Annotated in this window: 183 protein-coding genes, 3 tRNA genes and 1 pseudogene (2 of these 187 only partly in view); 93 read left to right on the forward strand and 94 right to left on the reverse strand. The window is 45.8% G+C overall.

The genetic code is table 11. From position 1 onward, the window contains the following. Window positions 1-331 carry the end of an ROK family protein gene (locus tag AC060N_RS00455; RefSeq protein WP_106541060.1) on the forward strand. The gene continues 647 nt to the left of window position 1, outside the view, so only the last 331 of its 978 coding nucleotides appear in the window; its start codon lies beyond the left edge, outside the window; the stop codon is at window positions 329-331. 78 nt (window positions 332-409) lie between these two features. Here the strand turns inward: AC060N_RS00455 and AC060N_RS00460 are convergent, their stop codons facing one another. The 3 genes from AC060N_RS00460 to AC060N_RS00470 all read right to left on the reverse strand — a co-directional run bounded on the left by AC060N_RS00460 (window position 410) and on the right by AC060N_RS00470 (window position 3,487). Further along, window positions 410-2,539, reverse strand: coding sequence for a TonB-dependent receptor (locus tag AC060N_RS00460; protein WP_479525428.1), 2,130 nt, complete (start codon window positions 2,537-2,539; stop codon window positions 410-412). A 29-nt stretch (window positions 2,540-2,568) separates the two neighbouring features. Beyond that, the gene (locus tag AC060N_RS00465; RefSeq protein ID WP_479525429.1) at window positions 2,569-2,994 is read right to left on the reverse strand and encodes a pyridoxamine 5'-phosphate oxidase family protein; all 426 of its coding nucleotides are present in this window, start codon (window positions 2,992-2,994) and stop codon (window positions 2,569-2,571) included. Between the two features lie 85 nt (window positions 2,995-3,079). Then, window positions 3,080-3,487, reverse strand: a complete 408-nt coding sequence (locus tag AC060N_RS00470) for an OsmC family protein (RefSeq protein WP_479525430.1) — start codon at window positions 3,485-3,487, stop codon at window positions 3,080-3,082. 104 nt (window positions 3,488-3,591) lie between these two features. On the opposite strand from AC060N_RS00470, the gene AC060N_RS00475 reads away from it, so the two are divergent. Together AC060N_RS00475 and AC060N_RS00480 are read left to right on the forward strand one after the other, a co-directional pair. Continuing rightward, complete coding sequence (locus AC060N_RS00475) at window positions 3,592-4,197, forward strand: riboflavin synthase (RefSeq protein WP_479525431.1); 606 nt, start codon at window positions 3,592-3,594, stop codon at window positions 4,195-4,197. A gap of 467 nt (window positions 4,198-4,664) precedes the next feature. Next, a complete protein-coding gene (locus AC060N_RS00480; protein WP_479525432.1) occupies window positions 4,665-5,348 on the forward strand; it encodes a ComF family protein in 684 nt (227 codons plus the stop codon). Here AC060N_RS00480 and AC060N_RS00485 read toward each other — a convergent pair. The 3 genes from AC060N_RS00485 to AC060N_RS00495 all read right to left on the reverse strand — a co-directional run bounded on the left by AC060N_RS00485 (window position 5,345) and on the right by AC060N_RS00495 (window position 7,323). Next, complete coding sequence (locus AC060N_RS00485; protein WP_479525433.1) at window positions 5,345-5,920, reverse strand: UbiX family flavin prenyltransferase; 576 nt, start codon at window positions 5,918-5,920, stop codon at window positions 5,345-5,347. The two genes, AC060N_RS00480 and AC060N_RS00485, sit on opposite strands and share 4 nt — an antisense overlap. 82 nt (window positions 5,921-6,002) lie before the next feature. Then, window positions 6,003-6,611: an outer membrane beta-barrel protein gene (locus AC060N_RS00490; protein WP_463237372.1), complete on the reverse strand. Its 609-nt coding sequence runs from the start codon at window positions 6,609-6,611 to the stop codon at window positions 6,003-6,005. Window positions 6,612-6,642: 31 nt separating this feature from the next. After that, window positions 6,643-7,323 carry an SIR2 family NAD-dependent protein deacylase gene (locus AC060N_RS00495; protein WP_479525434.1) on the reverse strand — a complete coding sequence of 227 codons (681 nt, stop codon included), beginning with the start codon at window positions 7,321-7,323 and terminating at the stop codon, window positions 6,643-6,645. A 113-nt stretch (window positions 7,324-7,436) separates the two neighbouring features. Here AC060N_RS00495 and AC060N_RS00500 point away from each other — a divergent pair, with 113 nt between their 5' ends. Next, a complete protein-coding gene (locus tag AC060N_RS00500; RefSeq protein WP_479525435.1) occupies window positions 7,437-8,186 on the forward strand; it encodes a YkgJ family cysteine cluster protein in 750 nt (249 codons plus the stop codon). Window positions 8,187-8,213: 27 nt separating this feature from the next. Here AC060N_RS00500 and AC060N_RS00505 read toward each other — a convergent pair whose 3' ends face one another. Continuing rightward, entirely contained in the window at window positions 8,214-8,624 is a 411-nt protein-coding gene (locus AC060N_RS00505; RefSeq protein WP_479525436.1) for an RNA recognition motif domain-containing protein, read from the reverse strand. A gap of 269 nt (window positions 8,625-8,893) precedes the next feature. Here AC060N_RS00505 and dnaG point away from each other — a divergent pair, with 269 nt between their 5' ends. Beyond that, window positions 8,894-10,858, forward strand: a complete 1,965-nt coding sequence (dnaG, locus tag AC060N_RS00510; protein WP_479525437.1) for a DNA primase — start codon at window positions 8,894-8,896, stop codon at window positions 10,856-10,858. 82 nt (window positions 10,859-10,940) lie between these two features. Continuing rightward, on the forward strand, window positions 10,941-11,969 hold the full coding sequence (locus AC060N_RS00515) for an NAD-dependent epimerase/dehydratase family protein (protein WP_479525438.1): 1,029 nt from the start codon (window positions 10,941-10,943) through the stop codon (window positions 11,967-11,969). Window positions 11,970-13,551: 1,582 nt separating this feature from the next. Here AC060N_RS00515 and metK read toward each other — a convergent pair. Together metK and gldA are read right to left on the reverse strand one after the other, a co-directional pair. After that, on the reverse strand, window positions 13,552-14,811 hold the full coding sequence (metK, locus tag AC060N_RS00520; RefSeq protein ID WP_479525439.1) for a methionine adenosyltransferase: 1,260 nt from the start codon (window positions 14,809-14,811) through the stop codon (window positions 13,552-13,554). A 227-nt stretch (window positions 14,812-15,038) separates the two neighbouring features. Then, complete coding sequence (gene gldA / locus AC060N_RS00525; protein WP_479525440.1) at window positions 15,039-15,950, reverse strand: gliding motility-associated ABC transporter ATP-binding subunit GldA; 912 nt, start codon at window positions 15,948-15,950, stop codon at window positions 15,039-15,041. 296 nt (window positions 15,951-16,246) lie between these two features. On the opposite strand from gldA, the gene ispG reads away from it, so the two are divergent. Then, window positions 16,247-18,088, forward strand: coding sequence for a (E)-4-hydroxy-3-methylbut-2-enyl-diphosphate synthase (gene ispG, locus AC060N_RS00530; protein ID WP_479525441.1), 1,842 nt, complete (start codon window positions 16,247-16,249; stop codon window positions 18,086-18,088). 23 nt (window positions 18,089-18,111) lie between these two features. Here the strand turns inward: ispG and AC060N_RS00535 are convergent, their stop codons facing one another. Continuing rightward, window positions 18,112-18,735: an HAD family hydrolase gene (locus tag AC060N_RS00535; RefSeq protein WP_479525442.1), complete on the reverse strand. Its 624-nt coding sequence runs from the start codon at window positions 18,733-18,735 to the stop codon at window positions 18,112-18,114. Between the two features lie 117 nt (window positions 18,736-18,852). Here AC060N_RS00535 and AC060N_RS00540 point away from each other — a divergent pair, with 117 nt between their 5' ends. Then, entirely contained in the window at window positions 18,853-19,671 is an 819-nt protein-coding gene (locus AC060N_RS00540; RefSeq protein ID WP_479525443.1) for a glycoside hydrolase family 97 N-terminal domain-containing protein, read from the forward strand. Window positions 19,672-19,739: 68 nt separating this feature from the next. Beyond that, window positions 19,740-20,705: a DUF1848 domain-containing protein gene (locus AC060N_RS00545; RefSeq protein WP_479525444.1), complete on the forward strand. Its 966-nt coding sequence runs from the start codon at window positions 19,740-19,742 to the stop codon at window positions 20,703-20,705. 3 nt (window positions 20,706-20,708) lie between these two features. Here the strand turns inward: AC060N_RS00545 and AC060N_RS00550 are convergent, their stop codons facing one another. After that, entirely contained in the window at window positions 20,709-21,158 is a 450-nt protein-coding gene (locus AC060N_RS00550) for a hypothetical protein (RefSeq protein ID WP_153640890.1), read from the reverse strand. A 186-nt stretch (window positions 21,159-21,344) separates the two neighbouring features. Here AC060N_RS00550 and AC060N_RS00555 point away from each other — a divergent pair, with 186 nt between their 5' ends. Together AC060N_RS00555 and AC060N_RS00560 are read left to right on the forward strand one after the other, a co-directional pair. Further along, a complete protein-coding gene (locus tag AC060N_RS00555) occupies window positions 21,345-22,139 on the forward strand; it encodes an ABC transporter ATP-binding protein (protein WP_479525445.1) in 795 nt (264 codons plus the stop codon). 6 nt (window positions 22,140-22,145) lie between these two features. Then, window positions 22,146-23,810, forward strand: a complete 1,665-nt coding sequence (locus tag AC060N_RS00560; protein ID WP_479525446.1) for a hypothetical protein — start codon at window positions 22,146-22,148, stop codon at window positions 23,808-23,810. Between the two features lie 65 nt (window positions 23,811-23,875). Here the strand turns inward: AC060N_RS00560 and AC060N_RS00565 are convergent, their stop codons facing one another. Continuing rightward, window positions 23,876-24,541, reverse strand: coding sequence for a PQLLE family protein (locus tag AC060N_RS00565; protein ID WP_479525447.1), 666 nt, complete (start codon window positions 24,539-24,541; stop codon window positions 23,876-23,878). Window positions 24,542-24,611: 70 nt separating this feature from the next. Next, window positions 24,612-24,842 (reverse strand): annotated as a pseudogene (gene tnpA / locus AC060N_RS00570) (IS200/IS605 family transposase); the annotation flags it as partial. A gap of 408 nt (window positions 24,843-25,250) precedes the next feature. Here tnpA (AC060N_RS00570) and AC060N_RS00575 point away from each other — a divergent pair. From AC060N_RS00575 to AC060N_RS00595, 5 genes are all read left to right on the forward strand, one after another. Next, on the forward strand, window positions 25,251-29,264 hold the full coding sequence (locus AC060N_RS00575; protein WP_479525448.1) for a hybrid sensor histidine kinase/response regulator transcription factor: 4,014 nt from the start codon (window positions 25,251-25,253) through the stop codon (window positions 29,262-29,264). Window positions 29,265-29,593: 329 nt separating this feature from the next. Beyond that, window positions 29,594-30,415 (forward strand): glycoside hydrolase family 16 protein, encoded by an 822-nt coding sequence (locus AC060N_RS00580; RefSeq protein WP_479525449.1) that lies wholly within the window; start codon window positions 29,594-29,596, stop codon window positions 30,413-30,415. 17 nt (window positions 30,416-30,432) lie between these two features. Further along, window positions 30,433-33,624, forward strand: coding sequence for a SusC/RagA family TonB-linked outer membrane protein (locus tag AC060N_RS00585; RefSeq protein WP_479525450.1), 3,192 nt, complete (start codon window positions 30,433-30,435; stop codon window positions 33,622-33,624). 41 nt (window positions 33,625-33,665) lie between these two features. Next, window positions 33,666-35,336: a SusD/RagB family nutrient-binding outer membrane lipoprotein gene (locus AC060N_RS00590; RefSeq protein ID WP_479525451.1), complete on the forward strand. Its 1,671-nt coding sequence runs from the start codon at window positions 33,666-33,668 to the stop codon at window positions 35,334-35,336. 36 nt (window positions 35,337-35,372) lie between these two features. Further along, window positions 35,373-36,629: a hypothetical protein gene (locus AC060N_RS00595; protein ID WP_479525452.1), complete on the forward strand. Its 1,257-nt coding sequence runs from the start codon at window positions 35,373-35,375 to the stop codon at window positions 36,627-36,629. A 208-nt stretch (window positions 36,630-36,837) separates the two neighbouring features. Here the strand turns inward: AC060N_RS00595 and AC060N_RS00600 are convergent. From AC060N_RS00600 to AC060N_RS00625, 6 genes are all read right to left on the reverse strand, one after another. Beyond that, window positions 36,838-36,911 (reverse strand) — tRNA-Ile (locus AC060N_RS00600). Between the two features lie 72 nt (window positions 36,912-36,983). Then, window positions 36,984-37,730 carry an S-methyl-5'-thioadenosine phosphorylase gene (gene mtnP / locus AC060N_RS00605; protein ID WP_463229145.1) on the reverse strand — a complete coding sequence of 249 codons (747 nt, stop codon included), beginning with the start codon at window positions 37,728-37,730 and terminating at the stop codon, window positions 36,984-36,986. 36 nt (window positions 37,731-37,766) lie between these two features. After that, window positions 37,767-38,366: a class II aldolase/adducin family protein gene (locus AC060N_RS00610; protein ID WP_479525453.1), complete on the reverse strand. Its 600-nt coding sequence runs from the start codon at window positions 38,364-38,366 to the stop codon at window positions 37,767-37,769. Between the two features lie 7 nt (window positions 38,367-38,373). After that, window positions 38,374-39,477 carry an S-methyl-5-thioribose-1-phosphate isomerase gene (gene mtnA / locus AC060N_RS00615; protein WP_479525454.1) on the reverse strand — a complete coding sequence of 368 codons (1,104 nt, stop codon included), beginning with the start codon at window positions 39,475-39,477 and terminating at the stop codon, window positions 38,374-38,376. 166 nt (window positions 39,478-39,643) lie between these two features. Beyond that, window positions 39,644-40,315, reverse strand: a complete 672-nt coding sequence (locus AC060N_RS00620) for a DUF7847 domain-containing protein (RefSeq protein ID WP_479525455.1) — start codon at window positions 40,313-40,315, stop codon at window positions 39,644-39,646. Between the two features lie 102 nt (window positions 40,316-40,417). Beyond that, window positions 40,418-40,633: a hypothetical protein gene (locus AC060N_RS00625; RefSeq protein WP_479525456.1), complete on the reverse strand. Its 216-nt coding sequence runs from the start codon at window positions 40,631-40,633 to the stop codon at window positions 40,418-40,420. Between the two features lie 170 nt (window positions 40,634-40,803). On the opposite strand from AC060N_RS00625, the gene AC060N_RS00630 reads away from it, so the two are divergent. Continuing rightward, window positions 40,804-41,739: a helix-turn-helix transcriptional regulator gene (locus tag AC060N_RS00630; protein ID WP_479525457.1), complete on the forward strand. Its 936-nt coding sequence runs from the start codon at window positions 40,804-40,806 to the stop codon at window positions 41,737-41,739. Here the strand turns inward: AC060N_RS00630 and AC060N_RS00635 are convergent. Beyond that, window positions 41,736-42,761: a 2-hydroxyacid dehydrogenase gene (locus tag AC060N_RS00635; RefSeq protein ID WP_463229155.1), complete on the reverse strand. Its 1,026-nt coding sequence runs from the start codon at window positions 42,759-42,761 to the stop codon at window positions 41,736-41,738. The two genes, AC060N_RS00630 and AC060N_RS00635, sit on opposite strands and share 4 nt — an antisense overlap. Window positions 42,762-43,251: 490 nt before the next feature. Here AC060N_RS00635 and tsaA point away from each other — a divergent pair, with 490 nt between their 5' ends. Continuing rightward, on the forward strand, window positions 43,252-43,734 hold the full coding sequence (gene tsaA, locus AC060N_RS00640; protein ID WP_479525458.1) for a tRNA (N6-threonylcarbamoyladenosine(37)-N6)-methyltransferase TrmO: 483 nt from the start codon (window positions 43,252-43,254) through the stop codon (window positions 43,732-43,734). A 164-nt stretch (window positions 43,735-43,898) separates the two neighbouring features. Here tsaA and AC060N_RS00645 read toward each other — a convergent pair whose 3' ends face one another. The 5 genes from AC060N_RS00645 to AC060N_RS00665 all read right to left on the reverse strand — a co-directional run bounded on the left by AC060N_RS00645 (window position 43,899) and on the right by AC060N_RS00665 (window position 49,795). Beyond that, window positions 43,899-44,360: a DoxX family protein gene (locus AC060N_RS00645; RefSeq protein WP_479525459.1), complete on the reverse strand. Its 462-nt coding sequence runs from the start codon at window positions 44,358-44,360 to the stop codon at window positions 43,899-43,901. A gap of 296 nt (window positions 44,361-44,656) precedes the next feature. Beyond that, a complete protein-coding gene (locus tag AC060N_RS00650; RefSeq protein WP_479525460.1) occupies window positions 44,657-47,233 on the reverse strand; it encodes a beta-mannosidase in 2,577 nt (858 codons plus the stop codon). 299 nt (window positions 47,234-47,532) lie between these two features. Continuing rightward, window positions 47,533-47,985 (reverse strand): DUF3192 domain-containing protein, encoded by a 453-nt coding sequence (locus AC060N_RS00655; RefSeq protein WP_479525461.1) that lies wholly within the window; start codon window positions 47,983-47,985, stop codon window positions 47,533-47,535. Between the two features lie 148 nt (window positions 47,986-48,133). Further along, window positions 48,134-48,895 carry a class I SAM-dependent methyltransferase gene (locus tag AC060N_RS00660; RefSeq protein ID WP_479525462.1) on the reverse strand — a complete coding sequence of 254 codons (762 nt, stop codon included), beginning with the start codon at window positions 48,893-48,895 and terminating at the stop codon, window positions 48,134-48,136. Window positions 48,896-48,901: 6 nt separating this feature from the next. Further along, window positions 48,902-49,795 carry a hypothetical protein gene (locus AC060N_RS00665; protein WP_479525463.1) on the reverse strand — a complete coding sequence of 298 codons (894 nt, stop codon included), beginning with the start codon at window positions 49,793-49,795 and terminating at the stop codon, window positions 48,902-48,904. Window positions 49,796-50,051: 256 nt separating this feature from the next. On the opposite strand from AC060N_RS00665, the gene pdxH reads away from it, so the two are divergent. Next, window positions 50,052-50,687, forward strand: coding sequence for a pyridoxamine 5'-phosphate oxidase (gene pdxH / locus AC060N_RS00670; protein ID WP_479525464.1), 636 nt, complete (start codon window positions 50,052-50,054; stop codon window positions 50,685-50,687). A gap of 1 nt (window position 50,688) precedes the next feature. Here the strand turns inward: pdxH and AC060N_RS00675 are convergent, their stop codons facing one another. Then, window positions 50,689-52,317: an amidohydrolase gene (locus AC060N_RS00675; RefSeq protein WP_479525465.1), complete on the reverse strand. Its 1,629-nt coding sequence runs from the start codon at window positions 52,315-52,317 to the stop codon at window positions 50,689-50,691. A gap of 100 nt (window positions 52,318-52,417) precedes the next feature. On the opposite strand from AC060N_RS00675, the gene AC060N_RS00680 reads away from it, so the two are divergent. Then, window positions 52,418-52,807: a DUF3859 domain-containing protein gene (locus AC060N_RS00680; protein ID WP_479525466.1), complete on the forward strand. Its 390-nt coding sequence runs from the start codon at window positions 52,418-52,420 to the stop codon at window positions 52,805-52,807. A 52-nt stretch (window positions 52,808-52,859) separates the two neighbouring features. On the opposite strand, the gene AC060N_RS00685 is transcribed toward AC060N_RS00680, so the two are convergent. Together AC060N_RS00685 and AC060N_RS00690 are read right to left on the reverse strand one after the other, a co-directional pair. After that, window positions 52,860-53,147 carry a hypothetical protein gene (locus tag AC060N_RS00685; RefSeq protein ID WP_153640915.1) on the reverse strand — a complete coding sequence of 96 codons (288 nt, stop codon included), beginning with the start codon at window positions 53,145-53,147 and terminating at the stop codon, window positions 52,860-52,862. 145 nt (window positions 53,148-53,292) lie between these two features. Then, complete coding sequence (locus AC060N_RS00690; protein ID WP_479525467.1) at window positions 53,293-55,158, reverse strand: Ig-like domain-containing domain; 1,866 nt, start codon at window positions 55,156-55,158, stop codon at window positions 53,293-53,295. 131 nt (window positions 55,159-55,289) lie between these two features. On the opposite strand from AC060N_RS00690, the gene AC060N_RS00695 reads away from it, so the two are divergent. After that, window positions 55,290-56,522 (forward strand): hypothetical protein, encoded by a 1,233-nt coding sequence (locus tag AC060N_RS00695; RefSeq protein WP_479525468.1) that lies wholly within the window; start codon window positions 55,290-55,292, stop codon window positions 56,520-56,522. 51 nt (window positions 56,523-56,573) lie between these two features. Here the strand turns inward: AC060N_RS00695 and glmS are convergent, their stop codons facing one another. The 3 genes from glmS to AC060N_RS00710 form a co-directional block, all read right to left on the reverse strand. Beyond that, window positions 56,574-58,412, reverse strand: coding sequence for a glutamine--fructose-6-phosphate transaminase (isomerizing) (gene glmS, locus AC060N_RS00700; protein ID WP_479525469.1), 1,839 nt, complete (start codon window positions 58,410-58,412; stop codon window positions 56,574-56,576). A 70-nt stretch (window positions 58,413-58,482) separates the two neighbouring features. After that, window positions 58,483-59,787 carry a DUF4270 domain-containing protein gene (locus tag AC060N_RS00705; RefSeq protein WP_479525470.1) on the reverse strand — a complete coding sequence of 435 codons (1,305 nt, stop codon included), beginning with the start codon at window positions 59,785-59,787 and terminating at the stop codon, window positions 58,483-58,485. Between the two features lie 41 nt (window positions 59,788-59,828). Beyond that, window positions 59,829-60,632 carry a glycogen/starch synthase gene (locus tag AC060N_RS00710; RefSeq protein ID WP_479525471.1) on the reverse strand — a complete coding sequence of 268 codons (804 nt, stop codon included), beginning with the start codon at window positions 60,630-60,632 and terminating at the stop codon, window positions 59,829-59,831. Window positions 60,633-60,778: 146 nt separating this feature from the next. On the opposite strand from AC060N_RS00710, the gene panC reads away from it, so the two are divergent. The 3 genes from panC to radA all read left to right on the forward strand — a co-directional run bounded on the left by panC (window position 60,779) and on the right by radA (window position 63,445). Beyond that, window positions 60,779-61,630 carry a pantoate--beta-alanine ligase gene (gene panC / locus AC060N_RS00715; protein WP_479525472.1) on the forward strand — a complete coding sequence of 284 codons (852 nt, stop codon included), beginning with the start codon at window positions 60,779-60,781 and terminating at the stop codon, window positions 61,628-61,630. A 9-nt stretch (window positions 61,631-61,639) separates the two neighbouring features. After that, entirely contained in the window at window positions 61,640-61,990 is a 351-nt protein-coding gene (gene panD, locus AC060N_RS00720) for an aspartate 1-decarboxylase (protein WP_106541133.1), read from the forward strand. A 90-nt stretch (window positions 61,991-62,080) separates the two neighbouring features. Then, complete coding sequence (gene radA, locus AC060N_RS00725; RefSeq protein WP_479525473.1) at window positions 62,081-63,445, forward strand: DNA repair protein RadA; 1,365 nt, start codon at window positions 62,081-62,083, stop codon at window positions 63,443-63,445. Between the two features lie 61 nt (window positions 63,446-63,506). On the opposite strand, the gene AC060N_RS00730 is transcribed toward radA, so the two are convergent. Continuing rightward, a complete protein-coding gene (locus AC060N_RS00730) occupies window positions 63,507-65,858 on the reverse strand; it encodes a penicillin-binding protein 1A (RefSeq protein WP_479525474.1) in 2,352 nt (783 codons plus the stop codon). A 246-nt stretch (window positions 65,859-66,104) separates the two neighbouring features. Here AC060N_RS00730 and topA point away from each other — a divergent pair, with 246 nt between their 5' ends. The 7 genes from topA to porN all read left to right on the forward strand — a co-directional run bounded on the left by topA (window position 66,105) and on the right by porN (window position 75,664). Then, complete coding sequence (gene topA, locus AC060N_RS00735; protein ID WP_479525475.1) at window positions 66,105-68,534, forward strand: type I DNA topoisomerase; 2,430 nt, start codon at window positions 66,105-66,107, stop codon at window positions 68,532-68,534. A 105-nt stretch (window positions 68,535-68,639) separates the two neighbouring features. Beyond that, complete coding sequence (locus AC060N_RS00740) at window positions 68,640-69,767, forward strand: arginase family protein (RefSeq protein WP_479525476.1); 1,128 nt, start codon at window positions 68,640-68,642, stop codon at window positions 69,765-69,767. Window positions 69,768-69,891: 124 nt separating this feature from the next. Next, a complete protein-coding gene (locus AC060N_RS00745; RefSeq protein WP_479525477.1) occupies window positions 69,892-70,833 on the forward strand; it encodes a PorP/SprF family type IX secretion system membrane protein in 942 nt (313 codons plus the stop codon). A gap of 47 nt (window positions 70,834-70,880) precedes the next feature. Continuing rightward, complete coding sequence (gene porK, locus AC060N_RS00750; protein ID WP_479525478.1) at window positions 70,881-72,218, forward strand: T9SS ring complex lipoprotein PorK/GldK; 1,338 nt, start codon at window positions 70,881-70,883, stop codon at window positions 72,216-72,218. A 31-nt stretch (window positions 72,219-72,249) separates the two neighbouring features. Beyond that, on the forward strand, window positions 72,250-73,143 hold the full coding sequence (porL, locus tag AC060N_RS00755) for a type IX secretion system motor protein PorL/GldL (RefSeq protein ID WP_106541139.1): 894 nt from the start codon (window positions 72,250-72,252) through the stop codon (window positions 73,141-73,143). A 22-nt stretch (window positions 73,144-73,165) separates the two neighbouring features. Beyond that, window positions 73,166-74,716: a type IX secretion system motor protein PorM/GldM gene (porM, locus tag AC060N_RS00760; RefSeq protein WP_479525479.1), complete on the forward strand. Its 1,551-nt coding sequence runs from the start codon at window positions 73,166-73,168 to the stop codon at window positions 74,714-74,716. Between the two features lie 96 nt (window positions 74,717-74,812). Next, window positions 74,813-75,664: a type IX secretion system ring subunit PorN/GldN gene (gene porN / locus AC060N_RS00765; protein WP_479525480.1), complete on the forward strand. Its 852-nt coding sequence runs from the start codon at window positions 74,813-74,815 to the stop codon at window positions 75,662-75,664. A 426-nt stretch (window positions 75,665-76,090) separates the two neighbouring features. Here porN and AC060N_RS00770 read toward each other — a convergent pair whose 3' ends face one another. The 4 genes from AC060N_RS00770 to AC060N_RS00785 form a co-directional block, all read right to left on the reverse strand. Continuing rightward, a complete protein-coding gene (locus AC060N_RS00770) occupies window positions 76,091-79,564 on the reverse strand; it encodes an efflux RND transporter permease subunit (protein WP_479525481.1) in 3,474 nt (1,157 codons plus the stop codon). Window positions 79,565-79,594: 30 nt separating this feature from the next. After that, window positions 79,595-80,719, reverse strand: a complete 1,125-nt coding sequence (locus AC060N_RS00775; protein WP_479525482.1) for an efflux RND transporter periplasmic adaptor subunit — start codon at window positions 80,717-80,719, stop codon at window positions 79,595-79,597. 82 nt (window positions 80,720-80,801) lie between these two features. Continuing rightward, window positions 80,802-82,139: a TolC family protein gene (locus AC060N_RS00780; RefSeq protein ID WP_479525483.1), complete on the reverse strand. Its 1,338-nt coding sequence runs from the start codon at window positions 82,137-82,139 to the stop codon at window positions 80,802-80,804. Window positions 82,140-82,334: 195 nt separating this feature from the next. Beyond that, window positions 82,335-82,598, reverse strand: a complete 264-nt coding sequence (locus AC060N_RS00785) for a hypothetical protein (RefSeq protein WP_479525484.1) — start codon at window positions 82,596-82,598, stop codon at window positions 82,335-82,337. A gap of 317 nt (window positions 82,599-82,915) precedes the next feature. Between AC060N_RS00785 and cysS the strand changes: the two genes are divergently transcribed. Together cysS and AC060N_RS00795 are read left to right on the forward strand one after the other, a co-directional pair. Beyond that, on the forward strand, window positions 82,916-84,391 hold the full coding sequence (cysS, locus tag AC060N_RS00790) for a cysteine--tRNA ligase (RefSeq protein ID WP_479525485.1): 1,476 nt from the start codon (window positions 82,916-82,918) through the stop codon (window positions 84,389-84,391). Window positions 84,392-84,538: 147 nt separating this feature from the next. Beyond that, window positions 84,539-84,910 carry a hypothetical protein gene (locus tag AC060N_RS00795; protein WP_479525486.1) on the forward strand — a complete coding sequence of 124 codons (372 nt, stop codon included), beginning with the start codon at window positions 84,539-84,541 and terminating at the stop codon, window positions 84,908-84,910. Window positions 84,911-84,985: 75 nt separating this feature from the next. Here AC060N_RS00795 and rfbB read toward each other — a convergent pair whose 3' ends face one another. Together rfbB and galE are read right to left on the reverse strand one after the other, a co-directional pair. Beyond that, window positions 84,986-86,041, reverse strand: a complete 1,056-nt coding sequence (gene rfbB / locus AC060N_RS00800; RefSeq protein ID WP_479525487.1) for a dTDP-glucose 4,6-dehydratase — start codon at window positions 86,039-86,041, stop codon at window positions 84,986-84,988. Window positions 86,042-86,081: 40 nt separating this feature from the next. Further along, on the reverse strand, window positions 86,082-87,110 hold the full coding sequence (gene galE / locus AC060N_RS00805) for a UDP-glucose 4-epimerase GalE (protein WP_479525488.1): 1,029 nt from the start codon (window positions 87,108-87,110) through the stop codon (window positions 86,082-86,084). 175 nt (window positions 87,111-87,285) lie between these two features. Between galE and AC060N_RS00810 the strand changes: the two genes are divergently transcribed. After that, on the forward strand, window positions 87,286-88,296 hold the full coding sequence (locus AC060N_RS00810; RefSeq protein WP_479525489.1) for an HU domain-containing protein: 1,011 nt from the start codon (window positions 87,286-87,288) through the stop codon (window positions 88,294-88,296). 156 nt (window positions 88,297-88,452) lie between these two features. Here the strand turns inward: AC060N_RS00810 and AC060N_RS00815 are convergent, their stop codons facing one another. The 6 genes from AC060N_RS00815 to metG form a co-directional block, all read right to left on the reverse strand. Then, a complete protein-coding gene (locus AC060N_RS00815; RefSeq protein ID WP_479525490.1) occupies window positions 88,453-92,910 on the reverse strand; it encodes a LamG-like jellyroll fold domain-containing protein in 4,458 nt (1,485 codons plus the stop codon). 380 nt (window positions 92,911-93,290) lie between these two features. Further along, window positions 93,291-94,079 carry a gluconate 5-dehydrogenase gene (locus tag AC060N_RS00820; RefSeq protein WP_479525491.1) on the reverse strand — a complete coding sequence of 263 codons (789 nt, stop codon included), beginning with the start codon at window positions 94,077-94,079 and terminating at the stop codon, window positions 93,291-93,293. 3 nt (window positions 94,080-94,082) lie between these two features. Continuing rightward, complete coding sequence (kduI, locus tag AC060N_RS00825; RefSeq protein WP_479525492.1) at window positions 94,083-94,925, reverse strand: 5-dehydro-4-deoxy-D-glucuronate isomerase; 843 nt, start codon at window positions 94,923-94,925, stop codon at window positions 94,083-94,085. Window positions 94,926-94,949: 24 nt separating this feature from the next. Beyond that, on the reverse strand, window positions 94,950-96,101 hold the full coding sequence (locus AC060N_RS00830; protein ID WP_479525493.1) for a glycoside hydrolase family 88/105 protein: 1,152 nt from the start codon (window positions 96,099-96,101) through the stop codon (window positions 94,950-94,952). A 9-nt stretch (window positions 96,102-96,110) separates the two neighbouring features. Beyond that, the gene (locus AC060N_RS00835) at window positions 96,111-97,187 is read right to left on the reverse strand and encodes a LacI family DNA-binding transcriptional regulator (protein ID WP_479525494.1); all 1,077 of its coding nucleotides are present in this window, start codon (window positions 97,185-97,187) and stop codon (window positions 96,111-96,113) included. A 127-nt stretch (window positions 97,188-97,314) separates the two neighbouring features. Further along, window positions 97,315-99,348, reverse strand: coding sequence for a methionine--tRNA ligase (gene metG, locus AC060N_RS00840; protein ID WP_479525495.1), 2,034 nt, complete (start codon window positions 99,346-99,348; stop codon window positions 97,315-97,317). A 198-nt stretch (window positions 99,349-99,546) separates the two neighbouring features. Here metG and AC060N_RS00845 point away from each other — a divergent pair, with 198 nt between their 5' ends. Next, window positions 99,547-100,356: an ion transporter gene (locus tag AC060N_RS00845; RefSeq protein ID WP_479525496.1), complete on the forward strand. Its 810-nt coding sequence runs from the start codon at window positions 99,547-99,549 to the stop codon at window positions 100,354-100,356. A gap of 36 nt (window positions 100,357-100,392) precedes the next feature. Here AC060N_RS00845 and AC060N_RS00850 read toward each other — a convergent pair whose 3' ends face one another. Further along, entirely contained in the window at window positions 100,393-100,701 is a 309-nt protein-coding gene (locus tag AC060N_RS00850) for an isoamylase early set domain-containing protein (RefSeq protein WP_153640945.1), read from the reverse strand. Between the two features lie 294 nt (window positions 100,702-100,995). Here AC060N_RS00850 and AC060N_RS00855 point away from each other — a divergent pair, with 294 nt between their 5' ends. Together AC060N_RS00855 and AC060N_RS00860 are read left to right on the forward strand one after the other, a co-directional pair. Continuing rightward, window positions 100,996-101,901: a S66 peptidase family protein gene (locus AC060N_RS00855; RefSeq protein ID WP_479525497.1), complete on the forward strand. Its 906-nt coding sequence runs from the start codon at window positions 100,996-100,998 to the stop codon at window positions 101,899-101,901. Beyond that, window positions 101,898-102,266, forward strand: coding sequence for a YraN family protein (locus tag AC060N_RS00860; RefSeq protein WP_153640947.1), 369 nt, complete (start codon window positions 101,898-101,900; stop codon window positions 102,264-102,266). The genes AC060N_RS00855 and AC060N_RS00860 overlap by 4 nt, the downstream gene beginning before the upstream one ends. A 3-nt stretch (window positions 102,267-102,269) precedes the next feature. Here AC060N_RS00860 and AC060N_RS00865 read toward each other — a convergent pair whose 3' ends face one another. Continuing rightward, window positions 102,270-102,650 carry a response regulator gene (locus tag AC060N_RS00865; protein WP_479525498.1) on the reverse strand — a complete coding sequence of 127 codons (381 nt, stop codon included), beginning with the start codon at window positions 102,648-102,650 and terminating at the stop codon, window positions 102,270-102,272. 226 nt (window positions 102,651-102,876) lie between these two features. On the opposite strand from AC060N_RS00865, the gene AC060N_RS00870 reads away from it, so the two are divergent. The 3 genes from AC060N_RS00870 to AC060N_RS00880 are packed head-to-tail and all read left to right on the forward strand — an operon-like array spanning window position 102,877 to window position 104,545. Continuing rightward, window positions 102,877-103,230 carry an MmcQ/YjbR family DNA-binding protein gene (locus AC060N_RS00870; RefSeq protein WP_479525499.1) on the forward strand — a complete coding sequence of 118 codons (354 nt, stop codon included), beginning with the start codon at window positions 102,877-102,879 and terminating at the stop codon, window positions 103,228-103,230. A gap of 20 nt (window positions 103,231-103,250) precedes the next feature. Next, complete coding sequence (locus AC060N_RS00875; RefSeq protein ID WP_479525500.1) at window positions 103,251-104,330, forward strand: C1 family peptidase; 1,080 nt, start codon at window positions 103,251-103,253, stop codon at window positions 104,328-104,330. Between the two features lie 5 nt (window positions 104,331-104,335). Continuing rightward, window positions 104,336-104,545, forward strand: a complete 210-nt coding sequence (locus tag AC060N_RS00880) for an RNA-binding S4 domain-containing protein (protein ID WP_479525501.1) — start codon at window positions 104,336-104,338, stop codon at window positions 104,543-104,545. 287 nt (window positions 104,546-104,832) lie between these two features. Here AC060N_RS00880 and AC060N_RS00885 read toward each other — a convergent pair whose 3' ends face one another. Beyond that, on the reverse strand, window positions 104,833-105,384 hold the full coding sequence (locus tag AC060N_RS00885; RefSeq protein ID WP_479525502.1) for a GNAT family N-acetyltransferase: 552 nt from the start codon (window positions 105,382-105,384) through the stop codon (window positions 104,833-104,835). A 77-nt stretch (window positions 105,385-105,461) separates the two neighbouring features. Further along, window positions 105,462-106,655, reverse strand: coding sequence for a phosphoglycerate kinase (locus AC060N_RS00890; RefSeq protein ID WP_479525503.1), 1,194 nt, complete (start codon window positions 106,653-106,655; stop codon window positions 105,462-105,464). A 195-nt stretch (window positions 106,656-106,850) separates the two neighbouring features. Between AC060N_RS00890 and holB the strand changes: the two genes are divergently transcribed. The 8 genes from holB (at window position 106,851) to porX (ending at window position 117,587) form a co-directional block, all read left to right on the forward strand. Further along, a complete protein-coding gene (gene holB, locus AC060N_RS00895) occupies window positions 106,851-107,978 on the forward strand; it encodes a DNA polymerase III subunit delta' (protein WP_479525504.1) in 1,128 nt (375 codons plus the stop codon). A 131-nt stretch (window positions 107,979-108,109) separates the two neighbouring features. Further along, the gene (locus AC060N_RS00900; RefSeq protein WP_479525505.1) at window positions 108,110-109,315 is read left to right on the forward strand and encodes a PSP1 domain-containing protein; all 1,206 of its coding nucleotides are present in this window, start codon (window positions 108,110-108,112) and stop codon (window positions 109,313-109,315) included. Next, a complete protein-coding gene (locus tag AC060N_RS00905) occupies window positions 109,284-109,787 on the forward strand; it encodes a gliding motility lipoprotein GldH (RefSeq protein ID WP_106541169.1) in 504 nt (167 codons plus the stop codon). The genes AC060N_RS00900 and AC060N_RS00905 overlap by 32 nt, the downstream gene beginning before the upstream one ends. Window positions 109,788-109,886: 99 nt before the next feature. After that, entirely contained in the window at window positions 109,887-110,603 is a 717-nt protein-coding gene (gene trmB / locus AC060N_RS00910; RefSeq protein WP_479525506.1) for a tRNA (guanosine(46)-N7)-methyltransferase TrmB, read from the forward strand. Window positions 110,604-110,620: 17 nt separating this feature from the next. Beyond that, the gene (locus tag AC060N_RS00915; RefSeq protein ID WP_479525507.1) at window positions 110,621-110,971 is read left to right on the forward strand and encodes an MGMT family protein; all 351 of its coding nucleotides are present in this window, start codon (window positions 110,621-110,623) and stop codon (window positions 110,969-110,971) included. A gap of 60 nt (window positions 110,972-111,031) precedes the next feature. Continuing rightward, entirely contained in the window at window positions 111,032-112,123 is a 1,092-nt protein-coding gene (locus tag AC060N_RS00920) for an Mrp/NBP35 family ATP-binding protein (protein ID WP_106541172.1), read from the forward strand. A gap of 174 nt (window positions 112,124-112,297) precedes the next feature. After that, window positions 112,298-115,975: a type IX secretion system periplasmic lipoprotein PorW/SprE gene (porW, locus tag AC060N_RS00925; protein WP_479525508.1), complete on the forward strand. Its 3,678-nt coding sequence runs from the start codon at window positions 112,298-112,300 to the stop codon at window positions 115,973-115,975. A gap of 58 nt (window positions 115,976-116,033) precedes the next feature. After that, the gene (gene porX / locus AC060N_RS00930; protein WP_479525509.1) at window positions 116,034-117,587 is read left to right on the forward strand and encodes a T9SS response regulator signal transducer PorX; all 1,554 of its coding nucleotides are present in this window, start codon (window positions 116,034-116,036) and stop codon (window positions 117,585-117,587) included. 6 nt (window positions 117,588-117,593) lie between these two features. Here the strand turns inward: porX and AC060N_RS00935 are convergent, their stop codons facing one another. From AC060N_RS00935 to AC060N_RS00945, 3 genes are all read right to left on the reverse strand, one after another. Further along, on the reverse strand, window positions 117,594-117,788 hold the full coding sequence (locus AC060N_RS00935) for a DUF4177 domain-containing protein (protein ID WP_153640962.1): 195 nt from the start codon (window positions 117,786-117,788) through the stop codon (window positions 117,594-117,596). An 81-nt stretch (window positions 117,789-117,869) separates the two neighbouring features. Further along, the gene (gene rlmN, locus AC060N_RS00940; RefSeq protein WP_479525510.1) at window positions 117,870-118,913 is read right to left on the reverse strand and encodes a dual-specificity RNA methyltransferase RlmN; all 1,044 of its coding nucleotides are present in this window, start codon (window positions 118,911-118,913) and stop codon (window positions 117,870-117,872) included. A 99-nt stretch (window positions 118,914-119,012) separates the two neighbouring features. Then, the gene (locus AC060N_RS00945; RefSeq protein WP_479525511.1) at window positions 119,013-119,693 is read right to left on the reverse strand and encodes a ferredoxin--NADP reductase; all 681 of its coding nucleotides are present in this window, start codon (window positions 119,691-119,693) and stop codon (window positions 119,013-119,015) included. A 200-nt stretch (window positions 119,694-119,893) separates the two neighbouring features. On the opposite strand from AC060N_RS00945, the gene dcd reads away from it, so the two are divergent. The 6 genes from dcd to tnpA (AC060N_RS00975) all read left to right on the forward strand — a co-directional run bounded on the left by dcd (window position 119,894) and on the right by tnpA (AC060N_RS00975) (window position 124,386). Further along, complete coding sequence (gene dcd / locus AC060N_RS00950) at window positions 119,894-120,412, forward strand: dCTP deaminase (protein WP_479525512.1); 519 nt, start codon at window positions 119,894-119,896, stop codon at window positions 120,410-120,412. Next, window positions 120,412-120,681 (forward strand): membrane protein insertion efficiency factor YidD, encoded by a 270-nt coding sequence (gene yidD / locus AC060N_RS00955; protein ID WP_463235433.1) that lies wholly within the window; start codon window positions 120,412-120,414, stop codon window positions 120,679-120,681. The genes dcd and yidD overlap by 1 nt, the downstream gene beginning before the upstream one ends. Window positions 120,682-120,690: 9 nt before the next feature. Beyond that, on the forward strand, window positions 120,691-121,581 hold the full coding sequence (locus AC060N_RS00960) for a metal ABC transporter solute-binding protein, Zn/Mn family (RefSeq protein WP_153640967.1): 891 nt from the start codon (window positions 120,691-120,693) through the stop codon (window positions 121,579-121,581). 111 nt (window positions 121,582-121,692) lie between these two features. After that, window positions 121,693-122,448: a metal ABC transporter ATP-binding protein gene (locus AC060N_RS00965; protein ID WP_153640968.1), complete on the forward strand. Its 756-nt coding sequence runs from the start codon at window positions 121,693-121,695 to the stop codon at window positions 122,446-122,448. After that, complete coding sequence (locus AC060N_RS00970; protein WP_479525513.1) at window positions 122,448-123,293, forward strand: metal ABC transporter permease; 846 nt, start codon at window positions 122,448-122,450, stop codon at window positions 123,291-123,293. The genes AC060N_RS00965 and AC060N_RS00970 overlap by 1 nt, the downstream gene beginning before the upstream one ends. A gap of 688 nt (window positions 123,294-123,981) precedes the next feature. Beyond that, window positions 123,982-124,386 carry an IS200/IS605 family transposase gene (gene tnpA / locus AC060N_RS00975; RefSeq protein WP_479525514.1) on the forward strand — a complete coding sequence of 135 codons (405 nt, stop codon included), beginning with the start codon at window positions 123,982-123,984 and terminating at the stop codon, window positions 124,384-124,386. 412 nt (window positions 124,387-124,798) lie between these two features. On the opposite strand, the gene AC060N_RS00980 is transcribed toward tnpA (AC060N_RS00975), so the two are convergent. From AC060N_RS00980 to AC060N_RS00995, 4 genes are all read right to left on the reverse strand, one after another. Further along, on the reverse strand, window positions 124,799-126,592 hold the full coding sequence (locus AC060N_RS00980; RefSeq protein WP_479525515.1) for a bifunctional metallophosphatase/5'-nucleotidase: 1,794 nt from the start codon (window positions 126,590-126,592) through the stop codon (window positions 124,799-124,801). Between the two features lie 140 nt (window positions 126,593-126,732). After that, window positions 126,733-127,620, reverse strand: a complete 888-nt coding sequence (locus AC060N_RS00985; RefSeq protein ID WP_479525516.1) for a hypothetical protein — start codon at window positions 127,618-127,620, stop codon at window positions 126,733-126,735. A 253-nt stretch (window positions 127,621-127,873) separates the two neighbouring features. Then, window positions 127,874-128,131: a GDCCVxC domain-containing (seleno)protein gene (locus AC060N_RS00990; protein WP_479525517.1), complete on the reverse strand. Its 258-nt coding sequence runs from the start codon at window positions 128,129-128,131 to the stop codon at window positions 127,874-127,876. An 83-nt stretch (window positions 128,132-128,214) separates the two neighbouring features. Beyond that, window positions 128,215-128,287: transfer RNA gene (locus AC060N_RS00995), tRNA-Met, on the reverse strand. Between the two features lie 198 nt (window positions 128,288-128,485). On the opposite strand from AC060N_RS00995, the gene AC060N_RS01000 reads away from it, so the two are divergent. The 5 genes from AC060N_RS01000 to AC060N_RS01020 all read left to right on the forward strand — a co-directional run bounded on the left by AC060N_RS01000 (window position 128,486) and on the right by AC060N_RS01020 (window position 133,525). After that, window positions 128,486-129,352 (forward strand): M23 family metallopeptidase, encoded by an 867-nt coding sequence (locus tag AC060N_RS01000; protein WP_153640973.1) that lies wholly within the window; start codon window positions 128,486-128,488, stop codon window positions 129,350-129,352. 10 nt (window positions 129,353-129,362) lie between these two features. Beyond that, window positions 129,363-130,520 carry a 1-deoxy-D-xylulose-5-phosphate reductoisomerase gene (locus AC060N_RS01005; RefSeq protein ID WP_479525518.1) on the forward strand — a complete coding sequence of 386 codons (1,158 nt, stop codon included), beginning with the start codon at window positions 129,363-129,365 and terminating at the stop codon, window positions 130,518-130,520. Window positions 130,521-130,541: 21 nt separating this feature from the next. Beyond that, entirely contained in the window at window positions 130,542-131,873 is a 1,332-nt protein-coding gene (gene rseP, locus AC060N_RS01010; protein WP_479525519.1) for an RIP metalloprotease RseP, read from the forward strand. A 78-nt stretch (window positions 131,874-131,951) separates the two neighbouring features. Continuing rightward, complete coding sequence (tatA, locus tag AC060N_RS01015) at window positions 131,952-132,170, forward strand: twin-arginine translocase TatA/TatE family subunit (RefSeq protein WP_194831589.1); 219 nt, start codon at window positions 131,952-131,954, stop codon at window positions 132,168-132,170. Between the two features lie 272 nt (window positions 132,171-132,442). Further along, window positions 132,443-133,525, forward strand: a complete 1,083-nt coding sequence (locus AC060N_RS01020; protein ID WP_106541190.1) for a DUF4837 family protein — start codon at window positions 132,443-132,445, stop codon at window positions 133,523-133,525. A gap of 94 nt (window positions 133,526-133,619) precedes the next feature. On the opposite strand, the gene mqnC is transcribed toward AC060N_RS01020, so the two are convergent. Further along, window positions 133,620-134,738 (reverse strand): cyclic dehypoxanthinyl futalosine synthase, encoded by a 1,119-nt coding sequence (gene mqnC / locus AC060N_RS01025; protein ID WP_479525520.1) that lies wholly within the window; start codon window positions 134,736-134,738, stop codon window positions 133,620-133,622. A gap of 130 nt (window positions 134,739-134,868) precedes the next feature. On the opposite strand from mqnC, the gene AC060N_RS01030 reads away from it, so the two are divergent. From AC060N_RS01030 to sov, 4 genes are all read left to right on the forward strand, one after another. Further along, a complete protein-coding gene (locus tag AC060N_RS01030) occupies window positions 134,869-136,293 on the forward strand; it encodes a leucyl aminopeptidase family protein (RefSeq protein WP_479525521.1) in 1,425 nt (474 codons plus the stop codon). A 119-nt stretch (window positions 136,294-136,412) separates the two neighbouring features. Next, window positions 136,413-137,474, forward strand: a complete 1,062-nt coding sequence (gene pdxA / locus AC060N_RS01035; RefSeq protein WP_479525522.1) for a 4-hydroxythreonine-4-phosphate dehydrogenase PdxA — start codon at window positions 136,413-136,415, stop codon at window positions 137,472-137,474. Between the two features lie 42 nt (window positions 137,475-137,516). Continuing rightward, on the forward strand, window positions 137,517-138,098 hold the full coding sequence (gene ruvA / locus AC060N_RS01040) for a Holliday junction branch migration protein RuvA (RefSeq protein ID WP_479525523.1): 582 nt from the start codon (window positions 137,517-137,519) through the stop codon (window positions 138,096-138,098). Between the two features lie 50 nt (window positions 138,099-138,148). Beyond that, entirely contained in the window at window positions 138,149-145,672 is a 7,524-nt protein-coding gene (sov, locus tag AC060N_RS01045) for a T9SS outer membrane translocon Sov/SprA (RefSeq protein ID WP_479525524.1), read from the forward strand. A gap of 17 nt (window positions 145,673-145,689) precedes the next feature. Here sov and AC060N_RS01050 read toward each other — a convergent pair whose 3' ends face one another. After that, the gene (locus AC060N_RS01050) at window positions 145,690-147,132 is read right to left on the reverse strand and encodes an oligosaccharide flippase family protein (protein ID WP_479525525.1); all 1,443 of its coding nucleotides are present in this window, start codon (window positions 147,130-147,132) and stop codon (window positions 145,690-145,692) included. Between the two features lie 99 nt (window positions 147,133-147,231). Here AC060N_RS01050 and AC060N_RS01055 point away from each other — a divergent pair, with 99 nt between their 5' ends. The 7 genes from AC060N_RS01055 (at window position 147,232) to AC060N_RS01085 (ending at window position 159,464) form a co-directional block, all read left to right on the forward strand. Next, window positions 147,232-148,365, forward strand: a complete 1,134-nt coding sequence (locus AC060N_RS01055) for a glycosyltransferase family 4 protein (protein WP_479525526.1) — start codon at window positions 147,232-147,234, stop codon at window positions 148,363-148,365. A gap of 25 nt (window positions 148,366-148,390) precedes the next feature. Next, window positions 148,391-148,990: a ribonuclease HII gene (locus tag AC060N_RS01060; protein WP_479525527.1), complete on the forward strand. Its 600-nt coding sequence runs from the start codon at window positions 148,391-148,393 to the stop codon at window positions 148,988-148,990. 192 nt (window positions 148,991-149,182) lie between these two features. Next, complete coding sequence (locus tag AC060N_RS01065) at window positions 149,183-152,530, forward strand: CPBP family intramembrane glutamic endopeptidase (protein WP_479525528.1); 3,348 nt, start codon at window positions 149,183-149,185, stop codon at window positions 152,528-152,530. Between the two features lie 80 nt (window positions 152,531-152,610). Continuing rightward, window positions 152,611-154,767: a S46 family peptidase gene (locus tag AC060N_RS01070; protein WP_479525529.1), complete on the forward strand. Its 2,157-nt coding sequence runs from the start codon at window positions 152,611-152,613 to the stop codon at window positions 154,765-154,767. Window positions 154,768-154,847: 80 nt separating this feature from the next. Then, entirely contained in the window at window positions 154,848-155,321 is a 474-nt protein-coding gene (rnhA, locus tag AC060N_RS01075) for a ribonuclease HI (RefSeq protein ID WP_479525530.1), read from the forward strand. Window positions 155,322-155,382: 61 nt separating this feature from the next. Next, entirely contained in the window at window positions 155,383-156,612 is a 1,230-nt protein-coding gene (locus AC060N_RS01080; protein WP_479525531.1) for a 3-deoxy-D-manno-octulosonic acid transferase, read from the forward strand. A 302-nt stretch (window positions 156,613-156,914) separates the two neighbouring features. Then, window positions 156,915-159,464 carry an adenosylcobalamin-dependent ribonucleoside-diphosphate reductase gene (locus AC060N_RS01085; RefSeq protein WP_479525532.1) on the forward strand — a complete coding sequence of 850 codons (2,550 nt, stop codon included), beginning with the start codon at window positions 156,915-156,917 and terminating at the stop codon, window positions 159,462-159,464. Window positions 159,465-159,664: 200 nt separating this feature from the next. On the opposite strand, the gene AC060N_RS01090 is transcribed toward AC060N_RS01085, so the two are convergent. From AC060N_RS01090 to AC060N_RS01180, 19 genes are all read right to left on the reverse strand, one after another. Next, window positions 159,665-159,862 (reverse strand): hypothetical protein, encoded by a 198-nt coding sequence (locus AC060N_RS01090; RefSeq protein ID WP_106541202.1) that lies wholly within the window; start codon window positions 159,860-159,862, stop codon window positions 159,665-159,667. Window positions 159,863-160,006: 144 nt separating this feature from the next. Further along, on the reverse strand, window positions 160,007-160,798 hold the full coding sequence (gene trpA, locus AC060N_RS01095; RefSeq protein WP_479525533.1) for a tryptophan synthase subunit alpha: 792 nt from the start codon (window positions 160,796-160,798) through the stop codon (window positions 160,007-160,009). A 26-nt stretch (window positions 160,799-160,824) separates the two neighbouring features. Continuing rightward, on the reverse strand, window positions 160,825-162,012 hold the full coding sequence (gene trpB, locus AC060N_RS01100) for a tryptophan synthase subunit beta (RefSeq protein WP_479525534.1): 1,188 nt from the start codon (window positions 162,010-162,012) through the stop codon (window positions 160,825-160,827). Window positions 162,013-162,038: 26 nt separating this feature from the next. Further along, window positions 162,039-162,701, reverse strand: coding sequence for a phosphoribosylanthranilate isomerase (locus tag AC060N_RS01105; RefSeq protein WP_106541205.1), 663 nt, complete (start codon window positions 162,699-162,701; stop codon window positions 162,039-162,041). Beyond that, complete coding sequence (gene trpC, locus AC060N_RS01110; protein WP_479525535.1) at window positions 162,698-163,486, reverse strand: indole-3-glycerol phosphate synthase TrpC; 789 nt, start codon at window positions 163,484-163,486, stop codon at window positions 162,698-162,700. The genes AC060N_RS01105 and trpC overlap by 4 nt, the downstream gene beginning before the upstream one ends. Further along, window positions 163,483-164,478 carry an anthranilate phosphoribosyltransferase gene (gene trpD / locus AC060N_RS01115; protein ID WP_479525536.1) on the reverse strand — a complete coding sequence of 332 codons (996 nt, stop codon included), beginning with the start codon at window positions 164,476-164,478 and terminating at the stop codon, window positions 163,483-163,485. Before trpD ends, trpC begins: the two co-directional genes overlap by 4 nt. Window positions 164,479-164,505: 27 nt before the next feature. Continuing rightward, window positions 164,506-165,072, reverse strand: coding sequence for an anthranilate synthase component II (locus AC060N_RS01120; RefSeq protein WP_479525537.1), 567 nt, complete (start codon window positions 165,070-165,072; stop codon window positions 164,506-164,508). 18 nt (window positions 165,073-165,090) lie between these two features. Then, the gene (locus tag AC060N_RS01125) at window positions 165,091-166,500 is read right to left on the reverse strand and encodes an anthranilate synthase component I family protein (RefSeq protein ID WP_479525538.1); all 1,410 of its coding nucleotides are present in this window, start codon (window positions 166,498-166,500) and stop codon (window positions 165,091-165,093) included. A gap of 416 nt (window positions 166,501-166,916) precedes the next feature. After that, complete coding sequence (locus AC060N_RS01130; RefSeq protein WP_106541210.1) at window positions 166,917-167,150, reverse strand: hypothetical protein; 234 nt, start codon at window positions 167,148-167,150, stop codon at window positions 166,917-166,919. 154 nt (window positions 167,151-167,304) lie between these two features. Next, entirely contained in the window at window positions 167,305-168,540 is a 1,236-nt protein-coding gene (locus AC060N_RS01135; RefSeq protein WP_479525539.1) for a DUF4857 domain-containing protein, read from the reverse strand. Further along, a complete protein-coding gene (locus AC060N_RS01140; RefSeq protein ID WP_479525540.1) occupies window positions 168,537-169,208 on the reverse strand; it encodes a hypothetical protein in 672 nt (223 codons plus the stop codon). The genes AC060N_RS01135 and AC060N_RS01140 overlap by 4 nt, the downstream gene beginning before the upstream one ends. Window positions 169,209-169,224: 16 nt before the next feature. After that, on the reverse strand, window positions 169,225-170,109 hold the full coding sequence (locus AC060N_RS01145) for an ABC transporter ATP-binding protein (protein WP_479525541.1): 885 nt from the start codon (window positions 170,107-170,109) through the stop codon (window positions 169,225-169,227). A gap of 13 nt (window positions 170,110-170,122) precedes the next feature. Beyond that, a complete protein-coding gene (locus AC060N_RS01150; RefSeq protein ID WP_479525542.1) occupies window positions 170,123-171,796 on the reverse strand; it encodes a T9SS type A sorting domain-containing protein in 1,674 nt (557 codons plus the stop codon). Window positions 171,797-171,878: 82 nt separating this feature from the next. After that, the gene (locus AC060N_RS01155) at window positions 171,879-173,426 is read right to left on the reverse strand and encodes a DUF6850 family outer membrane beta-barrel protein (RefSeq protein WP_479525543.1); all 1,548 of its coding nucleotides are present in this window, start codon (window positions 173,424-173,426) and stop codon (window positions 171,879-171,881) included. 1 nt (window position 173,427) lies between these two features. After that, window positions 173,428-174,672, reverse strand: coding sequence for a DUF4876 domain-containing protein (locus AC060N_RS01160; protein ID WP_479525544.1), 1,245 nt, complete (start codon window positions 174,670-174,672; stop codon window positions 173,428-173,430). Continuing rightward, window positions 174,673-177,357, reverse strand: coding sequence for a TonB-dependent receptor (locus tag AC060N_RS01165; RefSeq protein WP_479525545.1), 2,685 nt, complete (start codon window positions 177,355-177,357; stop codon window positions 174,673-174,675). It abuts the gene before it with no gap. A 202-nt stretch (window positions 177,358-177,559) separates the two neighbouring features. After that, window positions 177,560-180,286 (reverse strand): YCF48-related protein, encoded by a 2,727-nt coding sequence (locus tag AC060N_RS01170; RefSeq protein WP_479525546.1) that lies wholly within the window; start codon window positions 180,284-180,286, stop codon window positions 177,560-177,562. A 148-nt stretch (window positions 180,287-180,434) separates the two neighbouring features. After that, window positions 180,435-182,357, reverse strand: a complete 1,923-nt coding sequence (locus AC060N_RS01175; RefSeq protein ID WP_479525547.1) for a 4Fe-4S binding protein — start codon at window positions 182,355-182,357, stop codon at window positions 180,435-180,437. Between the two features lie 41 nt (window positions 182,358-182,398). Next, a complete protein-coding gene (locus AC060N_RS01180) occupies window positions 182,399-182,848 on the reverse strand; it encodes a hypothetical protein (protein WP_479525548.1) in 450 nt (149 codons plus the stop codon). Between the two features lie 207 nt (window positions 182,849-183,055). On the opposite strand from AC060N_RS01180, the gene AC060N_RS01185 reads away from it, so the two are divergent. Beyond that, entirely contained in the window at window positions 183,056-183,640 is a 585-nt protein-coding gene (locus AC060N_RS01185; protein WP_479525549.1) for a DedA family protein, read from the forward strand. Between the two features lie 75 nt (window positions 183,641-183,715). Here AC060N_RS01185 and kbl read toward each other — a convergent pair whose 3' ends face one another. Continuing rightward, complete coding sequence (kbl, locus tag AC060N_RS01190) at window positions 183,716-184,906, reverse strand: glycine C-acetyltransferase (protein ID WP_479525550.1); 1,191 nt, start codon at window positions 184,904-184,906, stop codon at window positions 183,716-183,718. Window positions 184,907-185,181: 275 nt separating this feature from the next. On the opposite strand from kbl, the gene AC060N_RS01195 reads away from it, so the two are divergent. Both AC060N_RS01195 and AC060N_RS01200 read left to right on the forward strand, forming a co-directional pair. After that, window positions 185,182-185,598 carry a QcrA and Rieske domain-containing protein gene (locus AC060N_RS01195; protein ID WP_479525551.1) on the forward strand — a complete coding sequence of 139 codons (417 nt, stop codon included), beginning with the start codon at window positions 185,182-185,184 and terminating at the stop codon, window positions 185,596-185,598. 186 nt (window positions 185,599-185,784) lie between these two features. Continuing rightward, window positions 185,785-186,210 (forward strand): QcrA and Rieske domain-containing protein, encoded by a 426-nt coding sequence (locus tag AC060N_RS01200; protein ID WP_106541223.1) that lies wholly within the window; start codon window positions 185,785-185,787, stop codon window positions 186,208-186,210. Window positions 186,211-186,299: 89 nt separating this feature from the next. On the opposite strand, the gene AC060N_RS01205 is transcribed toward AC060N_RS01200, so the two are convergent. Next, complete coding sequence (locus tag AC060N_RS01205; RefSeq protein ID WP_479525552.1) at window positions 186,300-186,869, reverse strand: DUF502 domain-containing protein; 570 nt, start codon at window positions 186,867-186,869, stop codon at window positions 186,300-186,302. An 18-nt stretch (window positions 186,870-186,887) separates the two neighbouring features. Continuing rightward, window positions 186,888-187,643 carry a CHAD domain-containing protein gene (locus AC060N_RS01210; protein WP_479525553.1) on the reverse strand — a complete coding sequence of 252 codons (756 nt, stop codon included), beginning with the start codon at window positions 187,641-187,643 and terminating at the stop codon, window positions 186,888-186,890. A gap of 161 nt (window positions 187,644-187,804) precedes the next feature. Between AC060N_RS01210 and gltX the strand changes: the two genes are divergently transcribed. The 3 genes from gltX to AC060N_RS01225 all read left to right on the forward strand — a co-directional run bounded on the left by gltX (window position 187,805) and on the right by AC060N_RS01225 (window position 198,930). Continuing rightward, window positions 187,805-189,334: a glutamate--tRNA ligase gene (gltX, locus tag AC060N_RS01215; protein WP_479525554.1), complete on the forward strand. Its 1,530-nt coding sequence runs from the start codon at window positions 187,805-187,807 to the stop codon at window positions 189,332-189,334. Between the two features lie 457 nt (window positions 189,335-189,791). Further along, entirely contained in the window at window positions 189,792-197,813 is an 8,022-nt protein-coding gene (locus AC060N_RS01220; RefSeq protein WP_479525555.1) for a cadherin domain-containing protein, read from the forward strand. A gap of 202 nt (window positions 197,814-198,015) precedes the next feature. Continuing rightward, window positions 198,016-198,930, forward strand: coding sequence for a DNA adenine methylase (locus tag AC060N_RS01225; protein WP_479525556.1), 915 nt, complete (start codon window positions 198,016-198,018; stop codon window positions 198,928-198,930). Here the strand turns inward: AC060N_RS01225 and AC060N_RS01230 are convergent. The 4 genes from AC060N_RS01230 to AC060N_RS01245 form a co-directional block, all read right to left on the reverse strand. Beyond that, window positions 198,927-199,409 carry a DUF7004 family protein gene (locus AC060N_RS01230; protein WP_479525557.1) on the reverse strand — a complete coding sequence of 161 codons (483 nt, stop codon included), beginning with the start codon at window positions 199,407-199,409 and terminating at the stop codon, window positions 198,927-198,929. The genes AC060N_RS01225 and AC060N_RS01230 overlap by 4 nt on opposite strands. Window positions 199,410-199,428: 19 nt before the next feature. Beyond that, window positions 199,429-200,091, reverse strand: coding sequence for an NADPH-dependent F420 reductase (locus tag AC060N_RS01235; protein ID WP_463230974.1), 663 nt, complete (start codon window positions 200,089-200,091; stop codon window positions 199,429-199,431). Between the two features lie 42 nt (window positions 200,092-200,133). Next, entirely contained in the window at window positions 200,134-201,126 is a 993-nt protein-coding gene (locus tag AC060N_RS01240; protein ID WP_479525558.1) for an isoaspartyl peptidase/L-asparaginase family protein, read from the reverse strand. Window positions 201,127-201,274: 148 nt separating this feature from the next. After that, window positions 201,275-202,891 carry an ABC-F family ATP-binding cassette domain-containing protein gene (locus AC060N_RS01245; RefSeq protein ID WP_153641022.1) on the reverse strand — a complete coding sequence of 539 codons (1,617 nt, stop codon included), beginning with the start codon at window positions 202,889-202,891 and terminating at the stop codon, window positions 201,275-201,277. Window positions 202,892-203,128: 237 nt separating this feature from the next. On the opposite strand from AC060N_RS01245, the gene AC060N_RS01250 reads away from it, so the two are divergent. The 5 genes from AC060N_RS01250 (at window position 203,129) to AC060N_RS01270 (ending at window position 206,156) form a co-directional block, all read left to right on the forward strand. Beyond that, window positions 203,129-203,701, forward strand: a complete 573-nt coding sequence (locus tag AC060N_RS01250; protein WP_463230971.1) for an RNA polymerase sigma factor — start codon at window positions 203,129-203,131, stop codon at window positions 203,699-203,701. Between the two features lie 56 nt (window positions 203,702-203,757). Next, window positions 203,758-204,186 carry an anti-sigma factor family protein gene (locus AC060N_RS01255; protein WP_479525559.1) on the forward strand — a complete coding sequence of 143 codons (429 nt, stop codon included), beginning with the start codon at window positions 203,758-203,760 and terminating at the stop codon, window positions 204,184-204,186. Between the two features lie 7 nt (window positions 204,187-204,193). Next, window positions 204,194-204,739, forward strand: a complete 546-nt coding sequence (locus tag AC060N_RS01260) for a Spy/CpxP family protein refolding chaperone (protein ID WP_479525560.1) — start codon at window positions 204,194-204,196, stop codon at window positions 204,737-204,739. A 117-nt stretch (window positions 204,740-204,856) separates the two neighbouring features. Beyond that, entirely contained in the window at window positions 204,857-205,354 is a 498-nt protein-coding gene (locus AC060N_RS01265; RefSeq protein WP_479525561.1) for a Spy/CpxP family protein refolding chaperone, read from the forward strand. Window positions 205,355-205,775: 421 nt separating this feature from the next. Next, the gene (locus AC060N_RS01270) at window positions 205,776-206,156 is read left to right on the forward strand and encodes a (deoxy)nucleoside triphosphate pyrophosphohydrolase (protein ID WP_479525562.1); all 381 of its coding nucleotides are present in this window, start codon (window positions 205,776-205,778) and stop codon (window positions 206,154-206,156) included. Window positions 206,157-206,448: 292 nt separating this feature from the next. Here the strand turns inward: AC060N_RS01270 and pgeF are convergent, their stop codons facing one another. Then, window positions 206,449-207,276: a peptidoglycan editing factor PgeF gene (pgeF, locus tag AC060N_RS01275; protein ID WP_479525563.1), complete on the reverse strand. Its 828-nt coding sequence runs from the start codon at window positions 207,274-207,276 to the stop codon at window positions 206,449-206,451. A gap of 197 nt (window positions 207,277-207,473) precedes the next feature. Here pgeF and ppk1 point away from each other — a divergent pair, with 197 nt between their 5' ends. After that, window positions 207,474-209,534 carry a polyphosphate kinase 1 gene (gene ppk1 / locus AC060N_RS01280; RefSeq protein WP_479525564.1) on the forward strand — a complete coding sequence of 687 codons (2,061 nt, stop codon included), beginning with the start codon at window positions 207,474-207,476 and terminating at the stop codon, window positions 209,532-209,534. Between the two features lie 40 nt (window positions 209,535-209,574). Then, window positions 209,575-210,129: a hypothetical protein gene (locus AC060N_RS01285; RefSeq protein WP_479525565.1), complete on the forward strand. Its 555-nt coding sequence runs from the start codon at window positions 209,575-209,577 to the stop codon at window positions 210,127-210,129. On the opposite strand, the gene AC060N_RS01290 is transcribed toward AC060N_RS01285, so the two are convergent. After that, a complete protein-coding gene (locus AC060N_RS01290) occupies window positions 210,102-210,614 on the reverse strand; it encodes a hypothetical protein (RefSeq protein ID WP_106541238.1) in 513 nt (170 codons plus the stop codon). The genes AC060N_RS01285 and AC060N_RS01290 overlap by 28 nt on opposite strands. 206 nt (window positions 210,615-210,820) lie before the next feature. On the opposite strand from AC060N_RS01290, the gene AC060N_RS01295 reads away from it, so the two are divergent. Beyond that, window positions 210,821-211,447, forward strand: a complete 627-nt coding sequence (locus AC060N_RS01295; protein WP_106541239.1) for a YgjV family protein — start codon at window positions 210,821-210,823, stop codon at window positions 211,445-211,447. Here AC060N_RS01295 and AC060N_RS01300 read toward each other — a convergent pair whose 3' ends face one another. Together AC060N_RS01300 and AC060N_RS01305 are read right to left on the reverse strand one after the other, a co-directional pair. Further along, entirely contained in the window at window positions 211,448-212,086 is a 639-nt protein-coding gene (locus AC060N_RS01300) for a DUF3267 domain-containing protein (RefSeq protein ID WP_479525566.1), read from the reverse strand. Window positions 212,087-212,395: 309 nt separating this feature from the next. Further along, complete coding sequence (locus tag AC060N_RS01305; protein ID WP_479525567.1) at window positions 212,396-212,965, reverse strand: peptidylprolyl isomerase; 570 nt, start codon at window positions 212,963-212,965, stop codon at window positions 212,396-212,398. 143 nt (window positions 212,966-213,108) lie between these two features. On the opposite strand from AC060N_RS01305, the gene AC060N_RS01310 reads away from it, so the two are divergent. After that, a complete protein-coding gene (locus AC060N_RS01310) occupies window positions 213,109-213,369 on the forward strand; it encodes a CPF_0552 family protein (RefSeq protein ID WP_479525568.1) in 261 nt (86 codons plus the stop codon). A 9-nt stretch (window positions 213,370-213,378) separates the two neighbouring features. Here the strand turns inward: AC060N_RS01310 and AC060N_RS01315 are convergent, their stop codons facing one another. After that, complete coding sequence (locus AC060N_RS01315; protein WP_479525569.1) at window positions 213,379-215,847, reverse strand: helix-turn-helix domain-containing protein; 2,469 nt, start codon at window positions 215,845-215,847, stop codon at window positions 213,379-213,381. A 168-nt stretch (window positions 215,848-216,015) separates the two neighbouring features. Between AC060N_RS01315 and AC060N_RS01320 the strand changes: the two genes are divergently transcribed. After that, window positions 216,016-216,225: a dodecin family protein gene (locus AC060N_RS01320; protein ID WP_106541244.1), complete on the forward strand. Its 210-nt coding sequence runs from the start codon at window positions 216,016-216,018 to the stop codon at window positions 216,223-216,225. A gap of 85 nt (window positions 216,226-216,310) precedes the next feature. Here AC060N_RS01320 and AC060N_RS01325 read toward each other — a convergent pair. Together AC060N_RS01325 and folB are read right to left on the reverse strand one after the other, a co-directional pair. Next, window positions 216,311-216,384 (reverse strand) — tRNA-Cys (locus tag AC060N_RS01325). Window positions 216,385-216,514: 130 nt separating this feature from the next. After that, window positions 216,515-216,865, reverse strand: a complete 351-nt coding sequence (gene folB, locus AC060N_RS01330; RefSeq protein ID WP_106541245.1) for a dihydroneopterin aldolase — start codon at window positions 216,863-216,865, stop codon at window positions 216,515-216,517. 188 nt (window positions 216,866-217,053) lie between these two features. Here folB and AC060N_RS01335 point away from each other — a divergent pair, with 188 nt between their 5' ends. Further along, a complete protein-coding gene (locus AC060N_RS01335; protein WP_479525570.1) occupies window positions 217,054-218,751 on the forward strand; it encodes a glutamine--tRNA ligase/YqeY domain fusion protein in 1,698 nt (565 codons plus the stop codon). A 90-nt stretch (window positions 218,752-218,841) separates the two neighbouring features. Here the strand turns inward: AC060N_RS01335 and AC060N_RS01340 are convergent, their stop codons facing one another. Both AC060N_RS01340 and AC060N_RS01345 read right to left on the reverse strand, forming a co-directional pair. Further along, window positions 218,842-219,297 (reverse strand): DUF4395 domain-containing protein, encoded by a 456-nt coding sequence (locus tag AC060N_RS01340; RefSeq protein WP_479525571.1) that lies wholly within the window; start codon window positions 219,295-219,297, stop codon window positions 218,842-218,844. 24 nt (window positions 219,298-219,321) lie between these two features. Beyond that, complete coding sequence (locus AC060N_RS01345; RefSeq protein WP_479525572.1) at window positions 219,322-220,686, reverse strand: MATE family efflux transporter; 1,365 nt, start codon at window positions 220,684-220,686, stop codon at window positions 219,322-219,324. A 179-nt stretch (window positions 220,687-220,865) separates the two neighbouring features. Between AC060N_RS01345 and AC060N_RS01350 the strand changes: the two genes are divergently transcribed. The 6 genes from AC060N_RS01350 to pulA all read left to right on the forward strand — a co-directional run bounded on the left by AC060N_RS01350 (window position 220,866) and on the right by pulA (window position 229,106). Beyond that, window positions 220,866-223,586 carry a 4-alpha-glucanotransferase gene (locus tag AC060N_RS01350; protein WP_479525573.1) on the forward strand — a complete coding sequence of 907 codons (2,721 nt, stop codon included), beginning with the start codon at window positions 220,866-220,868 and terminating at the stop codon, window positions 223,584-223,586. A 101-nt stretch (window positions 223,587-223,687) separates the two neighbouring features. Further along, a complete protein-coding gene (locus tag AC060N_RS01355; protein WP_463237970.1) occupies window positions 223,688-224,428 on the forward strand; it encodes a LiaF transmembrane domain-containing protein in 741 nt (246 codons plus the stop codon). A gap of 18 nt (window positions 224,429-224,446) precedes the next feature. Further along, window positions 224,447-225,517 (forward strand): sensor histidine kinase, encoded by a 1,071-nt coding sequence (locus AC060N_RS01360; RefSeq protein ID WP_106541250.1) that lies wholly within the window; start codon window positions 224,447-224,449, stop codon window positions 225,515-225,517. A 50-nt stretch (window positions 225,518-225,567) separates the two neighbouring features. After that, on the forward strand, window positions 225,568-226,320 hold the full coding sequence (locus tag AC060N_RS01365) for a LytR/AlgR family response regulator transcription factor (RefSeq protein WP_479525574.1): 753 nt from the start codon (window positions 225,568-225,570) through the stop codon (window positions 226,318-226,320). Between the two features lie 308 nt (window positions 226,321-226,628). Then, entirely contained in the window at window positions 226,629-227,156 is a 528-nt protein-coding gene (locus AC060N_RS01370; RefSeq protein ID WP_479525575.1) for a hypothetical protein, read from the forward strand. Between the two features lie 3 nt (window positions 227,157-227,159). Further along, window positions 227,160-229,106 (forward strand): type I pullulanase, encoded by a 1,947-nt coding sequence (gene pulA / locus AC060N_RS01375; RefSeq protein ID WP_479525576.1) that lies wholly within the window; start codon window positions 227,160-227,162, stop codon window positions 229,104-229,106. Here the strand turns inward: pulA and AC060N_RS01380 are convergent. Together AC060N_RS01380 and tsaE are read right to left on the reverse strand one after the other, a co-directional pair. Continuing rightward, entirely contained in the window at window positions 229,103-230,320 is a 1,218-nt protein-coding gene (locus AC060N_RS01380) for an alanine dehydrogenase (protein ID WP_479525577.1), read from the reverse strand. The genes pulA and AC060N_RS01380 overlap by 4 nt on opposite strands. Before the next feature lie 11 nt (window positions 230,321-230,331). Further along, window positions 230,332-230,686, reverse strand: the 3' portion of a protein-coding gene (tsaE, locus tag AC060N_RS01385; RefSeq protein WP_479525578.1) for a tRNA (adenosine(37)-N6)-threonylcarbamoyltransferase complex ATPase subunit type 1 TsaE. Its footprint extends 65 nt past the window's final position; 355 of the gene's 420 nt are visible here — the last part of the coding sequence; its start codon lies beyond the right edge, outside the window — the gene reads right to left on this strand; it ends in the stop codon at window positions 230,332-230,334.

The raw sequence follows: 230,686 nt of genomic DNA on the forward strand, positions 1-230,686 counted from the left end.
TTCGTTCGATGAACTCGACTCGAAGAAGGTATTCGAAGCTGCTGAAAAAGGTGATAAAGTTGCCTTGGAAGCATTTGAAATTACCGGTGAACTGCTCGGTCAGGGACTCGGTGATACGGTTTGTCACCTGAGCCCGGAAGCCATCTTCCTGTTTGGAGGGCCAACTGCTGCCGGCGATCTGATTTTCAAACCCACCAAGGAAAGTATGGAAAGACATGTGCTGCCTATTTTCCGTAACAAGGTGGAGATTCTTCCTTCGAAACTGAAAGCTGGTTCTGCAGCCATTGTTGGTGCCAGTGCATTGGTTTGGAAAGAACTGGAAAAGGAATAAAAGAGAATACTTGTATATAAAAAAGGCTGTTCCGTTTGGGACAGCCTTTCTTGTTTTATAGCGAAAAATTATTCTAAATCAGAAACGTAAAGTCACGCCGGCCAGGACGGATGTTCCCGGCATCGGGTAACCGTAATTGATTTCGTAGTTCGCACTGGTCAGGTTGTCGCCCGACACATATACATCAAGGTATTTATTGACTTTGTAGTTCAGTTTTCCGTTGACCACCACGTAATTCTGACTGACACGCGTATCTCCTTCCACCAGCGTGTAAAGTCCCGAAATCCATTGCATATTGGTATTCAGGGTGAATTTCCCGAAAAGGTAATTTACACCAAAATACAACTGATTTTCAGGTGATGCCAGTTTTGGCGTGTCCATGTGCAGGTAACTGTAGTTGGCGTCGAAAGCTAAATTGGACAATGCGTAATATTTGGCGTCCAATTCCAGGCCGTAGTGCTTAAATGCGCCGGTGTTTTCATTTCGGACGGGAGGAAAAGAACCAGTAGGTACTAACTGGATAAGATTTTTTCCTTTCAGATAATAAATATCAGCTTCCAACTGCAACTTCTTGTTCAACAACGATTGGTTGTAGCCGATTTCATAGTTCCACATGCTTTCGGGTTGCAGGTTCGGATTGGCTGGCGGGAACAGATACAATTCCCGTACGTTCGGGCTGCGAAATCCTTTCGATGCCAACAGCTTAACATCGCTGTTTTCGGTCGTTTTGAAGGTCAGTGCAAACTGCGGAATCCATTCATGGCCAAACGTTGTGTGGTGTTGGTAGCGCAATCCGGCGTTAGCTGTCAGCCATCCGAAAAAAGTTTGCTGAACAAAAGAGTAAATACCTGTTTCGTTTATCCAAATCCATTTGTCGTTGTACGGCGATGGCACCATCGTTGGCGGTCCGTTGGGATTCATTTGGGGAACCATCACCGGGGAACCTTTTCCGCCATAGCGATTCCAGTCAATACCAATTCCAATCAGGTTGTGGTTGATTAGTTTTAAGCCCTGAAAAAAGTTGACACCAAAATTTTTATCAATTGAATTCCACCCATCGTACAATAAGTGATGTCCGCGATTGAAGAAGAGCTTCAGCTTGCCGTCAGCTTTGTCGTAATGGTTCGATAGGGTCAGCGTTGTGTTCGTCCGCTTAATATCGTTCCAGGCGCCGTTATTGGCATATATCGATAGATCGGATGCATTGACCGGTCCCGGATCGTGAGCGGTGAAATTGACATAGCTTCCGTCCCAAACTAAATCAAGATGGTCGTTAAACTGATATCCCGTTTTCAGGTAAGCCGTATTGTTTTTAAAATCGGAATTGTCGCGTGAACCGTCCGTTGAATCGAAATTGTAAGACGCGAAAATATTCAGTCCGTTTCCGCGATAGCCAGCCGAACCTGCCGCTTTTACCGTGTTGAACGAGCCATATTGTCCGCGAACCTGACCCGAAAAGCCCTCTTTATCTTCCTTCCGGGTGATGAGGTTAATAACACCTCCCATGGCATTGGTTCCGTAAAGCAACGAGCCCGGACCGCGAATCACTTCTACCTTTTCCAGATCGGAACTGACGTAGCTGTCGGGAAATGGATGGCCCATTAAGCCCATCATCTGCGGTTGACCGTCAATCATCACCAACACTTCCGAGGTCGCGCCGTTGAGGCCAACTCCGCGAATGGTAATTTGTCCCGCTGAACCGCTGGCCACGCCAAAACCGCTGTATCCGCGCTGAGTGACAAACATGCCGGGAACTTTGGCGCTCAGCAGAGGCAGAATGTTGGTTTGCGAACTGTTTTCAATTTCGGCTTCATTAACAACAGAGGTTGTAAGCGGAACCAGTTCACGGGTTGTTGCCACCTGGTTTCCGGTAACGAGCACCTGCTCTTGTTGGTAAATTTTCGAAACCAGCTGAAAGTCGGCCTTTGTCGTTTCGCCGGCTTTCACCGTGACCGTTTTCCCGGTAGGCTCGTAACCAATAAAAGATACTTTGATTTGGTAAGTACCTGGTTTTAGGTGATCGAATTGATATTGTCCTTCATTTCCGGCAATCCGGCCCATGCTGGTTCCACGGATGCTAACGGTAGCTTGTTGCAAGGGCGCTCCGGTTTGACTATCGGTGATTCGGCCCTCAAGGGTTTGGCCCAATACCTGATAAACAGGGAATAGCATGAAGGATAAAAAAAGAAAAGTGCAAATTTTTTTCATTATTTAGTTAGTTAATTTATTGTACGTGACTAAGATGGCCAGTATAATTTCTTTCCGAATCCAAGTCGGTTATCCGTCATTTTCATCGACTCAATTACCAACACCCATAATTTGGTGTCCATTAGTGCGGCATAGGGAAACTTCTTCAGATAGCGTTTCTTCACCTTGCCGGATAATTCGCCTTCGGGCAATTCCAGTTTTCCGGTAATTTGTAGCCCCCTGATTTTTCCTACAACGCCTGTTTCCAGTACGATGGAGGCTGCTACCTGTTGATTAGCTAATGCTTCCCGAATGTGCCGGGTTTCATCGTCCGAAGTAAAGATGAGTACATTCTCATCTTCGTGATAAGCATAAAAACAGTTAGCACACCACGGTTGTCCGTTTTGGCTGGTAGCCAGCGTCAGGACATGGTGCTCCTTAATGAAATCGCGAATGCGTTTGTCGGGTTTTTCCATTTTTCGTGTCTTCAGCTATCAAAAATAGAAATTCTAGTGTTAATCTACTTGGTTGGGTTTTAATGTTGAAGCGTTATAAATTTCTTTACGGCCAAATGAACTGAATGTTTTGTTTGATGTCGGGATGAAGGCTCAATGCTACCGGACACGTTTTTGAAACTGCTTCGAGTAACTTTTTATCTTTTTCACTGTAAGGCTTATCAGGAAAACGAAATGTAACCTGAATTTCACCAATGCGACGTGGATTAGCAGCCATGATTTTGGTAATCTCGATTTGAGTTCCCTCCAAATCAATTCCTTTGTCCCGAGCCTTAATTCCCATGATGGTCATGATGCAATCGCCCAGCGCGGTTGCTGCCAGATCGGTTGGCGAGAAAGCTTCACCACGGCCCTGGTTATCCAGTGGCGCATCGGTTATTAGTTTGCATCCCGATTGGAGATGTTCGTTTTCCGTTCTGAGGTTTCCCAGGTATTTTGTCTTAACGGTTGGCATACAAATGAATCTTATTGTGTTATGGTTACGGTAACGGAACGTTTGTTCCTCTTTTCTCTCTTCAAAAATAATTACCTTCGTAGAAATTTTAAAGATACGCGAAAATGTTCTCAGGAATCGTCGAAGGAATGGGCACTGTAGTGTCCATCGATAAAGAACAGGAAAATGTTCACCTTACACTGGAGTGTGACTTTGTTAACGAGCTGAAGATCGATCAAAGTCTCTCGCACAACGGGGTTTGTCTCACGGTAGTGAAAAGAACCGATAAAACCTACACGGTTACCGCTATCAAGGAGACGCTCCAAAAGTCGAATTTGGGGTTGCTGAAAGTTGGCGATAAGGTCAACCTGGAGCGCAGCATGCCAATCAACGGAAGACTGGACGGACACATTGTTCAGGGACATGTTGACCAGACGGCGAGTTGCCAGAAAGTGGAAGAAGCCGACGGAAGTTGGTATTACACGTTTACTTACGATTTCGATATCGAGAAAGCTCGCCAGGGATACATGACCGTTGAAAAAGGCTCGGTTTGTGTGAACGGTGTCAGTCTCACGGTTGTAAACGCAAAAGACAATAGTTTCCAGGTGGCAATTATTCCTTACACTCAGGAACACACCAACTTCCACACTTTTGAAGCAGGTTCTGTTGTGAATATCGAGTTCGATATCATTGGAAAATATTTGAGCCGGTTGAATACCTATAATCAATAACTGAGCTCACAGGAAATAAAGAAGGAAGGTCCGTAAAATACGGGCCTTTTTTTATGATCAAAGTGAAAGTATTTTTCTGATTCTTAGGCAAAAAAAAGGTTGCAACTCGTGCAACCCCTTTTGTGTATTTAAGGACAACATGTTCTTCTGGGAATTGGGAAAATGGAAAAAGAATAACAAAGTTTGCCCTTAAAATGCCTGCTTTTAAAATCTGCTGCAAAGTAGTAGTTCTACGAGATCTAACCAAATTTTTTTATTAACATTTGTTACGTTCATATCTGTTTTTGCCTTTCCATAATCCACTGAATGTCTTATACCATTCGGTTTAATTAACGGAATCAAATATTCTTCTTTACCATCACATGTTCATACATAAAAAGACTGTTTTCTTGAGTGAATCAATTCGGGAGTGAAAGAGATATATAATATGACTGAAAAATAGTAACTTGAATATCGGAAGATAAGCTATGTCTCTTGTCAACGATTTCATATCACTTTTCTTTCCCCAATTATGCGCTGGCTGTGGCGAACCTTTGGTCCATGGCGAAGAGGAAATTTGTATCCGCTGTCTCGCCGATCTGCCCCGGACGGGATTTGCCCGGTTCGCTGATAATAAAGTGGCCCAGGTTTTCTGGGGACGCATTCCATTGGAGCACGCTGTTTCGCTTTGCTATTTCGAGAAGGGAAGCCGGTTGCAAAAGATGTTTCACCGGATGAAGTACCGGCGCGAACCGGGAGTGGGAAAAGTTCTGGGAAGAGAATTGGGAATTGAATTATTCTCCAGTTCGATGTTCGAAACATTGGACGCGGTTATTCCGGTTCCGCTGCATCCAAGAAAACAAAAGAAACGCGGGTATAACCAGAGCGAGTACATTGCCAATGGTATTAGTGAGGTGATGAATATTCCGGTTATCAGCGATGCGTTGATTCGTAACGTCCATACTTCATCACAAACGCGGAAGAGCCGTTACAACCGTTGGGAGAATGTGGAAGGTATTTTTCAGGTTACGAAACCGGAAAAACTTGGAAATCTGCATGTGCTGGTAGTCGACGATGTAGTAACGACAGGCGCTACCCTCGAAGCTTGTTGTGCACCACTGTTGAAAATTCCGGGTGTGAAAGTGAGTATTGCAACCCTGGCGTGTGCTTAATGGCCCGAATCTCCCGGCCAGCGGTAACTGTCAAGGTGGAGTCCAGCCAGGTCGATAACCCGGTTGATGACTGTCGCGGCTGCTTCTTCCAGCGTTTCGGGGCGACTGTAAAACGAAGGACTGGCGGGACAAATAATCGCTCCGGCTTCAGTAAGTCTGGTCATATTCTGCAAATGAATAAGGCTGTATGGTGTTTCCCGGGGAACGAGAATCAGTTTTTTGCGCTCTTTCAACATTACATCGGCTGCGCGGGTAACCAAATCGTCTGAAACACCTGCGGCAATTCTCCCCATTGTTCCCATCGAACAGGGCACTACCAGCATGGCATGGTAACCTGCTGAGCCGGAGGCAAAGGGCGCATAGAAGTCACTTTTCTTGTATTCGAGGAAAGGATATTCCAGAACGGGCGGTTCGCTATTCAGTTCATAGGACCAGATGTCGCGGGCATTGGTTGACATCACCACACCACAGGATTCAATTTGATCCTTAATGCTTTCCAGCTTTTTCAGCAATGTTGCTGCATAAATCGAGCCGCTTGCTCCGGTAACGGCAACCACCAGTTTTTTTCTCATGATACCAATTCTTCTCTTCCGGTCATCCGGGAAAGTCTATACAGAAGAAACGAAAGACGGGGATAAAAGTTTCTTGCCAAAGTTACCAATCAATTTGATAAAACAACGTAGTCGTAATGGCCCGGCTGTATTGGTCGTCGCGTATGTAAACAATTGATTGTCCAGGTAGATTCCTAATCGGAGTTAGTGAAATAGCGTAACGGATATCGACCTGGAGTTTCGGCAGAACATTGAAGCGACCACCTGCCATTACGTCCCACGTGTTGTCTTTAAATGGTAATGTTTCCTGTGGCGGCAAATCTCCGTAATTATCGAATTCGCGGGAATTAACTAACCGGTTGTATGACACTCCGGCTAGTACCGAAAGCCAGTCTTCAGCCCGATAGCCGATGGTTACGGGCATCTCCATGTAGCCGAGGCGCATCACGTATTTCCGCAATTCACCTGTTTTCGGATTGGGATTCATTCTGCTCCCTTTCTGGGTGTACTTTAATTCCAATCCGCTCCAGAGTTTCGGAGCCAGGTCGATTTGTACCCATCCGCCAGCAACAATTCCGACTTTGTTAAAGCCGGAAGATAAATCACCTTCCACCTGTGTGGCATTGAGTCCTCCCTGTAGACCGCCATAAAATTTCTGCGCATAGAGCGACGCTGGTAGCAGAAACAGAAGAATAATGAATAGTTTTTTCATTTATCGGATTAATTGTCTGTCTATTGCAGACCTATTGTTTTAATATTCTTTTTAACTCGGTGACGCCGGCGCCCGCTTTCATTGCTATAATGTGTACTTCCGGTGAGACCTGGAATGGCGGATTCGGATCGATTAGAAAAACCGGCACATTTTCTCGTGTATAATTCAGTAGTCCTGCCGCCGGGTAAACATTCAATGAAGTGCCGACAATTACCATGATATCTGCCGATTCAACCAATGTAACAGCATCGGGGATGGCGGTAACCGGTTCGCCAAACCATACCACGTGAGGGCGCAGCTGACTTCCTTTTTCACAGTAATCTCCGGGCTTCAGTTCCCAGTTGTCTAGCTCATATACCAGAGATTCATCAACGGTGCTGCGTGCTTTCTTCAGTTCGCCATGCAAATGAAGCACATTTCGCGAGCCGGCTCGTTCATGCAAATCGTCGACATTTTGCGTAATAATCCGAACATCGTAGTCATCCTGCAATTGGGCCAGACCTATATGACCCGCGTTAGGCTCGCACTCGAAAAGCTGTTTCCGGCGTTCGTTATAAAAACGGAGGACCAGTTCTGGATTTCGTCGCCAGGCTTCCGGGCTTGCCACTTCGGTCACATCGTACTGCTCCCATAAACCTCCCATGTCGCGGAAAGTCTTAAGACCGCTTTCGGCTGAAATGCCGGCACCGGATAGTACTACCAGTCGTTTCATTGGCCCGATAACTCTTTAGGTTAAATGTTCGTATGAAAATATACGAAGAATGCGTGAAACCATTATATGGATTCAATAATTCGATATCTTGTTGTTGTTCTAATTTTTACTGTATGACGCGGGAAAACCATGATCCGTATGCCGAAATTGACCAGGCTTTTTTTGCCGATGGATACCGTTTGGCGGCGAGTAATCTGGAAGATAATTTGACCAGGGACTCGCTTATGGCGCATTTAAAAACGCAGTATAGCGTTATCGATAGCCTGTTGGAAGCTTTTCAACATAGAGTCGAATCAAGCGGTAGCCATGTCGATTGCCGGCGGGGATGTTCGTGGTGTTGTCATCAGCAGGTGTTGGTGATGCCGGCAGAGATGCTGTTAATCGCTGACTATATCGGGACGAATTTCGATGATGAAACCAAGAAATCGATTCTGGGTCGAACTGTGGACAAGGATGAGAAAGTAAAAGGCTTAGTGGCTGAGAAGGCTTTGCAGGCAAAAATTCCGTGTCCGTTACTCCAGGACGGGAGTTGCAGCATTTATCCGGTTCGGCCAATGGCGTGCCGAATCTATTTGTCCTCTAGTCTGAATAGCTGTCTTCAGGAATTTTACCATCCAGAAAAACCGGATGCATACCCCGAGTTATTCGATTTTCCGCTGCATGCAGGGCGAATGATGAATAGTGGATTAATTCAATACCTGAAAGAAAAAGGGATTGCTGTACACGAAAACCGACTGGAAAAAATTCTCAGAGTACTGTTGGAGAATCCCGATAAGGGGAATGACTGGTTATCGGGTTCCGACGATTTTGGCGAAGGTCACGAACAAGTTGAGGAAATTGTTCGGCTAAGAGAAAAAGCATAAAAAAGCGGGCATTGCCCGCTCTCTTTTTTAGTACCTTCTATCGGAGCGACGGTTGAAATCTCTGTTTCCACCATCCCGGTTAAAATCTCTGTTTCCACCCTCGCGACGGTAACCTCCTTCACGACGATAGCCACCGCCACCACCACGGTTGCCTCCTTCACGACGGAAGCCACCGCGATCGTCACGCCCGCCGCCTTCGCGGGGCGCTGATTTCTTAACGACAATTGTGCTGCCCTGAAGCTCTGATTCGTTCAGTTCACTGATTGCTTCATAAGCTTCCGGTTCATTAGGCATTTCAACAAATCCATATCTTTTGGAGTTCCCGGTTTCCCGGTCGAAGATAATTTTGGCGTAAGCAACTTCGCCATAGTGTGCAAAAAGATTCTCAAGGTCTTCGCTTGTAGTCTCGGAGCTCAGCTTTGCTACAAAAATGTTCATGATAAATAAAAATTATTAAATAAATAAAAGGGGTAATGAACGCGGTTAGAAGAGAGACAAGCAAAGCAAGTGTTTTTTTAATCGGCTCACAGAACTTATTTCTAATCTATAAGTCAAAAGTAACCTAAAAATTTCAGATTGATACCAACCTTTGGTAAAGATTTTTTCAATTAAGTGTTAATTAACAAACCTATAGAATAATTTTCAAATCAACCGGATACAAGGACAAGCTGCCAATAGGATCTGTCAATTTTCATTACTTTTGCTTCATGATTGATCAGGGTACAATACAACGCATACTGGACAGTTCCGAGATTGTGGACGTCGTTGGTGATTTTGTCACACTCAAACGGCGGGGAACCAATTTCATCGGTTTGTGCCCGTTCCATAACGAGAAAACTCCTTCGTTTAATGTGTCGCCTTCCAAAGGAATTTATAAATGCTTTGGTTGCGGAAAAGGAGGAAGTGTCGTCAACTTTGTGATGGAGCATGAGCACCTCTCGTATGTGGAGGCCCTGAAGTGGTTGGCGAAAAAATACAATATCGAGGTAAATGAACGGGAAGAAACGCCCGAAGATATTCAGGCCCGTAACGATCGCGAGAGCCAGATGATTGTCACCTCGTTTGCACAGAAATATTTTACCAGCCAGCTTTGGGACAGTAATGAGGGCCGGATTGCTGCACTGGGCTATTTCCGCGAACGCGGATTACGCGACGACATGGTCCGGAAATTCGAGTTGGGATACTGCCCTTCCGGGAATGATGTTTTTACCCAGGAAGCGTTGAAAGCGGGGTACGAGATGAAGTTCCTGGAAAAGACCGGACTCACCATTAAACGCGAAGATTGGATTCGCGACCGGTTCAGCGGCCGTGTCATGTTCCCTATTCATGGTGTTTCGGGGCGGGTAATTGCCTTTGGTGGCCGAACGCTTTCGCAGGATAAGAAAATTGCGAAATACCTCAATTCGCCTGAATCGGATATTTATCACAAAAGCCGAGTTCTATACGGGATTTTCCAGGCAAAACGCAGTATTATTCAAAACGATAAGTGCTACCTGGTAGAAGGTTACACTGACGTAATTGCCATGCATCAGTCGGGCATTGAAAACGTGGTGGCATCGTCGGGTACGTCGCTGACAAGTGACCAAATCAGATTGATTCGCCGGTTTACCAATAACATCACCATTATTTACGATGGCGACCAGGCAGGTATCAAAGCATCTCTGCGGGGAATTGATTTGGTGTTGGAAGAAGGGGTGAACGTTAAAGTGCTTCCGCTTCCGGAAGGCGAAGATCCCGATTCGTTTTCACGTTCGATGGGCTCTTCTGAGTTGCAGGAATACATCACCAAAAACGAAACCGATTTTATCAAGTTCAAAACGCAGCTGTTGCTGGAAGGTACCGAAAACGACCCGATAACGCGTGCGCGGCTGACCACGGACATTGTACGTTCGGTTTCGGTTATCCCGGATGGAATCGTACGGGCGGAATACCTGAAAGAGTGCAGCCGTTTAATGAACGTCAGGGAAGAGGTTTTGTACGAAGAGTTACGGAAGCTGAAGCGCAAACGCGATGACGAAATGTTCCGCAGGGAGCAGCGGGTTAGAATACGCCCGGAAAATGTTGTGGAAGCCCCCGTCGTTGAAGCTAAGAAAGAGGCTGGGCCGGTCAGTAATCCGTGTGCTATAGAAGAGCGGGAAGTGCTTCGAATGATGTTGAAGTATGGCGATCAGAAGCTTTTCGAGGTGGAAAACGATGAAGGTGAAACCGAAGTAATTACCGTCGCCGACTATTTCATCTCGGAACTGGATGCGGACGGCATTGAATCGGTTGACCCGGTGATTCGCCAGGTTTTCCAGGAATGTGATCAGCATTTCGGTGAAGAAGGCTTCGACCCGCTGCGTTACTTTGTTCAGCATCCCGATTCGTCGGTTAGTCAGCTTTGCTCCAATATCTTGTCGGAAAAATATACCGAAAGTCAGTTCTGGAAAAAGCAGGGAAGTTATGTCGAAGAGGAGCACGATATCTTGTACATGCTGGTGCCCCGGTTGTTACAGGAGTATAAACTCCGGATGGTCCGATTTCTCATCAACCAAGCCATCGACGAGATGAAAGAGGCAGCTAAAGGTGACGATTTTGATCGAATTGTCGATTTGCAGAGGAATATTCAGAATCTCAAATCGGTAGAAAAGGAGTTGTCGGATAAACTTGGCAAAAGGACTATTAATTTTTAAACCCAAACAGATACTGATTGGTTATCTCAAAACCACATATCATCTTTGTGGTTTGTTTCCTTTTAATCAAAAGAATTAGTTAATGATATATGTAACCGGCGGGACCGGAATGCTGGGGGCTCATCTGCTCCATCGCCTCACAAAAGACGGCTATCAGGTAAGAGCCTTGAAACGAGAGACCAGCAACCTGAACCAGATACAAAAAATATTTTCTTACTATAGTTCCGAAGAAGAGGCCAGACAACTTTTGGCAAAGATTGAGTGGGTTGACGGTGACTTGCTCGATCGTGATTCGATAAAAGAGCATCTTGTTGGTGTCGATTTTATTATCCATGCAGCAGCAATCGTTTCGTTTAACCGCGGGGATCGCAATGCGATGATTCATAGCAACGTTGAGGGAACAGCCAATCTGATTGATTTGGCAAAGGAAGCCGGAATCACTCGCTTTTGCCATGTAAGTTCTACTTCAGCTTTGGGAAATCCGCCCGAAGGAGTACCTGCTTCCGAAGAGCACGTTTGGAATAACAGCCGGAAACGGACTGCCTATGGCATGAGTAAATTCCTTTCCGAGATGGAAGTTTGGCGGGGAATGCATGAAGGCATGGAGGTGCTGATTGTGAATCCCGGAGTGATTATCGGTCCGGGAAACTGGGACAACGGAAGTCCTCAGCTTTTTAAGACCATTTGGAACGGCTTCCTGTTTTATACGAACGGGGGCACTGGTTTTGTCGATGTTCTCGATGTCGTTGAGGCAGTTGTTTCGATGATTGATCAGTCGCAGTGGGAGTCGGCAAAAAACGAACGATATGTGTTGGTAGCCCGAAATGTCAGGTTTCGCGAATTCTTTAACCTGGTTGCTGACAATCTGGGAAGAAAGCGACCTGTTATTCCGGCTGGAAAATGGGTTTTGGCAATTGGCTGGCGCGTCGCTCTGTTTGTATCCTGGTTTAGTTCTTCCAGGCCTGCCATCACTCGCGATAGCGTCAGTAGTTCCAACGAGATGAGTCACTATGACGGTTCCCGTATCACCCGGGTTGTTCCGTTTCAGTACACTGCAGTGGAAGAAAGCGTAGCCAGGGTATCGAAAATTTTTCTGAAAGAGCATCGCTAATCCAATTACAACTACCGTAGACTTGCATTAACGATATTTAAGTAGCGTTGAATTTACTTAACGTAATATTGTTACACCTTTGTTCTTAAGGAAGAGCAAGTTTTTCATTGATATGTTAGAGTTAGTTGGTTTAGTCAGTTAGGTTTTACAAAGCCGGGTTCCCAGCCCGGCTTTTTTATGGTCTAAAGCGAGGTTTAACTTTCTTTAATACCTGTTTAAACGGGTTAACAGAAAAAACGGACACCTTTGTTAACAGGAAAAGCAAGTTTTTTCATAGGAATCTTTAAGTTAGGTTAGTTTGGTTTAGTTAGGTTAGGTTATTAAGAAGTCGGGTTCCCAGCCCGACTTTTTTGTGTCCTCATATTTCTGAGCTCATTTCAGTGCAATGGCTGTCTTCCCGAATGATTTTCTATTTACTATAAGGTTTAACTTTCTTTAATACCTGTTTGGACGGGTTAACAGAAAAAACGGGCACCTTTGTCAACAGGAAAAGCAAGTTTTTTTCATAGGAATCTTTAAGTTAGGTTAGTTTGGTTTAGTTAGGTTAGGTTAGTTTATTAAGAGTCGGGTTCCCAGCCCGACTTTTTTATGTTGTCATATTTCCTGAGCTCATTTTAGTGCAAGCCTGTCTTCGTCCGAAAGATTCTTTCTATTTACTATAAGGTTTAACTTTCTTTAATACCTGTTTGGACGGGTTAACAGAAAAAACGGGCACCTTTGTTAACAGGAAAAGCAAGTTTTTTTCATAGGAATCTTTAAGTTAGGTTAGTTTGGTTTAGTTAGGTTAGGTTAGTTTATTAAGAGTCGGGTTCCCAGCCCGACTCTTTTTTTTGTCTTCACATTTCGGTCAAATAAATTTTTTGTGAGTCGGCCTGCACAGCAATCATCCACCGTATCCTTCTCCTTTAACTTTTCTTAGTATCCGTTTTAAGCACTTAACAGAATATTGTTTCACCTTTGGTCCTAAGGAAAAGCAAGTTTTTTCATAGGAATCTTTAAGTTAGTTTGGTTAGGTTAGTTGATGAAAGAGCCGGTTACCTTTGCAGGAACCGGCTCTTTTTATGTGCGAATCCGTTTTAATGCTGGTTGATTGGCTCAAGTTGCTGTGAGGCAACTTGATTTTTTCCCTCCGGATCCACCATATATGGGCATTGGTTAGTCGAAAATATTTGCTTCAAAATGCGAAGCGGAAAACCCATTTGCCTTTGTAAAAACAAACACTAAATCCGGATGCCCGGACTTAGTGTTGCAGACTTTTCAAAAGCAAAACTTGATTAATGAATGCGTGTACAAAGGCGAACTTGGGTTTTGGTTTCGGTTCGAAAATATGCTAAGTCTGGTATTTTTGCGAAACAAATAGTCAATTCGGATTCACAAAAAGTAAAATTCATTGTCCAAAAGATAAATGCTGAATTGTGTATTGGGTGATGTGACTTCATCAGTTGAGTTATTAAGGGGCAAATTTTCAGATAGATAATAGCTGGGTTTGCCACATCATTTCCGATAATCGATGGTGTTCGCTCAAACAAAAAAGACCGCCCTAAAATGAGCGATCTTTTCTTAATTATGTAAGAAATGAGATTTATTTGAGCTTAAAATGCTCTTTTATTTTATCGACATAGTCGAGTTTTTCCCAGGTAAAGAGTTCTACTTCGCGTTCCAGCTTACCTGAATACGGCGATTCAAAATTCTTGACGACCGTTCTCGGGGTCCGTCCCATGTGTCCATAGGCTGCTGTTTCCTCGTAAATCGGATTACGAAGTTTCAACCGTTTTTCGATGGCAAACGGACGAAGGTCGAAAATCTCGCTAATCTTTTCCGCAATTTCACTATCCGAAAGGTCGACATTGGCCCGGCCATAGGTGTTAACATAGATGTTTACCGGTTGGGCTACTCCAATGGCATATGCCAGCTGAACCAATATTTCATCGGCAACGTCGGCCGCTATCAGGTTTTTGGCGATGTGGCGTGCAGCATAAGCAGCCGAACGGTCTACCTTCGACGGGTCTTTTCCGGAAAATGCTCCTCCACCGTGTGCTCCTTTTCCTCCATAGGTATCGACAATAATTTTACGACCGGTCAAACCTGTGTCACCGTTTGGACCTCCAATAACGAATTTCCCGGTAGGATTAACGTGCAGAACATATTGGTCGTCGAACAATTCCTTCAGGCGCTCAGGAAGCTTGGCAACTGTGCGCGGAATCAGAATCTTGCGGACATCATCTTTGATTTTTGCCAGCATGCGTTCGTCATCATTGTCAAAATCGTCGTGCTGCGTAGAAACTACAATGGTGTGAACCCGCAACGGTTCGTTATTGTCATTGTACTCAATCGTTACCTGCGATTTGGAATCCGGACGAAGGTAAGTCATCTCTTTTCCTTCGCGGCGAATCTCTGCCAGCTCGAGCAGTAAACGATGCGATAATTCCAGCGGAAGCGGCATGTAATCGTCGGTTTCCTTACATGCGTAGCCAAACATCATTCCCTGGTCTCCAGCTCCCTGGTTCTCGCGGTCTTCGCGGTCAACACCCCGGTTGATATCCGGCGATTGCTCGTGAATTGCTGTGAGGATACCACATGAATCACTGTCGAACTGATACTCGGCTTTGGTGTAACCTATGCGGGCAATTACGTCGCGTGCCTCTTTCTGAACGTCGATATACGTCTGGGTCTTTACTTCGCCGGCAATAATTACCTGCCCTGTGGTTACCAGGGTTTCAATCGCCACTTTCGAGTCCGGATCGTACGCCAGCAAGGCGTCTAACAATGCATCGGATATTTGATCAGCCACCTTATCGGGGTGCCCTTCCGATACCGATTCTGATGTAAACAGAAATCCCATAATTATAATTTTTTGGACGGCACAGGCCGACCATCGATGAAACAAAAATAGAACGGGACGTTAAATGGTTGATTGATAATAGACGGGAAGGCATTGCTTTAGCATTTTTTTCCGTGGTTGCAATCAATCAAATCTATCCACATTCGAGGCACAAATGTACATCGAAAATATTTAAATATGCAAAAAGATGGATAAAAATTGAATTACAGGCATCGACCGGTTTCTGCTCAATTCCCGGTTACCTCGAGGAAGACTTTCTCGAGTGTGGTGGTTTCGCGTTGCAGTGTGAGTAAGACGAATCCATTTTCCGCTGCAAAGCGGAATACGGCCGGCCTGATATCTTGGGCGGTCGTTCCGGTCAGGAGCCATTCTGACTCACCGGTTTTTTCAACCTGTTCCACGCCATCAATCGATGCAAGCATTTCAACCGTAACTTCACCTTGTGTTTCAATACGGACCAGCTGAGGGGCATCGGTCCTGAGAGCATGAAATTGCGAACGGTCTTTGTCGGCTACAATCCTGCCTTTGTTGATGATAAGTACCCGGTTGCAAATAGCTTCCACTTCCTGCATAATATGCGTGGACAGCATGACAGTTTTATTTCGGCTTACTTCCTGAATCAAACGGCGGATTTCGATTAGCTGCGCCGGGTCGAGTCCGGAGGTTGGTTCGTCGAGAATGAGAACGCCCGGATCGTGAATCAGCGCTTGTGCAATACCCACACGCTGCCGGAACCCTTTCGACAGGGAACCGATCTTCTTTCCTAATTCCGGAGTCAGCCCGGTAAGTTCAATCATTTCTTCAACACGGGCTTTCCGGTTTTTGATTGGGTACATTCCGGCAACCGATTCAAGGTACTCCCGGATGTACATGTCGGGATACAGGGGATTGTTCTCGGGCAGGTATCCAATCTGCCGGCGTATGTCGATGGAGTGTTCCCGGACCGGTAGGTCGTTCACTACTGCGTTACCTGATGAAGGGGTGAGCAGTCCGGTGATAATCTTCATCATGGTTGATTTGCCGGCACCGTTCGGGCCCAGAAAACCAGTTACTTCACCCGTGTGGATGGAAAATGTAACATCGTCCAGTGCTTTCTGCTCCCCGAATAATTTTGTAATGTTTTCGACCTGTATCGACATAAACTCGCTTTTCTACAAAAATAACTTTTCCTTTCATTTGACAAGGAAATCGGCGGCTGTGGCCGACAATTTTAACTGTTTTTGCTGACTTTAGGTCTAAATAGCAATATGCAATGACAATTTTCATATCTCTCTGAAAATCTTTGCTAATTTTGTGGCAGTGAACCATGAAACAACTAATTTCGAGAATTTCGAACAGGCTTGTTGAATGCCGACTGGAAGTTGTGTAATGAGTCTGTTTCACAGTAAAATGTCCCGGAGCGACGATAACCATGAAGGATCAGAATTTTAATTTTGTGAAGAGTTTATTCCGGTACGAGCGGCAAGAAACAGCTACCGTACAAGTGGGAGATGTGAAGGTTGGAGGAGAGTATCCTGTTCGTCTACAGTCGATGACCGATACGGATACAAAAGATACGGAAGCCACGGTTGAGCAGATCATCCGGATTATCAAGGAGGGTGCTGATTATGTTCGTATGGCAGTACAGGGACTCCGCGAAGCTGAAAATCTTAAGAATATCCGGGCTGAACTCGATAAGCGTGGATATGCCGCGACACCTCTTGTGGCTGATATTCATTTTTCTCCGCAAGCTGCCGAAACGGCCATTAAATATGTGAAGAAAGTCCGCATCAATCCCGGTAACTTTTACGATCCGCGAGCCCGATTCCAAAAGGTAGAATATACCGACGATGAATATCGTGACGAATTGGCCAGCATCGAAGAGCGCTTTATTCCGTTTCTGAAAGCTTGTGCAGAACGTGGCACTGCGCTTCGGATTGGAGCCAATCACGGTTCGCTTTCCGACCGAATCATGAGCCGTTATGGCGATACGCCGGCGGGAATTGTCGAATCGGTGATGGAATTCCTTCGCATTTGTAAGAAAGTTGATTTCCATAACGTGGTGATATCCATCAAAGCGAGTAATACCCGTCTGATGGTGTATACCGTCCGGTTGATGAACTACCGGATGCGCCTGGAAGGAATGAAATATCCGTTTCATATCGGTGTGACGGAAGCAGGCGAAGGCGAAGACGGACGTATTAAATCGGCCGTTGGGTCCGGAGCATTGCTGGCAGACGGAATTGGCGATACCATCCGGGTTTCCCTGACAGAGGATCCGGCCAACGAAATTGGATTTGCCCGTAAGTTGGTCGATGCTTTTAAAGGTCGCGAGAATCATGCGCCGATTTCCGCTCCAATGATTTCACAAACCAACCCGTTTGAATATGAGCGGAGAAGTAACCGCCCGGTTGGTGACATTGGCGGCAAAAAATCGGTCGTTGTTATTGCGTCGTTGAATAACTACACCCTGGAAGAAGTACGTTCGCTGAATACCGGGACCGAACCGGATTATTATTTCGACGGTAAGCGCATTTTCAATAAGGCCGGTCGAGCATTTCCGATACTTTCGCTCGAAGATTATCTCTTCAACGATATGTACACCAACCAGGAGCGGTTTATTCGCGCCAGCAAACCGGAATATGACATCCTGAAAGCCGAGAATCCGGAAATTGTTGAAAAGCTAAAGAACGAGCGGAAAGCGATTATCATTATGGAAAGTGATAACCTGAACAGCTTTGCCGAGTTACGCGCTTTCTTCATGGAACTTGATGCGCATATCTGCAAGAATCCGGTTATTCTGCATCGTTCCTACCGGGAAGATAATTACGAAGATCTCTTGATAAAAGCTTCTACCGATTTGGGTGGACTGCTGATTGATGGCTATGGTGATGGAATTCTGTTGTCGAACCAGGGAACCATTGGTTATAACGAGTTGAAGGATCTTTCGTTCGGATTGTTGCAAGCCAGTCGTATGCGGGTAACCCGCACCGAATTTGTTTCCTGTCCGGGCTGTGGTAGAACTCTTTTCGAACTTCAGGGTACCTTATCCGAAGTGAAAAAACACTTCCGTCATCTCAACCACCTGAAAATCGGTGTGATGGGGTGTGTCGTTAACGGACCGGGCGAAATGGGCGATGTGGATTACGGCTACGTTGGTTCCGGCCCGGGACATATCAACCTCTACAAAGGGCAGAAGCTAGTGAAACGTCATGTGCCATCAGAAAAGGCTGTGGATGAGCTGAAAAAGCTGATGATGGAAAATGGTGACTGGTACGAGCCTACGCTTTCCAGGTAGAAAATTTACTCAAAAACTCTTTTTTATTTGACGAGGAAATCCGGTAATGCCTGGATTAGTGTTCCCGGTTCAATATGTAGTGCCTGAATTCCAAGCTCGGATGCTGCCTTGATATTTACTTCAGAATCGTCAATAAATAAAGTCTCTTCAGGTACCAATTCATGGTTTTCCAAAACTTGCTTGAAAATATCCGGATCGGGTTTTCTTATCCCCATTTGATGTGAGTAATAATCTTGCTCAAATAATTCTGAAAACACAAAGCCATATGCTGACTCAAAATCCTTGAAATACTGTTGACGATGAATTTCGTTGGTGTTGCTCAGAAGGAAGATCCGGAATTGACCCCGTAGACTTTGCAGATACTCAACCCGGTCGGCCGGAATATCGAGAATCATGGCACACCAGGCATCATCGATAGCGGAGTCGGGAATGTTCTGGTTGAGCAACCGGCGTACATTGTCCCTAAATTCTTCGGGCGACGAAGTCCCTTGCTCCAGCAGGTAAAACAAGTCATGATGATAGAACCATCCCCGTTCGCCCAATGGATTTTCCAGTCCCAGGGCGGCAAATGCTTCGACGGTTCGTTCCGGTGCGATATTCAGAATGACGCCGCCTAAATCGAAGATGATATTTTTGATGGTACTCATATCGGGATGTTTTATGGCAAAAGAGCTTCCTGTAAAAAAGCGCCAGGTAAAGTTAGAATATTATCATGAAAGCATTTACTTTGTCTACATGATAACCTGACTTAAAAACTTTGAAAGATGACACGAACCGGGAACCTGTTTCAAAAAGCGACGAACCTTTCTGCCATTTTTGTTTTCCTTTTCCTGCTCTCAGGATGTTACCAACCCAAGAAGGATTTTTACCGTTTTAACGGAGAAAATGCATTGGAGATGCGCGCTCCAAGTGGTCAGATTAAATTGTTTTTCGAAGCTTTCCCGCAAAAAGGAATCTTATTCAGTATCAATTATAAAGGCAGGAATATCCTGGAGCCTTCGCGACTGGGATTAACGAATGCGGAGAACAAGGCCTTTTTGTCTCAGCCGGAGGTTGAAAAGGTGATTGGTCGTTCGTACCGCGAGCAGCAAGCCGGCGAAGCAGCCGATGCGCATAATTATAATGAATTGGCCATTTACCTGCGAAGTAAAGAGGTTCCGGATAGGCGCATGAAGTTGCTGGTGCGGTTGTACGGGAATAACGTGATGGCGTTTCGTTACGAGGTGCTTTCCGGTTTATCGGAGAATATTGATATCAAGGGAGAATTGACGGAATTCATTCTTCCGAAAGGAAGACAGAATAATTTCTATAGTGGCCAATTGGGCGATAATCCCATTCAACCTGATACGCATATCGATTTTCCGGTGTGGTTCAGTTCGCGTAATGCCTGGGTTCGGATCAGCGATATCGAAAAAGTTCCGACTGCGTCACTACGAAAGACGGGAGATTTTACGCTCGATGTCATCAGTGAAACCGGGACCGTTATCAACTTTTTCCCGTTTCCTTTCCCTTGGCGGGAAATAACTATCGCCGATTCGAAAGAAACGATTATGAACACCGAAATCCCTTCCTCACTGAAATAACCGGGGCTGTTAACTTATTTGGAGTTCCGGTCGTATGCTGTGAGAGATTAGACTGAAAAGGCAAGCATATGATTTGGGATAAATCTACGATACAGCTCCCCGAAGGACGGATGGAGGAAGCTACGACGCCGCTTATTATTTCGGCCAGTCGTCGCACCGATATACCTGCCAATTACAGTGTCTGGTTCAGGAAACGGCTGAAGGAAGGTTATGTGAGTTGGAAAAATCCCTACAATCAGAAAGTCAGTTATGTCTCCTTCGACAAAGCACGTCTGTTTGTATTTTGGAGTAAAAATCCGGCTCCGTTTTTTTCGGTTCTTCCGTTGCTCGACGAGCTTCATCTCAATTACTATTTCCAGTTTACACTGAATAATTACGAGTCGGAGGGGCTTGAGCCTTTCATGCCTTCGTTGGCGAAACGAGTGGAAACTTTTCAGAGATTGTCTCAGAGAATTGGTCCGGAAAAAGTAATCTGGCGGTTCGATCCATTGTTGATTACCCGGGAATTATCGTTGGAGAAGTTGATGCAAAGAGTGGAATCGTTGGCCAGTCAGTTGAGTGGTTATACCCGAAAACTGGTGTTTAGCTTTGCCGATATTTCGGTTTACCGGAAAGTGGAGAGGAATTTGCGCAATGCCAGCATCGATTACTGCGAATTTACACCGGAGTTAATGAACGAAGCGGCACAAATGCTGGAGATAATCGGGAAGAAATACCATCTGGAATTGCGTTCTTGTTGCGAGGCAATCGACCTGAGGGGGTATGGTATTCAGCCAAACAAATGCATCGATGACGATTTAATCCGTGAACTATTTTCTGGAGATCCGGATCTGATGAATTTTATTGGCGGGCAGGAAACGCTATTTCCCGGTAAGGACAATAGTCGTTATCTGAAAATCAAAGATAAATCACAGCGTAATGATTGTGGCTGCATTGCCTCAAAGGATATCGGAGAATATGATACTTGTCCGTTGGGATGCACATATTGCTACGCCAACCGGGTACCGGGAAAAACTCATCCCATTGGCCGATAATTATCAGGGAACAATCAGCGAATCGACTTTATCAATCAGGTAAACTTTCGTCTCGTCAGCCGATACTTTTACCTGGAATTTTCCCGAAAGGGCAAAAACAACCGTATCGCCGCGCGTGACGTTGACCAGTTGATGGTACTGGGCTGAAAGCCCGTCGATAATGGCAAAGTTGTAGCTTTTCAGAATTTTCCCCGATTGATCCATCGATAATTTCCAGTAAGCATCTTTAGCGTAAGGTTCCAGTGAACCTCTGTATTCCGGAGCGTTGACTGCTTGGCAGTCGATGTTTACGGTAACGGGATGAATAGAGTCGGTGACGCTATCGGGTTCGGTGTACGAAAAGTTGACTTCTGTTTGCGCAAAATATTCCGGGGTATTCTGTTTTTTACACGATACCATTAGCAACGTAAAGGTGGTTAGTAGAATAACCGGTATATTCAGCTTGCTCTTCATATTCGTATGGTTTGCTACAAAGTTAAAAGGGATTGGGAAAAGTCAGCGTTTTCAGGAAAAAATAATACCAGACTAATTTATGTTACTTTGAATGGGTTGAGATGGGCTAAGTTTTCCATTTCTCCCTGATTTTATCTGCAACAAAATTCTAACTTTAGATTCGATTATCTAAACTCACCTACATCTATGGAGTCTCAACATAATGTTATCGAAATCCGTGAACTCTACAAAAGCTTTTGGAGTGGGAGCTCGGAGAATGAGGTGCTCAAAGGAATCAACCTTGATATAAAAAACGGAAACATCATTGGTTACATAGGTCCGAATGGAGCTGGCAAATCGACTACCGTGAAGATATTATGCGGCTTGATTGACGACTTTGAAGGCGATATCCGGATGATGGGAATGAACGTGCGCACCGATGCGATGGAGATAAAAAAGCGGATCGGTTATATTCCCGAAAATGCGTCGCTTTACGATTCGCTTACACCGATGGAATTCCTTTCGTTCCTGGGCGAAATGCGTGGAATAGAACCGGGCCGGGTAACTGAAAGAGCGTTGAACCTGTTGCGCATTTTTGAGATGCAAAAAAATGCCAACCAGCGCATTTCCACGTTTTCCAAGGGCATGCGGCAGAAGGTGCTGATTATTTCGGGAATGATTCACAACCCGGAAATCATCTTCCTGGATGAACCGCTCTCCGGCCTGGATGCCAATTCAGTCATCATGGTGAAGGAGGTACTGACGCAGCTGGCACGCGATGGCAAAACTATTTTCTACAGTTCACACCTGATGGACGTAGTAGAGAAAATTTCCGATCGCATCGTGTTAATCGATAAAGGGAACGTGATTGCGGATGGCACATTCGATGAGTTGAAAGCTCAGGCAAACGACGAATCGCTGGAGAAACTGTTTACGCGACTGACCGGTTCTACCGGCCTTTCCGACCGGGCAGAGGAATTCATTCATTCTGTAGAAAAGTAGTTGGCTATGGTTAAATTTATTGTTTCCCTCTTTTGGCCCTTCCGCAGACTGATTGAATGGACCGGCGTTGATTACGGGCAATTCATCACCATATTAAAGCTCAAGCTATTGATGGATAACCGCCGAAATACGGCCTTTTCATCCAAACGGGGCGGAGAAGCACGGAATATGTTGCTGATGCAAAGCGGGCTGTATGCGTTATTTGGCGCAATTCTTACCGGTATGCTTCAAGTGATTCAGTCGGCATTTGTGTTTTATTTCGTCATTCACTCCATGGTGATGATTTTTACAGCGATGTTGATTATCTCGGAGTTCTATGCTATTCTGTTCGCCACTTCCGATAATAGTTTGATCCATTCACTTCCGGTTAATGGGCAAACCGTCAATCTGGCCCGGAATGCACACATCTTTGTCTATCTTTTTCTGCTGGGCTTTAGCTTGTCGCTGGTTCCGATGATTATGGGAGCGTTCCGATTTGGTATCATCACGCTGGTGGTTTATATCGGTTCGCTGGCGCTGAATGCTGCCTTTACTTTATTCCTGACGAATATTATGTATCTGGGTATTATGAAGCTGGCATCCGGCGAGAAACTCAAAAACCTGATGATGTATTTTCAGGTTGCCATCGCCATTTTCTTTATGGCATTTTACCAGTACGGAATTCGTCTCATCGATAATACCGACGTTTTCAACATGTTTTTAACGATACATTGGTACACTTTCCTCTTACCACAATCGTGGTTTGCCGGCACTATCGATGCGATTGCAACCTTTAACTGGGATTTGAACCACCTTATTTTTGTGGCGTTGACCATTGTCATGCCGCTGGCTGCTGCTATCATCACCAGTAAGTACCTGACACCTCTGTTCAATAAAAAACTGGCGGATTTGGAGCAAGGCGATCGCAGTGCTCCGGTTCGGAAAACCAGCAAGGTTAGTGGAAAATGGAGCCGCACGGCAGCAAAAATCTTCACGCGCAAAGCGGAAGAGCGAGCTTCGTTTACGGTGATGTGGAAAATGATTGGCCGGGAACGGCAGTTCAAGCTGATGTTGTTGCCTTCCATTGGTTATATTCTGGTGCTGCTTCCGCTGATGTTTCAGGGGAAACATATGAGTTCGCTGGGGACGAGTCAAATGTATCTCGTTTTGTTGTACTTTCCGATACTGATATCGGCGACATTGGCTAATGCTGTGTTGGTTGGCGAGCAGAAGATGAGTGGTTGGATATTTCGTTCGAGCCCGATGGGTTCGCCGGCCGAGTTGTTTAGAGGCATCATCAAAGCGGGATTTATTCGTTTCCTGCTTCCGGTGTACTTTATTGTGTCTGCTGTGGTTCTCTTCTTTTGGGGGCCGTCAAAAATCGATGATATTGTGATTGCGCTTCTCGCCAATTACTTAATGACCATCATTATCTATTATTACCAGACGCCCAGGTTTCCATTCTCGATGGAAAAATCGGCTGTCCAGGGCGGTTCCAACGGGATACGGGTAATGCTTTCAATGCTAATTGTAGTATTTATTGCGTTACTGCATTGGGGATTGTTAAGTATGCCGTTTCATGTCAGCTTGCTACTTATCCCCTTGTATTTGACTTTGATTTGGTATGTCGATTACAGGTGGGTGTACAACAGGATTACCTGGAAAGAGATTGATAAAAATACCCGGTATTAAGAAAGAAAAGCGTTGAAACCAGTATTGTAACCGTTTCAACGCTTTTCTTTTTTGTTAAATCAGCATTAGGCCTCCTCCAATCGAATAATGTTTTCGATATAGCGATTATCGTCTTCTTCACAAAGCAACGGAACCAGTTCTGATAAGTCGTTGCACCAGTTCTTCAGCTTCTCAAGCTTGGCATTTAGCCGCAACAGCGACTTCGGAAAAACACCATCTTCGGTCAGCATAGCTGCCTGAAGGTTTTTCAGTTCGTTTAGTTGTTGATAAAGTTGGTTAATTACTTTGTGTGTGTAACCAAATGGTTCGAGCGGTTTTCGCCACATCGGATGTTCGAGCAGGGCCTCGTAGAATAGTGTCACAAAGTTTTGCCATCGGTCAATTCGTTCCGGAACCATTAGTCCCAGACGCAGTGCCTGCCAGTTGGCCAGGTCCCGACGGAAAACGTACTGTGCGATTTTGCGGACCCGCCGAAAATGGAGGTCGGCAATTTCTTTCAATTCCAGATAGGTCCGGATCATCTTGTCTTTTTTCTCCGACTCACTTCGTTGCTGTTTCAGCAATTCATCCACCTCTTCACAAAGAGCCAGTCCCTTTTGCAAATGAGCCTCATCGTACCCAAATGGCGCAAGACGGTTACGGATGCACGTGACTTCATTGGCATTTTTGATAATTTTCCGGTATCCATCCAGAATGGCTTCGTAACGAATGTCAATTTGTTTGTAAATCATAATTTCCCCCCTGTTGAATCCAGAGAATATACAAAATTCAACATCCAATGGCAAGTTTGCTGCATTTGAGGAGTATTTTTTGAATTGTATCTTCATCGATATAGTGAGCTACCGTATTAACGTAAAAACTCTTTGTCCAAAACTCACCACCCCAAAGTTTTTCCTTTACTTCTGGGTGTAGTTTAAAAATTTGTTTAGCTGTGATACTTTTTGCCGTTTGGATTATCCTTGTTGGACTATTAAACGGTACACTCTGAATCAAAAAATGAACATGGTTGCTGTCTGTACTTATCTCTATGAACGAAATCTAAAGGCAAATATCTTTTAAACTATTATCAATCGAACCAGGTTCTTATCCCCTTTCGAAATATATTCACATTCTCAGAATCTAAAATCTGATTTTGTACCAAAAGAAGACCTTTTCTTCAACTAATTATTAAATGTCTCTCGAATCCGACAATATCAGATTCAATATTTCTTTTTAAATGATTGAATAAATCCTTAAAAAACCACTGTAATCTGTTTTAGTCTCGAATATAGGAGTACTTTCTTTTTTTATAACTAAAAGAACTACTACATAACAGTATGTTATAATGTGAATTAATTATTTTTGCAAGATGATTTAGCATGTATGGTTTAGGCATCTGTACTATATGAAGAACATCGAAATTTCTTAGGCCTATTATCATGCATTTGTGGAGTTTGCGTTATGAGAATACTGTTGAGATATATCATTACTATTATATTGTCGACTGTAGTCATTGTTGTCAAGGCTGAATTGACCAACAACATATTCGACATCAGGCATATCGGCTATTCGGAGGGGCTCAGCAGTCAACGCGTATTTTCAATTGTTGAAGATCAGAACAGCGCAATGTGGATTGCCACAAAAACAGGAATAGATCGCTATAACGGAAATACCATTAAAAGCTATACATTATCAGGCAACTTTTACTACGGCGATATGGGGGGGCGTACACTTCGTTTGCTGTACGACAAACATTACGGACTGTGGGCATACGACAATACCGGTAGAATCTATCGTTATTCGATCGAGGATGACAGTTTCGAACAATACATGTATTTGGCCGAATTTATCAACGGAGAAATCATTTTAAACAAGTTATGCCTGGATCAGAACGGAACATTATGGTTGGGACTTAGCAAAGGGTTATATAAGAAAGAAGCTGACAAACCAATCACTCCGGTCATAAGCGGACAATATGTAAATGACATTATATCTACAGGTGAATCGCTTTTTGTTGGTACATCCGCCGGGGTGTTACAACTTTCGTACGCGCAGTTAGACAAGCCTCATTGGCTGGTAAAAGGAAAGGATGCACAGACGCTCTTCCACAACGTAACCAGCAATGAACTCTGGATCGGCTCTTTCAATAATGGTTTGTGGGTGATGGATTTGAAAACTTCGGCCATGCTCCCTTTGAAAGAACAGAGCTCTGGTTTTCTATACCCGATAAGAGCTATTACGAGCTATGATACGCATACCTTGTTGGTAGGAATAGATGGCGGAGGTGTGTATGCAGTCGACCGGGACTCGAAGAAGTACCATTTGCTGATGAGTACAGAAGATAGTACCGACATCTTTTTACCGGGTAACGGGATTTATGCCGTCACCAAAGACCACCAGGGAAACATCTGGATAGGAAGTTATACCGGGGGCGTATCCGTTGCTATTCTGTTGAAATACCCGATTACGATATTAACGCATCAAAGGGGAAATCCACAATCATTGGCAAATAACAATATCAATGATATCGAAGAGGATTCCAATGGAAACCTATGGTTTGCCACTGACTTCGGAATAAGCATCCGCAATAAATCTTCGCATGTGTGGAGTCACGAGCTAAAGGGTGTCGTAGTAGTTGCCTTATGTAAAGGGGAAAATGGTTCAGTGTGGGCAGGAACTTACGGAGACGGCATCTACCTTTTGAACAGCCGGAAACAGGTCGTCCGTCATCTTACCAAACAGCATGGAGGGCTTACAACAAACTATGTTTTTTCGCTCAAACAAGATACAGACGGGAACTTATGGGTGGGTGGCCTGGATGGACAACTGCTGATGATGGATAAACAGGGACGCCCTGAACGAACATACGATATTAAGTGGATTCATTCCATAGAGGAGGTAAATAATGACCAAATGGCCGCTGCCACGGTGAATGGGTTCTGTCTGGTGAATAAACGTACCGGAGATATACAACGCTATGCTACCTCACAGGAATATCACGAACAGAATGTCAGTGCCTATATCATATCCATGCTTTTTAATGCCGATAGTACTGTATGGCTGGGGACAGAAGGAGGTGGGCTAAACCTGTATGATATGCGAACCCGAAAGTCAAGGATATTCACCATGCAGGACGGACTTCCGTCTAACGACGTATACAGCTTGCAAAGAGATGTCAGAGGACGTCTGTGGGTAAGTACGGGAAAAGGACTTGCGCTAATTGAAAACTTCCAGGTATCGAACCTCAATTATTTGGGTGACATAGATAAAGAATATAACAAATCGTCTTTTGCCCGGCTGACAGACGGGAAATTTGCCTATGGGAGCACAAATGGCGTTGTCTTGGTCACGCCTGACGCGATAACTATGACAAACTATCAGGCCCAATTGAGATTTACCGGCTTGACAATAGACTATTTGCCCGCTGATGAAGAGAAACGTTTACGTCCTGCAATCTATGACATGCTGGCTAAAGGCATGGTTGAACTTGACTACAAACACAACTCATTCTCAGTTGCCTTTGAGTCGATCAATTACCGCTTTCAGCGTGATATCGCCTACCAGTATATTTTGGAAGGATACGAGAAATCATGGAGTAGCTTATCGTCCAATGGAGTGGTGAGGTACACCAATGTTTCTCCTGGCTCTTATCTCCTCAAAGTACGCAGCTTACGACGGAATAATGGGAAGATTATATCCGAACGAACACTTGCTGTAAAAATCGATCAACCCTGGTGGAATTCGTGGTGGGCATGGATAATTTACATTGGCGTCGCAGGCATTGTTGTTTCCTTTATCTGGCGTTACAAGAGCAATCAGCTTCAAAAAAAGTACGATGAAGACAAAATAAGGTTCTTTATTGATACTGCACATGATATCAGAACTCCTGTAACATTGGTTATGGCGCCTTTAGACGACCTTTTTAAGGAGAAGGGGCTCTCGGATAAAGCCCTTTATCTTCTGAAATTGGCGCACAGCAACACGAACAAACTCTATACACTCATCACCCAATTGCTCGAATTTGAAAAAGTAGATAGCCACAAGCAACAGCCTGTGCTAACTTCGTTAAACCTGAACGACATACTTGCCGAAGAGATTGCCGGTTTTCAGCCGTTGTGCGACAAGAAACAATTGCATTTAAGCCTTTCGTTGCCTGATGAAGACGTTTACATTATGGCAGATTTGCATATTGTAGAGATACTGCTGGACAATCTCGTTTCCAATGCCATTAAGTATACGATGCCGCAGGGTGATGTCCGCATAAGTTTAAATTACACAAAACGAAAAGCCATTATAGAAATTAAAGACAGTGGCATTGGAATTCCCAAAAAGGCAAAGAAACACTTGTTTACGGATGTTTACAGAGCCGACAATACGCAAAAATCGAATGAAGGCGGAACAGGCTTTGGACTCTTACAGGCACGCCGGATAATAAAAATACTACGCGGAAAGATCACTTTTCAATCCGAAGAAAACAAAGGCAGCACCTTTACAGTTACGCTTCCAAGAACGTATGTCGCTCCCAAGTCCGTTTCTATGCAAGCTGTTACCCCAAGAGAACTCATGTTCCCGAAAACGACAGATGGCGCAGAACAAAAAGTAAGCAAGACACGTCGCATAAGCCGGCAAACAGGAAAAAATACACTGCTCATTGTAGAAGATCACGAAGCCCTCCGCTATTACCTTCGTAAAACTTTCGAGAACGACTATCGGGTGGTTGACGTTTCCGACGGGCAAGAGGCTCTCGCATACCTCGCAAACGAATACCCTGATTTGATCCTATCCGACGTCATGATGCCGGGCATACAAGGGGATGAGCTTTGCCGGCTGGTCAAAGAAAATCCGGACACTTCGGGTATACCCTTTATCCTGCTTACCGCAAAAGTTAATCATGATGCCACTGTTGAAGGATTAAAGAAAGGTGCAGACGATTATATTCCCAAACCTTTCAGCACTGAGATTCTAAAGCTGAAAATACAGAGCATAATTGTCAACAGAAACAGGCAACGGGATTTTTTCATGCGGCAAGCTCTTTTACAAGTTGAAGCAGATAGAGAACGCCTGAATAATAGCGAAAGCCAGGATATAACAGTAAAAACCGATGATAATAAGACGAATGAAGCGGTTTCGGATATGCTATCGGAAAGTGATCGTCAGTTTATCATACGAGCGACTCAACTTGTCATCGCGAACATGAGCAACATTGATTTCAATATCAATACACTTTGCCAGGAAATGGCCATGAGCCGGACCCTTTTTTACAGCCGCCTAAAATCGCTGACCGGGAAAGGACCACAAGAGTTTATACGCATTATCCGGCTTCAGAAAGCAGCCGAACTATTAAAAGAAGGTAGAAATGTGACGGAAGTTGCCGCAGATACCGGATTTGTAAATACAAAATACTTTAGTTCGTTGTTCAAGAAACAATTTGGCATACAACCCAGCAAATACAATCAATCAGATTCAGCGTCATAGCGAATTCAGGACCGGACCCTTTTCTGTCAAATTGATGACAACGTAACGTTATTGCTGCTTCTCAATTCACAAAAAGTTCGATTTTACAGCTCCACCTACAGGCAAAAAACGACTGAAAGCGCCCTGCCCGGGGCGTGATCGAAAAATTGTCTGGAATCAAACCTTATTTGTCAGCTATCAGCCCATCGTTTTTACCTGCTATTCCCATTTTCACGTTGCTATTTTGAACAAAAGGAAAAACGATCTTCCGAAAGCGCCTCCGGGAGATGTTTAATTCCAGCCTAACTCAAAACAGCCAAAGAAACAATTTTAATCTAAACAGTTGTAATATGAAAAAAACAGCAGTGTTACTGCTCTTGGTGTGTTTGATGCAACAATCCTGTTCATCAAACGATGTTGTGGATACAGGAGAACATGGGAATTTCTTTTTCAAAGACGATTTTGAATCTTTTGATGAAAATATCTGGACCAAAGAAGTGCATGAAGCCGGATGGGTAAACCAGGAACTGCAGGCATACGATGCAGAGCATGTTTCGGTGGGTACCGATGAAGGTAAATCAGTGCTGATTTTAACAGCCGAACGCAAAGGCAATAAAATCTACTCCGGACGTGTAAATTCTAAAGGAAAAAAGAACTTCAAATTCAAAAAGATAGAGGCAAGTATTAAGCTTCCCAAAACCGCGAACGGCCTTTGGCCGGCTTTCTGGATGATGGGAGACAACGGAAAGCCCTGGCCGCAATGCGGAGAAATAGATATTATGGAGATGGGCGAACGTAACGGAATTACTGAAGCCACAACCGAAACATTTCTGAACACAGCGATCCACTACGGGACCGATGCCGGCTCCGGACATCAGCAAGAATACCAGGCTGCCAACTTCTCCCATAGTTTACAGGACGGTCAATACCATGTCTATACCTTAGACTGGAACGAAGATCGTCTGACAGTATCGGTTGATAATATAAAATTTCATTCGTTCGACATTAGCCAAACCAGCGGACGTTCTGCGTATTTCCACGACAACTTCTTCATCTTATTTAATCTTGCCGTAGGTGGTTCTTTTACCGGCATCTCCGACATAAACGAAATTACGGCTTTAAAAGACGGGGAAAAGGTGAACATGTATATCGACTGGGTAAAAATCAATTAATCTTAACTATAAATCCTATGAAAATAAAAGCTTACAAATACATTTTGTTTTGCGGACTATTAGCTGCCTGCCTGTTCGGAAGCGCATTCCAAATGAAAGCAGCAGGATTAAATGATTCCGCTACAGAACAACAAGAACTCAAAGTTACAGGAGTGGTGAGGGATGTTCATGGCACTATCCCTGGAGCAACTGTTGTTGAGAAAGGAAATCTCAGCAACGGGATCATAACCAATGAAGAAGGTAAGTTTACCCTAAGTGTCCGTCCAGGAGCCACTCTTATCATTAGCTATATCGGTTATAAAACTCAGGAAGTAGCGGTCGGTCAGGCTCCGCTGGATATTGTTTTAGAAGAAGACAGCAAAATGGTTGATGATGTGGTTGTTACTGCTCTGGGGATCAAAAGAGAACGCAAAGCGCTGGGCTATAACGTAGCCGAAGTAAATGGCGACGCTTTTACAAAGGCCAAGGAAACCAACGTCATTAATTCAATGGCAGGTCGCGTACCCGGGCTGATCGTTAGTCAAACCGCAGGCGGTCCATCCGGATCCACCCGTGTTCTCCTGCGCGGCAGCACCGAAATGACCGGGAATAATCAGCCTCTGTATGTGATCGATGGTGTTCCTCTCGACAATACCAATTACGGCAGTGCCGGTACATCCGGTGGTTTCGACCTTGGCGATGGTATTTCAGGCATCAACCCCGATGATATCGAAAACATATCTGTACTTAAAGGCCCTGCTGCATCTGCTCTTTACGGCAGCCGTGCCAGCCATGGTGTCATCCTGATCACCACCAAGAAAGCCGAAGGCAAGAACAGTTTCGATGTGGAATACAACGGAACGATGACTTTTGATACGCAACTTGCCAAATGGAACGACATACAACAGGTCTATGGTATGGGCAGCAACGGAACCTATAGTATCGATGCAGTATCCAATACGAATAAAAGTTGGGGTGCGAAAGCTGACGGAAGCAACTCTCTGAAATACTTTGACGGCGTAGAGCGGCCTTACCTCATCATACCCGACAATACCTCGGGCTTTTTCCGTACAGGTTTTACTGCCAGTAATACTGCCATCATCAGTTCGAACAGTGGTAATACCGGTGTGCGCTTCACTTATACCGACATGCGCAACAAGGACATTGTTCCGAAAACCCACATGAGCCGTAACATCTTTAACCTGCGTGCCAATACTTCGCTGAACAAGGTGGATTTTGATTTCGGGGTTAACTATACGCGTGAGGCCGTAAAAAATCGCCCTGCCCTGGGCGACAGCAAGTCGAACATTGGCAAAAACCTGATGACACTGGCCACCACCTACGACCAACGATGGCTAAAAACCTACCAAGATGAAAATGGCGAGTACGCCAATTGGAATGGTATGGATCCCTACAATGTGAATCCCTATTGGGATGTCTATAAAAATAGCAACGACTCGAAGAAAGATCAATTCCGCTTCAATGGAAAGGCTGCCTGGAATATCAATAAGCATCTGAAGTTGCAGGGAACTGCGGGCGCCGAGCTCAACTGGTTTACTTTCGAAGACTATAAAGCCCCCACCACGCCCGGTTTTGAAGCAGGACGCCTTCAAAACAGTTCATTTCAAAACCGGATGTATAATTTTGAGCTACTCGCCCTTTACAACAAAAGCTGGGAAAATTTCGATCTTAGTGCTACCCTCGGAGGGAACCTGTACAAAGTGGATAACAAAACCATTGTCACCACTGCTCAGGATATGCAAATTCGCGACGTAGTGGCATTGATGAGCTTTAATGAAATCAGCGTAGAACCAGGTAGTTACCGCAAGCAAATCAACTCGGTCTATGGTGCTGTCAATCTGGGTTGGAAACACATGCTCTATTTTGATGCTACGCTGCGCGGCGACCAGTCATCGACCCTTCCTACCGGCAACAACATCTATGTCTATCCCTCTTTTTCAGGCAGCTTCGTGTTCTCAGAACTGGCTCAGTTAAAGAAAATCATGCCTTACGGAAAGCTACGCATGTCATGGGCCCAGGTAGGTAGCGATACTGACCCCTACCAGTTAGGGCTGGTATACACCAAGTCTAAATTTACTTATCCAGGCTACACCATCGGCTATATCAACAATAACACGATTCCCAACAAGGACTTAAAACCGACAAAAACAAACTCTTTTGAGATAGGTCTGGATACAAAGTTTTTAAATAATCGGGTTGGCGTTGATTTTACCTACTATACACAGATCAGCAAAAACCAGATTATGGGCATGGCCAATTCCTGGACATCAGGTTACAACTACCGACTGATCAATGCCGGCGAAATTGAGAATAAAGGTATAGAAATAGCTCTCAATACACGCCCCATTGAAATCAAAGACTTTTCCTGGGATTTAAATCTGAACTTCTCGAAGAATAGCAACAAAGTAAAAAGGCTCGTCGACAATATGGATATGTTTGAATTGGAAAAAGCTCCCTGGCTCGATGTTCAGGTGGCAGCCAAGGTCGGCGAGAATTTTGGTTCGATAGTAGGACCTGACTTTGAATACAATGAAGATGGAGATATACTCATCGACCCGCAAACTGGGTTGCCTCAATATGACAAGAGCAATCATGTGCTGGGAAATGCATCCTGGGACTGGACCGGAGGTGCAACTACAACCTTTACTTACAAAAGACTGTCACTTTCTGCCGTCTTTGATGTGAAAGTGGGAGCTGACCTCTACTCCATGTCTGCCCGTGCTGCTTATGAATCGGGCAAGAGCAAAGAAACACTTGCCGGACGTGAGGGATGGTACCGATCCGAAGAACAACGTCAAGCTGCCGGCATCGCCAAAGGCTCTTCCAACTGGACTCCCACCGGAGGGTTTATCGCTCCCGGCGTAATTGACAATGGTGACGGTACTTATCGTCCCAATGACATTTACATCAACCCCGAGGATTATTGGATGAGTGTAAGCCGCAATGCGCCGTCAATGTTTGTATTTGACAACTCGTATGTGAAATTACGCGAATTAACGCTGAGTTACAGTGTTCCAAAATCCTTTTTAAGAAATGTTGTAAAAGGTCTCAATCTCTCATTTGTTGCACGCAACCCATTTATCATATGGAAGAATATTCCGAACATCGATCCGGATTCCAATTACAACAACACGACTGGTATGGGTTTAGAGTATGGCTCATTACCATCGCGCAGAAACTACGGGTTCAATGTAAATGTTAAATTCTAAATGAATTTCAAGTTTAATTCATTCACAAAGAATATAATACAATGAAATACAATCTATCCTATATAGTAATAATGTTGGTGACCTCTGTCCTGTTCTTTACTGCTTGCAGTGATAAGTACATGGAAGATATGAACACCGACCCCTCGAAGGCTGCTTCTATTGACCCCAATGCCCAACTCACGACTGCACAGTTGCAAACTTATGGTGACCTGGGTATGGTCGAGATCTATCGAAACTATCTCTATGCATTCAATCAACAGCTAATGGGATGTTGGAATACCACAAATTATGGAGGACGTCACACACAAGATAACAGTGAGATGAGCCGTATCTGGACATCATTTTATCCAACGGCCATCAAGAACATCACGGATGCAGAGTACCGTACTGCTAACGACACCCTAAAAGTGAATATTAATTCAGCTTTGCGTATATACAGAGTCTATCTCATGTCTATTATCACGGACATTTATGGTGATGCACCTTACAGCGAAGCTGGCAAGGGTTTTCTCGAAGGAAAGTTCAATCCCCGTTATGACACGCAGGAAGAGATATACAACGATTTCTTCCTGGAGTTAAGTGCTGCTGTTGCCAACTTTGACGCCAGCAAAGACAAAATTACGGGCGATGTTATTTACAAAGGAGACATCGCAAAATGGAAGAAACTGGGTAATTCTCTTCGTCTGCGCTTTGCTATGCGAATTTCCGATGTAGCGCCACAAAAGGCTCAGGAAGAGTTTGAAAAAGCGCTGCAAGCCGATGGCGGAATCCTGGAGAATGCCAGCGACGACGCACTTATCAAGTACATGGATATTTCGTTCAGCTTTGGCCAGGAAGCTTATTCCGATTATCGGGGTAATGCCTTATCGCAGTTACTCTTCGGAAACGACCCTGCCAATAATCCCAGCTATCTTTGTTCTACCTTGTACAACCAACTTTATAACACGGGCGACCCCCGTACTTTCAGAATCGCTCGCTTCTATTACGATGGGCTCATGAGTGCCACAAGTCCCGACAATCGTATTGATTTAACTGACGAGATAATCGCCAAAGGCGTCCAAACTAACCCCCGCGATCCGGGAGCTTTCTCCTGGGAACCATGGCCTACCGGTTATGACAGCGATATATTGAAGGAACTTGCCAAGACCAATCCTTCAGTCAACCCCAGTGTAGCTCGCGAAACCGAACCCAAACTGGCCAATAATTTTCTCAGAGGTGATAATCCCGGGGTCGTGATGACTTCGGCAGAGGTGAAATTTCTGTTAGCGGAAGCCAAATTAAACGGATGGAATGTTGGGGATGCCTCTGTTAATGACCTGTATATTCAAGGAGTACGGGCAGCTATGGATTTTCTGACCGATAATTATAATTGTGAGGTTGTATCCGACGACGAATTCAATACGTTCATCCCGAATATCAGCATAGGCTACACCGACGAACAGAAAAAGAAAGCGATTAATACACAAGCATGGATTCTCCATCTTACCAACCCGGCCGAGTGCTGGGCCAACGTTCGCCGCTCAGGCTATCCCGTGCTTAAATCTCCTGCTGATTACGGCTTCGGCCAGTTCCTCACCGGAGGTACTGAAATTCCGGTACGCCTTTGCTATCCGGTACTCGAATCGTCATACAACAAAGCAAATTATGATGACGCATTGAACCGAATGGGTGGTAATGATAGCTGGCACACGCGCGTATGGTGGAATAAATAATTACGGAATAAGAATAAAGAAGTAAATAGAAGAAATATGAAAACGATATATTTTATACTACTTGCTGTACTTGTTGCGAGTTTTACGTTCACAGCGTGCAACAACGAAGATCCGTTCTCAACAGCTACCGCCGGTGACTACCCGCGGATACTCGACCCCGTTTTCCCAGATCGTGTAAACGGAGAACTGCCTGTCATCGCCAATATAAACAGGGATGCCAACCTGACAATGGAACTGACAGTCACTCCGGCCGATTATACCACTATTTCATGGCAGATCGACGGAGCTGAAGTACAAACCGGAACGACGCTCGATATCAGTCTCAAGGCAGGTACATACAATTTTAAAGTAACCGTTTCAACCGAAGCCGGTAAATCGACCTATCGCGAGGGTATTGTACAAATCAATCCGTTACCGGATGATCCATGGGCAACAGAAATAGGCTTCGAGCGTATCATTGCGCCGGGGATAAACGCTCGACTTTATGGCAATAATCTCAGCAACGTGAAGAGCATTATCATCGATGGAACAACCATCACCAATATCGTTTATGTCGATTCAGAAGACAATGCCTATATCGAATATGAAGTTCCTGCCGACCTGGCCGAAGGTGAGCATCGCGTAATACTGGTAGACAATGACAATAACGAGTATGGTGGCAATATTGTCAAAGTCACACACACGGCGCTTATCACTTCGGGAGCCGACCGAACCAATGCGAATAGAGAATGGGTGATGACCGGTATCAATCTCGACCAGATTGCTTCACTGACATTCGCAGGACAAACTATCACCGAGTTCACACGGCAGTCGCCCACGGAAATCGCACTTACCTGTCCCCAATTGGAAGACGGGGAATACAAACTGACAGGTAGTACAAAAAGCGGAACAGACTTACAATTCTATCGTGATAAGGACGTCTTTACCGAACAGACAGTCACTGTCTCTTCAACCACAGTGCTCTGGCAAGGACACCATTACGTATCGTGGGATCTTCCGGACGATAGTCCGAACAAAACTTTCAACTTGATTGGCAGCGATGTGTTTGCCACGTTAAAAGCCGGTGCAGTCCTGAGTATCCACTATTCAGTAGCCCCCGAAGACGATTATCATCAGTTACGGACCACTACCGGCTGGTGGAATGATTTACCAGGCACTTCTGTAATCGAATTCTCGGAAGACGGTGTAAAGGAAGTCCAGCTAACACAAGAGGTCCTAAATAAAATTCAGGATGAAAGCGGATTTCTTTGCGTAGGGCATGGCTATTATGTGGATATGGTAACCGTACAGTAATAAGCGCCAAGAAGACTTAATCATTGGATTATAACGCTGAAGAGAATACTACTTAGCATTAACTATTATGGCTGTCTGCGTAATGTAGGCAGCCTCTCTTTCAATTGCGAAAGATCCTAAGATAGAGCAGTAGGAATCTGTCAAATTTGTTGTAGCTGACCTGAAAATAAACAAGGCACTTCCATCGCTGAAAGTGCCTTGTTTATTGTGGGCCCAGCTGGGCTTGAACCAGCGACCTAATGATTATGAGTCATCCGCTCTAACCAACTGAGCTATGGGCCCGGAAATTCGCTTAGAATTTCGGATTGCAATTTTACGGATTTGTCCCGTATTTCACAAGCATTTTGTTCGTTTTTAGATTAACCCGATGGCTTTCGTTAAAAGGCTTGTGACATTCTCTACATTCTGATTGAATACCTTCAGAATCTCTTCCCAGGAAACCGGGGCTTCATCGGTTTTCCAACTATCGTAATCGGTTGCCATGGCAACGGTAGCGTAAGGAATTCCTAATTCGTTGGCCAGAATGGCTTCGGGTGCGGTCGACATGTTGATGATATCGGCGCCCCACATCTGAAACATCCGGGATTCGGCACGGGTCGAAAAACGGGGTCCCTCAATGGTTATCACCGTTCCTCCATCGTGCGCTTTGATGTTGAGTTTTCCTGCACTTTGTAATAACCGGGCGCGCAAACTTTCTTCAAACGGATCGGCCATGGGAGTGTGTTTCATTTTGCCGGGTTTGAATTTGTCGAAGAAGGTAACGGGTCGTCTCCGGGTAAAATCGATGAACTGATCGGGAACCACCAACTCGCCTCTTTTGATGTCTTCTTTCAGACTTCCACACGCTGTTGTAGACAGGATATGGGTGCAGCCTAATTCTTTGATGGCCCATATGTTGGCCCGGTTATTCACCTGGGTGGGGGGAATGGTATGTTCACGCCCGTGTCGTGACAAAATGACGACATCGACCCCGTTAATTTTTCCGGTGAGAAAATCGGAGCTGGGTTCGCCGTAAGGCGTTTCTACATCAATTCGTTTCGAGTCTTCCAAAATATCAGGATTTTCGAGTCCTGAACCACCAATTATGGCAATGTACTTCATCTGTTTGCTTCCGTTTTTTATTTCTGTTTTATAAAGTTATTCAAGACTCAGGAGAATTCCACAGGCCTCTTCCAACGATTTTCCAAATGCCAGAATTCCTTCGCGGTGACCTCCCATGATAAGTATTCCTTTTTCCCGGTTACCCTGAATAGAAAGAAGCCGGGCGATTTCCGTCGCCATTTCAGGCGTTCCGTAAGCGATCTGCTCACCGGTTGTGGGCAACACGTTTTTCCATTTCTCCCATCGCTTCAAATCGTGTACATGAACAACGGTATTTACGTCCGGCAAGGTTTGATAAACGATGGCATGCGATAGCGATTCACTGGAAGCCTTGATTTGTCCGGTACACCAAACTTCATTGGTTGCTATTTTGAACGAATCGACCTGGGCATAATGTTCCGGACCGGTTTCCCGAAAATAGCCGGTAGCCGACCCTGTAACGATGAATTGGTTCTCGTTGTTTAGCCGGATGGAGATATTGCCAAAGCCAATTCCGTCCGGATAGACGCCAATCAGTTGTTGCATATAGAGTTTGGTTCGCCAATGGTTCAGTTCTTCTATCGCCTTTGACGGAAAATTCAATGTTTGCTGATTCCAGTGACAGTTGAATTTGATATATCCTTCTTCCTGTAACATTCAGTAACTATTTCTGAAATAGAGAAGATATGCTTTCGCGGTTGGGTTTACAAATCCCTCGTTCGGTGATGAGGCCGGTGACTAATCGGGCGGGTGTAACATCGAAGCCGTAATTGGCTACCGGACTACCTTCCGGCATAATACGTACGGTCTGAATTTCTCCCTCCGGAGAAATGCCTTCCATCTGATTGACCTCTGCAGCATCTCGTTGCTCGATGGGAATCTCCTGAATGCCATCACTCAGGTTGAAATCAAATGTGCTGGAAGGCAAGGCTACATAAAAAGGTATTTGATTGTCCTTTGCCGCCAGTGCTTTCAGGTAAGTGCCTATTTTATTGGCAACATCGCCGGTGGCGGTCGTTCGGTCGCTCCCCACAATGCAAATGTCGACCATGCCGTGTTGCATGAGGTGGCCGCCTGTGTTGTCGGGAATGACGGTGTGCGGAACACCTTCCTGACCCAGTTCCCACGCGGTCAGTCGGGCTCCCTGGTTTCGAGGCCGGGTTTCGTCGACCCAAACATGTACCGGGATGCCTTTCAGAAAGGCTTTGTAAATAGGAGCGGTGGCCGTTCCCCAATCGATGCAGGCCAACCAGCCGGCATTGCAGTGTGTGAGGATGTTGACGGGTGCACCGTTCTTCTTTTTACTAATCTCTTCGATGAGCTCACAGCCGTATTCGCCGATTTGCTCCGACCACGATATTTCACGGTTCTTGAATTCGTTTGCTTTCTGTAAAGCCAGATTTACTGCCATTCCCTTGTCTGTAATATCGCTTAACGCGTCAACCATTTCGTCAATCAAAATGGCGAGATTGACAGCCGTCGGTCGGGCTGTTTTCAGAAATGCTGCTTTCTCATCGAGGTATTCCCGCAAGGAAATCTTTTCATCGAAATGTAAAAGGGCGAGGTAAATTCCATAGGCACCCGTCACGCCGATGAGCGGCGCTCCCCGAACCGTCATGTTGCGGATGGCTTCAAAGGCATCGGCTTCATTTTTGAGTTGTATTGTCTCAAAGGAAAAGGGCAAACGACGTTGATCGATGACTTCGATTATGGTTGCATCGTTTTCGTTTACCCAAATGGTATGATAATGCTGATCGTTAACTTTCACTGGTGCAGGTTTTGCTTGTTTTTAAGAGAATTTCTCCGGATAAAAGTAAGAAGGCTTTGTGAAAGCACCACGGAACTTCGTCATATTCCTGAAAAAGTGATTCTGCGAAAGAAAAAAAGCCCCGGAGAGCTCCGGAGCTTTTAGTTGGCTAACTGATATTTTGCGTTTACTGTGCAGGTTCGGGTTCCGGAATGCCTTCCGTTTCGTTCAGTACGGCTTGGTAAAGGCTTGCGAATGAGGATTTGACCCAGATTCTAGCGGGAATGATTCCAATAACTAACATGATTAATCCCGCAAGAAAGATGAAGAAGGACACAATAGCCATCCAGAAAATCCGCCATCCGTGCCCACGTGTCATCCGCCAACTTTCTTCTACGGCTGAAATCGGATCGAGGTGTTTGTCCATCACCAGATACGATACAAAAACCAGTCGGCAGGCGAAAATGATTCCCGGAAGAATAATAGCCACAAATCCAAGCCCGACAATGGCTACCGTTAAAAGATTTGCCAAAATGATATTCAGATAATTTTTGAATCCAACAAGAATGGTTTCTACTTCGAGTTTTTCACCCCTAACTGCCTGAATGAACATCAAATCGGCCGCGTATTTAATGATCGGAAGAAACAGGAAATAGTAGGCCAGCCCAAAAATACTCGCAAGAAAAATAGCCCATCCCATGTTTCCGTCGTGTTGCATTATTTTCATTGGAAAGTCCAAAATGGACAAGACCATTACCACCAGGAACAGGTGGAGAAAATAGGTCTTCATGACCTCCCATCCGAAGCCAAAGGCTTTTCCGGATCCGGGTTTCAGTTGTTTGTAATCAATGGCTTTCATGGCATATGTTTTTTCGTTTGTTTGACAGATATTATAATGATGTAAAACTATGCATCCCTTTATTTACAGGCTAACTACCAAAGTAGTGTTTTGCCGTTTTCGTTACTTTAATGTGCATTTTCCTACCAGGATGGAGACCACCTGTGGTGAGGAGTGATGCTGTACCTCGTGCGATTGTTTTTGCTGAGGTGTGGCGACCAGAATCGTTAACGCGACAGCCACGAGTATAAATACGAGGTGATTCATGACCCAATCTTTTCCTTCGGTTACTATTCTGTTTACCTGATTTCCCGATTTTGTATTTGTTGTTGCTTTCATGGCCAATCGTTTTTGATTGAATTTCTAATCCAAAATTACGACGGGGTAGAGCCGGATTTTAGCGACGGAAGTAGTGTTCGAACTTTTTCCTACTTTGGTAGGAGGCAACACTACTTTAGTAGGGCAACTATTATTTAACGCGTTACGATAAAATTGTGTATTTTTATGTTATGCTAATTTATCTGCTGCTCGTCATATTTGCATTTAGTTCTGCACTCACAGCTGGTGGTGTAATGTTGTCGCAACGGTTGAGAAATCGTTTCGAGACACGTTTCCTCACATCGGTTCAATACTTTCAGATATTTACGTATGCCTTTGGTTTCTACGGACTTTGGGGAAGTGTGCTTCTTCGGGCTTTTATTTCTTCATTCGTGCAAACAGATTTGACAGAGCGGATTACCGGCATTATGACATTCATCGGAATTCCGTTTTTGGTTGCATCCTGGTATATGCTGGTGAGAGCTTCTATCGAGATGTCCGGGCGTTCGACACGTCGCTCATTTATCATATTTTTCTTGCTTTTTAATTTGGTTGGTCTGGCGATTTTAGGGGGAGCGATTTACCGTTATCCCAATATGGAGGTCATGATACTACTAAAGTATTACTACATTTCCTTCAATTCACTCTTTTTTTTACTGGCTGCCATCCTGATTTTGATGGATGGGAAGAAGCAAAGTCTGAATTTCTCCGACCGCTTATGGGTGGCAGTAGGATTTGTGATTGTTGCCGTTGTTCAGGGTATTTTTCTGGAGTTCTACCGTGAAAATCACTACATCGGTGCCGTGTTTATCCTGTTCTATTTCCTGGGAAATGCTTTTCTTCCTATTTTCCTTACCTATTTCGCCGATTTGTCGATGATGGAGTCGGAAGGAGCCGGCAAAGGAAACATGTCGTTCAAATCCTTCTGTCGGAAATACGAGATTTCTCCACGCGAAGCGGAAATCGTCCTGGAAATCTGTAAAGGGCTAACCAATCAGGACATTGCGGACAAACTGTTTATTAGCTTGCAAACCGTGAAAGATCACACGCATCGCATCTACCTCAAGACGTTCGTGAAAAACCGTACGCAGCTGGCGAATCTCATCAAAGAGAAAACGGACCTTTAGCTTTTGGGATTAAATACAACTTCGTTTAACAGCTCGTTATTTTCCAGAAACGCCCGGATATTTCCCATGGTGGTTCCCGCAATATTGAACATCGCCTCGCGGGTGAAGAATGCCTGGTGCGACGTAATGATAACATTGTTGAAGGTGAGCAGGCGTGCCAGGGTATCGTCGAACAACACGCGGTCAGAAAGGTCTTCAAAGAAATATTCGCTCTCTTCTTCATACACATCCAAACCGGCTGAGCCAACCTGCCCCGACTTTAAACCGTCAATCAGATCGGAGGTTTTGATCAACTTTCCACGTCCGGTATTGATGATCATCACGCCGGGTTTCATCATGTCGATGGCGTCCTTGTCAATCAGCCATTTGGTTTCCCGCGTCAGCGGACAGTTGAGCGAGATAATGTCTGACATTTGCATCAGCGAATCGAGGTCGACGTAGCGGAATCCTTCCTTCTTCGCGTATTCCTTATCAGGAAAAGGATCGTAGGCCAGCACTTCCATGTCGAAGCCCCGCAGGATTTTCACCAGCGCTCTCCCGATTTTTCCGGTCCCGATGACCCCGGCCGTTTTTCCCTGCATGGTAAATCCCATCAGCCCGTTGAGGGTGAAGTTGGAATCGCGGGTACGGAAATAGGCCCGGTGAATTTTCCGGTTTAACGTCATCATTAACGCGACGGTGTGTTCAGCAATGGCGTTAGGCGAATATGCCGGAACACGGACAATGGGGATTTTCCCCTTGGCGTATTTCAAATCGACGTTGTTGAAGCCTGAGCAACGCAGGGCAATCAGCTTTACACCGAATCCTGTCAGCTGGTCAATCACTTCTTTGGAAATGATGTCGTTGACGAACACAACCACCACATCGGCATCTTTTGCCAAAATGCAGTTGTCGGGGGTAATGTGGTACTGAAAGTATTTTATTTTGTAGCCGTACTCGCTGTTCAGTTGATCGAATACTTCCTTGTCGTAGGGTTTCGTATCGAATAGGGCGATCAGTGGCTGTTTTTTCTCTTCGGTCATCCTCTGTTTTTTCGTTTCATTGCACAATTCATAAGGAAAACAGTCGGGTGAATCAAAGGTTCGCAGGGCTTTTTTCTTTCCGGCCATCTTGATAACTCAATTGAAAATCTGTTTGGCATCATGAAATTCAGGATGAGGGAAACTGGAATCTGTTTGGCGTCATGAAATTCAGGATGAAGGAAACAGGAATCTGTTTAGCGTCAAAAAATTCAGGATGAGGGAAACAGGAATCTGTTTAGCGTCAAAAAATTCAGGATGAGGGAAACTGGAATCTGTTTGGCGTCATGAAATTCAGGATGAAGGAAACGGAAATCTGTTTAGCGTCATGAAATTCTGGCTGAACCTCATCTGATATCCCCGTTGTTGGTAACTACTGGCGCTTGCTCATTCAGAGTCTGGATACGTATCGGATGCGGTGCGGTATTTATACCCGATTTTCGTACCTTGAAAGTTGCCCGATGAAGGGCGTCCATCAAAAATTTACGGACTTATGTCGATAGCACTTCAACCCATCGGAACCATTTTCACTCCTTTTAGAAGCAAAGAAGGAATGCCCATTCAGTCGCGTTTAGCGAAAGGCGCCAAAGGCCGGGTTGAGTTGAAAGAGGAATTTGTACCGGGCTTGCTCGATTTGGATGGGTTTTCCCACATTTTCCTGGTGTATTATTTTCATGAATCGAATGGTTTCGAGTTGCAGGTAAAGCCGTTTCTGGACGATGAGAAGCACGGTGTTTTCGCTACAAGAGCTCCGAGGAGGCCGAATGCCATCGGCATGTCAGTCGTTCGATTGCTGCGCATCGATAACAATATTCTGGAAGTGGAAAATGTGGACATGCTGGATGGCACGCCACTACTGGATATCAAACCGTATGTTCCGCAGTTCGATGATCATGCGGTCGAAAAATGGGGTTGGGTCGAGGACAAAGAGAACCGGATGAAGGATATTCAATCGGATGACCGGTTTGATAAGTAATTATGAATATTGCCAGAGAGCGAATACATAATTATTCACCCCTGGCAATACTAAATCTATTTCTTTGGGACTGTTCTGAATTTGTCGTATCGGGAACTGTCGTTCGATACTAAGGCCCGATAATCAAATTCAAAATTTCCAACGATATTCGATGGTTGAAGTCGTTATTTCCTGGAATTTATCGGTAATTTCCCGTCGATACTGGCTTTGCCTCCGCCAGCTATCAGCACGATAATGGCCAGTCCAAACAACAAAATGAAATATTCCAGCCCCTCTGTTTTATGGGCTTGTCCGTACCAGTTCATGAAAAAGCCGGCATGGATATGGACACTGAGTACAACTCCTATAAAGTTTGCTATGATTCCGAAGGCTGCTACTCTTGTCAGGAATCCAAAGAAAACGAACAGCGAACCAAAAAATTCGATGATGATGACCAATAGTCCAATTACATAAGGCAAACCAATTGTACCTGTTAAAAAACCCATGGTTCCTTCAAAACCACCGCCTCCGAACCAACCCAAAAGTTTTTGGGCTCCGTGCGGGAAGATTACGATGGCTAAGGCCAACCTGGCGATCAGTGCCAGAACGTTTGAAGTGTCAGTAATAAGCAGATTTTTTAATTTCATTGTATATAATTTAAATGATACCTGAATTTCAAAACACCACCATTAAGGTCACTGGGGAATTTCAACGAATCTTCTACTCTTTTTGAACGTGAATGTTTAAGCAACGTCTCCCATCGAAGGAAAATAAATAGAAAACTCAGACTTTTTTGGGGTGTATACGCTTTTGCCTCTGGTAAGTTCCATTAGGTTATTTTCAGCAAGCGTTACTGCCATTCAGAATACAATATATTGGCAAAACAAAAGGCTGCCTCTGAAAAGAAGCAGCCTTCGTTCTTTGTTGAAATAATATCTCGTTATCAATACGTATCGGCAAGTGTCTGGATTTTTAGCTTATCAGCCAGGTTCGGAACACTTTTTCCGTTGGTATAACATTCGATGGTTACCTTCTCGTTCGGCAACAGATCGAAATAGTTGTCGGTAAAGAACAAGTCGGCATCGGTATCTGCGCTCAGATAAACATTTTTCGCCAGTTTATCTGTCGAAAGCGTGATGCTGTATCCATTGGGCAGTTCAAACAGTTCCGCTTTGACGTGTGCTTTCGGCAGCGGCAAATATTTGATGTCGTGGAAATATAAATTATTTGTTGAAAGCGTTTTGCCGTTTTCTGAAACCGTGCAAACCAACAGCGAATGATGCGTGTCGATGGGTTTCAAAACATTGTCTCTCCGGAAATCGACATACGATTCGGAAGCGTTGGGTTTGATAGTAGTTTCCACATCTTTTTGCCATAAGACATTTCCGTCGAAATCGACAATTTGCAGGTGAATCTGCCCTTCAAATGCCTTCAGGCGGTCGCTCACCACATACACTTTGATGAACTTCCTCGTTTCGATAGGCGAAATAAGCACCGGAGAAAATGCCTTTTTCGCGAAATACTGTAGTGCTTTCCAGCGCTGGTAGTAATCAGTACTCGACCATGATGCTACCGGCCAGCAATCGTTGAGTTGCCAGTACAGCGAGCCCATCACATAAGGCATGGCCCGGCGGTGCGCTTCCATGGCCTCTTTTATGCCTTCAGCCTGCAAAACCTGGCCTACGTAAAGGAACGATTCAAAATTCTTCGGTTTCTTGTAGTGACGATCCATGTATTCCACAATGGTACCGTTACCAATGGATGAGCGCTGATGCGATTTCATCACATCGGAATAGATGTTGAAATCTTTCGGTTCGGCATATTGTTTAACCGTTTTCAGTTCCGGGAAACTCTGGAAGCCGTATTCGCTCATAAAACGGGCCAGATGGGTGTCGTAGCTGCTGAATGGCTCTTTTCCCCACCAAACGCCCCAGTAGTGTTCGTCGCCGCTCACCAAATCAGGAACTACGCCGGGACCTGAAGACGGACTGGAACTCCAGTAAGCGCGAGAAGGATCGTATTTTTTGACTACTGAAGGCAAAATATCGTGGAAGATGGTAGTATATGACTTCCAGATAGAATCGGCGTCCGCTTTGTTTTTTGTTTCCTCTTTCTGCTGCCAGCCCCATTGTTTCCATGCAACTAAACACTCATTATTTCCGCACCATAACGCGATGGACGGATGATTGCGCAGCCGTTTCACGTTGTCGATGGCTTCCTGTTTTACATTGTCCAGGAAAGCCTTATCGCCCGGGTACATGGCACAGGCGAACATGAAATCCTGCCAAACCAGAATACCGGCTTCATCGCAAAGATTATAGAAGATATTGTTCTCGTAAATGCCACCGCCCCAAACGCGCAGCATGTTAAAGTTCGACTCTTTAGCAGTCTCAATTACTTTTTTATAGTTTGCGTCGGTTACCCTTGACGGGAAAATATCATTGGGTATATAGTTGGCTCCCTTCATGAAGACAGGCACGCCATTCAACTCGAAGTAGAAGGTGCGGCCTTTATCGTCTTTCTTGCGAACCAATTTGAGTGTCCGGATACCAATACGTACCGATCGGGTGGCAGTGGTAACATCATTCTTCACCTCACCGTTGATGGTGTATAGATTTTGTGCACCCAGACCATTGGTCCACCAAAGTTTGGGATTCTTGATGGAAAATTTAACCGGGTAGGTTTGTGTTCCTTTTTGCAAATTGACATTGGCGGTTGCCAGAATCTGGCCATCGTTGCTGACGGTTAATTGCGCCGGACCATTTTTCTCCGCATCAATTTCGAAAACAGCGGTCATTTCTGCCTGCGTTTTGGAAACGCTGTCCTGAACAATGTGCAGATCGGCGATCCGGTCGGAATCCCAGGCTTTGAGGTACACCGGACGCCAAATACCACTGGAAACCAAACGCGGGCCCCAGTCCCAGCCAAAATCGTATCCTGCTTTTCGCGTGTAAACCGAAACTTTTTTATCGCCGGGAACTTTTCCCAATTCGGCCAGGTCGTTGTCCGAAACGGGAATAACGTAACCGTTGGCATCGTATTTTTTAATTCCTTCTTCAATCGGTGAGCGGAAGACAATACGTAAGTCATTTTTGCCTTTTTTCACGACATCCTTCACATCAACCTGCCACTCGCGAAACATATTGTCGGCCGAAAGTACCTGCTCGTCATTAACAAATACGTCAGCATAGGTATCGAGACCTTTAAAATCAAGAGCAATCCGATCATGGCGCATCATGGCTGGCGTTACCTGAAAAGTAGTTTTGTATTCCCAGTTAACTTTATCAATCCATTGCACATCATGTTCATTTAACCGGTAAAACGGATCTTCAATTTTGCCGTTTTTCATCAGGTCGGTATGTACACAACCGGGTACATTGGCCGGCAACCAATCATTTTTGTGAGCCTGACTGAACTGCCAGCCATCTTTTAATTCCACCTTAATGGCCTGGTGCGACGCACTGCTACAGCCCATCAGCGCTATCAATCCCATCAATGCCAATGCTTTTAGTTTGTTCATGTACTTGTGTTTGGTAATTGGTTCTCTTTTCACATGCAGCCATTATTGTCAATGGTCTGGTAGCTTCTTACTCTCCAATAACGGTTAGCAGGCTTAGTTATTATGTATAATTAAGCTTTCAGAAATCAGTTGAGCCCTCAAGATATAAATTCTGATGTAACCGGGAGTCAGAAAGTTCGGTTTGACTGAGTCTAAAGAGTAGAAATATGCTGCCGAGTTGTGCTGCAGTTGGGATGAGATATAAAAAAAGGGCCAGCTGTCTGACCCCTTTTTTTGTAGCACACTAATATTTTAACCGGCTATTTGGTTTCCGAATTATCGGTGGTTGCTTGTTCACCAACTGGTTCGGCATTGCGTTTTTCGAAAGGTAGTTTCTTCCGTTTGAAGAAATTCTGGTAAAACTTCCAGCCAATGGCTACCACCTTATCATTATCCAAAACAATCGGGGTTAACTCGGCCTGATTAACGATACCGTCGGCATAAACCTGGTCGGTATAGTACCACAACACTTCAACTGTGTCGGAGGGATTTACCTCAAACATTTCGTAATGGTAAGGGTTCACCTGAAGTTTCCCGAATTCATCGGGCTTGGTTTCCACGCCTCCCATGATGCTAATCACTTCGGACTTTGACATCCCCGGTTCAATTTGCAACATGTTGTTTTTGTTGGTTGTGCGGATTTTTCCCGGCGATACGCAGGAGCTTATGATAAACATAAATCCGGTCAGGCTAAATAGCAATAACTTTTTCATCGCAGTGGGTTCAGGTTGAAAATCAATTATTATCGAAAATAACAAAAAAGGCGGTAACCAAAGCTATCGGTGTAAAAAAATAATGCTGTAACTGCTGATATTTGTGGATATTATTCCGATATCGGTAAAAGAGGACTATTTGATGTTATTAACGTCCAAAACCGCTCTTCAATCCCATGATGCAAACCTGGGGCGGGCGCATAAAGCCATGTGTGGAAATGCTTTCTTTGACCGTTCCGGCCCGCTCTTCGAATTCTTTTCCCCTGTCATGACCGGCAAATTCGCTTACCCGTTCGTCGAGCATTCGGAAAAATCGCCACATCCGCTCGCTGGAATTCAACATCGGTTCTTTGTCGAAAGCCAGAAAAACTTTGTCCACAACCATCGGGAGATCTTCCACCAGGTTCACCACTTCATCCTGCGTAAAGGTATGACGGTGAAAGTGCCCGGAAGTCATATCCATGTCCGCTTTGAGATGATGATAGGAAAGATGAGCCTCCTGCGCAGGGGTTAAATCTTCGCATATGAGCTCGCTAATCAGCAACAATCCTCCAGGCGCCAGTACCCGGGTCATCTCCTTTAGTGCCTTTCGGGGATTGGGAAAATGGTGCAGCGAATTCGAAATGCTTACCGTATCAAAATACTCATCTTCAAAGTCCAGTTGTTCGGCATTTCCTTCTACCAAGGTAATTGTAGCTTGCGAAAGCTTTTCTTCGGCTACTTTCAGGTTGGCGGGATTCATATCCAATCCCGTACCCGATTCGTACAAGGCAAATGCATCCAACAAGAAAGCCAGAAAGTCACCTTCACCTGTGGCGACGTCGAGCAGGTGCCCGGCGTTGCGGTTTTTTAGCTGTTTTTTCAGTTCGGGAAGATGATACATGGACTGCTCCGGCTTTCGGTATTTCAATTACGATTATTTCACTTCGAAGGTGGTGGTTCCGATATTGAAACCGTCAGTAAACACATCGACGGTGTAGATACCGTCCATCAACTGAGGTTCATCGGTATTGTCCCAGTAAATATTTACAGGAAGCTGGGCGCCCTCGTATTCAACAGTACGCATGGCAGAATAAGGAATTTTCAAATCTTCAAATTTGAAAACATTGTCCTTCGATTTGACCAACAGTAGCTGATCGGGGCGCTGAATGCGGACGTAAATATTCTTGGAGCCACGCTTGGCGGTTACGTTTTTGCTGAGCGTGAAACTCACTTTTATTTTTTCGATTTTTCTCGACTTGGGTGTGTCATTTCCTTTCCGGTTGATGCCTGTCGCGGAGAGGTTCAATGCATCGAGCTGAGCTGCCAGCGAAACCTTTTGTTGCAGCTTTTTCTTTTGTTCTTCCAGCTGTTTGTTTTGGGTTTGCACCTCGGTATACTGCTGCTTCACCTGTTTGTTTTCGGCCATCAGGATTTTATTCCGCGTATTGAGCGAATCAATCTGAACGATGTAATTCCGCATGATTCCCCGCAATGTATTGACTTCATCACGGTAGTTGGAAATCTGCGAATAACTGGCTTTTTTCAGTTGTTCTATTTCCGTTAGCAGATTCTGAACGCGTGTACGGGCCATATCGATGTGCGTGCTTAGTGTGTCATTCTCGGTATGTAGTGAGTCATAAGAGACGACCATCCTGGAAAGCTCAGCTTGAATTGAATCTTTCTCCACATTTAGTTGTTGCACCATCTGTTGGTTATTCCTCCGTTGAAAGAAGAAGAGGACTCCGACAACAACTAACAAAACAGCCAAAACGATAACAATAATGTTGTTCCGTTTGTCGGCTGATGATTTATTTTCCTGATTTGCCATGTTTTCCCTGTATTGCAAAGGTTTCAACCCAATTAGAGTACGTACAAAAGTAATATTATTTTAGTCCTGATCAAACGTCTTTGGTGGGGGTAGAATCGCAAAAAATGTTCTGCTTTTTCGGGTATGATATTCCGATATTGGACAACAAAATATGTTGAAGCATTGTTTTAAGACTCACGATACCGTAGCCGGAAAACTTTTACAGAATTGTTTTTCCGGTTATTTTGACAAGTGATGATAAACCGAAACAGTCGAAATGAATCTATCCGAGGTACGAAGAGAGTATCAGTTAAAACAGCTCGATCCTAAAGAAGTAAATAACGACCCGATCCGACAATTCGAGATATGGATGAATGAGGCGCTCGACGCCAAAACTTCCGACCCCACTGCTATGACATTGGCTACCGCTTCCGCAGAAGGAAAACCGTCGGCGCGGATTGTTCTGTTGAAATATTTCAGCCACGATGGTTTCTTCTTTTTCACAAATTACGAAAGCAGAAAAGGAACAGAACTGGAAGCGAACGACCAGGCAGCACTTCTCTTCTTCTGGCCCGAACTGGAACGCCAGGTCCGGGTAGAAGGGCATGTGGTAAAAGCCAGTCCGGAGTTATCGGATTCCTATTTTGCGTCGCGTCCTGCCGAAAGCCAATTGAGTGCGGCCATTTCTCCCCAGAGTAAAGAAGTGAAGGACCGCTCTTCACTTGAAGAACTGTGGAAAAAGAAGCAGGAAGAGCTTGGCGATGAAGCTATCCAACGGCCCGATTTCTGGGGTGGTTACCGGTTGCTTCCCGACAAAATTGAGTTCTGGCAGGGAAGGGCCAACCGTCTGCACGATCGCGTTTTATATCGCCGTGACGAAGAGAGCTGGAAATTGGTTCGCCTGGCTCCCTGATTCATTCCTTCCGGTAAACCACTTCTCCGTTGGAAACGGTCATCAGCACTTTCGAATCGACAAGTTGATCTTCTTTGGCTTCCATCAAGTCGATGTCGAGCATGACGAAATCAGCCAGTTTTCCCGGCTCAATGGAACCTTTTTCGTTTTCTTCGAAGGCCGCTTTGGCAGCCCAGATGGTCATGGCTCGCAACGCTTCTTTTCTACTGATCGCATTCTCGGGTTGAAAGCGTTCCGGAGGCCATCCGGCCGGATCTTTTCGGACCACTCCGGCATAGAAACCCAGAATCGGATTGATCTCTTCAATCGGAAAATCACTACCGTTGGGCAGCCAGCCATTCTCATCCAGCAATTGCTTGTAGGCGTATGCGTACTTGATTCGTTCCCCTATTCTGTCACCGGCCCAGTACATATCGCTGGTGCAATGTGTGGTTTGCACCGAGGGAATCACATTGTATTGGCCAAAACGGGCAAAATCTTCCGGCGCCACAATTTGGGCGTGTTCGATGCGCCAGCGACGGTCGTTCGGTCCGCCGAGAATTTCCTGGTAAATATCGAGCATTCGTTTCACTGCAGCATCGCCGATGCAGTGGGTGTTGATTTGAAATCCGGTCTCGTAAGCCTTCCGGCAGATGTTTGCCAGGTAGTCTTTTTCATTCACAAAAATCCCTGACGTTTCCGGAGCATCGGAATAGGGCGCTAACAGTTTGGCACCTCTCGATCCCAAAGCACCGTCGGTATAAAGCTTGATGGATGCCACATGCAATCGGGGTTTGACGATGGGTCCTTTGACCAGTTGTGCCAGGTTTTTCTCGTCGGGAGACATCATGCTGTAAATGCGCATTTTTAAATCGCCTTTCTCCTGCAGCGAATCGATTAAGGCTATATCATCATGCGGAAGGCCGGCATCGTGTACTGATGTGAGGCCGACAGCGAAGCAATTGCGTTGGGCCTTTATCAGCGCTGTTTCTTTTCCTTTCCGGGAAACCGGAGGAATCGCTTTCTTTAGTGCATCGGCGGCATTTTCCAAAAAAATGCCGGTCATCTTTCCGTTTTCACGGATAATTTCACTTTCCTCAAAATCATTTGCCCGAATGCCTGAAGCTTGAATCGCCGCTTTGTTGGCCAGCACGGCGTGTCCGTCGATACGTGTTAGAACAACCGGTATATTAGGGAAAAGCTCATTCAGTTTTCGGTTATCCGGAAATTCTTTCACCGGCCAGTCGTTGTGATCCCAGCCAGTTCCTTCGAGCCAGCCTTCCGGATTTTCCTGGTAATGCTTTTTCAGAATTTCGAGTATTTCTTCAAATGATTTCGTGTCCCGCAAATTGGCTTTCTGCAACGTTTGACCGTACATCAAAAAGTGGCAGTGTGCATCGATGAAACCGGGATAGATGGTTTTTCCGCCAGCATCGATGATATTGTCGCTGGTATACTTTTTCAGTATCTCTTCATCGGAACCAACGCCGATAAATAGACCGTCTTTTACCGCCAATGCTTCGGCCGCTGAAAATTCCGGATCGACGGTATATATTTTGGCGTTTTTAATGATGAGGTCGGCCTTCTGTCCCTGAGCCGGCATGGTGAACAAAATGGTGGAAGCTATCATAACGAGTGCATATTTAATCATGTCAGGAAAGTGTTTGGTTCTCGCTAAGATAACGAATTTCATCCGGCTCCCGATTTTCGAAAAAGTGGATGGTTGTTTATTTTTGCAGAAAACAGACCGGATGGCGAAACGCAAAGTAGAAATCGAACTTTACAGTTACGGTGAATATGCCGAATGGGACAGGCAAAGCAAATCGATTCCGAGGTTGGTGGCGATTACGGAAACGGTTGGAGCGGAAATCGGAACCGAGTTTGGCTATGTGTTGAAAATACGGCATGGAAAAGGTAAGAAACTGGATTTCCGTATCGACCATCCTTCGTTTCCCGATAAGGAAGGGAAAGTAGCGCCGCCATTTACCGGGGAACAATACATTCGAAGCAACGATTACGAATTTTTCCTGGGCGACTGCATCTGGGAACCTCTCGAAGATAAGTTGGGCAACTGGACCATGACCACCTGGCTGGATGGAAAAATTGTTGCCCAAAAAACATTGCGCCTGGTTGCCAAATAAAAAAGGAACCAGCCTCTCGATGATTCCTTTCCTGTTTTTCCGCCGAAGCGGTTTATTCTTTTACGAGTTTTTCGAGTTCGGCGTAAGCATCATCAATGCCCTTCACAAAATCTTCCTGAAGTTTGTTGTAATGGGCTTTCACCAGTTTGGGATTGTCTTTCCCATCGGGGTGATTGGCTCTGTCTATGGCTTCGTTGTGCATTTTTACCGCGTCGCTGATGATGGCGACGGCTTTTTCTTCGTCTGCATTATCGAAGTATTCAACGTAGTCGATGCAATCGCCGATAAGTTGTGCTGTCAGCTCAACGATGTCTTTTTTCAATCTTCTGACACTTGCCATAATGGTCGGTTTTCTGTAGTCAACGGCATCAATTTCTTCAGGCGAACTGCTGACGCCGCATAAGCAGTTCGGTGTTTGTAAAACAGGAGCGGCTGGTTGTTTTCAGCCCAAAGCAAGATACAAATCGGTTTGCTTTTTACCAAGATTAAAAAGCCTTGCTGTTGCGTTCCTTTTTCTTCCGTTTTGCTTCCTCTTCCTGTTTTTCTTTATCGACAATATCTTTTTTGAAAACTTCCTGGGTCGACAGTTGCCAGGTTGGATTCATCGTCCAGTTGGAACGTAACTTCAGCACCTCAGGGTAATAGAATACCTCCTCCGGTTGCACATGAGCTTCCAAATTTCCAGTGTCCCATTTTCCATTATCGTTTCGGTCGAAGATAGCCTTCACCTTGTACTTCTGTGGTTCGAGGTAAGGAAATTCAACCGTGCCATCTTTGTAGATGGTTTTAGACCGGACAACTTCTTCTTTGTCGTCATTTTTCACTAGCTGAATAATTGTTGGTCCTGTTACATTCTGAATGGCAAAATTAATCTTGCCGTAGTGCTCTTCGTCCTGCGTGACAAACGTATTTTCCACACTGTCTGATACCGCTCCGTAAATAGTCGTAACTGCTGCCGAGTCGATTTTCAATCGGTAGGCGGTTTTGTAATCCCACGGATAGTGGATAAAAAATCGTCGTTTGTTAATGGAATCCGGTAGGATTTTAAAATCGATCGGATTGAACACCGTATCCTGCTTCACAAACAGATGAATCATGGTGGTGTCCATACTTTTTACAGGCTCCGGCGATTCCACCGAAACGTTCTTGTACACATCAAAGCCGTTGGAGCGAGTGTTCAAACTGAGCGATACATTGACATCTTTCTTTTCAATCTTTCTGCGATCTCTCCTTCCACGTTTTTTGTCGGTAGGGGCATCACTAAAATACAGATTGATGGTGTCGTTGTAAGCATATTTCACTCCGGTTGAATCTTGCTGTTCATAGGTAACCCGGAACTTGAGTGTATCTTTTTTATACACCATCGAATCGGTCAACCAGACGCGAAGTGAGTCATCGTTGGCCGAATGTTCAATATATTTCCAGTTGCCTTTGGGTTCGTAGTTTAATAGCTGAATATCAAAGGTGTCTTTTACCGATTGTGTGAACGTTAAATCAACATATTTCCGGGTCGGCCTAGTTTCGTTGTCCAGCCGCAGGTCGAAAAAGGGTTGTTCGAATTGCAGTAAGTACAGCGGATTTGGATAAAAGCGGGTTTTCCCAAAAACCAGCAAGGTGTCCATTCCAACAACAGCTGTATCCTGTTTCGGGAAATATTTCGCTGAAGGCGTCACCGTCGAGTCGAGAAATGCCACCGGTTCGGCCGTCGATGTCAACATCATGTTGTTGTCGTTGTCGGTGACTGCATAGACATTGTAGGTTGCTTTCGGCAGATTGGTCACGGCAAAGAAGCCGTTGTCATCGGTCTTGGCAATGTAATCGGGTTTGGTCGTCAGAACAGCGGTATCCGATAAATTTTTGTACAGCATGACATATGTGCCCGCCGACGGCTCTAGGTTGAACGAATTCAATACAAAGCCAACAACGCGAAGCGTATCAAGATCGGGGCCTGTTGAAAATGCCAACCGGTAATTCTTTAAGGGGTTCTTCTCATTGTTGTCGACAATAGCATCTTTGAAGTCGAGCGAATAGGTGGTACTGTCTTTCAGCTTTGCTCCATTTAAATCGACGATCAGCGATTTTCCTTTGGTCCGGAAAATGGGACGTTTGTCGATGGGAGGAGAAATGACAAATTTTTCGTTCAATTTCTCTGGTACCACAAATTCGTCGAAATATAATCTGACTTCGTCACCTTTGTAGTTGGTTTGATTGGCCTGCGGAATGCTTCGAATAACGACCGGTGGAATGGTATCTTTGGCACCTCCCGACGGCATACCCATGTTGGCGCACGAGGTATACAATGCTAATGAGCCAAATACAAGGATGATTAGATAAGGAAATTTCTTGTCCAAACTGTTGATATTATGGATTTGCAAACGCTACAAACTTACGAAAACTGGCCTAAAGAGGTTTTACCCGCCATTCTTTTTTTCGGTAAAACCGGTAACTTGGTCCGATATTCTCAGAAAGGAAGGAGAAATAGATGAAGAAAGCCCCGTCTGCAAGGATTTTTAACGATTTAAATGAAACGGATTTTGATGTTGTTTTCCTGGGAGTGAACCTGCCGGGAGCTTTGCTGGCATATCAGTTTGCTGCCGTCGGAAAGAAAGTGGCAGTGTTTTGTGAAGATGATTTTGAAAGGCAGGATGATTTCCGGTTTACCCGCATGTTTCCAGAAACCATGAAGGAGCTTTCCGGTGTTGGATCACGACTGGATTATGCTGCACATATGCAGCAATCTGATCCGCATCTTTTTCTGCAGCAACGAATGGTTTGGCTGCGGGGAAATGCACTCAACAATCAATTAATTACCCGGTCATACAACCAACTAGCTGTAAGTAATCACTCGGAGAAAGCCGGAACTTTAAAGTTAGGTGACTACCCTGAATTCTCTTTCTTTAAGGAAAGAGGTTGTCCGCATGGAATTCTTTGCCGTGAATACCGGTACAACCATTCCCGTTTGGTGATGGAGTGGTTGAAAGCAGCTTCACGCGAAGGTGCACTGGTCGGAAACTTTGTTAAAGTAACCGACCGGGATGGACGAGTTTTGCAGTTGGAAGGCCTGATTTCAAAGGAGAAGAAAAAGATTAAGGCAGAACGCGTCATTCAGCTGGCTGCTGACTCCCGGCTTTTTCATTTCGAAGTTCGTTTGCCTGACACCAAGTGGAACAATCCGGTTCGTATTTCAGGGGAGGCTGTTGACTATATTCTTTCACTAGGAAAAGAAGGTGTTCAGGTTGCTGCTTTCGCGAAGAATACAGAAAACGATGAAAAGCAGATTATCGATGAATTGAAACAGCTTTTTTCGCTCAGTCAGGAAGATATTTCACCTGTCGAAAACCCGAAACGAACTTCGGCCAAACCAGTAAAGCCGGATTTGACAATCCCTGATTTTCCTGCTGAGGAAATGGGGGAGAAGTTATCGGTACTTTTTCCTGAAATTACCGAATGGAAGAATCCGGATGGTTGGTTTCCGGAAGAAGAAGACCGCCACATTAGCCGGGTATTTGAGGTTGCACAGCAGAAGTTCTACGAGGCAAAGCAAACCGGTATCGATGAGGCGTGGTTCATGGAGCTCTTCTATCGTTTTGGTCCTGCCATTGAAGAGTTGACAGAACTAGCTTACGAGGCAATGAGCAAAACGCGTGATCCGTTGTTGCTGTGGGGGCAGGCGATTCATCGATACGAGCGAGCAAATGAATGGCGGATTCAATAAAAAAAGCCGGCGAAGATTAGACTTGCCGGCTTTGCTGATATCTTTTTTCGTTTATTCTACTGTAACCGATTTGGCCAGGTTCCGCGGTTGGTCCACATCTGTTCCACGCAGTATGGCAACATAATAGGCAAACAACTGCAACGGGATGATGGTCAGCAGTGGCGCCACGGCCGGGTGCGAACGAGGAATCTCGAAAACGTCGTCGCACATCTTATCGAGCTGCGTATCACCTTCCGACACCACCGCGATGATGTTTCCTTTCCTTGCTTTTACTTCCTGAATATTGGAAACCACTTTTTCGTAGTAACGGTCTTTGGCAGCGACGACCACAACGGGAAGGTTGTCATCGACCAATGCAATCGGACCGTGTTTCATTTCTGCGGCAGCGTAACCTTCGGCATGCAGGTAAGAAACCTCTTTCAGTTTCAATGCGCCTTCCAGGGCCACGGGGAACAATGCGCCACGTCCCAGGTATAATGCATTAACAGCGTCTTTGTATTTGTCGGCTACTTTCCGGATGTGGTCAGTGCTTTGCAAGATGGTTTTGATCTTTTCAGGCACCTCTGAAAGTTCCTGGATAATGACGCGATAATCTTCCACGCTCAGCCGGCCTTTTTCTTTACCAAGAAGAGCTGCCATCATGGTCAGGATGGTGACCTGAGCCGTAAATGCTTTGGTCGAAGCCACTCCGATTTCAACACCAGCGTGAATGTATACTCCGCCATCGGTTTCCCGTGGAATAGATGAACCCACCACGTTGCAAATACCCAAAACTGTTGCTCCGCGTTCTTTGGCCAGCTTAACTGCGGCCAGGGTATCGGCTGTTTCGCCGCTCTGACTAATGGCAATGACCACGTCATCTTCGTCGATGATGGGATTGCGGTAGCGGAACTCTGAAGCATATTCCACTTCTACCGGAATACGGCAATACTCCTCGAACAGGTATTCGCCCACCAGACCGGCATGCCACGAAGTACCGCAACCAATGATGATGAGGCGGCGGGCTTCTTTCAGTTTGGGCATCACATTATGAAGGCCACCTAAAACAATATCGCTATTGTCAGTTTTAATACGGCCTTTGAACGATTGCTCAATGGTGTTGGGCTGTTCGAAAATTTCTTTCAGCATGAAATGGTCGTAACCGTTTTTCTGCAGTTCGCCTATGCTCAAATCAACCTGCTTGATTTTGGCTACCAGCGGGTCGTTGTTAATATTTTTCAACGTGAGACTTCCACGCTCAATGATAGCAACATCGTGGTCGTTGAGGTAGAGAACCTGGTTGGTGTGACCAACAATCGGCGTCGCATCGGATGCCAGGAAATATTCGTCGTTGCCGATACCAATAACCAGCGGACTACCTTTGCGTGCGGCAATGAGTTTGTTCGGTTCTTCCTTGCAGACAACAACGATTCCGTAAGCACCGACCACTTTTTTCAGTGCAGCACGAACGGCAATCTCCGCTGATTTTTCTTCGCTATTCAGGTAGACATACTCAATCAAATTGACCAATACTTCTGTATCGGTTTCCGATTGAAATTTGTAACCAAGTTCGCTTAAATCATTGCGCAGGTTACTGTAATTTTCAATAATACCATTATGAACAAGGGTAAAATGTCCGTTCATAGAGGTATGAGGGTGAGCATTCTGGTCGGTTGGTTCACCGTGAGTTGCCCAACGGGTGTGACCTATGCCGATTTTTCCACCGGTATCTTTGTCAGAGACCAACTCTTCCAGATTGGCAATTTTGCCCTGGCATTTGTACACACGTTGCTCGTCTCCTAAAAGAGCAATACCGGAAGAATCATATCCCCGGTATTCAAGCATTTTCAATCCATTAATTAAAATGGGGTAAGCATTCTTGTCGCCAATGTAGCCTACGATTCCACACATAATTTTTTTCTTTTGAGGTTAAAAGTATTATCTGTCAATCAAGGAAACAACGGACAACTGTAACGGTATATTATTTATACCGTGTATAGTTTATTTCCAATTGTATCGGTTGCGAACTATTACTTCCCTTTAATACAACTCGGTCAGCTGAATTTTTTCGGGTGGCAGAAACCAGGTAAAAGCCTAAGTTCTGAACGGTTCCGTCAAGAATTCGCTGCAAGTGCTGAGTAATATTGAAGGTATACGTAGCATCTGTTACGTTGTACACACCGCCATAGTAAGCTAAAGACAGTTGGCTGTCGATCGGAAATGCTTCGCTTCCATCCTCTTGAATGGTCTTTAGAAACAGCTGACTGGGCATGGGATATTGGTGGAAATCCGACATCGTTGTATCAGCGTGAAAGGTCAGTGTCGCCTTGTTAATCATACAATTGGTCGAGTCGGTCCAGTTGTCTAGAGAGGGAACGTCAATCTTCACCTTTGTTCCGCCTGTTGGCTGAACAAAAACCAGAGAATCCTCCACATTTTCCTGATTCAGATGGTCTGCGAACCATGCGTTGGAGTAATCGTGTTCGAAATACGGAACATCAGCCGAGTTCGTTGTGAGTTGGTAAGAGAAAACCAAACTGTCAGCGTCTGCAGTGTGATAAAAGAGATTGAGCAACGATGCATGTGATCTCAGGTAAACGAGTCCCCCGCCAGCTTGCAGCGGTTGCGATTCGATATATAAACCTTTGAAAAAGTTAAGAAACGCATCGTTGTTAATCATGTCCAGAGAATCGGCTTTTAACAGCATATTGCCGATATTATCGTTCAGCCGAACTGAAATCTGTTGCACGGTGGTATCCTGGCCGGTTGAATCGGTCCTGAATTTCGGCGTGAAGTCTGCCATTCCGATAACCGTATCATTCGTCAATGTTTTTGGATCGAACGAGGAGAGGTACTGGGCATCGAAATTGAGTGGTTGAACCAATCTGTACACTTTCACCTCCTGTGGTGTAATGGTATCGCCGTAAACCTTCCGGTAAACGAGACTCACAACAGCGGAGTCAAGAACCGCGTCCTGTGCGTATGACGGGTAATAAGGCAAGCGGAATTGTGCTGCAAACGAGGCGGTAGTCCGTCCAAACAGTGGATCGTTAAAACTTCCGAAAACGTTGTAATCGGGTTTATCTACCCTTATTTTAGTGTCGGTAAAAGTGTAGGAAGAAATCGTTCCGGTTTCGTTGCTGTAACGGGAATCAATTATGTTACTTCCGGGGAGCAAATCAAGACCCAGTGACTCATCGTTCTTTTTACATCCTCCTAACATCATCAGGGTGAGGGCCAACATGATCACCACCCCCCCGGGCTTGAAAAAATATTTGTGTGTCAAAGTATTTCCGTTTTTAATAGTTTTTGAAAGAGACGCGGAAATTATAAAATTTTGTCGTAAAACTCTGAATAAGCATCAATAAATGTATCAGCTGGTTGATAATCGAGAAACAGCTTTCCTGACTGCTTCATGTAACTTTCAACTTCTTCATTGATGCTCTCACTCCCTTTGATGGTTGCGTCAGAATAATCTACCGCAAGTTTACTCAAATTTACGAAGGAAGGATCGGACAGAACGGAAATATCTTCTTTCGGGATCCCATCCTCGGCAATTTTTGAAACGATTTGGCTGTTGAGCGGATTTTTAAACCCGTCGTTATAAGCGGAGTAGACGACTTTGGAGTCGGCAAAAAGCGGATTGTCTTTATAGATCTTTTTGATAAACAACGGTACCAGTCCGGTGAACCATCCATGGCAGTGGATCAAATCGGGAGCCCACCGCAGCTTGATTACGGTTTCCAATACCCCACGGGCAAAAAAGATGGCGCGTTCATCGTTGTCCTCAAATTCTTTTCCCTTGGAATCGGCAAACTTGGCTTTCCGGTGAAAATAGTCTTCGTTGTCGATGAAATAGACCTGCATGCGGGCCGCCTGGATTGAGGCAACTTTGATGATCAACGGATGGTCGGTGTCGTTGATAACCAGGTTCATCCCTGAAAGCCGGATCACTTCATGAAGCTGATTTCTGCGTTCGTTCACACTGCCGTATCGTGGCATAAAGGTCCGTATCTCTCTACCTCTCTCCTGTATACCCTGTGGTAAGTTACGACTGATTTGCGAAATTTCTGTTTCAGGTAGATAGGGGGTAATTTCCTGAGAGATGAATAAAACCTTCTTTTTTTCCATGATCTTTTGAGAATTTGTCCTGCAAAAATAGAAAAAATACCTCAGATATTCAACGCCGGAAGGGGTAGAGCCCTGTCTGCAAGGAGCAAAAGGGTGTTTTATCGTGTGTATATATTTCGTTACTTTGCACGCTGTAACCAAATGAAATGATGGAACTTTTTACGACCCGGGAAGCGCTGACGGAGGCATTGGATGCCATTCGTAATCAGGGAGAAAGCATCGGATTTGTGCCTACGATGGGAGCACTTCACGAGGGACATCTCTCGCTTGTCAGCCAGGCCGGAAAAGAGAATGATGTGGTGGTGGTTTCGATTTTTGTTAATCCCACACAGTTTAACGACCCGGCTGACCTGGAACGGTATCCAAGGACGCTGGAAGAGGACATGAAAAAGCTGGCAACGGTTGGCGATCCATTGATTTTTGCCCCTTCGGTGAAAGAAATGTATCCCGAACCCGATAACCGCCAATTTGATTTCGGAAACCTGGAAACGGTTATGGAAGGTCAGTTTCGGCCTGGCCATTTTAATGGCGTCGGTCAAATTGTCAGCAAGCTTTTTGATGTGGTAATGCCGCATCGTGCCTACTTTGGACTGAAAGATTTCCAGCAACTGGCCATTATCAAGGAAATGGTACGCCAATTGCAATATGATATCGAGATTGTGCCCTGCGAAATTGTTCGCGAAGCCGATGGTTTGGCCATGAGTTCCCGTAATCAACTGTTGACGCCGGAACACCGGGCTGCAGCTCCGCTGATTTCACAAACCCTTTCCGAAGCAAAGAAACTGGTCGGTGAAAAAAGCGTAGAAGAACTTAAAGCATGGGTGCAGGAAAAAATAAACAATAGTCCTTTGTTGGAGGTTGAATATTTTGAGATAGTTGATGATAACTACCTTCAGCCTGTAAAAGCGTGGGACGAACCTACCGTGAAAGTAGGTTGCATTGCGGTACATGCCGGTAAAGTCCGGTTAATTGATAATGTAATTCTTGAAAAACAATAAATTCAGGTGATGAATATTGAAGTTTGCAAATCCAAAATTCACAGGGTAACTGTTACAGCTGCCGACCTGCAGTATGTGGGGAGCATTACCATTGATGAAGATCTGATGGATGCGGCCAACCTGATTGAGAACGAGAAGGTGCAAATCGTTAACATTAACAATGGCGAGCGGCTCGAAACCTACGTTATCAGAGGTGAGCGTGGTTCAGGCGAAGTTTGTCTGAACGGACCGGCTGCCCGTAAGGTGGCTGTTGGTGATGTTGTTATCATCATTTCCTACGCGACCATGGATTTTGAAGAAGCGAAAAAGTGGAAACCCAGTCTGGTTTTTCCGGATACGGAAACCAATAAACTGGTATAAGCAATAAAAACATTTTCCATACCGATACCCCGTGGGTTTTCCCGCGGGGTTTTTTAATTTTGGTACATATCAACTTCAAAATCCCTGAAAATGGCTAAAGCCAAAACCGTTTATACCTGTCAGAACTGTGGAGCCCAATGGCCCAAATGGATGGGGCAATGCAACAGCTGCGGAGAGTGGAATACCCTGGTGGAAGAAATCGTGGTAAAAAACAAACAGCCCGTGCAGGCTACAGCCCGAAGTTCTTCCAGTCCGTTGCGCCTCGACCAGATTACCAGCGGTAAGCAGGAGCGCATCGATACCTGCAACAGTGAACTGAACCGAGTGCTGGGCGGTGGTTTGGTACCCGGAAGTTTGATTCTTCTTGGTGGTGAACCGGGCATCGGAAAATCGACGCTGGTGTTACAGGTGGCTTTGGCATTGAAGGATAAAAAAGTTTTATATATCTCGGGTGAGGAAAGTCTGCAGCAATTGAAAATGCGGGCCAGGAGATTGCAACAAGACAGTACTGATTGTCTTTTTCTCAGCGAAACCTCGCTGGAAAGTGTTCTGGCGCACATCGAGAATGAAAAGCCCGATTTGGTGATAATGGATTCCATTCAGACGCTAACAGCAGATGGTCTGGAATCAGCGCCGGGGAGCGTAGGGCAGATCCGCGAATGTGCTTCAGCCATAATGAAAACGGCGAAACCTGCCCATGTTCCGGTGATTTTAATTGGACATATTACGAAAGACGGAAATCTGGCCGGACCAAAGGTACTGGAACATATCGTCGATACGGTTTTACAATTTGAAGGCGACCGGAATTATTTATTTCGCATCCTCCGTTCAGTAAAAAACCGGTTCGGTTCCACTTCTGAGTTGGGAATTTACGAAATGCGGCAGGATGGCCTGCGCATTGTTTCCAATCCATCAGAGATGTTGATGCTGCAGCACAATGACGGACTGAGCGGAACGAGTATTGCAGCGTCTATAGAAGGAATGCGGTCGTTCATGATTGAAGTTCAGGGATTAGTTAGTTCGGCAGCTTACGGAACACCGCAGCGTTCGGCCACTGGCTTCGACTTGCGGCGGTTGAACATGTTGTTGGCGGTTTTGGAAAAACGGGCTGGCTTTAAACTGATGGCCAAAGATGTGTTTTTGAATATTGCCGGCGGTCTGCGCGTTGATGACCCAGCCATGGATTTGGCAGTCATAATATCGATTCTTTCATCTAATTTCGATATTCCGGTAAGTAAACAGTCATGCTTTGCGGGTGAGGTTGGTTTGACCGGAGAAATTCGCCCGGTGAACCGGATTGAGCAACGCATTACCGAAGCCGAAAAACAAGGCTTCAGCGAAATTTATATTTCGAGATACAACAAGGGAGTCGATTTTTCCCGATTTAAAATACAGGTTAACCAGGTAGACCGGATTGAGAAGATGGTCCGAATGGTTTTCAGTCAACGAAAATAAAAAAGGCGGAATGTTATTTCCGCCTTTTTTATTTCTGATTTATTTGAAAATTCTTTTGCTTTTAGAAGAAGTCATCTTGCGTTGTCGTCTGATTTTTCTGACTGTTCTTCTTATTCACCTCGTCACAATCGAGGTTGATATTGAAGTTCGGTGGACGGTCAAATTTGGTATCCTGCGACAAATTCAGTGTTGAATCAGAATATAACTTATTCATGAAACGGCCGTAAATCGGAAGTGCCATGTTAGCTCCCTGACCAAAGTGAATGCCTTTGAAGTGGATACTTCGTAAGTCCGCTCCGGTCCAGACACCCGTAACCAATTCCGGCGTAATACCAATGAACCAACCGTCCGATTGGTTCTGTGTTGTTCCGGTTTTTCCGGCAATGTCGGCGGTTAAATGTCCGTAAACCGGATGCCATCGCAAACGCTGGCTTGTTCCCTCATTGACAACTCCTTCCATCAGGTTCAGCATCAGGTAAGCCGTTTTCTGGTCAATGGCTTCGTGCTGTTGAGGTGTGAACCGCGCCAGCACATTACCGTCCTTGTCTTCAATCCGATCGACGAAATAAGGCTTGGTATAAACCCCGTGATTTCCGAACGTTCCAAAAGCCCCGACCATTTCATACAGCGAAATATCAGAAGTTCCGAGGAACATCGAAGGTACTGCATCGATGGGACTAATAATGCCCATTTTTCGCATTACATTCTTCATGGCCTGCGGGTTGAATTTCTTCATGATCCAGGCCGAAATCTGGTTTACCGAATTAGCCAATCCCCATTTCAATGTTACCATTTGACCTTCGCGCTCTGACGAAGAGTTTTTGGCAGTCCATGTAGTTCCATCGGGCAAATAGAATGTCTGCTCTGTGTTCGGAACCAGCGTACAAGGCGAATATCCGTTTTGCATGGCCAGCGTGTAGAGGAAGGGCTTCACTGTTGAACCTACCTGACGCTTTCCGCCGGTCACCATGTCGTACATGAAATATTTGTAGTTAGGGCCGCCTACGTAAGCTCTCACGGCTCCGGTTTTCACATCCATTGTCATCATCGACGACCGGAGATAGCTCAAATAATATTTAATCGAATCAAGCGGCGTCATGGTCGTGTCTACTTCACCTTTCCAGGAGAACACGTTCATCTCAACCGGTTTATTGAAGTTTTTCTTGATTTCTTTGAAGTTCAGTCCTCGCTCATGAAGCACGCGGTAACGCTCACTTTTTCGAATTTCCCTATCGAGAATGTCGTCAATTTGACTTACAGAGAGGTCATCCGAAAACGGAGGATGCTTGAGTTCTTTCAGCTTGCTGAAGAAAGTGGGCTGCAAATCGGTACTTAAGTGCTCTACCACCGATTGTTCGGCATCCCGTTGCATGCGCGAGTCGATGGTGGTGTAAATTTTCAATCCATCGTTGTAGATGTTGTAGTTGGTCCCGTCCGGCTTGAGATTCTTGGAACACCAGCCATACAACGGATTGGTTTCCCATTCAATGGAATCTTCTTTAAATTTTTCGTCTTGCCACGAAGCATAATTACTACGGTCTGGTTTTGAGGCGGTCATGATCACCCGCAAGTATTCAGTAAAATATGTACCGGAGCCGCTTTTAAAATCTTCTCTCTTGTATTTTAAGTCGAGCGACTTGGTTTTTAGCGTATCGTATGCGGCCGGCGTCAGATAACCGTATTTGGTCATCTGCGAAAGCACAACATTTCTTCGCCCACGCACCATGTCCGGCCTGCGAACCGGGTTGAACAGCGACGGGTTCTTGGCCATGCCGACCAGCGTAGCCGCCTCGTCAACATTGAGGCTGTCGGGTGTTGTGTTGAAATAAATCTGAGCTGCAGATTTTACGCCGACTGCCAGGTTCAGGAAATCGAATTTATTCAGGTACATGGTCAGGATTTCCTCTTTGGTGAAACTCCGTTCCAGTTTTACCGCAATTACCCATTCCCTGAATTTCCGGATAACGAAATCGAGTTTATTTTCGTATCGTTCCCGCGGGAAGAGCATTTTTGCTACCTGCTGCGAAATTGTACTACCTCCACCGGCACTTTCATTTCCGGTGAGAATTCCCTTGGCTACGCGGAAGAGACCGCGCAAGTCAATTCCTGAATGTTGGTAGAAACGCACGTCTTCGGTGGCTACGAGGGCATTGACGATATTAGGGCTCAAATCCTCGAAACGTACATAGGTACGGTTTTCCTTGAAAAATTTCCGAAGCACTTCTCCATCGTGCGTATAAACTTCCGAAGCCAGAGCTGGTTCTGTGTTTTCCAATTCTTCGAAGGTAGGCATGAAGCCCAAATCTCCTTTTGCAATCAGAGTAAACAGAATCACAACTCCCAGTACGCCCAGAGCATACAAACTCCAGAACGCTATGAGATATTTTCTGAATGGTTTTTTATTTTCTGTCATGGCGCCAATCCTAGTGAACACGGACAAAGATATAAAATTAATGTTCCTTCCGTTAAACTGATCTCAAGATCAAACAGGTGGAAGATGATGGTAATTCTGATGAAAATAAACGTTTTCAAGCAGATTCAATCAATAAAAAACCGTGCCAGTTTGATAAAGAAGCGAAGAAAAATTTTGAACATAGGTCGTGATTTCCTTTACTTTGCATAGTTTTCACTGCATAATGCATAATTATCGGGAAGGAAGATGGAAGAAAACCTAGTTATTGTCGAGTCGCCTGCAAAGGCAAAAACGATAGAAAAATTTCTTGGAAAAGATTTCCAGGTTACCTCGAGTTTTGGACACATCCGCGATCTGGACAAGAAAGATTTTGGTGTAGACCTCGAAAATAAATACCAGCCCAGGTATATTGTCTCCGACGACAAGAAGAAAGTCGTCAGCGAACTGAAAAAGATGGTGAAGAACTCGAAGCGGGTTTGGATCGCATCCGATGAAGACCGCGAGGGAGAGGCTATTGCCTGGCACTTAATGGAAGTGTTGAAACTTGATCCGGGTAGCACCAACCGGATTGTTTTTCACGAGATTACCAAGGATGCCATTCTTCAGGCGATTGAAAGCCCGAGGAAACTGGATAAAAACCTGGTGGATGCACAACAGGCTCGTCGCGTACTTGACCGACTCGTCGGATTTGAAATCTCGCCCGTACTTTGGAAAAAAGTGAAACCTTCGCTTTCAGCTGGTCGCGTGCAATCAGTAGCGGTTCGTCTGATTGTTGAACGAGAGCGCGAAATCAACAAATTTGTTAGTACTTCCTCTTTCCGCGTCCGGGCTCTGTTCATGGTTCCTGATAGGAATGGACGATTGGCACCGCTCGAGGCCGAACTCGACAAGCGTTTCAATACGGCCGAAGAAGCCAAAGCGTTTTTGGAAAAATGCGGTGCTTCTGATTTCGATATTGCTGATGTGGTTACCAAGCCGGCTAAAAAATCACCGGCACCGCCGTTCATTACATCTACATTGCAGCAGGAAGCCAGCCGAAAACTGGGTTTCCCGGTAAGTATGACGATGTCGGTGGCTCAGCGACTATATGAAGCGGGACAAATCACCTACATGCGTACCGACTCGGTGAACTTGTCGAAACTGGCTATCGGTTCGGCAAAAGAAAAAATCTCCGAGCTATACGGTGATAAATATGTCAAAACACGGCAATTTAAAACCAAAGCGAAAGGTGCACAGGAAGCGCACGAAGCCATTCGGCCGACCGATTTGAGGAAAGAAAATATTTCCGGTTCACCGCAGGAACAGAAGTTATATAACCTGATTTGGAAACGTACCATCGCTTCGCAAATGGCGGATGCCGAGCTGGAAAAGACAACTGTTACCATTGATGTTTCTGGCGCTAAAGAGCATTTTGTAGCCAATGGTGAAGTCTTGAAATTTGATGGTTTCCTTGGAGTATATCTGGAATCGACGGACGATGAAGGGCAGAATGAGGAGCAGAAGGGATTGTTGCCGCCGCTGAATAAAGGACAGAAACTGGATCTCGATAATATTATCGCTTCGGAGCGCTTTACCCTGAAGCCACCACGTTATACGGAAGCAAGTCTGGTGCGTAAGCTGGAAGAGCTGGGAATCGGACGTCCGTCAACTTATGCCCCGATTATCACGACCATCCAGAACCGGAATTATGTGGTGAAGGAAGATCGTCCGGGCGTTGAGAGAAAATATAAAACGATTCTGTTAAAAGACAGCAATATTCAGGAAGAAGAAAAAACAGAAATTACCGGAGCTGAAAAATCCAAGCTCTTCCCGACTGATATTGGTTTGGTGGTGAATGACTTCCTGATGAAGTATTTCCCGCGCATCATGGATTACAACTTTACTGCTTCGGTTGAGGAACAATTCGATGATATTGCACTTGGAGGTTTGCAATGGTATGAAATGATCGATGCATTCTACCGGCCTTTCCATGAAAATATCGAAGAGGTGCTCAATGTTTCGGAACGGACCCGTGGAGAACGTATCCTCGGTAATGACCCGGCTACCGGAAAAGAAGTGTCTGTTAAAATTGGTCGCTACGGTGCATTTGCTCAACTCGGTGAAGCGTCAGAGGAATCGGAGGAGAAACCTCAGTTTGCCAGTCTTCGCAGTGGGCAGAGTATTGAGACTATTTCGCTGGAAGAGGCTCTCGAGCTGTTTAAACTTCCCCGCGATGTGGGTGAGTACGAAGGAAAGAAAGTAGTGATCGGCATTGGCCGGTTCGGTCCTTACGTGCGCCACGACGGGAAATTTGTTTCGTTGAAAAAGGATGTAGATGACCCGCATACGATTGATCTGGATCGGGCGATTGAACTCATCGAAGAGAAGCGGGAGAAGGATCGGAAAGCGATTATCAAAGTATTCGACGAAGAGGAGCCTGAAATCAGGGTGCTGCAAGGCCGTTGGGGACCTTATATAACGAGCGATAAGAAGAATTACAAAATACCCAAAAATGTTAAAGCTGAGGAACTGACACTTGAGGATTGTCAGGAAATTATAAAGAAAGGTCCCGCCTCAGGAAAAAAAGCAGCCAAAAAGACGGCAACGAAAAAGGCGTCCACCACAACCAAAAAGAAAACAACCGCTTCGAAGACAAAAACAAAGTCGACGAAAACGACGAAGAAGAAAACAAAGTAAGAAACGAAGTCAGGGCAAACACTTATGGAGTTTGCCCTTTTTTATACTGAATTAATATTACCGCTTTACTACCAAACAAATTCCAGATTTCGTATTTTGCTGCCTATGTTAAACGACCTGCTTATTCCGGCTAACGAGTTGACTGTGGTTCGATTGTTTCAGGGAGCTTCTGATTCCCTGGGAAAGCAATTGATTCAGGCTGAACCCTGGGAGGAGAACGAGAAGTTGAAAGTGGTAATTCTCGGTATTCCGGAAAGTCGTTTATCCCGGTTCGAAGGACTGGAAAATGCTCCCGACATGATTCGCGAGCAACTATACCAGTTGACAGCTGTTGGCGATTCTTCGTTGATTGCAGATATTGGAAATGTTCGCCCCGGAAATACACCTGCTGATACGTATGCGGCCGTTCGGATGGTCACTGAGTCGCTTGTGTCGAAAGGTTTGCAGGTGTTGGTTTTAGGAGGAAGTCAGGACTTAACATTGCCTTTGTTGGAGGGCAGGCCGACCAAACGGCAAACGTTGACGGTTATCGATGACCGGCCCGATTATCAGGCTGGTGAAGAGTTCGGTACGGACGAGAATTTCCTGGAAAAAATAACGACTGGCACTACTCTTCGGTTATTGGGCACGCAGGCCTATTTCTCGCCATCGGACAAGACAGATGATCTACTCAAACAACATCGGGGCCTCCAATTGCCACTGGGCGACTTACGTGAAAATATTCGCGAAAGCGAACCAATGTTGCGGGAGGCCGATGTGATTAGCTTTGATTTCGGAGCCTTGAAAGCCCACGAAGCGCCCGGTCAGCAGCGGTTGTCTCCCAACGGACTTTATGGAGAGGAGGCTTGCCAGTTGGCATGGTATGCCGGAATGAGTACGAAGCTGAATATGACCGGTATTTTTGGCTATAGCCCCTCGCTCGATTTACAACGTTGGGGAGCTGTAATGGCTGCTCAGGTTAGCTGGTATTTTTTGAAAGGAGCAATTGTGCAGAAAGATGAAGAGCCAGCGGGAGAAGCATCGGAATTTTTACATTTCATGGTTCCGGTTGAGGGGCTGGATGAGCCCATTGCTTTTCTAAAGCATCCCGTTACCGGAAGATGGTGGATGGAGGTAAATTCGAAAAAGAATGAAGAAGTTCGAATTGCCTGTTCTGAAAATGATTACCTTTTGGCGCAGAAAAATGAAATCCCCGAACGTTGGATTCGTTATTGGGGTGTGAATGAAATATAACCAAACCATAATAGTGGTAGAAGCGAGTTATTAACTTAACAGACTAAGCAATTTAAAAACGGTAGAATTAATCTTTTTTTGACCTGTTTTCAGGAGGGGATATTCGACAAGGTTGACGTAATCTATGAAGCGAATACTGATATTTTTGTTTCTTTTAATTATTGTTAATTTCGTTGCGAGAGCCCAGCAGGACCCACAGTTTAGTCAGAACATGTTCAATCATTTGACTATCAATCCGGGATTTGCGGGTAAAAGTGATGCAATTAATGCTTCATTGCTCAATCGTTTTCAGTGGGTAGGATTTCCAGGAGCACCAGTTACCACCGTTTTTAATGCAGATGCTACTGTCGGCCTTATCGGTCAGGAGGATGGTATCGGTTTTTCCGTAATGAATGATGAGATAGGCTATGAGAAAAATATTTCGGTTAGCCTGATGTATGCCTGGCGTACAGATGTTGGGAACGGAAAACTGGGAACCGGAATTTCCATCGGCTTGATGAATAAAAACCTCAAGCCTGATTGGAGTTCGGATGCCGGAGCTAACCTGATCGATCAAGGGGATCCGCTAATTCCTCAGAGTGAGGTAAATGCTTTGGTTCCTGATATAGGATTCGGGTTATTCTATGAACACAAAGATTACTACCTGGGATTGTCGGTGAAACATCTGAACCAGGCGGTTTATTCTTACGAAGAGAGTGGAAAATATTCGCTGGTAAGGAACTATTATTTTTCGGGCGGATACAATATTCGTTTATCCGACCCGTTATTTGAAGTACAGCCATCGTTATTGTTTAAGACAGATGCTGCCAGTTACCAAGTCGATGTAGATGTGAATGTGCGCTATAACAAGCGCGTATGGGGAGGACTGGGCTATCGGTTAAATGATGCTGTGATTGTTTTGCTTGGGACGGAGTTTCGAAATGGGATTAAGGTAGGATATTCTTATGATCTGACCATTTCACCACTCGCCCGTTACAGTTCGGGTTCTCACGAGTTTTTTATCGCTTACTCGTTTAATCTGAACCGGAGAAGAGAACAGAAATATAAAAGCGTTCGATTTCTATAATAATACATTGAAGCGTGAAAATATTTGTGCCACATATGAACGATAATATGAGACGATTATTCTTCTTTGGTAGTGTAGTTGCCATCGTCCTGTCTCTGAGTAGTTGTAACCGAGGAACAAACGGTGAACTCGTTGGAGTGGGGAAACGAGGTAAGTATTTTGAGCCCACCCCTTTTGGAATGACCATGGTTCCAAGGGGAAGTTTTACGATGGGGCCGAGTGATCAGGATATCTCTCATTCGACCTCTCCCTCAAGAACTGTTTCTGTAGATGCATTCTGGATGGATGAAACGGAAATCACCAACAATGAATACCGGCAGTTTGTGTACTGGGTTCGCGACTCTATTGCTCGTCGGATGCTCGGACAGCAATTTGACGAGTTCCTGAACACGGAAGATCGGGATGGAAATCCGATTGATCCGCCAACAATAAACTGGGACGAGCGCATCGACTGGAACGACCCGGATTACAAGGAGGCACTTGCGGGATTGTACTATGCGCCCAAAGATCGTTTGTTTGGCAAGAAAGAGATCGATACGCGGAAACTCAATTACAAATATTTTTGGGTTGACCTGAAGCAAGCCGCTAAGCGGGCTAATGCTTATGATTACAAAACCCAGAGTTATAAAGGAACTGTTAACGATATTGATGGTAAGGAAGTTCCGATCGAAGGCCGTTCCAGCTTTATTATGAGCGATGCGGTAAATGTGTATCCCGATACATTGGTTTGGATAAGAGATTTCACCTATTCGTATAACGAACCCTGGGCTACCATGTATTTCTGGCATCCCGGTTTCGACGACTATCCGGTTGTCGGGGTGACCTGGAAGCAGGCCAAAGCATTCTGTATCTGGAGAACCCGTTACAAGAATGCAGCTTTGGCACAACAAGGTGAATATGCTGTACAGGATTACCGGTTGCCTTCGGAAGCTGAATGGGAATACGCTGCCCGTGGTGGGCTGCAGAATTCGATGTATCCGTGGGGAGGTTATTACACCCGTACTCAGGAAGGTTGTTTCCTGGCGAACTTTAAGCCTATGCGGGGAAATTATATCGATGATAAAGGACTGGCAACGGTTAAAGTTGGAACATACGATCCGAACGGATATGGATTGTATGATATGGCAGGTAACGTGGCCGAATGGACCATCACTGCCTATGATGAAGCTGAGTATAACTTCATGAATGACTTTAATCCGAACTATGAATATAATGCTCTTCCGGATGATCCGCCGGCGATGAAAAGAAAAGTGATTCGCGGTGGCTCGTGGAAGGATATTTCATACTTCCTGCAGGTAGGTACACGTACCTATGAGTATCAGGATACAGCGAAATCGTACATCGGATTCCGTTGCGTACGATCGTCATTTGGAGATGAATTTTAGAAAGGAATTAAACCATTAAATTGCTTTTGCCATGGGATTGACCGATTTTACGCATTCCAGACGATGGAAGGTCTTCATGAACTATGTATACAGTATTGGAGCTGCCATCGTGCTTTTGGGTGCACTGTTTAAACTTCAGCACTGGCCCGGCGGTCCGATTATGCTGACCATTGGAATGTCGACCGAAGCGTTGATATTCTTCCTATCTGCTTTTGAACCTTCAAACGAGCCGCCGGATTGGACCAAGGTCTATCCGCAGTTAAAAGAAGATTTTGCCCATCTGGATGCAGACGAACTTTTCGAAGAATCGCTGAACAGGAAGCCGAAGAGCTCATTCGATATGGATACCTTCCTGGAATCGACAGAAATATCGCCTGAGTTGCTGAATAAACTGCAGAAAGGACTGACTGATTTGAGCAACACGGCACAAAGTTTCGCCGATATTTCTTCTGCTACAATGGCAACAGATGTATATGTGAAGAACCTGAACGCTGCATCTGAGTCCATGAATATATTTGCTGAAGTCAATACACGGGCTGGTGAGAGTGTTGACAGTACTATTAACAAAGTGGTTCACTCAGGAGAAAAACTGGCTGAGTCTTATCACGAGTTTGTCAATACCATCCAACGTGACTTCAAGGTATTAAATGACCATTCTGGCAACTATACCGAAGAACTGGAGCGCATCAATTCGAACCTTTCGTCACTGAATGCTTCTTATGAAGTACAGTTGGAAGGAGCGCGCAAACAGGCTGAAACAGCTTCTTCAGTACATAAGGATTTTGCTCAGATGAACGAGTTACTGTCCAGTTCGGTACAAGAGGCTAAAAAATATCAGGCCCAGGCAGAAGAGTTAAATAAAAATCTTGAAGCGCTCAACAACGTATATGGAAATATGCTTGGAGCCATGAATATCAAGAAGTAATTCACCAAATTCTCGATTCGAAATGAGTGCAAAAAATTGTCCGGAAACTCCACGGCAACGAATGATTAGCCTGATGTATCTGGTGCTAATGGCTTTGTTGGCACTAAACGTCGATAAATCAGTGCTGGATGCTTTTGAAACTGTGGATCGAGGGTTATCGACGACTATCGAGAATTTCAATTCGAAGAATGCCAGGGTTTATGCCGATTTCGCAAAAGCTGCTCTTGACAATCCGGAAAAATCAGGAAATCTGAATCTGGAGGCGAAAACCGTTAAAGCAAAAACTGACTCGCTCTATAATTATATTACTGAGCTGAAAAAGATGCTGGTGGTTGCAGCAGACGGTGAAGATGGTAATATCCATAACATTAAGTCGAAGGATAATACCCAGGTAGCGCCGGAGTTGATGCTGGTAAAACACCAGGGGCGTTTAGGTAAAGAATTGAAGCAATCAATAGAATCGTATCGCAAGTATCTTTTGTCGTTGGTCGATCCCAAAGATACCGCGTTGATTTCAAGTATAAAAAGTAGTCTTAATACATCCGATCCGCCTCCGGTGGAAGGTAATTCGCCTTCATGGCAGGAGTCTATATTTCAGGGATATCCGTTGGTTGCTGTTGTAACCTTAATGTCGAAGATGCAGAGTGATATCCGTAATACCGAATCTGACGTGGCCAACTACCTGTATTCTAAAATCGATGCCACTTCATTTAAATTCAATAAGTTAAAGGCACAGATATTGCCCAAGACCGACTATGTATTGGAAGGTGGAACTTACGAAGCGAAGATTTTCCTTTCTGCTGTCGATACAACGGCTGAGCCTCAGATTTTGGTTGATGGTAAAAAAGTCCCGGTTTTAGAAGGTGAAGGAGTCGGAGAATATAAGGTTCCTGCGACGACCGAAGGAACTCACCACTGGAAGGGGTACATTAATTATAAAGGCCCATCGGGTCAAATCAGACAATATCCGTTTGAAGGTGAATACCAGGTGGCTAAGCCGTCGATGACGGTGTCTCCTACAAAAATGAATGTCTTCTACGCAGGTTTGGCAAACCCTGTTTCTATTTCGGTGCCGGGTATTCCCGCAAATAAAGTTATTCCTTCGATTACCAATGCGACAATGAAGTCGAATGGCCGGAATTATTTAGTGTATCCGAAGAAGCCAGGTGTGAAATCGGTTATTACGGTGAAAGCCGAAATTGATGGTCATGTGAAGACAATCGGTTCGACTGATTTCCGGGTGAAAAGAGTACCTGACCCGGTGGCTACCGTTGGAGGTAAAAACGAAGGTCAGATTACCAAAAACGAATTATTACTCGAACAGGGAGTCTATGCTGAAATTCCCGATTTCGATTTCGATATGAAATTTACGGTAACCTCATTTGTGGTTTCAACCACACGGGGAGGTTTCGTAGTGGATAAAAAATCTAACAGCAATTTGTTTACTCCGGACCAGATTAACTTGATGAAAAGTCTCAACTCCGGTAGTCGACTGTATATTGAAAATATTGTAGCCAAAGGAGAAGACGGGACAACCCGTAACCTTTCGGCCATCAGTTTCAGAATCAGATAAACATCCTGCTGAACCTAATTTACGGGAAGTAACAGAAATACTTAACTGATTCGCTAACTGGTAGATTATTAATTTGGAAGAACAAACTTGAGAAGAATGAAAAAGCTATTTTTGATTCTGTTTGCAATAGGGCTGGCTTGTGCTGCAACCCAGCCTGCAACGGCGCAGGTTATTGATGGTCCTTACCAGAAAAAGATTACCCGCGACCGGAAACCGGCTCCGCTTCCTGCGGTCAGAGAAGCTGATGTGTTTTGGTCAAAAACCATCTGGAGAATCATTGACTTGCGGGAGAAGATGAACCAGGATTTGTATTATCCTACCCGTGAAATGCATGGCCGGTTGAGTCTTATCAATCTTCTGTTGAAAGGCATCAAAGAAGGGCAAATTACTGCTTACGATGCTTCTACCGATAATGAGTTCAAACTTCCGATGACGTTCGATCAGGTGAAGGAGGCATTTGGTGCTGTTCCTAAAATGGTGGAACGAAGGAATTTTGAAACAGGAGAGATGGAAAATGTCAAGGTCGATCAGGACATTAATCCCGAGGATATCAAACAGATCATGGTGAAGGAAGTTTGGTATTTCGATAAGCAAACATCAACTCTTCAGGTTCGGATTATCGGCTTTTGTCCAATTCAGGAATTTTATCGTGATGACGACGTAAATCATGACCGTCCGCTTCGCAGAAAAGTATTCTGGGTATACTATCCTGAAATTCGTCCGATGTTGGCCAAATATGAGGTGCTGAATCCCTTCAATGATTCAAGAAGCCTTAGTTTCGACGATATTTTCCTGTTAAGAAAATTTGACAGTTATATTACCAAAGAGTCCAACATTTACAATAACCGTGCGATTAGTCAGTATGCTCAAGGACAGTATGCTACTAATGAGTCGAAACGGATTAAAGACGAAATTTTCAACTTCGAACAGGATCTCTGGGAATATTAAATTTCTCGGAGAATAAAATAGCAGTCTCATTCAAGTTTATATACGCCGGAGGATATTTCTTCCGGCGTTTTTGTGCTTTTAAAAGAGCACTGTTCTCTGTCTTTTATATTCTACTCATTTCATCATCATTTGGGAAATAAGATGATGACTTCCAGAAAAGGCTACTCTCAAAAAAGAACCGTTTCTCTTCTTGTCTTTATACTGTTCTCGTCAAATCTTTGTACGTTTATCCCTACTGTCTTTATACTGTTCTCCCTGCCACCTTTATACGGTTCTCGTCGAAGCTTAATACGTTTCTTATTGGAGCGTTATGTTTTTCCACTAAAATGGTGAGTGGTTCATTGTGATTGTAAGAATGATGACGGGGACTTTCAAAAAAAAAAGACGACCCTTTGCGGATCGTCTTGAATCGTGGATGATATAGTTTTACTGAATCAATTCCTGACCGTAATCATCAGTCATTAAATCAGTAGGAATTTTTCCCTGCCATTTCCGAATGGTGTAGTTTACTTTTACTGTAATCAGGTACATGACCGGCGCAATCACTAATGTAAGGAAGGTCGCGAATACCAGTCCGAAGATTACCGTCCAGGACATGGGTCCCCAGAAAGCAGTCATTTCTCCACCTACGTAGAAGTCAGGATCGAAAGAAGTGAACAGCTTAATGAAGTCGAAATTCAACCCGATGGCCAGCGGAAGCAGTCCCAGTACCGTGGTGATAGCGGTCAGTAACACCGGACGGAGCCTCGTTTTTCCGGCTTTTACAATCAGTCCTTGTAGTTCCTTTATCTCAAGGAAAGCATCCTGCCGGTACGAAAGTTTTTCTTTCCGGCGCTGGCGCAACAGGTCGATGTAGTCGACTAAAACAATTCCGTTGTTCACTACAATTCCAGCCAATGAAATAATTCCGATTCCTGTCATCAGGATGACAAACTGCATTTTGAATGCACCCAATCCCAGAAATACTCCGATGGTACTGAATAAAACAGTTCCCACAATAATCAACGGCCTGATGAGTGAGTTGAACTGGGTGACCAGGATAATCAGAATCAGCGAAAGCGCAATTAATAATGCCTGTGTAAGGAAGGCCATGGTATCGGCTTGCTCTTCCTGCTCGCCGGTGAAATCGATTTTGTAACCCGGAGGAACATCGAATCCTTTTAATACCTGGCGGATGCGTTCATTGATCTCATTGGCATTGTAACCTTCTTTCACGCCTGAGTAGAGTGTGATAACACGGGTAAAATCTTTCCGGTTGATCTTGTCGTAGGTGGTTCCGTACTGGAAATCGGCTACAGCCGAAATTGGAATGGCCTTTTTGGCACCGTCGCCTCCGCCGTTTACATCGATACGTTGATTCATCAGAGAAGCGACATTGTTCCGGTATTTATCCCTGAACCGGAGCATGATGTCGTACTCGTCTTCACCTTCTTTGTATTTACCAACTTTCCGGCCGTACAGTGAACTCCGGAGCGCGTAGGCAACCTGCTGTGTCGAAAGACCAAACCGGCGAACTTTATCGCGGTCAACATCCACTACCATTTCCGGTTTGTCCACATTCAAATCAATTTTCAATTGGTCGATTCCCGGAATATTTTCAGCATCTATTAATGACTTGACTTCTGTCGAAAGTTTGATTAACTCATCGAAATCGTCGCCGGAAATTTCCAGGTTGATAGGATTTCCAACGGGCGGTCCCATTTCGTCTTTATCGAGCGAAATTTTGGCTCCAACAAATCCCGACAGGTTATCTGTCAACTTCTGCATAATCTCCGACGTATTCTCGCCATGACGGTATTTAAATTCCTTAAAAGAAATAGTCGTTAGCGATTTGTTGGTTTCCCGGTTCGAACCTAACATTTGGCCTTTGCCTACGCCCACGACTGTATTGATCGACTTAACAATGTCCATGTACGGTTTGAGTGTTTTGTAGACAATGGATTCAACCTGTTTCGACACTTTATTTGTTCGGTCCAAATCGGTTCCTACCGGGAGTTCCATTGTAATATAAACCGAACTTGGATCAACATCCGGGAAGAACAGGACACCTGATTGGCGACTCATGAAAAACATGAGGGAGAAAACCAATACCAGGAAAGTTCCTGTTACAAAGAGCCATGGTTTTCTTCCTTTCAGCGCAAAGCGAAGAGTTCCTTCATAAGCCTTTTCCATGCGCGGAATAAAATGCTCCTGAAATTCTCTCGCTAATGGACGCATGATATAATGGTTTCCCAGCATGACCAATGTGATGACAGCCAATGTATTTCCAAACCAAAACACTTTAAGGAAATAGAATGGAATAGAAAGAATCGCGAAAATCATTGCATTGCGCCAAAGTTTGGTCATGTTCTTTTTCCCGTGCAGATTCTCCAGTTTCATAAAAGTGGAGGTGAAAGCCGGGTTCAGAATCAACGCCACAAACAGCGACGAGGTCAGTACGATAATCAGCGTGATGGGAAGGTATTTCATGAATTCTCCCATGATTCCTTTCCAGAAGACCAATGGAAAGAACGCTGCCAGTGTGGTTGCCGTTGACGAAATAATCGGGTAGGCAATTTCACTAACCCCTTTCTTGGTCGCTGTCATCGCATCACTTCCGTGGGAATAGAGCCGGTATACGTTTTCAACCACTACAATCGCATTATCGACCAGCATACCCAAAGCCAGAATCATGGAAAAAAGCACCATGAAGTTCAACGTATAGCCCATCTGCTTGATGATGATGAACGAAATGAACATCGACATCGGGATGGCCAGACCGGAGAATAGTGCGTTACGCGGTCCCATGAACAGGTACAAAATGAACATCACCAACAACATTCCCATGATAATGGAATTCTCCAGGTTGTTAATCTGGTTGCGGATATAGGTTGTACTGTCGTCAGACACCACGACATTCAGTCCGGAAGGGATCGCCCCGCTATCTTTCGCCTTCTGAATAACCTGGTAAACTTTGTCGGAGGCATCCAATACGTTGGCTCCGCTCTTTTTGACAATGGAAAGGCTGACTACCGGCATTTTGTCCAGTCGCGATATGGTAGTCCGTTCCTGGAATCCATCGGTCACATTACCGATGTCGCGCAAATACACCACGTTTCCGTTTTCCGATTTCACAATCGTATTGCGAATCTGATTCATATTGGTGTAGTCGGCCTGCGTACGAATGGAACGACGCGTATCATCGGAAATCATTTCACCGGCCCCCATGGTCACATTCTCAAACCGGATGGCATCTTCAATATCCTGGAAGCTCACATTACTAGCTTCGAGCATGTACGGATCGACATCAATCTGAATTTCCCGTTCATCGATTCCCTGGATATCTGCTTCCGATATTTCGGACAATCCTTCCAGTTCATCCTGCAGTTTTTCCGCGTAACGCTTCAACTCTGACAAACTGTAGTCGCCATAAAGGTTAATGCTCATAATGGGAAATTCCTCAAAATCAAAATCCTCCACCGACGGGTCATTATCCAAATCATCGGGAAGTTCGCTCTTGGCTTTGTCAACCTGGTCCTTGGTGTTCTGCAATGCCTGTTTTACCGGCACATCAGTTTCAAACTCCAGGACAATCAGACTCATATCCTGGTAAGAAGACGAGCTGACATTTTTAACGCCCTTCAGGTTTTTCAACTCTTTCTCGATAGGGCGGGTAATCAGGTTTTCAATATCGACCGGTGAGTTGCCCGGGTAGACGGTCGAAATCATCACATAGGGAATCACAATCTCCGGATTGAGTTCCCGTGGCATCTGTTGGTACGAAAGTAATCCGAAGCCAGCCAGAATTGCCGTCAGAATAAAAATCGTTGTTTTATTCTTAAGAGCGGCATATGTCGGCTTGAAAATCCGGTGAATACCCTCGGTATTAGATGAATTATTGTTGTTCTCAATATTCGACATCGGAATCTTTTGTTACAAGTTGTTTGGCAATTAATGAATGGAAATGGGTGAACCGTCGACAACCTGTTCGTAGCCTTCTACAATCAGTTTTTCGCCGGTTTTTAAGCCGTTACTCAACATGGTGTAGTTGTTGTTATTGCGACCGGTTTCAACATATCGTTTCGAGGCTTTCCACTTCCCTGAATTTTGGGCGGCCACAAATACGTATTTTCCGTTGAAATCATTCTTGATTAGAATAGAAGGAACAACGATGGCATCGTTGGCTTTGTAATCGGTGATGTGCAGCAACGAAACCAGGTTCGGACGAATCTCCTTGTCGGGATTATTCAGGTTAACCCTGACCTGGAAAGTCCGGTTGTCGGGATTGATGGTGCTCGACTTCCGGAAAATCGGTGCGGTGACTGTTTTCTTCAGGGCTGGGAAATTGATATCTACTTCCTGTCCGGCATGAATGGAAGTCAGGTAGGCTTCTGATACATCGGCGTAAATCCGAACGTTGGAAATGTTTACCACCTTGGCAAAAGGAATGGCAGGCCCGGCAATTTCACCCTGCTTTTGGTAGATACGATCGACTACTCCATCCACCGGCGATTTAATAATCGCCATATCGAGTTGAGCCTGTAGTCCTTCCAGTTTGCGCTCCAGCGATTCTTTGTTCGATTTGGCCTGCAGGTATTCGATCTCGGAACCGATGTGTTGGTCCCACAGTTTCTGCTGACGTTCGAAGACGGTTTTGGCCAACTCAAGCTGAATCTGCAAATCTTCGATGTTTCGCTGAATTGCCTCGGTGTTCAGGCGGCCCATCTCGGTTCCTTTTCTTACATGTTGTCCTTCGGTTACATCGATGGAAATAATGTTTCCAGCGGTTTCCGGAGCCACCGTAACATCTTCGTCGGCTTCTACATTGCCGGTCACTTCGATGGTGTGTGTGAAGAGTTTCCGGGCAACGGTATCCACCTTGACGGGAATTGTTTTATCTACTTTTTCGGTGCCCAGTTCCTTTTCCAGTTGGGCAATCTTCTGCTTCAGTTCCGTAGCCTGTTGGCGATAATCCTGAAGCAATTGTTCTTTGGCTTTGCGGTCACCTTCTTCGGTTGTAGTGGCGCTGCAGGCCATCAAAACAACGAGTGGTAATATCAGTAATAGCTTTTTCATCTTTCCGGGTTGTATCAATTTCAAATCGTTAAGCTGGTATGTGTTCATTTTTCTTGCTGGTAATTAAACCGTTGAGCATTCGTTATAAATTTCCTTCTGCTTTGTCGAGATTTATTTTCGACTGCAATAATTGCAGCATGGATATCAGGTAATTGGAATAGGCCGTCAGGTACTGCGTTTCGTTTTGCGATAACTCGGTACTGGAAGCAATCCCGTTATTGAATTTTATTTGTGTTTTGTCGTAAATTCTTTGTGCGATGGCTCTGTTTTCCCGATCGTTTTTGTATTTGTCCATGGCACTTTCCAAGTCCGACAATGCGGTCAAATATTGCATCTGAAGGTTCTGAATGTTTTGCAACTGTTCGTTTTCCGCTTTTTCTACTTCAAGTTTTGCCTGATTGATCCGCGAAGTACGCGCACCGGAATAAGTGATGGGCAACGTGATTTGCAAACCAACCATCGAGGATGGATACCAATCGGCTGTTGTAACATTAAATTCATTACTGTAAGCCGTTTTCTGGTAGTTGTAAAAAGCGTTTAGCTTGGGCAGAAAACTGACCTTCTCCAGGCTGAGTAACGATTGTTTGGCGGCTACCTGGGTTTCCTGCATCCGGTAATCGATGTGCTGTGTGTAATCGAACTTCCCGGTTAACGCTGCTCCGGTTTGGATGGGCTGAATAAATCGCGAAAGACTGTCTTTCAGCTGAATGTCCCAATCCACATTCATGCCCATGGCAAATTTCAGGACCATCTTCGATACCCTGATTTCACGCTCGGCTTTAATCACTTCGTTTTCGGCCTGTTGTTTCATCAACTGCAGTTGTTCCACATCCTGTTCTTCCCGGAAGCCGTTTTCGTAATAGGCTTTGGCTTCTTTCAGCAACTGTTCGCTGTTCAGCAGATTTTCTTTCACAATGCCCATTTTTTCTTCAGCAATCAGCGTTGTGAAATAGGCACTGGTTACGGCTTCCCTTACGGCGATATTGGTTTTCTCTTTGGCGTTACGGGCCAAATCCACGTATATTTTGGCCGACTTCAAGCCAATGAGGTACGGGCCGTCGAAAATCATCTGGGAGACCGAAAAGCCGAAATTGGAGTTGTAGTCCTGTCCGAATTTCACCGGAATGTAAGTTCCGGGTTCACCACCGACAAATTCGGCGGGAATAAGCGATACCGGCAGATTCAGGTTGGCCGTATATCCGGCCGAGGCATCTACCTGCGGAAGGCCGGAAGCAATGGTTTCCCACACTTTTTTCTGAGACGTCTGCAAATCAATGTCAGCATTTTTCGAATTGAACGAGTGCTCCATGGCGTACTGAAGCGCTTCGTCAAGTGTGAAATATAATGTGTCCGGTTGCTGTGCCTTTGCCCCGTAAACAAACATCAGGCAGAGTGAAGCAAGTAAAAGTGTCTTTCTCATCGTTAATTATTCAGGTTAATCTATTCTTTCATACTTACATCTTCGTGTTCGGGGGTAACTAACGAGATAGGTATGACGATTTTAATTACAATGTGTTAGTGCAAAAATAGAGGGGGACAAAATGCGTTTCAAGAGGGAATCGGTAAACGGCGGCGTTGTATCGGTGAATGGCGTTCGGTAAAAGATTGAGGAGTTTCAGAATGAATAGATGTCTTTCTTGCCTTTTACCTTCTGAACGACTCTTCGTACCGGTAATAATCGCCACCGGATGTACCAGTTCCAGTCAAACCAGCGGTCGTGCTCCTCACATTTCTTTCCGCAACGTTGACAATGTTCGTCCTCATTTGAGCAAGCATTTATTGGGTCAAAATCGTGTCCGAACAGGAAGCAGACAACGTGGAAAGGTTTCCGTTGGGGTATGTCAGAATGATGATTTTCCATTGTTCTTCGTTTTTTCATGGTTGGTGAAATCTGTAAAGTCTCTGAAACCTAAATTTTGTTTGGTCTGGCAAATCTAGGTTGTGGCGTTTTCCCGATCGTCTCATTTTCCGAAAGCGGGAAATCATTGAAATTTGAATTTTCGGCGTAGTGCCCTTTTTCAATGACAAAACAAAAATCGAATAACCTGAACGGAGATGAAACGAAAAATCGGTGAATGGTGGTTATCGATCGGTAAACAGCAGTCGGATGTATTCAGCGAAAGCTGCGATATACCACTTTTTCATCCGCACTGATTTTTCTACCTTTGTGCATCAATTTTTTAATTCTTAACCCGAATGGACAAGCTCGTCATTTACAACACGCTTACGCGGAAGAAAGAATTGTTCAAACCCATTCATCCCGGAGCGGTGGGGATGTATGTCTGTGGACCTACAGTTTACGGTGAAGCACACCTGGGGCACGCCCGGCCCGCTATCACGTTCGATATGCTTTTCAGATATCTGAAACACGAGGGCTATAAAGTGCGCTATGTGCGGAACATTACCGATGTAGGTCACCTGGTTGACGATGCGGATGAGGGAGAGGATAAAATTGAACGGAAAGCGAAAGTGGAGCAACTGGAGCCGATGGAGGTTGTGCAGATGTACACCAACAGTTACCGTGGAAATATGGCCCGGCTGAATAACCTGCCACCGAGTATTGAACCGACGGCATCAGGTCATATCATCGAGCAGGTTGAGGCGGTGAAGAAGATTCTGGAAGCTGGATATGGCTATGAAAGCAACGGCTCGGTTTATTTCGATGTAGAGAGATTCTCAAAAGACCACCATTACGGTAAACTTTCCGGAAGAAAAGTGGAAGACCTTTATTCCAATACCCGTGAGCTGGACGGACAATCGGAGAAGAGATCATCGATGGATTTTGCTCTGTGGAAAAAAGCAACGCCCGAGCATATCATGCGCTGGCCTTCGCCGTGGAGCGATGGTTATCCCGGCTGGCACATGGAGTGTACGGCTATGAGCACCAAATACCTGGGCGAGCGGTTTGACATCCACGGAGGCGGAATGGATTTGCTGTTTCCCCATCACGAAGCAGAAATAGCACAAAGCGTAGCATGCACCGGACATGAATCGGTGAACTACTGGATGCACAACAACCTGATTACCATCAACGGTCAGAAGATGGGCAAGTCGTTGGGTAATTTTATTACGCTCAACGAGCTGTTCGAAGGTAAGCACGATTTGCTGGAGAAAGCCTACAGCCCAATGACGATTCGTTTCTTCATTTTGCAGGCGCATTATCGTAGTCCGCTCGATTTCTCGAATGAAGCACTGCAGGCGGCGGAGAAAGGGATGGAGCGTTTGATGAAAGCTATTGAAGTACTGGAAAACTTGCCAGCTTCCGCTGAATCAACCGTTGATGTAGCCGCTTTGAAGGAGAAGTGCTACGAAGCGATGAATGATGACTTGAACAGCCCCATTTTGATTGCGCACTTGTTTGATGGTGTGAAGATGATCAACTCCATCAATGACGGGAAAGAAAAGATTTCAGCAGAGGATTTGACTGCGCTTCAACAGCTGTACCACGAATTTGCATTCGATATTCTGGGCTTGCAGTCGGAAGAGCAAGTGGCTGCCGGTGGCGGCGAAGAAACGATGACGCACGTTGTGGATTTATTGTTGAATCTGAGGATAGAGGCCAAGAAGAACAAAGACTGGGCAACCGCAGATAAGATTCGGAATGAATTAAGTGCCCTTGGATTTGAAATAAAAGATACCAAAGATGGCTTTTCCTGGGAACTGAAGAAATAAAATAAACACCTGATAACGAATAGAAACCTGCTTCTACCGAGGCAGGTTTTTTTGTGCTCTTCTCATTTTTATTGTTCAAAAAATGCCCTTAAATTTAGAAAGCACCATGCAGGTGAAATCAAAGTCATTAACTACAAAAACGCGCTTATGAAAACTTGTCGAATAATTGCTGCATTTGCTTTGCTATTGATGGTTGCTTTTCAAGCGAAAGCCGGTACCGATGAAAAGAATAAAATAGCCGGCACCTGGGAATATTCAGCACCCACTGCGCCTTATCCATATACGTCAGGGCGAATTGTGCTGACAGAAGCGGAAAGTGGTTTGGCCGGAGAGCTGGTAGTTGAAGGGAATCGGTTACCCGCCTCGTCAGTTGCTTTTGAAAATGATGAGCTGGTGATGGAAGTGGAGATAGAATATAATCTGGTGACCGTGAAGTTTAAATTGGTCGATGGAAGTTTAGTGGGCGAAGCCAATAGTCCCGATGGGCCCGTTGAAGTGAAAGCTTCTAAAATCGATTAACGCAAATGGAAGAAATAGAAAAGCCGGAAGACGTTTTGCTCTCCCGGCTTTTTATTTTGTCAGTAGAATCGATGATTACCGGTTCTCATACATTTCACGATAGTAGTTTTCGTATGTCCCGTTGACAATATTTTCTAACCATTCCTGGTTTCCCAGGTACCAATCGACGGTTTTTTCGATTCCTTCTTCGAATTGCAGTGACGGTTTCCAGCCCAACTCCTTCATCAACTTGGAAGAATCGATAGCATAGCGTAAATCATGGCCGGCCCGGTCTTTTACGAAAGTGATGAGCTTTTCCGATGTTCCGGGCTCTCGATCCAATTTTTTGTCCATCACCTTGCAGAGGGTGCGAATCAGATCGATATTGGTCCATTCGTTGTTACCACCAATGTTGTAGGTTTCTCCTTCTTTTCCTTCCTGGAAAATGAGGTCGATGGCCCGGGCATGGTCTTCAACGTACAGCCAGTCGCGGATATTTTCTCCTTTTCCGTAAATCGGAATCGGCTTGTTGTTTTTGATGTTGTTGATGGCCAGCGGAATCAATTTCTCCGGAAATTGATTTGGACCGTAGTTATTTGAGCAGTTCGAAATGACTACCGGAAGTCCATAGGTATTGTGATAGGCCCGTACCAAATGATCGGAGCTGGCTTTGGATGCAGAATAGGGGCTTTTGGGATCGTAAGAAGTGGTTTCGGTAAAGAGACCGGTTGCTCCAAGTGAGCCGTAAACCTCGTCGGTTGAAATGTGATAAAACCGTTTCCCGGAATAATCATCTTTCCAGATTTCGCGGGCTGCATTCAGCAAATTAACCGTTCCCACGATGTTAGTCATGATGAACTCCATCGGGTTGCTGATGGAGCGATCGACGTGTGATTCAGCAGCCAAATGCATCACGCCGTCGAATTGATATTCCTTGAAAAGCTTCTGAATAAAATCGTTATCGGTAATGTCGCCCTTTACGAACTGGTAATTGGGCTTGTTTTCGATGTCTTTCAGGTTCTCCAAATTGCCGGCGTACGTCAGCGCATCGAGGTTGATGATCTGATATTCCGGGTAACCGTTTACCAGCCGGCGAACAACATGTGAGCCAATGAATCCGGCTCCTCCGGTAATCAATATGGTCTTCTGCATAGTCATATGTTTTAAGGGACGCTATTGGAAACAAATCATTTTACTGAATGTTTCGCACCTTTTTCTCCCAATTCCAGGCCGAAAGCAAAGTTTCTCCCAGCGTTTTCTCTGCTTTCCATCCGAGTTCCGTATTGGCTTTCGTAGTATCAGCGTATGTTTTTTCCACATCGCCCGGCCTGCGTCCGACAATCTGGTAATTCAGATCAACTCCGGTCACTTCGATGAAGGTTTTCAACAACTCCAGTACCGATGAACCTTTTCCGGTTCCTACGTTGAAGAATTCGTAACGGTTCTTGTTTTTTCCATTTAGGAGTCTGCCGATGGCGAGCACGTGTGCTTTGGCCAGGTCGACCACGTTAATGTAATCGCGGATGGCCGTTCCATCCGGGGTATTATAATCGTCGCCAAATACGCTCAGTTTTTCACGAAGACCGGCAGCAGTTTGGGTGATGAAAGGAACCAGGTTGTTAGGAACACCACGGGGCAACTCTCCAATAAGTGACGACGGATGTGCTCCAACCGGGTTGAAATAGCGAAGGGCAATAGCGTTGATGCCTTCCATCGCTTTTACGCTGTCGCGGATAATGTCTTCCGAAACGGCTTTGGTATTTCCGTAAGGTGATTCGGCTTCTTTTCTCGGGGTGTCTTCTGTTACCGGAAGAACATCGGGCTGACCGTAAACCGTGCACGAAGATGAAAAAACAAGATGGGAAACGTCGTGTTTGGGCATCAACTCCAGGAGGTTCATTAATGACACCAGGTTGTTCCGATAGTAGTTCAGTGGCTTGGCAACTGACTCGCCAACTGCTTTAAAAGCTGCGAAATGAATAATGGCTTCAATGTTGGGATAGGTCTGGAAGAATTTTCCCAACCGGTTATAATCCTGTAAGTTAAATTCCTCAAATGCCGGACGAATTCCGGTTATCTTTTCAATTTTATCTACTACATCGGCAGTCGAATTCGACAAATCGTCTATAATAACCACATCGTAACCAGCCTGCTGAAGTTCAACAACCGTGTGGGAGCCAATGTAACCCGTTCCTCCGGTTACCAGAATTTGCTTTCTCATGAATAGGGTTCCTTTCGTTTTATCGAAACCAAAAATAGGAATTATAGGATAAAAATTTGCCTTTCAGCAGGATCAGTTCTCAAGCGATTCTGTTTGATAACTTTATTGTAAAGTAAGGTTTGGCTTCACCTAATTTTTCGCTACATTTGATTGCTAAGAAATGCTAAAAGGGAAAATGGATATCAGCATCTATCTTATAGAATTAGTTCGAATTCACGATTGTGTTATCGTTCCTGAACTGGGTGGTTTCATCTCGAATTACCAGCCGGCCGGGGTCGATTACAACCGAAATACGTTTGTCCCTCCGCGCAAAGAGATTGTTTTTAACAGCAAGCTGACCGGAAACGATGGTTTGTTGGTGAATCACATTTCCGAAAGCGAAGGAGTAGGGTATCTGGAAGCCCGTCAGATTATTGCTGAATTTGTTGATGAAGCATGGTCGAAGCTCGAGAACGGCGAGAAACTGGAATTCCAGCACATCGGCTCGCTGCATTACGATAGGCATGAGAAGCTCATTTTTGAACCGGAACTGGTTGAAAATTTGCTGCTTGATTCGTACGGAATGGGCGATTTTCATTTCCCGAAAATCGAACGCAACGACTTGGTGCGGACGACTGCCCGCTTCGAAGACAAAGAGGCTGTGCGGGTCGTTTTCAATTCCCGGACGGCAAAAAAATTGCTTGTCGGAGTTCCGCTTATGCTGGCACTTACCCTGATACCTCTTTCCAAGCACATGCAACAGGGGGATAAGTCGGGCGATCAGGCATCTACTACATCCTCAGTGTTATCGGTAATGGATAGTACGCCGGCAGACACGTTTGTTGCAGCTGATAAAATTCCGGCGGAGTCGGTACCAGTAGAATCGAAAGCCAAACCCAAAGTGGATGAAACTTTGGCAAACAATCAGTCGGTGAGTGAACCGGCGATTAAAGTAGAAAAGCCCGCAATCGACGACGATGCCACTCGTTTTTACCTGGTTGGCGGAAGTTTTAAAAAAGAAGTAAACGCAAAGAAATATCAGGACGATTTGATTCGCCAGGGGTACGATTCCCAGATTTTTACATTGGATAACGGATTTTACCGGGTAACAATTCAATCGTACAACGATCGTGACGAGGCGTTGGCAGTTTTGGATAATCTGACCAAGGCCAATCCTAAATCGGGAATCTGGTTGCTGGAAGAATAGAAGAATATTGACAATACGATATTGGGCTGGCTTGATTGCCGGCCTTTTTTGTGTACGAAAAAATGCCACCCCGAATGAACGGGATGGCAAAAACGGGGGCATCCGGCTTTTGGTGCTTCTACAAAAGGGGTGCCGGTTTTCGGGGTATGGTTTTGGTTATTTCAAAATAATGGACTTCTGTGTTATTTCGTTTCCAACCGTCAACCTGGCGATATAAATACCCGACGGGTACCGGTTCAAATTAATTTGTTCATTTTGTTGACACCCGTGGATTGGGATTTGGCGTTCGAAAACCTTGTTCCCGGTAGCGGAATAAATCTCCAGCAGAATCAGTTCTCCTTCCATGTCGTTAATCGACAAATTCAATTCACCATTGGTCGGGTTCGGGAAAAGTGTCCATGATTCGTTCAACGAGATAAGCTCATCCGAACTCGTCACGAGTGTTTCAGCATCATAGGTAGTAGATGCTTCTTCTGTATTTCCAACGTTGTCGGTGGCCACACTGTAAAACTTGTAGACATCGCCCACCTCGCCAACAAATTCAGCTGAAGTCTCTTTCGTGTGAACCAGCCATAAAACCGGGTCCTCATCGTTCACCTTCACATAAATGTCGTAATACTCAATCCCGGCAGCATTGTCCGTGCCCGACCACGTAACCATAAAAGTGGTTGGTCCGGTTTCCGCATCGAGTTGTTCCACCTGGCTTTCCGGAGCGATGACATCAACGGTGTTATGCCACACATTGGTTTTGATAGGCTCGTTGGCATCGAATACTATGGTGGCCTGGTTTTCGTAAGTCGTCCCGTTTGCTCCGGGCTCGTGTACACCTACCGTGAAGGAGACAAATCCTTCCCCTTCGGGCGATGTAACATTAGGTGGAAGAAAACCAACTTGCGGGTCTTCGTGGATATCCATGGTCAACGGATCGAGCGAGGCAAATTGCCAGCTAATTACCCCGGTCAGGGTATCAACTTTTCCGGTTACCCGGAGAAGAAGGTCGCTGCTAAGCGTTATGTCGGTAGAGAAACTATATGTTTCCTGGGCAACTGGTGTAATAATTGTATCACCAAAGCCGAAGGAACCAAAGGTGAAATCGCTTGCGCGGAACCGGACTAAATCGAGTGTGTCGGTAACCGTTACAATGTGCGCCGGTGCCGATGCTGACGATTTGTTCTCGAAATAAATGGTGTACGGAAAACGCTGCGTTTCGGCGATATATTTCTCAGCTCCCGGACCATCCGGACCGACAATTTCATTCGGGTCAAATGAGGAGACGGCCGTTATTCCCCGGTCGTTTTTCGATTGTTTGGCCAACTTACGACATTCCTGATCTTTCTGATAATTATCGTAAATATCGGCTCCGAACTGGAAGACGCCGATAGCCAGTTCATAGGCTTTGGCTGCGGGAACAAAATCGACCGCGCAGCTGGCAACTGTTTTAGCGTAGTTCCAAATCATACTTCCCCAGGTCGGTTTTTCATCAGCTTTAGGCTTGGAGAAATCTAACGGGTTCCAGATATACGTGGTCACCACATCTTTTACACAGCCGGCGCCGGGAAGTGCACTGGCAGCCAGATTGACCAAGCCGTTGGCGACCGCTCCTGCCTGTGCGCGCAACAGGCAATCCTGAATTTCTTCGTCCATGGGCGAACCGAAGAATGGCTCGGAAACCCAGGCAAGAACCCGGATATCCGATGGTGATTTTAACCGAATATGTACTTCGTTGCTCGAGTTCGCAGGAATGATGGGAACATAAAACGGGTAAACTTTGGCATGGAATTCCTCGCCCATCACCTGATCGGTTTCATAATAGGGTTGCAATAGTTCAGCCGGAATTTCCTCGCCATTCGACTCTGCGTAGCCATTGAAACTGATGGTGAAATCAATCAATTCGACTTCCGTGTCCCACGGAACAACGACGAAAAGTGGTACACCCATGGCATCCACATTACTGTCGTTGCCGTAACGGATAGTGTACGTTTGCCACATGTTGAAAAGAATGCGACCTCGTCCCTGCACTTCTACCCAGGGCGAAGCTTCTTCTCCTTCCACTACCGTGAAACCTTCAGGAATGGTTACTGTTCCGGAAGCAGATTGCACGACTACATCCCATTTTCCAACCGCTTTTTCGTGCAAATCGAGGGCTCCGATAAGTACGCCGGGCTGAAAGAGGCTGATTTCCTCAGCAACAACTTCTTCACCACCCATGGTAATTTTGAAAGTAGAATTTTCTGTCAAACCACCGCCATAGATTTTCACGGTTGCATAACCGGTGTTTCCGGCTACGTCATCTTCTATTCTGGCAATGCCTTCGATGGTAATGGTTTTGGTTGCCGAAAAGGATGTTCCGTTATTCGAAGCAGTGAGTGTCACCTCGTATTCGCCGGGTCCAGAATATTCGTGAGTAGGATTGGCCAGGTCAGAAGATTCTCCATCACCAAAGTCCCAGGAGTAACCATCAGCATTTTCGGTTTTCTGATTAAAACTAACGGTCTGAACATTTTTGTATGCTTCAAAGTCTACTACTGGCGGTTGAGGCGGAGTGGCTGTGAATTCACCCATTGCCAGGTTAAAACCATCAGCACCATGGCCGGTTAAATCTTTCAGGCTTTCGTTGCAATTGATGTAAATCAAAAGTTTGTCTTCGGTTCCCGTCATTTTATGCGTGGCCTTTTCAGCCATTTCTTCCTGGCTGAAACCCCGCTCCCAAATCCTGATCTCATCCAGACCGAGGTTTAACGCATTGCTGAGATAATAAGGTCCAAAAATGAAGACTCCCGGATCCGGCTCAATTTTCCCGGTAACGGTTTGGCTGGCTACCTCTTTTCCGTCTACAAACAGTTTGTAGTTGTTCAGACCCGACCGCGCATCGTAACTATAACCTATGTGGTGCCATTTATTGTCGTATAAATCCGTTTTTGCTTCAATAACAAAAGTTCCCTTATCGGTAATCAAGGTTCCCCTTAACTTCGGGTTGTTTGCTGTATTGTAATCGCGCATTACTTCAATTTCGAACTGACGGTCGCCGGAACCGGCGTGAATGTCCAGTTTCTCGAACAGAATAAAACTTGAGCTTCCTTCTGTTGTAATGTCAATCCGGGTCCAAAATTCGACAGTAATTGCTGAGTCGATAGCTATTCCAGGCGTTTCCGGTATCTCGAGGTAGGATGGATTGTCGGCGCCCCGTGTGATGGTGAAGGCACTATTGGTTTCGGAAGGTGTTTCTGCCGGAAGCAACCGACCAAAGATTACTTGATTTTCCTTATCGGATGAAATTTTTCCGTTTCCCAGAAAACGCACGTTTCCGTTGTTGTCAGAAACGAAGTCACGCAACATCATGTCATACATGTAAGTTGAGTAGGGATAGAGCATCTGTCCACTATCGAATGTTTCACCTTTGTCGGTTGAATAACGGACGGCTCCGGGACCCCAGGCTGCAGCGACCCTGTTGGGGGACAGGGATAACAAAGGAAGATTGCCTTTCGGATAACTGTAATCGGTGTTGAGTGTTTTCACCGAAGAAAAGCTGTTACCGTTGTCGTTCGAAGTAATCAGGTACATAGACGAAGCCTTGTTGATTATGTAATCGGGGAATATGATGTAGATGTCTTCGTCAAGAGTTGCGATGGTAATTCGTTGTCCGCGTATGGTGCCGGCTACGTCATCGTCGCTGGCAAGCGAAACGGGTGTGGAGAAAGTATCTCCGTTATCCGTTGAGCGGGCGTAGCGCAGGTGTGTCTTTTCATCCGAGTCAATGAGGGTCCAGATAACAGATACATTGGAACCGGATTTTGCAATCAGAGGAGCTCTTCGGTCGGTGGAGATGGATGCCCGGTGACGGTCATCAGTGTATCCTTCGGCCGGAACTGATAGTTCTGTTTCACTGAAGGTAGCACCTCCGTCGTGGGAAACGGCCATCTTCACATTCCCATAGTTGAAGCCATAGTAATAGTAAGCGTACGAATAAAGTATATAGAGGTCATTCCCGTCTGCCAGAAAATCATCAATACCCCAGCTTTCCGGTGCTAAAAACGGATTGAGCGTTACATCGGCCCCGTCGTTGGTCGAACTTAAAAGATAGAATTGCGTAGCGCCATTGTTATTGTTGTGCGTTACAAACACATTGTAAAGTGTGCCGTTGGAGTATTGTACAAAGGAATGGTCTACAGAATAATAAACATCACCTTCGTATACCGGTTTAGGCGTGCTGAATGAGGCGCCTCCGTCGGTCGATGAGGTTAGGTAAAGAACGGCTTTGTCATCTACATTACCGGCCTGGATCATTACAAAAACTTTATCTCCGTCAACCGCTAACCGTTTGAAGTTATTGTCGGTCGTCATGCTTTGCCAGGATTCCGGGTCTGATGTGAAGAGAACTTTTACCGGTTCCCACGTTACTCCATTATCAATCGAACGGCGATAGTTCATGGTGTAGGTATTATCCGGGTTTCTGGTTATCCAGATGGTGTGAATGGTTTCGCCGGAGACGATCATTTCGGGAGCATAAACCGGATTTCCTGATTCGTTTAAGTCGGTAAGACTAAAGGGAAGTGTTTGAGCAGTCGTCAGTAGACTGATAGTTGCCAGCAACAGAAATAAAACGGTTCGTTTCATGTATGCCGGGCGTTTTCGGGGCATCGTTAGAAAAGACATTTCAACAGGTTTAGGTTATGAATTTGATTTTTGGTTGGTGTCCTTTCTTCTACACACGATGGGTTTGAGGGAGATTTACGTGAATGTTTGACATATCCTACGCGAAAGAAGAGTGAAGCACCTTTATAAATTTACAATAGAAGTCCTCTTTGATAATTTTCATATTGTACAATCGGGCATTCAAATCGTAAAAATATCAAGATGTATCGCTCTTGTGTGGGGAGATTTCAGGAAACAAAAAATCCCGGTCAGAGCAAAGCGCCCTTGACCAGGATTCATGAAATGAATGATATAATCTGCTTTATTAACTTACTGTCGATTGTTTTGGATATAGTTGAAAACTATTCATTCGCGGGCTTGCCAATGGTGGCGAGTATTCCACCGTCGACATAAACCACTTGCCCGTTTACAAAATCGGAAGCTTTTGACGCGAGGAAAATGGTGGTTCCTGCCAGGTCTTCCGGTTCGCCCCAGCGTCCTGCCGGCGTACGACCGATAATGAAATCGTTGAACGGATGTCCGTTTACACGAATAGGAGCAGTCTGCTCGGTTGCAAAATAGCCGGGGCCAATCCCGTTGACCTGGATGTCGTATTTGGCCCATTCAGTAGCCATGTTCCGGGTCAGCATTTTCAGTCCGCCTTTGGCTGCTGCGTAAGCACCGACCGTATCGCGGCCCAGCTCACTCATCATCGAGCAGATGTTGATGATTTTACCGCCTGCATTTCTTTTCAGCAATCGCTTTACTACATTGCGTCCCATGATAAACGGAGCCACCAAATCGATATCTACAACCATGCGGAATTCCTCCACATCCATTTCGGTCATTGGAACACGCTTGATGATGCCGGCATTGTTGACCAGAATGTCAATGGGGCCAACTTCTTTTTCGATGATATCGAGATTTTTGATGACTTCGTCTTCTTTGGTTACATCGAAGAGATAGCCTTTCACCTGGATGCCGTCTCCAGCGTAAGCGGCGAGTGCCTTTTCCATCTTATCGGGGGTGTGGCCGTTAATGACTAATGTAGCACCTGCCTGCGCCAGCGCTTTGGCCATCGCCATCCCCAAACCGTGTGTGGCACCGGTTACCAGCGCCACTTTGCCGTGTAAGTCAAATAAGTTCATCATGGTTTATCGCAATTCATCAGGTTGACTAAAATCCATATCGCTGTAATCGAGGTTTTCACCCGACATTCCCCAGATGAAGGAGTAGTTGGAGGTGCCGGCGCCACTGTGAATCGACCACGAGGGAGACAAAACAGCTTGCTCATTGTGCATCCAGATGTGGCGGGTTTCCTTCGGCTCGCCCATGAAGTGACAAACGCTTTGTCCTTCCGGTACATTAAAATAGAAGTACGCTTCCATTCTCCGATCGTGGGTGTGTGCAGGCATGGTGTTCCAAACGCTTCCGGGTTGCAGTTCTGTCAATCCCATCTGCAATTGACAAGTCTGAACGATTCCATTAATGATAAGCTGGTTGACTTTTCGTGCATTTGATGATTCGAGCGCTCCCAGTTCCAGCACATTGGCATCGGCCATGGTGACCAGTTTATTCGGATAGCTGGTGTGCGCCGGAGCGGAGTTGATATAATAGTGGGCCGGCTTGCTGGCATCCACACTTTCGAAGGTTACTTTTTTCGTTCCTCTACCGATATAAAGTGCCTCTTTGTAGTTGAGCTCATAAGTCTCACCGTCGGCAGTAATTTTCCCTTTTCCACCCACATTGATGATTCCCATTTCTCTTCTTTCGAGGAAATAATCGGCTTTCAATGGTTCGATGCTCTCCAGTTCGAGTGCTTTGCTTTTCGGAATTGCACCTCCAACCATGTACCGATCGATGAACGAGTAGATGAAATGAATCTTGTCGTCATTCATCAGGTTATCGGCTAAAAATTCTTTACGTAAACGCTCGGTATCATAGCGTTTGGCGTCGTCCGGATGGACGTTGTGTCTCTTTTCGTATGTGGTAGTCATATCTATTTGATTTTTAATGAATCCTTATTTTAACATTCGGTATATTTCACTTCCAGCCAGCAGAAATCCGCCAACTCCATAAACTTCCGTCATGTCGCTGGTTACCTGTTTGGGATCGGCGCCAATGGGTTGCACCCAGCCCAGTTTCCCGTCGGGATGAACGGCGCAGACTAGTGCCTGCCAACCTTTCTTCACAACCGGCAGGTAAGTTTCTTTATCGAGCAGGCCGTTGGCGATTCCCCAGGCCAGGCCATACACGTAAAACGCAGTAGCACTGGTTTCCGGAGCTGGGTACGATTTTGGGTCAAGCAGGCTGGCATGCCAGTACCCTGAAGAGTCTTGTAGTGTCGACAGTGTAGCGGCCATTTTTTTGAAAATATCTTCGAAATAGGGGCGTTCCGTATAGTTCTCAGGTAACTCCGTCATGATGATGGCCAGGCCGGCAAATACCCATCCGTTGCCTCGTCCCCAGAATATTTTCTGGCCATTGGCTTCCCGCATATCGAAATACCGGTCATCGCGATAAAACAGATCTTCATCCGTATCGAAGAGATAATCGGTGGTGGCTTTATATTCTTTGAACATGAAGTTCAGGTATTTCTTCTTTTCGGTTACGTTGGACAGTGTTGCCCAAACGGTTGGTCCCATGAACAAGGCATCGCACCACGACCAGCGGTCGGTACAATTATTCCCTTTCTCATACGAGAAATTCTTTATGCTGGCATCCGACGGATGTTTCATGATCCAGTCCAACCGTTTCTTTGTTGGTTTCAGCATCTTCTTCTCGTGGTATTTTCGGTACATCTCGAGGTACATAAGTCCTACCACATGGTCGTCGGCATGATAGGTCCGTTTACCCAGCTGCCAGTTGGTTTTTTGGCCAATGTTGTAAAGCCAATTGTAGTATTCAGGCGATTTGGCAATTTTTGCCCACTCGACCATTCCTTTGTAGAGAGCACCATTCGTCCAGTCGGTGAGCTCGTGTTGAAGCGGGGTTTTGAGTTGCCAGTCGGCTACCTTTTCCATCGCTTGATATACATCTTTTCGCGTGAGTTTTCTGGATAAAGACGCAGTGGTTTGTGCATTGCTTTCCGAAACAATTGACAACAGAACAATCGTAAGCAGTACTTTTGTGAGGCGACTGTATTTTATTTTTATGCAATCGATTGTCTTCATGGGAAAATTTTATTTCATAGTTGATTTTCGGATGACTAGTTTGGGTTGAATGTATTGTTGTTTAGCGCTTTTTTCAGAGTCTCCAGAGTCAATAATCCGGAACAGCATTTCCGCTGCACTTCGTCCCATTTCTTCGGCCGACTGATCGACAGAGGTCATAGCTGGTTCCATGAATTCGGTGAATGGCTCGTTAGCGAAACCTGCCACAGCCACCTCTTCGGGAATACGAATTCCTTTTTTTTTCATGAAGAGAATCGCGCCCAGAGCAGAGTAATCACTGCAGGAGAAAAGTCCGTCAGGACGATTTTGAACCGACTGACCAAAGATTTTTTTAGCGAAAGCAGCCCCTTCTTCACGCGTAAGCGCTTGCTCAGCCATCCATTCCGGATTCACCGGAAGGTTATTTTTTTTAAGCGCATCTGTAAAGCCTCGTTTCCTTTCCCGGTAATTATTCAGGTAACCGGGACCGCCCATGAAAGCAATCTTCCTGCAACCTTGCTGGATGAGGTGTTCTGTTACCTGAAAAGCTCCGGCATAATCATCGAGCATGACCTGGTAGTTGCTTTCATCTTCATAAACCCGGTCGAAAAACACGATGGGAATGTTGCGTTTTAAAATTTCCTGAATGTGCCCGTATTGATTGGTTTCTGCCGAAAGCGACATGATAAATCCGTCAACCGGAATGCGCAGGAAAGCTTCCAGTCCGGCTTTTTCATTTTCCACACTTTCGTGCGACTGGAATATCACCACGTTTCGTTTGGCAGCACTGCTAACCGCTTCGATCCCGGCAATAGCGTTCGAAAAGAAATGCCGGCTGATGCGTGGCACCAACACGCCAATGGTGTTGCTTCGTCCTTTGCGCAGGTTCGAAGCATTGCTGTTGGGTTGGTAGTTCCATTTGGCCGCCAGTTCGGTCACTTCCTTCCGTGTTTTTTCGCTGATTCGGGGATTGCCCTGCAGCGCTCTCGAAACGGTAGAGGAAGATAATCCCAGCTCTTTGGCCAAATCGTGTATGGTGATGCGCGGATTTTTCACCTTACAATAGTAAGCAATGTGAGAAAGTTGTGCAACCGATTGCGCAATCAATTTTTAATAATTGAGAAAATGGTTCATTGAGTTGTATATTATGTTGTTATGAAAGGGGAAGGAGAAAATAAAAACGGCCATCCCGAAAAGTACGGAAAGGCCGTTTGAATTATTTTATTACAGATGATTACCTGATTTCGCCACCGTTTTTAATGGCTTTGTCGGGTGAGACGAATGCCAAAGTTCCGTCGGGATTTTCGGCCATCAGGATCATGCCTTGCGACTCGATTCCGCGAAGTTTTTTCGGCGCCAGGTTCACTAAGATGGAAACCTGCTTACCGATGATTTCTTCCGGCGTGTAATATTCGGCAATACCTGAAACCACGATTCGTTTGTCGATGCCGGTATCGATTTTTAGTTTCAGCAGCTTTTTCGTCTTGGCTACTTTCTCGGCTTCGATGATGGTACCTACCCGGATGTCCAGCTTCGCGAAATCGTCAAATTCGATGTTCTCTTTCGCTGGTTTGGCCTCGGCAGCTTCCAATTCGTTGGCTTTTTTCGTTGCCAGCAACTTGTCAACTTGTGCCTGGATAGTGGCGTCTTCGATTTTCTCGAAAAGCAGTTCCGGCTTGTTAACCTTGTGACCGGCCGCTATCAAATCGGTACGTCCCAGATTTTCCCAGCTGAGTTTTTCCAGGTTCATGAAGCCACGCAATTTGTTCATGCTGAAAGGCAGGAAGGGCTCAAAAACGATGGTGAGATTGGCCGCAATCTGCAAACAAACATTCATGATGGTTTTTACCCGCTCCGGATCGGTTTTTACCACTTTCCAGGGCTCCATATCGGCTAGGTATTTGTTCCCCAAACGGGCCATATCCATCGCACCTTTCAGGGCTTCCCGGAAACGGTAGTTGTCGAGCGATCTCTCGACGTCTTTTCTCAGCTTACTGATGTCAGTCAGTGTCTCGCTGTCATATGCTTCCAAAGCACCGGCCGCCGGAGTTTCCCCATCGTAATATTTGTTGGTCAGTACCAGTACGCGGTTCACAAAGTTTCCGAGGATAGCAACCAACTCGCTGTTGTTCCGTGTCTGGAAATCTTTCCAGGTAAAGTCATTGTCCTTGGTTTCCGGAGCATTGGCTGTGAGTACATATTTCAGCACATCTTCCTTGCCGGGAAATTCTTCAAGGTATTCGTGTAGCCAAACGGCCCAGTTCCGCGAGGTCGAGATTTTGTCGCCTTCCAGGTTGAGGAATTCGTTGGCCGGAACATTGTCGGGAAGAATATAACTTCCTTCTGCTTTCAGCATGGAAGGGAAGATGATACAGTGGAAAACGATGTTGTCCTTTCCAATGAAGTGGACCATTTTCGTTTCCGGATCCTTCCAGTACTTTTCCCAGTCGGGCGACCACTCTTTCGTAGCCGAAATGTAGCCAATGGGTGCATCGAACCAAACGTAGAGCACTTTGCCTTCGGCACCGTCGACCGGAACAGGAACGCCCCAATTCAGGTCACGGGTAACCGCGCGGGGATTCAGTCCGCCGTCAATCCACGATTTACACTGACCGTACACATTCGGTTTCCACTCTTTGTGTTGTTCCAAAATCCACTCACGCAACCACGGCTCATATTGGTCGAGTGGCAGATACCAGTGCTTGGTTTCCCTTAAAACGGGTTTGTTACCGCTCAGTACCGATTTCGGATCGATGAGGTCGGTTGCGTTGAGTGACGAACCGCAACTTTCGCACTGATCGCCATACGCTTTTTCGTAATTACATTTCGGACAGGTACCGGTGATGTACCGGTCGGCCAGAAACTGCCTGGCCTCTTCGTCATAGAACTGCTCGGAGGTTTGCTCGATAAACTCGCCTTTGTCGTAAAGGGTTTTGAAAAACTCCGAAGCTGTTTCGTGATGAATTTTCGCACTGGTGCGGGAATAAACATCGAAGGAAATACCAAATTTGGCAAACGATTCCTTGATGATGCCGTGATATTTATTGACGATATCCTGAGGGGTAACGCCTTCTTTTTTTGCTTTCAGGGTAATGGGAACGCCATGTTCATCCGATCCGCCGATGAATGCCACTTCTTCTCCTTTGAGACGGAGGTAACGGGCATAAATATCGGCCGGAACATATACGCCGGCCAGGTGACCGATGTGAACCGGACCATTGGCATAGGGTAATGCCGAGGTGATAAGCGTTCGTTTGTAATGACTCATGTTGTTTGGAATATCGGTGATGAATGATTTTTCGTATTGAAGCACAAAGATAATCAATGCCTACAGAATGCAACGGGGTTTATTGTGGAAATTCCGGTTATGCGGTTTCAGGCGTGAACTGGTTCGCAGGTTTGTCTTCATATCCTCTGTGCGGGAGCTGCTCGGGTTTTTATTATCTTGGTATAAATTTTCCCGCGAATGCAGAAATTAAGACGTACACTTTACCGAATTATTTTTGGAACGGATACACCGGCCGGGCGTGGTTTTGACGTTGTGTTGCTTTGGGCCATTCTGCTCAGTGTTTTAACGGTTGTGCTCGAGAGTGTCAAATCATTTCGGGCTGCCTATCCCGGAACCTTCCAGTTTTTAGAGTGGTTTTTCACCATCCTGTTTACGGTAGAATATGTCTTGCGGATTTTGACGCATCCGCGTCGGTGGAAATACGTTACCAGTTTCTTCGGGATTATTGACCTGATGTCTGTTTTGCCGACTTACATCGGGTTGTTCTTTTTGCGGTCTCATTTCCTGTTAACGGTCCGGGCGTTCCGCTTGCTGCGAATTTTCAGGATACTGAAACTGGGAAGATACATGCACGAATCGCAGGTCTTGATTTCGGCCCTGAAAAAGAGTATGTACAAAATCGTGGTCTTCTTTGGTGTGGTGTTAACGCTGGTCTTGTTTCTGGGAACGCTAATGTACCTGGTCGAAGGCGAGCGAAACGGTTTCACTTCCATTCCGCAAAGTATCTATTGGGCGATTGTCACCATCACCACTGTTGGTTACGGCGATATCGCACCGGTGACCGTGTTGGGAAAATTTATTTCTTCCGTATCGATGCTCATCGGTTATTCCATTATAGCTGTTCCTACCGGAATTATTACCGTTGAAATCAACGATGCTGTCAAGAGTTCACAGCAGGAACGGCAATTGGTTTGCCCTTCGTGTCAACATCGTGAACCGGACAGCGAGGCACGTTTCTGCAAGAAGTGCGGAAGTAAACTTGAATAAAACAAAATGCCGGTGGGGTACCGGCATTGCGTCATTTCATAAGGTGTTAACGACTGAGTTCTCTTCGCCAAAGGCATTGGGGACGTAACCGTCAGCTTCCTGGTCGTTTATCCAAACGGATTTGTTGAGCAGGTAACGGAACTGGTAGGATTGCTTAGGTGATAATTCGAGTGTTGCAGTGAAGTCACCCGACTTCAGTTTTTGCATGGGGGCAACGTCTTCTTTCCAGTCGTTGAAGTCGCCAACAACGGTTGCTTCATTGGCTTCAGGTGCCATTTCCTTTGGAATCCGGAATGTGACTTTACAAACCGGCTTCGACTTTAGTGTCTGCTTTTTGATACTCATTTAAACGAGGTTTTGGTGAAACTTAACTGCTGTTGTTGCAGGTATGATAACTCTAAAGATAGGAGCATTCATATTATTATGAATGGCTAAATGCCTTGAAAAGCAAATATTTATGAAATATTCACACTTCAGAAACAATTTGGAAACAAAAGCTGGCCTGCAGGAGTATTCAGAACGATTTTGTATGGCTGTCTTCTTTTCTTAATTTCATAGTCGTGTAAAAAATGGGCTGGAAAATTTCCGGTAATCCGGAATCAGCTGGTTCTGAACGATAAAAAAAATCAAACACGTTTTATGATATACCCACCCTACTTGAAAGTTGGCGATAAAATTGCCATCGTGTCTCCTGCCGGGAAAGTGAATCCTGAAATTGTTAAACATGGCGCGAAGCGTCTCGAAGAAGAAGGTTTTGAAGTTGAAATTGGTGAGCACGCTTTTGGTCAGTCAGGCGTTTTTGCCGGGACCGATGTCGAAAGAGCGGGCGATATGCAAAAGGCTTTGGATGATGAATCGGTGAAAGCTATCCTTTTTGCCCGCGGAGGTTACGGAAGCTTGCGGACCCATCAGTTGCTCGACTGGAGTAGGTTCCTGCAACGCCCCAAATGGCTTATCGGCTTCAGTGATATCACCGTGTTTCATGCTTTTCTTTTTCAGCAGGGCATTGCGTCGATCCACGGAGTGATGACTGCGTTCTTCGATCAGGAAGGGGTACCGTCTGAGAGTTTTCGACTGACAATCGATTTGTTGAAAGGGAAAATTCCGTGGTTCAAAGAGGCAAACCATCCGTTGAACCGTGCAGGAGAAGCTTCCGGTTCGCTGATTGGAGGAAACATGTCGATTGTGTACAGCCTGCGTGGAACACCGCTGGATTTATCGCCGGAAGGCAATATCTTGTTTATCGAGGATTTGGCCGAATATCATTATCATCTCGACCGGATGATGATGAACCTGAAAGTATCCGGTATTCTTGCGAAGCTGAGCGGCCTGGTAGTAGGACACTTCTCGGATATGAAAGATGGCGACACCGGCTTCGGGAAGGAGGCGGCAGCGATAATAAAGGAAGCGGTTGATGATTATGACTATCCGGTTATGTTTGGTTTTCCGGCTGGTCACGTTATGCCGAATTATCCATTAATTATGGGAGCAGAAACAAGACTGACAGTTGGAGAGAAGGAATCCCGGTTAAGTTTTCAGATATGACCCGAAAATCAAGAGAACTTGGTGAAAAAGGCGAACAGATAGCGACTGATTACCTGACCCGAAAGGGATATCGGATAATTGAGCGAAACTGGATTTTCGATCACAAGGAGCTCGATATCATTGCTTATGATGGTGATGACTTGGTTTTTGTGGAGGTGAAGACGCGGACCGGATATCAATATGAGCACCCATTGGAAGCTATTTCTTCAGGTAAAATCAGAAACTTGGTGACGGCTGCAGATATTTTTCTGCGTATGCGAAATCTGGATGTGGAAAGTCGATTTGACGTGATTACCGTAGTGTTTTATGGCGAAAAGTTCGAGTTGCAGCATTATCCGGGGGCTTTTATTCCTCCGGTGAATTAGTCGTTATTCCGGTGCAGTGGTATGCGCGAAACGCGAGTACATTTCTTCAATTAGGTCAGACATCTCCGCCGGGCGGAAAGGTTTTGGGAAAAATCCGTTCATGCCGGCTTCGGTACATTCCTCGGTTACACTGGAAAATACATCGGCTGTAAGCGCCAATATTACAGTTTTTGGAATTCTGTTTTCTAAAACTTCGATTTGACGAATTTCGATGGTTGCCTCTACGCCCGTCATTTTCGGCATCTGAATATCCATCAAAATTACATCATAAATATTATTGCGAAACAACTCCACCGCTTCTTCCCCGTCTTTCGCAACATCGACATGATAGCTTTTCAACCCCAGCAGCGCCAGTTTTTGGCTCATCAAATTATCTTCTGCCAAAAGGATTCTTTTCGTCATTTTGTTACGATTCTAGATGAAGTAGCTAAAATATAAAATTATCCGGGGATCAAAAATTGTGACTCGTTATTAAATAAGGTATTTTTAACATTTGTCGATTATATTAATATTGCACAGAAATAGGGACTGCCAGATATATGCAGATAGTCATTCCGGAAGGAAAATAAAAGCTGTAGTTTTAGCTGGGAGCAACCAAAGTCAAACCGAGATGAACATAGAGTCGTTACGGAAATACTGTCTGTCGTTGAAGGGAGCAACGGAAGGATTTCCTTTCGGTGAAGATGCCCTCGTTTTCAAAGTTGGTGGAAAGATGTTTGCTTTGACAAATCTCGAAGGTCCGCTCTGGGTTAATCTAAAGTGTGATCCCGAAAAAGCAATTGAGTTGCGGGAAGAATTTGCACAGGTGAATCCGGGATATCACATGAATAAAAAACACTGGAATACGGTTAATATTGACGATACTATCCCGGATAAATTGATTCAGGAATGGATTGATGAATCGTACAGCCTGGTGGTGTCATCGTTGTCGAGAAAAGTTCGAAATGAGATAGAATCAAGTTAGTTACATTTATATCGGTTTTTATGAAGAAGTTATTTCTGGTCCTCTTTGCAGGACTACTCTATGCGGGCTCAGCCACGGCCCAGGACGTTAGTTCATTTAAAGTTGTTAAAGAGAATGCCTACACGTCGGTCAAAAATCAGCAACGTACCGGAACTTGCTGGAGCTATGCAACGACCTCTTTTCTTGAATCAGAGTTGCTGCGGATGGGAAAAGGCGAGTTCGATTTGGCGGAAATGTATTTTGTGCGGAACGCTTATCCGGCGAAAGCCAAATATTTTGTTGAGTTGCACGGGAAAGCCAATTTCGACGAAGGTGGCCAGGCCCATGATGTGCTGGACGTAATGAAAAAATACGGCATGGTACCGCAGAGTGTATATCCCGGAAATCTTTATAATCCCGGACACGCCAATCATACCGAGTTGAAGGCCATGATGAAAGGAATGCTGGAAGGCCTGGTTTCTGATAAAATGAATACCGTATCAACGGTTTGGTCGAATGCGCTAAATGGAGTGCTGGATGCCTATATGGGAAAAGATCCGAAGAGTTTCGAATATGACGGAAAAACGTTTACACCGGAATCATTTATGAAATCGCTGGGGCTGGATCCCAACCAGTATGTCGAGCTGACTTCGTATACGCATCACCCTTTTTATGAGCAGTTCAGCCTGGAAGTTCCCGATAACTGGTCACACGATCTGTATTACAATGTGCCGGAGAACGATATCATCAAGACCATGGACCATGCCATTATGCAAGGTTACACGGTGGTTTGGGACGGTGATGTAAGCGACAAAGGTTTCTCGCACCGGAAAGGTCTGGCTGTTGTGCCGGACAGTGTTTCGGTTGACCAGCAAGCTCGCCAGAAAGCTTTCCTGACATGGAAAACTACCGACGATCACCTGATGCATATCGTTGGCATTGCCAAAGACGCGGACGGTAATAAATATTACATTACGAAGAACTCCTGGTCGGCTAAAAGCAATGCGTACGGCGGAATGTTGTACATTTCGGAACGCTATGTGAGGTTGAATACCATTGCTATTACGGTTAACCGGAATAGTATTCCCGAAGAAGTGAGCACAAAAATCTTCAAAAAGTAAAGAAAATGGAATATGCTCTGAACGGAACAGAATTCATCGAGCTGTTGAAATTGCTGAAATTAGCCCGTATTGCTGAATCGGGAGGTCAGGCAAAGCTGATGGTCGAAGATGGTGAAGTGAAGCGCAACGGTGAAGTAGAACTTCGAAAGCGGGCTAAAATAAGGGCTGGCGAGACGATTGAGATTTTTGGAGAGCAGATTAAAATTGTTGAATAAAACAAAAAGGGATGCGGGTGCATCCCTTTTTTGGGGAGGCCGGCAGGGGAACCGGCCTGTTAACAATAGCATGTGCTTTTGGTGGGAAAAGAGAAAACTTAAAAAAGGATTTGTTGATTCTCATTTCTGAAAGCTGAAACTAAGGTAAGAGGACAAGTTCGATAAAAAAAAAATTTTTGATGAACGGTCGTTTTTTTGTGATGAACGTACGGATCTGTTTAGTGAACGGAAAATTTCAACAAAAAAAAGGCCTTCTATTTATCAATAAATATGTGTTGTTTTTGGACTCATGGAACCTGTTTTTTCCATTCATCTTTTAACAAACTGAAAATTTCCAGATCAAAATACGAGTCACCGTGTTTTTCCCCTTGCCTTTCTATTCCTTCATAAGTAAAACCAAGCCGTTTGGGAACGGCACTGCTCCGGTTGTTTCCCACTGCACATCGAATGGTAATGCGATTCATTTGCAGTCTTTTGAAGGCGAGCTTGATTAATTGCATGGTGGTTTCGGTGATAATGCCTTTTCCTTCCTTGTTTTTTACCAGCCAGTAGCCAATTTCAGTTTTCCGGTTGACACGGTCGGTATTCACGTAGCCGATCAGGCCTGAGAATTCTTCGTCGTGCCATATGGTAAAGACTTCTTCTTTTTCGTGGGGCTTTTTGCTGGTAACTGAGGAAATAAATTCTTCTGTGTCTTCCGGTTTCCGGGTAAAACTGACGAATGGAAGCCATTTGCTCAGGTGTTCGCGGTTCCTATCCACAGCCTCAAAAACAGTATCAACGTGTTCCATCCCCAGACTTTCGAGGTAAAAACCCGGACGAATTGAAATTCGGCTCATAAGATTCTGGTTTTTATGCAAATTAAAAAACCCGGACAAAATTGCCCGGGTTTGACGCATATAATAATGCAATAATTTTATTGACGAACGGCTGCAATTCCCGGAAGGTCTTTTCCTTCGAGGTATTCGAGAAGTGCACCACCGGCAGTTGAAATGTAGGAAACACCGTCGGCAATACCGAATTTGTTGACGGCTGCCACTGAGTCTCCACCACCTACGAGTGAGAATGCTCCTTTTTTAGTTGCTTCAACAACGGCAGCACCAATTGCTTTGGTTCCTTCAGCAAATTTGTCCATTTCGAAAACACCTACCGGACCATTCCAAAGAACAGTTTTCGATTCGCTGATTACCTTGTTGAATTTCTCAATGGTTTTCGGACCTACATCCAGTCCCTGCCATCCGTCTTCAATATCGTTGGCCGGAACAACCTTGGTGTTGGCAGTTTCTGCAAAGTCGTCAGCTTCCAGTACATCAACAGCGAAGTGCAGTTGAACACCTTTGGCTTCGGCTTTTTTCATCAGGTCTTTTGCCAAATCGAGATAATCATCTTCGCAGATGGAATCACCGATTTTTCCTCCCTGCGATTTCACGAAAGTGTAAGTCATACCACCACCAATGATGAGGTGATCGACACGCTCGAGAAGGTTTTCAATAATGGTGATCTTGGAAGAAACTTTGGAACCTCCCATGATAGCGGTGAAAGGACGCTGCGGCTCTTTCATTACTTTCTCGAGGCTGGCTACTTCGCTACCTACAAGGAATCCGAACATTTTGTCATTCGGGAAATACTGTGCAATCACAGCGGTTGAGGCGTGAGCGCGGTGAGCAGTACCAAATGCATCGTTCACCCAGCAATCACCCATTTCGGAGAGCTGGCGGGCAAATTCAGCATCGCCTTTGGTTTCTTCGCCATGGAAACGAAGATTTTCGAGAATCAGCACTTCACCTGGCTGCAATGCGTCGGCTATTTTCTTGGTTTCCTCACCAATGCAATCGGGAGCAATTTTTACAGTGCGTCCGCCGAGCAGATCAGAAAGATGCGGGACCAGATGTTTGAGAGAAAATTTGTCTTCCGGTCCGTTTTTCGGACGGCCCAGGTGGGACATGATAACGGGTGAACCGCCTTTTTCAATCACTTTTTCAATGGTAGGTAATGCGGCGCGCATCCTTGTATCATCAGTAATTTCGAACTTTTCGTTCAACGGCACATTGAAGTCGACGCGAATCAACGCTTTTTTGCCGGAAAAATCGTAAGTCTCTATTGTCTGCATGTTTCGCTGTGTTAAAAATTTAGCTTCCCCAAAGATAGGAAAATCATGCTATATAACATACCGAAACCCCGTTTTTTCCCGAGCCATTTCGATGATTTAACGGTGGCATGGTTGCACAGTTTTTTTCTACCTTTGAGGGAAATTATCGTGAAATCCCGGTGGGAAACCGGACGTGACCTTATAATTGAAAATTGCATGCAGTTTAAAGATATTATCGGACAATCAGAGGTGAAAAAGCAACTGGTACAGGAAGTTGCCGAAGATCGTATTCCGCATGCACAATTGTTAACCGGTCCGGCCGGAAACGGTAAACTGGCCATGGCCTATGCTTTCGGACAGTATTTGAATTGTACGAACCGGAAGGATGGTGATTCGTGCGGCGAGTGCAGTTCGTGTCGTAAATTCTCAAAATTGATTCACCCCGATTTGCACATGATTTACCCGGTGGTGAAAAGTGACAAATTCAAAGAACCGACCAGTACCGATTATATCGATAAGTGGCGGCCTTTCTTCCTGGAAAATCGCTACCCGGCATTTGAGAAATGGATGAACCTGATTGCCGATGAAAATAAGCAGGGCACTATTTATGTGTATGAGGCGCGGGAAATTATCCGGAAACTGAATCAGAAAGCGTTCGAGAGTGGCTATAAAGTGGCCATTGTTTGGTTGCCCGAGCAGATGAATGCGGAGTGTGCGAACAAGCTGCTGAAGATGATTGAGGAGCCGCCGGCCCGCACGGTTTTCCTGCTGGTGGCGGAGGATGAGGAGCAAATCATCAGCACCATTCGGTCGCGCTGCCAGGTGGTTCGCATTCCGCGCATTGCCGATCACGATCTGGAAGCTGGTTTAGCGACACATCCTTCTGTTGGGACACAAAACCCGGCGACGGTCGCCCGTTTGGCACGGGGAAATTTCATTTATGCGCTGGAGCTTCTGGAGAATGATGAGCTGCGGGCTTCCAATCACGAAAATTTCACGAAGCTGATGCGACTGGCTTATTCCCGAAAGGGGAATTCTGAATTGCTGAAGTGGACCGACGAAGTTTCCCGGATTGGAAGAGTAAAGCAGAAAAGTTTTCTGCAGTATTGCAGTGAATACCTTCGCGAGAATTTTGTGCTGAATATGAAGGAGCCGGAATTGGTTTATATGGATGACCAGCAATCGGATTTTTCGGCCCGTTTTGCGCCGTTCATTCACGAGCGCAATGTGATTCCGTTGTTTCAGGAGTTCGAACAGGCCTACCGGGATATCAGCATGAATGGCAATGCCCGCATCATTTTTTTGGATTTGGCCCTGAAGGTGGCTATCTTCCTGCGTTCGTAAAAGCGCGAACATGTGAAATCAGGCTTTGTCGGAAGCCGATCGCGATTTCGTGTAAATCATTATTTTTGTAGAAAATCAGTACAATCGAGCCTTCCCGAAAAGGTTGAGGGCTACTAAATATATATAACTGTATGAGTTCTCAGGAAAAGCTGGCACGAGGGTGCCCGTCATCCACTGTTGCCGGTTCGACGGCGAAGCTGGATGTTTTTAATTGGTTAAAAGACGTTCCCAATATTCTCAATCCGGATGATATCGTTGAAGTCCGGTTCAAAAATACCCGTAAAGATTACTACCGAAATGTAAATGGCCTGAAGCTGAAAGAGGGAGATGTGGTAGCTGTAGAAGCAAATCCGGGACATGATATCGGTGTGGTCTCATTGGTCGGTGATTTGGTGCTGAAACAGATGAACCGTCATAAGGTAACCTACGTTGACGGTGAATTGCGCAAAGTATACCGAAAAGCCAAACCGGTGGATATTCAGAAATGGGAAGAGGCGATGGCGCTGGAGCATGACACCATGCTGAAAGCGCGTAAAATTGCCGAGGATCTCCGGCTTGATATGAAGATTGGAGATGTGGAATACCAGGGCGATAAGACAAAAGCTATTTTTTATTATATCGCCGACGAGCGTGTGGATTTCCGGCAGTTGATTAAGGTGTATGCCGAAACATTCCGTATTCGGATTGAAATGCGCCAGATTGGTGCCCGGCAGGAAGCTGGCCGGATTGGGGGTATCGGTCCTTGTGGACGCGAATTGTGCTGCAGCTCGTGGATCACCAATTTTGTTTCGGTAACGACCAATGCTGCCCGTTACCAGGAAATTTCGCTGAATCCGCAGAAACTGGCCGGACAGTGCGGTAAACTGAAGTGCTGTTTGAATTACGAGCTTGATTCGTACATCGACGCGCAAAAGGACTTCCCGCCGAATAACATTCCGCTGGAGACGGAAAAAGGAAACTACAATTTCCTAAAGGCAGATATCTTCAAAAGGCTTTACTGGTATGCGCCCGCTGAACATCAGCCCGGTGGCCAGGTTGCCATCTCGGTGGACAAAGTGAAGGAAATTATCCGTCTGAATAAAGCCGGAAAGAAAGTTCCGCAGTTGACTTCGGAACCGGTAGCTGTTGAGCAAGCCGAAGTATTAGATTACCACAAGGTAGTCGGACAGGATAGTCTCGATCGCTTCGATAAGCCGTCGTCTTCGCGCAATCGTCGGAAAAAGAAACGGCGGAAACCGTCGAACCGAAGCAATGATCCATCATCATCATCAAGCAATCAAAAACCTTCCGGCAATAGCAAAAATCATGGGAAACCGAGAAAACCGAGGAAACGCTAAATGGATTGCCGGCCTGATGCTTTTGGTTTGGGCCGGAATACTTTATTCGTGCAGTGGTGGTGCTGTGTACGACGAATATCATCAACTGAAAGGTTCAAAATGGAACAAGGATTCTGTCTTGGATTTTACGGTGAATATTCCCGACTCGACCACATTGTACAATATCTATTTCAACGTTCGGAACGAAGGTTCCTATCCGTATCAAAACCTGTGGCTGTTTATTAAAGTGACGCCACCCGATGGCGGTAAACTGATGCAGGATACCGTGGAGCTGATGCTGGCGAATGATGCCGGTAAATGGTACGGTTCAGGAATTGGTGATATGTACGATAAAAAGTATCCGTACAAGCACGATGTTTATTTCCCGAATCCCGGTGATTACACCTTCTCTGTGCAGCAGGGAATGAGAAGTAAGGACGGGATATTGAAGGGAATACACGACTTTGGTTTTCGTGTGGAAAAAGCGAATTGACAATGCAAAATATAGAAGGGGCTGAGCAGGCCCTTTCTTGTGACTATTTAATTACACAGAACAATCGTGGGGAAAAATAAGCTGTCGAAGTTTGCCGAAATGGAAACTTTCGAACACGTGGTGCAGGTGCCTTTCAAGGTACTGAAGGAAGAAGGCTTTGGTATGAAAGGCCAGTGGAATGAGCGCTTTTTCAAGAATGAGAATCCCATCGTTTTGGAACTGGGATGTGGCAAAGGCGAATACACGGTTGGGTTGGGACGCCGGTTTCCCGACCACAATTTTATCGGGATCGATATTAAAGGTGCCCGGATGTGGCAGGGAGCAAAAGAATCGTGGGAAGACCAGATGAACAATGTCGGATTCTTGCGGACCAACATTGAACTGTTGGATGCCTTTTTTGCTCCGGGAGAAGTGGCTGAAATCTGGATTACATTCCCCGATCCGCAAATGAAAAAGGTGCGTAAGCGGTTAACATCGACCAGGTTTGTGGAATTGTATCGGAGCTTTCTGAAACCCGGTGGCGTTATTCACCTGAAGACAGACAGTAACTTTATGTACCAGTACACCCGGGCGATGATTGAAGAGAATCACCTTCCGGTGGATGTGGATACGGACGATTTGTATCAATCCAATCTGGCCAACGAGATACCGGAAATCCGCACATTTTACGAACAGCAGTGGCTCGAACGAGGAAAGACCATCAAATACCTTCGTTTTCATCTGAAAGAGGGTGAGCTGACGGAGCCCGATGTAGAGCTGGAGCCTGACGATTACCGTAGCTTTGGCCGGAGCAAGCGCCGTCAGCCAGACGATTAAGCAATAATATTGTCATCATGTCCGACTTTTACGAAAATGTGTACGATGTGGTCCGGCAAATCCCGGTAGGCAGGGTTACCAGTTATGGTGCCATTGCTCGCTATCTGGGCTCGCTGCAATCGTCGCGCATGGTCGGTTGGGCCATGAATAACGCACATAATCAGCAGCCTTATGTTCCGGCGCACCGGGTGGTGAATCGTAAGGGACTGTTAACCGGGAAGGTGCACTTTGGTGGCCCCGACGTGATGCAGGAACTGCTGGAAAGCGAAGGTATCGAAGTGGTTGATGACCAGATTATCGATTTTCAAAAGCGCTTTTGGGACCCTATGAAGGAACTTCCGTTCGACGAAACTTTTCCTACACCATAAACGGATAATGTTCTCCTTATTTATAACTTTGTTTTTCAATTTCAAGAAAATACTTACGATATGGCTATTGTTCCCAAGCAGATTACCGATATTCTACGATCGGTAAAATTCCCGGGTTCGGAAGAGAATGTGGTGGAGCTGGATATGGTTCAGGAGATCCGGATTGCCGGTACCCGCATTAGTTTTACCCTGGTTTTTCAAAAAGACAACGACCCCAATATTCAAAACGTGGCTCAGGCTTGTGCCGAAGCGATTGAAGATGAGCTGGGCTCTGAGGTAGAAATCAGCATTACGCCGAAAGCGATTCATCGCATGCAGGCGCCCGTTCTTCCCGGGGTGAAGAATACGATTGCGGTTGCTTCGGGTAAAGGAGGCGTCGGTAAATCGACTGTGGCGGTCAATTTAGCGGTAGCGCTGGCGAAAACCGGAGCGAAAGTGGGATTGATTGATGCCGATATTTTCGGTCCTTCGGTTCCTAAAATGTTCGACGAGGAAAATGCCCGTCCGGTGATGACCAAAGTGGAAGGCCGCGATTTGATTGTTCCGGTTGAGAAATACGGTGTAAAGTTGCTGTCCATCGGTTTCTTTGTAAATAAAGAAGATGCTTTGGTATGGCGCGGGCCGATGGCTTCCAACGCGTTGAAGCAGCTGTTGATTGAAGCCGACTGGGGCGAACTCGACTATCTTCTGATTGATATGCCTCCCGGAACCAGCGATATTCACCTGACGTTGGTACAGACTATTCCGGTTACGGCATCGGTCATTGTGACAACACCGCAGGAAGTGGCTTTGGCCGACGTGGTGAAAGGTGTGGCCATGTTCAATAGTAAATCGGTCGATGTTCCGGTTCTGGGAATTATCGAAAACATGTCCTGGTTTACGCCGGCTGAACTTCCCGACAGTAAATACTACATCTTCGGAAAAGATGGCGGAAAAGAACTGGCAGAACAGCTGGAGATTCCGTTGCTCGGACAAATCCCGTTGGTTATGAGTATCCGCGAAGGCGGTGATAACGGGGTTCCGGCTGCATCGAAAGAAGATTCGGTAACCAGTCAGGCGTTCCTGGAAGTTGCCGAACAGGTTGTTCATCGTTTGGATCTTCGCAATAAGTTTTTCAAACCTTCACGAAAAGTGAAAACCGAAAGAAAATAACTGCGATAGCAGTCAGCAAGGAGGGCACGGAAAAATCGGTGCCCTCTTTTTTTGCATGGTATTTGACAGATTGCTGGCTTAATTATCTTTATATCTTTGTGGCAGAGCGATTCATTTTGGTTATTTTACCGCTCGTTGCTGAATTCCAATTTCCCATAGCAAAAGGAAGAATTGTTGAAGCTGAAAACCCGATATATTTTTTTTCTGCTTGGCCTGAGTGGATTGGTACTGGGATGTTCGACCAGTAAAAATACGTTCATGTCGAGAGCCTACAATAACCTAACTTCACACTATAACATCTATTTCAATGCGAAAGAAAGTGTGAAATCGGGATTGGGGCAGGTCGATCAGGCCGTGAAGAACGACTACACGCACATCCTTCCGTTATATAAAGCGAGCGAAAAAGAGGCGGCTAATGCCGCGCGTTCGACGATGGACGTAGCGATTATGAAGTGCTCGAAGTTGATTACGCAGCACTCCATTACCAGGAAACCACGCCGGCGAAGTAACCGTTCGGAACGGTACAAGGAATTTGCTTCGAAAACGGAATTCAACAAATGGGTCGATGATGCATACCTTTTAATGGGGCGGGCTTATTTCTACAAGCACAATTATTACCGGGCCATCGAGAATTTCTCCTATGTTATTCGCAACTTCAGCAAAGAGCCGATTCGCTATGAAGCCTACCTTTGGTTGGCCCGTGCATACAACGAGAATGGACAATACAGCAATGCCCGGGATATTTTCGATTTGCTGCAGGGCGATCCCAACTTCCCGAAAAAGCTGTTGAAAGAATTTGAGCTGGTGCAGACTGATTATTTCATGAAGCAGGCCCAGTACCGACAAGCCATCCCGCATTTGAAGTCGGCTGTAAATAACCGGTTTCCCCGAAAGAAAAAACTCCGTTACAACTATATCCTGGCGCAATTGTATGCCGAAACCGATCAACAAGCTGATGCAGTAGCTTACTACCGGAAGGTGTTGAAGATGCGTCCACCTTACGAGATGGCATTTAACGCGCGGATTAACCGGGCCGAAGAATACACCGGAGCCGGAAGTGCCGACGATCTGAAAAAACAGTTGCGGCGCATGCTTCGCGACGAGAAGAATGAAGAGTTCCGCGATCGGATTTACTTTGCTATGGGAAAAGTGGCGATGAAGGAAGGCATGAAGGCAGAAGCTATTGATGACTACCGGAAATCGGCTGCTTACAGCAAAAACAATAATGCGCAGCGTGCAGAGACCTGCCTGACCCTGGCTCGTATTTATTTTCAGGACGAAAACTATGTGCAATCGCAGAGTTACTACGACAGCACATTGGTTGTGATTGACAATACGTATCCCGGATACGACGAGATTTCATCGCGGGCAGCGAGTTTGGGCCGTTTGGTGACCAATCTGAATACCATCACACGGGAAGATAGTTTGCAACGGTTGGCACAAATGACAACGGCTGATCGGAATGCATTGGTTGATAGCTGGATTTCCAAAATCAATAAGGAAGAGGCTCAGAAACGGGAAGAAGAACGCAACCAGCAGTTGACGCAAAATTATTACCGGTATAACCAGCGAAGAAATACGATTCAAGGAAGCAACGACGGCTCGTGGTATTTTTATAATCCTACTACAGTGGGAATCGGGAAAGAAGAGTTCCGCCGCATTTGGGGAAAAAGAAAGCTGGAGGATAACTGGCGGAGGCTGAATAAAAACCAGCTTTCGGCAAGCGATACGGACCAGCTGGCCGAAGAAACACAAAGCGACTCCGCTCAGGTGACGGAACAGCGGGTTTCCGATCCGCGACAGCGCGATTATTACCTGCAGGATGTGCCGTTGACTGACTCATTGATGGCGGCTTCCAACGACCGGTTGATGCTGGCTTATTATAATGCCGCACGAATCTATCGTTCGGAATTCAACGATTATCAGCGTTCGGCGGAAATGCTGGAGGAACTGGACCGGAAATTCCCGGGAGGAAGCCTGGAGCTCATGTCCTGGTTCGACTTGTATCAGATATACAAAACACAGGAGAAAACGGCGGATGCCGCCAAGTATGAGCAGCTGATTGTCGCCAAATATCCCAACTCGAAATACGCAAAATTCCTGAAAGACCCGAACTATTTTGTGACGCTGGAGGCTCAGCGCGACAGCATGAACCGGATGTACAGCAAAGCATTCAGCTTGTATCAGGATCGGGATTTCAAAGGAGCTGCACAAAAAGCCCGGCAGTTGTTGGCCATGCATCCCGACACGAACCTGGTAGCCAAGACCCGCTTCCTGGAAGTGGTTTCGAAAGGTACGCAGCAGGATCGCAAAGTATTTGCCGATAGTCTGAAAGCTTACATTGCTGCCAATCCGCATGCTGAAACACTGCCGCTGGCCAATAAAATTTACAGTCGGCTTCAGGATAGTACGCTGGCTGATTACCAGAAAATGCTGGCGGAAGGATATATCCATCAGAATATTCAGAACCCGGAAGTTGTGCAGGAGGAGAACCAAAAGAACGATGAGTTCGGTGGCAAATTCTCTTACAAGGAAGATGTGTTCCATTATTTTGTTATCGTCTTCCCGCGTCAGGCGAAGGTGGATGTCAACCGCTTGATTTTCGACATCGCCAATTACGATATTGACTATTACACGCAGCAGGATTTCGATATTGAAAAAGTGAATCTGAACGCGCGTTCGCAGATGGTGGTCGTGCGCAGTCTTCCTGATAAGGAGGAGGGATTGATCTATTTCCGATCCATCATCCGGAAACGGAAAGTATTCGAAACGCTCAAAGGTGTGGAATATGTCAATTTCATTGCTTCGTCGCCGAACTACCGGACGTTGCTGGCGGATCATGATTACCATGAATACCTGAAGTTCTTCATGAAGAATTACAGCCGGTACATCAGTTCCGACTTCCCGCAGAATGAATTGCCTAATCCGGAAGAGTTGCTGGCCAAAGCGCGTAAGCAGGAAGAGCCGGAAGAAAAGGGGCAGTTTGTGGTGGTGAAAACGACGGTCGATCCGAACAGTTATCACCGGACATCTGATGAAGCGCATCAGTTTGTGCTGATTCCGGAAAATACGAAGCAGAATTTGCAGCCGTTGCAGGAGTTATTTGCTGCATTCGATTCGACCAATTATGCCGATTTGAACCTGGCTGTTGTTAAAGGAACCGTTTCCGGGAAACCGGCATTACTGGTAACCGGTTTAACAGGGGAAGCTGTGGCAAAAGATTATTTTCGAGCCGTGGTGAAAACCCGCGAGTTGTTTGCTCCGTTAAACGGTGGAAACTACCGGAATTTCTATATTTCGGAATCGAATCTGAAATTGCTGGAGAAAAAGAAAGACATTGATGGTTACATGGATTTCTTCTCTCGCGCTTATCTGGGAAAAATTCCACAACCGAAAAAAACGGAGGAAACACCTGCGACGCAAAAAGCAGCAGCTGAAACAACAACTCCGGCAGCCCAACCGGCACCCTCGTACAACGGACCGTACAATACCAACCTGGGAGATGATAACCGGTTTATCCTGGTCTTCTCAGCTGCAGGTGTTGATTTGGCGAAATTGCAATCGGGTTTCGAGAAGTTTAACACGGACAATTTTGGTTCTGGTAAAATCAAAGTGGAGACCGAACCGCTGGACGCTAACCGGATGATGTTAGTGATTAGTGGCCTCGGAGGAAAGGAAAGTTCGATGGTCTATTTCCGTAAGGTGATTGCCAGCCGACCGCTGTTTACACCGTTGGAAGACAAGGAGTACAGAAACTTTGTCATCAGCGCGGCCAATGAGAAGATTCTTAAGCAAAAGAAAAATCTCACACCTTATCTCGAGTTCTTTGGTCAGTTCTACCTGAAAAACTAGATAGTTTTTTTAAATTGGGACTGCGGTAAGACAAAGACGTTAATCCTGAACTTAATATATGAAGACGATCCGAATTCTTTGGGCTGACGATGAAATTGATTTGCTTAAACCTCACCTGCTTTTCCTGGAAGGAAAGGGGTATAGCGTAACTGCTGTAACAAACGGCGATGATGCCATCGAACAGGTCAACCGAAAGAACTTTGACATTATTTTTCTTGATGAGAATATGCCCGGACTTAGTGGCCTGGAAACACTCGCCTCCATCAAGAATGTTGTCCCCGGAATCCCCGTGGTGATGATTACCAAAAGTGAGGAAGAGGACATTATGGAGGAGGCCATCGGTGCCAAAATCGCTGACTACCTTATTAAGCCTGTCAATCCCAATCAGATTCTACTCTCCATTAAGAAGAATATCGAGAAGACGGAGTTGGTTACCCGGAAAACGACCTCTGCTTATCAGAGTGAGTTTGCTCGATTGGGGATGCAAATCAACGACTCGCTGACACACGAGGATTGGGTGGAAGTGTACCGGAAACTGGTTTTCTGGGAATTGGAACTCGAGGAATCGGATGATCACACGATGGACGAAGTGCTGCTGATGCAGAAAAGTGAAGCGAACCAGGCATTTTCCCGTTTCGTGAAAAAGAATTATTTCGACTGGCTGGAACAACCGGCCGGCGAACGCCCGTTAATTTCTCCCGATCTTTTCCGTCACCGCGTTTTCCCGTTGCTCGACCAGGGTGAAAAAGTCTTTGTCTTGCTGATTGATAATCTCCGATACGATCAATGGCGTATTCTTCAGCAGATTGTTCGGGAATATTACACGACCGACGAAGAGGAATTGTACTTCAGTATTTTACCTACTGCGACGATGTATGCCCGGAATGCGATTTTTTCAGGATTGATGCCGTCCGAAATTGCCAAAACCTATCCGAATCTTTGGTTGAATGAAGAGGAAGAGGGCATCAAGAATCAGCACGAAGAGGAGTTGTTTACCCGCCAGATGGCTCGTTATGGGCGAAGTGAGAAATTCAGTTTCGAAAAGATGACCAACCTGAAATCAGGCCGGCGTGTGCTCGATAACCTCGCCAATATGCTCGAAAATCCACTTTCCGTGATGGTCATCAACTTTGTCGATATTATGTCGCATGCGCGGACGGAAATGGACATGATTCGCGAGCTGGCCAACGACGAAGCGGCTTACCGATCTCTCACCGAATCGTGGTTCCGACACTCTCCATTGCTCGAGTTGATTAAGGAGCTGTCGACAAGAGATATCAAGCTCGTGGTCACGACCGACCACGGTACCATTCGCGTTCACAATCCGCTTAAGGTGATAGGCGAACGGTCAACAAATACCAACCTGCGCTACAAGCAGGGGCGTAATCTGAAATACAATCGGAAGGAAGTATTTGAAATGACGAACCCGGGAGCGGGATTTTTGCCGTCGTCCAATGTCAGTTCAACGTTTATTTTCGCCAGTGGAACCGATTTCTTCGCGTACCCGAATAACTACAATTATTACGTGAGTTATTACCGAGATACCTTCCAGCACGGTGGTATTTCACTGGAGGAAATGCTCGTGCCGTTTGTTACGCTTTCTCCGCGTTAAGCAAAATTACATTCGCTGACGTTCGAAAATAAGCTCAAAATAGCTGGCAGAACCGTACCCCGAAGTTGGCGGTGCAAAAATCTGTACCAGCTTCCAGCCGTCTTTTGTCATGCGCGCTGTTACTTCGTGGTAGTCTTCTTTGGGCTTCCTAAAAAAAGGAGTCAGCTTGATGCGGTAGAATTTGTATTCGTAGCGATCCATGGGTTGGAAGATTAATTGTTTTCACCCAAGGTAAAACGAATTTGTGAAATTCTGTCTGGATTTTTTGCTTTTGCGAAGAGCTTAATAGTCCGGCTCTTCTTCTTTTTTCACCAGCGCTTTGGTCGACAGTAATCCGCAGGCAGCGTAAATATCCTGTCCGCGCGAAGCACGAATGGTGGTCAGAATTCCTTTGCTGTTGAGCAAATCCTTGAATGACTGCAGTGTCTCTTCATCGCTGCTTTTGAGCGGTGTATCCGGAATAGGATGGAACCGGATGAGGTTGATGCGGCATTTGATGCCGTTGAGGATGCGGGCCAGCTCCTTGGCGTGTGCCGGGGTATCGTTCAATCCGCCAAACATGATGTACTCGAATGAAACGCGGCGTTGCCGGCCAAATTCCCAGCTTTTGATTTCATCCAGCACTTTCTGAATAGGGTATGCCGTTTGAATCGGCATCAGCTGTTTGCGCTCGTCATCGAATGGTGAGTGCAGGCTGACAGCCAGATGGGCAGTGCTGGTTTCCAGGAATTTTTTCATTGCCGGAATGATACCAATGGTCGAAACGGTGATCCGCTTTGGACTCATCGCATAGCCCCAGTCCGACGTCAGGATTTCGACGCTCTTCAGGACATTGTCGAGGTTGTCGAACGGTTCGCCCATACCCATATAGACGATGTTGGTCACTTCGCCATTTTCCTCGATGCTGCGAATCTGGTTCACGATTTCGCCGGCTGTCAGGTGTCCCTGGAAACCTTGCTTTCCGGTCATACAGAAGAGGCAGCCCATTTTACAACCGACTTGCGACGAAACACAAACCGTTTTGCGATCATCGTCAGGGATCATCGCTGTTTCGATAAATTTTGCATGGTCGGTCGGGAAGAGATATTTTTTCGTGCCGTCGATGCTGGCCTGTACCTTGGTCGGTTCGGTCAGTCCGAACGTATAACGCTCCTTCAGCGCTTCTCTTCCTTTCACCGACAGGTTGGTCATTTCGTCGATGGACCGAATGTCCTTTTTATACAGCCAGTCGGCCATCTGCTTTGCCGCAAACTTGGGCAAGCCAACCTGTTCCGCTACCGCTTTCAGTTCGTCCAGGGTTTTTCCAAATAATCTTTCCTTCTCCATGCTGCTCCTCTGTTTAGGCCAAAGCTTTTGATTTTCCTTTAACCGCTGCAAAGATAATCAATGTACACCGCATCACGAACGATGCATGTAAATCGTTCATTAAAAATAGATTTCGGCCACAATGTTTCCGTAGGGAATTCCTTTCCGGATGAGCAGGTCGCGGGTTTCGACGACCATTTCCGGACTACCGCAGAGATAGAATTTCTGATCCTTCGGTAAATTATTCTGGTCTTCCAGGAAATGGGTAAGTCGTCCGTGGTACACATCGCCGCCTTTTTCCTGCGAACAGCAACGGATATACTGATCTTTCAATTCCGGCAGGAACTCATCTTCGAAGTAAAAATTTTGGAGGTAACGTCCGCCATGTACAACCGTTTTGTTTGTGCCCAAACCTGATTTGAACATGCTGTAAAATGGTGCGATACCCGTTCCGGATGCGACCCACCAGGCTGGTTCATCATCACCGGTGAAATCACCCATCGGTTCCGAAATCAGAATTGAATCGCCGGGCTGTAACTTGGCCAGACGCGGTGTGAGCCAGCCGCCGCCTTTTACGTTGAACAGGATTTTCAATTCGTCTTCTTTTTCGCCGCTGCAAATGCTGTACATGCGAGGTGGTTCGCCTTCCGGCAGACCGATTTTTACCACCTGCCCTGCTTTGAAATCGTGGAGCCGGGGCAAGGAAAGGACATAAACACCGGGCGCAATCTCTTCATTTTTCAAAAGCGCCACCTGGTATAATTCATCGTCGTATTTTGTGTAATCAGCTGATTTTCCCATAAAGCGTTATGCGTTTGTGTTGAATAAACACCCATCCATCCGGTTGGTTCAGCCTCAGGAAAAATCAGGCAACTTTCGTCAAAAATGACTGATGCACTATAATTTGGACAGCTTTCTCCGAAATTCCTTTTAAAAATTTCGGCAGTCATGCTAAAAAAGGTAATTTTACATCTTGAATCTCATGGAAATACCTTCGAAAGATGATCCTGTCGGGAAAGGAAATTGAAAAACAGCTGAACCGGAAGATCTTTATTGATCCCTTCCGGCCTGAGCAGTTGAATCCGAACAGTTACAATCTTCGTTTGCATAACCAACTATTGGTGTACGATGAGGATGTGCTTGACATGAAGAGTCCGAACAAGGTGAGTGAGATGGAAATTCCACCGGAAGGCCTGACACTGCAACCCAATAAACTGTACCTGGGACGTACCTTGGAGTACACCCGGACCGAAGATTACGTTCCGATGCTCGAAGGACGTTCGTCTGTCGGGCGACTGGGGCTGTTTATTCATGTGACGGCAGGCTTCGGCGATGTGGGATTCAGCGGTTACTGGACACTGGAAATATTTTGTGTTCAGCCGGTTCGTATCTACGCTGGTGTGGAAATCTGCCAGATTTACTACCATACCATCGACGGGGAGTACGAACGATATCAAAGTGGAAAATATCAATTGAATCAGGGGATACAACCGAGTTTACTTTACAGGGATTTTGAGTGATGGGAAAGTGGGTTCGTAAAATTTTTATCTGGATTTTGAAGATCCCGGTATACTTCTACCGGTATTTCATTTCGCCAATGACACCGGCTTCGTGCCGTCATATTCCAACGTGTTCGGAGTATGCGATAAAGGCGCTGGAAATTCACGGGCCTTTTAAAGGTTTATATTTGGGAACCCGCCGCATTCTGCACTGTCATCCCTGGGGAACACATGGTCTCGATCCGGTTCCGCCAAGAAAAATTAAAGTGAAACCCCTTAAACTGAAGTAGCATTTCTGCATGAAGAAGATTTTAATTTTGTTGACCATTGCGTCATTTCTGTTTGGTTCCTGTTCAAATCGTTCGCACAAATCGTCTGGTGGAAGTCAGGCTGATTCTGCTGCGGTTTTTGTCAGTATTTTACCGTTAAAATATTTTGCCAAACAAATTATTGGCGATCGGTTTCCCGTTGAGGTGATGGTTCCGCCGGGTGCCAGCCCGGCTACTTATGAGCCTACGCCCCGGCAAATACAAAAACTTTCGAATGCAGCGGCCTACTTTGCGGTTGGTCATCTTGGTTTTGAGAATGCGTGGTTGAATCGCATCCGGCAGGCCAATCCCAACATGGAATTGTTTTACACCGACACCGGAATTACGCTGATTAAGGGTGATACCATACAACATGGCGACCATGATCACCACGAAGGAGTTGATCCGCATATCTGGACATCGCCCAAGCAGGCCAAGCAAATTGCCATCAATATCTTTGAAGGAATGGTGGCCATCGATCCGGGCAACCGGGAATATTACTACCAGAACCTGCAGAAGCTGTTCGACGAAATTGCCCGGGTTGATCATGAGGTGAGTATGAAGCTGTCGTTGCTGAAGGGAAAGCGGTTCCTGATTTTCCATCCGTCGCTGGGCTACCTGGCACGCGACTATGGTCTGATTCAGGAATCCATCGAATTTGAAGGGAAATCACCTTCGCCCAAACACATGGAAGAGATTGTTAAAAAGGCCCGGAAGCAGCACATCAAGCTGATCCTGATTCAGAAGCAATTCGATAAAGCGGACGCTGAAACCATTGCCCGCGAAATCCATGCCGATGTGATGCAAATCGACCCACTGGACGAGGACTGGCCAAAGGAAACACTCTCTATTGCAGCCAAGTTGTTTGACAGTCTTTGGTGAACTACTCACGCTTAGGGTTGTTACTTCATTGTTTAATTGCTAATTTCATTTTTTACTGACGGAATATTCCATCGGGGAATGAACCGGCGGTTGAAACGGAAACGAATACACATGGAAAGTCTCCTCGAAATACGCAATATGTCCGCGGGCTACGAAAAAAAAGTGGTCCTGAGCAACGTGAACCTGACCGTTAATCCCCAAGATTTTATCGGGGTAATTGGCCCCAATGGAGGTGGAAAAACGACCTTGCTGAAAACCATGCTGGGGTTGTTGCCACCCATCAAAGGCGAAATTGTTTTCAATGAGTCGATGCGGGAAGGTTCCCATCATCATATTGGGTATCTGCCGCAGGTGAACCGGATTGACAAGAAGTTTCCCATTACGGTTTTTGATGTGGTGCGAAGCGGACTGATGTCGCGGAACCGGCTGATTGGACGTTATTCCCGCGAGGAAAACGAACGAACTACCGATTTGCTGCAAAAGATGGGTATTTACACTTTGCGGAAAAAAGCAGTCGGCGAACTGTCAGGCGGACAGTTGCAACGGGTGTTGTTGAGCCGTGCGTTGGTGAACCAGCCGAAATTGCTGATTCTGGACGAGCCGAACACGTATGTCGACAATAAGTTTGAGCGTGAGTTGTACGAGCGGCTGCGTATCCTTAACAAGGATATGGCGATTATGCTGGTTTCGCACGACGTGGGTACGATTACTGCTTATGTAAAAACCATCGCTTGTGTGAATCGCAACCTGCATTACCACCCGTCGAATAAAATATCAACCGAACAACTGGCGGCTTATGAATGTCCGATTCAGATTATCTCGCACGGACAAATACCGCACACCGTTCTCTTACAACACGATCACTAATGGATAGCCTGGCCTCAATTTTTCAATTCGGATTTTTTCAGAATGCCTTCTGGGCGGCGCTCATGGCGAGCATCACCTGTGGACTGGTAGGAACATACATCGTTTCGCGACGCATTGTTTTCATCAGCGGAGGTATTACGCACGCTTCGTTTGGTGGAATCGGTCTGGGCTATTTCCTGGGCATTAACCCGATTCTGGGAGCTTTGATTTTTGGTGTGTTGTCGGCACTGGGTATTGAATTCTTTACCCGGAAAGCAGATGTGCGCGAGGATTCGGCTATCGCGATGTTGTGGGCATTTGGTATGGCTATTGGAATTATTTTCGTTTACCTCACGCCAGGTTATGCACCCAACCTGATGAGTTACCTTTTCGGGAATATCCTGACGGTTTCAGCCGGGAATTTGCTTTTCATGGGGCTGATAACGTTGGCGGTGATTGCCTTTTTCATCACCTTCTTCCGGATGATCCTGTTTGTGTCGTTCGACGAAGAGTTTGCCCTGACGAACAACGCGCCGGTAAGGTTATTCAACCTGGTGTTGATTAGTTTGGTGGCGCTAACTATCGTGATGAATATTCGCGTAGTAGGAATCATCCTGGTGATGTCACTGCTGACCATTCCGCAAGCCATTTCCAATATCTTCACCCGGAACTTCGGTACCATGATGATTCTGTCGGTGATTTTTGCCTTCATTGGTTCCATGGCCGGACTACTTTTCTCCTATTCCTTTAATATTCCCTCCGGCGCCTCCATCATCTTTGCGTTGGTCATCCTCTTCGGAATCCTGAAACTGGGCTCGGCTGGACTGGAACGACTCGGTAAGAACATGAGGTTGCCGCGGGTCTGAGGCACCAAAAACTTTCTGTGTTTTCTCGTGCCCGGTCTCCCGGGGGAGCAAAATCCGCGTGCGTTTTTTCATGCCCGGCCCCCCGGGGAACAAAATACGTCCGTGTTTTTTCATGCCCGGGCTCCCGGGGAACGGAATCCGTTCGCGTTCTCTCACGCCCTGGCTCCAGGGGAACAAAAACCGTTGAAGTTTTTTGATGCCGCAGCCCGGAGACAAAGAAAATTCTGAGAGCTTTTTCATATCACAACAACACGGGACGCAAATTTTCAAAGATTTCATTGTTTCGATTCAACTCCTTTGGAGTTGCTTGTTAGTAAGGTTGCTGGTCCTCCGGTTTCACCGGAGGTGAAAAATCGTTATTCCCTAACGGGAAAGAGAATCCATCGGTTTGGAGTATAATTCAATTTGATGTTTCCAGTGAGACCGGGTAATAATATATTTATCAATATTTGTATTGGCATATTATCAGTTTTTCCTAATAGGAAAACAACGCACCAAACGCCAAAATCAAATCGGGGACTTCTTCCGGCGACGCCGGATAAATATTCTTCTCCCCCAATGGAATTGGGGGTTGGAGTACTTCGGTTATATACAACCCCGAAGTGGGTTGAATAATCTTCTCAAATCTTCGTAACTTATTTATTCGAAGAAAATTTCACTCCCAAGAACCTTTGAAAGTTATACGACCATGGCCAGTTACCATCAAATCCTTTATCACATTACATTCCGGACGAAGAATAACCAAAAAGTACTTCACTACTCCAATAACGATGACTTATTGAGATACATATGGGGCATCTTGAAAAACAAAAATTGTAAGCTATATCGGGTTAATGCGGTTTCAGATCATGTACACTTGGTTTGTCATCTTCATCCTTCAGTGGCATTAGCTGATTTAGTTCGGGAAATAAAGGTTTCTACTTCGCTTTGGATAAAGAGAGAGAAACTCTATCCTCAATTCAAAGGATGGGCTGAAGGCTACGGAGCTTTTACCATATCACTAAGGGAGAAGGACGCAACCATAAGATATGTGATGAATCAACAAGAGCATCACAAGAAGCCGATTTTCGAGAGGAATACATCAAGCTTTTAAATGAGAACGGAGTTACGTTCGACGAGAAGTATCTACTATAAGAATATTCAACTCCTTTGGAGTTGCTTGTTAGTAAGGTTGCTGGTCCTCCGGTTTTGCCGGAGGTGAAGAATGATTATTCCCTTGCGGGAATCTCCGTTACCAGATGCTGAGACCAAAATCTACTTACCCTTTCTGGTTAGAGCCTAGGGGAAGAATAATTCGAACCTTAACGGGAAAATAATTCATCTGGTTTGTGAACCAAATAAGGTTGACGTTTCCGGCGAAGCCGGGTGAACTATTCTTCACCCCCAATGCAATTGGGGGTTGGGTTTCTGAGGTTGGACCCCAACCCCGAAGCGGGTTGAATTAAATAAAAAAAGGCCGCCTTCCCAGACAGCCTTTTCTATATATTTTCCCGGAAGGACAACCATCAATTGTTTCCTTCCTTTCCGAACATCATCGGTTCGTCGACGGCGCGGGCTTTTTTCTCCCAGGCTTGTGGAATCACTTTCCAGTTCTCCGGATTAACCGGAGTATAAGTTCCCTGTTTTTCCAGCCACTTCATCATGTAAAAGCGCAAATCCTTTTCGGTGGTGCTGATGCGCCGCGCATTCAACTCGTCATGCGGAATGCCGGCTCCCTCTTCGAGGTGACCGCCGCCGCCATTTCCCCGGTAGGAATTCACCGCCACTTTGTAGATGTGGTTTTCCCGGAAGGGCGTTCCGTCCGACATGGAGTTGATGTGTACGCGGTGACCGGCTGGTTTGCGCACATCGACGGTGTACTTGATGCCGCCGGCCGAATCGAAATTGAAATACGGCTTGGCCAGCGAATACGTGCCGCGACCTTTGTTCTCCATTAGGTGGCCCTCTTTGTCCTTGCGGAAGTTGATGAGGTGGTCATTCGGGCTTTTCATGGTATTGAACCAACCGGCGTACGAATATTCCAGGTATCCTTTGATCTCTTTCCCGGAGAGCTTCATCGTGTACAACAGGTTCTCGTATTTGTACAGGCGGAACATGTCGCGGACGTACAGCTCGCCTTTTTTCAGTTGCGTGTCAAAAATGGTGGGAGCCGAGAGGGAAATGTCGGCGCCGCTCTGCGCCAGCTGCACTTTGTGGATGAGTCCCATAAAGCTCGAGCTACCAAAGAAAGCATCGCGGGTATCAATTTCGCCCGTGAGCTTGGCCACCGGCTGGTTCACCCATTTTTTCACCTCATTCACAAACGGCTTAAAGTGCGCCATGTATTCCGGATCGGGCTGGTAGTTTTTGGAATGCTTCACCTCGGAAGTGATTTCCTTCTTCCATGTTTTGTCGGAGCTGTCGTAAGTCAGCTTCATTTTGGCTACCGGAAATTCGCGTGCATGGGCCTGTGGTCCCATAATAAGTACTTTTTTGCCGGCGGTGTTGGTTACCCACTTGTTCCACTCGCGGTGGTCGTGGCCGGCAAACACAATGTCGAAGCCGGGCACTTGTTCAGCTACCAGCGCCGAGGCGTTTTCGTTTTTGTAGGTCTTGGCAGTCGTTCCGCCGTAGGTATAATCGACACCCGAGTGGAACAGGCCAATCAGCACATCGGGGTGCTCTTTCTCCTGGATAATTTTCACCCATTTGCGGGCGGTTTCAATCATGTCTTCGAACTCCATCCCTTTCCAGATTTTTTCCGGAAGCCAGTACGGAATGTGCGGGGTAATCATGCCCAGAACGGCAATCTTCACGCCCTCTTTCTCGATGATGGTGTAGGGCTTGAAATACGGTTTTCCGTCGTCGGTGCGGACGGCGTTGGCCGCCATCCACGGCATGTGCATCTCGCTGCGCACCTTGTCGTACACGTGATGTCCTGCTTCGATGTCGTGGTTACCTACGGTGGCGGCGTCGTACTTCATGAAATTGTAGACCCGAGCCACGATGTTGGTACTATCGGGCTGCAGGAAATTGGAGAAATATACGTCGGGTTCGCCTTGCAGAATGTCGCCGTTGTCGAGCAATATCACATCCTGGTCGGGTTTGGCCCGCTCGGCTTTCACGTAAGAATAAACCGATGCCAGCGAATGACTGGCGGTCGTATCGGTCATGAAATTCCACGGGAAAAGAGAGCCGTGTACATCGCTGGTTTCAATGAATTCGAGGTTGACGGTTTTCTTCTGGCAGGAAGAAAGGAGAAGCGTGAGCGAAAGAATCAGCAGCAGGTACCTTCCGCGCGCAAGATGTTTCCAGTTCATAATTGAATTTTCGATGGGTTTAAAACGTAAATATAGTAAAGGGTTGGAAAGGGGAAATGTTTAGGGGGGAATTAAACATTTCGTTATTCTTTATAATGATATTTTGTATTTAGAGAATTTTCTCAGTATTAGAAGCTACTCTACTTTTTTGCTTGGTGGAATTTCTGTAATATTTGTTCCTTTTCCCAATTGCGGCAGAGTTGCAATTCTCTTGCGTATTTCCCAGCTTGAAAAGGTGCCATTTTCAAGGCGGTATCGTACGAGTAGCTCTTACCTGTAGCAATATCAAAATATGTTGTTTTGAAATAGTAATAGATGGGTTTTCTTAGCGAGGTAGAATCGGGATTGAAATTCAATTTGAGCAGTGCCGTAAAACTTCCGTTCTTAGGATAAGAATCTGAATAGTTAATGGACATTGTTCCATAATACGTCACGTCGTTTCCGCATACGCTGAAAGAATTACCACTTACTCTAGTCATTGGTCTTTCGCCTATGTTGACAAATCTAAAAACGATGGAATAATTATGTGGGGCATGATTGTCTTTAATAATTTTTGCCTTGTCAAGAGTCATTAAAGGTCGTCCAGATTTTATTTTAAAAGATGATAAGGAGGCATTTGCAGCCTTTAATTTTTCAACACTATTACGTGCAGAAAGAGTGTTCTTTTCTATTGAGATAAGCAATCGATTTTGATAGGTTAAGGAGTCAGATAATTGTTCAATCTCTCTTTTAAGTGCTTGGTTTTGATTTTTTAGCTTTTCCTTTTCTGATGAGGTCGTTTTATAGGTAATGATTTGTAGTATTACTAGTAATACTGCGGCTGACACAAAAACATATCCTTTTCTGTTAAGTTTTTCCTTCTCTCGGATAACATAAATAACAGGAAATAAGATGATGACAAGCTGCAGTATTCCACTGGAAACCGTAATAATAGGGATGGATGTCGGTGTTATAAAAAATAGAAAAGCCAGTAATAAAAACAAGAATGTTATTAAGAGCAAAATGCCCCTATTGAATTTATGTTTCATGAAGTCTTTTAATAAAACATTAGTGAATGTATCACAACTATAAAATTAAAATATAATACTGAAATCCTTCAAAAAAGCGTTTTCTCAGGGAAGCTATTTTGACTTATTCCTTATTGATAAGGACTTAAAAGTTATATATCAATTGCTACTTGAGAGAATATTGAACTTGATCAACCATGTATGAAAAAAACCGAAGCCGATGATTTCGGGTTTCTCTGTTTGTATCTGGAATAAGTAATATCTAAATATTGTATCAGCAACAGTTCTTTCCTTGCTGAATGGGAGGACAAGGAACGGTACCATACGAACAATACACGCAGCAATCTCCTTCCTTTGGCTTTAAGATAGTGTGGCAGTTGGTACATTCGTAAAAGAAGCTGCATGCATTTTCAGGCATTGTTTCTTCTTTCTGAAAACCGCATTCAGGGCAGGTGATGACGGATTTGAGGATGATAGGTTTCAGTTCTTGAAAATCGGAAAATTCCATTGTCGGTTTGTTGTTTTTAATCATGCATACTGTCCATCAAAGGTAGCATAATCAAAAAGTGTTTGGAGGGTAAAATAAAAAAGCCGGTTAAGAAACCGGCTTCGTAGTAGCGGGGACAGGACTCGAACCTGCGACCTCCGGGTTATGAGCCCGACGAGCTACCAACTGCTCTACCCCGCAATGTAGGCGTTGAGTATGTTTCTCAAACGCGGTTGCAAATATAGATCAGTTTTTGTGTCCCTCCAAATAAATTCATGAAAATTCATCGCGATTGGGGGCGTATTCAGGTGTTGTTACTTGATGATGAAGCGGTAGCCGCAAATAAAAAAATTTCTCCTTTTTCTTATTAACTTTGGCAACCAGAGAAAACAGGACGGAATGATTACGGAAAACCAGAAGAAGCGCCTTCGCTACAAAATGAAGAATCCCCTGCGGATGGTGATTTTTAACGACCAGAACCTGCATACTGTTGGGCAGTTCCGGTTTACGCCTCAATCGTTGTTCATGCTCATCGCCTCGGTGGTGATTTTACTGATTGTGGCTGTTATCTTGCTTATCGCCTTTACACCGCTCAGGGAATATATACCCGGTTATCCTACCGGAGAAATGCGTCAAACCATTGTGCAAAATGCGTTGATGGTCGATTCGCTGGAAAGCGAGTTGGCTGTGCGCGATCGGTATTTCCGCGACATCCGTATGTTGCTGGCCGGCGAAACGCCCCCGGACGAAACGACTTCGCCCGATACGATCGTTCGGCTCGACCAGATACATTTCAAAAAATACGACCACGACAGCCTGTTCCAGGATCAACTGTCGCGCGAACAATTTAATCTCTCTCTGAATAACCAGACTCCCGACCGCAAACGCGGCATTTCGGAGCTGTTGTTCTTCCCGCCGATTAATGGTGTCATCACCAACCACTTCGATGCGGCTTCGGGTCACTTTGGCGTCGATGTGGTGGCGAAGAAAAATACCCGCATCTCATCGGTGCTCGACGGTACAGTGGTATTTACCGGATGGACGATGCAAACCGGATATGTGATTGAGATTCAGCATGAGCACAACCTGGTGACGTTCTACAAGCACAATTCCGAGCTGCTGAAAAAGGCCGGCGACAAGGTGAAAGCCGGCGAAGCCATTGCCATTATGGGAAATACCGGAATGGAAACAACCGGGCCGCATCTTCATTTTGAAATGTGGCAATCTGGTGTACCTTTGAACCCCGAAGATTACATCAATTTTTAGGCGGAACATCATGAAAAACATTGCCATACTGGGTTCAACCGGTTCTATCGGAACACAGGCGCTGGAGGTGATTGAAAAAAATCCTGACCGGTTCACTGTGGAGGTGCTGACGGCCAACAATAACACAAAGTTGTTGATTGAGCAGGCGCGTCAGTTCAGGCCCGATGTTGTGGTTATTGCCAACGAAGAAAAATACGACGAGGTCCGTGATGCGCTGGCTTCGGAACCGATTAAAGTATATGCCGGCGCCGATGCGGTGGCACAGGTGGTTTCGATGGGCTCCGTCGACCTGGTTTTAACAGCCATGGTGGGCTACTCGGGCTTACTTCCGACCATCAATGCCATCAATGCCGGGAAAAACATTGCGCTAGCGAACAAGGAAACGATGGTTGTAGCCGGCGAGCTGATTGTAAGGCTGGCCAACGAAAAGAAGGTGGACATACTTCCGGTGGATTCGGAACACTCGGCCATTTTCCAATGCCTGGCCGGCGAGTTCATGAACCCCATCGAGAAAGTGATTTTGACCTGTTCGGGCGGTCCTTTTCACGGAAGAACAGCGAAAGAGCTGAGGGCAGTTACGCCGGAAGACGCGCTGAAACATCCGAGCTGGGACATGGGCGCGAAAATTACCATCGATTCGGCCTCGCTGATGAACAAAGGCTTTGAAGTGATTGAGGCCAAATGGCTCTTCGGCTTAAAGCCGGAACAGATTGACGTGGTCGTGCATCCGCAGAGTATCATTCACTCGCTGGTGGAGTTCCAGGATGGCGCCTTGAAAGCGCAACTGGGCATGCCCGATATGCGCGTCCCGATTCAGTACGCATTGGCTTATCCCGAAAGGTTAGCCAGCGATTTCCCTCGCTTCCGGTTCTCCGATTACCCGACGCTCACATTCGATACACCCGATACCGAAAATTTTCGTAATCTTGCACTTTCGTATGAGGCTTTGCATCAGGGCGGAAATATCGCCTGTTCACTCAACGCATCCAACGAAATTGCTGTAAAAGCATTCCTCGACAGAAAAATCGCTTTTACCGAAATGGCATGTATCAATGAGGCAGTTATGATGAAAACTTCGTTGGTGAATGAACCTTCGTACGAAGATTATGTTGAAACCGATCGGGAAGCTCGCGAAAGGGCTGTCTCATTGGTAAATGAAAATAGTTAAAAACGATTCGATAAAGATACTATGGTTGTTTTGGTTAAGGCGGCTCAGCTTATCCTGAGTCTTTCAATTCTGGTTGTCCTTCACGAGTTTGGACACTTTATTTTCGCCAAGCTCTTCAAGTGCCGGGTTGAAAAATTCTATCTTTTCTTCGATCCGTGGTTTTCGCTCTTTAAATTTAAAAAAGGCGAAACCGAGTACGGCGTTGGATGGCTGCCGCTGGGTGGTTATGTGAAAATCTCGGGGATGATCGACGAGTCGATGGACAAAGAGCAGATGAAACAACCTCCGCAGCCATGGGAGTTCCGGTCGAAACCGGCCTGGCAGCGACTGTTGATCATGATTGGTGGTGTGCTGTTCAACCTTCTTTTTGCGCTTTTCCTGTATGCCATGGTGTTGTACACATGGGGTGAGCAATACCTGCCGACAGCTAATGTGAAGTACGGAATCGTCACCAGCCAAACCGGTAAAGAGATTGGCTTCCAGAACGGTGATAAAATATTAAATGTTGGCGGTGAGAAGGTTGCTGATTTCACGAAAATCGTTCCGACCATTGTACTTGAAAAAGCGAGCTATGTAGAGGTGGAGCGTGATGGGAAGGACGTGAAAGTTCCGATTACGCAGGAAGATATTGCCAAATTACTGAATAATAAAAACGTGTTGGGCGTCCGGATTCCTTATTCCCTTAAGGTGCATGGATTCATGAAGAAATCGCCCGCGCGGGATGCCGGAATGGATATTGGAGACAAAGTAGTAGCCATCAACGGACAGCATTTTGCATACAACGACCAGTTTGTCCAGGCACTGAAAGATGCGAAAGGCAAAACGGTGGATGTGACCATTGACCGGGACGGTGCGACAAAGACGTTACCGGTGACGATTGGTGAGAATGGCTTGCTTGGGGTCGAACGTACCATGATGAACCTCGACAGCTTGTTTACCTTTAAAACACTCACCTATGGCTTTTGGCAATCCATCCCTGCTGGTGTGACGAAAGGTTTTAATACCGTCGATAATTACCTGAAGCAATTCAAGCTGTTGTTTCAGCCCGAAACGAAAGCATACGAATCGTTGGGTGGTTTTATTGCCATCGGGAACATTTTCCCGGGTATTTGGGACTGGCGCTCGTTCTGGAACCTGACTGCCTTCCTGTCGATTATTTTGGCCGTAATGAATATTCTGCCCATTCCGGCACTCGACGGGGGCCATGTACTGTTCCTGCTCTACGAAATTGTTTCGGGCCGTAAGCCCAGCGATAAATTCCTGGAGTACGCGCAGATTGCCGGAATGGTGATTCTGTTTGCACTGTTGATTTTCGCCAATGGAAACGACATTATTAAATTATTCAAGGGCTAGTGTGTCATTTCCTGTGGATGAAGAACATCGTATGAAAAAAATTCTAAATTTGTAACCAAACCTTTAAAACATGACATTATGAACTTATTCGTGATAGCAGGGTTCATTGGCCCGCAGGAAATCATTATCATATTGGTCATTGTTCTGCTTCTGTTTGGAGGCAAGAAGATACCGGAACTGATGCGCGGCCTTGGGAAGGGTATGAAAGAGTTTAAAAACGCCACCAACGATGAGGGTGGTTCCGAGGAGAAATCTTCGAAGAAAGAGGAGAGTTCGAAAGAGACACTCAAAGAGTAGACTGAAAAATATTCAGACTGATACAACACAGAACCCTGGTTCAGATGAGCCGGGGTTTGTTCGTTGATATTCTTTAACTTTTTTTCCTTAAATGATTTTGTTAATTTCGAATTAACCATTGTATCATTTTGTAAGACAACGTTTGATAACCATGCAGCCTTGACCTGACTATTTGTAATTCGTCCCGGAATGGGAACCGGATTACGGTTTTGTCGCAAGGTTGTTTCTGTTTATTTTCTTATCGAGTCAATAAATCTAAAATATAGCGTATCATGAAGAAGATACTATTTCAACTGACTGTCACCTTTGTATTGGGAGCGATGCTTTCGTCCTGTGGGGGAGACAGTAATCCAACAATGAAAAATTCTACCGGAAAGCCAGGCGAAATTGTTGTCGTGATTCCTAAGGCTACCTGGGAGGGCGAGGCAGGCGATACCATCTTTCATTTCCTGGCGCAGCCTGTTGCCGATTTGCCCCAGGAGGAGCCGATGTTGAACGTAGTGCATATCCCGCCGCAGGCATTTGGTGAGATTTTTAAAACCGGCAGAAATCTTCTGCTGACGAAGATTAACCCTTCGGTGAAAGAACCTAAGATTACGATACAGCGCAATGTGTGGGCGAAACCGCAGATAATTGTTTCGGTGCAGGCGCCCAATGAAAAGAGTTTTACCGATTTCTTTGCCAAAAAGGGAAACGATATCGTGAGCATCTTCGTGAAAGAAGAGCGGAACCGGTTGATGAAAATGTATGCCGACCGAAAATTTAAAAATGATGCCGTTGCCGAGCGGATGGCAAAAGAGCACCATTTCACGCTCAACGTGCCGAAAGGATTTGTTGTTTCAGTGGATACGACCAATTTTGTATGGATTCGTTACGAGACTCCGAATATTAGCCAGGATGTAATCGCTTACTGGTACCCGTATACTTCCGATAGTACCTTTACCAGGAATTATCTGCTGAATAAGCGCGATTCAGTGCTGAAGAAAAATGTTCCCGGTCCCGATCCCGGCACTTACATGATGACAGAGCGACAGATTCCTACTCTTTTCCGTGCCTTTAAGCTGAACGGTAATTACACTGCTATGCTGCGCGGGCTCTGGAAGGTGCACGGCGATTTCATGGGAGGTCCTTTTGTTAGCATCAGCACACTCGACCCGATTCGTGGTCGTGTACTGACACTGGAAGGATTTGTTTACGCTCCGAAGAAAGATAAGCGGGAATTGATGAGGCAGGTGGAAGCCATGATTTATTCGGTGCGCTTCCCTGACCAGAAAAAGAACGACAAGATTAACCGGATGGCTGAGATGGGCAATGACACGAGTGCGCCACCGGTTGATTCGGTAGAGACAAAATAAATTTGCGAAAGCAATTGGGCATAAAAAAGAGGCGGAACTAATTATTCCGCCTCTTTTTTATGTGGTAACTCTCGAGAGTAAAGTTTCTTTTTAATTATGCCGGCTGTAATTCCGGAACCATTTCCGGCAACTCCACATGCTCGTAACCCTGGTTACGCAGTTGCGGACGGAAACCAGCATCGATAATGGATTGCTGAATACCTTTGGCATTCATCTGGTACGATGCGCCAGCAGCAGAAACGACATTCTCCTCAATCATGATGGAACCCATATCATTGGCTCCGGCATTCAGACAAAGCTGTGCAGTATCTCTTCCTACTGTTAACCACGATGCCTGGATGTTGGTCACATTGTGCAACATGATACGTGCAACGGCAATCATCCGCACATATTCCATTGGCTCAATCGGAGTAACTTCGATATTCTGGTAGAGCTCGGTATCTTCCAACATCACCGGCCAAGGAATGAAAGCGGTGAAGCCATCACTACCTTCCGGGCGTTCGTCCTGCACATCGCGAAGCAAAGCCAGGTGTTCGATGCGCTCGCGGTTGGTTTCAATCGTTCCGAACATCATGGTAGCCGAAGTCACCATTTTCAGTTTGTGTGCTTCACGCATTACGTCAAGCCACTCCTGCGTGTTGCACTTTCCGGGTGATAAAATCCGGCGAACCCGATCCGACAGAATTTCTGCACCGGCTCCGGGCAAACTATCCAGCCCCGAATCCCGCAGTTGGATAAGCGTATCGCGGAAGCTCAAACGAGAGCGCTTGGCGATGTGTGCCACCTCAGGTGGTCCCAGCGAGTGCAGTTTCACTTCCGGATAACGGCGTTTCAACTCACTGAACAGGTCGGTATAAAACTTGATACCATATCGCGGATGCATGCCGCCCTGGAGCAGCAGCTGATTACCACCCTGCTTGAGCATTTCCTCAATTTTTTCAGAATACTCTTCGATGGTGGTTGTATAGGTATCCTTATCGCCGATATCGCGTCGGAAATTACAGAAATTACAGTGGGCCACACATACGTTGGTGGTATTTACGTTGCGGTCGATTATCCAGGTTACCACGTTGCCGGGCACCTTCTTCTTCCGCAGCTCATTTGCTACATGCATCAACTCCGGAGTGGGAGCATGCTCATACAGCAGCAATCCTTCATCAACGGTCAATGCCTCAAAATTTAAGGCTTTTTGGTATATTGATTCGAAATTCATGTAGTAAAAATTTGGCGTAAAGGTACTAATTTTCAAATACGATAGTTGCTGATTTTTACGGCTATCCTTTTTAAAAAGATTCAACCTTTTTCAGGGGATAATGTTGCATCAGTAAATTTAAATTTTCGATATGGAACTGAAAAGACAAAGTGAATACAAGGGTAATAATCTGGTATACATATTAAAAGATGACTCGGAGCTGGCCTCTGTTCCGCTTGACGAGAAAGAAAAAAAATATACCGAAAAGCGGTTGGAAGATAAAGCGGAATTAATTTTCATCAACCGATTGGATGGATGGATTTTTCTGGTTGTTCCCAAACAGGACAAAGGTGAAGAGGCATTTTTAGAGGAATGCCGGAAAAAAGGAAACGAAATTGCTGCCCGGGCTACCGAAGAAAAACTGGAAGAACTGGCCATATCAGGGAATGATGCCCAGGCTGTTTTGGCTGTCGCCGAAGGAGTGGCATTGAGTAGCTACCGGTTTTTGAACCATTTTACCGACAAAAAAGGGAAAGACAGTCCGCTAAAGAATTTGTCTTTGGTTTCTGAGCAACTGAGTGATGCTGACGTAACGGAATTGGCCAACCTGGTGAAGAGTGTTCACCAAACACGCGATTTAGTGAATGAGCCGCTGTCGCACATGAATGCTGAGCGTTTGGCAGAAGCTTTCACCAAAATGGGAAAAGAAGCCGGAATGACCGTGGATGTTTTTCACAAACAGAAAATCGAATCGCTAAAAATGGGCGGTTTGTTGGCGGTCAACAAAGGAAGTATCGATCCTCCGACCTTCACCATCATGGAGTGGAAACCGGAAAACCCGGTGAATGAAAAACCGATTGTCCTGGTGGGTAAAGGTGTGGTGTATGATACGGGAGGTATGAGCCTCAAGCCGACGGCCAATTCGATGGATTACATGAAGTCGGATATGGCGGGTGGAGCTGCTGTGGGCGGAGCCATCTATGCGGCTGCGCTGAACCGTTTGCCATTGCATGTTATTGCGCTGATTCCGGCAACTGATAACCGCCCCGATGGAAATGCTTATGTTCCGGGCGATGTGATTACCATGTACAGCGGCAAAACGGTGGAAGTGCTCAACACCGATGCAGAAGGGCGTTTGTTGCTGGCAGATGCATTAAGCTATGCGAAGAAATTTGACCCGGAACTGGTTATCGACGCAGCTACACTAACCGGTTCAGCAGCTGTTGCGCTGGGACACTATGGAATTGCGGGCATGGGAACTGCGAAACCGGAAGTGATGCAGCAACTTCAAAAAGCGGGGCACGAAGTGTACGAGCGGGTGGTTGAATTTCCTTTTTGGGAAGAATATGGCGAACTGCTAAAATCAGATATTGCCGACCTGAAAAACCTGGGGCCGCGCGAAGCAGGAATGATCACCGCCGGGAAATTTCTCGAAAACTTTGTGGACTATCCTTGGATCCACCTGGATATTGCTGGAGCCGCTTTTCTGAGCCAACCGGATAGCTACCGTGGGAAAGGAGCGACAGGTACCGGTGTACGCCTGTTGTACCGTTTCCTGAAAAGCCTGGCCGGGTGATATGCTCTGAAACCTCTATAAAAACGCGGGGCGGTCAGGGATATACCGAAGAAAAGTTTAAATTTGACCATCCTTTCTCCTTGGGGGAATTGTTGAAAATCTAACATTTAGACAGGACTATGAAGCAACATATTGTCAAGGTCGGAATTACGCACGGCGACATCAACGGAATTGGTTATGAGGTTATCATGAAGGCTCTGCTGGACAACCGGATAATGGAAAACTGTACTCCCATTGTCTACGGTTCGCCCAAAGTAGCCGCTTATCACCGAAAGGCGTTAAATATTAATAATTTCAGTTTTAACCATATTAACACGGCGGAAGAAGCAGTGCCCAAACGGCCCAATATCATTAACTGTATCGATGAGAATATTCGGGTCGAACTGGGTAAGTCGACCAAGATGGCCGGTGAAGCGAGCTACATGGCTCTCGAAGCCGCTGTTAAGGATATCAAAGAGGGGAAGATTGATGTGTTGATTACAGCTCCTATCAACAAGGAGAACATTCAGTCCAACGTTTTTCACTTTCCGGGACACACGCAGTACCTGGCTGAAGAGTTTAAGGCGGATGATCACCTGATGTTGATGGTGAGCAACGACCTGAAGGTTGGTATTGTTACCGAGCACATCCCGCTGTCGAAAGTGGCCTCGACGATTTCCCAGGAGATGATCATGAGTAAACTCCGGGTATTGAACCGGACATTGATGGAAGACTTTACGTTGCACAAGCCCCGTATTGCAGTTCTGGCATTGAATCCGCACGCCGGTGACCATGGATTGATTGGTGACGAAGAAGAGCGCGAAATTATTCCGGCCATCAAGACTGCCAATGAAGAAGGGATTATCGCCATGGGACCCTATCCGGCCGACGGATTTTTCGGTTCAGCCGATTACAAAAAGTTCGATGCTATTCTGGCCATGTACCACGATCAGGGACTGACGCCGTTTAAGTTGGCGTCGTTCGAGTCGGGCGTGAATTTCACCGCAGGCTTGCCTATTGTAAGAACATCGCCGGGACACGGAACGGCTTACAGTCTGGCCGGAGAAGGTAATGCGTCGGAAGATTCGTTCCGGAACGCCATGTACCTGGCCATCGACCTGTTCCTGAACCGGGAGCAGTACAAAGAGTTTTCGAAAGATCCGCTGCAGAGCCAGGAGATCGATCGAACCGGGGGAGAATAGAGTTCTCCCGATTCCATGAATAAACTTGAATGAACGCAAAGGATGTACGAATACATCAAGGGAAATATCACTGAACTAACGCCTGCTTCGGTCATTGTTGAGGCCGGAGGTATCGGGTACTTTATCAACATTTCACTAACCACCTATACCCGTTTGAACGGACGGGAAAATGTGACGGTTTTTCTTCAGCAAATTGTTCGCGAAGATGCTCATCTCCTGTATGGTTTTGCCGACCGGGATGAGCGGGAAATCTTCAGGTTACTGATATCGGTGAACGGCATCGGAGCCAACACGGCTGTTATGATGCTTTCATCGTATCAACCGGAGCAGCTGAGAGACGCCATCGCTACCGAGAATGTGAATGTGCTCAAAAGTATCAAAGGCATTGGAGCCAAAACGGCGCAGCGGGTTATTATCGATTTGAAGGATAAAATCGGTAAATCATCAGAATCGGTGCAGGTTTTCGACAAAGAGGACAATACCACGCGTGAAGAAGCGTTATCTGCTTTGGTGATGCTGGGGTTCAACAAGCGGGCAATCGAAAAAGCACTGGACCGGATTTTTTCCGACAATCCGGGTATTTCTGTTGAGGAAACCATTAAAATTGCGCTGAAAAATCTTTGAGGGCTCCCTTTCCCTGCATTTTTGCGGAAAAAAATTTGTAGTAGCTGGTGTTGAGAAGGTACCGTAGATATATACTGGCTATTCCCCTGCTGATCATCGTTGTGTCCATCATCGGAAACAGTGATGCGTCGGTCAACATGGGAAGAGCAGTCAGGTGGAATGATAACGGTCCGGTTAAAGAAGAGGGTGATACGCTTGCCGTAGATACCATTGGGAAATTACCCTATCCCTTTCGGGATAAAGGCCCCTTCGGAAATGCAGGACAACAGGATTCATCCGCCTTGTATCTTCATGATCCTTCGAATATGAAAAAGGAGGTGGAGTACGATCCGGAAACCGGCGATTATATTTTCTACGACCGGATTGGAGACTTCAACTACCGGCTACCGCGAACCATGTCGCTGGAAGAGTACCGCCATTGGGATTTTCAGGAGTCCATTAAGCGCTACTGGCGGCAACGGATGGCACAGCAATCCTTCGAACAACAGTCGCAACTCATTCCCCAACTCAAGGTAGGTGGCGAATCCTTCAACAGAATTTTCGGTTCCAATACCGTGAGCATTCGTCCGCAGGGTTACGTCGAGCTGAGCCTTGGCGTGCAAACCAACCGCATCGATAATCCTTCTATTCCCGAAAGGATGCGCAAAACCACGACATTCGATTTCAACGAGAAAGTGAACATGAATGTGGTGGGACAAATCGGAAGTAAGCTGAATATGCGGGTGAATTATAATACCGAAGCGACTTTCGATTTTGAAAACAAGATGAAGCTGAACTACACCGGCGATGAAGATGAGATCGTGAAGAATGTGGAGGCCGGTAATGTTTCAATGCCGTTATCGGGTTCCCTGATTACCGGAGGAACCAACCTTTTCGGGGTAAGAACGGATTTGCAGTTTGGTAAACTCGCGGTTTCGACAATTTTCTCGCAACAAAAAGGAGAAACCAAGACCATCGAAACGGAGGGCGGTGCCCAAAAGACCAAGTTCAAGCTCGATGTAACGGATTACGATGCCAACCGGCACTTCTTCCTCGGGCAGTATTTTTACGATCACTACGATCAGGCGCTGGCCAACCTTCCGGTTATCAATTCCGCCATTACCATCAACAAGGTGGAGGTGTGGGTCACCAATAAATCTAACGACTTTAAGGAATCCCGGAATATTCTGGCACTAACCGACCTGGGTGAACGGGGTGCGAACCGTGAGAATCAATCCATTTCTGAATTTGGCGATACGCCCGGACTCTCGTACCCGGAAAACGTTTATACTTTCAACGGTGCCAACCAAATGTATAAGTCCATCACGTCTACCTATTCCGGTATTCGTAATATTGCACAGCTGACACAGGTAATGGCTCCGTTGGCCAGCCGTGGTTTTGTGGCCGGCCGCGACTACGAAAAAATAGAAAATGCCCGCAGGCTCTCTCCTTCAGAATATACCGTCAATAAGAAACTGGGTTACATTTCGCTCAACTCAGCGCTGAATGCGGATGAGGTGTTGGCTGTCGCTTACCAGTACACGGCCAACGGGAAAACCTACCAGGTGGGTGAATTCTCGACCGATGGTATCGATGCTCCGCAAACGCTGGTTCTGAAATTAATTAAAGGCACCGATTTGAATCCCAAATTCAAGAACTGGGATTTGATGATGAAAAACGTCTATAATCTCGGAGCTTATCAGCTTTCTCCGGAAGATTTTCGTTTCGACGTGGAATACCAGAACGATTCGACGGGTACCAACCTGAATTACCTGCCGACCGGTCCGCTGAAGGAGAAAATACTGCTGAAGGTGATGAACCTTGATAATCTGAACAAGCAAAAGGATCCCTATCCCGACGGACTTTTCGACTTCATCGACGGCGTGACGATCGATGCTGCTACCGGACGGGTGTTCTTCCCGGTGGTTCAGCCATTCGGTTCCAACCTGAAAAAGCAACTTGGAAGTGATCAGACGGCAATCGACCGGTATGTTTTCCAGAGTTTGTACGACGAGACAAAAACGGTAGCCGAACAGGATGCGGAGAAAAACAAATATCAGCTGGTAGGTAGTTACAAGGGAACTGCCAGTAACGAAATTTCGCTGAACACAATTAACGTCGCGCGGGGATCGGTGAAAGTTACTGCCGGTGGCCGGGAGCTGACGGAAAACGTCGATTATGTGGTGGACTACGCCCAGGGAACGGTGAAGATTATTAACCAGGGGCTGCTCGAATCGGGAACGCCTATTTCGGTTTCCACCGAGAGTAACAATCTGTTCAGTATGCAGCGGAAGACCTTGCTGGGAACGCACATGAATTACGAGTTCAACAAGAACTTCAACCTGGGCGGTACGGTAATGTACCTGCACGAAAAACCACTGACGCAGAAAGTGAACTACGGTGAAGATCCCATTTCGAATACCATGCTGGGATTGAATGCTTCGTATAAAACATCATCGCAGCTGATTACCAATCTGGTAGATGCACTGCCCTTCCTGGATACGAAAGCAGAATCGAAAGTGGCTGTGGATGCGGAGTTTGCTCAGTTACTTCCCGGACACTCGAAGGTGATCTCGAACGAAGGTGCAGTGTATATCGATGATTTCGAGGGGACTAAAACGACCATCGATATGAAAACGCAGCATGCGTGGACTTTCGCCAGTACGCCACAAGGACAAGACATGTTCCCGGAAGGGGAGCTGGTTGACAACCTGGCCAATGGTTACAACCGGGCAAAGCTGGCGTGGTATGTTATCGATCCGCTCTTGCAGCGAAATACAGCGACGACACCAAAGCATCTGATACAGTTTCCGAAGCAGCGCTCGAGTAACTATGTGCGCGAAGTGTATCAGAGTGAAATTTATCCTGACAGACAGACTCCCGTGGGACAGCCTACCAATATCCCGACACTTGATTTGGCATATTATCCTTCGGAAAAAGGCCCTTATAACTTCGATACCTATCCTTCGGCTTATTCAGCGGGTGTGGCTCAAGATGGTTCTTTGAATCAGCCGGAGACGCGTTGGGGGGGAATTATGCGACAGGTTCAAACCAGCGATTTTGAAGCGGCGAATATCGAGTACATCGAGTTTTGGATGATGGATCCGTTTGCCGAAGATACGTTGCAGCAAAATCCCGGTGGAGACTTGTATTTCGACTTGGGAAATGTGTCAGAGGATATTCTTCGTGATGGACGAAAATCGTTTGAGAACGGATTGCCAGCCGATGGTAATTACGCAGCTACCTGCGATACGACTGCCTGGGGCCGTGTTTCGAGACAACAGTCGTTGGTGAAGGCTTTCGACAATAATCCACAGGCCCGCCGTTACCAGGATGTTGGTTTGGATGGTTTAGACTCGAAGGATGAAGAGAGTTTTTATAAAACGTATCTCGACCAGTTGAAGGGCTTGTTGCTTGATAGTGTATATGCCAAGGTTTATGACGATCCGGCAAATGATAACTTCCATTATTTCCGGGGAACCGATTACGATAATGAAAAGCTGGGTATTCTTCAGCGATACAAAAATTACAACAATCCCGATGGCAACTCGCCGACGTCCGATATGTCGCCGGAACCATATAGTACGGCCGCAACATCAATCCCTGATGCGGAAGATATTAACGACGATAACACGTTAAGTGAGAATGAGTCTTATTTCCAGTATCACCTGAAGCTGGACCGGCAGGATTTGGCCGTTGGAAAGAATTACATCACCGACGCGAAAACGGCGCGTGTTAAACTGAAAGATGGTACCACTTCGGAGATTACCTGGTACCAGTTCAAGATTCCGGTCAAACAACCGACTTCGACCATTGGAACCATTTCCGATTTCCGTTCCATCCGGTTTATGCGGATGTTCCTGCGCGGATGGAAGAAGCCAGTTGTATTGCGTTTTGCTACGCTCGATTTGGTTCGCTCTGACTGGCGGATTTACGAGAAGGATTTGTCGGAAAACAACAGTGTTCCTTCTCCGAATACCAAGTTCGAGATATCAGCTGTCAACATCGAGGAAAATGCGAATCGCGAACCGGTGAACTATGTGTTGCCTCCTGGGATCAGCCGTGTGATTGACCCCGCCAACCCGCAAATCAGGCAACTGAACGAACAGTCGATGGTGCTGCGGACGATCGATCTGCCAACCGGCGATGCGCGGGCAGCATACAAAACCACCACAGTGGATATGCGGCGGTATAAAACGCTGAAAATGGAGGTGCATGCCGAAGCAATTAAAAACCATGCGCTGAACGATGATGATCTGTCGCTTTTCATTCGCATCGGGTCGGATTACCGCTACAACTATTACGAATACGAAATACCGCTGAAGCTGACGCCTCCGGGTTACTACAGTAATGATTCGCAGAACGACCGGTTGATTGTATGGCCTGAAGCCAACCGAATGTATATCCCGCTTGATCTGTTGCCAAAATTGAAGCTTGAACGGAATGCCAAAATGCGGCAAGCCGGTTCCCAGCTTTCGCTGAATGATGTCTTTGAAAAGATTCAGAATGGTGTGAACAACAACCAGAACATCATCAAGGTGAAGGGTAATCCGAACCTGGGAGAGGTGACTTCGGTGATGATTGGTATCCGGAACAAGGATGGTAGTCCGCATCCGGGAAGTAAGTCGGTGGAAGTATGGGTCAACGAACTTCGTCTGACGGATTTCGACGAGAAAGGTGGTTGGGCAGCCCTCGGCCGCGTTTCGGGTAACCTGGCTGATTTGGGAACCTATTCGTTTGCCGGACGAACCAGTACTGCCGGCTTTGGAAGTATCGATTCGAAGATGCAGCAGCGCAGCATGGAAGACAATCATGAATACGATATTTCTACGAATCTTCAGTTAGGAAAATTCTTTGGTGAGAAGTCGGGAGTGCAGATTCCGATGTACCTCGGTTTTTCGAAAGCGGTGCAAACGCCTGAATATTCGCCGCTCGACCCGGATGTGAAATTGAAAGATGCGCTGGATGCTGCCGCGAATAAGTCCGAAAGGGATTCCATCAAGCGAATTTCGCAGGATTATACGACCCGCCGAAGTATCAATTTCACGAATGTGCACATCGACAAGCCTAACAAAAAAGGGAAACCCAAGGTCTATGATATTTCGAATTTCGCAGTGACCTATTCATTCAACCAGTATTATCACCGTGATATCAACACCACGAGGAACGAAACGCGTAATACACGCATGCTGTTTTCGTACAACTACAACACACGTCCAAAGGCTGTGGAGCCCTTCAAAAATGTGAAGTTGTTCCGCTCACCGTGGTTCTCGCTGATTCGTGATTTCAACTTCTATTATTCGCCGGAGCAGATTTCTTTCCGTTCGGATATGAATCGGCGGTACAGCGAACTACAGTATCGGAATATCACCAATCCCGATTTCATAATCCCTTCTTCTTACGAGAAAGATTTTATCTGGGACAGGTACTATGATTTGCGATACAGCCTCACCCGCAGTTTGAAGCTGGATGTTTCGGCCCAGAATACATCACGTGTGGAAGAGCCGTTGGGAGCAAGGCTGAACAAGAATCAGGATGAGTATGAGGCACGGCGCGACACGATTATTCAGAGTATTCTCGACGGAGGTCGTAACACGCATTATCATCATACGGTCAATGCGTCGTACACTTTGCCGATCAACAAAATACCGTTACTGAACTGGACTTCGGGTTCGGCTCGTTATCAATCAACTTTCGACTGGGATACCGGACCGATTACGAGCAGCGAATACCAACTAGGTAACATTATTCAAAATTCCCGCTCAATGCAATTTAACGGGCAGGCCAACCTGGTGAACCTGTATAACAAAGTCCCGTTCCTGAGAAAAGTAAATCAAAAATATTCAGGAGGAAGAGGAAGGAGAAGCATGATGAGACGCCCTTCTCCAATGCGAACGGATACCCGAAACGGAGCAAATGGCAAAGAAGTCAGGTTTGCAGACAAGGGACTGAACCTAAAGGCAGGGAAGGCCCGCTCGATTTTCCATAAGCTAGGTACGAAAGATGTTCGGGTAACTGTTACCGATGCCACAGGAAAACCCATTAACGGTGATGTGAAAGTGGTGAATGACAACCGGGTGACTTTTACTGCGCCGAAAGATTATAACAATGCGAATGTTTTGGTCGTTGGCACGCAGAAGCCCTCAGCCAATATCGCTTTGAAAATAGCTGAATACACGTCGCGTTTGCTGATGATGGTTCGCGATATCAATATTTCCTATACCCAAACCGATGGAACGGTTCTTCCGGGTTACCTGCCGAACACCAGCTATTTTGGTTTGGATAACTATGCACCGGATGGAAGCACGGTTAAATCGTTGGCTCCGGGCTGGCCCTTCGTTTTTGGACAACAAGACCCGAACTTTGCCTGGAGAGCAATTGAGAATGGTTGGATGACGACGGATTCTGCTCAAAACAGCCCGTACCAGATGACCCACAACAATACGCTGAACCTGCGGGCTAAACTCGAACCCATTCCGGGATTGAAAATTGATTTGACGGCCAACCGGAGTTATTCCGAAAACTCATCGGAATTCTATTTGTACGATGCGCAGGATGGCTGGGGTGCTTACAACAAAAATTATTTCGGGAACTTCACCATGTCGGTTATTACAATCGGATCAGCTTTCGATAAGCTGGGTACCAGTGGTGTGCAGCAATCTTCGGCATGGGATAAGTTTCGGGATTACCGTCATATTATTGCCGGTCGGTTAGCCGCTCAGCGGGTGGCGAATCCGAACCAGGGATACGATCCGGGTAAAACTGATCCGACGACCGGATTCCCCGATGGCTATGGTCCAACCGCTGCTCAGGTTCTGATACCTTCGTTCTTTGCTGCGTATACCGGAACCGATCCAAATAAAGTATCGCTCGATCCGTTCCCTTCGGTCAAGTTCATGATGCCTAACTGGCGTCTTCAGTACAATGGTGCTGTTAACGCTGTTCCGGGTTTGAAGAATATAATGAAAACGGTCAGTATTTCACATGCCTACCGTTCTTCTTATAACGTGGGTTCGTTTATCAGTAACCTGAATTATGACGAAATTGGTGATGGCTTCAGCTATGTGCGTGATTATCAGGATAACTTCCTGCCAAAGAACGACATCAATGCCATCAGTATCAATGAGTCGTTCAGTCCGCTGTTTAACGTGGATGTGACCTGGTTGAATAACCTGACGACCCGCTTTGAATACCGGAAGTCACGGAATCTGACACTCAGCTTAACGAATAATCAGTTGACAGAAGTGTACAACAACGAGATGAGTGTCGGTTTGGGCTACCGTTTCGAGGATTTAAAACTGTTCATCAAAACGAAGAACTCGCAGAAGACCCTGAACAACGACCTGCAAGTCAGGGCTGATTTTGGCTTGCGGAAGAACAAGACGGTTTTGAGAAAACTGGTGGAATCGGATGATCAGCTCACGGCTGGCCAGCAGGCAATGACCATTAAATTATCGGCCGACTACAACCTGAGTGAAGCCTTTATCGTCCGGTTGTATTACGACCGTATTGTGAATAATCCGTTTATTTCGCTGTCCTATCCTACGGCCAATTCCAACATTGGTGTAAGTTTCCGCTTTACTTTATCGCACTAATTTTCCCTTTCAGCCGCTTATTGCTCAGTTAAAATGGCTCGCAATGTCTTCAAGCTGATGAGCCCGGTTCCGAAAGCAAGCATAACACCTCCCGCCAGCATGGTCAGATATCCTTGCAGCCAACTTTGCCATCCGGCACAGAAAATTCCCAATACAATGACAGCTAACGCGTAGAAAAGTATGCGTATGATGAGTTTGAAATCCGGTGTAAACCGGAAAAGGTAGTACACCAAAATAACCTGAGCCAGCGCCATCACTGATTGTGTCGTTAAGGCTGCCCATGCCGCGCCTAAAGCCATCAACTTAGGTATCAGCACCAGGTTGAGGATAAGGTTCAGAACAACGCCTCCCACCGCTAAAATATTTAGTTGTTTTAGCGTTCCTTTGGCGGTCAACAGTGTTCCGAAAATGTAGGTGGTGGCAATCGAAATAAACGTGAACATCAATATTCCCAGAATGAGCGGCGATTGCGATGTATGGTGGTGATAGAGCACTTCCATGATTTCTTTGCGGAAAAACCAGGAAGAGAAAGCGAGCAGCAATGCCGGAGCAATAATCAGCAAAAAGGAAAACCGCAGCATCGGACGAATGTCTTCCTGCTTTTTCAACATTCGGGAGAAGATGGGAAGCAGCATCCCCGCGAAAAGCACGCCGAAGTTTGAAACAGCTTCGAGCAAGCGGTAAGCCTGGGCATAAATTCCGGCTTCGGTTCTTCCTTCTGTTGCCGGGAGCAGGCGTTCGATGAGCACCGAATCCATTCGTGTGTACAGCGACATGAGCAAGATGAGCAGCGCGTAAGGATAGGACTTCCGCAGAAAAATGATGAAAAACGAGCGATTGAAACTTAGTTTGATATGGCCCGAATAGTGTTTCACGACAGCGAAAATGATGATGGCAGCCAGCAGATACGAAAACGTTTGAATGTAAACGAACCACTCAATGTGCATGGTATGATGGGGCACATCCGTAAACAAGATGATGCTGCAAAAAAGAATCATCAACGAGCGGTCGAGTATCGACAAAAGACTATCAGTACGAAACAGGTGGAGAGCCGTTAAATTTGAGCGAAAATAGAGACTGAAGGAGATGAAAATCTGGTTTAGAATCAGGAAAACCAACAACGAAATTTGTGCCGCCGAATAACCGATAATCAGCGCTGTAACCATCGAAACAATGGCATAAATGGTTGCCAGGATTATTTTCAGTCCCGATACGTTAGCCAGGTGTTTATTCAGAAGCTGTGTGTGACGGGCAATGTTCCGGTTATTATAATTGGTAATTCCCAGGTCGGGAATCATGTTGAGCAGTAACGTGAAATTGAGCAGCGAGAAATAAAATCCGTACGACTCAGCTCCAACCATGTTCTGCACCGTCCGGTCGATGCCAAATATCCAGAACGGTTTTATCAGCAAATTCAGGACAATGAGCAAGAGTAGGTTGGTGACGAATTTCTTTTGCAAGGTGAATAGTTTTGCTTTATTTCAAAATTAAGAAATTTTCCGTGCGAGGTTAGCTAAGGATAAATACCTTTGCTTTTTAGCGATTCTATTTAACGGAATATGAATATTGTTGTGAATACAAGGTTGTTGCTTCCCGGCAAGCTGGAAGGAATTGGGCGGTTTACGCACGAAACGTTGCGTAGAATAACGACCAATCATCCGGAGCATCGCTTTTTCTTTCTTTTCGACCGGCCTTATTCACACGAATTCATTTATAGTTCCAATGTCACTCCGGTGGTTTTCGGACCGCCGGCCCGTCATCCGTTGCTCTGGTATCTTTGGTTCGAACGGGTCGTTCCGCGTGCATTGAAAGGACTGAACGCGCACCTGTTTTTATCGACTGATGGTTTCGCTTCGTTAAGGACCAATGTCCCGCAAACACTGGTGATACACGACTTGAGTTTTGAGCACCGTCCCCAGGATTTGCGATTTTCACACCGGTGGTTCCAGCATCACTTTGTTCCGCGTTATGCTCAAAAGGCCAAAAGGCTGGTTACCGTTTCCGGATTTTCGCGCGACGATTTGATGCAGAAATATCATATCCCCGAAAACAAGATTGACGTCGTTCCCAACGGCGTTAGTGACATGTTTCACCCGTTGCCAGTTCCGGCGATTCGCAAAGTCAGGGAAAAATATACCAATGGTCGACCCTATTTTCTGTTTGTTGGTGCGCTTCAGCCGCGCAAGAATCTGGTTGGACTTCTGCGGGCTTTCGACCAATTTTGTCAACAATCGAATGCAGAAATAGATTTATTGATTGTTGGCGGTGCTATGCATAAAACGAGCGGAATTTCGAGAGCACACCGTTCGATGAAATGTGGAAACCGTGTTCATTTTACCGGACGAGTGCCCGATGTAGAATTGGTGCAGTTGATGGGAGCAGCTTTAGCTTTAACGTTTGTTCCGTTCTTCGAAGGATTTGGCATACCGGTTATCGAAGCAATGACTGCCGACGTTCCGGTTATTTGTTCTAACTCGTCGTCATTGCCAGAGGTAGGAGGCGAGTCGGTTTGCTACGTCGAACCGGATTCCATCGACGAAATTGCTGCAGCGATGATGAAGATTTATACCGACCAGGAATATGCCGGCGATTTAATATTAAGCGGGAAAAAGCGTTCGGAGAATTACACATGGGAACGGTCGGCTCAGCTTTTATGGAAGTCGATGATGAAAACGATTGAATATCCTTCCTAACGAGGGAAATGATTAATTTTGAAACATGCTTGCATCGTTTTTACATGAGGGGAAAGTGGAAGCCGGCTGCGACGAAGCTGGTCGGGGTTGTTTGGCGGGGCCTGTATTTGCTGCGGCAGTTATCCTGCCTGCCGATTTTCAAAATGATTTGCTAAATGATTCGAAGCAGCTAACTGAAAAGAATCGCTACCTGCTCAGGGAAATTGTCCAAAAAGAAGCGCTTGCGTGGGCTGTTGGTTATTATGACAATACTGAAATTGATGAGGTCAATATTCTTAATGCTTCCATCTTTTCGATGCACCGGGCATTGGAGCAGCTCACGATTACACCGGAACATATTCTAGTTGATGGTAATCGTTTTAAGCCTTACAGGGATATTTCTCATACCTGTGTGGTAAAAGGCGATGGAAAGTATCTGTCGATTGCGGCGGCCTCGATTTTGGCTAAAACCTACCGCGATGATTTCATGCTCGATCTTCATCAACAATACCCAGTTTATGCCTGGGACCGGAACAAGGGATATCCTACAAAAGCACACCGCGAAGCCATTAAGCAGTATGGGGTAACCTCTTATCACCGAATGTCTTTTCGATTGACAGACGATCAGCTGACGCTGGAGCTCTAGGTCTATCTGATTAGCACAGTCTAACTAAATCAATGTAGATACACCCACGAAATTCAATATTTGATTTTGTCCGAATCGGCTGCATTTGTTGCCCTTGAAGGTTCATGTGGCATGGTTTAACCTGTTGCTCCGGGTCTCAATTTTCACTATCTTGAACCAATATGCTTTTCCTCAAACTAATTTCCTTTCCGTATGGATCAATTCTCGCTTTTCCGTAAGCCGATTACCTGGGTGATTCTTGTGCTTCTTTCGCTGGGTAGTGGTGTTTTCGTTTACCAAAATTTTGAAAAAGCCAATCCGCTCGTGCATGTCGATATCTCGATGTCACGTGATTCTGCCTTGTCTATGGCCTCCCGAATGTCGCAGAGGTTGAGGCTCGGGCCGGAACGCTTCCGGCAGGCAGCGAGTTTTACCAACGATTATCGGTTCCAAAACTATGTAGAGTTGGAAGGCGGCGGCCTCGATACTTTTTCGGTCGTGATGCAGCGGGGAGACTATCATCCGTATCGCTGGGTTGTCAGGCAATTTGAGGAGTATAACCCACGCGAGGTGTTGTTCCGGTTTACACCGGAAGGAAAACCGTACGGTTTTAAAGAAAAGCTACCCGAGGATTTCAAAGGCGCTGCGCTCGATTCGGCCCGTGCCCGTTACATTGCGGAGGAGGCGGCCCAAAAGGACTGGCATGCCAATCTGACAAATTATCATTTAGTGGAGCATTCTATCGAGGTGCTTCCCAGCGGGCGTATCGACCACACCTTTGTATACGAGAATGACAAGAAGAGCATTGCGGATGGGAAATATCGTTTGCGGTTAGTGGTGAGCGGTGACCGGTTAACTGAATTGACCTGGTTTATGAAAATTCCCGAAGCATTTGATCGAAAATATGAAGAGATGCGCTCTTCCAATACGACTTTATCTTCCATTGCTACATTGCTCATGGCGTTGCTGTATGGTTTGGGCGGTATTGTAATAGGCCTGTTCTTCCTGATGAAGAGGCGATATGTTTTGTGGCGTAAAGCATTTATCTGGGGATTTGCTATTTGTTTCTTTTCAGTTTTTCTGGTTGAGGCCAATCAACTTCCCCTTTCGTGGCTTTATTACGAAACCTCCACTTCTGCATCTAATTACATTGCCCGGACGCTTTTGTACGGATTCCTGAGCGCGATCGGAATGGGTGCGTTGGTCAGTTTGTCGATAACTGCCGGTGAAGGCATGGGACGTATGGCATTTCCGCGCCACGTCCAATTCTGGCATGTTTGGTCGAATAGGGCCGGCAGTTCGAAGCTAGTTCTCGGACAAACTCTGGGTGCCTATCTTTTCATGGTTATTGTGCTGGCCTTTGATATTGCTTTCTACATGTTTACCACCCGGCATTTGGGGTGGTGGAGCCCTGCAGGAACACTTTCCGATCCGGATATTTTAGCGACGCCATTTCCATGGCTCAGTCCGTTCTCGGTTTCGTTGCAGGCGGGATTCTGGGAAGAGGCGATGTTCCGTGCCATTCCATTGGCCGGCGTTGTTCTGTTAACACGAAACTGGAAAAGTCACCGGTTTTGGATTATCCTCGTACTGATTCTGCAAACTGTCGTATTTGGGTTAGGTCATGCGAACTATCCTAATCAACCTTCGTATGCCCGGGTGGTAGAGATGCTGGTACCGTTCGTGATTTTCGGAATTATTTATCTGCAGTTTGGGCTGCTTCCGGTGATTATTACTCACTATGCGGTGGATGTTTTTTGGATCTCACTGCCCTTGTGGGTCGCGAGTTCTCCCGGAATCTGGATAGACCGAATCATTATAATCCTTCTGTTTCTTACACCACTGTTCATTGTTCTGTTTTTCAGGCTACGGAATAAAAAGTGGACCGAATTGCCGGATACCTACCGAAATTGGGCGTGGCGACCTCCCAAGCCGGAAGAGGAAGAAACATCACGAAGAACGATGGCTCCTTTTGCAGTGGAAAGTGATCTTGAGAAAAGGCCGGTATTTAAATGGATTCTTCCGGTAGCGGTCTTTGGTATTCTTTTGTGGGCGTTTTTCTCGAGGTTTGATCACGATGATGATTCGATGACTATCAAGAGAAAAGCGGCGCTTGGCATTGCGAAAAAGGAGATGGCGCAACGCATTTCGCTCGATTCGGCCAGGTGGACTGTTGCAACTACTGTTAAGGAAGGAGGAACCGACCATCGGTTTATTTGGCAAGAAGGCGGACCGGAAGTTTATCGGCAAATCTTGGGAACTTTCCTGGAGCCGTCGCACTTCATGGTCAGGTACATGAAAACGGAAGGTTCGGTAGAGGAACGGACAGAGGAATTTCGAATGGGAGTTTCGGGGAACGGAGAGTTGTTATCCTATCGTCATGTATTCCCGGAAAAATGGCCGGGAGCGAATCTTTCCCGGGCGGAAGCTTCCGAGTTGGTCGACTCGCTTTTACACGTCGAGTTCCAGACGGGAATTTTCCGGCTGAAAGAGATTTCGGTCATACCGGAAAAACTGGACAAACGAACCGACTGGAAATTTACGTACGCTGATACCGCTAATTATCCGTTGCGAACAGGTGAAGCAAGATACCAGGTTCAACTTGCCGGAAATAAACTCGCATATTTTGGCCGATCAATTCATGTTCCGGAGGATTGGCAGCGCGAATATCGTGATCGCGAAAGCAAGCTGTCCGTTTGGCGTACCATTAGCTGGTTGATTTTGGTTGCGGTGGTCATTGCCGGAATTGTTATTGGGATCGTCCGGTGGACAAAAGGCTATTTTTCAGTGAGACTTTTCGGCATCATGACGGTTTTCCTCACGGTTGTGAAGCTGCTTTCGGTGGCAAATGGATGGAGCCAAAGCCTTTATGCCTATCCAACTGGGCAGGATTTTGGAAATTACATTACCGTTGCGCTGATTTTTCAGTTGCTTGGACCTCTTTTCCTGGCATTGGGTATGGGGGTTGTCGCAGGTATGTTGCCATACACCATTGTGGCGCAGGAACGTATCGATGTTTCTTCGCGCAAGCAGTTTGGATTAGGCTTGCTGTTGGCTGGTATTATTGCTCTTCTGAGGTTTTTCAGACCGGAGCTTACGCCTTACATCCCTTGGTTTGGTGCGGCCAATGACTATATTCCCTGGTTGGGAGTGGTTTTCCACAATGTCGATAATTTCATTTTGCTGCCGGTTTTTGCCTGGTTAGTCACCTTGGGATTAAATAGAATAACCCATATGGGTAAAAAAAGAAATGCCGCCGGTGTAATGATTTCGCTTTTGATGGGACTATCAATTACAGGGAGTTCGCTGCAGCAGTTTGCCTATATGGTTCCTGCAGGTATTGTAGTGGGACTCATGATTTGGAGCGTCTGGTATTTTGCATTCCGGTATTCTCCCTCAATCATTCCGGTGGTCATGGCGGGGATTTTGGTGCCCGAAGCGGTGCGACAAGCAATTATAGCTGCCTATCCGGGCGCAATGACCGGTGAGATAATCACTTTGACTGTTGGATTGAGTATTGCTGTATTTTGGGGCCGTGAGGTAAGGAAAATTACAGCTTGAGGGGATACTGTTTGAAAAACAGCATGGAAAAGCTCCAAATAAAATTAAATTTGCGGGACAGAAAAATCAAAAACTTAGAGATGAAGAAAGGTATTATCGTCCTTATTGCTTTGATCGCTGCGTTTTCAAGTAGTGTAAAAGCCGATGAGGGAATGTGGCTGCCTGCTCTTGTTCAGAAACTGAACATCGACAAGATGCACGCTATGGGGTGTGAATTAACGGCAGATCAAATATACAGTATTAACCATTCCAGTCTGAAAGACGCTGTTGTGGCTTTAGACCATGGTTCATGTACCGGAGAGTTGATTTCTCCTGATGGACTGCTGTTGACAAACCATCATTGTGGCTTCGGAGAGATTCAGGCGCACAGTACCGTGGAGCACGATTATCTGAAAGATGGATTTTGGGCGAAGTCGAGAGACCAGGAACTACCGAACCCGGGAAAAACGGTTTCATTCCTGATAAGCATTAAAGACGTAACTGCCAAGATTGATAGTGCGCTCACCCCCGATATGGACGAGAATGCGCGTGAAGCAAAGGTCGAAGAAGTGGCCTCAAAGATTGAGAGAGCAGCTTCTGAAGGTACCGATTATCAGGCACGCGTTCGTAGTTTCTTCGAGTCGAATAAATATTACTTGTTTGTATACGAAACCTTTCGCGATGTTCGTCTGGTTGGTGCTCCGCCGCAGTCAATCGGAAAATTTGGTGGCGATACCGATAACTGGGAGTGGCCTCGTCATACCGGCGATTTCAGTATGTTCCGTGTGTATTGCAGTCCGGATGGAAAACCGGCAGATTACTCACCGGACAACGTACCTTATCACCCCAAACACTTCCTGCCTATTTCTTTGAAAGGTGTCCACAAGGGAGATTTCACCATGGTAATGGGATACCCCGGAAGAACGGAACGCTACAAAACGTCGTACGGTGTCCAGTATACCATGAATGTGACCAATGAGGTGCGTACGAAGGTGCGGGCAAAAAAACTGGCGATCATCAAAAAATATATGGATACGGGAACCAAAGCGCGCATTCAGTATGCTTCGAAATATGCCCGTAGTGCCAATTATTATAAATATTCCATTGGTCAGAATAAAGGTCTGAAGGCGTTGGATGTGATTGCTGACAAGAAAGCGCTGGAGAAACGTTTTACTGCCTGGGTTGACGAAGATTCGTCACGGGAAGCTAAATACGGTAAGGCGCTAAGTATGATTAAAGATGCTTACACAAACACCGACGATGAAGTAGCCGGTGCGTATATGCGGGAAGCATTTTTACGAGGTCCTGAAATTTTCACCCTGGCGATGCGGGCAAATGGCCTGTACGAGGTGATGAAGAATCAGCCGGAAAACAAAGAAGCTATCAAGGCAATGTCGGCCCGTATACAAGGTTCGCTGGATGATTTCTTCAAGGATTACAATGCGCCAACAGATCAGAAACTGGTTGCGGCTCTTTCCAAAATTTATGCAGATAATGTCGATCCGAAATATTATCCGGCCTACCTGAATACCATCAAGGACAAATACAAGGGCGATTACAGCAAGTTTGCTGAGAAGATGTTCAAGAAAACCATCTTCGCCAATAAGGCGTCGTTGATTGCATTCCTGAATGATCCGTCTTTAAAGGTGTTGAAAAAAGATCCGGCTTTCCAGGCAACCGAGCAAATTATCGATGCGATGCGCGTTATCAACAGCGATAACATGAAAACGGTTCCTGAACTGGAAAAAGGACGCAGGTTGTTTGTTGCCGGTTTGATGAAAATGGATAAAGGACAGAATCTGTATCCGGATGCCAACTCAACGATGCGACTGACTTACGGTACTGTTGGAGGCTACAGTCCCCGCGATGCGGTTTGGTATAAATATTACACAACGTTGGTTGGTTATATCCAGAAGGATATTCCTGGTGACGATGAGTTTGATACGCCACAGCGTCTGAAAGATTTGTACTACGCCAAAGATTACGGACAGTATGCCGATAAAGACGGAACGCTGCACACCTGCTTCATCACCAATAACGATATTACTGGTGGTAACTCAGGTAGCCCGGTGATTAATGCCAAAGGCGAGCTTGTCGGTGCTGCTTTCGATGGAAACTGGGAAGCCATGAGCGGCGATATTGCTTTCGAGCCGAGTATTCAAAGGTGTATCTGCGTTGATATCCGCTTTGTACTTTGGGTAATCGACAAATATGCCGGTGCGACCAACCTGATTGATGAAATGACCATTGTTCGTTAATCGGACGAATGCTCTAAAATATAAGTATCTGAAAGGACCGGTTGTATGCCGGTCTTTTCTTTATGTATACATTTGCATTTATGACTGATGTAAAGAAGCCCCATGTTATCGTTTATACTGACGGCGCTTCCCGTGGAAATCCCGGGCCCGGTGGTTATGGTGTAATTCTGCAGTCCGGGCGTCACCGGAAAGAGTTGTCCGAAGGCTTCCGACTAACGACAAACAATCGTATGGAATTGCTGGCGGTGATTGTTGCGCTGGAATCGTTGAAAGTAGAAGGAAGTTATGTTACCATTTACACCGACTCAAAGTACGTAGCCGATGCGGTCGAAAAAGGATGGGTCTTCGGTTGGGCGAAGAAACGCTTTAAAGGGAAGAAGAATCCCGATTTGTGGGCTCGCTTTTTACGAATTTATGCCAGGCATAAGGTTCGGTTTATTTGGGTAAAAGGTCACGCTGATAACCCGGGAAACGAACGTTGTGATGAATTGGCTGTCGAGGCGGCATTGAAACCCAATCTGAAGGAAGATACAGGTTATCAGCCTGAAACATAATTTTTGCGGAAACCTTGCCTCCAATTCTCAAAAGTAATTTACCTTTGGCCGCTGAAAAGTTATGAGATTATTATACGACATAGGAGTTCGGGGATACCACTTGCTCATTCGGTTGGCATCCCTGCGTAGTGAAAAGGCCCGCAAATGGATAAAGGGGCGTCGTAATATTTTCAGTCGGTTGAAAGAAGAGTTACCGTCCGATCAACCCATCTATTGGTTTCACGTAGCATCGCTCGGAGAATTTGAACAGGGCCGGCCGGTGATTGAAGCGATCCGGAAGAAAGTGCCGGATGTGAAGATACTGCTCACCTTTTTCTCACCTTCCGGTTACGAGGTACGTAAAAATTACGAGTTCGCTGATTACGTATATTACCTCCCTTTGGATACGCCGTATAATGTCAAACGGTTTCTGGATATCGTAAAACCGGAAAAGGCGTTTTTCGTGAAATACGAATTCTGGTTTCACTATTTAACTGCGTTGAAAAAGCGCGGAATTCCGACGTATATTTTTTCAGCGATTTTCCGCCCCGGGCAGATTTTCTTCAAACCCTGGGGAAGTTGGTACCGGAAAGCACTGCAAGCTTATACCCATATTTTTGTGCAGAATCAGGAGTCGCTTGATTTGCTCAATAAATTTGGTTTTACCAATGTTTCCCTTTCGGGTGATACCCGGTTCGACCGGGTGGGACAGATTGCTGATGCAGCTCCGCGTCTCTCTGTGCTCGATGAGTTTGCTAACGGGAAAAAACTGGTGATTGCCGGTAGTACCTGGAAGGCTGATGAAGCACTGTTGCTGGAGTACATCAACTCGACGGAGCATGGCGTAAAATATGTCATCGCGCCACACGAAGTATCCGATAAGTCCATTCAACGAATAACGAGTGCACTGAATAAGAAGTATGTCCGTTTTTCGAAAGCCGGAAATGGCGATTTGAAACAGGCAGATGTGCTGATTGTTGACGGCTATGGTTACCTGACATCGGTTTATCGCTATGGAAACCTGGCATACATCGGCGGAGGTTTCGGAAGTGGTATTCACAATATTTTGGAAGCGGCAACTTTCGGTATGCCGGTTATTTTTGGCCCCAATCATGAAAAATTTCAGGAAGCGCTCGATTTGCTTGAGAAAAAAGCGGCTTTCTGTATTCACGATTTCGAAGAACTCAAATCTGTCTTGGACGAGTTCCTGGGAAACGAGAAGAAATTGCAACTTACTGCTGATTTAGCTAGTAATTATGTTTCACAGAGTCGGGGTGCCTCAGATGTAGTGGTAGACTACATTTTCAATTAATTTTCGCGGTTATTTCATTGTTTATCCGGCATGCAGAGCCATTTCGGATAAGAGATTATTTTGCCTTAATTTTTTTGAATGATTTTTCATTTTGGTCAACTTTTGACAGTTATCAAAAATGTAACATTCATGTAATGAGTATATAAACATATTGAAGTTGATAACTTTTACAGGAAATGGAAAATAAAGTATTCCATTCTTGCAACATGAAAAGTAAATTGCATATCGGATTCATAGCCTCGGTTCCGGGCACAAAAAAATCCGACAGACAACCGAATTACAAAACCCAAATTTAGTTCACCATGGATTTGAAAGAAGTATCTTCAGGACGGTCGGCTACGCACAAAAAAGTATACTCGGCAGAGGAAGCTTATCAGGCGTCGCTCAAGTATTTTAAGGGAGATGATTTGGCGGCCCGTGTATGGGTGAATAAGTATGCCTTGAAAGATTCCTTTGGAAACATTTTTGAATTAACCCCGGACGATATGCATCGTCGTCTTGCTAAAGAAATTGCGCGTATTGAAAATCGTTACCCTAATCCCCTCTCAGAAGAAGAAATTTATAGCCTGTTAAAAGATTTTAAGTACATCGTTCCTCAAGGTGGCCCGATGACTGGTATCGGAAACGAATACCAGGTAGCATCGCTGTCGAATTGCTTCGTGGTAGGAAATAATGCCGATTCATACGGAGGTATCATGATGGTTGACCAGGAACAGGTTCAACTCATGAAACGCCGTGGTGGTGTCGGTCATGATTTGTCTCACATCCGGCCCGCTGGTTCACCGGTGAAAAACTCCGCCCTGACCTCTACCGGTATTGTTCCGTTTATGGAGCGCTTTTCCAACTCAACCCGAGAAGTGGCCCAGGATGGCCGCCGTGGCGCGCTGATGCTTTCGGTGTCGATTAAACACCCCGACTCCGAAAATTTCATCGATGCCAAGATGACGGAAGGAAAAGTCACCGGAGCCAATGTTTCGGTGAAGATCGACGATGAGTTTATGCAGTCGGTTCGTGAGAACAAACCTTATACCCAACAGTATCCCGTAGAGAGCAAAAATCCATCGTTTACCCGCGATATTAACGCTGGTGACCTTTGGAAGAAGATTGTTCATAATGCCTGGAAATCGGCGGAACCGGGAATCCTTTTCTGGGATACAGTGATTCGTGAGTCGGTTCCGGATTCGTACGCTGATTTGGGTTATAAGACTGTTTCGACCAATCCATGTGGTGAAATTCCGCTTTGTCCTTATGACAGCTGTCGGTTGCTGGCTATTAATTTGTTCTCATACGTTGAAAATCCATTCACGAAAAAGGCAAAATTCAATTTCGAGCTCTTCCGTAAGCATGTTAAGTATGCGCAGCGCATTATGGACGATATTATCGATTTGGAGCTGGAGAAAATTGAGGCAATCACCGGTAAGGTAGGTTCCGATAAGGAGGATGAAGAAATTAAGCGGGTGGAGTCGAATCTCTGGAACAAAATCCGCGAAATGGCTATCAACGGTCGTCGTACCGGAATCGGTATCACTGCTGAAGGCGATATGCTGGCCGCTCTCGGACTGGTTTACGGAACCGATAATGCTATCGATTTCTCGGTAGAGGTTCATAAGTCAATCGCTATGGAAGCTTACCGTGGTTCTGTATTGCTGGCGAAAGATCGGGGTGCTTTCCCGATTTATGATTCGAATCGCGAGAAAGATAATCCGTACATCAAACGTTTGGCCGAAGCCGATCCGGAACTTTATGAAGACATGAAGAAACATGGTCGCCGTAACATTGCGTTACTGACCATTGCTCCTACCGGAACAACTAGTTTGATGACTCAAACTACTTCGGGAATTGAGCCGGTATTTATGCCGGTTTATAAACGCCGCCGGAAAGTGAACCCGAACGATAGGGATGTTCGTGTTGATTTTGTGGATGAAGTAGGTGATAGCTGGGAAGAGTACATTGTATTTCATCATAAGTTCAAGGACTGGATGACGTTGAAAGGATATGATGTGAATAAGAAATATACCGACGAAGAACTGGATAAAATGGTCGCTGAATCACCTTACTATAAAGCTACTTCGAATGATGTAGACTGGGTGGCTAAAGTGAAAATGCAGGGACAGATCCAGAAGTGGGTCGACCATTCTATCTCGGTGACGATTAACCTCCCCTCGGATGTTGATGAGGAACTGGTTGGTGAACTTTATTTCACTGCATGGGAAAGCGGATGTAAAGGTGTGACTGTTTACCGTGATGGTTCCCGTTCAGGCGTATTGATTTCGACGAAAGATAAGACCGAAAAGAAAGGAAATTTCCCGACCAAGCGTCCGGAAATTTTGGAGGCAGATGTCGTTCGTTTTCAGAACAGCAAAGACAAGTGGATCGCCTTCATTGGTTTGATTGACGATAAGCCTTACGAAATCTTTACCGGTTTGGCCGATGACGAAGACGGAATTTTGCTTCCCCGCTCAGTAACCCGCGGACGAATCATTAAGAGCCGTGACGAAAATGGGGTAGCCCGGTACGATTTCCAGTATATCAACAAACGTGGCTATAAAACAACCATTGAAGGACTTTCATATAAGTTCAATCCGATATTCTGGAACTATGCCAAATTGATTTCCAGTGTGCTGCGCCACGGTATGGCCATCCAAAAAGTGGTTGATCTGGTGACCAGTCTGCAGTTTGACATCGATACCATTAACACCTGGAAAAACGGTGTAGCACGGGCGTTGAAAAAGTACATCCCGAACGGAACTTCAGTTGATGGCGCTACTTGTGGAGGCTGCGGTTCGGAAAATGTAGTTTACCAGGAAGGTTGTCTGATTTGTAAAGATTGTGGCTCTTCGAAATGCGGTTAAACGCAAATGTTCATAAAAGTAAAAAGAGGTTCCCTTTTTGGAGAACCTCTTTTTTGATTATGGTTATTGTAGCCTAACTTTCATCGGATGATGCATTTCCTTAATGTTCGAGGAAAACAGCAAAAGCGGAAATGCTGTTTTGTTATCCGTTGAAGAACGGGCTATAATTTTTAATACAGGTAAAGCTGATGGGAATGATATCAGGCTGCAATGTCCGAAAAGGCATCGTCCAGAATATCCGGATAGATCGCGCCAAATTGATCATAGCACCAATCTCTTAATTCTTCCAATTCCTTTCCATTGTCATTCGACCAGCCAATGCATTTCAGCAGCTCTTTCTCGAAAAGCTCCTGACTGAAACTTACCTTCGGTAAGATTACTTTTGCGTATTCCATCATAGTGTATCAATTTTAAAAGAACGTGCTCAGAATTTTCATTCTCTTCCTCAAGATACCAAATCAGAACCAAAAATCGGGTATGCAATAACAGCTTTTAATCTATTTTAACAATCTCATTTTTCTGATTTCACACAGTAAATTTTGTTATTTATTTTCTTCTGAAGAATGAATTAAATCAATGAACTTTTTCACGTTCTGTGAAATAGAACCTTCGTCGGATAACGCCTTGATAAAAGCACTTCCAACAATGGCTCCATTACTATAACGGCAGGAATTAACAAAAGTTGTGTTGTTGGAAATACCAAAACCTACCAGTCGGGGGTTTTTCAAATTCATTTCCTGAATTCGTTTGAAATATGCCTCCTGTTGTTCAGTTACGTTCGATTTTGCACCGGTAGTCGATGATGATGATACCATATAGATAAATCCGTTGGAAAGAGCGTCGATTTTCTGTATACGTGCTTCGCTGGTTTGGGGAGTGATCAGGAAAATGTTCCTGAGGTTGTTTTGTTCGAAGAACGGACGGTATTCGTTTTCGTAAACTTCCAGTGGAAGGTCGGGCAGAATAATTCCGTCGATGCCAATTTCATTCGCCTTCCGGCAGAAATCTTCTACACCATATTGCAGCACGTTGTTGAAATAGCCCATCAATACCAGTGGCAGTTTTACCTTCTGGCGAATATCTTTCAGTTGCTCGAAAAGCAGTTTGATTGACATGCCGTTTTTCAGGGCTCTATCCGAGCTTTTTTGAATGGTAGGTCCGTCGGCTACCGGATCGGAAAACGGAATCCCGATTTCGATCAAGTCGGCGCCGCTTTTCTCCAATTCCACAATGATTTCTTCTGTGTTGTCGAGCTGAGGGAACCCGGCCGTGAAATAGACCGATAGTATGTTATTGAGCTTTTCTTTGAAAAGCTGATTGATGCGATTTTCCATCTCTTTATTCTTTCGTTTCTGTTCATCTATTGCTTTGCGCGAAAATGTTTCAGGTAGGTCTCCATGTCTTTGTCACCTCGTCCTGAGATGTTGACAACAACTACTTCATCCGGACCAAACTTGAGCTTTTCCAGTGCGGCTAGAGCATGCGCCGACTCCAGGGCCGGAATAATTCCTTCCTTCTCGGTGAGGTTGTAGGCAGCTTCCAGTGTTTCTTCGTCGGTTACGCTCATGAATTTGGCGCGGCCGGTTTCATACAGGTTCGCGTGCATGGGACCGATGCCGGGATAATCCAGACCCGCGGAGATGGAGTAAGGCTCTATTACCTGTCCGTCTTCGGTTTGCATTAGCAAACTTTTACTACCGTGAAGAACACCGGTTTTGCCCAGCGCAGTGGTGGCAGCCGATTCATCAGTGTCAACGCCTTTGCCGGCGGCTTCCACCGCAATCAGTTTTACCTCCTCATCATCCAGAAAGTGATAAAAAGCGCCGGCTGCATTACTTCCCCCACCGACGCAGGCAATAACTGTATTAGGGAGTTCGCTGCCTGTTTTTTCTTTCAGTTGCTGCCGCATCTCTTCGCTGATGATGGCCTGAAACCGGGCTACCATATCCGGGTACGGATGAGGGCCCACCACTGAACCGATAATGTAATGGGTATCTTCCGGATTATTAATCCAATCGCGGATGGCTTCGTTGGTTGCATCTTTCAGTGTTTGGTTGCCGCTGTAAACCGGACGAACTTCCGCACCCAGCATTTTCATCTTCTCTACGTTAGGCGCTTGTCGCGATACATCGAGAGCTCCCATGTAAACAATGCATTGCAGACCTTCGCGGGCGCAAACGGTCGCGGTAGCGACACCGTGCTGACCTGCGCCGGTCTCGGCAATGATACGTTTTTTGCCCAGTCGTTTCGCCAATAAAATTTGACCAACAGTGTTGTTAATTTTATGCGAACCGGTATGGTTCAGGTCTTCCCGCTTCAGGTAAATCTGCGCTTCGTATTGCTGCGACAGTCGATTGGAATAATAGAGTGGAGAAGGCCTTCCCACATAGTCGCGGAGCAAATCGGTGTACTCCTTCCGAAATTCTTCGCTTTCGATAATTTCCCGGTAACGGTTCCGCAATTCATCCACGTTCGGATACATCATTTCCGGGATGAATGCTCCGCCAAACCGTCCGTAATAGCCATTCTGGTCGACATGATAACTCATGATATCTGATTTATTTCTTGTATTCGTTATAGATAATCTAAATAGGATTTATTTGAACCCGTATTGTTCTCCCGGATGGTGGCAATGAATCGTTTGAGTGCTTCAATGTTTTTTAGCGCCGGCTCAATTTCAAAACCACTGTTCACATCAACGCCATAGAGTTTCGGGTGTCGCAGGTTGCCGATCATTTCGGCATCAGCCGGACCGATGCCACCACTCAGGAAAAAAGGTGTGTCGCCTGCATAAGTGTCGAGCAACTGCCAGTTAAATTTTCGTCCGGTACCGCCGGGTAAATCGCCTTTGGTATCGAACAGGAAGAAATCACAGTTTCCTGTGTATGGTTCGGTGGTTGTGAAATCAAAGTCGTTGCCTACGCTGAATACCTTGATGACCGGAATGCCCAGCTGTTTCATCCGGGCACAGTATTCGGGCAGCTCGTTGCCATGCAGCTGAACCATTTCCAGTTTGTTGTTCCGGAACTGTTCGAGCAGCGATTCAAAGGGCTCATCGACAAAAACACCCACTTTCTGGATAAAGGTCGGGACCAACTCCACTGCTTCCGGAGCTATTTCTTCACCGACAAAACGTTTTGATTTCGGGTAAAAAATGAAACCGATATAGTCGGGGCCAAGCTCCACCAACTGACGGATATTTTCCGTCTCCCGCATCCCGCATACTTTAATTTTCATCTCTTCAATGCATTTATGAATTCCCGGCAGGCTTCCGCCGGATGTTCCTGTTTCATGAAATTTTCTCCCATCAAAAAGCCATGGAAGCCGCTTTTGCGGAGATGATCGACTGTTTCCGGATCGCTGATGCCGCTCTCTGCAATTTTCACCGCTTCCGCGGGAAGTTTTTCCAACATCTGGATGGAGTGGTCCAGATCGACCGTAAAGTCTTTCAGGTTCCGGTTGTTAATGCCAATTAAATCCACTCGCGGGTCGACTTTCTGTAATTCCTCTTCAGCGTGTAGCTCGAGCAGTACTTCCAGTCCCAACTTGTGAGCCAATGTGGTAAAGCGCTCGATTTCTTCCTTTGTCAAAACGGCAGCAATCAGCAGGATAACATCGGCTTTTACCACACTTGCCTCATAGATCTGGTATTCATCTACCATGAAATCTTTGCGGAGTATTGGTGTTTCCGGATTGGCTTCCCGGACTTTCGCAAAATCATCGAGGCTTCCGCCGAAATAGCTTTTATCGGTAAGTACCGAAATACCACTGGCACCGGCAGTGACATAGCCTTTTGTTACGACTTCCGGCGTCACCTTATCGTTGATGATTCCTTTAGAAGGTGACTTCCTTTTGAATTCAGCAATAATTCCCGAAGCTTCCGGATTCAATAGTTGCTTTTTTAGTGAATTTCCTTTTCGGTCCGCCGGAATCTGCTTTTTCAGATCCGCCAGCGAAACGTGGCTTTTTACCTGCTCGATTTCTTTTTTCCGGTTGGCTACTATTTCATCAAGAATTGTCATTTTTGAATCTCCATCAGTTGAGTGAATATTTTCAACGCCTTTTTCCCGGCAAGGGACGAACGGGCTTCTTCAATGCATTGTTCAATGCTTTTCTGCGGTTCGACGCAGTGCAGCGCCATAGCCGAGTTAGCAATGACAGCTGAATTTTGCGCTTCGGTTCCTTTGCCGTTCAGCACATCGGTGAATATTTTTGCTGTACCCGGAATATCGCCGGTGCTGGCCAACTCTTCAGGTTGGACTTTCGGCAAGCCGATGTCTGATGGACTCAACAGTCGGTCGACGTAATTAGTTTGCATCTTGAAATCGCCGGTAAGGGAAATCTCATCGTAACCATCAAGACTATGCAGGATGCAAAAGTTCTTGTCTGATTTTTGGTACAAATAACTGTACATGCGGCCCAGTTCCAGGCTGAAAACACCCACCATCTGGTTCTTCGGCTGGCTGGGATTGACCATTGGCCCCAGCATATTGAAGAAGGTTTTCAGTCGCAGTGCGCGACGAACTGGCGCAACATTTTTCATGGCCGGGTTGAACAGCGGCGCGTGCAGGAACGTAATTCCGCAGCTGTCGAGTTCTTTTCGTAATTGGTCAGCATCGTTGCTGAAACGATAACCGAGGTGCTCCATCACGTTCGAAGAACCACAACTGGACGACGCGCCATAGTTTCCGTGTTTGGCCACCTTCGCTCCGGCTCCTGCCACCACAAAGGCTGAAAGCGTAGAGATGTTGAAGGTGTCTTTTCCGTCACCGCCGGTTCCGCACAGGTCGATGGTTTCAAAATCAGAAAAATCAACCGGAATCCGGGTTTTCAACAAAGCATTGCGGAAACCTTCCAACTCTTCAATGCTGATGGTGCGCATGTTGAAAACGGTGATAAAGGCTGCAATCTCGGCATCGGTATATTTCCCTTCCGTGATTTCCAGAAGAACGGCCTCGGCCTGCTCACTGGTGAGCTTTTTATATTCGAACAGGTAATTGAGTATCTCTTTCATGATTGTGTTTTTTCGTCTGCAAGTGAATTAATGGTTGATCCAGTTTTCGAGAATTTTCATCCCCATGGGTGTTAACACCGATTCGGGATGGAACTGCACGCCAACCATATCGTAAGTCTTATGCTGAAAAGCCATGATACGGCCCTGCTCATCTTCGCAGGTGACTTCCAGATCAGCGGGCAGGTCTTTCTTTTCTACTACCCACGAATGATAGCGACCTGCATCGAAGGTTTCCGGGACATCTTTGAAAAGATACGATGGTTTGATCTGGACAATCGGGGTAGCTACACCGTGTAACACCTTGTCCATGTTTTTCAACTTGGCACCAAAACTTTCGGCCAGCGCCTGATGTCCCAGACATACACCCAAAAAAGGTTTCTTTCCGGCATAATTTTTAATGACTTCCGGCATTTGACCAGCTTCTTCCGGAATTCCGGGCCCAGGTGAGAGGACGATTTTGTCGTATTCATTCAACTCCGGCAACTCAATTTCATCATTCCGTTTCACGATAACCGTTACGCCTTCAAATTTTCGAAGGGCGTGCACCAGGTTGTAGGTGAATGAATCGTAATTATCGATAACTAATATCTTCATCTTCTGAATTTTTCGGGGTTATTGGATTTCGCGGGCCAGCTGAATAGCCTTCTTCAGTGCTGCCAACTTGTTATTCACTTCCTGCAACTCGTTCTCTTCATTCGATTCAGAAACGATTCCTGCGCCAGCCTGATAATACAGAGTGGCATTCTTACTCAGGAACGAACGAATCATGATGGCGTGGTTGAAATGGTTGTCAAAGCCAATGTAGCCAATACAACCACCATAATAGCCGCGGTTTTGATTTTCGTATTGATCAATGAGCTCCATCGCGCGGTATTTCGGGGCCCCGGATAAGGTTCCTGCCGGGAATGAATCTCCGTTCACCCGGAAGGCATTACTGTTTTCAGGAAGGTACCCTGAAACTTTTGAAACGAGGTGAATGACATGCGAATAGTATTGAACTTCCCTGAATTGCTCTACTTCCACATTTTCGGCATTGCGGCTCAAATCATTTCGCGCCAAATCGACCAACATCACATGTTCGGCATTTTCTTTTGGGTCGGCTGCCAGCTTCTCTGCCAGTTGCCGGTCCTGCTCATCATCGCCCGTACGTTTGAATGTTCCGGCAATCGGGTTGATAGAAACTTTCCGGTCCTTGATTTGCAACTGAGCTTCCGGCGAAGACCCAAATATTTTGTAATCGCCGTAATCGAAATAGAAGAGGTAGGGTGATGGATTGATATTTCGTAAGGCACGATATACATTGAATTCGTCTCCGTGGAAAGGCTGATTGTATTGCCTTGAAAGAACAATCTGGAACACGTCGCCGCGATGGCAATGTTCTTTTCCCCGGGTGACCATTTCTTTGTACTCTTCGTCGGTTATATTCGAGGTCTCTTTGCTGTGTGTGTCGAAAGTAAACGTGGCGTAGTTGCGGTTGGCCAGCAAACCTTCCAGCTCAGCGATCGATTCTTCTTCCCCTTCCGGAAGGTTTTCAATCAGCTGCACACGGTTCATGTGGTGATTAATGGCGATGATGTATCGGTAAAATGAATAGCGAATTTCCGGAATAGCGTATTCCGGTTTAACCGGATTTTTGAATTTGATGGTTTCGAAATACTGAACGCCATCGTAACTCACATATCCGAATAGTCCGTTGGCCGGAATACCCGATATGCCATTCGTGGGATGAAATGATTGAAAGAAGGCGTCAAGTTCGTCGGCGACCTGACCGTGTTTTTCTACCGGTCTGACTTCATCCTGCTGGTCGGGATACTTGATTCGGATGTTATTCTGCTCCACCATAAATGTGGCTTCCGGCTTTATGCAGATAAATGAATAGCTGTTTTCGTTGCCGTGGTAATCGGAACTTTCGAGCAGCAGCGTGTTGGGGTATATGTCGCGTAACTTCAGGTAAATACTGACCGGTGTTACCGTGTCGGCAAGAATTTCTTTTACGCGTGGACTGAATTTGATCGTCTTCATGATATATACGTTTATTTTTTTGATTTTGCTGTTTAAAAAGAAAGCGGCCTACCGTGAATCGATAAGCCGCTTTCTTCTGCACATAAAATACATGCCAAGCTCATTCTCTTCACGGTTGTAAAAAGTTGCGGTGCCACCACCAACGCCAGGTTGTATTGTTTGTATGCAGATTCATCATATTCGATTTTCAGATAATAAAAAAGCTCACCTTGTTGAGAAGGTAAGCCGTCATATTTTTAAATGCAATATGGCTTAGCCTCTCAAAAGAGGAAGGTGCCCCACCAAAGCCATATTGATTGATTAATTTTCATTCTCTTCACGTTTACGTTGTAAAGAAAAAATAAAAATTCCAGATTGGCAATATTTCTTTATTAAAATAAATACAAAATTTTCGTTAAGACGATCAAACTGGTTATTTACGCTGACTTCCTCAGTCGGGCCAAAAAGTGCTCAACCTTAGGAACGGTGGTCAGAGTAGGTATTTTTTCATCTTCCACGGTTACATTGAATTCTTTCTCGAAATAATACGTCAAAAGACGATTATCCAAATCGTCGAGGAAGAGTTCTTCCTTGTTATTGGCTACCAGGATGCGTTTTTTTTGCAACCCTACACGCCGTAAAATTTTATACAGTTTTACTTTTGTTGTCATGTCTCTCTTCTTAATTCGTCATCGACGCTTGATCTGTCAAGATTCGGGCCAAAATTAAATTGAATTTCTAAAAAATCGAAATTATCGTTTAAAAAGTCCAGAGTCGGGGTGTTTTAATCCTTTTTCGGAATCTTTTGACAATCTGACAGTCAGGTTACTTTTTCGCTGTTGGCAACAACAGAACTCCCAGAAATCCATATAGTCCGGTGAGAAGAATAATTGCCAGCTCGACGATAGCTATCCGTTTTCTTTTTCTTGCAAAGAAGATGCCAAGGTAAAGCAACAGAAAGAACAGATTACCAATAATAAAGAGACTCTTTTCCGGGAGTTTCAAAACAATTCGGTGAAATCCGGAGGTTCCCGGACCAGATTCAATCTTAAAGGGGAAGAGGATTTGGTTGACGATTAGGGCTCCGCTTGAAAGATTTGGCCTTAGTTTTTCATGATATTCATTTTGAAGAACATACTTCCGATTGCTGGCATAAGCATAAACGTCATTTGGCTTATCGACAACCGCCAGCCTCGAGTCGAGGTTGCCGCGCAGCCTTAATTTATCGGTCTTCGGATTGTAGTTTTCGACCGGCCAGTTGACTAATTTGTATGTGTCGGTTTCCAGAACGAAAACCCGGTTGTCTGTTGTGATGATGTAGCCATAAAATTCGCGGTTGCTGAAGTCTGTGCAGTCGATGTGCAGGATGTGAAAGTTTTCAGGCAACCGAATTTGAACACAGTAAGGCAAGCCTTTCTCCATCTTCAGATGAAAGAGATGTTCTTTTTTATCGACGATGAAATAGCCCTGGTCATATTTTTTCCGTATAGTCGGAATTCCCGCAATCATCTTCGCCGGAAAGGTCATTCCTTTTTCTGTCAACACTTTCGTGAACAGCGCACTTTTTCCGGGTTTAACGCCATTGGAAGCCGGATCGATGAACTGGATCCCTTTGTTGTTTATCCTGAAATAATCTTCGGGTTTTTCGAGCGCTACTCTGCCTGATTCCGACTCAAACAGCGGATACAATCCGGTTTTCGGAGCGTCGATATCGGAGGGAGTGATGCGGGAGAAAAAGTTGGCGTTGTTGATTTCGAACACATCAACAGGTTTCCCGAAAAGGGAATCAGGCATCAGACCGTCGGTCATTAGCTGCCGGAAATGAAACAGTGGCAGCTGTTGCTCATACTGGCTTCGGTTAAACTGTTTTCCTTCCGAATCGTAGTACGTGGTTTTTCCGTGTGCTGCTTTGCGCATGACAAAATGATGTGAAACCGAACTGTACATGACGAACGGAACCGGAACATGCCTTTCGAAAGCAGTCCTGAAAAACCCGGGCAGAAATGCAGACAATGTGAAAACTGTCAGCAGGATGAGTATGTAGCGGCTTGCCTTTATCATTGGTTAATCCCTTTCCTGAAGCGGTATGCGGTATATAAATGTGTGAAAAAAGTCAACAGAGTCAATATGGCGAGCAGTGGCAATGTCGGCCGGTAGGCTCCGGTTGTTGCTGGTTGATAGAATAGGGTGATGAAAGCAGCAGCCACGAGAATGAGCAAAAGTCGCCGGATGGCGGTTGACTCGAAAACAACCATGATGGTGAGGTGATAAGCGGTAATGCCTCCTAAAAACCATGGCGCGAGTGTGATAAATGCGTCCGTTATCAGTTTTTTGGGCAGTACCACCGTTATGCCAACCAAGGCAATTATCAATTCCGACAGGAAAATGATGAGCAGAAACAGGTTGCCCATCAATGTCAGTTGCATGAGCATCCGGTTTTCGTTTACCGGAAGATGGAAGGACAGCTTGATGCGCTTGTGCTGTACTTCGGGAATGAATTGTGCTAAAGCGATGGATATCCCGGTAACCAACGGTACATATTCCATCCAGCGATAGGGATTGAAGTTATTAAAAAGCATAATGTCCCAAAGATTTCCAGCTCCCATTAACTCAATCTGGTGGTGAATATCCAGCAACAACCTGGCCGCTGAGAACAACGAAACCACGAAGAGTCCGATCAGAATCCAGCGTATTTTAATCCATTCCTTTATAAACAATGCTCTTAGCATCCCGAAATTTTTTCAATTAGTATTTTCCGGTTAGCCCGATAAAGGCGTCTTCCAGATTCATGTTCTCCTGTGAAAAATTTTCTGTTAAAATTCCATTTCCATCCAGAAAGGCTTTCACTTCAATTTCCTCAGACCATGTATAAAGCTCTACATGTTGGTTCAATTGTTCCACATTGACAGCCGGAGCCTGACTCCAGTTCTCCACTTTTCGATCGGTTGTGAAGGTAAACTTTCGAAAGTGCTCCATGAAATCGTTCAGCGGTTGTTGAGCAACAACCTGCTTCGAATCCAGAATCAGTACGTCGTCAATTAGTCGCTCCATGTCCTGGATGATGTGTGAGGTGGTGAAAACGGTTTTGTTTCCGGCCCGCGCATATTCACGCAAGTAATCGATGAACAACCTTCGGTAACCGGGATCGAGCCCCATGCTGAAATCATCGAGAATCAACAATTCCGGGTCCTGTGCCAAAATGAGCCCCAATGCAACCTGCGATCGCTGTCCCGTTGACATGGACGAAATCTTCTGGTTCGGTGCCACATCGAGCTTCTCCATGAGCTCGTAGTACGGTTCTTTCTTCCATCCCGGATAATAGGCAGAATAGTATCGCTCAATTTCGGCAATGGTCATGAAGCCGTATTGAATATGTCCTTCCAGCAGATAACCGATGCGTGCTTTCGTCCTGGGAGAAATGTGTTGCGAGTCTTCCCCGAAGACGTAACATTGCCCTCCTGTCGGCTGCAGAAAACCATTTAGGATATTGATGGTAGTGGTTTTGCCGGTTCCGTTTTTGCCTAGCAAGCCAAGGATACTTCCGGCAGGCACATTGAAATTCAGATTTTCGAAAACCGGTTTGGTTCCGTAATGATGTGTCAGGTTTTTACACTCGATGATATTCTCCATACCGGTTGTTCTGCTAATGTTGAATGATCAATTTATGATTGTTGGTTCCCTGCGTGCTGGTTACCCGCAAAATGTAAATTCCTTCGGGAAGACCCGAAACCGCCAGCTGATTTTGATAATCGTTTGACTGGATAAGCTGTCCACGTATGTTATAAAGAGTCGAGCGAACAATGGTTTCTCCCGGTTGCGGATCAATGTGCACATAATCGCTGGCCGGATTAGGATACACTTTTAATTGGGCAACCGGGCGCTCCAGATCTTCCGTTCCAACGCTGCTGTCGTCATGAAGTGATAGCAGGAAGCCATTATAAATGGTGGCAGGTGCCTGATAACTCTGGTTTCCCATGGCCAGATCTCCTTTGAAATGACCTCCGGCCAGTATTTCTCCATTTGAATCTAGTGAAACCGTCCAAAGCCGGGCACTGGAAGCGCTGCTGTTAAAATCAATCGCCCAATCGGGTTTGCCTTCCGGCGAAAGTTTGATGAGTAGAGATGCGAAGCCGTCAGTCGAATAAGTTTTTTGGTTTAAGACCAAATCGGAACTCAAATAGTAAGCTGTGGAATAAACTTCTCCGTATTGGTTAACGGCGATATCTCCCAGGTTGCCATCACTGGCGGAGCCGCCCATGATGAACTCCCAAATTAAATTTCCCTGGGAATCATATTTCGCTGCAAAGTAGTCCATTCCATCGGCTACATCGTGATAAAAGCTGCCATCGGCGGAATCCATCGTGAAATCACCATTTACATTTCCGGAAACGTAAATATTGTTATCGGCGTCCGTTGCCAATGCATAAGCGTAGTCATAACTGGCTCCTCCGATTCGCTCGCTCCAAAGCAATGAACCATCGGTAATGTCAATCTTTCCGGTGTATGCGTCCATATTCCCGAACGATTGTTTCATAGGAAATTGCCCGCTGGTGGCGGTCGATGTCAAATAGACGTTGTCGCTGGCTTCGACAGCAAATGCGATGTTTCCGTCAGGCGAAAGATTGAGTTCCCGCAAAAAGCCCGACTGTGTATTAAATACAATGGCATAGTCCAGCACACCGGTCGCGTCGAATACAGCGATAAAAGGAGTGTGCTCGTTGGTTACTCCCGGATAGGTAGACTGAAGTGTGGTTCCATCAATCGTCATCGATTGTGTAAAGGTTCCTCCTGCGACGATGTACGATTGATTGGCTGCGACCGATTCAATTCTCGAACTGCCGCTGGTAAAAGCTTTTGCCCAGTTAACGGTTCCGTCAGGATTGTAGCAGGTTAAAAAACCTGTGCCTTGGTCGGAAGATGTTCCCGTCAGTTTTGTGTTATCATCGAATCGCACATCGTTGTAAAACATTCCTCCGGTATAGATGTGGTTGTCCGGAGCTACGGCGACTTTGTATGGCGTGAGCGTATAAATGGTGGAGTCGGAACCTGCTGTTTGACTCCAGATAATCTGACCGTTCTTGGATGTTTTGAGCAGCAGTATTTTCCCTGCCGTGTCATTTGGTTGAATCTGGTAGCTATCGATGGACAGGTCTTTTCTGAATTTAGCCAACCAGTAATAATTTCCGTCCGGTGAAGCGGTACAAGAATAAACTTCCACGTCATCCGGGCTGGACAGAAAATCTGACCAGTTTGCCTGTTGCGCTGAAACAGTCTGAAATGAGACGAGCACAAGAATGACCGGAAGAAATCTTTTCATAACACGTTAACGAATCTTCTGATAATTATCTGAATCCAGGAGGAGTGGAAAACAACTGAAGAGGTAAGAAATTTGGAGTGTACTAAAAATAGCTACCCAAACCTATCTCTACAAAATTGTTGGTTTTGCCCACTGATGTAAACCTGTTCGCTCCGCCTGCTAAGCGAATATAAGCATTTGGAGCGGCTTTCCATTCAGGGTACCAGCAGATTTGAGAGAAAAGGTTAACATTTTCAGCAGAAAGATAGTTGAAATTATGGCGAACAACCGGGGTTGTCATTTCCGATGATTCTGGAATGAATACGGACGCGGGAGCGATATTTAATGCGCTCCCCAAATCTGCTTGCCATGAAGCAGCCAACTCGAATTCAATTCTTCCTTTTTGTCCTGTAAAGAAAGAATGATTGACCGAACCGTGTGTCGTCAGTTTCTTGAGCTGTTGGTCGCCGTACAGAATATTTTCGGTTTTTCCGGAAAGGAGATTGATGCTGGCGTTGAAAATCCACCGAACTTGCATTTCCTTTTTCAACAACGCTTTCCAATCGATTTGGGCATTGAGGTATTGAGTGGTTAAATTGGTCTGCGCTGTTTCGGTCATGAAGTTTTTCCCATCGTCGTACTGAGCGCCTACACGGAAGTGTTGACTCCATTTTTCGCCCGGAAGGGTAAGCGATATCAAGCCGTCAAATCGTTCCAGTGAATATTGCGCATCGGTGACCGGATTCGATTCAATTCTCCCGGTCTCCGGGCTCAGACTGCTGGCGTACGGCGTTTCAATAGCCGATTCTTCCCAAAGTTTGTAGCCCAGTTTTCCGTTCCATTCGCTGCCTGACGAAACTTTCTTTCGAAAGAAAATCGTTCCACCTTTTCCATTTGCATTGTAGCGGTAGCTGAAGTTGATGCGGTTTAGCGGATGTCCGTACAGATTCAAACCATTGATGAAAAAGTAGTCGTAACCGACATTGTTTTGGTAGGTGAGGAAATCGATATCCTCCCTGAAACTTTGGTACCAGCCTTCGATTCCCAGATTCCAACTGCCGGTTTGGTATGTCAACGATGGTGTTATCGTGATTTTGAAAGCGGTGTTACCCGCCCGGGGATTTTGATCTTTCCCGCCACTTTCGACCCGATAATTGAGGCCAAGTCCGGCTGCCCAATGTTGATTAATTGGAGCCAATCCGTGTACTTGAAGATGATACTGATCTTTTTTCCAGCTTCCGCCAATGGAATCAACCAATTGAAAAGGATTTAGCGGATGAGAAGATAAACGGTCGTGCCACTGGATGTTCTCTTCACTGCTGCGCCGGTAGTCGAATTTGCCAAAAAACCGGAATTGTCTGACCTGCTTGTATCCGTACGTCGAGAAGTCAAGCCCTTTATATTTATCGGGAGTTCCGGTTTCCCGGAAAGGTTGAATACGTATCGTACCTGATAATTCAAGCCGGTTGAAGTCCGGTAGTGAGTCATTCAAAACAAGTGCAAAGGGCAAATCTTTTCCCGGTTTCCCGGAAAGGAAAAGTGCTTGTTCATCCATCTTCGATGACACCTGATTTTGGGCAATCCCAATTAGTGGAAGCAGCATGAAGAGCAACATGCACAGGATGATATGTCTGTTTTCAGGCTTTTTCATGCTAATTAAATGTTCCGGGTGTTGGGAATGGAATGACTTCAAAGTCTTCACTTGAATTATTCGTATCCGTTAAAATGATGCGTCCATCTTGGTCCTGTTCGATCTTTCGCCGACAACTTTGCAGGTTGAAGTTCCCATCGCAGTAAACAAAACCAGCATCGATAGAATAAGGGATGCGGTGATAAGCTCCCGCATCAGCCGAAGCCAGTGCTTCCACACCATCCAACACCCATTCAGCCGGAACAACCATTAATGTTCTGCCCTTGGTATCATTTGGACGGGGGACAAAATGTACATCATCCGGCTGGTAATTGCGGTAAATAACTATGCCGGTTCCGTAACTGTTGAAAATCCAATCGAAGGTCGACTGCATACTCGCAAAAATTTCTGTCAGGTTCGGGACTTCCGCAAAGTCGATGTCTTTTTGATTGGCCGGTCGGTACAGGAATGTTTCCCAGTCTGCATGAGAAAGATCGATGCTGTTGGGATTGCCATTTGGATCATCACGGTGATTCATCCCATCCTGGGCAATCACAATACTCTTACCCGGCTGCAACGGATGATCTTTTCCGCTACCGGGAATCATCCACACGAAGTCGAGAAATACGCTGTCCTGAATGCTGGCAAACGGTGTGGGCGAAGTGGCTGTTGAATTGCCGCTGGCACCGTAAACACTGGCAATATAGAGGCTGTCGAGATAGATTGTATCGTCGCTGTTGTTGAAGATTTCGACAAACTGATCGGACCAGTATGCTTTCCCGCCAGGTGTACGGGAACCGGTGTAGTACAATTCTTTAATGACCAGCAATCCGGCCAGGCTTTCTTTTAGTGTTTGCTTTCCTAAATCGGCATTTCCGGTTACGGTAATATCGGCCTGACTGTAGTTGAGCGATACTTTCCTGTTTTGCAGAATATCCCTGTCGGTGACAAGTGTAGAACCGTACGACCGGGCTTCGGCAGCCGGGTACTTTTTCCCTGCCGACAAGCGGTAAGTTCCGGCAGTTACCCTGTGAAAAGTGTACTGTCCGTTGGCATCCGTCACGCCTTCGCTCTCCAGTTGATTGTCGATGTTGATCAACCGAATAGTTGTATTTTCCGGCGAACCACCGGAATAATTGTCCGGCAGCGACAACTGAATCGAAACATCGTACAACTGCGGTTCGATGTTGAACTTGTCATCGCGGCATCCGGTCAGTAACAGCACTGTCCCAAACAGAAAAAGCCCTATGTTCTTTAATCTTCTCATTTAAAAGTGAAATGCCAGTTCTCCGCCAAAATAGAGAGCGGGATTTCGTTTTTCAATGTATCCGGTGCGGTTGTTCGCGTATGCCGGATTGTGCATAAACATATTGTTGGCAAAAAACGAGAAACGATAATTTTTCCCGATTTCTTTCGCCAGTTTCAGGTTAAGGTTCCACAATGCAGGGCGGTTAACCGTTTCATAGGTCACCGGGTCTACTGTTCTTATCAGAAACGGAAAATCGGTTTTTGCTTGCGCGGAAGTCAGTGGCAGCGTGTTACCATTTTCATCTATATATCCTACCGGAACAGAGCCCCGGAAAGTTGATTCGTATTTATCAATCCAGGTATTTTGCAACGCTACCGTGGCCACAAATCGTAAGACAGGAATGTGCTGAACAATACGCAAAGTCGTCAAAAACAGTTCGCGTTTGGTCTTATTCGATTGGTACATGCCAATGTATCCGTTCGGGTTGTTGGGGAAATTCTGGCTGATTTCCAGAATATCCGGAACATCACTCCAGGAGGTGTTCGAGGACCAGGCACCACTCAGATTAAATGAAGTACCAGTTTGTTGAATTTGTGGCGCCTGCAATGTGAATTCAATTCCTTTGCGATCAATGTTCAGCGAGTTGGCTGGTTTCAGATAAGCATTCCGGTAGGTCATTGTATCGACGTTTACTTCATCGAGTTGTGGTTTTTCGCCGTTTCCGGGAATATAGAAAAAGGTATCGTACACCGGGTACCGGAAAGCTGCTGCCACATCGTTGAATGAATAGGCGTTCCGCGTTTGTTCATTGAAAAAGGTGGCATGAGCACCCCATTTTCCTGTCGTTAAATCGAAACCAATTTCCGTTTTGCGATTGGTCATGAACTTCAAGTGATTATTTTCTGCATCGAAAATCTGGGTCGTCATTAGCGCCAGGCTTTCATCGGGATAAGTGGCGGAATAATGCATGTAACTGAGTGCATCGAAGTATGCCGTTTCCGGATAGAGATACACCAGCGAAGGAGCTTTAGCGGTTATACCATAACCTCCGCGTATGCGCAAAAACGGGAATAGTTGGTACGCCAGATTTGTTCGGGGTTGCCATTTCGTATCAAAGCCACTTTTGAACAATCCGCCGGGTTGTACATTATCGAACCGGATGCCGGCCTGCCATTGCACTGTTTTTCCGGCCAACGGAAAAGTGAAGGTGTTTTCGGCAAAAAGCGAAAGCTGGTTGAGTGCGGGAATATCGCTGTATGCTCTTGGTCGGTATGACGACGGAGGCAGATAGCCCGCATCGAATGTTTTTCCTTTGCCGTGATTGGCATCGGTTCGCCATTCGGCACCGGCCAGAAAACGGTCACGTACTTTTGTTCCGCTTACCGCGAAATGTTGAATAAGCGAAGCATAAAAGTTCAGCGGTTTGCCCTGAATACGGGTGGCAGTGTAATATTCAGCCGGAGCAAAGCGAACTTCAAACGTTCCGTCAACCAGACTGGTTGGCAACGGCTGAGCTTCGCCCGAACGGAGTTGTTTGTTGTAGGAGTCCTGGTTTCGAATGGCCAAAGATGCCTGATATGTTAACCTTTTCAGGACTGTTTCTCCTGATTTGTATTCGCCTTTGGTGCTTAGCCGAAATCCTTTATCGCTGGCATAGCGTTTTTCTTCCAGAGCAGCCTCTTTGTCACCCTTATCCTGATCTTTCACATAGAGCAGGGAAAGATTCACCTGGTTTCGCCAGTTCTGGTTGTTACTGTGCGAATTCCAGTTGATATTGGCTGTCGCCCGGTTATAAGTGGGGACGGGAATGCGTAAATCCTGCTGAGAATGAGTGAGATCAAAGCCAATGTTTAACGTCTGGTTACTTTTTTCCAAAGCAATTCCTTTTCCCAAACTGGCTTCCTGTGTAGTCGGGTCGAGACGAACTTTGCCACGAAAAGGAGTTTTCCCCTGCATGGTCTCCACGCGGATAACTCCCGAAGTGAGGTTTCCATATTGAACGGAAGGGATTCCCCGAATGACTTCCACCCGGCTGATTTGGTCGGCGGGAATATCGCGCAGGTCAATTCCACCACCACTAACGGTGGAGAAAAGTCCGTTGGCACCAATGGTTGCGGTGTTGCTCACTTGTAAATTCGCATCGTTGGAAAGCGGAGTGCCGTCTACTACGATAGCGGTTCCCAATGCATCAATTTTGTCGTCGGTGGCCGAACCGGTCCCCCGTAATTGCGCTTGACCAGCCGTATTGAGGTCGGGGTTTTGCGCTGGCCTACCGGGAAGGAGTTGCAGAATGTCGCCCAGGTTGGTCGCCTGGATCAGCTCGATGGCTTGTTGTCCGATGGTGGAGGTTGAGGTCAGACTTTGTTCGTTTTCACGGGCCAGAACTTTCACTTCTTTCAGTCCTAGTGACTGAATTTGAAGCGTGAAGTTTTTCTGAACGCTTTGATTCGGCTTGATATTTATAAAGTACGATTCAGCTTGATATCCAAGGTGGCGAATGACAATTTTGGATTTCCCGGTAGGGAGTTTTAACCGGTAATTTCCTATGCTATCCGTTAAGCACCAGTTTTGCGTTTCGGTGGCGATGATGGATACATCAGATATCCCCTTTCCATCGGGGCCGATAATTTTACCATACAATTCTCCTTCGTTAGCTTGCGCGAACAACATTGAGATACTCAAAATCTCAAAAACGAGAAGCAAAATGTATTTTTTAGAAGGAGCTGTCATATGGTTAAAACAAGGATGGTCGTAAATAAAATAATATTTATCGAAACATCATGTTTTTAACAGCATGAAACAATAGTTGTCATGTAAAAACTATGCTTTGAGGGGATAATTTCTATTTGCTATTTCGATATCCCGACGAAATTTTACGAATGCAAGTCAAAAAGATTGCAGTCAACTACCGCCGAATCAACTTAAATACTTTTGGATGACCGATATTGTCGCTTACTCGTAACAGGTATATTCCAGCGGGTTTATTGCTCAGCGAGACGGCCAGGTTGTTTTCACCGGAAGGCACTTCCTTTTTCAGGATGGCAGCACCGGTTAAATTCATGACTGAAACTTCGTAGGTTTTATCTGATGTTCCCAGGTTTAACACGAAGCGACCATCGCTGCTGGGGTTCGGATAGACATTCATCTGGTCAGCCAACGGCGAATCGACAGCAGTGTCAATAATCATGTTATCTACCTTGAAGGTATCGCGGGCTGTACGGTTGGAAGCCACCAAACTTACCTGGTACGTTCCATCATATGCATAGTCGTGAATCGGATCAACCTCATTGCTGGTTGACTGATCACCAAAATCCCACTCATAGGTTAACGCATTCGTTGATGTGTTGGTGAACGTCACCTGTTTTCCATCGGCCAGCATCTCGAAACTAGCTTTGGGACAGAGGAAGTTATCTTGGAGACTGAAATATAAAGCGCTGTTGGACAGAATGAATACTTTGTCTCCAAAGTTGGCCAGTTCATAAAAATAGGCCGGGCGGCCGGTATCTGCCGATTGCCACGTCGTTCCCCAATCGCTCGAGGTTTGAATCATCTGATCTATTTTTCCCGCTATAAGCGTGCTGTCACCCACGCGAATTATGTCGGTCAATACTGATGAACTAAGTAAATTGTATGTGGCCATTCCGTCTGTGCTGGCCACCATACCAGCTGATGACGACATATAGACTGTATCGGGATTGATGAGCAAAATATCGGAAATTGCACCCAGGTTAGTATTCGCTGTCATCGTCCAGGTTTTGCCGTAATCGGAAGTTTTCCAGATGGCTCTGTTCCCACCGATGTAGCCTGTTTTTCCGTCAGCCGAAAATTCCATGGCAAACAAATATGAGGTATATCCACTGTACAAATCGTCTGATGTTTTTGTCCAGGTAGTACCGTGGTCGGTTGATTTGAAAATGAAACCATGATATTCCTTGCTGTCTGCCGGATTGGTCCAGCGAGCAGCTGTGTAGACAGTATCACCGACTGTCGCCAACGGCATGAATTTGACATTCGCACCGGCAGACAAATCTGTTAGATAATTTCCCGTTCCGTCTGAAAAATTGGTTAGAGGCAGCGGGCTCCAGGTTTTTCCTGAATCGGCTGTCGAGATAATGAAGTTGTTGTTTCCGCCAGAGTAAAACGAGATGTAGCCATGTGTGCTATCAGCTTCAAACTTCATGTCCATCGGGACATACGAAGACAATGTATCACTGACCGCTACTTTGGGCCAGGTCAGACCGCCATCGGTACTTCGGAAAATCTCACCCTTGAGTCCCAGAAGTACAGCTGAGCGATTATTCAGTTGAACAAGCTTCGCCAGGTGTGTATCCGAATTGATGGGAACCTGCGTCCAGAGGCTGGTAATATTATTCACCGCAACACTTTGTACTGCTGAAGTGACACTTGCCACGGCATTTGTGACCGTTAAAGTCACATCGTATGCTCCAAAGGCTGGATAGGTGTGCGTTAAATCCACGCCATCCATAACGACGCCGTCGCCGAAATCCCAGGTTAGTGTTCCAAAATTTTCAGCCTGATTGGTAAAGGCATATTGGTTATCCGTCTGCGTATAGCTAAAGTCTGCTTTGGGATCCAGAATTTCGTTGGGGCCTATGTGCTCCATGATTCCGTTGCTGCCTAAAGCCCAAACTTTGCCGGCGAATTCATCGAGATGAAAGAGTGTGGTATTTTGTCCGATATTGGCCGATTGCCACGTTTTCCCTTTATCGAGTGTACGGGCCGTTTTGGTATCACGTCCTCCAATAGAAAGGAATGTTGTATCGTTCAGCACGAAAGCATCAAAAGCATAAATAACACTGTCGCTGGGAACAATTGTTGTTCCTCCATCCACTGTTGTGGAAGCGCCATATTGGCCGGCAATTACGGCTGTGTCACCGAGTGCCGGGATAATATCATTGAGCGAGCCGAGCGATGAACTTGATAAGTCATTCCAGGAATCGCCCCGGTTGGTCGTTGTGAGAAATGCCCCAAGAGAACCAATGGCATAACCTCTGCTGTCGTTAAATGCTATCCGATTAATCGTCGAACGACCAAAATCGGGCGACGTAATCTGCCAGCTTACACCGGCATCGGTACTCCGGAAGATATAACCGTACGTAGTTCCGCTGGCTGGATCGCTCCAGGAGAGTGAGGTAAAAATAGTATCGTTATTTAAAGCTGTTACCGATGAAAAGTTGGCCTTTTCACCTGCCAGCGGATCGGTGGTTATATTGGAAGAACCATCGCTGAAAGCATTCAACGGGACGGGGCTCCAAGTGTCGCCACCATCGGTAGTATGAAGCATAGTTCCATTCTGATAAATTCCCGATGGATCTTTTGCTTTAGTTCCGGCTACGTAACCGTTCAACTGATCGGAAAAAGCAATATCCATGAAATCGTAAGGAATCTTCTGCGGAAGCGTTAGTTGCACCTGTGCCCACGATGCACCACCGTCGGTGGTTTTCATCAGCAGGGTATCTTTCCCGGAAAGCATGGCTTCCTGGCTACTAACTGGGCATAATTTCATGAGTGTTTTGCCGGTTTCGGTATCATACGGAATCCATTGGGCATATACAGAAGGAGAAAAAATAGAAAGCGTAACAATCAGGATGAAAAGTGCAAATCCTTTCATTTCTGTCGGGTTTAGGTAAAAAAGCAATTAAATCGCAGAGGTCTTGGCGGAAAACCAACCGTTCAAATTTAATGTTAAAAAATTTGACATCATATTTTTCAGGAATAAAATTCAAATTACCTGAAATATAAGAGTGTATGACTGCCTTTTAATCTAACGAACGGAACGGATTCTTTATCTCGCCGGTTTTTCCGTTGGCATAATGGATTATCAACTTGTCAGCATTAGTCCATTTTTTTACCTGAGATGTGCTGGCTCTCTCCCGGTGGTAGAAGACCTGAAGTTCCGGGTTTTTCTTTTCTAAAGTTGTTCTGACTCCCAGCACGGCCTGATAAGACGACAGGTGACTGGTGAGGTACGGAAGCATTCGCCGATAGTTGTTTTCTCCCGGATGATTGTATGACAATCGCAGCGTATCAATCGAATTAACAGGAGTCCGGTCGAAACGGGCAAACGTTTTTCTATATGGAACAAACATGGTTTTGAGAAAGTCATCCCGGGTGATGATTGTATCCGAAACAGTCATCCCTGATAATTGATAGTTGAGTTTTACCTTGCGGATATTCAGTCCGTTTTCAATGCGTATTTCCCGCTTTTCGAAGATTTTCCGGAAGGTGTTTTTGTCAATGCTGGCTGTTTTGTCGTAGAATATATTCACCTTCACGGGACAATCGAAAGTGGTCTCGAAACCGTAAGCTGCCGGTAAGTTTTGCAGAAGGAGCTGCTGTAAATATTCAGCGTCGTATACGTCGTATAATTGATCGATGCCGGCTGTTATCACTCCCAGTTGTCGAACATCTTCCGGGACTGGTTTAATCTGTCGACGAACGGGAGTGAAAATATTCTTCCTGATATCGGTTGGCGTCAGTTTGTTGGCATCGTACCAAATTTTAACCGAGTGGTCGTCGACATATGTCGCGACGCCCAGTACTCCGTTCACTTTTTTCATTCCGGAAGCAAAAGCCATGGAACTTCCGTAGCATTTCACATTGTCTAGTCCGGAAATAGTGAGCGTTGAGGCGTTTTCCAAATCATTCGGTTCGCCCCATTGCTGCTCGATAGTAGGAATACGAACCGAAGCACCCAAAGACAAACCCAGAACGATTAGTAAGGCTGCGATAGTCACCGGGTACCATTCGCGGTAGCGATGATTGATTGTCAGGCTTTTTTGTTGCCTGCAGGATGCTACACAGACACCGCAAAGGTTACAATCAATGTGGCGAACCTCCTTCAGTTTTCCTACCGGGATACCTTGTGGACAGCTTTCGGTGCATTGCTTACAGTTGTTGCAGGTGTTGGCATTGCGGGTTATTCGGCTCAACGGCAACGGAAAGCTTGCTTTTCGCTGAATTTCGAACAACCAGGATAAAAAGGTTACTGCAGCCAACGGCCAGACATACGACAGTTGCAATCCGGCTGCATTCGCCAAAATATAGGCGATGGTGACGACACTGAACATCAGAAAGTACCGGAAAATATTGGAAACCGCTCCCAGGGGACACAAATACCGGCACCAGGCTGTGCGAATAAAAACAGGCGTAACGATGAAAATCAATATTGCGATGCCGGCCCAGAACGGATTGACATCTGCTCCAAAACCGGTTGTGGCAGCATAATAAGGATCGTATGTTTTGCAGAAAAGTTCGCTGCTGCCCACCGTATAATAAACAGTTACGAAGAGTAGAATGTATTTCAGGCTGCGAAGAAGCTTGTCAGCGATTTCCGGAACCTGTTTCACCTGTAATTTCCATTTCCGTCCCAGCGACGAAAGTTTTTCAGTAATGGTTCCCAGCGGACAAACCACGCCACAGAACAGTTTGCTGAAGATGATGACGCCGATAGCCAGTACTGCTCCCATCACAATCTGGGCGCTGGTCATGGTGCAGGCTAAAGAGCCTCTTTCGAAAAGACTGGCAGCAGCCTGCAATCCGCCGAAAGGACAATAAGCTTCATAATCGGGATGAAATGCCCGATCGAAAATACTACGGAAAACGAGATACAGAATCCAGGCGATGACGCCGAACCGGAGAAATTCGCGCCACGGATGGAGCGATTTAATCCATTTGAACATCAGGTTAATTGTTAGTTAGTTTGTCGTATTGTTGGGCTGGCTTATTCTCCCAGCCAGCCATGTTTTGCCAGGTATCTTCTTGCTTCTTCCCGTGTTTTCCAGAAGGCTCCCCTCTTTTCCCAATACGTCTGTCCACTCTTGACCTCCGCGGGACAGTTCTTCGCCGGTGCTACCAGAACCGATTCCAGAAAGCGAAGTTTCAGTTCCCGGTCGGTTTTCCGAATCACACGAGCTTTGATAGGACGACCATAATAATGACCATTGATGGGCGCCGTAACGACGGCGTAACCTTCGGTTCCTTCCTTCACCCAACTGAATTTTTTCTGAAACTCTTCGGCTGAGATGGCAGTTGTGTCCTGTGGACCTGCCTTTGCTCTTTCGAGTTTCATCAGATATTCGCCTTCTGTTTGCGCCGCTTTTTTGTCGACACGGTGACAGGATGCAAGGCTTCCCAGGGTTGCTAATAATATGATAAAAAGAGAAATTCTCATGGTGCTGTTTGAACGTATTTCAAAGGAAATAAAAATTGGTGAATTTCGGTGAGAAATGCCCCAATATCAATGTGTTTTACATAAATAGTATCACTTTATTAACATTATGTATCTGATTTTAGAAAAAATAACATTTAGATGCAGATTTGGAGTACGAAAAGGCCATCTCAGACGTTATTATGGAGAAGAATTTGATTTATTTCGGGCATGGATGCAATCTTAACACAACAGCTTCACATCTGGACACCATTGATTTATGTAATCCTCTTTGTAGGGTTACTGATTGAAGGGGAGAGTATTCTGTTTGCAGCATTCTTTTTGGTGAATCAACAAGAGCTGCAATTAGCTTATACTATCGTGGTGGCTATCGCCGGTGTCCTTACGGGTGACTTGCTCTGGTATTACGGAGGAAAGTTGCTCATGCGCGTACCCTTTGTACAACGTCTGTCGGAGCGTATGCCTAAAACCATTGACCACTTTATCCGGCGAAAGCCGATACTAAGTATTGTAGGTTCGAAATTTCTGTACGGAATGCACCGTCCGACTCTGTTACGTCTGCATGCGGCCCGTATTAACGTTCGGACTTTCCTGCGTGCCGATATTCCTGGAACGATTATTTGGATTGCTGTGATTGGAATCGCTGGTTACTTGTTCTCGCAATCGGCCGATTTACTTGACGGTAAGATGAAGTACTGGCAGTTGGGAATGGTTGGTGGTTTGGTCATATTTACCGTGCTAACCCATTTTGTTTCCAAACTCGTTGTTAAACGTATTTCCGTTCGGAAAAAATAACTTCGGTTGGAAAAACAGATGATACAGAAAAGGCTGCCCTGATGGACAGCCTTTTGTATTTGTAGTTAACTGCTGTTATTTTAATACTTTCAGCTCTTTTCCAATTTTGGTAAAAGCAGCAATGGCCTTATCAAGATGTTCTCTTTCGTGACCGGCCGATAACTGAACGCGAATACGCGCTTCGCCTTTCGGGACAACCGGATAATAGAAACCGATTACATAAATGCCTTCGTCCAGCAATTTGGCAGCAAACTCCTGCGACAATTTGGCATCGTACAACATCACCGCGCAAATCGCCGATTTACTTGGTTTGATATCGAAACCAACGGCCTGCATTTTCTCCATGAAATAGTCGGTGTTGGCATGCAACTTATCCTGTAGTTCGGTGGTTTCGGCCATCATGTCGAACATGCGGATTCCGGCATTAACGACTACTGGTGGCAGTGAGTTAGAGAACAGGTACGGACGCGAGCGTTGGCGCAGCAGTTCGATGATTTCTTTTTTCCCGGTAGTAAAACCACCAATAGCACCGCCAAAGGCTTTACCCAATGTTCCGGTAATGATATCCACTTTTCCGCGAAGGTCGAATAACTCGGTTACACCGCGACCGGTTTCGCCAACAACGCCTGCCGAGTGGCATTCGTCAACCATCACCATGGCGTCGTATTTTTCAGCCAGTGCATTGATTTTATCCATCGGTGCTACGTTTCCATCCATCGAGAAAACTCCGTCGGTAACGATGACGCGGAACCGTGCTTTCTGAGCGGCTTTCAATTGCTCTTCCAAATCGGCCATGTCGGCATTTTTGTAACGGAAACGCTGTGCTTTACACAAACGCACTCCGTCGATGATGGAGGCGTGGTTCAGTGAGTCGGAGATGATCGCATCTTCATCAGTGAGTAATGGTTCGAAAACACCACCGTTGGCATCGAATGCAGCGGCGTAGAGAATGGTGTCTTCGGTACCGAAGAATTCAGCAATTTTCTGCTCGAGTGTTTTGTGCAAATCGGTAGTACCGCAGATGAATCGCACCGACGACATTCCAAAGCCATGCGTATCAAGTGCCTCTTTGGCTGCCTCAATCAGTTTCGGGTGATTCGATAAGCCCAGGTAGTTGTTGGCACAGAAATTCAGCACTTCCTTGCCGTCTTCGAGACGAATGACCGCGCTTTGTGGTGAAACAATAATGCGTTCGCTTTTGTATAAGCCTGCTTCCCGGATGTTATTCAGTTCCTGTTGCAGGTGATCTTTTATTTTGCCGTACATAATTTTATGGTATAAAAAGTTTGTCGATTATCTATGAGGAGAAAGCTCTCCGATTTTCCTGTCGCAATGAAGCGATTTCAGGTTAACTACAAAAATAAAGGAAAATTGATGGTTTGAGGGATGATATTTGGCAGGGAAACGGATAAGAATTTAAGACCCTTCCGGAAGGGAAAAATTAACAATTCACTTTTTTTAACAAAAAACCTGTGTTGGAGAGCCAACTTTCGCTGGGTTTGTTCGTAAGGGTAAATTGGAAACTTAACAATGATAAATTTATGGACAGACGTAAAGCTTTACAACAAATGGTAGCCGGTAGTGCTACACTTTTCGTGGTTCCCTCGGCTCTGGCGGCCTGTGGAAGCAGCAAAAAGAAGAGTTCGGACACTTCGCCTTTGACGGTGAACCTGGATGATGCCAAATTTGCCTCGCTGAAAGAGCAGGGCGGCTCAGTGGTAACCGACAATACCATTATTATTAATACGGCTGCTGACGGTATTGTCGCCTTGTCGAGCATTTGTACTCATAAAGGCTGCACCGTAGGATACGACAAAGCCCATAAAGATATTTTGTGTCCGTGTCACCGTTCGGAGTTCGCCTTCGATGGAAGTGTGCTTCAGGGGCCGGCTATCAAGCCGCTTCCGAAATACAAAGTAACCCGCAATGGCGACACGCTAACTATCGATCGTTCATAAATTGCATCATATCAATTTTTCTCTTTTAACAGATTACCTGAGCCCGGATACTTCTCCGGGTTTTTTTGTGTCTGGAATACTGCATCCTGTATTTTATTGTTCAATATTTTTAAGAAGGTTTTAATTTTTCGTCTTGTTCATTTTCAGCATATTGCTACTGTATTTAATAAGTCTAAATAATGATTTATGGAAAGACGTAAAGCCCTTCAGCAATTATTTTTAGGAACCGGAACGCTGATGGTTGTTCCTGCCGCACTGGCATCGTGTTCCAAATCGTCCAATGCAGGGGCTCCGTTAACAGGGGACCTTACACTTGATTTGACCAGTTCGAAGTACAGTCAGCTAACACAGAGTGGCGGCTCGGTGATTGTTGGCAGTACCATTGTGGTCAACACCGGAAGCGACAATTTCATTGCACTTTCGGCTATCTGTACCCATGCGGGCTGTTTGGTAGAATATCAATCATCGCAGAAAGATTTTTATTGCCCGTGTCACGGTTCGGTATTTTCTACCTCGGGTAGTGTAATGCGTGGACCGGCTGCACGCCCGTTGGCGAAGTATCAGACCACTTACGATGCGACTGCCAAAACAGTTACTGTAAAAGGTGCCTGAAGAAATTATAATCCTCTCTTTCCCGTTTCTCCATTTGTTGGAGGAGCGGTTTTTTTGCTTCCAGGCTCAGTAAAGCAATCAATTTGTGGTTAGTCAACCCTCGTTATCCCTCCCGACACAATGAATTTCATGGCTTCGGCCGGATTGATGTCGATGGGTTGAACACTGGAGGATGGGACCATGTACAGCTCTCCTGAGAAGTTGTAGGAGTGTGGGAAATAGATGGCCACCAATTCCTGCCGCCCAATCTGTTCGAGTGTTTCCTGGGTGATGAATCCCATTTTCCACAGATCATTTTCGCGGTTGATGAGCACCATGGCCGGTCGGTTAAACTTTTTTTCTTTTCCGACAAAGGCCGAAAACAGATCGCGCAACGATGTGTAGATGACCCGCACCAGTGGCGCCCGGTCGAATAAATGGTCGGTGAAATGAATAACCGGACGCAGTACAATAGACTTTCCCAACATCCCCAACAAAGTGATGATGAAAAATATAATGAGAATGCCGAAGCCTGGAAGACTGAAGCCCAGCCAATCGCGGATGTAGGCTTGCAATAGACCGTCAGTAAAGTCGAATGCAATGTAAAGTACATAAACGGTGATGGCCAGCGGGGCAATCATGAGTAACCCCTGCAAAAACCAGGAAATAATTTGCTTCATAGGTATAGGTATTGAAAGTTATTTTGTTAGTTCTTTTAATGACTCCAGAATTCGTACCTGCTCAGTTATCACTGCCCGGGCAATTCGTGGTAACCAAACGGGAGTATGCCCCCGTGAATGTTGGCCTGCAAACCGTCCGATAAATTGCAACAGGACCTGCAGGTCGTGCCAGGCTCCCAGCTTCTCGTCGAGTGTTTCCAGTTTTCCGGTTATGGATTCATCCCAAACGGACCGTTTTTCCGGTAGCAACTGATTCAAATATATCAGTTTCTTCAGTTGCTTCCGCTGCCAGTGCAGGTTGCCCGATTTTTCGGAATCCATGTGAGCTGTCAGCACCTTTTCTATCAGTTGTTGCAATTGCTGCGTAACGATGTCCGTAAGTTCTTCCGTAGGTATTTCATTTCGGTGTTGTTGTTCAAATGTATCGATATCGTGAGCCGGAAGACGTTGGAGACGTTTTTCTTCTTCACGGTAGTGGTGCCTTAGGTAGTTTTGAAAACCGTTGGAAGGTAATCGGTGCTTCCTGCAAATTTTGCGGAAGCGATGCAGAGCTACTGTTAGATCGCGCAGACGGCTGGTTTGTTGGTAGTATTCCCGGAAGGGAGTAAAAAGTGATTTCGAAGTGTAACGCTCGGGATAAAAAAATTCGAGGAGCAGGCATTGCACACGAACCGCTTTTAAACGAAGCCTGAGCTGGTGCAACTCCTTTTCTTTTTCCCTGTGGACAGCATGGTTTGGGAAAACGGTTGTTCCGTTTTTGCTTAGAGCAATCATGGCAAATTGATCAACAATTATGGCTTTGGATCGGTTTCAACAATCTGTCATCCTTCGGCCGTTGTGGGTTTATTGGCCTGCTTTTTCCCTAGGAGCGTGATCTTATTTCTTATCTTTGCCCCAACTTTTTGACAGAACGTGAAACTGAAAAATATACCATCATGAGTGAGAGAAAAGTGAGGGTTCGTTTTGCTCCGAGTCCAACCGGACCGCTTCACATGGGCGGAGTGCGTACCGCGCTGTTCAATTACCTGTTTGCCAAAGGACACGGAGGTGATTTCCTGCTCCGTATCGAAGATACCGACCAAAACCGTTACGTGCCGGGTGCCGAAGAATACATCATGGAGAGCCTGGCCTGGTGTGGAATGCAGATCGATGAAGGTCCCAAAGAAGGTGGCCCTCACGGACCATATCGTCAAAGTGAGCGTAAAGAGTTGTACCATCAGTATGCTGAGCAGTTGGTCGCCAGTGCCAATGCCTACTATGCATTCGATACGCCGGACGAACTGGAAGCTGCCCGCAGCAATGCGGAAGCAAAAGGAGAAACTTTCACGTACAATGCGGCGACCCGCGACAGTATGAAGAACTCACTCTCACTGCCTGAGGAAGAATGGAAAAAGATGTTGGCGGACGGTGTTCCCGCTGTCGTTCGTTTCCGGATGCCGGATAACGAGTCGGTGACGGAGGATGATCTGATTCGTGGTCGTGTTACCTTCGAAACATCGCTGCTCGATGACAAAGTATTGTACAAAGCCGATGGCATGCCAACCTACCACCTGGCCAATGTGGTGGATGATCACTTGATGGAGATTACGCACGTTATTCGTGGCGAGGAGTGGTTGTCGTCGATGCCGCTGCACGTTTTGCTGTACCGGGCACTGGGTTGGAGCGATACCATGCCGCGCTTTGCTCACTTGCCGCTTATCCTGAAACCAGTTGGTAAAGGTAAACTCTCGAAACGCGATGGTGACAAAATGGGCTTTCCCGTTTTCCCACTGGAGTGGAAAGACCCGAAGTCGGGCGAAATTTCACGCGGTTACCGCGAAGACGGATATTTCCCGGAGGCATTTATCAATGTGTTGGCATTACTGGGTTGGAATCCCGGAACAGAGCAGGAATTGTTCTCAATGGATGAATTGGTCAATGCCTTTTCGCTGGAACGCGTAGGTAAGTCGGGTTCCCGTTTCGATCCGGAAAAAACCAAGTGGTTCAATCATCAATATCTAGTTGCAAGGAGCGACGAGGAGCTTGCGGAATTATTCCTTCCGTTTTTGAGGGAAAAGGGAATTGATGCCGGGCAGGAGATGGTAGCCCGGATTTGCGGCATGGTGAAAGAGCGTTGTAATTTTGTCCCGGAAATCTGGGAACAGAGTCATTTCTTTTTCGAAGCGCCAACCGACTACGATGCAAAAGTGGTGAAGAAGCGTTGGAAAGAAGGTACGCCAGCCATGATGACCGAAATCGCGGACTTCCTGGAAACAGTGGAAAACTGGAAAGCACCGGAAATTAAAGAGCCTTTCTCAGCTTTCGTAAATGGGAAAGAGTGGGGATTTGGAGCGGTCATGAATGCTTTCCGGCTTTGCCTGGTAGGCGGTGGATTTGGTCCTGACCTATTCGAGATATGCGAGATCATAGGCAAGGAAGAAACCATCCGCAGGATACGGAACGGAGTAGCCAATATTCAGCGATAGCTATTTTAGATAATATTTTATATCGGAGGGTTGCCTGATTTTTCGGGCAGCCCTTCTTTTTTTTAATCCACATATTGCTAATGCAAAGTGAGTTGAATGCATCCGGAAATGCCCTTCTAGATGAAATTATGATAGATAGAGTGGTATTGTCGTTTTTGTAAATGATAATTATGTTTTTATTGATTAATGATTTTGGGATAGTATTCATACACAGTGTAGTATGTTAAATGGCATATGAACGACGCCCTCGACCTGTTTGGAAGTACTATTTTCACTGGTGAGCAAGCAATTTTTCATCGAATGTTCTAAACATAATTTCATGTTATGTATTGATAATCAGTACATCTTTATTTATCATGCTCTTACATTTCAAACCTTTTTGCCTTATATTTATATACGGTAAAGATGCCTCCTGGCATCTTTCTGTAGCTTAATACTAACCTCTAACCTCAGTTTTATGAAGAAACCTCTACTCTTGTCATTTATTATCCTATTAATCGGAATAAATGTTATGGCAGCAGGGGGACCTGGCCTGACTGACTTTTCGTCCCCCGAGAATACCCGAAATGGTGTTGCACTTATGGCAGCGGCGCCTCCTCCGACGATTACCAGTAATCAAAGCTTTTCGGTTCTGGAGAACAGTGCTTTGGGAACAGATGTAGGTACTGTTGGTGCCAGTGATGTTACGACGAATCCGTCCTGGTCGATTTCCAGTAATGTAAATCCCGATGGCGATAGTGATGATGCTTTTAACATTGATGCAGCAACGGGGCAAATAACCGTGAATGATCCCACCGATCTGGATTATGAAACCAATACTTCTTTCGTTATCGAAGTATCGTTATCCGATGATTCTGGTGCGGCTACACCTGTAAATGTGACTATTAACCTGACGGACGTAAACGAATTTATTCCGGTGGTTAATTCAGCCGGACCATTTACCATTGATGAGAACACCTCCAACACGACCCTCATTGTGAAGATGACTGCAACAGATGTTGATGGTTCAGCAACGTTTAGCGGATGGACGATTTCGAGTGGAAATTCTTCCGGGGCGTTTGCCATTGATGCGTCTTCCGGAGAGCTCACAGTTGCCGATAGTTCTGCCCTGGATTACGAAATCACTACCTCGTTTACTATAGGTGTAAAGGTCAGTGACGGAACAAAGCTCAGCGAAGAGGAAGCTGTAACCATCAATCTGGTCGATGTAAATGATGTGAAGCCGGTTATTGGTATTGGGCAATCGTTCAGCATAGAGGAGAACACTGCAGATGGTGAGAGCGTTGGAATCCCAAAAGTTTCTGATGGAGATGTCACAGAGACAATTTATAAGGATTGGACGATCTCCTCAAGTACTTTATCCGGTGCTTTCGCTATTAATAGTTCTACCGGTGAAATCACGGTTGCTAATTCAACGTTGTTAGACCGCGAAACAGTGGCGACAGTCACATTGAGTCTGACGGTTGATGACGGAGCCAATACGAGTGATCCGCAGGATGTAACCATCACTTTGACAGATGTAAATGATGTGGCACCGGTAGTAACAGCCAGCCAGAGTTTTACTATTGATGAGAATACTGCTGCCGGAACCAGTTTGTCTCCGGTCCTCGCAGCTACGGATGGTGATGTTACATCAACGACTTTTTCAAACTGGACGATTAGCACGAATATTAATCCGGATGGTGACGCCAATCCTGCATTTGCAATTGATGCCAGTACAGGACAATTGTCTGTCAATGATGCAGATGACCTGGATTATGAAACGAACACCTCTTTGACGATTGGAGTTAAGGTTAGTGATAGTAAAAATCTTAGCGCAGAGCAAAACGTGACCATCAATCTGAATAATCTGAATGATGAAGCTCCAATTATCACCGCAGATCAAAGTTTTTCCATTCCGGAAAATAGTGCATACGACTATTCAGTGGGGACAGTGGCCGTGACGGATCCTGATTCGCCGTTGCCCACTACGTACCATGATTGGAGCATTAAAAGCGGAAATACAAATGGAGCGTTTTCAATCGATGCTTCTACCGGCGAAATCAAAGTAGCTAACAGTTCAGAACTTGATCTGGAAACTACAACTTCATTTACTCTGGGACTGACTGTGAATGATGGAGATAATACTAGTTCTGAAGAGACTGTTACCATTCATTTGACCGACGTTAATGATATCGATCCGGTGATTACTTCCGACCAATCTTTCAATGTGGATGAATTCATCGATAATGGTACCATCGTTGGTACTGTTGAGGCAACCGACGGTGATACTACAACTACGAGTTTTACATCATGGACCATAAAAAGTGGGAATACAGGAGATGCATTCGCTATCGATGGAACTACCGGCGAAATTACGGTAGCAACCTCTTCTGCACTTGATATCGCAGTTAATCCAACTTTCACATTAACGCTAACCGTTAGTGATGGTGTCAATACGAGTGCTGAAGAGACGGTGACCATTAATCTAACGGATGTCAACAATCAAAATCCGGTTGTTACCAGTGGTCAGACATTTGATGTGGATGAGAACAGTGCAGCGACTACTTCGGTAGGAACAGTGGCTGCTACAGACGCCGATTCCAATACAACTTTCCAGGATTGGACCATTACCAGTAATGTAAACGGTGATGGTGATGCGAACGATGCATTTGCTATTGATGCTTCTACCGGAGAAATCACCGTCAACGACGCGGATGATCTGGATAGGGAAGCCAACGTTTCTTTGATTATTCAGGTTACTGTCAGTGATGGAACCAACACATCAGTAGCAGAGAATGTAACCATTAATTTGAATGATTTGAATGACGTCGATCCAGTTGTCGATAGCGGGCAATCTTTCAGCATTGCTGAAAATCGTCCGAATGGGACGGTTGTTGGAACGGCTACTGCGAAGGATGGTGATGTTTCCACAACTACCTTCCAGAATTGGGCCATATCTTCCAGCACGGTTGATGGAGCTTTTGCGATTGATGCTTCGACGGGACAGATTACAGTAGCCAATTCAGCGGATTTGGACAGGGAAACCGTGGAAACGATTACGCTTAGCTTGACGGTTGAGGACGGCGTCAACACCAGCGATCCACAGGATGTGACCATCACATTGACGGATGTGAATGATGTGGCACCTGTGATTACTGCTGACCAGGTTTTCAATGTGGATGAAGGAAGTGCCAATGGTACAGTCGTTGGTACAGTTGCCGTAACCGATCAGGATGTAACTTCCACTACTTTCCATGACTGGACTATTACCGGAGGGAATACCGACAATGCTTTTGGAATTAGCGCGTCTTCCGGAGAAATTACCGTGACAAATAGTTCAGCTTTAGATTTTGGAGTTAATCCATCGTTTACACTGGCATTAACCGTCAACGACGGAACGAATACGAGTGCTGTGGAAAGTGTTACCATCAATCTAAATGATGTCAACGATAAAGCTCCGGTTATTACAGCCGACCAAACCTTCACGATAGACGAAAACAGTGTCAATTCGACCGTTGTCGGAACTGTTGCCGCTACTGATCCTGATGCAGGAACCACTTTCCAGGATTGGACCATTGTTTCAGGCAATACCGATAATGCGTTTGCCATCAACAGTTCAACCGGTGAGATTACGGTAGCTACCAGTACTGCTCTGGACAAAGAGACAACGTCATCTTTTACACTTAGCTTAACGGTTAGTGACGGCGCAAATACCAGTGCTGAGCAAACCGTTGCCATTACTTTGAACGATTTGAACGATGAAGTGCCGGTAATAACAGCCGATCAAACTTTTTCTATCGATGAAAACAGTGCCAATGGTTCATCCGTCGGAACGGTGCTGGCTACAGACGGCGATGTAACGGCAACAACTTTCCAAAATTGGACGATTACTGATGGTAATACCAATGGAGCCTTTACCATCAATGGTTCTACCGGTGAAATCACTGTGGCTAAATCAACCGAGCTCGATAGAGAAGTAGTTACTTCTTACACGCTGACGGTAACCGTTGATGATGGAGTGAATACCAGCGATGCTAAAACACTAACCGTGAATGTGAATGACGTGAATGATGTATTACCCGTCATAACTACATCGCAATCTTTTACCGTTGATGAGAATAGTCTGGTGGGAATACCGGTCGGGACGGTGTTGGCAACTGATGGCGATGTGACAGCAACGACGTTCGGGTCATGGCAAATTGTTACCAATGTGAATGAAGACGGAGACATGAATAATGCCTTTACCATAAACAGTGGGACGGGCGAGATCACGGTAAACGATGCCGGTGATTTAGATCGTGAAATAGCTGAGTCTTTTACCATTGGAGTTACAGTGAGCGACGGAGTGAATACCAGTATTCCGCAGGATGTGGTAATTAATCTGAACGATTTGAACGACGAAGCACCGGTCATAACGGCGAACCAGATTTTTAATGTAGATGAAAATGCTACCGAAAGTACTGTTGTGGGAACCGTTGTTGCTACGGACATTGATGTTACGGCTACAACTTTCAGTAGCTGGACTATTCTTTCCAATGTTAATCCTGATGGCGATGGAAATCAGGCTTTTGCTATCGACAGTAATACAGGTCAGATAACAGTGAATGATGCCGGTGATTTGGATCGGGAAACGAATGAATCTTTAACGGTACAACTGACTGTTTCAGACGGTTCGAACACCAGCAATCCGGTTGATGTTGTAATTAATCTGAATGAATTGAATGATGTGGCTCCGGTGGTAACTGCTGATCAGTCTTTTACAGTTTATGAACAAAGTGCTGTCGGAACAACGGTTGGAGTACTTGCTGCCACTGATGGTGATGTGGGCGCGACAACGTTCCAGGATTGGTCCATTGCAACCAATGTAGATGTGGATGGCGATGGAACAGATGCCTTTGCTTTAGATCCCTCTACCGGAGTGATTACCGTGCTCGATCCGGATGATTTAAACCGTGAGCTAAACGCTTCGCTTACAATTCAGGTCACAGTTGGTGATGGTATGAATACCAGCGATATGACTGATGTAATCATTAATTTGAGTGATACCAACAACCAGCCTCCGGTGGTCACAGCCGGACAGACTTTTCAGTTAGATGAAAACAGTAATAATGGGACCCTTGTGGGGACTGTTCTGGCCACTGATAGCGACGTGACAGCAACCACTTTCCAGGATTGGATTATCACGGCCGGGAATGATGCAGGTACTTTTGTTATCGATTCATCGACCGGACAGATATCTGTAGCTAACAATACGCTGCTTGACCGCGAGGCTATTGACTCATTGGTTGTCAGTGTAACTGTTAGTGACGGAACCAATACCAGCGCTTCCGAAGATGTGACTATTTTCCTGAATGATGTGAATGATGTGGCTCCTGTCGTAACCGCCAATCAGTCATTTGCCATTGAAGAGAATAGCGCCAATGATATGGTTATTGGAACACTTGTGGCAACTGACGGCGATGTGACAGCAACGACGTTCGGGTCATGGCAGATTGTTTCCAACGTGAACGGAGATGGAGACACGAACAATGCCTTTACCATAAACACCGGGACAGGTGAGATAACGGTGAATGATGCCGGCGACTTGGACCGCGAAGCTGCGGCTTCGTTTACGATTGGAGTTACGGTGAGCGACGGAGTGAATACCAGTACTCCGCAGGATGTGGTAATTAATCTGAACGATTTGAACGACGAAGCACCGGTTATAACGGCGAACCAGATTCTTAATGTAGATGAAAATGCTACCGAAAGTACCGTTGTGGGAACCGTTGTTGCTACGGACATTGATGTTACGGCTACAACTTTCAGTAGCTGGACTATTCTTTCCAATGTTAATCCTGATGGCGATGAAAATCAGGCTTTTGCTATCGATAGTATTACAGGTCAGGTATCAGTGAATGATGCCGGTGATTTGGATCGGGAAACGAATGAATCCTTAACGGTACAACTGACTGTTTCAGATGGTTCGAATACCAGCGATCCGGTGGAGGTGGTAATCAATTTGAATGAATTGAATGATGTAGCGCCAGTAGTTACTGCCGACCAGTCGTTCACTATTAAAGAAAAGAGCGACGTTGGAACGACCGTTGGAACACTTGCTGCAACGGATGGCGATATTAGCTCAACAACCTTCCAGGATTGGGCGATCGCAACCAACATGGACGTGGATGGTGATGGAACTGGTGCTTTTGCACTGAATGCTGATACAGGCGTGCTTACTGTTGCCGATTCCGATGATTTGGACCGTGAACAAAATGCTTCACTAACGATTCAGGTAACCGTTGGCGATGGTGTCAATACCAGCGATACGACTGATGTGGTTGTTAATTTGAGTGATACCAATAACCAGCCTCCGGTGGTTACGGCGGGACAAAGTTTTCCGGTTGATGAGAATGCTACCAATGGAACCGAGGTAGGTACTGTGGCCGCGACTGACGCTGATGTAACGGCTACCACGTTCCGGGACTGGACTATTGTAGGTGGTAATGATGCCGGAACATTTGCAATAAATGATTCGACAGGAGTCATTACCGTTGCCGACAGCACATTGCTTGACCGAGAAAGTATTGAGTCAATCGTGTTAAGCATTACTGTGAGTGACAGTATTAATGTGAGTGCTCCGGAGGATGTCACGATTACACTGAATGACGTGAATGATGTGGCACCGGTGGTTACCGCTGACCAGTCATTTACCATTGAAGAGAATAGTGCCAACGATTTGGTTATCGGTACGCTGGTGGCAACCGATGGTGATGTGTCGGCAACTACGTTCCAAAACTGGAGCATCCTTACGGGAAACGCTTCCGGAACTTTTGCCCTTGACGAATCGACTGGAGCGTTGTCTGTCGCTGACAGTACGGCTCTCGATCGCGAGACAACTTCATCTTTCACCCTTGGTGTGGTAACTGGTGACGGTATGAATACGAGCGATACGGTGGATGTGATCATCAATCTCACGGATGTGAACGATGTAACGCCGGAGGTTACGGCCGATCAGTCATTTAACGTTGATGAAAACAGTGTTGCCGGTACGACCATTGGAACGGTGCTAGCCACCGATGGTGATGTGACCGCAACAACATTTACGAACTGGACGATTAGCACCGGAAATGACAGTATGGCCTTCGCCATCGATAGTTTGTCAGGTGTTCTCTCTGTCAACGATCCGGCAACGCTCGATCGCGAAGTGCTCGATTCGCTGGTGATTGGGGTCTTTGTGAGCGATGGACTGGATACCAGTGCGGTGCAAAATGTAACGATTCACCTGAATGATGTGAATGATGTCCTTCCGGTTATTGCTGCGGATTCGACATTTGCCATTGACGAGAATAGTCCTGCCGGTACCATCGTAGGAACAGCTTCAGCTACGGATGGCGATGTGACCGCAACTACTTTCTCCAACTGGGCCATTATTGATGGAAACACCGGAGGAGCTTTTGTCATTGATGGCAGCTCCGGTCAGATTACGGTTGCCCAAAGTTCGGCGTTAGACCGCGAGAAAATCGATACCCTGAAGCTGAGTGTAACGGTTAGCGATGGAGTGAATACAAGTGCTCCTGAATTGGTCATCGTAACATTGAATGATGTGAACGATATCCTGCCGGTTATTGCCGCCGGACAATCGTTTACCCTTCCGGAGAATACGGTGGCAGGAACATCCGTTGGTACGATAGAGGTTGCCGACAGCGATGTGACTGCCAGCACGTTCAACAATTGGCAAATATCGACCAATTTCGATGGAAACGGTGATGGTAATCCAGCTTTTGCTATCGATAGTTTATCGGGTAACCTCACCGTCAACGATCCGGGCGATCTCGATTTTGAAACTGTGCCGGATTTCAACATCGCGGTAACGGTTGACGATAGTGTGAATACCAGCCTTCCGGTGGAAGTGGCTCTGCATTTGACGGATAAAAACGACAATGCGCCGGTTATAATTACGATGCCGTATTTCACCATCCAGGAAAATTCGGAAATCGGAACATTGGTGGCCCAGTTTGAAGCTACCGACGTAGATGTTACGCCGGCAACCTTTACCTGGCACATTGTGAAAAATACCGATCCTGATATGGACGGAGCGGAAGCATTCATCATCAATGAAACGAATGGTAATTTGTATATCCGCGATAAGGATGACTTCGATTATGAAGCTAACGATGAGCTGAAAGTCAGGATATCTGTCTGGGATGGCATTAACCGAAGTGACTACCTGGAAGTAATTGTCGGCATTACAAATGATACCAGCGACGATGTAACAACCGGTTTGGATGACCTTGCCTTGAAAGAGGTGAAGGTGTACCCGAATCCGGCTCAAAGTTATTTCTATATCGACGGTCCTGTCGGGGAAACCGTACAACTGATTGACATGAATGGTCGATTGGTGAAAACAGCGCTGATGGAATCAAATATCCAACGCTTTGATCTATCCGGAACTCCAAAGGGAATCTACCTGGTGCAGATACAGCACAAAACCGTATCAAAAGTAATTGTCAGGTAATTTCCGAATTTCTCCTACCATCCGAAGGCTCTCCTGTTTCAGGGGAGCCTTTTTTAGTATGGATATTTATCCGGAGAAAGATGTGATAACCTGAAGTTAAGATTATGTTTTATTGTAAATCGCGACTTTTTCACGATTTCTTTGGCTGCACGTTCCTGAAACTGTATTTTCGTGGAAACGAGACGTTCGTAAAGCATCTGTTATGGTTTATCCCACACATCATAAAAAGCCAGCCACTGCCCGACCCTTTTTAAAGTGGGCCGGTGGAAAAAGGCAGCTTTTGCCGGTTATTACAGATGCACTTCCGAAAGATTTGGAGAAAAAACCCTTTGTGTATGTGGAGCCCTTTGTAGGTAGTGGTGCCGTACTTTTCAGGATGCTCGACAAGTTTCCCAACATTGAAAAAGCCGTCATCAACGATGTCAATGAAGATTTGATTCATGCGTACCGGACTATTCAGGAGGAACCGGATGCTCTGATTGAGGCCTTGCAGCAATTGGAGAAAGAGTATTACGGTAACCCGGAAGAGGAATTCCGGCAAATGCATTACCAGATGGTGCGACAACTTTTCAATGAGCGGAAAGCATCGAGAGCCCATCATACGGCTTACCTTATTTTTCTGAACCGGACGTGTTACAATGGCTTGTATCGGGTGAACAAGGATAATCAGTTCAATGTGCCTTTCGGGAAACACAAAAATCCGAAGATTTGCAACGAAGCCAACATCCGGTTGGTGCACAAAGCCATGCAGAAAGTGGAGATTCGACTGGGCGATTTTGATGCGTTAAACGACCTGGTCACTCCCGATGCTTTTTTCTATTTCGATCCACCTTATAAGCCCATCAGTTCCACCGCATCATTCAATGCTTATTCGCAAAATGGATTTGGTGACGGCGATCAGGAACGTCTGAAGGGATTTTGCGACAAGTTGCACGAAACCGGAGCCCGTTTGTTGCTCAGCAATTCCGATCCGAAGAATGAAGATCCGGAAAATCATTTCTTTGATGAATTGTATAGTGATTATCAGATCGAACGGGTTCAGGCACGCCGGGCAATCAACTCCCGCGGAAGCCGGCGCGGAGAAATCAGTGAGTTGTTAATTCGGAATTACGATTAAAATCCTTTTTCCAGCATGAGTTTATCAAGCGCTTCAGCCGGTTTGCCCTTGCTGAAAGTGGCAGCCTGTTCGGGTGAGTTATCCTCTATTAATATTTGATGAATACCTAATCGTTTAATCCGCTTTTTCAGAATCGCATGCTCTTTGTTCTCTTCGGCTACCATTCCGTAGTAGATCACCGTTAGCCATTGTTCCACTTCATCGGTCACTTCACCATATTTCAACGATAACCTTTTGATGCGCCGTAAAATCAACGGGTCGACTATTTTCCCGGTAGGAGCATAAACCGATACGAAATCGTTGTATAGCTTCTGCCGGCCGAAATGATTACCGATGGTTTTCAGCTTTTGAAAGTATTCCTTATCCCGTGGAGCCACAGTTTTTCCTTCCGGAGAACGAAGGAAAACGCACCAGTCATCGAACTTGCCACGGCCAAAGAAAACGACCGCCCCATTGGTTAACGTGGTTGGATCGTGCATTGTTAATTTTCAACCTGGCCTAAGGTTTTCGTACAATATTGAAGTTGAATTCCACGGTTCCGATTTTGCTGAATAAGCGAAGCCAGAGTGGAAGCAGCATCTCGGTTCCGCGGGCAGCGGTAATATCGCCCAGGTCGATGATGTTACTGTCTTTCCAGCCGAACTCCTGGAGCAATTCCGAGGCTTTCGTTCGGGCATCGGAATCATTTCCACAAACGAAAACGTTGTGGTCACCGGGAATGCCTTCGGGATGCAGCATAATTTCACAATTCATGGTGTTGAGGGACTTCACCACCATTGAATCCGGGAAGTGATTCTGAATCTGTTCGCCCAGCGAACTATCGTTGCAAAAGAGCAGTTTGGGCGGCATGCCGTTCGTAAAATCAAGCGGATTGGCTACATCGATGATGACTTTCCCTTTCAGATTTTCGGCGCCAGCCAACTCGAGTGCGGTAATGGATGCATGTCCGTTGGTACAATTGAAAACGATTTCGTCAGCGAAAAGGGCTGCATCGGCAAAGGTACCGTTGTTAGCCAGGTCTCCGTATTTTTCGGCGAAAGCCACAGCTTTTTCATTTTCAGCTGAACGCGAGCCCATACATACTTCATAGCCTTTGCCGACCAGACGGGATGCAATGGCCTGTCCGACCATCCCAGTTCCCAGGACACCAATTTTACTCATAGCTAATTTGATTGGTTATACATGATTAGGTTGATTTCTGAATTATTCTTCGTCGCCGTAAATGGCTATATGCTTCTCTCCGGTCGACTTGACAAAGCCACGGAACATGCCCGGTGTGTTCATCATCATCACGACATTCCCGTCTTTGTCCAGTCCAATCATTCCTCCATCGCCGCCGGCTTTTACCAGTTCGTTGTTAATGATTTCGTTGGCCGCATCGTGAAACGAAAGGTGCTTGTATTCCATCAGTGCAGCTATGGTTCGGGCTACCGTGTAGCGAATGAAGAACTCGCCGTGGCCGGTGCATGAAATCGCGCAGCTGTTATTGCTGGCATACGTTCCCGCCCCGATGATGGGGGAGTCGCCAATGCGGTGAAACCTTTTATTCGTCATGCCGCCGGTGGACGTCCCTGCTGCCAGGTTACCATATTGATCGAGGGCGGCACAACCTACCGTTCCGAATTTGTTCTTGCCTTCTTTTGCGAGATAACGTTGCAGTGCATCCCATCGCCTTTGCGTGAAGAAGTAGCTGCTGTCGACTATCGTTAATCCCTGCAGACGGGCAAATTCCGACGCACCGGAACCATACAGCATCACATGTTCTGATTTTTCCATTACTTTCCTCGCCAGCGAGATGGGATTTTTCACATCGCCAACTCCGGCGACAGCGCCTGCATTCAGCGTTGCTCCATCCATGATGGCGGCATCCATTTCGTTGGTCCCGTAGTGAGAAAATACGGCTCCTTTTCCGGCATTAAACAGCGGGGAATCTTCCATCACCCTTATGGTATGTTCTACCGCATCGATAGCGGTTCCGCCGCGCGACAAAACAGCCTTGCCCGTATCGAGTGCTTCACTGAGTTTGTTGCGGAATTGCTTCTCGAGTTCCGGGCCTAGATTTTCGCGGCTGATAACACCGGCGCCGCCGTGAATCACCAAAACATATTTCGGAGGTTGAGCCTGCGACGGAGTGGACAGAAAGCTTGTGAAGAGGAACAAGAAAAGATAACTCAGGAGAAAGGCTGTTCGGTTCATTTGTGCAGGTATTGGATTCGTTCTGATGAAGATAGGAAAAACAGCGGCCAAATGAAAAGCCTTCGGAAGGGGAAAAAGAAAAAGGCTGCAACGGACTTTCATCCATCGCAGCCTTTGATACTATTTGTTAATGGTCAAGCAGTACAAATTATTGCTGGTACATCGATTCGCGCAATTCTTTGATGCGGTCGTCGGTGATGTAATCGTCGTAATTCATCAGTTTATCTATGATGCCATTCGGCGTGAGTTCGATGACACGATTACAAACGGTTTGAATGAACTCGTGGTCATGCGATGCCATCAGCACAATGCCCGGGAAGCTAATCAAGCCGTTGTTGAACGCCTGAATGGATTCCAGGTCGAGGTGGTTGGTGGGGTTGTCCAGCATCACCACGTTCGGGTGGCGCATCATCAGTCGCGAAATCATACAGCGCATCTTTTCACCTCCGGAAAGTACTTTCGCACTTTTGAAAATTTCCTCGCCAGAGAAGAGCATTTTCCCGAGGAAGGAACGGAGGAAACTGGCATCGGTGTTATCGGTGTATTGAGCCAGCCAGTCGACTAGTGGAAAGTCGTTGTTGAAGAAACGGTTGTTGTCCATCGGAAGATAACCGGTGGTCACGGTTACACCCCATTCAAATTCACCCGAATCGGGTTGAGCGTCTTCGTTCAGAATGTTGAAAAGCGCTGTCATGGCACGCGTATCGCGCGAAAGAAAGACGACTTTCTCATCCTGTTCGATGGTAAAATTGACATTGTTGAAAACCACCTCGCCATCGATGCTTTTACTCAGATTTTTTACCGTAAGGATGTTGTTCCCCACTTCCCGCTCGGGTTGGAAAATAATTCCCGGGTAACGGCGGGTCGAAGGCTGAATCTCTTCCACGTTGAGTTTTTCCAGCATCTTCTTGCGGCTCGTCGTTTGTTTCGACTTGGCCACGTTGGCGCTAAAGCGTGAAATAAATTCCTGCAACTCTTTCTTCTTCTCCTCCATCTTCTTGTTTTGCTGCGCCATTTGGCGGGCCGCCAACTGACTGGAATGGTACCAGAAGGAGTAGTTTCCACCGAACATCCGTACTTTTCCGTAATCGATATCGACGGTGTGCGTCGACACGCTATCGAGGAAGTGACGGTCGTGCGAAACCAGAATCACCGTATTGTTGAAGTTGGCGAGGAAGTTTTCCAACCACATGACCGTTTCCAAATCGAGGTCGTTGGTCGGCTCATCGAGGAGCAGGTTGTCGGGGTTTCCGAACAGAGCCTGGGCCAGCAACACGCGAACTTTTTCTTTCTGTTCCAAATCGCCCATGCGGCGATAATGCAGACTTTCACGAATACCCAGTCCGCTGAGCAGGGCTGCAGCATCGCTCTCAGCGTTCCAGCCGTCCATTTCGGCAAATTTATCTTCCAGCTCGGCTGCCTTCATACCATCTTCTTCCGAGAAATCGGGCTTGGCATAAATGGCATTCTTTTCCTGCATAATGCTCCACAACTCTTCGTGTCCCATCATCACAGTATCGAGCACGTTGAATTCGTCGTAAGCGTGGTGGTCCTGGCTGAGTACCGACAATCGTTCGCCAGGTCCCATGGAAATAGAACCTCGGGTCGAATCCTGCTCTCCTGAAATCATTTTCAAAAAAGTAGATTTTCCGGCTCCGTTCGCTCCAATTACTCCGTAGCAGTTACCGGGTGTAAACTTCATGTTCACATCCTGGAAAAGTATTCTTTTACCAAACTGAATGGCTAAATCTGAGACTGTAATCATTTTTAAAAAAGGCTTTTGAGGCCGCAAATGTAGGAAAAAAACGATGCGCGTTCGGTAATTGGTTGTTAAGAAATCGGAACTATTGTATAAACCGGCAGTGATTAAACCAGTTGCCTGATAAACAATCTAAAGAAAACCTGCGGCGGAATGAGGTGAAAATATTTTTCAATCCATGGCGCAAGTTTTTTTACCTTGATGTGTCCAAAAGAAAAATCCGGACAACGATTAGAACCATTAATGGACGAGAAACAACTGGTTATTGAATTGCAAGCAGGCGACGAAAACGCTTTTCGTCACCTTGTCGGGGAATATCAGCAGCAGGTATTTCGCACAGCCATGGGATTTGTCCACGATGGTTCGGAAGCTGATGATATTGCACAGGAGGTTTTTGTCGAGGTTTTTAAATCGGTTCATAGGTTTCGGGGCGAAGCGAGCCTTTCGACCTGGATTTACCGGATGACGGTCAACCGTTCGCTGAACCGGTTACGGAGCCGGAAACGAAAAGGCTTTTTTCAGCGAATCGAGGCGTTCTTCCAGGATGATGCAGATTGGACCGGGGAACCGGAAGCTGATTGTTCTATCCATCCCGAAGCGGTGGTAGGTAACCAGGAAACGGCTCAGGCGTTGCAACAGGCGCTTGGTAGTCTGCCGGAAAATCAGCGGACGGCTTTTGTGCTTTATCATTACGAAGATATGGCTTACAAGGAAATCGCTACCGTGATGAACGTTTCGCTGTCTTCGGTTGAATCGCTGATTCACCGGGCGCGAAAGAATCTGCAAAAGAAACTGATGAATTTTTACAAAAAATGAGGAACCCGGCGCAAGTTTTTCCGGGCAACGGTGTCAAACAATAAAACGAGGTAAAAATGATGAACGAGCAACATATCACAGAACGTCTTTGGGAGTTTCATCTGGGAAATCTTTCGGAAAAAGAAAACCGGCAGATTGAAACCCACCTCGAAGCTTGTGAATCATGTCTTCGTGAATCGGAGGTCGTAAAACAAGCTGTTCAGGAGATAGCCGTTGAACGTTCGCAGGAAGTTCTTCCTTTTCTTTATACCCGGATTCAGGGACGGCTGGAATCAGTGAGGAAACCGGCACCGTTGTGGAAACGCACTCTGGTCACGTCATTGGGAACCATTTTGTTGCTGGTGAGTATCTGGGGCGGCGTAAAACTCGGAACAATGGACGTACGTCAAACTTCCGGTACTTCGGTGGAAAACCCGATGGGAAACCTGGCCATCAACGAGATGGTGAATGAACCAATTGAAGGCTATCTGTTCGACTTTAAATGATTCGGCGATGAGAAAGACACAATTCCTGATATGGGCGGTGATTATCCTGTTTGCCATGAACGTGGCAACGATTGTGACCATTGTGATTAGTCGTAACCGAACGGTTGAACCGAAAGCAATTCAGGTTCAAAATCCACCAGCCGATCCGGACGCTATTCGTTTTCACTTTTTTGCAGAGGAATTGGGATTGAGGCCCGAACAGATGGACGCTTTCCGGAATGCAAACCGCACATTTAATCCACGGGTGCATCAACTGTCCATGGAGATGGCAGATATGAGACGGGAGATGGTGAATGAGCTGGGAAAGGAGAATCCCGACAGGCAGAAACTCGATTCGCTGGCGGCTGCTTTCGGTGATTTACACCGGCAATTAAAAGAACAAACAATTAACTACTATATGGAATTGCGCTCGGTATGCACACCTGAGCAACAGCAACGACTTCATGGGCTGTTTCGTACCATGCTGAATCCTAACAACGATCTTCCTTTGCATCGTTACGGAAGAGGCTGGCGACACGGTCGGGGAATGCGCAGAGGCGGACCTGGAAATTAGTTTATCGGAATTTAATAACTGAAAAATACCCTGGTTTTCGAAAAAAGCTTCGAAGGCTTGAATGGGAAAAGTATGTCATAAAAATCAAGAATGTATCAACTTAAAAATCAAAAAATCATGAAAAATCAAATGTTTAAAGTCGTGTTGACGATTATGTTTGCCGGTTTACTGGCATTGGGAGCCAACGCTCAACCTCGTGGTAACGGTTATGGAAAAGGTCAGGGAAATGGCTATGGATACCGGAATGCAGGAATTTGCCAGAATATTCCCGGATTGACCCAGGAGCAGCAGGATAAAATTGTTGACTTGCAGAAAACTCACTGGAAGCAAATGGACGAACTGCGTCTGAAAAGAATGCGCGCTGCGACGCTGAAAGAACGCGACCAGATTGGTGTTCAGATAGCTGAAGCTCGTGCCGCTCATCATGCCGATTTAATGGCAGTGCTCGACAAAGACCAACAGCAATGGGCCAATGATCATTTAGCTATGGGATTCGGACGTGGTCAGGGACGCGGTGCCGGTTGTGGCAGAGGCTACGGCCAGGGACGTCACGGACGCGGTGCCGGTTGTGGCAGAGGCTACGGCCAGGGACGTCACGGACGCGGAGGATGGTAAAATCCAAATACTTTAATCAACTGTCATACTATTTTATGTGAAGCCTGGCCCGGGGAATTTTTCTCCGGGCTTTGTTTATTTCGCCTGGGGGCAGATTTCTCTGATTACACGAAAGGCTAATGAAAATAGCTTTCTGCTTCGCTGTGGAAGTGAATTGAAAATTTCAACAGCTCTCCGCGTCGTGTCGGCAACCAATTGAAAATTTCAACAGCTTCATTTTTCTTTCCGGGAACGAATTGAAAATTTCAATAACCTCTCGCGTCTCGTCGGCGACCGATTGAAAAATTCAACGGCTCCATTTTTTACGTCGGGAAGGCGTTGAAAAATTCAACAGCGCCAAATATTGAACCGGGAACCTTCTGAAAATTTCAAGGCGGTCAGGAAAAGTTTCATTAGAGCTAATTCCCCTATCTTTACGGTCATGGTGAATGTAGTATGCGCAATTATTCAGAAGGACGGCAAATTTCTGGCTTGCCGGCGGAAACAAGGCAAAGCAAGAGGCGGAAAATGGGAATTCCCCGGAGGGAAAGTAAAAAATGACGAATCGCCGGAAGAAGCTATTGAAAGAGAATTACACGAGGAATTGTCGTTAGACGTCAAGGCTGCTGACATGCTGGGGGCCGTCGTTCACCACTATCCCGATATTTCTATCCGGCTAATCGCGATGAAGTGTTTTGTCAACGGGGGAACTATCTCTTTAACCGACCACGATGAGTTTCGTTGGGTGCCGGTTGATGAACTTCATTCTTTGGATTTTAGTGAGGCTGACTGCCAAGTGATTGATGAGATCCTGTTGGTCTGATTGCAAGCAAATGAAAAATAGTTGTCAACACCCCGGGTATTTTTGTGTGGAAAAATTCAACGAATGAGGTATTGACTTTCTACTTGCCAAGGTTGTATCTTGAATTCAATTATAAAAACGAGTTCCTTCCTAATATTATATCTGTCTTGAATGATGCAGCTTAAAAAAGTCGGGTCGCGGCCATTCTTTACCTGCTAATCTCTTTCGTGCCTATACTAATAGCCGTTCCAATATTTCATAGCCCGAAATGCTGCATAGAACAGCCTGTTGATATCCACATCGGGCTGTTTTTTTATGTCCGAATCATGATTCCTGTTGCCAGGCGTCCGGTAGCGGCACCATCACGGCGGGCGGAATAGAAATCTTCCCGATAGGTGAAGGTGCACAATTCTGCTACTTCAATATTTTTTTCAGGTATGCCTGACTCGAGCAGTTGAATGCGATTGGCTTTCCACAGGTTCAGGTGTGGAGTTTTCTGATGCTCATTTTTCGAAACCAGATACTGAATGAGGCCGTGGTTCTCTCCCAGTTGTTTGTGCACAATTTGTACGACTTCCGGCCCCACCTGGTATACCGTCGGTCCGATTCCCGGGCCAATACCTGCAACGAGATTTTCCGGTTGCGTGCCGTATTCCTGTTTCATTGCTTCAATGGTTCTGCTAACAATCCGGCCAACGGTTCCACGCCAACCAGCATGGATGGCTGCAGCAGCTTTGCGTTGCGGGTCGTAGAGTAAAACCGGGATACAGTCGGCTGTTTTTACCGCGATGCAGATGTTGGGCTCGTTAGTGATCAGTGCATCTGTTTCGTTGAGGTTTTTACGACGAATTTCATCAGTCCAGGTAAGCGCTTCAGCGGTGATTTTGGCAACACTGGACGAATGTGTCTGTACGGGAAAAACCAGCTGCTCCGGTTTTTTCTCCAACGCATTGCTCAGTACTTTTCGATTGGCTTGCACATGAGATTCCTTATCGCCGGAATGAAAGCCCAGGTTGAGCGATTGATAAATTCCCTCGCTTTTTCCGCCGTTCCGAGTGGTCGAAAAATGAACTATTTCCGGGTAACCGGAAAAGTGTGAAAAGGTATAAACCGGAGGATTTCCAAGGTGCGATTTTCTCATAACAGCCGTTTTCGAACTTTTGATGCAAATTATGGTTACCAATAGTGAAAACAATCCCTTACCATTGTAGTTCTGAGGAACCCAAAATTCTATCTTTTTTTCCTTATTTTTTAGGCAGGAAGTAGCCTTTGTCAGGTTGCTTTTACCGCATAATTCTTATCTTTAAAATTTACCATAACATTATGGTCACAAGTTTTATGAGCATTGAAGTTAGAAATAAAGAGATAAGCTGGTTGTCATTTAATGATAGACTGTTGCAGGAGGCTTCGAAGAAGAATGTGCCGGTTATCGAGCGTATTAAGTTTCTGGGAATCTACTCCAATAACCTGGACGAATTTTTCCGGGTACGGGTGGCTATTCTCCGGCGTCTGGCCATGATGGGGCGCACCACGATGGTGGAAGGGTCCGATCCAAGAGAAGTGCTAGATGAGATTGAGCGGATTGTCGTTGAGCAGGGAAAGCGGTTTGAGGTGATTTATAAAGGCATTCTGAAGGAACTGGCCAAGGACTATATTTACCTGGTGAATGAGCAGGAGCTTTCGGAAAGTCAGGGTAAGTATGTGCGCGATTACTTTCTCAAGGAGGTTCGGCCACGGATTATGCCTATCATCCTGAAGAAGAGTCTTCCATTGCCCATGCTAGGCGATGACGCCATTTACATGGCTGTGGAACTAACCGGAAAGGACAAAACGACCTACGCCCTTATCGAGGTGCCTTCGGATGTGCTGCCGCGTTTCATTATTATTCCTTCGGAAGATCCACGCGGAACCTATATTATCCTTTTGGAAGATATTATTCGCTATGAGCTGAAGGACCTGTTTTACATGTTCGAGTTCGAGAATATCAAGTCCTATATTGTCAAGCTGACACGTGACGCCGAGCTGGATATCAATGACGATGTAGCCGAAAGTTATGTGAAGACGGTTGAGAAGAGTTTGGAAAAGCGCGGTCAGAGTGAACCCACCCGGTTTGTTTACGATAAAAAACTGCCGCGTGAGTTTCTGAAAATTTTATTGAAGAAGCTGAATTTCACCAAAGACGACACCATCATCGGTGGTGGTAGGATTCACAACTTCAAGGACTTTATGAACTTTCCGAAAGTGGGAAGTAAAGAGCTCCAATATCAACCGATTTCGCCGGCCCGCCATAAGCGGGTCCTACCGGGAAAAACCTATCTGGAGAGCATCTCAGAAAAGGATCTACTGTTCCATTTTCCATATCAATCGTTTATTCATTTCATCGATCTTCTGCGGGAAGCATCGATTGACCCGAAAGTTACCGAGATTAAGCTGACGGTTTATCGCGTGGCTCCCGATTCGAGTGTGATGAATGCCCTCATCAATGCGGCCCGTAACGGGAAGCAGGTGACCGTTGTGCTGGAACTTCGGGCCCGCTTTAACGAGCAGGATAACATTGAATGGGGCAACATTCTGGATAAGGAGAATGTGAAGGTTATTTTTGGTGTTCCCGGCCTGAAAGTGCATTCCAAAATATGTGTGATTAACCGGAAGGAACACGGCGAAGACAAACTGTTCGCTTGTATCGGAACCGGTAATTTCCATGAGGATACTGCCCGGGTGTTCAGCGACCATTTGTTGTGTACAGCCGATCCTCGCATTACCCGCGAAGTCAACTATGTGTTCGACTTTTTCGAGCGCAACTACAAGCTGAATCGTTTCCGGCATCTGATGGTTTCGCCATTCAATATGCGAAGCCGTATCATTCGCATGATTAACCAGGAAATACGAAACAAGCTGGAAGGGAAAGAGGCGATGTTTTACTTCAAATGCAACAACCTGGTCGATCCGGTTATCATCCGGAAAATACACGATGCTGCCCGGGCCGGGGTTGATGTCAGGCTCAACGTGCGAGGAATGTTTTCGTTGCTGCCTACACCATCCGACCAGAAATACACCATTCCTTGCATTGGGCTGATCGATCGTTTCCTGGAGCATTCCCGTGTGTATTTTTTCCATAATAATGGGCATGAGCGTTTGTTCATCTCATCATCCGATTTGATGTCGCGGAACCTTGACCGACGCGTTGAAGTGGGAGCCCCGATTTATGATGCAGACCTGCGGAACGAGATTAAAAAGATGCTGGAAATGCAGTGGCAGGATAATGAGGCAGCCCGCATTTTGGATAATAACCTGGTGAATCAGCTGAAAAGAACGGATAACGAAACTCCGTTCAAATCGCAGATGGAGTTCTACCGTTTCATCCGGGAACAGCACGGCGATTACGAGGAAGGAATTTAATAAGACAGACGCGCTATAGAAGAATATCAAGACTTCAGATATGGAAAGTCCTGAAGAAATGATCGAATTGTTGCGAGGGGGCTTCGTGAATTTCGGAGGCAGCCAGTCGGGCTTCTGGCACGAAGCTTTGCATAGCAATGCAGCGTTATTCAACCGATGCCTCGAAGCTGCTTTTTCTGATGAACATCCAACCGCATGGCGCGCCTGCTACCTGATTGACAATACGACGGAAAAATATCCCGAATTGCTGGAACCACACATTGAAAAATTCTGTGAGCGGCTTCCCTCTTTGAGCAATAGTTCTCAGAAACGGCATTTTGCCCGTATGTTAACTCGTTGTGTTATTCCTGAGGAGTGGCTGGGGACGGTGGTTAATACCTGTTTCGGATGGTTGTATTCGCAGGAACCACCGGCTGTAAAGGTGCATTGTATGCAGATTATTTTTCAGGCCGGAAAGAAAGAACCCGATTTGTTGCAGGAACTAAAGGCTATTATTGAAGAGCAGTGGGAGATGGAAAGCAAGGGTTTCCGCAGCCGCGGAAGAAAACTTCTGGCAGCTATCGAGGATCAGCGGAAAATGAATGGGAATTCATAAAAAAGGATAAACGATATAATACCCCATAAGAATATCGAGAAAAGCATCAGCGGCAAAAATCTTCTTTTTCGCTCATAATACTTTTTCCCGAGAAATGCTCCCAGGGGAATTGACAGCAAAATCGGTGTCAGGATGATGATGCCCCACATGCCGTATTTCATCCGGGTACGAACAATAAACTTATTTCGGCGGGTAAATTTCCTTCGGTTTCTGCGCCTTTCTTTAAACTGGTCCAGCCAGATTTCCATTCGGCGCTTGAAAGTAGCGGGCGTACAGCAATACAGTTTCGGGAGATGTTCCAGGATTTTATGAATGATGATGCCGCTCAGGTAGTAGTAAAAGATGAATCCAAGGATTCCTCCCGCTTCAACTGCCAGAAAAGTCTCCCAGAATTCAAGCTTCAGTATTTTAACGTAAGGCGGTGTCCAGAAGTATTTTAAGCTTGCCAGAAGAAATACATTCAATATTTTCAGTGCGTATCCCATCTCATATCTCCCCCTAACAAAATTACGTGAGTTTATGATGCAGATGTTTCTTTTTTCCAGATTTATTTGAAGACTTTTTAAATCTTTCTGTAACCCAAAATTGTTTGGTCAGAAGTGACTCAAAGATTAATTTTATGCTCAATTGAAAAAGAGACAAACCAAACACAGCTATTGGGTGTTGTCTTTTGGGATAGAAACTTTTACTTATGGATTTCTCTGATTATTATGAAGCCATTGGATTGGTGGCTTCGGTGTTGGTGGCGATTAGCCTGATGATGTCTTCGCTTGTTAAGTTGCGGTGGTTGAATCTGTTCGGGTCTGTTATATTTTCCGTTTATGGTATTTTAATCCATTCCGTTTCGGTAGCGGGAGTTAATATTTTTATTGTGGGGGTGAATATCGTTCACCTTTGGGGAATTTACCGGAAAAAGGAAGCTTTTCGCGTTGCTTTTGTTCATTCGGAAGAAAACGATTATCTAACTGATTTTCTGGAATATTATCACGATGACATCCAGCGTTTCTTTCCCCGTTTCAATTTCGATATCGAAGAGGAATATCTAATCATGTTTGTACACCGCGACCTGAATATGGCCGGTCTTATTGTTCTGGAAATAAAGGATGCCGATACGTTACACATAGTTCTCGACTACGTAGTGCCCCGCTACCGCGATTACAAAGTGGCCGATTATATTTTCAAGCGAAACATCGATCGGTTCCGTTATTTGGGATACAATATGCTCTATTCCGAAGTGCAAAACTCAGCGCACAACAACTACCTCGAGAAGATTGGATTTGAAAAAGAAGGCGATCGCTACGTATTTCGGATAAAATAATCAGGTAATTTTTTCGTAGAAGTAAGAGCAACGTTCGTGCTTCATGTCGAACGTGACGATCTCTTTATCGGGATGATTTTGATAAAGACAAAGTAACCCGTAGTCGCCGGCGCAAAAGAAGCTGTGGATGGCCATGATGCTTAACCAGAGAATGACTGCCGGTGAATTCTGCCAGATGCACCACAAAGCACCTGCAGCCGTAACCAGGTTGACTACCACGAAAGGAACGAGTGCTACAAATCGGAATTGCTTTTTCTGAATGACTTCGCGGTCGGCTTGGACATAAAAAATGAAGCGCCAGAAATTGGCTCCGAATGAAATATTTTTTACTCCTGTTATCAGAAAAGCTGCGGCATGCAGTAGTTCGTGAATTACCACCAGTGCAGTAAACGAAATAAGCACAGCCAGCGAAAACCATTCGAGTTCCATTTTCGAACCTTTAAAAAAGGTCACAATGCTGTAGACCAGTAAGCCGGCTAAAACGGCACCCATGATGGTTTGGTATATCATATACCGCTTGGCCAGCCTCGAGCCACCCGAAAATTGCTCCAGCAAAAACGCTTTAATATCATCATGGGAAATTCGGGCTACTAGTTTGTAGCCTGGTCCGTGTTGTATCTGTTCAGGAGTTGGTCCCATTTATATTTGTGCTTTTGCGGGGTAAATACCTGCAGACAAGATATAAAAAAACCCGCTGGGATGCAGCGGGGTAAAAACCAAAAATTGCCTGTTCGTTTTCGTGCGAGGCAACTTGAACTTTAATCAACCGATACAAAGATACAGCTTTCGTAATATTAATTTAACAAATATTAAATTAGAATGAGCAAATGAGCATTTTGAATGATTGAATCATATGTTTGAAAGGATGAATGCGGTTTTTTGCCCATTTTAACTTTTAAGAAAGGCACTCTTATTGGTTGATTTTCAGTTCGTAGTTTTTGAAAAACGTCATTTAATACGCTTAATATCTATTATGGTGACTGGATGAATCAAATATTGGCCGGTGTCTGGTTGCATTTGTATTTGCTTAACAACCTCCATACCTTTAGTTACTTTGCCGAATGCGGCAAATCCTTGTCCGTCCGGATTGCGTTTTCCGCCATAGTCAAGTGCAGGTTGGTCTCCAATGCAAATGAAGAACTCCGACGAGGCAGAACCGGGCTTATTTCGTGCCATCGAGATAACACCGTTTTCGTGCCGAATACCGGTTTGTTGAGTTGTTTCGTGTGGGATGGTTGGAATTTTATCTACCAGACTATCTGCGAACAGTCCTCCCTGAATGACTTCAATTTTTACCTGATTGTGCGGCTGGTTATTCATGCGGACCGTGCGATAAAACTCGGCGTTGGTATATACGCTGTCATCTACCAGGTGCAGAAAATTATTGGCGGTAACCGGAGCGTTGTCAGGGTAAAGTTCAACCTGTATGTTTCCCAGAGTTGTCTGGATTTCAACGACGGGTTCGTTTTGACAAGCACTGAAGGCAACCAGAAGGAAAGCAAATACGAAAGTTTTCATTGGAAAAAGGATTTAGCGATGAACGCATAAATATAAATTCTTCCAACCGGAATTTTGTGTGTGTTGATTTGCTAATTCAGTTGATGCACCGGCCGGAATTTCGTAAATTTCTTGTAATCAATTAACCAGAAAACTTTTATTCCATGAAAAGAGATGTGTTATTGTTACTCGTTCAACATCGCGAAGATACCGCTGAACGTGTACAGAAAATATTAACTGGTTGGGGATGTTTCATCAAAACACGGCTGGGACTCCATGATGGCGTATTGGATAACTGTTCCGAAAGCGGCCTGATATTCCTGGAACTGGTCGGTGAGCAGGTTAAACATGAAGAGCTGGTTCGAAAGCTCAAGTTGGTAAAAGGCGTCGATGCTCAGCTCGTGCAGCTCGATGTGACAGAATAGCTTGATTCTTTACTTTGCTTTTTCTGCTTTTTTCCTTTTTAAATGACTTATTACAAAATGCAGATCGGAGAAGGTAACCTCATCGCCGGCTAAGCTTTTTATTTCCGATAATGACCTTGTTTTATCACTTTTAATGAGTGGTGAAAGCGTTTTTATGATTTCTTCGCGGACAAAGTCTGTGATTTCCAGATCTCCTTGTTCAACGTAATAAGCAAGATGCTTTTCAATTGTTGCCTCGGTGAAACCTCTCTGTTTGCTGATGGCAGGTATGTCCATTCCCTGTTTGTAAAGGTTGAAGGTGATCTGTTTGGTATCTTCTTTTTTGCCACGTAAAGGTGGATAGTTGCTGTCTTTTCTTATCGGTATGTTTTTCTTATGGCAATATTCCTTTACAATTTTTAGGATGTCGTCGCCATGTTGAGTTAGTTTTTTCTTTCCAATGCCGTGAATAGAACCGAGTTGTTTTATCGTTGTTGGTAGTTCATTGGCAATCAGGCGCAGTGATTTCTGCGAAACAATGGAATAAAGAGCAACACCAGCTTCATTAGATAGTTGATAGCGCCATGCTTTTAGTTCCTGGTAAAGTTCGGGATGAATAACATCCGAGTCATTCAGGATGATTTTCGGTCTTCTTTCAACTTCCATATCTCCAAGCTGCGCCAGCGCTCTTGTGCGAAGATAGCTCACCAGAGCGAAACCTGTACTGACTGCTGTGAAAGACTTTATTTTCTGTGTGGTTTCTCCCTCTATCTTTTCAGAAAGTTCATCCAGTGATTTCTGAATTGCTCTGTTATCTGACTCGTAATAAAGTTTCCCGAAGGCGGGTTGCCATTGGTTTTCCAGATATTCTTTAAAATAGATGCCGGCTTTACTGATCCGTTCGTTGAAGAAAGAATCGGTTTCCGGATACCTGCTTTCCTGAAATAGTCGATCACATTGATTTCGGAATTTTATCGAAACATCCTTTAGATGAAGTAAATGAACATTTGACAATTCCATCAGTTTGTTTTTCAGGTTACCCTGAATACTCTCCTCGTTGGTCCCGATAAGATGGAGCAAATTGTTGATTTGCTTTTCGATGGAATGAAAGTTAAAGAGTTCGTTCAGCAACATTTGTTGGTAGGCTCGCCTGGATTTGGCGAAATCTTGACTATCGGGTTTGTTGGCGGCCACTTTGCTGTTGAAATGCTGAACCATCGGATCGCAGATAACAGCATCGGATGATAAGGGCGTACTAAGCCGAAGGCCCTCCAGTGTTTTGCACCGGCTTAGCGCCACGTAGGTTTGCCCATGTGCAAAGGCGGCATGCGCATCGATAACAGCTTTGTCGAAGGTTAATCCCTGACTTTTGTGAATGGTGATGGCCCATGCCAGCTTCAACGGGTACTGAATAAATTTTCCAACCTCCTTCTCCTCGATATTTTTCGTTCCCGGATGGATGGTGTACTGGATATTACGCCATTCTTCCTTTTCGACTTCAACCCGTTCATCTTCCCCCGGAAAAGATACTTCGATGTGTTCGTCGTCGAGCTCGGTGACCACACCAATCTTTCCGTTGTAATATTGCTTGCGGTACGAGGTGTCGTTCTTTAAAAACATCACCTGAGCTCCTTCTTTCAGTTGCAGATTGGCTGGTGCCGGATAATTGTATGAAGGAAAATCTCCCTGAACTTCTGCTTCGAAGGTGTACAACTGGGTTCCGAGTCGTGCCAGTTTCTGATGATTGATACTTTCAGCTCCGGCATTGTGTGTTGTGAGCGTGATATAGCCCTCGTTATCTCCGTGGAGGTAAGACGGATGAAATCGTTCATTTAGTGTCTGGAGAGATCCGGGCGTCAATCGGTCATCTCTTATTTCATTCAGAATTCGAATAAATTCTTCGTCTTGTTGGCGGAAAATTGTTTTCAGTTCGATGTTAACCGGCTTGGAGTCGGCCAGTGCGTAGCTGCTGAAGAAATAAAACGTATCGTAATAAGATTTGAGCAACTCCCATTCTTCTTTTTTCACTACCGGCGGAAGTTGCTGAAGGTCTCCGATTAATAGCAACTGCACTCCACCAAAAGGAACATCCGCACGGCGGTATCTGCGGAGCACTTCATCAATTCCATCAAGTACATCGGCCCGAACCATGCTGATTTCATCAATGACTAATAAATCGAGAGTTCTGATAATGTTGATTTTGGTTTTACTAAATTGGTAACGTTGCTCATTGCTGCGCTGTTGATTCGTAACTCCTGTTATCTTTTTCGTCAGAATGGGCCCAAATGGAAGTTGAAAGAACGAATGAATGGTTACACCACCGGCATTGATAGCCGCTACACCTGTAGGTGCCACAACAATTGTTCGCTTTAAAGGATTGACTTTTAGATTTTGTAAGAAGGTGGTTTTTCCAGTACCTGCCTTCCCGGTTAAGAAAACGTTCCGGTTGGTATACCATACGAATTTCCTCGCAAGATCGATTTCAGGATTCGGAGTCATTTGAGGTGGATTTTGACATTCGGATATTGAAGTTACAAAAAAATGTCGACGATACCGGTGAATACCGACAGTTGAAAAGCAGGTTTTTGTGTTGTGAAAATTGGTTGTCTTTCGCGTTGAATATTTGTACCTTAAATAGATTCGAACACTAAATTAGGAGGGCTCATTATGTCAGAAAGCGTTTATAAAATTATTGAACTGGTCGGTACCAGTACTGAATCATGGGAAAAAGCAGCGATGAATGCGATTAATCGGGCTTCGAAATCTTTACGAGACCTACGTATTGCTGAAGTTTCGCAACTGGATATGCACATAAAGGATGGCAAAGTAGAAGCTTACCGGGCCAAGGTGAAAGTGTCGTTCAAATTCGAAGGCTGATAGCGATTTCCTGTGATTCTTTTTCTGGTTGTTAGACCGGAAAAATAAAAGCCGCATTCCTGAGTTCAGAGATGCGGCTTTTAGGTGGAGGTCGGTGGCGGATTCGAACCGCCGTACGCGGTTTTGCAGACCGCTGCCTAGCCACTCGGCCAACCGACCATTATAACATTCGAGAATTAGCTGGAATCTCACTTTTTAGTGACGAATAGCCTGTATTTTTTCGATGCGGATGCAAATATAGGGAAATTTCTTCATCCCTTGCAACTCTCTTTTCAAAAATCCCCGGGCGTTAGCGCTCGAGGGTAACACTTACCCGCTCGATTTGTCCTCCCATCGGAGGATTCATTTTCGAAATCTTCACTTTGGCCCAGTGTATTTCCGGAAAGGTTGCATACAGACTATCCAGAATTCGTCCGCCAATATGCTCTAAAAGATGTGACTTCTCTTCCATCTCATCCTTAATCAACTGGTAGACCAACTGGTAATTCAGCGCATCTTCCAGCTTGTCACTTTTCGAAGCAGCCTGGCAGTTTGTCCGTATCGCTACATTAACCAGAAAACGGTTCCCGACTACTTGTTCCTCTTTGAAATGCCCGTGATAGGCATAAAATTCCATGTCCTCAATTTCAATCAGTCCCATGTTGTTCCGGTGTTAAACTACGTCCCTTTCGGTCAGAAATTGCATTTCCTTCCGGCGTTTGTTTCCTCAAAATTACGAGTATTTTATGAAAACCTATTTTTATGATTGATTATTACCATGAATGGGGAAACTCTTCTTACTTTTGTGAGAACATTTTGACAACAATTCCGCGAAGTAACTCATTGCATATGACGGAAAAGAAAACCACAGCAGAAGGAGCTGAAAAAAAGGCTCCTAAGAATTTTATACATCAGCAGATTGACGCTGATTTGGCCGAAGGTAAGAATGGTGGACGTGTTCATACCCGTTTTCCTCCGGAGCCTAATGGCTATTTGCATATTGGTCACGCCAAATCGATTTGCCTGAATTTTGGTATTGCAGAAAAATATGGCGGCCTGACCAACTTGCGTTTTGACGATACTAACCCGACGAAAGAAGAAACCGAATACGTTGATTCTATTAAGGAAGACGTAAATTGGCTTGGTTTTGACTGGGGCGATCGCGAATATTACGCCTCTGATTATTTTGACAAGTTGTATGAGTTCGCAGTAACATTAATCAAGCGCGGACTCGCTTATGTCGATTTCCAGGGACAGGAAATTATCAGTCAGCAACGTGGTACGCCGCAACGTCCGGGAATTGAAAGTCCATACCGAAATACTTCGCCGGAAGAAAACCTGATGCATTTCGATAAAATGCGGAACGGAGAATACGAGGAAGGTCATTGCGTGTTGCGTGCCAAGGTTGATATGGCATCGCCGAACATGCACATGCGCGATCCGTTGATGTACCGTGTCCTGAAAAAGACGCATCACCGTACAGGTGACAAGTGGTGCATCTACCCGATGTATGATTTCGCACATGGACAGAGCGACTATTGGGAAGGAATTACCCATTCGATTTGTACGCTGGAATTTGAAATTCACCGCCCGTTATATGACTGGTTCGTCGATCAATTGAAAACAGATGAGTATCGTCCACGACAGATTGAGTTCTCGCGGTTGAACCTGAGTTATACCGTCATGAGTAAGCGTCGTTTGCTCGAGCTTGTTCAGAAAGGATACGTTAGTGGCTGGGACGACCCGCGTATGCCTACTATTTCCGGCCTTCGCCGAAGAGGGTATACGCCCGAATCAATCCGGAAATTTTCTGAGCGAATTGGTGTAACCAAGGTCGACGGCGTGACCGATGTCGCTCTTCTGGAACATGCTGTCCGTGAAGATTTGAACAAACGCGCACAGCGGGTAATGGGTGTTTTGAACCCCCTGAAAGTGGTGATCACGAACTATCCGGAAGGAGAAGAGGAAAACACTGAGGCAGTCAATAATCCGGAAGATGAAAGCATGGGCAAACGCAGTGTGCCGTTTTCCCGGGAACTTTATATCGAACGTGACGACTTTATGGAAGACCCGCCACGGAAGTTTTTCCGTCTGGCACCGGGCCGCGAAGTCCGTTTGCGTTATGCATACTTCATTACTTGTAACGAAGTAATTAAAGACGAAAACGGAGAAGTTGTTGAATTGCGATGCACTTACGATCCGGAAACCAAGGGTGGAAATGCTCCCGATGGGCGGAAAGTGAAAGCGACGCTTCATTGGGTTTCAGCTAAGCATGCGGTTAAAGCGGAAGTACGACTTTACGATCGCTTGTTTAATGATCCCGATCCGGCCGGTCACAAGGATGTTGACTTCAAGGAATTCCTGAATCCTGATTCGCTGGAGATTCGTTCGGAGTGTTATGTCGAACCTTTCGTGAAGGATGCGAAACCACTGGATCATTTCCAGTTTGAGCGCGTCGGTTATTTCAACCTCGATCCGGACTCAACACAGGAGCATATGCGTTTTAACCGCACGGTTCCGCTCAGGGAAACCTGGAAGAAGATGTAATAAGTTTAAATACATGATATATTGAAAAGAGCTGTCTCCGGTGTACACTGGAAACAGCTCTTTTTTTTGTCATATTTTCTATCTTTCTCGTCAAATCTTTTTTCTGTTTTTGTTGTAGAAAGGAAGCACAAAATATGTGTAAACGTAACATCCCATACAGAAGCCCACGCTCCACTCCAAAAACGCAAAAACCGTAAGGACTCCCATGACAATTTGTGAGGCCAAAACATAGTGGGCGAGCAGAAGAATAAAGGATACAACGGAAAACAGAAAGCCAACACGAGCTGCGAAAATTTTCGGCCCCTTATTAATCTGTTTCGATTGAAATGGAACAAATTGGGTGAGTCCGGCGCCGGAACACGCCAGTATGCTGGTGTTCTTCATTCCAAAACCACGTGAATAGAAATCAATGGCCAGAAAGGCCGCGGCAAACAGGTTCGGTTTTACGGTAAACAAAACAGCAATAATGAAACTGAGCAAAGCGGTACCTCGTACGGCTTTCTCGTCGACTTTTTCAGTCGATACGGGGCAAATAAGTGAGCTCATCGGTATTCAATTATTAGGGTTAAACTATGTTTTAGACGTATGAATGTGTGCAACCTTACGAATTTTTTTCCGGGTATAAAAAAAAGTATAAATGGCTGCTGTCCAGTTTACGATAAAAAGGCTCCACCAGATTCCTTTTGTGCCCCAATTTAACATGACGGCCAGAAAATAGAACAGGGGCAGCGGCACTAACAATCTTCTGTATAGTCCAATCCATATGGCATACATAGGTTTTTTCATGCCTTGCAAAGTCGAGACAGAAATATTCAAAATAATGTAGGATAGGAAATAGAAAACACCTACGTGGAGGTATTCAACACCTATTCCAACGACATCAGGATCATCGGTGAAAAATCCGACCAATTGCCGGGCAAAGAAGAAAACCAGCGTGGAGCCAATCAGAATGATGATAATCCCGTAGGTCTGGCTCAATTTCCAGGTTTCATAAACGCGGTGCAACAAAAGTGCGCCCATGTTTTGCCCTGTAAGTGTCAGGGTGGCAATATTCAGTCCGATAGTTGGAAGTAAAGCCATTTGTTCTATCCGGATAGCAATCCCGAATGCAGCAACCGTGTTGGCTCCAAATCTTCCGGCGAAAGCCGTAATGATAAAAATTCCCAGCGCGATTGTCATCATATTTAAACTGGCCGGAAATCCCTGCTTGAAGAGGTTGGTGAAAAACAGCTTTCTCGGAAAAAGTTCACGGTAGTTCAAATGAAGCAGGATACCTCGGCGCCGAACCACGAATAGCAGGTAAAACATGCCGATGAATTGAATCATAACGGTTGAAAGCGCAATGCCTTTTATGCCCATAGCGGGAATTCCCAGGCCTCCGAACATGAACCAGGGGTCGAATCCGAGGTTCAAAAAGAATCCGGCTATCAGGAAATTCCGGTAGGTGCGGGTGTCTCCCCGCGAGGTTAGGAAGGCGTTGAAGATATTATTCATCAAGAAAAATACGGTGCCGAAAAGTATCAGGTACATATATTGCAGTGCCGTGTCGAGGTATTCGCCTTCGGCACCCATGATGCGGAAAAGTATCGGGGCAAGGAAGAAACCGATTATCGTGAGCAGTACTGAGTTGACGACAGCAAATGAGATAGCCTGAATGCCGTACAACCGGGCTTCCTTAAATTTTCCCGCGCCCAGCGCATGAGATATGAGAGCAGTTGTTCCCGTTCCCAAACCGGTTCCCAGTGCCAGGATAATAAAGAAAACGGGGAAAGAGAGCGACAGGGCTGCCAGTACCTTCGTCGATAGGAGTCCGCCATACCACGTGTCGGCTACATTGAACAGCGTGTTAAAAATGAAGCCAACACTGGCCGGAACCGCCAATTGCTTGATAAGTCCGGGTAGTGGTGCAGTCGTAAAATTAGATCGGCTGTTCATGTTAAGTTATCCTCGTGTTTAACAAACTACTGGCAATATGCAGGTAAATTACTTGCATATACTGACTCTCCAACAATTTATTTTTTGTAGTGTTTCATTTTATGACAAATTTATAAGTTGTAAATTGTAGGTAATGACCCCCAAAGCTTTTGTTCACCTACATTTTAGGAGGATAACTTATGAGAGTTTCTTTTAAGATAGATTATCAGACTGTTTGGGGACAACGACTTTATGTTTTGGGCTCCCGGCCTGAATTTGGCGAATGGAATCCCGATCGAGCTCTTGAGATGGAGAATATTTATCCGGGAGAATGGGAGCTCATTATCAATGTAGAATACCTTAATTCGTGGGATTATAAATACCTCGTGAAAGACGATGACGGAGGCGTTTTGTGGGAGTGGGGAGGTAACCGACATGTTGATCTTTCGAAAGGGAAGTTTGATGAGGTTCGTATCCGCGATTTTTGGAGAACCTCGCAGGATGTAGAGAATACGCTTTTCCATTCAGCTTTTACCCGAGTGCTGATGCAGCGAAAACCATCAGGTAAGAGCCAGAAGCAATTACATACTGGCCGGGTGTTGCGGGTGCAGGTACATGTTCCTAGGGTAAATCACCGGTACACTATTGCTTTATTGGGAAATCGCCCGGAATTAGGTGCCTGGAAAGAGCGGGACGCTCTCGTGATGGATGATTCGCGTTTCCCGCTTTGGTCGGTGGATATTGATGCCTCGGAATTAGTGTTTCCACTGGAATTCAAATATGTCGTGTATGACGAGCGTGAGCGAAAAGTGATTTCGTGGGAAGAAGGCAATAATCGTGTGATTCGTGATTTTGTCTGTAAAGAAGATAATAGCCTGAAAGTACATACCGACGAGAAGTTTCGTTTCCCGATTGGTGTTTGGCGGGGCGCGGGTGTGGCGCTGCCGGTATTTTCTATCCGGACCGAAAAAAGTGGAGGAATTGGTGAATTTCCTGACTTGAGAATGTTGGTTGACTGGGCTAAGAAAAATGGCCTGAAGATGATACAGCTTCTTCCGGTCAACGAAACGGTGGCTACGCAAAGCTGGATTGATTCATACCCGTACAAAGTTATTTCTGCGATGGCCCTGCACCCGGTTTATGCGAACATTGAACTAATGGGAGAGTTGAAAGACGGGAAGGTGATGCAGGATTTTCGGGAACAGCTTTACGAATTAAACCAGATGGAATCGGTTCCCTATGAGGAGGTTCACCGGGTTAAGTCGCGTTATTTTAAACAGCTGTTTGACCAAGAGATGGAAACGTTTCTGAATGATCGTGATTTTCTTCTCTTCTTCTCGGAAAACAAAGAGTGGCTGGTTCCTTATGCAGCATTTTGTTATTTGCGTGATCAGAATAAAACAGCCGCTCATCGTATGTGGAAGAAGTACGCCATCTATCGTCCAGAGGAGATACAGCAGCTTTGCGATCCGTCACAAAAACACTATCCCGATATTGCTGTCCACTATTTCATTCAGTATCACCTCGACCGGCAGTTGCGTGATGCGTCGAACTATGCGCGGAAAAACGGAATCGTGCTGAAAATCGATATCCCGATAGGCGTTAGCCCCGATAGCGTTGAGACCTGGACGCATCCCGAGTTATTTAACCTGGAGGAACAGATAGGTGCACCGCCAAATGAAGATGACGATATGGGACAAAACTGGGGATATCCGACCTATAACTGGGAGCGCATGGCTTATGATGGTTACGATTGGTGGCGTAAACGACTACTAAAGCTTGCTTCCTGGTTCGATGCTTATCGGCTGGCGCATGTGGTTGGATTTTTCCGTACGTGGGTAATTCCTTCATCGCAAACCAGCGCTGATATGGGCTTTTTTGTGCCTTCTTTTCCGCTTACGCGGGATGATATTATCGATGCCGGAATTCATTTCATCGAGGAGCGAATGACGCGGCCGTTTATCCGCGAATATTTTCTGTGGGATTTGTTCGGCGATTATACCGATGAGGTGAAGAACAGGTACCTGGAAGAGTATGGTTCGGGTAAATACAATCTTCGTCCGGAAGTAGATACACAAAGAAAAATTGCTATTCACTTTGAGCAATTCAAGAAAGAAGGCAATCTTCCTGATAAGGAAACCCGGATTATGGAAGGCTTGAATTCGCTGGTTAGCGAGGTCCTGTTTTTGCGCGATCCGTATGACAAGTATAAATTCCATCCACGAATTCGTCTTCAGGATACTTACTCGTTTATTAATCTGGATGAAGAAACGCGCTATTGTTTTGAGCAGCTGTATGTGGATTATTTCTACAAACGGCATGAAGATCTGTGGCGCGACAATGCTATGGTGAAACTCCCGGCATTATTGCGCACTTCCGATATGATGGCCTTTGGCGATGATTTGGGAATGAATCCTGACTGTGTGCAACGGGTACTGAAAGAGTTGGGCATCTTAACGCTCGAGGTGCAACGCAGACCTCATGATACCGAGGTGGAATTCGGGCACCCGTCCGATGCGCCGTACCTGTCAGTCTGCACTACTTCCAGCCACGATATGACGACCATCAGGGGATGGTGGGAAGAAGACTACGAGCGTAGTAGTCGCTTTTTCCATACCCTGTTGGGACATGCAGGTGAAGTGCCGCATTTCATGGAGCCATGGATAGCGCGTGATATTATCAATCAGCATTTGTGGTCACCGGCTATGTGGGCCATCTTTCCTTTGCAGGATTTACTGGCCATGGACGGTGAATTGCGATGGGAGAAGATATGGAACGAGCGGATTAACATCCCGGGGATAACCTATTACTATTGGCGCTACCGGATGCATTTGAAGATGGAAGAGTTGTTGCGCTCCGATGGCTTTAACCATGGGTTGAGTAAGATGGTTGAGCAGTCGGGTAGAAATAACGATTATTAATTTTTCGCTGTTTACCGATAATTAAGCGGGATTTACCGATTTAGCATTTTGGATTCTGCTCTTTCGGGCTATTTTTGAGGTAAACAATAAAAATTAATATCATGACATCAAACCATAATCCGCATTTCCCTCAGGATGATTTTGCGAAGCCTTATCGTTCTCATAAAGGAAATCGTCCACTCCTGGGATTGATACTGGTCCTGATTGGAGTTATTTTGATTGCCGATAATTCGGGGATGATACCTTATTCAGTATCCCGTATTATCATTAGCTGGCAGATGCTGCTTATCGTCATTGGCTTATTTAACCTGGCCAAAAGAGCTGTTACGCCTGGTCTTATTTTAATCGCTATTGGCGGATTTTTCCTCTTGCCCCGCATTTCGGGTGTCCCCGATAATATCGTTTATAATTTCTGGCCGGCTGTACTGGTCATTGTCGGTCTGGTATTTTTAATGGATCGAACACGGCACGGAGCGAACTTTAAAAAAGGGGTGAATTCAACGGACTATTTTGACGAAGTCGCTGTGCTGGGTGGACGTGAAACTTCCCTGGTAACCAATAATTTTAAAGGTGGAAAAGTGACGACTATTTTTGGTGGTTGTACATTTAATCTGTTGAAGGCAAATCCGGCAGAAAACTGTACCATCGATATGTTCACTATGTTTGGCGGTTCCAAGTTCATCGTACCATCCGATTGGAATGTGAAAGTGGAGGTCGTTGCTATTCTCGGCGGATTCTCTGACAAGCGCTCTATCTCATTGAGTGAAGTCGATAGTAACAAAGTAGTAGTTATAAAGGGGTTTGCTATTTTTGGCGGCGGAGAAGTGGCCAATTTACCATAACCATCTAACCACTAACCTATGACTCACCCGTTTATTGCTAACAGGCGTTTTCTGGTCATATATCTATCGGTCCTGATTGTTATCGGGATCGGTATCTTTCTGGTGCTGGCTTTGAATAATCCAGTGCCCTGGTGGTTTGCCTTTACAGACAGTTTTGTCAATATCGTGCTCTTCGGGGGTATGGGATTAGGCGTTTGGTATATGGTAATATATACAGATCCGGATGAAATGAGCCGGTTGCAGTTTTTAGGGAATCATATCGCAGCTGCCTTGATATTTATTTCTCTGTGGCTCTTTGTTGGGGGAGTAATCGTTCATTTGTTTGTCCAGTCGCCCACTTATTATGGGTTTTATGAGAATAGTTATCCTGGCCGTGCCTGGACTTGCCTGTTGCTCTACGTCCTGCTGGTTTTGTTTTATTATCTGATTGTTTATTACCGGAATTTCAGGGAAAAGGTAGAACGTACAGCACAGCTGGAATCAATGGTGAAGGAATCTGAACTGAAAGCTCTGAAGTCGCAAATCAATCCACATTTCCTGTTCAACAGTTTAAATTCCATTGCTTCATTGACGATGACAAAGCCGGAACGCGCCCGCGAGATGGTGGTATGTCTTTCCGAATTTATGAGGTATTCTCTGAAAAGTCGGAACGAGGATAAAGTTACCTTGAATCAGGAGTTGCATAATATCGAGTTGTACTTGAAAATAGAGAAGGTGCGATTTGGTAGTAAGTTAAAGTATCATATTGATGTTGAAGATGCGGCCGGAGAAAGCATTGTGCCTAACCTGATATTGCAACCGGTTTTTGAAAATGCCATTAAATACGGTGTTTATGAGGCGATTGAACCCGTTGAGATTAGACTGAAAGCAGTGGTGGTGGCTGAATTTCTTGTTCTCGATATTGAAAATGATTTTGACCCGGAAGCAGTTCCAACAAAAGGTGAAGGAGTGGGACTCCGAAATATTGGGAGCCGGCTAAGGGTGATGTACGGACGTAGTGGGCTGCTGGATGTTGAGAAGCGGATGAATACATTTCACGTTCATATGAAAATTCCTCAGGACGAAGTTGATAAGTCGAAGAATATCTAAAGAATATTGCTTGTCATCTTAGTATTGAATCAATTGAAAACCTTTTTGCCATGAAAAAATATCGCGTCCTTGTTGTTGATGATGAAGATCTGGCCCGTGAATTATTAATTGAATACCTCAAAGAAGACCAACGTGTTGAAGTGATCGGAGAATGTTCGAACGGGCTTGAAGGAGTGAAGGCCGTTCAGGAGCTGCATCCCGATTTGGTGTTCCTGGATATTCAGATGCCTAAAGTCAACGGTTTTGAGATGCTGGAGCTGCTGACCGAGCCGCCGGAAATTATTTTTTCCACGGCATTCGATCAATATGCCATCCGCGCCTTCGAGATGAACGCTGTTGATTACTTGTTGAAACCTTACCCGATTGAGCGACTTTCGCAAGCTGTTGATAAAGCCATCGAACGAATCGAGAAAAAAGATATCGACCAGCTGCCTGTTGAACAGTTAGTCAGTGATCACGACGATCAGGTGGTTCATGTGGAACGGATTGTCGTTAAATCCGGGAGTAAAATCCACATCATTCCGGCCAGCGATATCCGCTACATCGAGTCACAAGATGACTATGTGATGATCTACTGGAAGAATGAACATGCAATGAAACAGAAGACGATGAAATACTTCGAGACTCACCTCGATCCGCAGCAGTTTATCCGTATTCATCGTTCTTATCTGGTGAATGTTTCACAAATCAGCGAAATTCAGCAGTACGAAAAAGAGTCATGGATATTGCGGCTTAATGGTGGTGAAAAGCTGAAGGTTAGTAAATCGGGCTACCGGAATCTTCGGGAGCGACTGAGTTTTTAATTTCACTGTTGATAAAATGTGAATAACAACCGCTTTTTTCAACTTTCTGCTAACTGGCATCTGGAAAATGGCAAATGTCAAAAGAGCTTTAATTCAAATTTATTCACCGTCAGTAAAAGTATTCCACAAGGTTTTAACTATTATTTGAACGGACCGGATTGAGTTTTCAACAATATATTCACAGGGTTTGAACAGGATTAGTTTGTGTCAGGGTTTCTCTATAAAGATATTTTGGTAATCGACTGGTTTTTATGCGGGAATATTCGCAGAATTCCCTTCTTTTGTGTGATTAAATCCTGCACCAGAGGATGATTGCATGTGTTACACTTTCGGTAAATAGTCTATCAGCGTTGCATAATGTCGGACCTGAAGGGTACAAGATACTTTGGGGACTGGCCGCTTTGCTCGTGCCAGTAATCGTGTACTATTTATGGAGGAGGGTTTTATGGAGACGACTGTTGAGCGCGTCGAAAAACCCTGAATCAGGTAACGGAGAATTGTCATTGTCACTTTCTGGTGAACCGGAATTCAGACCCATTGTTTTGTATGTCAGAATGAAAAATCATTCGGACTGCATAATCGATATTGAAGCGCCGGTAATTGTGTTTAAACGATGGCGAAGCTCCCGAAAATTCCGGATACGGAAAGTAAATGAATCGGAGATTTATCCGCTGTTGTTGGATTCCGGCCAAACCCACGAGCTAACCGTGCAACTTGAACCTTTTTACAGGAAGGAACCCATTCTGAGAACAGCAACCAGGGTGAGAGTGGAAGTTGCGGAAGTGAATGGAAATATTCGGCTCGAAAGCCGGATTGTGCGTTTAAAATGGATATAGACTGTGAGAAACTGGAAATTTAATCCTGTTGAATTTGATAAATACCCCGTTTACGAAGGTAACGATTTAGGAGTATTCTGGTCTGAGGATAAGACCATGGTGAAGGTTTGGGCGCCTTCGGCAACCCGTATTTTTTTTCGGTTGTACCTGGAAGGATTTGGAGGCGATGCCCAGGTTGAACACTACCTCGAGCAAAGAGATAATGGCATCTGGCTTTTGGAGTTATCGGGAGACTGGAATGGTTGGTACTACACCCTTCAGGTACGCGACAACTACGGCTGGCTTCTGGAAGGTCCCGACATCTACGCTCGAAGCACCGGTATCAACGGCCGGCGCGGGATGATTTTCAATCCGGATGAGACCAATCCTGAGGGGTGGGCAGATGACGAGCACGTTGTGCCGGATTCACCTACCGACATGGTCATTTACGAAACGCATATCCGCGACTTTTCCATGTCTCCAGATTCGGGTATACAACATAAAGGAAAATACCTGGGATTTACCGAGACCGGAACAAAAACATCCACAGGAGAAAAAACCGGACTGGACCATCTTGATGAACTGGGAGTTACTCACGTTCATTTGTTGCCGGTTGCCGATTTTTATACGGTTGACGAAAGAAAGGAGGCGCCTCAATACAATTGGGGGTACGACCCGCTGAACTACAATACGCCCGAGGGGTGGTACTCAACTGACCCGGACGATGGCAGAGTGCGGGTTAAAGAGCTGAAGCAACTGGTACAAGCGTTGCACAACCAGGAAATTGGCGTTATCCTCGATGTGGTTTACAATCATACTGGCCTCATCAACGAGTCGTACTTCAATCAAACCGTTCCCGGTTATTTTTACCGACAGAAAGAGGATGGCAGTTTCTCTGATGCCAGCGGATGCGGAAATGAACTGGCCTCTGAAAGGGCGATGGTCCGGAAGTATATCGTTGATTCGGTGATGTATTGGGCTTCTGAATATCACATCGATGGCTTCCGCTTTGACTTAATGGGGGTGCTGGATATCGAAACCATGAATGCTATTCGGAAAAGTCTCGATACCATCAACCCGAATATTTTCCTTTACGGCGAAGGTTGGGCAGCTGGCAAGAGCCCGTTGGAGAAGAAGAAACGTGCCCTCAAACGACATACGCTGAAGCTCGACCGCATTGCCAGTTTTAGCGACGATATGCGTGATGGCTTGAAAGGTAGTGCTTTCGATCAGTTTAGTACCGGCTTCATCAGTGGTCATACGCTGCAGGAAGAGCGTTTGAAGTTTTCGATGGTAGGCGCTGTAGAGCACGAGCAGATTGCATACGAATTTGTTGAATCGTCCAAGGGCCCCTGGGCTAATGAAGCTGCGCAGTGCATCAATTATGTATCTTGCCACGACAACTTTACTTTATTTGATAAGCTGCAATATTCCTGCCCGGAAGCTTCCAAAACGCAAATTGAACGGATGGTTAGGCTGGCGCTGGGCATTGTGATAACTTCACAGGGAGTGCCATTTTTGCACGCAGGCTCCGAAATGATGCGGACCAAGGGAGGTCATCACGATTCGTATCGGTCACCCGATTTGCTGAACCAGATTGACTGGAGCCGGAAGCACGAATTTCACAATTTGTTCCTTTTCACTCAGAAATGCATTGAGCTGCGCCGGCAGCATCCGGCATTCCGGATGAGTTCTGCGAAAATGATAAACGAGAAGATGCGGTTCAACGGCAAATACATTCCCGGAATTATTCAATACGAGCTGGGTGATTATGCCAATGGCGATTCATGGAAGAGCATTCAGATGTTATTCAATGGAAATAATTACTCAGTTGAACTGGAGATACCCGAAGCCAACTGGTTGGTTATTGCTGAAGACGGAGAAATTAATCCAAACGGAATGGGGCGGATGACCACCGGAAAAGTACGCATTCATCCTACCTCGATGATGATTTTGGTGGCTGAAGATTAGAAAGCAGCAAGTAGCAGGTTGATATCCTTAACAGGAATGTCGAGTATGTTCCCTAGGTCGTGATTCGTTAGAATTCCGTTGAAAACATAAATTCCCTCGCAGAATCCCTGGTTGTTTCGGATATATTGTTTCAAACTTCCTGAACGTCCCATGTTGAGCAGGATAGGAGCGATGATATTGCTAACCGAAATAGATGTGGTTCGCGCCATTCTGGAAGAGATATTCGGTACACAGTAGTGGATAACGCCATGCTTGTTGAACACCGGTTTTTTCAGATTGGTAATCCGCGATGTTTCGAAACAGCCTCCCTGGATAATATTCAAATCGATAATGACAGAGCCGTTTTTCATGTTCTCTACCATCGTTTCGGGGACAATTATTTTCGGAACTTCGTTCATCGATAACGCGCCAATAGCTACATCCGCCGATTTCAAAGCTTTCTTTAATGCTTTCGGGTGAAAAACCGAGGTAAAAACCCGTTGCCCCAGTCGTTCCTGGAAACGCATCAGTTTGTGGATACTGTCGTCGAATACCTTGACAACCGCTCCTAGGCCTAATGCATTGCGGGCAGCAAACTCAGCTGCTGTTCCGGAACCGATAATGACTACTTCGGTTGGAGATATGCCGGTGATTCCACCCAGGATAACTCCTTTTCCGTCCCGGAAGGTGCTGAGGTAATCGCTGGCTACAAAAATGGCAGCGTTTCCCATTATTTCACTTAAAATCCGGGTAACCGGGAAAATGCCATGTTCGTCTTTCATGTACTCAAAGCCAATGGCAGTCACCCGTTTTTGCATTAGTTTGCGAACGGTTTCCTGGCTTTGAAATGTGATGTATAGCGGCGACAACAGAAGTTGGTTGCCTTTCAAAAGTTTTGCTTCCTCTAGTGTAAATGCCGACATTTTCACAATCACGTCCGACTGAAAAACTTCGGCTTTCGTTTCACAGATGACGGCTCCTGATTCAGCGTAAGCGTGATCGGAATAACTGGAACCTTCTCCAGCTCCTTTTTCAATGAAGATGTCATGGCCGTTCGACACCAAAAGTTCAACAGCCTGTGGCGTCAACGGAATACGGAACTCTACGTCGGGAACGACATTCGGAATGCCGATGCTCAGTTTCATGCTTTTCTTCTGTGGAATCAGGAGTTGTTCTTTTGGAAGCAAATCCGGATTGGCAAGCGAACTCATTTTGGCAGATTTCCGTTGAATCATGGCTTATCAGGTTAATTTCTCGATTCGATCATCCTCAGTCCGTCGTCCAGTTCGGTGATGTAAACTTTTACAACATTCTCCGGGAGAAGGCTCTCAATTTTTTCAGGCCATTCGATAAAGCAGTGTTTTCCACTGAAAAAGTAGTCTTCATAACCAAAATCGAATGCTTCTTCCAGTGTTTTTATCCGGTAAAAGTCGAAGTGGAAAATCTGGTCGTCGGTTGAAGTTTGGTATTCGTTGATCAATGCAAAGGTGGGGGATGTAACGTAATCGATTACCTGCATTTCTTCGCATAACGCCTTGATAAACGTTGTTTTACCCGCTCCCATCTTCCCGTAAAATGCAAATACTCTGTCGGCCGGATGC

Source organism: Prolixibacter sp. DSM 2831, from assembly GCF_056493735.1.

Coding starts and splice junctions, on each gene's coding strand:
- AC060N_RS00460 (WP_479525428.1), bottom strand. CDS start 2,539: ATGAAAAAAATTTGCACTTTTCTTTTTTTATCCTTCATGCTATTCCCT.
- AC060N_RS00465 (WP_479525429.1), bottom strand. CDS start 2,994: ATGGAAAAACCCGACAAACGCATTCGCGATTTCATTAAGGAGCACCAT.
- AC060N_RS00470 (WP_479525430.1), bottom strand. CDS start 3,487: ATGCCAACCGTTAAGACAAAATACCTGGGAAACCTCAGAACGGAAAAC.
- AC060N_RS00475 (WP_479525431.1), top strand. CDS start 3,592: ATGTTCTCAGGAATCGTCGAAGGAATGGGCACTGTAGTGTCCATCGAT.
- AC060N_RS00480 (WP_479525432.1), top strand. CDS start 4,665: ATGTCTCTTGTCAACGATTTCATATCACTTTTCTTTCCCCAATTATGC.
- AC060N_RS00485 (WP_479525433.1), bottom strand. CDS start 5,920: ATGAGAAAAAAACTGGTGGTTGCCGTTACCGGAGCAAGCGGCTCGATT.
- AC060N_RS00490 (WP_463237372.1), bottom strand. CDS start 6,611: ATGAAAAAACTATTCATTATTCTTCTGTTTCTGCTACCAGCGTCGCTC.
- AC060N_RS00495 (WP_479525434.1), bottom strand. CDS start 7,323: ATGAAACGACTGGTAGTACTATCCGGTGCCGGCATTTCAGCCGAAAGC.
- AC060N_RS00500 (WP_479525435.1), top strand. CDS start 7,437: ATGACGCGGGAAAACCATGATCCGTATGCCGAAATTGACCAGGCTTTT.
- AC060N_RS00505 (WP_479525436.1), bottom strand. CDS start 8,624: ATGAACATTTTTGTAGCAAAGCTGAGCTCCGAGACTACAAGCGAAGAC.
- dnaG (WP_479525437.1), top strand. CDS start 8,894: ATGATTGATCAGGGTACAATACAACGCATACTGGACAGTTCCGAGATT.
- AC060N_RS00515 (WP_479525438.1), top strand. CDS start 10,941: ATGATATATGTAACCGGCGGGACCGGAATGCTGGGGGCTCATCTGCTC.
- metK (WP_479525439.1), bottom strand. CDS start 14,811: ATGGGATTTCTGTTTACATCAGAATCGGTATCGGAAGGGCACCCCGAT.
- gldA (WP_479525440.1), bottom strand. CDS start 15,950: ATGTCGATACAGGTCGAAAACATTACAAAATTATTCGGGGAGCAGAAA.
- AC060N_RS00535 (WP_479525442.1), bottom strand. CDS start 18,735: ATGAGTACCATCAAAAATATCATCTTCGATTTAGGCGGCGTCATTCTG.
- AC060N_RS00540 (WP_479525443.1), top strand. CDS start 18,853: ATGACACGAACCGGGAACCTGTTTCAAAAAGCGACGAACCTTTCTGCC.
- AC060N_RS00545 (WP_479525444.1), top strand. CDS start 19,740: ATGATTTGGGATAAATCTACGATACAGCTCCCCGAAGGACGGATGGAG.
- AC060N_RS00550 (WP_153640890.1), bottom strand. CDS start 21,158: ATGAAGAGCAAGCTGAATATACCGGTTATTCTACTAACCACCTTTACG.
- AC060N_RS00555 (WP_479525445.1), top strand. CDS start 21,345: ATGGAGTCTCAACATAATGTTATCGAAATCCGTGAACTCTACAAAAGC.
- AC060N_RS00560 (WP_479525446.1), top strand. CDS start 22,146: ATGGTTAAATTTATTGTTTCCCTCTTTTGGCCCTTCCGCAGACTGATT.
- AC060N_RS00565 (WP_479525447.1), bottom strand. CDS start 24,541: ATGATTTACAAACAAATTGACATTCGTTACGAAGCCATTCTGGATGGA.
- AC060N_RS00575 (WP_479525448.1), top strand. CDS start 25,251: ATGAGAATACTGTTGAGATATATCATTACTATTATATTGTCGACTGTA.
- AC060N_RS00580 (WP_479525449.1), top strand. CDS start 29,594: ATGAAAAAAACAGCAGTGTTACTGCTCTTGGTGTGTTTGATGCAACAA.
- AC060N_RS00585 (WP_479525450.1), top strand. CDS start 30,433: ATGAAAATAAAAGCTTACAAATACATTTTGTTTTGCGGACTATTAGCT.
- AC060N_RS00590 (WP_479525451.1), top strand. CDS start 33,666: ATGAAATACAATCTATCCTATATAGTAATAATGTTGGTGACCTCTGTC.
- AC060N_RS00595 (WP_479525452.1), top strand. CDS start 35,373: ATGAAAACGATATATTTTATACTACTTGCTGTACTTGTTGCGAGTTTT.
- mtnP (WP_463229145.1), bottom strand. CDS start 37,730: ATGAAGTACATTGCCATAATTGGTGGTTCAGGACTCGAAAATCCTGAT.
- AC060N_RS00610 (WP_479525453.1), bottom strand. CDS start 38,366: ATGTTACAGGAAGAAGGATATATCAAATTCAACTGTCACTGGAATCAG.
- AC060N_RS00620 (WP_479525455.1), bottom strand. CDS start 40,315: ATGAAAGCCATTGATTACAAACAACTGAAACCCGGATCCGGAAAAGCC.
- AC060N_RS00625 (WP_479525456.1), bottom strand. CDS start 40,633: ATGAAAGCAACAACAAATACAAAATCGGGAAATCAGGTAAACAGAATA.
- AC060N_RS00630 (WP_479525457.1), top strand. CDS start 40,804: ATGCTAATTTATCTGCTGCTCGTCATATTTGCATTTAGTTCTGCACTC.
- AC060N_RS00635 (WP_463229155.1), bottom strand. CDS start 42,761: ATGACCGAAGAGAAAAAACAGCCACTGATCGCCCTATTCGATACGAAA.
- tsaA (WP_479525458.1), top strand. CDS start 43,252: ATGTCGATAGCACTTCAACCCATCGGAACCATTTTCACTCCTTTTAGA.
- AC060N_RS00645 (WP_479525459.1), bottom strand. CDS start 44,360: ATGAAATTAAAAAATCTGCTTATTACTGACACTTCAAACGTTCTGGCA.
- AC060N_RS00650 (WP_479525460.1), bottom strand. CDS start 47,233: ATGAACAAACTAAAAGCATTGGCATTGATGGGATTGATAGCGCTGATG.
- AC060N_RS00655 (WP_479525461.1), bottom strand. CDS start 47,985: ATGAAAAAGTTATTGCTATTTAGCCTGACCGGATTTATGTTTATCATA.
- AC060N_RS00665 (WP_479525463.1), bottom strand. CDS start 49,795: ATGGCAAATCAGGAAAATAAATCATCAGCCGACAAACGGAACAACATT.
- pdxH (WP_479525464.1), top strand. CDS start 50,052: ATGAATCTATCCGAGGTACGAAGAGAGTATCAGTTAAAACAGCTCGAT.
- AC060N_RS00675 (WP_479525465.1), bottom strand. CDS start 52,317: ATGATTAAATATGCACTCGTTATGATAGCTTCCACCATTTTGTTCACC.
- AC060N_RS00680 (WP_479525466.1), top strand. CDS start 52,418: ATGGCGAAACGCAAAGTAGAAATCGAACTTTACAGTTACGGTGAATAT.
- AC060N_RS00685 (WP_153640915.1), bottom strand. CDS start 53,147: ATGGCAAGTGTCAGAAGATTGAAAAAAGACATCGTTGAGCTGACAGCA.
- AC060N_RS00695 (WP_479525468.1), top strand. CDS start 55,290: ATGAAGAAAGCCCCGTCTGCAAGGATTTTTAACGATTTAAATGAAACG.
- glmS (WP_479525469.1), bottom strand. CDS start 58,412: ATGTGTGGAATCGTAGGCTACATTGGCGACAAGAATGCTTACCCCATT.
- AC060N_RS00710 (WP_479525471.1), bottom strand. CDS start 60,632: ATGGAAAAAAAGAAGGTTTTATTCATCTCTCAGGAAATTACCCCCTAT.
- panC (WP_479525472.1), top strand. CDS start 60,779: ATGATGGAACTTTTTACGACCCGGGAAGCGCTGACGGAGGCATTGGAT.
- panD (WP_106541133.1), top strand. CDS start 61,640: ATGAATATTGAAGTTTGCAAATCCAAAATTCACAGGGTAACTGTTACA.
- radA (WP_479525473.1), top strand. CDS start 62,081: ATGGCTAAAGCCAAAACCGTTTATACCTGTCAGAACTGTGGAGCCCAA.
- AC060N_RS00730 (WP_479525474.1), bottom strand. CDS start 65,858: ATGACAGAAAATAAAAAACCATTCAGAAAATATCTCATAGCGTTCTGG.
- topA (WP_479525475.1), top strand. CDS start 66,105: ATGGAAGAAAACCTAGTTATTGTCGAGTCGCCTGCAAAGGCAAAAACG.
- AC060N_RS00740 (WP_479525476.1), top strand. CDS start 68,640: ATGTTAAACGACCTGCTTATTCCGGCTAACGAGTTGACTGTGGTTCGA.
- AC060N_RS00745 (WP_479525477.1), top strand. CDS start 69,892: ATGAAGCGAATACTGATATTTTTGTTTCTTTTAATTATTGTTAATTTC.
- porK (WP_479525478.1), top strand. CDS start 70,881: ATGAGACGATTATTCTTCTTTGGTAGTGTAGTTGCCATCGTCCTGTCT.
- porL (WP_106541139.1), top strand. CDS start 72,250: ATGGGATTGACCGATTTTACGCATTCCAGACGATGGAAGGTCTTCATG.
- porM (WP_479525479.1), top strand. CDS start 73,166: ATGAGTGCAAAAAATTGTCCGGAAACTCCACGGCAACGAATGATTAGC.
- porN (WP_479525480.1), top strand. CDS start 74,813: ATGAAAAAGCTATTTTTGATTCTGTTTGCAATAGGGCTGGCTTGTGCT.
- AC060N_RS00770 (WP_479525481.1), bottom strand. CDS start 79,564: ATGTCGAATATTGAGAACAACAATAATTCATCTAATACCGAGGGTATT.
- AC060N_RS00775 (WP_479525482.1), bottom strand. CDS start 80,719: ATGAAAAAGCTATTACTGATATTACCACTCGTTGTTTTGATGGCCTGC.
- AC060N_RS00780 (WP_479525483.1), bottom strand. CDS start 82,139: ATGAGAAAGACACTTTTACTTGCTTCACTCTGCCTGATGTTTGTTTAC.
- AC060N_RS00785 (WP_479525484.1), bottom strand. CDS start 82,598: ATGAAAAAACGAAGAACAATGGAAAATCATCATTCTGACATACCCCAA.
- cysS (WP_479525485.1), top strand. CDS start 82,916: ATGGACAAGCTCGTCATTTACAACACGCTTACGCGGAAGAAAGAATTG.
- AC060N_RS00795 (WP_479525486.1), top strand. CDS start 84,539: ATGAAAACTTGTCGAATAATTGCTGCATTTGCTTTGCTATTGATGGTT.
- rfbB (WP_479525487.1), bottom strand. CDS start 86,041: ATGCAGAAGACCATATTGATTACCGGAGGAGCCGGATTCATTGGCTCA.
- galE (WP_479525488.1), bottom strand. CDS start 87,110: ATGAGAAAGCAAATTCTGGTAACCGGAGGAACGGGTTACATTGGCTCC.
- AC060N_RS00810 (WP_479525489.1), top strand. CDS start 87,286: ATGGATATCAGCATCTATCTTATAGAATTAGTTCGAATTCACGATTGT.
- AC060N_RS00815 (WP_479525490.1), bottom strand. CDS start 92,910: ATGAAACGAACCGTTTTATTTCTGTTGCTGGCAACTATCAGTCTACTG.
- AC060N_RS00820 (WP_479525491.1), bottom strand. CDS start 94,079: ATGATGAACTTATTTGACTTACACGGCAAAGTGGCGCTGGTAACCGGT.
- kduI (WP_479525492.1), bottom strand. CDS start 94,925: ATGACTACCACATACGAAAAGAGACACAACGTCCATCCGGACGACGCC.
- AC060N_RS00830 (WP_479525493.1), bottom strand. CDS start 96,101: ATGAAGACAATCGATTGCATAAAAATAAAATACAGTCGCCTCACAAAA.
- metG (WP_479525495.1), bottom strand. CDS start 99,348: ATGAGTCATTACAAACGAACGCTTATCACCTCGGCATTACCCTATGCC.
- AC060N_RS00845 (WP_479525496.1), top strand. CDS start 99,547: ATGCAGAAATTAAGACGTACACTTTACCGAATTATTTTTGGAACGGAT.
- AC060N_RS00850 (WP_153640945.1), bottom strand. CDS start 100,701: ATGAGTATCAAAAAGCAGACACTAAAGTCGAAGCCGGTTTGTAAAGTC.
- AC060N_RS00855 (WP_479525497.1), top strand. CDS start 100,996: ATGATATACCCACCCTACTTGAAAGTTGGCGATAAAATTGCCATCGTG.
- AC060N_RS00860 (WP_153640947.1), top strand. CDS start 101,898: ATGACCCGAAAATCAAGAGAACTTGGTGAAAAAGGCGAACAGATAGCG.
- AC060N_RS00870 (WP_479525499.1), top strand. CDS start 102,877: ATGAACATAGAGTCGTTACGGAAATACTGTCTGTCGTTGAAGGGAGCA.
- AC060N_RS00875 (WP_479525500.1), top strand. CDS start 103,251: ATGAAGAAGTTATTTCTGGTCCTCTTTGCAGGACTACTCTATGCGGGC.
- AC060N_RS00880 (WP_479525501.1), top strand. CDS start 104,336: ATGGAATATGCTCTGAACGGAACAGAATTCATCGAGCTGTTGAAATTG.
- AC060N_RS00885 (WP_479525502.1), bottom strand. CDS start 105,384: ATGAGCCGAATTTCAATTCGTCCGGGTTTTTACCTCGAAAGTCTGGGG.
- AC060N_RS00890 (WP_479525503.1), bottom strand. CDS start 106,655: ATGCAGACAATAGAGACTTACGATTTTTCCGGCAAAAAAGCGTTGATT.
- holB (WP_479525504.1), top strand. CDS start 106,851: ATGCAGTTTAAAGATATTATCGGACAATCAGAGGTGAAAAAGCAACTG.
- AC060N_RS00900 (WP_479525505.1), top strand. CDS start 108,110: ATGAGTTCTCAGGAAAAGCTGGCACGAGGGTGCCCGTCATCCACTGTT.
- AC060N_RS00905 (WP_106541169.1), top strand. CDS start 109,284: ATGGGAAACCGAGAAAACCGAGGAAACGCTAAATGGATTGCCGGCCTG.
- trmB (WP_479525506.1), top strand. CDS start 109,887: ATGGAAACTTTCGAACACGTGGTGCAGGTGCCTTTCAAGGTACTGAAG.
- AC060N_RS00915 (WP_479525507.1), top strand. CDS start 110,621: ATGTCCGACTTTTACGAAAATGTGTACGATGTGGTCCGGCAAATCCCG.
- AC060N_RS00920 (WP_106541172.1), top strand. CDS start 111,032: ATGGCTATTGTTCCCAAGCAGATTACCGATATTCTACGATCGGTAAAA.
- porX (WP_479525509.1), top strand. CDS start 116,034: ATGAAGACGATCCGAATTCTTTGGGCTGACGATGAAATTGATTTGCTT.
- AC060N_RS00935 (WP_153640962.1), bottom strand. CDS start 117,788: ATGGATCGCTACGAATACAAATTCTACCGCATCAAGCTGACTCCTTTT.
- rlmN (WP_479525510.1), bottom strand. CDS start 118,913: ATGGAGAAGGAAAGATTATTTGGAAAAACCCTGGACGAACTGAAAGCG.
- AC060N_RS00945 (WP_479525511.1), bottom strand. CDS start 119,693: ATGGGAAAATCAGCTGATTACACAAAATACGACGATGAATTATACCAG.
- dcd (WP_479525512.1), top strand. CDS start 119,894: ATGATCCTGTCGGGAAAGGAAATTGAAAAACAGCTGAACCGGAAGATC.
- yidD (WP_463235433.1), top strand. CDS start 120,412: ATGGGAAAGTGGGTTCGTAAAATTTTTATCTGGATTTTGAAGATCCCG.
- AC060N_RS00960 (WP_153640967.1), top strand. CDS start 120,691: ATGAAGAAGATTTTAATTTTGTTGACCATTGCGTCATTTCTGTTTGGT.
- AC060N_RS00965 (WP_153640968.1), top strand. CDS start 121,693: ATGGAAAGTCTCCTCGAAATACGCAATATGTCCGCGGGCTACGAAAAA.
- AC060N_RS00970 (WP_479525513.1), top strand. CDS start 122,448: ATGGATAGCCTGGCCTCAATTTTTCAATTCGGATTTTTTCAGAATGCC.
- tnpA (WP_479525514.1), top strand. CDS start 123,982: ATGGCCAGTTACCATCAAATCCTTTATCACATTACATTCCGGACGAAG.
- AC060N_RS00980 (WP_479525515.1), bottom strand. CDS start 126,592: ATGAACTGGAAACATCTTGCGCGCGGAAGGTACCTGCTGCTGATTCTT.
- AC060N_RS00985 (WP_479525516.1), bottom strand. CDS start 127,620: ATGAAACATAAATTCAATAGGGGCATTTTGCTCTTAATAACATTCTTG.
- AC060N_RS00990 (WP_479525517.1), bottom strand. CDS start 128,131: ATGATTAAAAACAACAAACCGACAATGGAATTTTCCGATTTTCAAGAA.
- AC060N_RS01000 (WP_153640973.1), top strand. CDS start 128,486: ATGATTACGGAAAACCAGAAGAAGCGCCTTCGCTACAAAATGAAGAAT.
- AC060N_RS01005 (WP_479525518.1), top strand. CDS start 129,363: ATGAAAAACATTGCCATACTGGGTTCAACCGGTTCTATCGGAACACAG.
- rseP (WP_479525519.1), top strand. CDS start 130,542: ATGGTTGTTTTGGTTAAGGCGGCTCAGCTTATCCTGAGTCTTTCAATT.
- tatA (WP_194831589.1), top strand. CDS start 131,952: ATGAACTTATTCGTGATAGCAGGGTTCATTGGCCCGCAGGAAATCATT.
- AC060N_RS01020 (WP_106541190.1), top strand. CDS start 132,443: ATGAAGAAGATACTATTTCAACTGACTGTCACCTTTGTATTGGGAGCG.
- mqnC (WP_479525520.1), bottom strand. CDS start 134,738: ATGAATTTCGAATCAATATACCAAAAAGCCTTAAATTTTGAGGCATTG.
- AC060N_RS01030 (WP_479525521.1), top strand. CDS start 134,869: ATGGAACTGAAAAGACAAAGTGAATACAAGGGTAATAATCTGGTATAC.
- pdxA (WP_479525522.1), top strand. CDS start 136,413: ATGAAGCAACATATTGTCAAGGTCGGAATTACGCACGGCGACATCAAC.
- ruvA (WP_479525523.1), top strand. CDS start 137,517: ATGTACGAATACATCAAGGGAAATATCACTGAACTAACGCCTGCTTCG.
- AC060N_RS01055 (WP_479525526.1), top strand. CDS start 147,232: ATGAATATTGTTGTGAATACAAGGTTGTTGCTTCCCGGCAAGCTGGAA.
- AC060N_RS01060 (WP_479525527.1), top strand. CDS start 148,391: ATGCTTGCATCGTTTTTACATGAGGGGAAAGTGGAAGCCGGCTGCGAC.
- AC060N_RS01065 (WP_479525528.1), top strand. CDS start 149,183: ATGGATCAATTCTCGCTTTTCCGTAAGCCGATTACCTGGGTGATTCTT.
- AC060N_RS01070 (WP_479525529.1), top strand. CDS start 152,611: ATGAAGAAAGGTATTATCGTCCTTATTGCTTTGATCGCTGCGTTTTCA.
- rnhA (WP_479525530.1), top strand. CDS start 154,848: ATGACTGATGTAAAGAAGCCCCATGTTATCGTTTATACTGACGGCGCT.
- AC060N_RS01080 (WP_479525531.1), top strand. CDS start 155,383: ATGAGATTATTATACGACATAGGAGTTCGGGGATACCACTTGCTCATT.
- AC060N_RS01085 (WP_479525532.1), top strand. CDS start 156,915: ATGGATTTGAAAGAAGTATCTTCAGGACGGTCGGCTACGCACAAAAAA.
- AC060N_RS01090 (WP_106541202.1), bottom strand. CDS start 159,862: ATGATGGAATACGCAAAAGTAATCTTACCGAAGGTAAGTTTCAGTCAG.
- trpA (WP_479525533.1), bottom strand. CDS start 160,798: ATGGAAAATCGCATCAATCAGCTTTTCAAAGAAAAGCTCAATAACATA.
- trpB (WP_479525534.1), bottom strand. CDS start 162,012: ATGAGTTATCATGTCGACCAGAATGGCTATTACGGACGGTTTGGCGGA.
- AC060N_RS01105 (WP_106541205.1), bottom strand. CDS start 162,701: ATGAAAATTAAAGTATGCGGGATGCGGGAGACGGAAAATATCCGTCAG.
- trpC (WP_479525535.1), bottom strand. CDS start 163,486: ATGACAATTCTTGATGAAATAGTAGCCAACCGGAAAAAAGAAATCGAG.
- trpD (WP_479525536.1), bottom strand. CDS start 164,478: ATGAAAGAGATACTCAATTACCTGTTCGAATATAAAAAGCTCACCAGT.
- AC060N_RS01120 (WP_479525537.1), bottom strand. CDS start 165,072: ATGAAGATATTAGTTATCGATAATTACGATTCATTCACCTACAACCTG.
- AC060N_RS01125 (WP_479525538.1), bottom strand. CDS start 166,500: ATGAAGACGATCAAATTCAGTCCACGCGTAAAAGAAATTCTTGCCGAC.
- AC060N_RS01130 (WP_106541210.1), bottom strand. CDS start 167,150: ATGACAACAAAAGTAAAACTGTATAAAATTTTACGGCGTGTAGGGTTG.
- AC060N_RS01135 (WP_479525539.1), bottom strand. CDS start 168,540: ATGATAAAGGCAAGCCGCTACATACTCATCCTGCTGACAGTTTTCACA.
- AC060N_RS01140 (WP_479525540.1), bottom strand. CDS start 169,208: ATGCTAAGAGCATTGTTTATAAAGGAATGGATTAAAATACGCTGGATT.
- AC060N_RS01145 (WP_479525541.1), bottom strand. CDS start 170,109: ATGGAGAATATCATCGAGTGTAAAAACCTGACACATCATTACGGAACC.
- AC060N_RS01150 (WP_479525542.1), bottom strand. CDS start 171,796: ATGAAAAGATTTCTTCCGGTCATTCTTGTGCTCGTCTCATTTCAGACT.
- AC060N_RS01155 (WP_479525543.1), bottom strand. CDS start 173,426: ATGAAAAAGCCTGAAAACAGACATATCATCCTGTGCATGTTGCTCTTC.
- AC060N_RS01160 (WP_479525544.1), bottom strand. CDS start 174,672: ATGAGAAGATTAAAGAACATAGGGCTTTTTCTGTTTGGGACAGTGCTG.
- AC060N_RS01170 (WP_479525546.1), bottom strand. CDS start 180,286: ATGAAAGGATTTGCACTTTTCATCCTGATTGTTACGCTTTCTATTTTT.
- AC060N_RS01175 (WP_479525547.1), bottom strand. CDS start 182,357: ATGTTCAAATGGATTAAATCGCTCCATCCGTGGCGCGAATTTCTCCGG.
- AC060N_RS01180 (WP_479525548.1), bottom strand. CDS start 182,848: ATGAGAATTTCTCTTTTTATCATATTATTAGCAACCCTGGGAAGCCTT.
- AC060N_RS01185 (WP_479525549.1), top strand. CDS start 183,056: ATGGATGCAATCTTAACACAACAGCTTCACATCTGGACACCATTGATT.
- kbl (WP_479525550.1), bottom strand. CDS start 184,906: ATGTACGGCAAAATAAAAGATCACCTGCAACAGGAACTGAATAACATC.
- AC060N_RS01195 (WP_479525551.1), top strand. CDS start 185,182: ATGGACAGACGTAAAGCTTTACAACAAATGGTAGCCGGTAGTGCTACA.
- AC060N_RS01200 (WP_106541223.1), top strand. CDS start 185,785: ATGGAAAGACGTAAAGCCCTTCAGCAATTATTTTTAGGAACCGGAACG.
- AC060N_RS01205 (WP_479525552.1), bottom strand. CDS start 186,869: ATGAAGCAAATTATTTCCTGGTTTTTGCAGGGGTTACTCATGATTGCC.
- AC060N_RS01210 (WP_479525553.1), bottom strand. CDS start 187,643: ATGATTGCTCTAAGCAAAAACGGAACAACCGTTTTCCCAAACCATGCT.
- gltX (WP_479525554.1), top strand. CDS start 187,805: ATGAGTGAGAGAAAAGTGAGGGTTCGTTTTGCTCCGAGTCCAACCGGA.
- AC060N_RS01220 (WP_479525555.1), top strand. CDS start 189,792: ATGAAGAAACCTCTACTCTTGTCATTTATTATCCTATTAATCGGAATA.
- AC060N_RS01225 (WP_479525556.1), top strand. CDS start 198,016: ATGGTTTATCCCACACATCATAAAAAGCCAGCCACTGCCCGACCCTTT.
- AC060N_RS01230 (WP_479525557.1), bottom strand. CDS start 199,409: ATGCACGATCCAACCACGTTAACCAATGGGGCGGTCGTTTTCTTTGGC.
- AC060N_RS01235 (WP_463230974.1), bottom strand. CDS start 200,091: ATGAGTAAAATTGGTGTCCTGGGAACTGGGATGGTCGGACAGGCCATT.
- AC060N_RS01240 (WP_479525558.1), bottom strand. CDS start 201,126: ATGAACCGAACAGCCTTTCTCCTGAGTTATCTTTTCTTGTTCCTCTTC.
- AC060N_RS01245 (WP_153641022.1), bottom strand. CDS start 202,891: ATGATTACAGTCTCAGATTTAGCCATTCAGTTTGGTAAAAGAATACTT.
- AC060N_RS01250 (WP_463230971.1), top strand. CDS start 203,129: ATGGACGAGAAACAACTGGTTATTGAATTGCAAGCAGGCGACGAAAAC.
- AC060N_RS01255 (WP_479525559.1), top strand. CDS start 203,758: ATGATGAACGAGCAACATATCACAGAACGTCTTTGGGAGTTTCATCTG.
- AC060N_RS01260 (WP_479525560.1), top strand. CDS start 204,194: ATGAGAAAGACACAATTCCTGATATGGGCGGTGATTATCCTGTTTGCC.
- AC060N_RS01265 (WP_479525561.1), top strand. CDS start 204,857: ATGAAAAATCAAATGTTTAAAGTCGTGTTGACGATTATGTTTGCCGGT.
- AC060N_RS01270 (WP_479525562.1), top strand. CDS start 205,776: ATGGTGAATGTAGTATGCGCAATTATTCAGAAGGACGGCAAATTTCTG.
- pgeF (WP_479525563.1), bottom strand. CDS start 207,276: ATGAGAAAATCGCACCTTGGAAATCCTCCGGTTTATACCTTTTCACAC.
- ppk1 (WP_479525564.1), top strand. CDS start 207,474: ATGAGCATTGAAGTTAGAAATAAAGAGATAAGCTGGTTGTCATTTAAT.
- AC060N_RS01285 (WP_479525565.1), top strand. CDS start 209,575: ATGGAAAGTCCTGAAGAAATGATCGAATTGTTGCGAGGGGGCTTCGTG.
- AC060N_RS01290 (WP_106541238.1), bottom strand. CDS start 210,614: ATGGGATACGCACTGAAAATATTGAATGTATTTCTTCTGGCAAGCTTA.
- AC060N_RS01295 (WP_106541239.1), top strand. CDS start 210,821: ATGGATTTCTCTGATTATTATGAAGCCATTGGATTGGTGGCTTCGGTG.
- AC060N_RS01300 (WP_479525566.1), bottom strand. CDS start 212,086: ATGGGACCAACTCCTGAACAGATACAACACGGACCAGGCTACAAACTA.
- AC060N_RS01305 (WP_479525567.1), bottom strand. CDS start 212,965: ATGAAAACTTTCGTATTTGCTTTCCTTCTGGTTGCCTTCAGTGCTTGT.
- AC060N_RS01310 (WP_479525568.1), top strand. CDS start 213,109: ATGAAAAGAGATGTGTTATTGTTACTCGTTCAACATCGCGAAGATACC.
- AC060N_RS01315 (WP_479525569.1), bottom strand. CDS start 215,847: ATGACTCCGAATCCTGAAATCGATCTTGCGAGGAAATTCGTATGGTAT.
- AC060N_RS01320 (WP_106541244.1), top strand. CDS start 216,016: ATGTCAGAAAGCGTTTATAAAATTATTGAACTGGTCGGTACCAGTACT.
- folB (WP_106541245.1), bottom strand. CDS start 216,865: ATGGGACTGATTGAAATTGAGGACATGGAATTTTATGCCTATCACGGG.
- AC060N_RS01335 (WP_479525570.1), top strand. CDS start 217,054: ATGACGGAAAAGAAAACCACAGCAGAAGGAGCTGAAAAAAAGGCTCCT.
- AC060N_RS01340 (WP_479525571.1), bottom strand. CDS start 219,297: ATGAGCTCACTTATTTGCCCCGTATCGACTGAAAAAGTCGACGAGAAA.
- AC060N_RS01345 (WP_479525572.1), bottom strand. CDS start 220,686: ATGAACAGCCGATCTAATTTTACGACTGCACCACTACCCGGACTTATC.
- AC060N_RS01350 (WP_479525573.1), top strand. CDS start 220,866: ATGAGAGTTTCTTTTAAGATAGATTATCAGACTGTTTGGGGACAACGA.
- AC060N_RS01355 (WP_463237970.1), top strand. CDS start 223,688: ATGACATCAAACCATAATCCGCATTTCCCTCAGGATGATTTTGCGAAG.
- AC060N_RS01360 (WP_106541250.1), top strand. CDS start 224,447: ATGACTCACCCGTTTATTGCTAACAGGCGTTTTCTGGTCATATATCTA.
- AC060N_RS01365 (WP_479525574.1), top strand. CDS start 225,568: ATGAAAAAATATCGCGTCCTTGTTGTTGATGATGAAGATCTGGCCCGT.
- AC060N_RS01370 (WP_479525575.1), top strand. CDS start 226,629: ATGATTGCATGTGTTACACTTTCGGTAAATAGTCTATCAGCGTTGCAT.
- AC060N_RS01380 (WP_479525577.1), bottom strand. CDS start 230,320: ATGATTCAACGGAAATCTGCCAAAATGAGTTCGCTTGCCAATCCGGAT.